The organism is Pseudomonas sp. BN505, from assembly GCF_029873175.1.
Classification (GTDB): domain Bacteria; phylum Pseudomonadota; class Gammaproteobacteria; order Pseudomonadales; family Pseudomonadaceae; genus Aquipseudomonas; species Aquipseudomonas putida.
This window is the reverse complement of the sequence record NZ_SSOI01000032.1, coordinates 1-227244: the sequence shown is the minus strand read 5'-3', so window position 1 is coordinate 227244 and position 227244 is coordinate 1. Positions and strand designations below refer to the sequence as shown.

Here is a 227244-nt window from a genome sequence, read left to right as displayed (position 1 = left end):
GGCAAGTTCGTGTTCTCGACCAGTGAGGCCTACCTGATCGAAGACGGCAAGATTACCGCGCCGGTCAAGGGTGCGACCCTGATTGGCAATGGCCCGGAGGCGATGAGCCGGGTATCGATGGTCGGTAACGACTTGGCGCTGGACAGCGGGGTAGGGACGTGCGGCAAGGACGGGCAGTCGGTACCCGTAGGAGTAGGGCAGCCGACTTTGAAGCTGGACGCGATTACCGTGGGCGGTACCGGGGCGTGATGGCCACCTTGGACCGCTTTGCGGTCCTTTCGCGTCGCAAGGCCGCTCCCACAGGGGCTGCGCCATGCAGGAATGGCTGCGCGAATACTGTGGGAGCGGCCTTGTGTCGCGATTGGGCTGCACAGCGGCCCCAGGGGCTCAGCGCAAGCCGCGCTGCAGCTCGTCGAGGTCGCGGATGTACTTGAACACCTTGCGCGCAGCAGCAGGCGGCTTGTTACGCGCTTTTTCGTGCTGGGCATGCCGGATCAGCGAGCGTAGTTGCTGGCGATCGGTCTCGGGGTATTCGTTGACGAAACGCTCGAGGTCTTCGTCATTACCGTCGATGAGCCGGTCGCGCCAGCGCTCCAGGCCGTGGAAGCGCTCGTTGTACTGGCGGGTCGAGCTGTCCATCTGCTCAAGCAAGGCGTGGATGGCATCCAGGTCCTGCACGCGCATCAGCTTGCCGACAAACGACATGTGGCGTTTGCGGGCACCGTGAGCGGTGTGCTTGGAAGCCTCGGCCAGGGCCTTGCGTAGCTCGTCGGTCAACGGCAGACGCGCCAGAGTGTCGGCCTTGAGCGTAGTGAGGCGCTCGCCGAGTTCAACCAGCTCATGCAGTTCGCGCTTGATCTGGGTTTTGCTTTTTTCGCCGTCGTAGGCGTCGTTTGAATCAACCATGGTGGCAGTCCGCTAGAAATCGTCGCCATGATAACCAGTCGGGGGCCGCTTGTCCGGCCCGGTCGTAGAATGACCCCAAGCCGTACGCAGAATTTTAGTGGAGAGAACCATGAGTGCAGTCCAGAGCGTAGGTCCGAAAGACCTGCCAGCATTGCAGGAGCAGGTCGAGGAGATCATTGCCGAGGCGCGCCGCCAGGGGGCCACCGCCTGCGAAGTGGCGGTGTCGCTGGAGCAGGGCCTGTCCACCACCGTACGCCAGCGTGAGGTCGAAACGGTCGAGTTCAACCGCGACCAGGGCTTTGGTATCACCCTTTATGTTGGCCAGCGCAAAGGCTCGGCCAGCACCTCGGCCAGTGGCCGGGACGCGATCCGCGAGACCGTTTCCGCAGCGTTGGCCATTGCCAAGCATACCTCCGAGGACGAATGCTCAGGCCTGGCCGACGCGGCGTTGATGGCCCGCGAAATCCCGGATCTGGACCTCTATCACGACTGGGCCATGGAGCCTGAAAAGGCCATCGAAATGGCCCTGGCCTGCGAGGCTGCGGCGTTCGATGAAGACCCGCGCATTCTCAACGCCGATGGCACCACACTCAATACCCACCAGGGCTGCCGGGTGTATGGCAACAGCCATGGCTTCATCGGCAGTTATGCTTCGACCCGGCACAGCCTGAGCTGCGTGATGATCGCTGAAGGCGACGGGCAGATGCAGCGTGACTACTGGTACGACGTGAACCGCCAGGGCGGCCTGCTGGCCAACCCGCGCAGTATCGGCGCCCGCGCTGCCCAGCGCGCAGCCAGCCGTTTGGGCGCACGCCCGGTACCGACCTGCGAGGTACCGGTGCTGTTCTCCGCCGAGCTGGCCGGTGGCCTGTTCGGCAGTTTCCTCTCGGCCATTTCCGGCGGCAACCTTTACCGCAAGTCGTCATTCCTTGAAGGAACCCTTGGCCAACGCCTGTTCCCCTCCTGGCTTACCCTTGACGAGCGCCCCCATATCCCACGGGCACTGGGTAGCGCGGCATTCGACGGTGATGGCCTGGCTACCTATGCCAAGCCGTTCGTCGACAAAGGCGAGCTGGTGTCGTACCTGCTGGGCACCTATTCCGGGCGCAAGCTGGGCTTGCCTAGCACGGCCAACTCCGGTGGCGTGCATAACCTGTTCGTCACTCACGGTGTGGAAGACCAGGCCGCATTGATCCGCCGTATGGGGCGCGGGCTGCTGGTGACTGAGTTGATGGGGCATGGGCTGAATATGGTGACGGGGGATTACTCCCGTGGTGCGGCCGGCTTCTGGGTCGAAAATGGCGAGATCCAGCATGCGGTTCAGGAAGTGACCATTGCCGGCAATATGAAGGATATGTTTCAGCAGATTGTCGCGATTGGTAGCGATCTGGAAACCCGCAGCAATATCCATACGGGCTCGGTGCTGATCGAACGGATGACTGTTGCTGGTAGCTGATCATCAACGTGTACTGCTCAGATAAAATGAAGACCCGGCCCCTGCGCCGGGTTTTTTTTCATCACCTTTTTCTTGAAGTGATTCTGTTTATCACTTAATAATGAATATCATTACCCAGTAACCCGGCGATGATGTTCATGAAACCCGTCCTCCGCGAACTGCCCTACCTGGAAAACTGGCGCTGGCTCAGCCGGCGCATCCGCTGTGCGCTCGAGCCCGACGAGCCGCGCCTGATCGAGCATTACCTTGCCGAAGGCCGCTATCTGGTGTGCTGCACCGAGACCTCGCCATGGACGGTGGCACTGACCTCTTTCCGCCTGCTGCTGGATACCGCCTGCGATCGCATGCTGCCCTGGCATTGGCGCTGCCTGTGCCTGGACCTGGCCTGGCGCCCGCTGCTGGACATGCGCAACCTCGACCGCCAGGAACAGAACCAGCGCTGGCAGCCCTATGCCCTGCAGTTGGCCAATTGCCGTCTGCTGCCGTCGATTTCTCCCGATGAACTGATGCAAGGATTTGATGATGAGTGATACCCGTATCGAGCGTGACAGCATGGGTGAGCTGCAGGTGCCGGCCCAGGCCCTGTACGGCGCCCAGACCCAGCGCGCGGTCGACAACTTCCCGGTCAGCGGTCTGCGCATGCCGGCCCAGTTCATTCGTGCCTTGTTGCTGGCCAAAGCTGCTGCCGCCAAGGCCAACGTGGAGCTGGAGCAACTGTCTGCAGCGCAGGGCCAGGCCATCGTCAAGGCTGTCGAGCAACTGCTGGCGGAAGACTTCATCCAGCACTTCCCGGTGGATGTGTTCCAGACCGGCTCCGGCACCAGCTCGAACATGAACGCCAACGAGGTGATTGCTACCTTGGCAAGCCGCGTGCTGGGTGACGCTGTCAACGCCAATGACCACGTCAACTGTGGCCAGAGCAGCAACGACATCATCCCCACCACCATTCATGTCAGCGCTGCGCTGGCCTTGCACGAACAGTTGCTGCCGGCCCTGAGCCACCTGGTACAGGTGATCGAGACCAAGTCGGCGCAAGTGCACCAGTATGTGAAAACGGGCCGTACGCACTTGATGGACGCCATGCCGGTGCGCATGAGCCAGGTGCTGGATGGCTGGGCGGCACAGATCAACGCTGCGAAGGGGCACATCGAAGCGACCCTGCCGAGCCTGCAGGCGCTAGCCCAGGGCGGCACCGCCGTGGGTACGGGCATCAACGCCCACCCTCAGTTCGCTGCTGGTTTCGCCCGACAGCTCAGCGGCCTGACCCAGGTCGAGTTCACCCCAGGGCAGAACCTGTTCGCCCTGATCGGCTCGCAGGACACCGCCGTGGCGCTGTCTGGCCAGCTGAAGACCACCGCCGTGGCACTGATGAAGATCGCCAACGACCTGCGCTGGATGAACTCCGGCCCACTGGCCGGCCTGGGCGAAATCGAGCTGCAAGGCTTGCAGCCGGGGTCTTCGATCATGCCAGGCAAGGTCAACCCCGTGATCCCGGAGGCCACCGCCATGGTTGCCGCCCAGGTGATCGGTAATGACGCGACCATCGCTGTCGCTGGCCAGTCCGGCAACTTCGAGCTGAACGTGATGCTGCCGGTGATCGCCCGCAACTTGCTGGAGAGCATCGAGCTGATGGCCAACGTCAGCCGTTTGCTGGCCGACAAGGCCATCGCCACCTTCAAGGTCAACGAGGCCAAGCTCAAGGAAGCCCTGGCGCGCAACCCGATCCTGGTCACTGCGCTGAACCCGATCATCGGTTACCTCAAGGCTGCCGAAATTGCCAAGACCGCCTACAAGCAGGGTCGCCCGGTCATCGATGTGGCGCTGGAGCACACCGACCTGTCACGTGACCAGCTTGAAGCGCTGCTGGACCCGGAAAAACTCACCGCCGGCGGTATCTGACCCTGCGTCGCCGCCCAGGAGACAACCCATGCAGCACTGGAAACGCACCACGGAAACCGCCAACCGCCTGTTCGAACAAGGCGAGCTGGTCGACGCCCGGGAACATTACCTGCAAGCCCTGGCGCTGGCCCAGGTGCTGTTCGAGCGCTGGCATGACGTCGACGAAGCGGTGGCCGTGTTCGTCATCGCCCACCACAACCTGGCCGACCTGCACCTGCGCCTGAATCAGCCGCACGAAAGCGCCGACTACCTGTGCGCCGCCCACCAGCGGCTGCTGCAGGCCAGCCAGGAGGCGCGCTTGCCCCAGGTGCTGCGTGACGCAGCCCTGCGCCATAGTGGGCGAACCTACACCGAACTGCTGAATTTCATCGCCGAGTACGGCCAGTACCCGCGAACCGAGCGCCTGCTCAACCGCCACAATGCCGGGGTCAGCGAACTCGCTGCCCAGCCGGACGTGGCGCCTGGAACCCATGCCTACGGAGTTCACTGACATGCCCCATACCTTGCCTGCTTTGCCTTACGCCTACGATGCGCTGGAGCCGCACATCGACGCCCAGACCATGGAGATCCACCACAGCAAGCACCATCAGACCTACGTCAACGGCCTCAATGCCGCCATCGAAGGCACCGAGTGGGCCGAATGGCCGGTGGAAAAACTGGTCGGTGCGGTCAAGCAACTGCCGGAAAACCTGCGCGGTGCGGTCACCAACCATGGCGGCGGCCACGCCAACCACAGCCTGTTCTGGACTGTGATGTCGCCGCAGGGCGGCGGTGAGCCACAGGGCCAGCTGGTACAAGCCATCTCCTCGCAACTGGGCGGTTTTGATGCCTTCAAGGATGCCTTCACCAAAGCGGCGCTGACCCGCTTCGGCAGCGGCTGGGCCTGGCTCAGCGTGACCCCGCAGAAAACCCTGGTGGTGGAAAGCAGCGGTAACCAGGACAGCCCGCTGATGCACGGCAATACGCCGATCCTCGGCCTGGACGTGTGGGAGCATGCCTACTACCTGAAGTACCAGAACCGTCGTCCGGAATACATCGGCGCTTTCTACAACGTCATTGACTGGGCGGAAGTGGAACGTCGCTACGTTGAAGCCCTGAAGTGAGTCGGACCGGTATGCGCTCTGAAGTGATGTCTGTCAGCAGTGTGCGCCTGTTTCGCCTGGCGCTTGGGACTTTGCTTTTGCTGGCGGGCACCGCGCTGTTGGTAGCGCGTGGCCTTGCCTGGCTGGACCTGGAACCACGGATGTTGCGCGCCCTGGAGGGCGGCGCATTGTGCGCACTGGGGACGGCGTTGGGGGCGGTACCGGTACTGGTCATTCGCAACATGCCAGTGGCGCTGGCCGACACGCTGCTGGGCTTCGGCGCTGGCGTTATGCTGGCAGCCACCGCGTTTTCCCTGATCATTCCGGGTCTGGGCGCAGCCCAGTCCATCGGTTTCAGCCCTTGGGGCGCGGGCGGCCTGATCAGCTTTGGTTTGTTGTTCGGTGCGCTCTGCCTGTTTCTGGTTGACCTAAAAGTGTCTGGCGCCTCACCAGAAGCGCTGGTCGGCACCGACAACCAGCCGGTGATTGCTGCGCGCATCTGGCTGTTTGTCATTGCCATCATCGCCCACAACATTCCCGAGGGCATGGCCATCGGTGTGTCCGCCGGTGGTGGCATGGCCGACGCCGACAGCCTGGCCATGGGCATTGCCTTGCAGGATGTGCCTGAGGGGCTGGTCATTGCGCTGGTGCTGGCCGGGGCGGGCATGTCGCGCTTCAAAGCCTTCTTGATAGGCGCAGCGTCAGGCCTGGTCGAGCCGGTGGCTGCGGTGATCTGCGCCTGGCTGGTGAACATCGCCGAACTGCTGCTGCCGTTGGGCCTGGCCTGCGCGGCGGGGGCAATGCTGCTGGTGGTGACCCAGGAGATCATCCCGGAATCGCGCAGTAACGGCCATCATCGTCTGGCCAGCCTGGGGCTGTGTATTGGCTTCTGCCTGATGATGGTGATGGATACAGCGAGGTCCTGATTCATTATTAGGTTTGCGTGTTCCCTGTGGGGGCGGCCTTGTGTCGCGATAGGGCCGCAAAGCGGCCCCGGCAACTTGTGCCTTGTTGCTCAAATTCTGGGACTGCATTGCAGCCCTGTCGCGACGCAAGGCCGCTCCTACAAGGATCGTGCTGGCTTTTATTCGCCTTCGTCGAAGAAGTTGTTGATCAGCTCGACCAGCGCATCCATGGCGTCGTTGTCCTGCTCGCCGTCGGTGTGCAGGTGCACCTGGGTGCCTTTCCCGGCTGCCAGCATCATCACCGCCATGATGCTCTTGCCATCCACCAGCTTGTCCGGCGCACGGCCAACCCGCACCTGGCAGGGGAAGCGGCCTGCCACGCCGACGAACTTGGCTGCCGCCCGGGCATGCAGGCCCAGCTTGTTGATGATGGTGATTTCGCGGGCGGGCATCGTGGGGCGGATCCTTGGGCTAGAGGTCGCGGTGGCGGACCTGGACGTTTTTCAGGGATTGCTGCAGCAACTGGCCAAGGCGCTCAGTGATGTACACCGAGCGGTGGTGGCCGCCGGTGCAGCCGATGGCAATGGTGACGTAGGCACGGTTGCTGGCGGCGAAGCGGGGCAACCACTTGAGCAGATAGCTGGAAATGTCGATGAACATGTCTTCGACATCCGGCTGCGCGGCCAGATAGTCGATTACCGGTTGGTCGAGGCCGGAGTGCTCGCGCAGCTCGGGCTTCCAGTAAGGGTTTGGCAGGCAGCGCACATCGAACACCAGGTCTGCATCGACCGGCATGCCACGCTTGAAACCGAACGACTCGACCAGGAACGCGGTGCCGGGCTCGGGTTGGTTGAGCAGGCGCAGCTTGATCGAATCACGCAGCTGATACAGATTCAGGTTGGTGGTGTCGATCTTCAGGTCGGCCAGGTCGGCGATCGGGCCCAGAAGCTCACTCTCGACGCGAATCGCTTCGGCCAGGGAGCGGTTGGCATTGGTCAGTGGGTGGCGTCGGCGGGTTTCCGAGAAGCGCTTGAGTAGTATGTCTTCGTCGGCATCCAGGAACAGCACATCACACTGGATGTTTCGCGCACGGGCTTCTTCGAGCAATTCGGGGAAGCGCGTCAGGTGGCTGGGCAGGTTACGCGCGTCGATCGACACTGCAACCCTTGGTTGCAGCAGTTCGGTGTTGATCAGCGCTTCTTCCGCCAGCTGCGGCAGAAGCCCGGCCGGCAGGTTGTCAATGCAGTAGAAACCGTTGTCTTCCAGTACATCGAGGGCGGTGCTCTTGCCGGAGCCGGAGCGGCCGCTGACAATGATCAGGCGCATGTTCAGTGCTCGTTCTGTACGTCCAGGACAACCTGGAACAGGGCCTCGTTACTGCTGGCGGCACGCAAGCGATCACGAACCTCCTTGCGATCGAGCATGCTGGCAATCTGGCGCAGCAGTTCCAGATGGGCATCGGTAGCGGCTTCAGGCACCAGCAGGACGAACAGCAGGTCCACGGGCGCGCCATCGATGGCGTCGTAATCGATTGGAGCTTCCAGGTGCAGCAAGGCACTGACCGGTGCGGAACAGCCTTCAAGCCTGCAGTGGGGGATGGCGATGCCATTGCCGAAACCGGTCGAGCCAAGTTTCTCCCGGGCGACCAGTTTTTCGAAGACGTCTTGCATCTCCAGTTCTGGCACTTGGTCGGCGATGACGGTGGCGACCTTTTCCAGGGCGCGCTTCTTACTGCCGCCCGGCACGTTCACGAGTGAACGGCCGGGGGTCAGGATGGTTTCAAGTCGGATCATGGATGAGGGGGATCAGCGTGCAGCTGCACCTTGCAGCAGGCTTTGCTGTTTTTCCTTGTGTTTTTTCAGTTGGCGGTCGAGCTTGTCGGCCAAGGCGTCGATTGCTGCATACATGTCTTGGTCTTCGGCATTGGCAACCACTTCACCGCCAGGAATCTGCAGGGTCGCTTCGACCTTCTGCTGCAGCTTCTCGACTTTCATGATGACCTGCACGTTGGTGATCTTGTCGAAGTGACTCGCTACGCGTTTGAGTTTCTGCTCCACATAATCACGCAGCGGTGGGGTGACTTCTACATGCTGTCCACTGATATTGACTTGCATACAGCTTCTCCTTTGTTGCCCGTGCATAAAGAGGCAGGTCTCGCACCTGCCCCACAAACGCTGTGGCTCATCTCAGGGGCTACATCAGTCGCTTGCGCTCGCTCGACGGTGCGATGCCGAGGGACTCGCGGTACTTGGCGACGGTGCGACGGGCTACCTGGATGCCTTGTGCCTCCAGTAAACCAGCGATCTTGCTGTCACTCAATGGCTTTTTCTGATTTTCCGCCGCAACCAGTTTCTTGATGATCGCGCGAATCGCCGTGGACGAGCATTCTCCGCCTTCGGAGGTGCTGACGTGGCTGGAGAAAAAGTATTTCAGTTCGTAGATGCCACGCGGTGTGTGCATGTATTTTTGCGTGGTAACCCGCGAAATGGTCGACTCGTGCATCCCCACCGCTTCGGCAATGTCATGCAGCACCAGCGGCTTCATCGCTTCGTCGCCGTGGTCGAGGAAACCACGCTGGTGCTCGACGATCTGCGTGGCAACCTTCATCAGGGTTTCGTTACGGCTTTGCAGGCTCTTGATGAACCAGCGCGCTTCCTGCAACTGGTTGCGCATGAAGGTGTTGTCGGCGCTGGTATCGGCGCGGCGCACGAAACCGGCGTATTGCGGGTTCACCCGCAGGCGCGGTATGGCTTCCTGGTTCAGCTCCACCAGCCAACGGTCGGTATCTTTGCGCACGATGACGTCGGGCACCACGTACTCGGGTTCGCTGGACTCGATCTGCGAACCGGGGCGCGGGTTGAGGCTTTGTACCAGTTCGATGACCTGGCGAAGCTCGTCTTCCTTGATTTTCATGCGCCGCATCAGCTGGCTGTAGTCGCGGCTGCCGAGCAGGTCGATGAAATCGGTGACCAGGCGCTTGGCTTCGGTCATCCACGGGGTGTTGGCAGGTAGCTGGCGCAGTTGCAGCAGCAGGCATTCGCCCAGATTGCGGGCGCCGACACCCGCTGGTTCGAACTGCTGGATGCGGTGCAGTACCGCCTCGACTTCGTCCAGCTCGATGTCCAGCTCCGGGTCGAAACCGGCGCAGATTTCTTCGAGGGTGTCTTCCAGGTAGCCCTGGCCGTTGATGCTGTCGATGAGGGTAACGGCGATCAGGCGGTCGGTGTCGGACATCGGCGCCAGGTTCAGTTGCCATAGCAGGTGGCTTTGCAGGCTTTCGCCGGCCGATGTGCGGGTGGTGAAGTCCCACTCGTCGTCATCGTTGCTCGGCAGGCTGCTGGCGCTGGTCTGGTAGATGTCTTCCCAGGCGGTATCGACTGGAAGCTCGTTGGGAATGCGCTCGCTCCATTCACCGTCTTCCAGGTTGTCGGCACTGATGGTGCTTTCCTGGAAGCTGTTGTCCTGGGCTTCGGCTGTCGACTTGTTCTCGGCGTTGTCCGCCATCGGGTCGCTGTTGTCGAAGTCCTCGCCGTCTTCCTGACGTTCGAGCATCGGGTTCGACTCCAGCGCTTCCTGAATTTCCTGTTGGAGGTCCAGGGTGGAAAGCTGGAGCAGGCGGATGGCCTGTTGCAACTGCGGTGTCATCGTCAGTTGCTGGCCCATTTTTAGGACGAGCGATGGTTTCATGGCAGGGGCTTGTACCTTGTTCGCCGGCGCGCATGCGCCATCCACTACACGAGGGCGCCGGGGCGCCAGATCAAGCAAGTTTTATGCCTTAAATTGTAGCGTTTGCCTAGAGCACCGTAACAACTTTACCCGCAGTTGTGCGGCTATTTCCGATGCTCCAGGCGCGTGCCGGGGTCAGAGACGGAACTCGTGGCCCAGGTAAACCTCTTTGACCAAGTCGTTTGCCAGGATGGTTTCGGCGTCGCCTTCGGCGATCAGGCGGCCATCATTGACGATATAGGCGGTTTCGCAGATATCCAGGGTCTCGCGCACGTTGTGGTCGGTGATCAGCACACCGATGCCCTTGGCCTTGAGATGGTGGATGATCTGCTTGATATCGCCGACCGAGATCGGGTCGACACCGGCGAATGGTTCGTCCAGCAAGATGAACTTGGGTGCGGTCGCCAGGGCGCGGGCAATCTCGACGCGACGGCGTTCACCACCAGAAAGGCTCATGCCGAGGTTGTCGCGGATGTGGCTGATGTGGAACTCCTGCAGCAGGCTTTCCAGCTCCTTGCGCCGGCCGTCGCGGTCGATATCCTTGCGGGTCTCGAGGATGGCCATGATGTTGTCGGCCACCGACAGCTTGCGGAAGATCGAGGCTTCCTGCGGCAGGTAGCCGATGCCAGCACGGGCGCGGCCGTGCATGGGCTGGTGGCTGACATCGAGGTTATCGATGAGCACGCGCCCCTGCTCGGCCTGTACCAGCCCGACAATCATGTAGAAGCAGGTGGTCTTGCCGGCGCCGTTGGGGCCGAGCAGGCCGACGATCTGGCCGCTGTCGATCGACAGGCTGACATCGCGTACGACCTGCCGCCCCTTGTAGCTCTTGGCCAGGTGCTGGGCTTTGAGGGTTGCCATTTACTCGGCCTTCTTCTTGGGCTGGATCACCATGTCGATGCGCTGACGCGGTGTAGTCACGTTGCCACCGCGACCGGCGGTCGCCACCTGGGTCTGGGTGTTGTAGACGATCTTCTCGCCTTCGGTGGTGTTGCCTTCGTTCTCGACCTTGGCGCGGTCGGTGAGGATCACCAGGTCTTTCAGCGCCTGATACTGGATGGTCACGCCCCAGCCTTTCATCTTGTCTGGCTTGGCCGCGCTCTGCTGCTGCTCGAAGTAGGCCAGGTTGCCCACCGAGGTCACCACATCGATGTCGCCGGAAGCGGAGCGGGTGATGGTCACGGTGTTGCCTTTGATCATCATCGAGCCCTGGGTAATGACCACGTCGCCGGTGTAGGTGGCTACGCCTTGCTTGTCATCCAGGTGGGCCTGGTCGGCCTGGATGCGGATCGGTTGATCACGGTCATTCGGCAGTGCGAAGGCGCTCGCGCTTCCCAGTGCTGCGCTCAGGCTGAGCAAAAGGGGGAGGGTTTTAACGAGCCTCATACTGTCCTCTTACGTTAGAGAGCAGGTCCATCCTGCTTTCTTTCAAATACGCTTTCATTCCTTTGCCCGTAGTTGTGCCACCGGCGCCGTCGATTCTAACGGCTTGCTCGGTCTGCGCATATTGCTTCTGCGGGAACACGGTCATGCGTGAGCTGGTAATGATGGTTTCACGCTGCTTTTCGTCGATGCGCGCAATCCGGACCTTGTCGATCAGTTCGACCTCGGTGCCGTCCGGGTTGACCTCGGCGCGGGTGCTCTGCACGTGCCATGGGTATTCGGTGCCGCGGTACAGGTGCAGGTCCGGCGTGGTCAGCAACGTGATTTCGCTGGTCTTGAGGTGCTCAACCTTGTCGGCAGTCATTTCGTACTGCAGCTTGCCATCAGGCAAAAACTGCACGCTGTGCGCGTTGATCGCATAGTAGTCGATGGCGCTTTCGTCGACCTGAGCCACCGGCTTGTCGAGGAAGCTTTCCGGGCTGACGTTCCAGTAGCCGACCGCCGCCAGCAGGGCGGCGATCACTGCTAACAGCGCAATATTGCGGGCTTTCTTGCTGAACATGGGCAGCCTTACAGGTAATTGGCGTTGGCAGCGTCCAGGGTGCCCTGGGCCTGCATGATCAGTTCGCAGAATTCACGGGCTGCGCCTTCTCCGCCGCGTGCCTGGGTCACGCCGTGGGCGTGCTGGCGAACAAACGGAGCGGCGTTGGCCACGGCCATGCCCAATGCTACCCGGCGAATGACCGGCAGGTCGGGCAGGTCGTCGCCCAGGTAGGCCACTTGATCATAGCTTAGGCCCAGTTCGGCGAGCAGGCCGTCAAGCACGACCAATTTGTCCTCGCGGCCCTGGTACAGGTGCGGGATGCCGAGGTTTTTTGCCCGGCGTTCGACCACAGGGGTTTTACGCCCGCTGATGATCGCGGTGGTCACGCCCGAGGCCATGAGCATCTTGATGCCCTGGCCGTCGAGGGTGTTGAAGGTCTTGAACTCGCTGCCGTCCTCGAGGAAGTACAGGCGCCCGTCGGTGAGCACGCCGTCCACATCGAACACTGCCAGCTTGATGGTTTTGCCGCGTTGCATGAGATCCTGGTTCATTCCATCGCTCCTTACATTACACCGGCACGCAGCAGGTCGTGCATGTTCAGGGCGCCGGTCGGGCGGTCCTCGCGGTCCACCACCACCAGTGCGCCGATCTTGTGGTCTTCCATGATCTTCAAGGCTTCGGCAGCGAGCATTTCGGCGCGGGCCGTCTTGCCGTGCACGGTCATCACCTGGTCGATCAAGGTGGTGTGTACGTCGATGTTGCGGTCCAGGCTGCGGCGCAGGTCGCCGTCGGTGAAGATCCCGGCCAGCGTGCCGTCGGCTTCGACGATCACGGTCATGCCCAGACCTTTGCGGGACATTTCAAGCAGCGCATCCTTGAGCAGGGTGCCGCGGGCTACCTGGGGCAGTTCGTCGCCGCTGTGCATCACGTTCTCGACCTTGAGCAACAGGCGGCGGCCCAATGCACCGCCCGGGTGCGAGAAGGCAAAGTCTTCTGCCGTGAAGCCGCGGGCTTCGAGCAGGGCGATGGCCAGGCAGTCGCCCAGCACCAGCGATGCGGTGGTGGAAGAGGTGGGTGCCAGGTTAAGTGGGCAGGCCTCTTGCTCTACGCGGGCGTCGAGGTTGACCTCGGCGGCCTGGGCCAGAGGCGAATCGGGGTTGCCGGTCAGGCTGACCAGCTTGATGCCCAGGCGTTTGATCAGTGGCAGCAGGGTGACGATTTCGGCAGTGCTACCGGAATTCGACAGGGCCAGGATGACATCATCGCGGGTGATCATGCCCATGTCGCCATGGCTGGCTTCAGCCGGGTGCACGAAAAACGCCGGCGTACCGGTGCTGGCCAGGGTGGCGGCGATTTTGTTGCCGATATGCCCGGACTTGCCCATGCCGACCACGACCACCCGGCCCTTGCTGGCCAGGATCAGTTCGCAGGCCTTGACGAAATTGTCGTCGATGCGCGCCAACAGGGCCTCTACGGCCTCGAGTTCCAGGCGCAGGGTGCGTTGTGCGGATTGGATCAGCTCGCTGGATTGGCTCATGTCGAGAAAGCAATGCCTGATGAAAAGGCAGCGATTATACGCGCAATGACGAAAACCCTCACCCCTTCGATTGCTGTAGCGAATGTCATCAAAGCCTGTCACAGGGCTGAACGACTGCTTGCCTGGCCTTGGGGCGGTGGCGTCAGCGGTGCTATAGTTCGCCGCTATTCGGCCTGGCAGGGGCGCTTGTGCCTTCCTGATGGAGGCTGGCGTCCACTAGGACGAGGCTGCACTAGCAAGGAGTCTAGATGAGTGTGGATAGCGCCTACGCGGTCGAGTTGAAGGGGGTTACCTTCAAACGCGGTTCGCGCAGCATTTTCAGCAACGTCGACATTCGCATCCCGCGCGGCAAGGTCACCGGCATCATGGGGCCATCGGGTTGCGGCAAGACCACGTTGCTCCGCCTGATGGGCGCGCAACTGCGCCCCTCCAGCGGTGAGGTATGGGTTGCCGGGCAGAACCTGCCGACCCTGTCGCGCAGCGACCTGTTCGATGCCCGCAAGCAAATGGGCGTGCTGTTCCAGAGTGGTGCACTGTTCACCGACCTTGATGTGTTCGAGAACGTCGCGTTCCCGCTGCGCGTGCACACCCAGCTGTCGGAAGAAATGATCCGCGACATCGTGCTGATGAAGCTGCAGGCCGTGGGCCTGCGCGGTGCCATCGACCTCATGCCCGACGAATTGTCCGGTGGCATGAAGCGCCGTGTGGCGCTGGCACGGGCAATTGCCCTGGACCCGCAGATCCTCATGTACGACGAACCGTTCGTCGGCCAGGACCCCATTGCCATGGGCGTACTGGTGCGCCTGATCCGCCTGCTCAACGATGCCTTGGGCATCACCAGCATCGTCGTCTCCCACGACCTGGCGGAAACCGCCAGCATCGCCGACTACATCTATGTGGTAGGCGACGGCCAGGTGCTGGGGCAGGGCACGCCTGACGAGCTGATGGGCTCCGACAACCCACGGATTCGCCAGTTCATGAAGGGCGACCCGGACGGCCCGGTTCCCTTCCACTTTCCTGCGCCTGACTACCGCGCCGACCTGCTGGGAGCGCGTTGATGCGCAAAAAATCCTTACTCGAACGTGTCCGCCTGCTGGGCCGTTCGGCCATCGACGTGCTGGCCGTGCTCGGGCGTTCGTGCCTGTTCCTGTTTCATGCGCTGGTCGGCCGTGGCGGCATCGGCGGTGGCTTCCAGTTGCTGACCAAGCAGCTGTACTCGGTAGGCGTGCTGTCGCTGGCAATCGTTGTCGTGTCCGGTGTGTTCATCGGCATGGTGCTGGCGCTGCAGGGCTACAGCATCCTGACCAAGTACGGTTCGGAGCAGGCGGTGGGGCAGATGGTCGCCCTGACCCTGCTGCGCGAGCTCGGCCCGGTGGTGACGGCGTTGCTGTTTGCCGGCCGTGCAGGTTCTGCGCTGACCGCCGAAATCGGCAACATGAAGTCCACCGAGCAGCTGTCGAGCCTGGAAATGATCGGCGTCGACCCGCTCAAGTACATCGTCGCGCCGCGCCTGTGGGCCGGCTTCATCTCGCTGCCGCTGCTGGCGCTGATCTTCAGCGTGGTCGGCATCTGGGGTGGCTCGTGGGTGGCCGTGGACTGGCTGGGCGTCTACGAGGGCTCGTTCTGGGCCAACATGCAGAACAGTGTCTCGTTCACTGACGACGTGCTCAACGGGCTGGTCAAGAGCCTGGTGTTCGCCTTCGTCACAACCTGGATCGCCGTATTCCAGGGGTACGACTGTGAGCCCACCTCAGAAGGGATCAGCCGTGCCACCACCAAGACCGTGGTCTATGCCTCGTTGGCAGTGCTGGGTCTGGACTTTATTCTGACCGCCTTGATGTTTGGAGATTTCTGATGCAAAACCGCACCCTGGAAATCGGTGTCGGCCTGTTCCTCCTGGCCGGGATCCTGGCGCTGCTGCTGCTGGCCCTGCGTGTCAGCGGGCTGTCGGCCAGCCCGAGCAGCGATACCTATAAAGTTTATGCCTACTTCGACAATATTGCCGGTTTGACGGTCAGAGCTAAAGTGACCATGGCCGGTGTGACCATCGGCAAGGTCACCGCCATCGATCTGGACCGCGATTCCTACACCGGTCGGGTGACGTTGCAACTGGACAAGACGGTAGACAACCTGCCGACCGACTCCACTGCCTCGATCCTGACCGCTGGTTTGCTTGGCGAGAAGTACATCGGCATCAGCGTGGGCGGTGAAGACCAGGTGCTCAAGGATGGCGCGACCATCCACGACACCCAGTCGGCACTGGTGCTGGAAGATCTGATTGGCAAGTTCCTGCTCAACTCCGTTGGCAAGGAACCGAAAGAAGCGCAACCGGCTAATTAAGGAGTTTCCATGATTTCGATCCTGCGACGTGGCCTGCTGGTTTTGCTGGCGGCTTTCCCCCTGCTGGTCGTGGCCGCGCAGACGCCCCACGATGTGATTCAGGGCACCACCACCGAACTGTTGGGCGACCTCAAGGCCAACAAGGAACAGTACAAGTCCAACCCTGGCGCCTTCTACGATGCACTTAACCGCATCCTCGGCCCGGTGGTGGACGCCGACGGCATTTCCCGCAGCATCATGACCGTCAAGTACTCGCGCAAGGCCACGCCTGAGCAGATGCAGCGCTTCCAGGAAAACTTCAAGCGCAGCCTGATGCAGTTCTATGGCAACGCGCTGCTCGAATACAACAACCAGGGCATCATCGTCGACCCGGCCAAGGCCGATGACGGCAAGCGCGCCAGTGTCGGCATGAAGGTCACCGGCAACAACGGTGCCGTTTACCCGGTGCAGTACACCCTGGAAAACATTGCCGGCGAGTGGAAGGTGCGTAACGTCATCGTCAACGGCATCAACATCGGCAAGCTCTTCCGTGACCAGTTCGCCGATGCCATGCAGCGCAACGGCAACAATCTGGACAAGACTATCGACGGCTGGGCCGGCGAAGTGGCCAAGGCCAAGCAAACCGCGGACAGCTCGCCTGACAAGGAAGTGAAATGAGTGATGCCGGTGTGAGCATGGCCGAACCAGGCGTGCTGCGCCTGGCTGGCGTGCTGGATTACCGCAGCGGCCCGGGCTTGCGCAAGCAAGGCAAGGCGTTGATCGACGCGTCTCGCGAGCCACGCCTGGTGCTGGATTGCTCGGCTGTCGAGAAGTCGTCGAGTGTCGGCCTGTCGCTGTTGCTGGCGTTCATTCGCGATGGTCAAGCCGCCGGCAAGGCCTTCGAGGTGCGCGGCATGCCCGACGACATGCGGGAAATCGCCGAGGTTTATGACCTCGATGAAGTGCTGGCGAGCTGATGGCTCGCCACTGATTGAGGCCCCTCGGTCAGCGCACGCCCTCGGTGGGCTTCGCAGGCGAGGGGCTTTTTTGTATGATGGCCGACCCGTGCGCATCGGGCGCCGATTGAGGTTGAGCATGCAGGCCCTAGAAGTTAAGAGCTTCCTTGAAGAAAAATTGCCGGGATCCCTGGTTGAAGTTGAAGGCGAAGGCTGCAACTTCCAGTTGAACGTGATCAGCGACGAGTTGGCTGGCCTGAGCCCGGTCAAGCGCCAGCAGGCGATCTATGCTCACCTTAATCCCTGGATCGCCAATGGCAGCATCCACGCGGTAACCATGAAATTTTTCAGCAGCGCAGCCTGGGCTGAGCGCACCTGAGCCAACTTGGCGGCGAGACTCCAATGGACAAACTGATTATTACTGGCGGCGCTCGCCTTGACGGCGAGATCCGCATTTCGGGCGCGAAGAACGCAGCCCTGCCGATTCTGGCGGCGACCCTGCTGGCCGATGGGCCGGTCACCGTGGGCAACCTGCCGCACCTGCACGACATCACCACCATGATCGAGCTGTTCGGCCGCATGGGCATCGAGCCTGTGATCGACGAAAAGCTGTCGGTGGAGATTGACCCACGCACCATCAAGACCCTCGTTGCGCCTTACGAGCTGGTCAAGACCATGCGCGCCTCGATCCTGGTACTGGGCCCGATGGTTGCCCGTTTCGGCGAAGCCGAAGTGGCCCTGCCTGGCGGTTGCGCGATTGGTTCGCGCCCGGTCGACCTGCACATCCGCGGCCTCGAGGCCATGGGCGCGAAGATCGAAGTGGAAGGTGGCTACATCAAGGCCAAGGCGCCTGAGGGTGGCCTGCGCGGCGCGCACTTCTTCTTCGACACCGTCAGCGTCACCGGTACCGAGAACATCATGATGGCCGCTGCCCTGGCCAAGGGCCGCAGCGTGTTGCAGAACGCCGCACGTGAGCCTGAAGTGGTCGACCTGGCCAACTTCATCAATGCCATGGGCGGCAATGTCCAGGGCGCGGGTACCGACACCATCACCATCGATGGCGTCGAGCGCCTGCACTCGGCCACCTACCGCGTGATGCCGGACCGCATCGAGACAGGTACCTACCTGGTCGCTGCTGCCGTCACCGGTGGCCGCGTCAAGGTCAAGGACACCGACCCGACCATCCTTGAAGCCGTACTGGAAAAACTCAAGGAGTCCGGTGCCGACATCAACGTCGGCGAAGACTGGATCGAGCTGGACATGCACGGCAAGCGGCCGAAAGCCGTCAACCTGCGTACCGCCCCGTACCCGGCGTTCCCGACCGACATGCAGGCGCAGTTCATTTCGCTGAACGCCATTGCCGAAGGCACTGGCGCGGTGATCGAGACCATCTTCGAAAACCGCTTCATGCACGTTTACGAAATGCACCGCATGGGCGCTCAGATCCAGGTCGAAGGCAACACTGCCATCGTCACTGGCGTCAAGTCGCTCAAAGGCGCACCGGTCATGGCCACCGACCTGCGTGCTTCCGCCAGCCTGGTGCTGTCGGCGCTGGTTGCAGAAGGCGATACCCTGATCGACCGCATCTACCACATCGACCGTGGTTACGAGTGCATCGAAGAGAAACTGCAGATGCTCGGCGCAAAAATCCGCCGCGTACCGGGCTGATAGCCCGCAGGTGCAAGGATGCACCTTTCGAATTGAATGCGGCCAGGTCGATGACCTGGCCGGCAGCAGCCGCTTAAGGACCGACGTTCCAATGTTGACCATCGCGCTTTCCAAAGGCCGTATTCTCGACGACACCCTGCCGTTGCTGGCCGAGGCCGGTATCGTGCCGACCGAGAACCCGGACAAGAGCCGCAAACTGATCATCCCCACCACGCAGGACGATGTGCGCCTGCTGATTGTGCGTGCCACCGACGTGCCGACCTATGTCGAGCATGGTGCCGCCGACCTGGGTGTGGCCGGCAAGGACGTGCTGATGGAGTACGGCGGCCAGGGTATGTACGAACCCCTGGACCTGCAGATTGCCCAATGCAAGCTGATGACTGCCGGCGTGGTCGGCGCAGCCGAGCCCAAGGGCCGCCTGCGCGTGGCCACCAAGTTCGTCAACGTAGCCAAGCGCTACTACGCCGAACAGGGCCGCCAGGTCGACATCATCAAGCTGTACGGCTCGATGGAGCTGGCACCGCTGATCAATCTCGCCGACAAGATCATCGATGTGGTCGACACCGGCAACACCCTGCGGGCCAACGGCCTGGAACCCCAGGACCTGATCGCCACGATCAGCTCGCGCCTGGTGGTCAACAAGGCCTCCATGAAAATGCAGCATGCCCGTATCCAGAGCCTGATCGACACACTGCGTAACGCGGTCGAATCGCGACACCGCGGCTGACTCCTGAGCGCGGCCTTTGCTGTCGCGCCCGTCTATCCGCGTCATAGCCACTTTTCTCGGGTGCCCGCGCGGATGGACTGGTAGCCTAGGGCGCCTGAGCATTCGCTAATAATCGAGGCCCTCGCCATGACCGTGTCCACTGCAATTGCCCGTCTCAACGCTGCTGATCCGGATTTCGCCCGACATCTGGATCATCTGCTGAGCTGGGAAAGTGTGTCTGATGACGCGGTCAACCAGCGCGTGCTCGACATCATCAAGGGCGTGCGCGAGCGCGGCGATGCGGCACTGGTGGAGTTCACCCAGCGTTTCGACGGCGTTGCCGCCAACAGCATCGATGACCTGATCCTTGGTCGCGAGCGCCTTGAACTGGCCCTGACCCGCATTACCCCGGTGCAGCGTGAAGCCCTGGAAAAGGCCGCCAACCGTGTGCGCATGTACCACGAGCGGCAGAAGCAGGACTCCTGGCAGTACACCGAGGCCGACGGCACGGTGCTGGGCCAGAAGGTCACCCCGCTGGACCGTGCAGGCTTGTACGTGCCGGGCGGCAAGGCGTCGTACCCGTCGTCGGTGCTGATGAACGCCATTCCGGCCAAGGTTGCCGGCGTGGCCGAAGTGGTGATGGTAGTGCCGACCCCACGTGGTGAGGTCAACGAACTGGTGCTGGCCGCCGCCTGCATCGCCGGCGTCGACCGCGTGTTCACTGTCGGTGGTGCGCAAGCTGTCGCAGCGCTGGCCTACGGCACCGAAAGCGTGCCGCAGGTGGACAAGATTGTCGGCCCTGGCAACATCTACGTGGCCACTGCCAAGCGCCACGTGTTTGGCCAGGTAGGCATCGACATGATCGCCGGCCCGTCGGAAATCCTCGTGGTATGTGACGGCCAGACCGACCCGGACTGGATCGCCATGGACCTGTTCTCCCAGGCCGAGCACGACGAGGATGCCCAGGCCATCCTGGTCAGCCCGGATGCCGCGTTCCTCGACCGCGTTGCCGCCAGCATCGACAAGCTGATGCCGACCATGGAGCGTGCCGATATCATCGAGAAATCGATCAACGGCCGCGGCGCGCTGATCCAGGTGCGTGACATGCAACAGGCCATGGATGTGGCCAACCGCATCGCCCCGGAACACCTGGAGCTGTCGGTGGCCGACCCGCAAGCCTGGTTGCCGCACATTCGCCACGCTGGGGCGATCTTCATGGGCCGCCACACCAGTGAAGCGCTGGGCGATTACTGCGCCGGCCCCAACCACGTGCTGCCTACCTCCGGCACCGCGCGTTTTTCTTCGCCGCTGGGGGTGTACGACTTCCAGAAGCGTTCGTCGATCATCTTCTGTTCCGAGCAGGGCGCGTCCGAGCTCGGCCACACCGCTTCTGTGCTGGCCCGCGGCGAGTCGCTGACCGCCCACGCCCGCAGCGCTGAATACCGTATCCTGACCCAAGAGAAGGGGAACTGAGCATGAGTCGATTCTGGAGCCCCTTCGTCAAGGATTTGGTGCCTTACGTGCCGGGCGAGCAACCCAAGCTGGCCCGTCTGGTCAAGCTCAACACCAACGAAAACCCCTACGGCCCGTCGCCCAAGGCGCTGGAGGCCATGCGTGGCGAGCTGAACGACAACCTGCGCCTGTACCCGGACCCTAACGGCGACCGGCTGAAGCAGGCGGTTGCCGAGTACTACGGCGTAACCCCGGGACAGGTGTTTGTCGGCAACGGCTCGGACGAGGTGCTTGCGCACATTTTCCACGGCCTGTTCCAGCACGATGCACCGCTGCTGTTCCCGGACATCAGCTACAGCTTCTACCCGGTCTATTGCGGCCTGTACGGTATTGCCTTCGAGCAGGTGGCGCTGGATGAGAAGTTCCAGATCCGCATCGAGGACTACAACAAGCCCAACGCCGGCATCATCTTCCCCAACCCAAATGCGCCGACTGGCTGCCTGATGCCGCTGCAGGCGGTGGAGCAGTTGCTGCAGGCCAACCGTGACTCGGTGGTGGTGGTCGACGAGGCCTACATCGATTTCGGTGGCGAGACGGCCATCAGCCTGGTGGACCGCTACGACAACCTGCTGGTGACCCAGACCCTGTCGAAGTCGCGCTCCCTGGCCGGCCTGCGGGTTGGCCTGGCGGTCGGGCACCCGGACCTGATCGAGGCGCTGGAGCGGATCAAGAACAGCTTCAACTCCTACCCGCTGGACCGTGCGGCGATCGTTGGCGCGGCGGTGGCGTTTGAAGACCGCGAGTACTTCGAGCAAACCTGCCGCAAGGTGATCGACAGCCGCGAAGTCCTGGTCGGGCAGCTTGAGGCCAAGGGCTTCGAGGTACTGCCTTCGGCCGCCAACTTCATCTTCGCGCGCCACCCGCAGCAGGATGCCGGCGAGCTGGCTGCGCGTCTTCGTGAGCAAGGTGTGATCGTGCGCCACTTCAAGCAGCCACGCATTGCTCAGTTCCTGCGTATTACCATCGGTACGCCAGAGATGAACCAGGCGCTGCTCGATGCGTTGAACTGACGCATGGCCGGGCGCGGTTCTTACAGGGGCGCGCCTGGCTTAATAGCTGCTCTCTTCGATAACAAATGCCTTGGCCGCTGGCCGGTTGCGCACCGCCGTCGGCGTGCCATCAAGCACCAGCACGTAATCGTTCTGCCTTTCCATGCCCTGCGGATCAGTCCATTGCCCGTCCCTGGCCGGTACCTGTGCAACCACTTGCCCGTTCTTCAGAATCGTCAGGTAGCCAGTGGCATTGCTGTTCCAGCGCAACCGTCCCTTGTGTTCATCGGCTCGAGCCTTGCGCGCACCGGTTTTACCCAGCAAAGGCGTGCCATCCAGTAGCCATTCCGGCTGCAGCGTCAGGCCCATGTGGCGTAGCACAGTGGGTGCCACCGAAGTCTGCGCGGGAAGGCCGTACAGGTTGTTGGGCCCTGGCATTTCCGCAGGAATGCTCAGCTCGGTCAGCTCCTGATTCAGCGGCTTGTTGCTGGCGATGAAGATGCTCTTTTCCTGCTCCGAAGCGCTGCCATGGCCTTTCCCCCAGTAATCGCGCCCATGGTCTGTGCTGACGATCACCAGCCAGTCTTCCTGCGGGTGCAGGCGCCGGCGTTCGTCGACCTTGTCCAGCAAATGCCCGATCTGGCTATCGAGTGTGCGCAACGCCTGCTGATAGTGATCGCCAAAGCCACTGTCGTGCCCGACCTGGTCTGCCGCATCCAGCTGAATGAATGTGAAGTCGGCCGGCGTGTTGGCAAGGATTTGCAGTGTTCGTTCAATTACCCGCGCATCTGACAAACCACTCTCGCGTACATCGGCACCATGGGCATCTTCCAGCAGGAATGCCGTGTTCAGCGGCGACCAACCCACCACACTGGACAGGTAAGCGTTGGGCATGGCCAGGCGTAGCCTTTTGAACAGGCTGGGAAACGCCGGATCTACCCGCAACGACTCGGTATCCGAGTCGACGCCATGCTTGTTGCTCCAGACGCCGGTAAGCAGCGTGACCCAGCCCGGGCCGCTCAAGGTAGGCTGCTCGCTGGCCTTGCCGTTGATTCCGCCAGCGTAGGCCTTGCCGTAATACAGCCGTTGTTTCAGGTTGGTGGCGTCGCCCAACAGCAGGTATTGCTCCAATTGCACACCGTCCAGCCCGATGAGCAAGGCTTTGGGGCGGCTGGGGTGTCTGGCCGGATCGCAACCCGGCAGCATTGCCAGAAACAGCATTAACATCAGGCTCGCCAGTCGCATGTATGTACACCCCTGAAAAAACACTGCGAGCGTTGCAACAAAGGGTTTTGTTCACAACTGGCAGAAATACCAGGTGGTTTGCGGCGTTACCCGGCATCCAGTAAGCTGTGCCAATTCATCGGATGATTGGTTGAGTAAGATGAGCACCGAGTTGACCAAGCGTTCTCTGGTCGAACTGGCCGTGGAGCGCATGCGCGAGCGCATCGTGTTGGGCGACTGGCAAGTCGGCCAGCGTTTGCCCACCGAGCCGGAACTGGCTCTTCAGCTGGGCATTAGCCGCAACACTGTGCGTGAGGCCATGCGCGTGCTGGCGTTCAGTGGCCTGGTGGAAATTCGTCAGGGCGACGGCAGCTACCTGCGCACGGCCCAGGACCCATTGCAGGCGGTGCAGGCAATGTCCCGCTGCACCCCCGAGCAGGCCCGTGAAACCCGCCATATCCTCGAAGCCGAGGCCATTGGCCTGGCGGCGTTGCGCCGCACAGATGTCGACCTGCAAGCGCTGCGCGAGGCCCTGGCCGGCAGTGCCGGGCACTTCCACGGGAATGTCGATGCCTATGTGGCGTGTGACCTGGTGTTTCACCAGCGGCTGGTCGATGCCGCCCACAATCCGGCATTGAGCGAGCTGTACCGGTACTTTTCCGGGGTGGTGGCTGCCGCTCTTCAGCACAACATGGCGACCGTGCCCCGTTGCCAGGCCACGTTCGATCTGCATGGGCAGATCCTCGATGCCATCGAACAACGTGATGCGGAGCGGGCCAAGCGCCTGAGCCGTACCCTCATCGAATCCTGACTCCGAGAAGGCCATGGCTGAATCCATCACCCGTAACAACCCGCGCAACGAGCGGGATCTCGATGAGCTGCTGATCGACGCTGAGGCGGACGACGAGCAGGTGCAGCAACAGCCTGTGGTATTGCGGCGGCCCTGGCTGTTGTTGCTTGGCCTGGTGCTGGTGGCATTGAACCTGCGCCCTGCATTGTCGAGCATGGCGCCGGTGCTGGGGCAGGTTGCCGAAGGCCTGGGGCTGAGTGCTTCGCAGGCCGGGTTGCTGACTACCTTGCCGGTGCTGTGCCTGGGGCTGTTCGCCCCACTGGCGCCGGTGCTGGCGCGGCGTTTTGGCAGCGAGCGGGTGATTCTGGGCATCCTCGTCACGCTGGCGCTGGGCATCGTGGTGCGAAGCGCCTTTGGGGCCATCGGGGTGTTCCTTGGCAGCCTGATGGCGGGGGCCAGCATCGGAATTATCGGCGTGCTGTTGCCGGGTATCGTCAAGCGCGACTTCCCGCAGCACGCTGGCACACTGACCGGTGTGTACACCATGGCGTTGTGCCTGGGCGCAGCGATGGCAGCCGGTGCCACCGTACCTTTGGCCCAACATTTTGACGGCAGCTGGGCGCTGGGGTTGGGCTTCTGGGTGCTACCGGCCCTGCTGGCCATGCTGGTGTGGCTGCCGCAGGCCCGCCAGGGGCATGGCCTGCACAAGGTGGCCTATCGCGTGCGTGGCCTGTGGCGTGACCCGCTGGCCTGGCAGGTGACCCTTTACATGGGCCTGCAGTCATCGCTGGCTTACATCGTGTTCGGCTGGTTGCCATCGATCCTCATCGGTCGCGGCCTGAGCCCGACCGAGGCGGGGCTGGTGTTGTCGGGGTCGGTGATCGTGCAGCTGGTCAGCTCGCTGAGTGCGCCTTGGCTGGCCACCCGCGGCAAGGACCAGCGGCTGGCGATCGTGCTGGTCATGCTGATTACCCTGGCTGGCCTGTTCGGTTGCCTGTATGCACCGGTGTCCGGGCTGTGGGGATGGGCCGTGGTGTTGGGCCTGGGGCAGGGCGGAACCTTTGCCCTGGCGCTGACCTTGATCGTGCTGCGCTCGAAAGATGCCCATGTGGCCGCGAACCTGTCGAGCATGGCCCAGGGGGTAGGTTATACCCTGGCGTCGATGGGGCCGTTTGCGGTGGGCCTGGTGCATGACCTGACAGGGGGCTGGGCGGCAGTAGGGTGGATTTTTGCTGTGCTGGGGGTAGGTGCAATCGTGTTCGGGCTGGGTGCCGGGCGGGCGTTGCATGTGCAGGTGACCAGCGAAAAAGTTTGAGACTGGCATAAGCCATCGGGGCAGATTATCGTGCTGCTTTCGACCCCAGGACGGACCTGCCCCATGAGTGACGCCAACCGCGACCTGATCACCCGCTTCTACCAGGCCTTCCAGCGCCTGGACGCCGAGGGCATGGTGGCTTGCTACAGCGACGATATCGTTTTCAGCGACCCGGTTTTCGGCACCCTGCGCGGGAAGGATGCGGGGGACATGTGGCGCATGCTCACCACCCGCGCCAAAGACTTCACCTTGGCATTCGACAGTGTGCGCGCCGACGAGCGCAGCGGCGGCGCGCACTGGGTGGCGACCTACCTGTTCAGCCAGACCGGCCGTATTGTGGTCAACGACATCCAGGCCCGCTTTGTGATCCGCGAGGGGCTGATCTGCCAGCATGACGACACCTTCGACCTGTGGCGCTGGTCGCGGCAGGCGTTGGGTGTGCCGGGTGTGTTGCTGGGCTGGTCGCCACTGGTGCAGAACAAAGTACGCCTGCAGGCATTCAAGGGATTGCGCGCATTCCAGCAGGCCCAAGGTGAGTGATGCCGTTGAGACGGTTGTTGGCAAACCCTGGTATGTCTACCTGGTAAGGGCTGCCAACGGCTCGCTGTACTGTGGCATCAGTGATGACCCGCAGCGCCGGTTTACCGCGCATCAGAAAGGGCAGGGCGCGCGTTACTTCAAGACCAGCCCGGCCCAGGCGCTGGTGTATGTCGAGCAATGGCCGGACAAAGGCGAGGCGTTGCGCCAGGAGCGGTTGGTGAAGCGGCTGCGGAAGTCGGCCAAGGAGGCGCTGGTGGCCTCCTTCAGCGGCCTTGGGGGTATCAGTCCTTGCGCCGCTTCAGCTGATCCACCAGGGTTGTAGGCAAGCCCTTGATGATCAAGGTGCCCGCCTCTTCGTCATACTCCACCTTGTCGCCCAGCAAGTGCGCCTCGAAGCTGATCGACAGCCCCTCGGCACGCCCGGTGAAGCGGCGGAACTGGTTGAGGGTGCGCTTGTCTGCGGGGATTTCCGGCGACAGGCCGTAATCCTTGTTGCGGATATGATCGTAGAACGCCTTTGGCCGGTCCTCGTCGATCAGGCTGGACAGTTCCTCCAGTGTTACCGGTTCGCCCATTTTGGTCTGGCTAGTCGCGTATTCGACCAGGGTCTGGGTCTTTTCGCGGGCGGACTCTTCGGGCAAGTCTTCGCTCTCGACGAAGTCACTGAAGGCCCTGAGCAGGGTGCGGGTTTCGCCCGGGCCGTCGACGCCTTCCTGGCAGCCGATGAAGTCGCGGAAATAGTCCGAAACCTTTTTGCCGTTCTTGCCTTTGATGAACGAAATGTACTGCTTGGAATTCTTGTTGTTCTTCCACTCCGACAGGTTGATGCGCGCTGCCAGGTGCAACTGGCCAAGGTCAAGGTGGCGCGAAGGGGTCACATCAAGCTCGGCGTTCACCGCCACGCCTTCACTGTGGTGCAGCAGGGCAATCGCCAGGTATTCGGTCATGCCTTGCTGGTAGTGAGCAAAAAGGGTGTGGCCGCCAGTGGACAGGTTGGACTCTTCCATCAGCTTTTGCAGGTGCTCCACCGCCACGCGGCTGAATGCGGTGAAGTCCTTTTCCTCGTCGAGGTACTGCTTCAGCCAGCCGCTAAGCGGATACGCCCCGGACTCACCGTGGAAGAACCCCCAGGCCTTGCCTTGCTTGGCGTTGTAACTGTCGTTGAGGTCTGCCAACAGGTTTTCGATGGCGTCGGAAGCGGCCAGCTCGGCGTCGCGGGCGTGCAGTACAGCAGGGCTGCCATCGGGCTTTTTGTCGATCAGGTGAACGATGCAATGACGGATTGGCATGGGATTCTCGGCGAGCTGCAAAAGGCGTCAAGTTTACCCTAGACACAAGGTGATGCAGTGGCCGTATGTTGGCAGATATGTCGGTTGTTCGTTTTTTGTTCAGTTTTGCGCGTTTTAGGCTAAAACCCCCGAAAAACCTGCATTAAATCGAAGTGCGCAGCGGATATTTATCCATTCCTGTGGTAGTTTTGCGCGGTCTTGCGCCCCTCATATGGCGCAGTGCTGGCAGCGTGCTGTCGTCGTGTCGAACCAAACGCCGATTTACGTATCTACATACGCGATTGGCGCGGCCCTCCACTGTAAGGGGCTGGCCCGATAACGTCGTAGTTCGCTGCATAACCATCGAATTTGATAGGGAAGGAACATCACCATGGCATTGACCAAAGACCAACTGATTGCCGACATCGCCGAATCGATCGCCGCGCCAAAAGCCACCGCTAAAAACGCTCTGGAGCAACTGGGCCAGATCGTTGCCGACCAGCTGGAAAACGGCGCTGAAATCACTCTTCCAGGCATCGGCAAGCTGAAAGTCTCCGAGCGTCCTGCCCGCACCGGCCGCAACCCTTCGACTGGCGCTGCCATCGAAATCGCTGCCAAGAAAGTCGTCAAGTTCGTTCCAGCCAAAGTGCTGACCGATGCCATCAACAAGTAATTGTTGAAGCGTTGACAAAAACCGCGCCTGGCTTGCCCAGGCGCGGTTTTTTCATGCCTGTGATTTACGCTGGGCGTGCCAGGCCTGGCGCGCGGCGTCGTCATGGAAGCTCCAGGCGACCATGCGGCTCTGTTTCTGCCCCTGGCCCATCTCAATGATGCGTACGGCCCTGGCACCGGCCTTTTTCAACGCAGCGTCTATCCCCGGCAGGTTGCTGGCCTTGGACACCAGGCTGGTAAACCACAGCACCCGTTTGGCGTACTGCACACTTTCGCCAACCAGTTGGGTGACAAAGCGGATTTCGCCGCCTTCGCACCACAATTCATTGTTCTGGCCCCCGAAGTTCAGCACCGGCAGCTTGCGCTTGGGGTCCTGCTTGCCGAGGTTTTTCCACTTGCGCTGGCTGCCGCGGGTGGCTTCCTCGCGCGAGGCATGGAAGGGCGGGTTGCACAGGGTCAGGTCGAAGCGGTCGTCATCCTGCAGCAGGCCGCTGAGGATATGCGCGCGGTTGGCCTGCTGGCGCAGGGTGATGGCCTTGCCCAGGCCATTGGCCTGGACGATGGCCTTGGCCGATGCCAGGGCCACGGGGTCGATGTCCGAGCCGAGGAAGCGCCAGCGGTAGTCGCTGTAGCCCAGCAGCGGGTAGATGCAGTTGGCACCCACGCCGATATCCAGCGCCCGCACCTGTGCGCCTTTGGGCACTTCACCGGCATTGTCGTCGGCCAGCAGGTCGGCGGCCGCGTGGATGTAGTCGGCGCGACCGGGAATGGGTGGGCACAGGTAATCGGCGGGGATGTCCCAGTGCTGGATGCCGTACTGGGCCTTGAGCAGGGCGCGGTTGAACACCCGCACGGCTTCGGGGTTGGCGAAGTCGATGCTGGGTTTGCCGTGGGGGTTGGTGATGGTAAAGCGCGCCAGGTCAGGGTGGGCCTTGATCAGGCTGGGGAAGTCGTAACGGCCCTGGTGGCGGTTGCGCGGGTGCAGGGTGGGTTTGTCTTGGGTCATGCTCGGGTCCGGTGCTGCATGTGCTGGCCAGGCGGCCGCTGTGCGGCCCATTCGCGGCACAAGGCCGCTCCTGCAGGATAGCGGCGCCCTTGAAACCGGCGCCGTCCCTATAGGAGCGGCCTTGTGCCGCGAACGAGGGCGAAGCCCTCGCTGGTCAGATCAGCAGTGTCAAGTTACAGCGCTGCAATCCGCGCATGCTGCTCGGTGAAGTTGGCCAGGGCCTGTTCGGACTCGGCCAGCTTGGCGCGTTCCTTCTCGATCACGGCAGGCGGTGCCTTGTCGACGAAGGCGGCGTTGGACAGCTTGCCGCCAACACGTTGCACTTCGCCTTGCAGACGCTGGATTTCCTTGTTCAGGCGCGCCAGCTCGGCATCCTTGTCGATCAGGCCGGCCATTGGCACCAGTACTTGCAGGTCACCGACTAGGGCAGTGGCCGACAGCGGCGCTTCGTCGGCATCGCCGAGGACGGTGAACGACTCGACCTTGGCCAGCTTCTTCAGCAGCGCTTCGTTTTCGTGCAGGCGGCGCTGGTCGTCGGCGTTGGCGTTTTTCAGGAACAGCGGCAGCGGCTTGCCCGGGCCGATGTTCATCTCGGCGCGGATATTGCGCAGGCCGACCATCAGTTCCTTCAGCCACTCGATGTCGCCTTCGGCAGCTGCGTCGATGCGCGCTTCATTGGCCACCGGCCACGGCTGCAGCATGATGGTCTTGCCTTCGATACCGGCCAGCGGCGCGATGCGCTGCCAGATTTCTTCGGTAATGAACGGCATGAACGGGTGCGCCAGGCGCAGCGCCACTTCCAGTACGCGCACCAGGGTGCGACGGGTGCCGCGGGCGCGCTCGACCGGGGCGTTTTCGTCCCACAGTACCGGCTTGGACAGCTCCAGGTACCAGTCGCAGTACTGGTTCCAGATGAACTCGTACAGCGCCTGGCTGGCCAGGTCGAAGCGGAACTGCTCCAGCTGGCGGGTCACTTCGGCTTCGGTGCGCTGCAGTTGCGAGATGATCCAGCGGTCAGCCAACGACAGTTCGTAGGCTTCGCCGTTCTGGCCGCAGTCTTCGCCTTTGTCCAGCACGTAGCGGGCGGCGTTCCAGATCTTGTTGCAGAAGTTGCGGTAGCCTTCGACGCGGCCCATGTCGAACTTGATGTCGCGGCCAGTGGAGGCCAGCGAGCAGAAGGTGAAGCGCAGGGCGTCGGTGCCGTAGCTGGCAATACCTTCGGGGAACTCGGCCTTGGTCTGCTTGGCGATCTTCTCGGCAAGCTTGGGCTGCATCATGCCGCTGGTGCGTTTTTCCAGCAGGGCGTCGAGGGTAATGCCGTCGACGATGTCCAGCGGGTCGAGGACGTTGCCCTTGGACTTGGACATCTTCTGGCCCTGGCCGTCACGCACCAGGCCGTGCACGTACACGGTCTTGAACGGGACTTGCGGGGTGCCGTCTTCGTTCTTGATCAGGTGCATGGTCAGCATGATCATGCGCGCAACCCAGAAGAAGATGATGTCGAAGCCGGTTACCAGCACATCGGTGGAGTGGAACTTCTTGAGGAACTCGGTCTGTTCCGGCCAGCCCAGGGTGGAGAAGGTCCACAGGCCCGAGCTGAACCAGGTGTCGAGTACGTCGTCGTCCTGGCGCAGGGCCACGTCGGCGCCCAGGTTGTGCTTGGCACGCACTTCGGCTTCGTCGCGGCCAACGTAGACCTGGCCGGCCTCGTCGTACCACGCCGGGATGCGGTGGCCCCACCACAGCTGGCGGCTGATGCACCAGTCCTGGATGTCACGCATCCAGGAGAAGTACATGTTCTCGTACTGCTTGGGCACGAACTGGATGCGGCCATCTTCAACGGCAGCGATGGCAGGTTCTGCCAGCGGCTTGGTGGAAACGTACCACTGGTCGGTCAGCCACGGTTCGATGACGGTGCCCGAACGGTCTCCTTTCGGCACTTTCAGGGCGTGGTCGTCGATGCTCACCAGCAGGCCCTGGGCGTCCAGGTCGGCAACGATCTGCTTGCGCGCGACGAAGCGGTCGAGGTTGGCGTACTGGGCCGGCAGGCGGGTGTCGACCTGCTCGTTGATACTGCCGTCGAGGTTGAAGGCCTGGGCGCTGGCCAGCACGAAGGCATTCTTGTCGAAGATGTTCAGCAGCGGCAGGTTGTGGCGCTTGCCGACTTCGTAGTCGTTGAAGTCGTGAGCCGGGGTGATCTTCACGCAGCCGGTACCGAACTCGGGGTCGCAGTAGTCGTCGGCGATGATCGGGATGCGGCGGCCAACCAGCGGCAGTTCGACGAACTTGCCGATCAGCGCCTGGTAGCGTTCGTCAGTGGGGTTGACCGCAACGGCCGCGTCACCCAGCAGGGTTTCCGGACGGGTGGTGGCAACGACCAGGTAGTCCAGGCCCTCGGCGGTCTTGGCGCCGTCGGCCAGCGGGTAGCGCAGGTTCCACAGGTGGCCCTTTTCGTCGTGGTTTTCCACTTCGAGGTCGGAGATGGCCGTGTGCAGCTTGGTGTCCCAGTTGACCAGGCGCTTGCCGCGGTAGATCAGGCCGTCTTCGTGCAGGCGCACGAAAGCTTCCTTGACCGCGTCGGACAGGCCGTCATCCATGGTGAAACGCTCGCGGCTCCAGTCTACCGACGAGCCCAGACGGCGGATCTGGCGGCTGATGTTGCCACCGGACTGGTCCTTCCATTCCCAGACTTTTTCCAGGAACTTCTCGCGGCCCAGGTCATGCCGGTTCTGGCCCTTGGCTTCGAGCTGGCGCTCGACCAGCATCTGGGTGGCGATACCGGCGTGGTCGGTACCTGGCTGCCACAGGGTGTCGCGGCCTTGCATGCGGCGGAAACGGATCAGGGCGTCCATGATCGCGTTGTTGAACCCGTGGCCCATGTGCAGGCTGCCGGTCACGTTCGGCGGCGGGATCATGATGGTGTAGGACTCGCCTGCACCTTGTGGGGCGAAATAGTTCTCGGACTCCCAGGTGTTGTACCAGGAAGTTTCGATAGCGTGCGGCTGGTAGGTCTTATCCATGCGCGGCGGGACCCTGTGCATTTATTCGGGAAAGCCGGGAAGTATAACCAAGCTGGGGTGTTGAGGCGACAGCCGCTGGGGCTGCTTTGCAGCCCATTCGCGGCACAAGGCCGCTCCTACAGGGACCGCGGTGCCTGCAGAAGCGGCATTGTGCCGCGAATGGGCCGCAAAGCGGCCCCGGAATATCACTCGGTACGCTTGATCAAGCGCTCGATCCGCGCATCCAGCCGGCGCTTGATCTCGTTTTCGATATGCGGGGTGAAGTCGTTGATCACGTCCTGCATGATCATCTGCGCCGCTGCGCGCAGCTCGCTTTCCAGGTGCAGCAGGGTGTCCTGCCGGCGTGTCTGCGGGTCTTCCTCGGGCTCGACAGCGATTGGCTCGCCATCAGGCGCAGGGTTACCGGCAGGTTCTTCCAGCAGTAACGGGATCTGTTCCACCGTCTCGGTCAGCAGCGGCGGTTGCAGGTCGGCGTCGCCAAGCAGCTGGCGGATCGACTCGAGGTCATCGAGCAGATGGGCGGAGTCGGGCAAAGGGGAGGGCTTGTCCATCGTCGTCAAAGTCGCTGTAAGCGGTGGTCTTGCAGAGCATAGCCCTGTTCGCGGTAGAAACGGAATCGCTCCCGGGCTGATTGGCGGATGCCAGGCTCTTCCACCACGATTTCGGCCACCCGCTCGAACTGGCCGACGAAGCCCGGCACGCCGGCCCCCAGGTTGATCAGCAGGTCGCGGTGATCGCCCGCATTCTCAGCCAGGCCAAGGGCCACGCCGGCATCGGCATGCAGCTCGGCCAGGTCGTGGGGCACGAAGGCCTCACCCTTGAAGCGCCACAAACGCAGGTCCAGCTCGCTGCGCTGTTCTTCATCCTGGCAATGCAGATAGACCCGGTGGCCGAGGCGCCAGGCCTTTTCGCACAGTTTGCAGGCGAAATCGAGCCGCGCCGACAGCGAGTCGGTGGGCAGGATGTAAAAGTCGACTTTGCTCATGGTGGTAATCGCCGGCCGGAGGTGCGCAAGGCACCACCGGCCTCACGGCGTCAGGCGCCAGCGCGGTCCAGCAGGTACTGGGTCAGCAGGGGCACCGGGCGGCCTGTGGCGCCTTTGTCCTTGCCACCACTGATCCATGCGGTACCGGCGATGTCCATGTGCGCCCAGTTGTAGGCCTTGGCGAAGCGCGACAGGAAGCAGCCTGCGGTGATGGTGCCGGCCTTCGGCCCACCGATGTTGCCCATGTCGGCGAACGGGCTGTCCAGCTGCTCCTGGTATTCATCGAACAGCGGCAACTGCCAGGCACGGTCGTCGGCGCGCTTGCCAGCGTCGAGCAACTGGCCAACCAGGTCGTCGTTGTTACCCATCAGGCCAGTGGTGTGGCTGCCCAGGGCGACGATGCAGGCGCCGGTCAGGGTGGCGATGTCGATCACCGCCTGCGGCTTGAAGCGCTCGGCGTAGGTCAGGGTGTCGCACAGCACCAGGCGGCCTTCGGCGTCGGTGTTGAGGATTTCGACGGTCTGGCCGCTCATGGTGGTAACGATGTCACCCGGGCGGGTGGCACCGCCGCTTGGCATGTTCTCGGCACAGGCCAGCAGACACACCAGGTTGACCGGCAGTTGCAGTTCGAGCACCGCGCGCAGGGTGCCGAACACGCTGGCAGCACCGCACATGTCGTACTTCATTTCGTCCATGCCGGCGCCTGGCTTGAGGCTGATGCCGCCGGTATCGAAGGTGATGCCCTTGCCCACCAGCACGAACGGCTTGTCTGCCTTCTTGCCGCCCTGGTAGTTGAGCACGATCAGGCGGGGTGGCTGGTCGCTGCCCTGGCCCACGGCGTAGAACGCGCCCATGCCCAGGTCCTTGATCTTCTTCTCGTCCAGCACCTCGACCTTCAGCGCCTTGTGCGCCTTGCCTAGCTCCTTGGCCTGTTCGGCGAGGAAGCTTGGGTGGCACAGGTTAGGCGGCAGGTTGCCCAGGTCGCGGGTGAAGGCCATGCCGGTGGCAATGGCGCTGGCGTGCTTGACGGCGCGCTCGACCTCGGCCTGGCCGGCCTTGTCGGCCAGCAGGGTGACTTTTTTCAGGGCGCGTGGCTCGACCTTCTGGCTCTTGAAGCGGTCGAACACGTACTCGCCGTCCAGCAGGGTTTCGGCCAGCAGGCGGTATTTGCCGTAGTGTGCATCGCGGTTGTTGACCGCGACATCGTCCAGGGCCAGCACTGCATCGGCGCCATTCAGGCCCTTGAGCACGCCGGCCACGCTGGCGACCAGTTTGCGCCAGGTGCGGTCGCCCAGGGCTTCGTCCTTGCCGCTGCCTACCAGCAGCACGCGCTCGGCTTTCAGGCCCTGCAGGTTCTGCAGCAGCAGGGTCTGGCCTGGCTTGCCAGCCAGGTCGCCGCGCTTGAGCACAGCGCTGATGGCACCCTCGCTGGCCAGGTCGACAGCCTTGGCAACAGCGCCGAGCTTGCGGTTTTCACCTACCGGAATGACCAGGGTGGCGGTTTTTACGGATGCAGCAGCTACGCTTTTTACAACCAGTTCCATGTCAGGGTCCCCGAATGATCGATACGAATGGCGCTGTGTGTTCCAGCGCTCTGGACGGGCCTGGCGGCGGAGTCGCGCGCCAGCGGAAAAGCTGCCAGTTTGAGCCTGCGGCAAGCGTGCTGACAACCCCGTTATGCGCCTTCATGCGCGGCCAAGTGACAGGCGCGGTCAATCACAGGATAATGCGCGCACTTTACATGGAGGTTCGCCTTTGGCGAACCGGCATTGGTCTTGGCTGTACTAAGTCATTGTTTGGCGCCATTGCATGGCAGTCCGCCCTGACAACCCAGGAGTGTCTGGTTTGATCGTCTTTCGTTATCTGTCCCGCGAGGTCCTGGTGACCTTGAGCGCCGTCAGCGCTGTGCTGCTGGTGATCATCATGAGCGGGCGCTTCATCAAGTATCTGGCCCAGGCGGCCCAAGGCGTGCTCGACCCGGGCGTGCTGTTCCTGATCATGGGCTTCCGGCTGCCGGGTTTCCTGCAACTGATCCTGCCTTTGGGGCTGTTCCTCGGCATTCTCCTGGCGTACGGGCGGCTGTACCTGGAAAGCGAGATGACCGTGCTGTCCGCAACCGGTATGAGCCAGCAGCGCCTGTTGGGGCTGACCATGGCGCCGGCGGCGCTGGTCGCCCTGCTGGTGGCCTGGCTGAGCCTGAGCCTTGCGCCGTTGGGCGTTGCCCAGGTGCAGCAGATCATTGCCCAGCAGGACACGCTGACCGAGTTCGACACCTTGGTGCCGGGCCGCTTCCAGACCTTGCGTGACGGTTCGCGGGTGACCTACACCGAGCAGCTGTCGGACGACCGCGTCAACCTGGCCGGGGTGTTCATCTCCGAGAAGCGCTTCAACCAGGACAAGACCAAGGACCGCGCCCCATCGGTACTGGTCGCTGAAAAAGGTCACCAGGAGATCCAGGCCGACGGCAACCGCTACCTGGTGCTGGAAAACGGCTATCGCTATGACGGTAACCCGGGCCAGGCCGATTACCGCGCGATCAAGTACGACACTTATGGAGTGCTGCTGCCCAAACCGGAAGTCGCCGAGGAAGTCACCGAGCGCGAAGCCATCCCCACTTCCGAGCTGATCGGCAAGAAGGGCCTGCGAGAGCGTGCCGAGCTGCAATGGCGGCTGTCGCTGCCGATCCTGGTATTCGTCGTGACCCTGCTGGCGGTACCGCTGTCACGGGTGAACCCCCGCCAGGGCCGCTTCCTCAAGCTGCTGCCGGCAATTCTCTTGTACATGGCCTACCTGACAATGCTGATTTCCGTACGCGGCGCCCTCGAGAAGGGCAAATTGCCGATTGGCCTGGGCATGTGGTGGGTCCACGGCCTGTTCCTGCTGATCGGCCTCGGCCTGTTGTACTGGGAACCGATGCGCCTCAAGCGCGCCGCCCGTCGTGCGGAGGTGGCCCATGGGTAAGCTGGACCGCTACATCGGCCAGAGCGTACTGCTGGCCATCCTGGCGGTGCTGGGCATCATCCTCGGCCTGGCCTCGCTGTTCGCCTTCATCGACGAGATGAGCGACCTGAGTGACACCTATACGGTGATGGAGGCTGGCAACTTCGTCATGCTCACCGCACCTCGGCGGCTGTACGACATGCTGCCGATGGCCGCCCTGATCGGCTGCCTGATCGGCCTGGGCAGCTTGGCCAGCAGCAGCGAACTGACCATCATGCGTGCGGCCGGGGTGTCCATCGGCCGCATCGTCTGGGCGGTGATGAAGCCGATGCTGGTGCTGATGCTGGTCGGCCTGCTGATTGGCGAATACGTGGCGCCGGTGACCGAGAACAAGGCCCAGGCCGACCGTTCCCTGGCCCAGGGCGGTGGTGAGGCGCAAAGCTCCAAGCGCGGCATGTGGCACCGCCAGGGTGAAGAGTACGTGCACATCAACGCCGTGCAGCCCAACGGCCTGCTGCTGGGCGTGACCCGCTACCGCTTCGACAGCGAGCGCAAGATTGTCACCTCGAGCTTTGCCCGCCGTGCGCAGTACCAGAACGACCACTGGCTGCTCGCTGATGTGCGTACCACCTATTTCCGTGGCGACCACACCGAGGTGGTCAACGCGCCGGAGGAGCGCTGGGATGTTTCGCTCACGCCAGAACTGCTCAATACGGTGATCCTGGCGCCGGAGTCGCTGTCCATTACCGGGTTGTGGGATTACATTCACTACCTATCCGACCAGGGCCTGAACAATGCCCGTTACTGGTTGGCGTTCTGGACCAAGGTGCTGCAGCCGATGGTCACCGCGGCGCTGGTGCTGATGGCGATTTCCTTCATCTTCGGCCCGCTGCGCTCGGTCACCCTTGGCCAGCGCGTGTTCACCGGTGTACTGGTGGGCTTCGTGTTCCGCATCGCCCAGGACCTGCTGGGGCCATCCAGCCAGGTGTTCGGCTTCCCGCCGCTGCTGGCGGTGGTGATCCCGGCGGGGATCTGCGCCTTGGCCGGTGTCTGGCTGTTGCGTCGGGCAGGATAGTGGCCTGAGTTGTACAAAAAAGCCGACCTCAGTGTCGGCTTTTTCACGGGTGTTGCCTGTTCAGGCCTCTTCGCGGGTAAACCCGCTCCCACAGGGATCGCATGGGGTTCGAATCCTGTGCTGTACCTGTGGGAGCGGGTTTACCCGCGAAGAGGCCAGCACAGGCAGCACAACGCTCGGATCATTTCTTTTGCTTCGGTACCCGCACCAGCTGGCTTTCCGAATAGATGTCATGCCAGCCACGCTTTCGCTTGTCGATCAACACCCAGAAAAAACCCAGCCCCAGACACAGCCATGAGGCAATCGATACCACGAAGCGCAACAACGCCTGCCACAGGCTGATGGCCGAACCATCGGCGTTCTGCACGCGCAAGCCCCACACCTGCATGCCCAGCGTCTGCCCGCCATGGGTCCAGAACTTGGCAAAGAAGCCGAACAAGGCGAACAGCAGTACCGTCGACAATAGCGGGTCGCCATCCAGTGCGCCGGCTTCGGTCAGCTCTCGCATGCGCGCTTCGCCGATGATCGCCATCTGGATCAGCTTGTAGGCACCGGCTGTCACGATGAGCAGCGCAGTACATAGCAGGAAGTCATAGAACATCGCGGCCAGTCGTCGGCCCAGGCCAGCAGCGGGGAAGTCGCCTTGAGGGATAAGGTGGGGCTTGGGCATCGCTCGGCAACTCCAGGGGGAAAAGCTCATTCTATGGAATCGCAAGCAAAAAAAAGCCCCTGCGCGTCAACGCAGGGGCTCTTTTTTAGAAGTATCAGGCTTCAGCCTGGACTTCGTCAGCCTGCATGCCTTTTTGGCCCTGCACAGCAACGAAGGTCACTTTCTGGCCTTCTTTCAGGCTCTTGAAGCCGTTGCCCTGGATGGCGCGGAAGTGCACGAACAGATCCGGACCGCTTTCTGGGGTGATGAAACCGTAACCTTTTTCGTCATTGAACCACTTGACGGTACCGTTCTGACGCTCAGCCATTGTCTTATTTCCTATGAAACTTAAATTTTGATGACAGTTTCTTCTGCATTGTTTGTAAGCAAAAGACTACTGGGCTGGGTTGCAGGAAAGTAAGAGACGTCGAACGGGTTGTAGCAGATTGCGGCTACTGGCCCAGGTCACGAACTGTTGCGACCCATGCAAACACAGTGCAGTGACTCTACGACAACTCCCGAGCGAAAAACAAGCCCTTGGTCGAATGGAAAATCGGCCGCTTGCCGATAACCGACCAATTTGTCGGAAACGGCGTGGCGCCTGGCCTGGCGCCATGTTCAAAAGTTATTGGGCAGGTTCGAAAACGAATATGTCGAACCTGGCCACAACCTTCACAATGCCGTTTCAACCACGGTAGTAACGTTGCGCCACGAAAGGCATTTTGCTGACTTTCAAGGCAACCTTCTTGCCGCGCACCACGGCAAACAGTGCGGTGTCGAGTGCAGCATGTTCACTATCGATATAACCCATTGCAACAGGTGCGCCGAGTGTCGGGCCAAAGCCGCCGCTGCACACTTTACCTACCGGCTTATCGTTTGCATCGACAATATCCGCGCCTTCACGTACTGGCGTACGCTCCTGCGGCAACAGGCCGACACGTTTGCGCGCCACACCGTCGCGCTGGTGGGCAAAGATCGCTTCAGCGCCGGGGAAGCCGGCCGCACGTGCACCGTCGGCACGGCGCACCTTGGAAATCGCCCACAGCAGGCTCGCTTCGATCGGGGTGGTCTCGGTATTCATGTCATGGCCGTACAGGCACAGGCCGGCTTCCAGGCGCAGCGAGTCGCGTGCGCCCAGGCCGATAGGCTGTACTTCGGGCTCGGCCAGCAGGCGGCGGGCCAAGGCTTCGGCGGCCTGGACCGGTACCGAAATTTCGTAGCCGTCTTCGCCGGTGTAGCCTGAGCGGCTGACGAAGCAGTCTTCACCCAGCAGCTTTACCGGGCGGAACTGCATGAAGGTCATGCCGGCCACTTCCGGGGCCAGGCGCTCCAGCACCTTGACCGCTGCCGGCCCTTGCAGGGCAAGCAGGGCACGTAGTTCGAACAGCGGCTGCACCTCGCAACGGCTGCCGATGTGCGCTTGCAGGTGGGCCAGGTCCTGGTCCTTGCAGGCGGCGTTGACCACCAGGAACAGGGTGTCGTCGCCCAGGTTGGCAACCATCAGGTCGTCGAGAATGCCGCCTTGTTCATTGGTGAACATGGCGTAGCGCTGCATGCCCACCGGCAGGTCGATGATATCCACCGGCACCAGGCTTTCCAGGGCCTGGGCGGCATCGGCTCCGCGCAGGATGATCTGGCCCATGTGCGAGACATCGAACAGGCCGGCCTGCTCGCGGGTGTGCAGGTGTTCCTTGAGCACGCCCAGCGGGTACTGCACGGGCATGTCGTAGCCGGCAAACGGCACCATGCGCGCACCCAGTTCCAGGTGCAGGGCGTGCAGTGGGGTCTTGAGCAGTGTTTCGGACATCGGTGACTCCTTGGTTTTATTGTTGGGTCAACATTCGATGATGTTGACGGCAAGACCGCCGCGGGCGGTCTCCTTGTATTTGCTTTTCATGTCGGCGCCGGTCTGGCGCATGGTGCGGATGACCTTGTCGAGCGACACGAAGTGCTGACCGTCGCCGCGCAAGGCCATGCGTACCGCGTTGATCGCCTTCACCGAGCCCATGGCGTTGCGCTCGATGCAGGGCACCTGCACCAGCCCGCCTATCGGGTCGCAGGTCAGGCCAAGGTTGTGTTCCATGCCTATTTCGGCTGCGTTCTCCACCTGCTGCACGCTTCCGCCCATCACTTCGCACAGCGCGCCGGCGGCCATTGAACAGGCCACGCCGACTTCACCCTGGCAGCCCACTTCGGCGCCGGAGATGGAGGCGTTCTCCTTGTACAGGATGCCGATCGCTGCGGCGGTGAGCAGAAAACGCACCACCCCGTCGTCGCTGGCGCCCGGCACGAAGCGCATGTAGTAGTGCAGTACCGCCGGGACGATGCCCGCCGCGCCATTAGTGGGCGCGGTAACCACACGCCCGCCATTGGCGTTTTCCTCGTTCACCGCCAGGGCATATAGGTTGACCCAGTCGAGCACCGACAGCGCATCGCGCAGGCTGGCCTCCGGGTGACGGCTCAGCTGGCGATACAGGGCTGGCGCCCGCCGCTTGACCTTGAGCCCGCCCGGCAGGATGCCTTCATGCTGGCAGCCGGCTTCGACGCAATCCTGCATCACCTGCCAGATACGCAGCAGCCCGGCGCGGGTCTCCGCCTCCGGGCGCCAGGCGGCCTCGTTGGCCAGCATCACCTGGCTTACCGACAGGTTCTGCGTGGTGCAGTGGCCAAGCAGTTCCTTGGCGGTCTTGAACGGGTAGGGCAGCACGGTGCTGTCCTCGACGATACGGTCGTGGCCTGCGGCATCCTCGTCGACCACGAAACCACCGCCCACCGAATAGTATTCGCGGCTGCGGATTTGCAGGCCGGCGTCGTCGAAGGCGCGGAAGATCATGCCGTTGGGGTGGTAGTCCAGCGGCTTGCGGATCATTGCCAGGTGCTGCTTTTCGATGAACGCAATGCGCTGTTCGCCCAGCAGGTTGATGTGGCCGCTGTCGCGGATGGCCTGCAGGCGGCCTGGGACGGAGCCGGTGTCGACGGTGTCGGGGTGTTCACCTTCAAGGCCTAGCAGTACGGCCTTGTCACTGCCGTGGCCCTTGCCGGTGGCGCCCAGGGAGCCATACAGCTCGGCCTTGACGCTAACCGTGCTGTGCAGCAGGCCGTCGCGGCGCAGGCCTTCGGCGAAACGTGCGGCAGCACGCATCGGGCCGACCGTATGGGAGCTGGAGGGGCCGATGCCGATCTTGAACAGGTCGAAGACGCTCAGTGACATGGTGGTTCCTCCAGCCAGGAAAATTAGGCGGACGGTGAACCCTGTGGGAGCGGGCGTGCCCGCGAATGCGTCGGTGAAGTCATCATCGCATTCGCGGGCGCGCCCGCTCCCACAGAGGTCCACACCTCAAGTCAGGTAGCGGGCCTGAGAGCAATCAGGCGTCCTGATAGCTCTCGATCGACGGGCAAGCGCACACCAGGTTGCGGTCTCCGAACACGTTGTCGACCCGGCCGACCGGCGGCCAGTACTTGCTTTCCACCAGGCTTGGCAGCGGGTAGACCGCCTGCTCGCGGCTGTAGCCGTGGGCCCACTCGCCAACCAGCTCGGCCGCCGTGTGCGGGGCGTTCTTGAGCGGGTTGTCGTCCTTGTCCAGGCTACCGCTTTCGACCGCACGGATTTCTTCGCGGATCTGGATCATCGCGTCGCAGAAGCGGTCCAGTTCTTCCTTGGCCTCACTTTCGGTCGGTTCGATCATCAGCGTGCCGGCCACCGGGAAGGACATGGTCGGGGCGTGGAAACCGAAGTCGATCAGGCGCTTGGCCACGTCGTCGACGCTGATGCCGCTGGTGTCTTTCAGTGGGCGCAGGTCGAGGATGCACTCGTGGGCCACCAGGCCATTGCCACCGGTATACAGAACAGGATAGTGCTCTTCCAGGCGGCGGGCGATGTAGTTGGCGTTGAGGATCGCCATCTGCGAAGCACGCTTGAGGCCGGCACCGCCCATCATGCGGATGTACATCCAGGTGATTGGCAGGATGCTGGCGCTGCCGAACGGTGCGGCGCACACCGCCCCTTCGGTGTTTTCCAGCTGCGCATGGCCAGGCAAGAACGGCGCCAGGTGCGACTTGACGCCAATCGGGCCAACGCCCGGGCCGCCGCCACCGTGGGGGATGCAGAAGGTCTTGTGCAGGTTCAGGTGGGACACGTCGCCGCCGAACTTGCCCGGGGCGCACAGGCCGACCATGGCGTTCATGTTGGCGCCGTCGATGTACACCTGGCCACCGTTGTCGTGGATGATCGCGCAGATTTCGCCGATCGCTTCCTCGAACACACCGTGGGTCGACGGGTAGGTGATCATGATCGCGGCCAGGCGCTCGCGGTGCTCGATGGCCTTGGCGCGCAGGTCCTCGACATCGACGTTGCCGCGGGCGTCACAGGCGGTGACGACTACGCGCATGCCAGCCATGTGTGCGGTGGCCGGGTTGGTGCCGTGGGCCGACGACGGGATCAGGCAGATGTCGCGGTGGCTTTCGCCACGGCTGCGGTGGTAGGCACGGATGGCCAGCAGGCCTGCGTACTCGCCTTGGGAGCCGGCGTTGGGCTGCAGCGACACGGCGTCATAGCCGGTGGCGGCGCACAGCATGGCTTCCAGCTCGGTGGTCATCTGCAGGTAGCCCTGGCTCTGCGCGGCCGGGGCGAACGGGTGCAGGTTGCCGAACTCGGCCCAGGTAACCGGGATCATTTCACTGGCCGCGTTCAGCTTCATGGTGCACGAGCCCAGCGGGATCATGCTGCGGTCCAGTGCCAGGTCCTTGTCGGCCAGGCGGCGCAGGTAGCGCATCAGCTCGGTTTCGCTGTGGTAACGGTTGAACACCGGGTGTTCGAGGATGGCCGACTGGCGCAGCAGGGCGGCAGGCAGCAGCGAACCGGTGCTGGCAGCCAGGGCGGCGAAGTCAGGCTGGGCCTTGTCGTCACCGAACAGCTGCCACAGGGATTCTACGTCTGCCTGGCTGCTGGTTTCGTCCAGCGACAGGCCCACGTGGGCGGCGTCGACCTGGCGCAGGTTGATGCCCTGGGCGCGTGCATTGTCATGCAGGGTTGCGGTGGCAGTGCCAGTAGCCAGGGTCAGGGTGTCGAAGGCGCTGGCGCCCACTACCTGGACGCCCAGCGTCTTCAGGCCGGCGGCCAGGATCGCGGTCAGTGCATGGGTGCGTTCGGCAATGCGCTTGAGGCCGGCCGGGCCGTGGTAAACGGCGAACATGCTGGCGATGTTGGCCAGCAGCACCTGGGCGGTGCAGATGTTGCTGGTGGCCTTTTCGCGGCGGATGTGCTGCTCGCGGGTCTGCATGGCCAGGCGCAGGGCGGTTTTGCCGAAGCGGTCGATCGATACGCCGACCAGGCGGCCCGGCATGTCGCGCTTGAACGCGTCCCGGGTGGCGAAGTAAGCCGCGTGCGGGCCACCGAAGCCCAGTGGTACGCCAAAACGCTGGGCGCTGCCGATGGCCACGTCGGCGTCGAATTCGCCCGGCGGGGTCAACAGGGTAAGGGCCAACAGGTCGGCGGCCACGGCGACCAGGGCGTTGGCGGCGTGGAAGCGCTGAACCACTTCACGGTAGTCAAACACTTCACCGTTGCTGGCGGGGTATTGCAGCAGGGCGCCGAAGAAGGCACTCACATCACCCAGCTCACGCTCGTCGCCGACCACCACCTCGATACCCAGCGGTTCGGCACGGGTGCGCAGCACGTCGAGGGTTTGCGGGTGGCAGTGCACGGAGGCGAAGAAGGCGTGGCTGGCCTTGTTCTTCGACAGACGCTTGCAGAAGGTCATGGCCTCGGCTGCAGCAGTAGCTTCGTCGAGCAGGGAGGCGTTGGCGATCGGTAGGCCGGTCAGGTCGCTGATCAGGGTCTGGAAGTTCAGCAGCGCTTCCAGGCGGCCTTGGGAAATTTCTGGCTGGTACGGGGTGTAGGCGGTGTACCAGGCCGGGTTTTCCAGCAGGTTGCGCAGGATCGGCGCCGGGGTGTGGGTGTTGTAGTAGCCCTGGCCGATGTAGCTTTTGAACAGTTGGTTCTTGCCGGCGATGGCCTTGAGCGCGGCGAGCGCGTCGGCTTCGCTCTGGCCGTCGTGCGAGCCCAGTACGCTGGTGCCCTTGATGCTGTCGGGAATGACTGCGGCCGTCATGGCGTCCAGCGAGTCGAAGCCCAGGGCGGCGAGCATGGCCTGCTCGTCAGCGGCGCGCGGGCCGATGTGACGGGCAATGAATTCGTTGGCGGTGCTGAGGTTGATGGTCATGGCGGGGTTCCTCAGGCGTCGTCGTTGGCTTTGATCAGGCGGTCGTAGGCGTCCTGGTCGAGCAGGGCGGTGACTTCGCTCATGTCGGCCGGGTTGAAGCGGAAGAACCAGCCTTCCCCCATCGGGTCTTCGTTGACCAGTTCAGGGCTGCTTTCGAGCTGGCTGTTGACCTCGACCACTTCGCCGGTCAGCGGCATGTACACGCCGCTGGCGGCCTTGACCGACTCGACGGTGGACGCTTCGCTGCCTTTCTCATACTGCTGCAACTCGGGCAGTTGCACGAAAACCACATCGCCAAGGGCGTTCTGGGCGTAGGCAGTGATGCCCACGGTGACGCTACCATCGGCTTCGACGCGCAGCCATTCGTGATCTTCAGTGAAACGCAACTCGCTCATGGGGAATCCTCGGGAAGCAGGGCGTTGGGCGCGGTGGCTCCGCGCTCTTGGGTTGGGATTCTCTAAGCAAAAATACGGCCAGTTAGTAAAAACCCATATAAAACAATTAGTTAGACAGTTTCTTGAATTGTCATCTGGTTTTCATGGAACGAAAACGCTACAGATGGCAGAGCAGGAAAAACCGTTTGGGCATCAAACCCCTGTGGAGGCGCTCTTGAATGGGTGTGTATTGATTTCGTTGCACTGTAACTAAATCGATACATGCCCATTCGTACGCGGCCTGCCACTTGCATTGCAACTTGCCGACAATCACCCTGGTTCAGGCGAGACGATTGATCGTGTCGAAAAAGCCGTGATCGAAGCCATTGAGCAGCGTATTACACGCGTCCAAGGCGGTCAGTGGGGAACGGGTCACTCCGGCAAGGTAGGCGCCCATTCCAAGTAGTTCGCATGCTTGGGGATCGACCTCGGGTAGCACTGACAGCAGTGGCGCCAATGCGGCGCCGATACTCAGCGAAGGCAAAAAGAGCCCGCCGGGGATGCCCGAAAGATACGAAACGACATTGGAATGTTGCTAGGCGGGCGAACTTGCTCTGGTCGCGGATGCTGCTCTGCGTATGCTCCATACACCCCAGGTCAAGCCCAGTACGGCCGCGATCAACGACGCGGACAGAACGCCAAGTTTCGCTGCTCCCAGTGAGCCAGGGTCGACGAAGGCGAGGTTGGCGATGAAGATCGACATGGTGAAGCCGATGCCGGCCAGCAGCCCAACCAGGATGATGCTACGCCAGTTGACGTCAGCGGGAAGTACGCACCAGCCCAGGCGGACCATCAGCCAACTGACACACACGATGCCCAAGGGCTTGCCAGCGACCAGTGCGACAGCCACGGCGATCATGACCCACTGGGGGGCCTCGGCGGACAGGTCTACGCCCGAAAGGCTGACGCCGGCATTGGCCAAGGCAAACACAGGCATGATGCCGAAAGCTACCCAAGGGTGCAGGGCGCCTTGCATGCGTACCACCGGCGGCACCAGTTCGCGCTGCGCCAGACGCAGTCGTTTCAAAGGGTCGATGAGGTCGCTGGCATCTTGCTCGGGGGCTTTGGCCCGCCCCAGCAATTCTCCGGTGAAACGGGTAATTGCATCCAGTGGCCGCTCACGCATCGGCATGGCGGTCACCGGTGTCATCAGGCCCAGCACAACGCCTGCGAGGGTGGGGTGGGCACCGGTCAACAAGATGCCCAGCCAGACCAGAGCGCCAGGAACGATATAGGCGTAGGCCGTACCCACGCCGATCTTCTGCAGCCCGACCACCATTAGCAGGCCGATCACGGCAACGCCGAAACCGCTGTAATCAAGGCCGCCTGAATAGAAGAATGCGATGATCAGGACTGCGATGATGTCATCGATGATTGCCAGGGCGAGCAGAAACACCCGTACGTTGGACGGGATGGATTTGCCGAGCAGCGCCAATACGCCGACCGCAAATGCGATATCCGTGGCGGTTGGAACTGCCCAGCCTTGTTGTTCTGCCGACGCGTGGCCAAAACTCAGGTAGAGAAGTGCGGGCACCGCTACCCCGCCGACGGCGGCTGCCATGGGCAGCGTGGCCTGGCGCAGGCTGGACAGGGCGCCCTCGTGGATCTCCCGGCGGATTTCCATGCCAACGACCAGGAAGAAGATGGTCATCAGGCCGTCATTGATCCAGAAATGCAGGGACTGCGAATAGACCAGCGAACCCACGCCGATCGTCAAAGGGGTATGCCAGAGGGCTTCATAACTGTCGGCAGACGGGGAGTTCGCCCAGACCAGGGCGGCGACGGCGGCAATCAGTAGAACAACGCCGCTGACCGCTTCAATGTGTACAAAGCGTTCAAGGTTGGCGAAGGCACGCTCGGCCAGCTTCTGGGCGCGAGGCATTTCTTTTTTTTGCATAGGCGCAGGTACTCCCGCATGGCGGCCCGACCTGCGCTGTTTTTTAACCTGCCTCACTGCACTGTGCAGTTGGCACCCGTCCGGTAGTCTACCGAACAACCGTTCTCAGGTGAACCAAGCGGGTTGCGTAATCAAGCGTTGCCAGGCCCCGCCACACCCGCCAAACGGCCGGTGGCTGGCAGCGTCGCCTGCGCAATATCGCCATGATGCCGCCAGGATTACGACATCATGGCGTGGAGCCGCGACGATGTAATTGGCGATTTTCTCGATCAGTCTGCCTAGAACCGCCAGAACGCAGGAGAGACCAGAACCAGTATGGTGAGGATTTCGAGTCGTCCAAGCAGCATGCCGATTGTCAGCAACCACTTGGCAGCGTCCGACAACGAGGCGAAATTACCCGCAGGACCGATAATCGTACCCAGGCCTGGCCCAACGTTGCACACGGCGGTGGCAGCACCGCTCAACGCCGTTGTCCAGTCGAGCCCGAGCAGTGACAGACCAAGGGCGATGACCGCGATGGTAACCGAGAAAAAGAACGAGAACGTCAACAAGGAGCGCACGATCTCTTCATCGATGGGGTGCCCATTGTATTTCTTCGAAATCGTTGCGCGCGGATGAATCAACTGTTTCAGGCTGCTCACCAGCAAGGCCGCGGCGACCTGGAAACGAAATATCTTCAAGCCGCCAGCCGTAGAGCCTGAGCAGCCACCGACGAACGTCAGGTAAAAGAACAGCATGACGGCGAAGCTACCCCAGAGCGTGTAATCACCCAAGGCGACGCCCGTTGTGGTCACCACCGAGGTCACGTTGACCGCGACGATACGAAACGCATCCCACCATGACAGGTCGCTGTGCCAGCACAGCCAGGTTCCGACCGTAAGCCACACGAAGACGAGGAAACCGATAAAGCCGCGGACTTGATGGTCCTTGAGCAGGATGCGCCGATGGCCACGCAGGGTGGCGACATACAGGGTGAAGGGCAAGCTGCCGAGGATCATGATGACCACGGCCACCCAATGCACCCCCGGCTGCACCCAATGCCCCAGCGAGGCATCCGAGGTTGAAAAGCCGCCGGTTGAAATCAGCGACATCGAATGGTTGATAGCCTCGAACGGGGTCATGCCGACAGCCCACAACGCCAATGCACCCAGCGTTGTCAGGCCCAGGTAGACCAGCAGGATGACCTTGGCCGCCACATGTGAACGCGGCGTTACCTTGTCGGACCAGTCTGATGACTCGGTCTGGAACAGGCGCATGCCGCCTACGCGCAGCAGGGGCAGGATCGCCACGGCCATGCCGATAAAGCCGATGCCCCCCAGCCAATGCAGCAGCGAACGCCAGATCAGCAGCCCTGGCGATGCACTATCCAGCCCAGTCAGCACTGTCGAGCCGGTGGTGGTAATCCCTGACATGGTCTCGAAGAAAGCGTCCGTGTAACTGATGTGCCGAATGAACACCATCGGCAGGGCCGCAAAGGCGCACACGACGACCCAGCTTGCGGTGGTGAGGAAGTACATGTCCCTGGCCCGCAACTGCGGTGTCTCGGGAACGCCTCGCGCCACCATGACCAGGCCGGCGCACAGGGCGATCAGGCTCGACCAGACGAACGCCCCCAGGTCGTCGCTGCGGTTATACAGCAGCAGTGTCAGCATCGGGATCACCATGCTGACAGCCAACGTGATCAGGAATACACCGATGATAAAAGCTATGAAACGCAATGCTGGAAGCGTCATCGAGTGGGCTCGTCTGGACAAAGGCGGCAGTATTGCGTGCTCTACGGTAGTGTCGAGTAAAAAAGTCGTAAAGCCCTGCGCGTTCGCCCGGTCATGCCCAGTAGTGGCTACATGGATGGTTGGATGTTTTAACTCACGCTAAAAAGGGTAATGCCAGGTACAGCTTGATCACGATGACATTGATGATATCGATGAAGAACGCCCCTACCATCGGCACTACCAGGAAGGCGATGTGCGAGGCGCCGTAGCGCTGGGTGACTGCCTGCATGTTGGCGATGGCCGTCGGCGTTGCCCCCAGGCCGAAACCGCAGTGCCCGGCAGCCAGTACTGCCGCATCGTAGTTGCGGCCCATCACCCTGAACGTCACGAAGATCGCGAACAGTGCCATGACCAGTGTTTGCGTGGCCAGCAATATGAAGAAGGGTAAGGCCAGTGCGGCCAGGTCCCACAACTTCAGCGACATCAAGGCAATGGCCAGGAACAGGGACAGACTGACATTGCCCAAGACCGAAACTTCCCGCTCGAATACACGGTAGAAGCCGAATGCGGAAAGACCGTTGCGCAACAACACGCCGACGAACAATACGCACACGAAGGTCGGTAATTCAAATGCAGTGCTTTTCAATAAACCGTGAAGCAGGGTGCCCGCCAGCAAGCTGACGGCAATCAGGGCCAAGGTTTCGATGAATGAAGATGATGTAATCAGGCGCTCTTTATTCGGCTGCTCAAAGCCTTTTGGCAGTTGGGGGGCTTCTTCTTCGCTACCGTGCGTCTTTACCCGCTTGATCAGCAGCCTGGCAACCGGGCCGCCAATCAGGCCGCCCAATACCAGGCCGAAAGTGGCAGAGGCCATCGCCAGTTCGGAGGCCGAAGGCAGGCCAAATTTTTCAGTGAACGTCGCGCCCCAGGCGGCGCCTGTGCCGTGGCCACCGGAGAGGCTGATCGAACCCGCCAGCAGGCCCATCAACGGGTCGAGCCCCAAGGCCGTTGCCAGGCCGATGCCCATGGCGTTCTGCACCAGGAGCAAGCCAGTCACCACCAGCAGGAACACGGCGACCACGCGCCCGCCTTTCTTCAGGCTGGCGAAGTCTGCACTCAAACCGATGGTGGCGAAGAACGCCAGCATCAACGGGGTTTGCAATGAGGTATCAAACTGGACCTGTATATCGAAGCTGCGTAATGCCAAGAGTGCCAAGGCAACGACCAATCCGCCTGCAACAGGTTCGGGGATATTGTAAACGCGCAGGAAACCAATACGCGCGACCAGCCCGCGCCCCAGTAGCAGTACTAAAGAGGCGGCTACAAGTGTCCCGTAAAAATCGAGTTCAAACATCAAGGTACTCTTCGTTCAAGGTGACATGCGAGATTACGATGTCACCATTCTACGGCGAGCACTCCAGTCAATTGCGGCTACGCGGCTAGGAAAAGTCTGAATGAGCTGTCGGTTTTGACGACACGCTTCAAAGTTTCCCGGGTATTCCATATTTACGCAGTCGCTGGGCAATAGCGGTATGCGAAGTTTGCAAGCGCCCGGCCAGTTGCCGCGTCGACGGGTAACTGGCATACAGGCGCTGTAACAGTTCCCGCTCGAAATCACCCACGGCCTGTTCCAGGCTGGCCACTTCGCCGTCCTGCCCGCGGGCCACCGAGGTGCCGGCAATGTCCAGGTCGCCGATATCCACCAGGTTGCCCTCGCAGATGGCTGCAGCGCGGAAAATCACGTTCTGTAGCTGGCGCACGTTGCCCGGCCAAGGGTTGGCCAGCAGTGCAGAGTGGGTGGCGGGGGTCAGCCGGCAGGCTGGGCGCTGGATCTGCGTGCAGGCTTGCTGCATGAAGAAGTGCGCCAGCATCAGGATGTCCTGGCCCCTGTCGCGCAGGGGCGGTACCTGCAGGTTGAGCACGTTGAGGCGGTAGAACAGGTCTTCGCGGAAGCTGCCTTCGGCGACCATGCGCTCCAGGTCGCGGTGGGTGGCGCTGATGATGCGCACGTCCACCTTCACTTCGCGGTCACCGCCCACCCGACGGAAGCTGCCATCGCTTAGAAAACGCAGCAGCTTGGCCTGCAAATACGGTGACATTTCGCCAATTTCATCAAGGAACACCGTGCCCTGGTTGGCCAGCTCCATCAGCCCGGGCTTGCCACCGCGTTGCGCGCCGGTGAAGGCGCCAGGGGCGTAACCGAACAACTCGCTCTCGGCCAGGCTTTCGGGCAGTGCGGCACAGTTCAGGGCCAGGAACGGTGCCGCATGGCGGCTGCTGATGGCATGGCAGGCGCGGGCCACCAGCTCTTTACCGGTGCCGGTTTCGCCATGCACCAGCAGCGGTGCATCGAGCGCCGCCACGCGCAGGGCGCGGGCCTTGAGCGTGCGGATGGCGGGCGACTCGCCGAGCAGGGCATCGAAGCCTTCGGCGTGGTCGTGGTGCAGGGCCGACAGGCGTTCGCCCATGCGCGTTGGGGGGTACAGCGTCAGCAGGCCACCGGCGTTGGTGATCGGCATGGCGTCCAGCAGCAGGCTCTGGCCGTTGAGCTGCATCTCGCGCATGGGCAGGTGGAAGTTGTTGTCCAGCAGCGCTTGCAGCAGCGCGGGGTCGCCAAACAGTTCCCCCACCGAGCGCCCGGCGGATTCGCGGCCGCACAGGGCGATCAGCGCCGGGTTGGCCAGCAGCACCAGGCCTGCGCTGTCCACTGCCAGCACCGGGTCGCTCATTGCTGCCAGCAGGGCATCGAGCTGCAGGTGACGACGCTGACCCGGGAGGATGTCGACCACGTCCACCGATTGCACGCCCTGCACCTCGAACAGTGCGTCATGCAGTTCTTCGAGCACGGCGGGGCTGAGGGTGGGGGCGTCGATGTAGACGTTCGGCGGGACCATCTCCACGGCGTCCAGGTTGAGGTGGCGGGCACCGAGCAGGGCGAGGACTTCCTGGGTGATGCCGACGCGGTCGATGAAGCTGACGTGGATGCGCATGAGGAGGCGAAAGGTGGTGGCCGGGGAGGGCGGTAGTATGCCTTAACATCGCCGGGGCCGCTGTGCGGCCCCATCGCGACACAAGGCCGCTCCCACAAAGTTTATGCATTCTCCTGTAGGAGCGGCCTTGTGCCGCGAATGGGCTGCAAAGCAGCCCCGAGATCTTGAATTCACTCGAGATGTTCAGGCTTGATCGGGTCTCCCGATTTCACATCGAGCTTTTCGCGAATGTCCGCAAACATATAGTCGTAGAGTTTGTGCGGCGAGCTCAGGGTCTCGAATTTCTTCGGCGGCGCCAGATACGACTGCGCCTTGCGAGTCAGCAGCATGAGAAAGCTTGGCAGCACCTGGTCCTTGGCGAGGAAGAACTTTTCTTCCACAGGCTTGCCTTCGATGCTGCCATGCATGCGGAACTGAATGCCTCTGCCTTCCTTGGGGTCCGACGCTGCTTCGTACTCGATGTTCAGGTCATAGCTGTGGTCGGTATTGTTCAGCGCAGTGCGCTCGATGTGTACATGACCGGGGTGGTACTGGGCCATGGCTAGCTCCTTTGGAAGGTCGAAAACGGCGGGCACCTGGCGCCCGCCAACTGCATTCAACGGTAGCTGATCCCAGGCTTCGCGGTGGAAACCCGTGTGCCGGCAGTACCTTTGACAATGTCTTCAATGTTTTCCAGCGAACTGATTACCGCCACCTTGCCGGTGTTGCGGGCAAAGTCACTGGCCGCTTGCACCTTCGGCCCCATGGAGCCTGCGGCGAAGCCAAGGCGTTCGAGTTCGTCCGGATGAGCCTGGGCAATGGCCTTCTGCGTCGGCTTGCCCCAGTCAATGTAGGCTGCATCGACGTCAGTGGCGATAATCAGAAGGTCGGCTTCCAGTTGCTCGGCCAGCAGTGCCGAGCACAGGTCCTTGTCGATCACCGCTTCGATACCTTTGAGCTTGCGGTTTTCATCGTACATGGTGGGGATGCCGCCACCGCCTGCGCAAATCACGATGCTGTTTTTTTCCAACAGCCACTTGATCGGGCGGATTTCGAAGATGCGCTTGGGTTTCGGGCTGGCCACCACACGGCGGTACTTGTCGCCATCGGCCTTGACCACCCAGCCTTTCTCCTTGGCCAGGCGCTCGGCCTCTTCCTTGCTGTAGACCGGGCCGATGAACTTGGTCGGGTCCTTGAAGGCGGGGTCGTTGGCGTCCACTTCCACCTGGGTCAGCAGGGTGGCGAACGGCACCTCGAAGGCCAGCAGGTTGCCCAGTTCCTGTTCGATCATGTAGCCGATCATGCCTTCGGTTTCGGCACCCAGCACGTCCAGTGGGTAAGCCTCGTCAGGCTTGTAGGACAGTGCCTGAAGCGACAGCAGCCCGACTTGCGGACCGTTGCCGTGGGCGATGACCAGTTCGTTGCCAGGGTGAATCTTGGCGATCTGTTCGGTGGCGGTGCGGATATTGGCGCGCTGGTTGTCAGCGGTCATGGGCTCGCCGCGACGCAGCAGGGCGTTGCCGCCCAATGCAACAACGATACGCATGGGGAATGTCCTTTACGCAGATGGGGTGAGCACCTCGATCCTTTGTGGGAGCTGGCTTGCCGGCGATCACCGGCGAAGCCGGTGCCATGCACCGGGTTGCCTGCATCGCCGGCAAGCCAGCTCCCACAGGAGCGGGGTGGTTGTCAGAGGTCAGCCAGGGTCGACACCAGGATCGCTTTGATGGTGTGCATGCGGTTTTCCGCCTGCTCGAAGGCGATGCAGGCCGGCGACTCGAACACGTCGTCAGTCACTTCGATGCCGTTGGCCAGGTCCGGGTATTGTTCGGCGATCTGCTTGCCTACCTTGGTGTCGGAGTTATGGAACGCCGGCAGGCAGTGCATGAACTTGGTCCGTGGGTTGCCAGTGGACTTCATCAGCTCGGCATTCACCTGGTAAGGCTTGAGCTGCTTGATGCGCTCACCCCAGGCTTCGATCGGCTCGCCCATCGATACCCATACGTCGGTATGAACAAAGTCCACACCCTTGACCGCCGCTTTCGGGTCTTCGGTGAGGGTGATGCGGGCGCCGCTTTCCTCAGCGTACTTCTTGCAGCGCTCGACCAGGTCGTCATGCGGCCAAAGTGCCTTTGGCGCGGCGATGCGCACATCCATGCCGAGCTTGGCGCCAATCAGCAGCAGCGAGTTGCCCATGTTGTTGCGGGCGTCGCCCAGGTAGGCGTAGCTGATGTCGTGCAGCGGCTTGTCGCTGTTCTCGCGCATGGTGAGCACGTCAGCGATCATCTGGGTGGGGTGGTACTCATCGGTCAGGCCGTTGAACACCGGTACGCCGGCAAACTTGGCCAGCTCTTCGACGATTTCCTGCTTGAAGCCACGGTACTCGATGGCGTCGTACATGCGCCCGAGCACGCGGGCGGTGTCCTTCATGCTCTCTTTGTGGCCGATCTGCGAAGAGTTGGGGTCGATGTAGGTAACGTTCGCGCCCTGGTCGTAAGCCGCCACTTCGAAGGCGCAGCGGGTACGGGTGGAGGTTTTTTCGAAGATCAGCGCGATGTTGTTGCCCTTCAGGTGCTGCTGCTCGGTGCCAGTGTACTTGGCACGCTTGAGGTCGCGGGACAGGTCCAGCAGGTAGCGCAGTTCGCGGTTGGTGTGGTGTTCCAGGCTGAGCAGGTTGCGGTTGTGAATGTTGAACGCCATGATTGCTTCTCCTTGAGTCCGGTAGTGTCCCGGCCGGCACTTTGTGGGCGCGGCCGGGTGCAATGGTCGTTAGTAGTCGATCGGGTCACGCACAATCGGGCAGGTCATGCAGTGGCCGCCGCCCCGGCCCCGGCCCAGTTCGCCGGCGCTGATGGTGATGACCTCGATGCCGGCCTTGCGCAGCAGGGTGTTGGTGTAGGTGTTGCGGTCATAGCCGATGACCACGCCCGGCTCGATGGCCACCACGTTGTTGCCGTCATCCCACTGCTCGCGCTCGGCGGCAAAGCTGTTGCCGCCGGTCTCGACCACGCGCAGCTTGTCTTTCTTGCCCAGCAACTGCTCGGATACCACCTCGAGGAACGAGGCATCCTGGGGCGCGATGTTCATGCCATAGGGCTTGCTGGAGTCTGGGGTGATGATGAATGGCTTGATCTCTTTCACCACCTCCGGGAATACCGTTACCAGGTCGCGGTCGCAGAAGCTGAACACGGTGTCCAGGTGCATCGCCGCGCGGGACTTCGGCAGCCCGGCGACGATGATTTTCTCGGCCGCGCCTTTCTCGAACAGGTTCTGAGCGAGTTGGCCGATGGCATGGCGCGAGGTGCGCTCACCCATGCCGATCAGCACGATGCCCTTGCCGACCGGCATCACGTCGCCGCCCTCGAGGGTGGCGTTGCCGTGATCCTTGTCCGGGTCGCCATACCAGACCTGGAAGTCAGCACCGGTGAATTCCTTGTGGAACTTGTAAATGGCTGTGGTCAGCAGGGTTTCCTGGCGTCGCGCAGGCCAGTACATCGGGTTGAGCGTCACGCCACCGTAGATCCAGCAGGTGGTGTCGCGGGTGAACTGGGTGTTAGGCAGTGGTGGCAGAATGAAGCTGGAGTGGCCGAGGTACTTGTTGTACATCTTGATCACTTCGGCGCCTTCGCTGACTGGAAGGTCCTGGCCTGCCACGCCGCCAATCAGGAACTCTGCCAGGTGGCGTGGTTCCAGCCCTTCGAGCCAGCTACGCACCTCGTTGGTCAGGCCGACACCCACGGTGTCAGAGGTAATCTTGCGGTCAAGGATCCACTTGAGGGCTTCGGGTTGCTGCACGATGTCGGTCAGCAGGTTGTGCATTTCCAGCACATCCACGCCGCGCTCGCGCATTTTGGTGACGAAGTCGAAATGGTCACGCTTGGCCTGGTCGACCCAGATCACATCGTCGAACAGCAGCTCGTCACAGTTGCTCGGCGTCAGGCGCTTGTGCGCCAGGCCCGGCGAGCAAACCATCACTTTGCGCAGTTTGCCGGCTTCGGAGTGGACACCGTACTTCTGTTTTTCAGCGGACATGGTTTCATTCCTCCAATTGAACGAAGACGTGGGTCAAAGGGTCAGGAAGCCGTCATACAGGCCATAAGCTGCCACCAGGGCGCCAATGACCACGGCTGCGAAGATCAGTTTTTCCACGTTGGTGAAGATAGGTTGGCCAACTTCACGCTTGGCTTTGGCGAACAAAATCGCCCCAGGTGCGTAGAGCAGGGCCGAGAGCAGCAGGTATTTCACGCCGCCGGCGTACAGCAGCCAGATGGCGTACAGCAGGGCGATGCCGCCGATGATCAGGTCTTTCTTGCGTTCGGCCAGGGCCTGCTCGTAGGTTTCGCTGCGCAGTGCCAGCAGGAACGCATAGGCTGCCGACCACAGGTAGGGCACCAGGATCATCGAGGTGGCGAGGTAGATCAGCGACAGGTAGGTGCTGTTGGAGAACAGCGTGATCACCAGGAAGATCTGCACCATGGCGTTGGTAAGCCACAGGGCGTTGGCCGGTACCTGGTTGGCATTTTCGCGGCGCAGGAACTCCGGCATGGTGTGGTCTTTGGCGGCAGCGAACATGATCTCGGCGCACAGCAGTACCCACGAAAGCAAGGCCCCCAACAGCGAGATGATCAGGCCGACGCTGATCAGCACCGCGCCCCAGTGGCCGACCACATGCTCCAGTACGGCTGCCATCGACGGGTTCTGCAGCTTGGCCAGTTCCGGTTGGGTCATGATGCCCAGCGACAGTACGTTGACCAGCACCAGGAACAGCAGCACGGTGACAAAGCCGATGACCGTGGCCTTGCCCACGTCTGAGCGCTTTTCCGCCCGGGACGAGAAGATGCTCGCGCCCTCGATGCCGATGAACACCCACACGGTGACCAGCATCATGTTGCGCACCTGGTTCATCACGCTGCCCAGCTCCGGTGTACCCAGGGCCCAGATGTCGGCGGTGAAGATGTCGAGCCTGAAGGCAAACAGGCAGATCAGCGCGAACAGCACCAGCGGCACCACCTTGGCCACGGTGGTGACCAGGTTGATGAACGCTGCTTCCTTGATGCCACGCAGCACCAGGAAGTGCACTGCCCACAACAGGATCGACGCGCCAATGATGGCGGCCGGCGTGTTGCCTTCACCGAAGATCGGGAAGAAGTAGCCCAAGGTGCTGAACAACAGCACGAAGTAGCCGACGTTGCCAAGCCAGGCGCTGATCCAGTAGCCCCAGGCCGAAGAGAAGCCCATGTAGTCGCCGAAACCGGCCTTGGCGTAGGCATACACCCCGCCATCCAGGTCAGGCTTGCGGTTGGCCAGGGTCTGGAACACGAACGCCAGGGTCAGCATGCCGACCGCGGTGATGCCCCAGCCGATCAGCACAGCGCCAACCCCTGCACTGGCGGCCATGTTTTGCGGCAGCGAGAAGATCCCGCCGCCAATCATCGAACCGACGACAAGTGCAACTAACGCGCCGAGCTTTAGTTTTCCGGATGAATCAGACATTTAACAACTCCTGCCAGGAGAAAGTTGACGTCAGCATAAATCCGACGCCGTTGCCGTAAGCTGACTTGTGTCAGTTTAAGGCGACGTGAAGGTGAGAAATTTCCTTCACGGGTGCTCCTGGAGAGTGCCGACAGCTTAAGCTGCAAGCCTTGCGCGCTGGCACCTCCATGTCTTTCTAGAGCAAACGCTCTGTTCAGCCTGCGATGCTTGAAGCTAGCCGTTTTTGACGCTTTCGCAAATTTTTCACAATAATTTTGAGTTTTATCGGGAACTGTTCTAGTTGCTATCCAGCTGCTAGCTTTTAACGAAGGGTGCATAGACAAAGCAGTTATGAGTGCTATAGCTTGAGTGGCGGGTTTTCTTATAAGTAACCACATGTATATGGCCCGCAGGGCTGTTTCAAAGGCATGACAGCGCGAAAAAAAATGGGGGATGCATGAGCGAACCGGGACAGAAGTTGCGCCTGGGCGCGCTGATCGCACTGGTGGTCGGCTCGATGATTGGCGGCGGGATCTTCTCGCTGCCGCAGAACATGGCGGCGCGTGCCGATGTCGGGGCGGTGCTGATCGGCTGGGGCATCACCGCCGTCGGCATGCTGGCCCTGGCCTTCGTGTTCCAGACCCTTGCCAACCGCAAGCCAGAACTGGACTCGGGGGTGTACGCCTACGCCAAGGCGGGTTTCGGCGACTATATGGGCTTCTCTTCGGCCTGGGGCTACTGGATCAGCGCCTGGCTGGGCAACGTCGGTTATTTCGTACTGCTGTTCAGCACCTTGGGCTTCTACTTTCCGGTTTTCGGCGAAGGCAACACGCCGATCGCCATCGGCTGCGCCTCACTGCTGCTGTGGTCGGTGCATTTTCTGGTGCTGCGCGGCATCAAGGAAGCCGCGTTCATCAACCAGGTGACCACCGTGGCCAAGGTGGTGCCGTTGCTGATGTTCGTGGTGATTGCGGCGTTCGCCTTTCGTGCCGATATCTTCACCCGTGACATCTGGGGCCTGAGCAACCCGCAATTCGGCAGCGTGCTGGAGCAGGTGCGCAACATGATGCTGGTGACCGTGTTCGTGTTCATCGGCATCGAGGGCGCCAGCGTGTACTCCGGGCGCGCCGAGCGTCGTTCGGATGTGGGCAAGGCCACCGTCATCGGTTTTCTGGGTGTGCTGGCGCTGCTGGTGCTGGTCAACGTGCTTTCGCTGGGGGTGATGACCCAGCCTGAACTGGCCGGTTTGCAAAACCCGTCGCTGGCCTCGGTGCTGGAGCATATCGTCGGCCCTTGGGGGGCGTTGCTGATCAGCCTCGGCTTGGCGGTTTCGCTGCTGGGTGCGTTGCTGTCGTGGGCGCTGCTGTGTGCCGAGATCCTGTTCGCCACGGCGCGGGACAAGACCATGCCGCGCTTCCTGGCCAAGGAAAACGCCAACCATGTGCCCTCCAACGCCCTGTGGCTGACCAACTGCATGATCCAGGGCTTCCTGCTGATTACGCTGTTCTCGGCCGGTACCTACACCAGCCTCATCTACCTGGCTTCGTCGATGATCCTGGTGCCTTACCTGTGGTCGGCGGCGTATGCCGTGCTGCTGGCTGTGCGTGCAGAAACCTACGCCGGGCAACCGGGGCTGCGCCGCAAGGACTTGCTGGTGGCGCTGGTTGCCTTGCTGTACGCCGTATGGCTGTTGTATGCCGGCGGGCTCAAATACCTGCTGTTGTCGGCGCTGCTGTATGCCCCCGGCGTGATCCTGTTTGCCAGGGCCAAGCATGAGCAGGGCCAGGCATTGTTCACCACATGGGAAAAGCTGATTTTCGCCGCCGTGCTGGCGGGCGCTGCACTGGCGGCCTACGCCCTGTACTCAGGGCTGTTGAGCTTGTGACGGGGCAGGGCAGGCGTGTTCCGGGCGTGACCAGATCCACAGGTTGCCCAAGGTCATGCCGGCGATTGCCAGGAACACGGGCCAGTGGTGCTCCAGAAACGTCAGCATCAGGCCCGCGCACAGCAGCATGCTGATGGTAGCGCTTACCTTGGCCCGGCGCTGGATCACCTTGCCGTTGCGCCAGTTGTAGAGAATCGGCCCGAATAGCCGGTGGTTCTCCAGCCAGGCAGACAGGCGCGGCGAGCTGCGGGTCGCCGCCCAGGCGGCCAGTAGGATGAATTCGGTGGTCGGCAAACCGGGTATGACGATTGCGACCAAGCCCACCCCAAGGCTCACGTAAGCCAGGATTCCATACAACAGGCGGGCGATCTTCGAGCGGGCAGGTCGGGTCATGGTCTCACTGCAAAAAGCGGTTCGGCCACCGGTAGGGTGGCCGGTTACGGCGTATCAGACCAGCGCGGCATCCGCAGCATAGGCATGTTTGAGCAGTTCGGTGAAACGCTCGAAGGCGGCAACTGCACCGCGTTCGGCAGCGGCTTCCTCTTCAGCCGACAGCTCAAGGCCATCGAGGATGCGGGTGAACTGCTTCCAGCCTTCGGCACGGCCACCGGCTGGCTCGCCCAGGTGGCGGGCACCGAAGGTGTCGGACAGCTCCAGGGCCACGGCACGCTTGATCAGAAACGCAGCGCCCAGTTTGGAGCCTTCAGAGACGAAGATCCAGCCCATTGCCTCGCCCAGGCTCGGCTTGCTCACGGCGCCTGGCACGGCGGCTGGCACTTCGGTGTCGAGGTCGGCGAGGTCCAGGCGGGCCTGGTCGGCACGGCAGCGCTCGGCCAGGTCGGGGACTATGGCGTTCAGCTGCGGATCGTTGTACAGGGCTTGCAGCTCGGACTGGAACAGGTACTGGGCAACGACGAAGCGGGCGAAGCTTTCGCGGCTGTCGAAGGGCGCGTGGGATTTGACCAGGGCATCCAGCTCGGCGTGCGGGGCGTGGGTGATCTGGTTCAGGCGCTGGGAGCGCAGGGCTGGGCGTTCGGTCATGGGGCAGTCCTTGGAAAGAGGGGCGTCTAGATACAAGACGAAACAGCGGCGGCGGGACAGTAAAAAAACTGGGTTGTAGTGTTGTCTGTACCGTCCTCTTCGCGGGCACGCCCGCTCCCACAGGTTCAACGCAGGCCGTGGACCTGTGATGTTTCTGTGGGAGCGGGCGTGCCCGCGAAGAGGCCGGTACAGGCGGAAGGGATCAGATATCCCAAACCACATTGATACCGAAGTTGCGCCCCGGCATGGTCAGGCGGTCGATGTTGGCTGGCTGGGTCACAGCGGCTTCACCCTGGCCGTCGTAGCTGCGCACCGAGTCCCACTGCCAGTATTTCTTGTCGGTGAGGTTGTACAGGCCGGCGTTGATGGTCACGTCGTCGGTCACCTTGTAGAAGCCGGTCAGGTCCAGCACGCCGTAGCCCGGGGTGCGGAACTTCGAGCTCGAACCGTCTGGCGAGTAGAAGCTGGAGTCGTCGACACGGGTCTTGCGCTTGACCAGCGTCCAGCTCAGCAGGCCGCCGTAGTTCTGCTGCTCGTAACCGAGGCCGAACACGCCCTTCAGCGGGTTGACGCTGTTCAGCGGCTCACCGGTGTCATCGTTGCGACCATAGGTGTAGGCAATAGAACCCTGGGTATACAGGCCTTGCGGCGCGCCGAAGTGATCCAGGTTCAGGCGGCCCTTGACCTCGGCACCCTTGATGGTGGCGTGCTTGATGTTGTTGGCCTGGAAGGTCTGTTCCAGATTGGCGCTTTGCACCGCATCTTCGTCGATGAAGTCGCGGTACTTGTTGTAGAACACCGCGACGTCGAAGTTACCCGCGTCGAAGTTGCCACGCAGGCCGGTTTCATAGCTCTTGCTCTTTTCCGGTTCCAGGCCTGGGTTGCCTTCTACGCGGTAACCTTCCTCAAGGTTCACGAACTTTCCGTACATGGCCTTGGCGGTCGGGGTACGGAACCCTTCGGCATACTGGCCATACCAGGTGTAATTGTCGTTGAAAGCGTAGGTCAGGCCGAACTTGGGCGAGACGCGGTGCCATTTCTTGTCCGAGTCGTCCTGGGAGGTGGGTGCCGTGCCGGTGGACTCCAGGCCACGCAGGAATTCGTCGGTGAACTTGGGTTCCATGCGCGTGTAGTCGTAGCGCGCACCGGGCATGAAGGTCCAGTTGTTCCAGCGGATTTCATCCTGCACGAACAGGCTGTAGGTGTTCACGGTCGGGTCCGGGAAGTCGCTGACCAGAACCTGGCCGTCTGCCGGGCGTTCGGCGCCTGCGGCGGAGCAACCGGAGCCCACGGCCAGGCAGGTGCCCGTGCCGCTGCGCGTACCGGTGATTTTCTCGTGCTTGATCGTGGTGCCATAGGTCAGCAGGTGGTCGGTGGCGCCGATGCTGAATGCCTTGTCCAGCTGGGCATCGAAGACCCACTGGCGGTCCTTGTAGGTCGTGTCACGCGTGCGCAGTACCTGGCGGCCAGGCGGTGCGTAGACTTCTTCGGTGTGCTGGTCGGTCTTGGCGATCTGGTAGTTGAGGCTCCACTTGACGTGGTCAGCGACCAGCGAATCCAGGCCGAACTCATGGTTGATGCCAAAGCGCTCGCGGGTAATGGTGTCGTTGCCACTGCGCGCCTTGTAGTAACCCATGCCGCCAAAGCCCGGAATGAACGGCCCGCCCACCGCGCTGAGGATGTTCTGGTCGCGGTCATCCTTGTAGCGCTCGTAGGTGAAGCCCAGGCGCGCGTCGTCGTCGTAGTTCCAGCCCAGCTTGGCCAGCACGTTGGTGGTGCGCACGTCCATCGGGTTGGCTTCGGTGCGCGACAGGCCGGCACCGCTGTGGCTGCCGTGGGTTTCGGTCTCGTGGCCGTTCCGCTGGCTCAGGTGCAGCAGGCCATCGAAATCACCCTCGCGGCCGGCCACGGTGGCGGAGGTCAGCCAGCTTTCGTCGGCCGAGCTGTAGCCGGTCTTCAGCCGCGCACCGACGTCCTTGCCGGGCTTGATGATGTCGTCGGGGTCGAGGGTGAAGTAGCTCACAGCGCCGCCGATGGCATTGCTGCCGTACAGCACCGAGGCCGGGCCGCGGAGGATTTCCACGCGCTTGACGATTTCCGGGTCGACGTAGTTGCGTTGGGTCTGGGCGTAGGGGCCGTAGAAGAAACTGTCCGGGATCGATACACCGTCGACCTGGGTGAGGATCCGCTCGCCGTCGATACCACGGATGTTGTAGCCGTTCAGGCCGCTGCGCTGGCCGGTGCCGGCCACCGATACGCCCGGCTCGTAGCGCACCAGGTCCTGGATGTTGTTGACGTTCTGCCGGTCCAGCTGCTCTCGGGTCTGCACACTGACGGTGCTTGGCACCTGGCTGACGTCCTGGGCACTCCGGGTGGCGCTGACGGTCACCTGCTGCAGGGCGATTACGTTGCCGCCAGCCTGGCGCTCAAGCACCACGTTGCCGTTGCTGATCTTGCGAAAACTCAGCCCGGTACCCTGCAGCAGGCGCTTGAGGGCGGCATCTGGCGGCAGCGAGCCTTGTACACCCGGCGAAGCCACGCCGTCGGCCAGCTCGGCGCTGAAGCCGACTTGCCAGCCGGTGACCTGGCTGAAGGCATTGATCGCCGACACCAGCGGCTGCTGGCCGATGCTGAAGCGGTAGTCACCCATGCGCGGGCTGCTGGCCTGGGCCGGTTCGGCGGCCAGCGCTGGCAGGCTGCAAGCGCCGCTGGCGAGCAGGGCCAGGGTCATCAGGGACAGTTGCCCGGTTCGGCGGGGAAGGGTGGACGTGCGGGTAGGACCAGTGGACATCGAAAGCGCTCCCTGATGCGCGGGCTGTTATAGGTGATTGCTGTTCTCGTTTTCAAACAAGAATCAGTTGCATTGGCTATAACGAGACGGGCGGGGCAGGGCGATCGCGTAAAAATAATTTCGGGGTCAGTTAAGAATCACCACCGCAGGGTACTCATGCAGCTGTGCCGAGGTGATATGGGCCAGTGCGCGCAGGGTTTCCAACGGCTGGTCGAGGCGGTAGTTGCCGGTGACTGCAACGTCTTCGAGCTGGGCATTGCGGTTGATGATCCAGCCGGGATAGTAGCGCCGCACTTCAGCCAGCACCTGGCTCAGCGGGCAATTCTCGAACACCAGGCGGCCGTCGACCCAGGCCAGGTCCTTTTGCATGTCGGCGCGTTGGCGCTGGCCGAAGCCCTGCGGGCCCACGCTGATGCTGTCGCCGGCACTCAGGCGGATGCGCTGGTCGCGTGCCCCTTGCAGGTCGACATCGCCGCGTTGCACCCGCACCTGAGCCTCGCCATCGAGGTAGCGCACGGCAAAGTCGGTATCGCGCACCTGTGCGCGCAACGGCCCGGCCTCTACCTCAAGCGGCAGCAGTGCGCCCTCGGGTATCTGGAAGTAGGCCTCACCCTGTAGCAGGCGAGCAACCTGGCGGCCGTCCCGGCGGTCGCTGGCAAATGCCGAATTGGTGTTGAGCAGCACTTTTGCACCGTCTTCCAGTTGCAGGCGCTGGCGCTCGCCCACCACGGTCAGGTGGTCGGCCTGCAGGCGGGTAGGCAGGTTGCCGACGGTGAACAGCCCGACCAGCAACACTGCAGCGGTGGCCAGGGGTTTCCAGTGGCTGCGCAGGCGCCCGCGCCACGAGCGGCGTTGCTGCTGGTGCATCTGCGTGGCCGCCTGGTGCAACGGCATACCGTTCCACAGTGCTTCTGCCTCGACATAGGCCTCGGCGTTTTCTGGCGCGGCACTCAGCCAGGCTTCAAAGGCCTGGGTGTCTGCGGCATCGGCGCATTGCAGGCGCACCAGCCAGTCCAGCGCCTCGTCCATGGCACGAGCACGGGCACTAGGCCCGGCAGGTGACGGGCGAGGGGCAGGGCTGTCGGTCACGGTGAATCCTTGAATGGTTTTTTGCGAATGATCAAGGCTAAGACGGGGTGTGGCAAGGGCTTTGCGTCGCCGTTCGCCTGCGGTCAGCTTACTTGAGGCGTTCGGCAACACCCATGCAGATCGCCATGATCAGTTTCAGTTCCTTTTGCACCGTACTGGGCGAAACACTGAGTTGTTCGGCGATTTCCAGGTAGGTGGCGCCGTGCAGGCGGCTGAGGATGAAAATGCGCTGCTGGCGTTCACTCAGCTGGTTGAGGCTGACGCTCAGGTGCTTGAGCAGCTGCTCGGCGTGGGCGGCATCCTCGCTGCTGGTGGCGGGTGCGGCCACGCTGTGCAGCACTTCGTCGGGTACGTCGTCGACCAGCATGCGTGCCTGCACCCGGCGTGCGCGCAGGTGGTCCAGTGCCAGGTTGCGCGCGGTCTGGAACACGAACGGCTCGATGTGCTCGATGGGCCGCTCGCCCAGGGCGCGGGACACACGCAGGTAGGTTTCCTGCAGCAGGTCTTCGGCCGTGCTGGGGTTGCCAACCATGCGCTGCAAGGTACGCAACAGGGTGAGGCGCTGGACGAGGAAGACGGAGTTGAACCGGGACTGACTCACGGGGGGACCTGGCCGACGAAAGGTTAATGATAATGCTTATCATCCGTGCCGTTGGTCAAGTGTGGATGTGTTAGGAAATGGTAAAGATTGTGAGGCTGCAGGCGCTTGGCGGAGGATTTTCTGTGCATTTGAGATCGAGCGCCGCCCGCGCGGCGCTCGATCTCATAGGCGGTGAAGATGCTGTGTCCGGCTCAACGGGCCTGGCACAACGCCAGGCAGTTATCCAGCATGCGGTTGCTGAACGCCCACTCGTTGTCATACCACGCCAGCACCTTGAGCATGCGCCCGTTGGCCCGGGTATGGTTGGCATCGAAAATCGACGACAGCGGGTTGTGGTTGAAATCGCAGGAAACCAATGGCAACGCGTTGTAGCCCAATACCTTGGAATGCTGGCTGGCTTCGAGGAACAGTTGGTTGACCTGCTCGGCCGTGGCCTCGCGCTTGAGGTTGACGGTGAGGTCCACCAGCGACACGTTGATCACCGGCACCCGCACTGCCATGCCGGTCAGCTTGCCGGCCAGCTCCGGCAGCACCAGGCCTACGGCCTCGGCGGCGCCGGTCTTGCTGGGGATCATCGACTGGGTGGCCGAGCGCGCCCGGTACGGGTCGCTGTGGTACATGTCGGTCAGCACCTGGTCATTGGTGTAGGCGTGAATGGTGGTCATCAGGCCTTGCTCGATGCCGAACTCGCGGTGCAGCACCTGGGCGATCGGTGCCAGGCAGTTGGTGGTGCAGGAGGCGTTGGAAATGACCTGGTGCGAGGCCCGCAGGATGTCATGGTTTACCCCGTACACCACGGTGGCATCGGCACCTTTGGCCGGCGCCGAGACAATTACCTTGCCCGCCCCTGCCGCAAGGTGTGCAGCGGCCTTGGCGCGGTCGGTGAACAGCCCTGTGCACTCGAACACCACGTCGATCGCCTCGGCCTTCCAGGGCAGTTCGGCCGGGTTGCGGATGGCACTGACCGCGATACGGTCACCATTGACCGTCAGGCTTTCGTGGTCGGCCTCGACCGTGGCGTCGAACGTGCCGTGCACGCTGTCGAACTTGAGCAGGTGAGCATTCATGGCGCTGTCGCCCAGGTCGTTGATGGCGACGACCTGCAGGTCCTGGCGGTAGCCTTGGGTATACAGTGCGCGCAGGACGTTGCGACCGATGCGGCCGAATCCATTGATGGCGATGCGTAGGGTCATGGCAGTACCTCTGGCAGTCCGAGTGAAACCTGTGGCAAAAAGGAGCTTCACTGAAACGGTTTTGTTGTTGGAATTACAAGATTATTCACTAGCCGATAGAAAACAACCCTTTTTAGTGGCAGTATTTTGTTTAAACATACAACGAGTGGTTGGGCGATGCGCCTCCACCGATGCAGCAGGCTCCTTTGCTTGAGCCTAGGCCGCAATCGTTTGGAGGGGAAATGCCCGGTAAACCGCCCTTACAATTAGCCTGGAGTCCAGTACATGCATCCGCGCATCCTTGAGGTCACCCAGCGGCTGATCGAACGCAGCCGAGCCACCCGCGAACGCTACATGCAGCTGATTCGCGGCGCGGCCGGTGAAGGCCCCATGCGTGCCAGCCTGCAATGCGCCAACTTCGCCCATGGCGTGGCCGGCTGTGGCAGCGAGGACAAGCAGACTCTGCGCCTGATGAACGCGGCCAACGTGGCTATCGTCTCGGCCTACAACGACATGTTGTCTGCCCACCAGCCGTACCTGCACTTCCCCGAGCAGATCAAGCAGGCACTGCGCGAGGTCGGTTCGGTCGGGCAGTTCGCGGGGGGCGTGCCGGCCATGTGCGACGGCGTGACCCAGGGTGAGCCTGGCATGGAGCTGGCCATCGCCAGCCGCGAAGTCATCGCCATGTCCACGGCCGTAGCGCTGTCGCACAACATGTTCGATGCCGCGCTGATGCTGGGCATCTGCGACAAGATCGTCCCAGGCCTGATGATGGGCGCGCTGCGCTTCGGCCACCTGCCGACCATCTTTGTCCCGGGCGGGCCGATGGTGTCCGGCATCTCCAACAAGCAGAAGGCCGATGTGCGCCAGCGTTATGCCGAAGGCAAGGCCAGCCGTGAAGAGCTGCTGGAGTCGGAGATGAACTCCTATCACAGCCCAGGTACCTGCACCTTCTACGGCACCGCCAATACCAACCAGCTGGTGATGGAAGTGATGGGCCTGCACCTGCCGGGCGCCTCGTTCGTCAACCCGTACACGCCGCTGCGCGACGCCCTCACCGCCGAGGCCGCGCAGCAGGTCACGCGCATGACCAAGGCCAGCGGCAGTTTCATGCCATTGGGCGAAATCGTCGACGAGAAGGCACTGGTCAATTCGATTGTCGCCCTGCACGCCACGGGCGGCTCGACCAACCACACCCTGCATATCCCGGCGATCGCCCAGGCGGCAGGTATCCAGCTGACCTGGCAGGACATGGCCGACCTCTCCGAGGTGGTGCCAACCCTGTCCCACGTCTACCCCAACGGCAAGGCCGACATCAACCACTTCCAGGCCGCCGGTGGCATGGCCTTCCTGATTCGCGAGCTGCTGGATGCCGGGCTGCTGCACGAAGACGTCAACACCGTGGCTGGCCACGGCCTGCGCCGCTATACCCAGGAGCCGTTCCTCGACAATGGCAAGCTGGTGTGGCGCGAGGGCCCGCAACAGAGCCTGGACGAAAGCATCCTGCGCCCGGTGGCGCGGCCGTTCTCGGCCGAAGGCGGCCTGCGAGTGATGGAAGGCAACCTGGGCCGTGGCGTGATGAAGGTGTCTGCTGTCGCCCCCGAGCACCAGGTGGTCGAAGCCCCGGCGCGCGTGTTCCAGGACCAGCAGTCGCTGGCCGATGCGTTCAAGGCCGGCGAGCTGGAACGCGACTTTGTCGCCGTGGTGCGCTTCCAGGGCCCGCGCTGCAACGGCATGCCTGAATTACACAAGCTCACACCCTTCCTCGGTGTGCTGCAGGACCGTGGCTACAAAGTGGCGCTGGTCACCGACGGGCGCATGTCCGGTGCCTCGGGCAAGATCCCGGCGGCCATCCACGTTTGCCCCGAGGCGTATGACGGCGGCCCGCTGGCGCGGGTGCGCGATGGTGATATCGTGAGGGTCGATGGCGTCGAAGGCACATTGCGGGTCATGGTGTCGGCCGAAGAACTGGCCAGCCGCGACCTGCCGCCGGCCCCCCAGGGCAATGACCTGGGCTGCGGGCGCGAGCTGTTCGGCTTCATGCGCATGGCGTTCAGCCCGGCAGAACAGGGCGCGAGTGCCTTCACCTCAGCCCTGGAGAACCTCAAATGAAGGACCTGCTGGTTGGTGACATTGGTGGCACCAATGCCCGTTTTGCGTTGTGGCGTGACAACCAGCTGCATGAGGTAAAAGTCTTCGCCACTGCGGACTACACCAGCCCGGAGCAGGCTATCGAGGCTTATCTCGAAGGCCAAGGTATCGCCCGCGGCGGCTTGGCGGCTGTATGCCTGGCGGTAGCAGGGCCGGTCGATGGCGATGAATTTCGCTTTACCAACAACCATTGGCGCCTTAGCCGTACGGCTTTCTGCAAGACCTTGCAGGTTGAGCGGCTGTTGCTGATCAACGATTTCACCGCCATGGCGCTGGGCATGACCCGCCTGCGCGAAGGGGAGTTTCGCGAGGTGTGCCCTGGTCAGGCTGACCCGTCGCGGCCAGCGTTGGTGATCGGGCCAGGTACTGGCCTTGGCGTGGGTTCGCTGCTGCGTCTGGGCGAACAGCACTGGCAGGCCTTGCCGGGGGAGGGCGGCCATGTCGACCTGCCGGTGGGCAATGCCCGCGAAGCGGCAATCCACCAACAGATCCACGGGCAGATCGGCCATGTCAGTGCCGAGACCGTGCTCAGTGGCGGTGGCCTGGTGCGGCTTTACCAGGCAATTTGTGCGCTGGATGGCGACATACCCAGGCACAAGACCCCGGCGCAGATTACTGACGCAGCGCTGGGCGGCGAGCCACGGGCGCTGGCGGTGGTCGAGCAGTTCTGTCGGTTTCTTGGGCGCGTGGCGGGTAACAATGTGCTGACCCTGGGCGCGCGGGGTGGAGTCTATATTGTCGGCGGTGTGATTCCGCGTTTTGCCGAACTGTTCCTGCGTAGCGGCTTTGCCGCGAGTTTTGCCGACAAGGGCTGCATGAGTGGTTACTTCGCCGGTGTGCCGGTGTGGCTGGTAACGGCGGAGTTTTCCGGCTTGCTGGGGGCCGGTGTGGCCCTGCAGCAGGCCTTGGACCACAGATAAATGTAAGGGGCCGCTGATCGTTCCGGCACAGCACGGTCCCGGTAGGAGCGGCCTTGTGCCGCGATGGGGCGCGAAGCGGCCCCAATAACAGGCAACCAAGACCTGTAACTAACAAGAGGAAGGACCACCTTGAGCACTGCCGGCAAATCGATCCTCATGGTCGACGACGACCAGGAAATCCGCGAACTGCTGCAAACCTACCTAAGTCGCTCCGGCTTCCAGGTGCATGCCGAAGCCGATGGAAAAGGCTTTCGTCACGCGCTGGAAACCACCCCCTGCGACCTGGTCATCCTCGACGTCATGCTGCCCGACGAAGACGGCTTCAGCCTGTGCCGCTGGGTGCGCCAGCACCCGCGCCAGGCACGGGTGCCGATCATCATGCTCACCGCCAGCTCCGACGAAGCCGACCGGGTCATTGGCCTGGAGCTGGGCGCCGACGACTACCTGGGCAAACCCTTCAGCCCTCGGGAACTGCAAGCAAGGATCAAGGCCCTGCTGCGCCGCGCCGAATTCGGCCAGTCGGCGCCGGGCAGTGCGGTGCTGGCTTTCGACGACTGGCGCCTGGACACGGTCAGCCACCGTCTGTTCCACCACGACGGCGAAGAGGTGATTCTGTCCGGCGCCGACTTCGCCCTGCTCAAACTGTTCCTCGACCATCCGCAGCAGATTCTCGACCGCGACACCATAGGCAACGCCACCCGTGGCCGCGAGCCGATGCCGCTGGACCGCATCGTCGACATGGCGGTCAGCCGCCTGCGCCAGCGCCTGCGCGATACCGACAAGCCCCCGCGGCTGATCCGTACGGTGCGTGGCAGCGGCTACCTGTTGGCGGCGCATGTCTGCAGTGCGCCCTGAGCGGCGCTGGCGGCTGCTGCCGCGCTCGCTGCTGGGGCGCATGCTGCTGCTCACCCTGTTGGTAGTGCTGCTGGCCCAAGGCTTGTCGAGCATCATCTGGGTGGCCCAGTTGCGTGCCAGCCAGCTGCAGGGCCTGCGCGCCAGCGCCAGCAGCCTGGCCCATTCCATGAGCGCCAGCGTCAGTTACTTCCGCTCGCTGCCGGTGGCCTATCGGCCGATGGTGCTCGACCAGTTGCGCAGCATGGGCGGCACGCGGTTTTTCGTCTCGCTCAACGCCAAGCCGCTCGACATGCCCGTGCTGCCCATCACCCCACGCAAGCAGGCGGTGATCGATGTATTCCAGCAGGTACTGCATGAGCGACTGGGCTCGCAGATGGATATTTCCGTTGAGTTCGTCGCGCCCGACGATCTGCGCATTTTCAACAGCGGCCTGAAACTCGACGAGCTGCCACGCTCCTGGGCGCATTACTCACTGACCCTGGAGCCGCTCAACCCGCCGGTGCTGGTGACGCAGATCCGCCTGGGCGAGGGCGAGTGGCTGTACATCGCCTCGTTGCTGCCTGAGCCCTATACCAGCCTTGAGGCCGAACGCCTGCCACGCCAGCAGATCGGTTTCATCGTGCTCACCACCGCCTTGCTGCTGTTGTTCATCGGTTTGCTGGTGCACTGGCAGAGCTGGCCGCTCAAGCGCCTGGCGCGCGCTGCGCGGGAGATGTCGCTGGGCGCCTATGTGGCGCCGGTGGCGGAAGGTGGTGGTAGCGAAGTGGTCGAAGTAAGCCGGGCGTTCAACAGCATGCGTGAGCGCATCAGCCGCTACCTGACCGAACGCAGCCAGCTGTTCAGCGCCATCTCCCACGACTTGCGCACGCCGATCACCCGCCTGCGCCTGCGTGTCGAACTGCTGGAGGACGAGCGCCTGCAGGCCAAGTTCAGCCAGGACCTGGACGAGCTGGAGCTGCTGGTGAAAGGTGCGCTGCAGTGCGTGAAGGACACCGATATCCACGAGAACATAGAGCCGGTCGACCTCAACCAGGTGCTGGAAATTCTGGCAGAGCCTTATCTGCGTGATGGCCGGATCACGGTCGAAGGCCGGGCGCAGGCGCCTTACCCAGGCAAGCCACTGGCGCTGCGGCGCTGCATCGGCAACCTGATCGACAACGCCATCAAGTACGGCGAGCAGGCGCGGCTGCGCATCATCGACAGTGCCGAGGGCTTTGTGCTGCAGGTGGACGACCAGGGGCCGGGCGTCCCGCAGCAGCAGCTGGAGCAAGTGTTCGAGCCGCATTTTCGGCTGGCCGGACAGCAGCAGGGCTATGGGCTGGGGTTGGGTATCGCGCGCAACATTGCCCATAGCCATGGGGGCGAGGTGAGCTTGCTGAACCTCAGGCAGGGTGGCTTGCGGGTGACTTTGCACCTGCCGCGGGGCATGGAGTGAAGCGTTGTGTTGCCTGCGCGGGCAATGTAACCAAACGATGACATTCACGCATCGCTTCGTTACCTGGCGGGGTGGGCACGCTGTTTAGACTCCATGCAACGCAAGCGACCGACTTGCACGGCATAACAACAAGAAAGGTGCTTCGATGAATCCCACGCTCCGTCTCGCTGCCGCAATTTCCCTGGCTTCCTTACTCCCGCTCAGTGCCCAGGCTGCCGAAGCCAAAGGCAGTGTCGAGGTGGTGCACTGGTGGACCTCCGGTGGTGAAAAAGCGGCTGTCGATGTGCTCAAGGCCCAGGTCGAGAAAGACGGCTTTACCTGGAAGGATGGCGCCGTCGCTGGCGGTGGCGGTGCCACGGCCATGACCGTGCTCAAGAGCCGCGCGGTAGCCGGCAACCCGCCGGGTGTCGCACAGATCAAAGGGCCAGACATTCAGGATTGGGCGGCCACCGGCCTGCTCGACGGCGATGTGCTCAAGGATGTGGCCAAGGAGGAAAAGTGGGACGCATTGCTCGACAAGAAGGTCGCCGACACCGTGAAGTACGACGGTGACTATGTCGCCGTGCCGGTAAACATCCACCGTACCAATTGGCTGTGGATCAACCCCGAGGCCTTCAAGAAAGCTGGCATCGACAAGGCGCCTGCCACCCTCGACGAATTTTACGCTGCTGCCGACAAACTCAAGGCCGCCGGTTTCATCCCGCTCGCCCACGGCGGCCAGCCGTGGCAGGACAGCACCGTGTTCGAAAGCGTGGTGCTGTCGGTGATGGGCGCCGAGGGCTACAAGAAGGCCATGGTCGATCTCGACAACGCCGCCCTGACCGGCCCAGACATGGTCAAGGCGCTGACCGAACTGAAAAAGGTCGCCACCTACACGGACCCGGATGGCAAAGGCCAGGACTGGAACCTGGAAGCGGCCAAGGTCATCAACGGCAAGGCCGGTATGCAGATCATGGGCGACTGGGCCAAGAGCGAATGGACCTTGGCCAAGAAAACCGCCGGCAAGGATTACCAGTGCGTGCCGTTCCCCGGTACCGAAAACGCCTTCCTCTACAACATCGACTCGCTGGTGGTGTTCAAGCAGAACAACGCCGGCACGTCTGCCGGCCAGCAGGACATTGCCCGCAAAGTGCTGGGCCAGGACTTCCAGAAGGTCTTCAGCAGCAACAAGGGGTCGATCCCGGTGCGTAACGACATGCTTGCCGACATGGGCAAGTATGGCTTCGATGCCTGCGCGCAGGCGTCGGCCAGGGACTTCCTGGCCGACGCCAAGAATGGCGGCTTGCAGCCGAGCATGGCGCACAACATGGCCACCACGCTGGCTGTGCAGGGCGCGTTCTTCGATGTAGTGACCAACTACATCAACGACCCCAAGGCCGACCCGGCCGATGCGGCGAAGAAGCTGGCGGCGGCGATCAAGGCTGCCCAGTAAAGCTGCCAATCATCCTGTAGGAGCAGCCTTGTGCTGCGAAAGGGCCGGGATGGCTTGAGGCATTGCTGTGCCTGCAATGGCCTGTTCGCAGCACAAGGCTGCTCCTACAGAAGTGCGTGCCGTTTCTGAAACGGGGATCTGAACCATGACCACGACTACCGCCCAACTGCGGGCCTCACCCCTGGACGCGCTTCAGCGCTGGCTGCCCAAGCTGGTGCTGGCCCCCAGCATGTTCATCGTCCTGGTGGGCTTCTACGGCTACATCCTCTGGACCTTCGTGCTGTCCTTCACCACCTCGACGTTCCTGCCCACCTACAAATGGGCCGGCCTTGCGCAATACGCGCGGCTGTTCGACAACGACCGCTGGTGGGTGGCAAGCAAGAACCTGCTGCTGTTCGGTGGTCTGTTCATCGCCATCAGCCTGGCCATCGGCGTGTTGCTGGCGGTGCTGCTGGACCAGCGCATCCGCCGTGAGGGCTTCATCCGCACCATTTACCTGTACCCCATGGCGCTGTCGATGATCGTTACCGGCACCGCCTGGAAGTGGCTGCTCAACCCCGGCATGGGCCTGGACAAGTTGTTGCGCGACTGGGGCTGGGAGGGCTTTCGGCTGGACTGGCTGATCGACCCCGACCGGGTAGTGTATTGCCTGGTGATCGCTGCCGTGTGGCAGGCGTCGGGCTTCATCATGGCAATGTTCCTGGCCGGCCTGCGCGGGGTCGACCCGTCGATCATCCGTGCGGCGCAGATGGATGGCGCCAGCCTGCCGCGCATCTACTGGACCGTGGTGCTGCCCAGCCTGCGCCCGGTGTTCTTCAGTGCACTGATGATCCTTTCGCACATTGCCATCAAGAGCTTCGACCTGGTGGCGGCGATGACCGCTGGCGGCCCGGGCTACTCGTCCGACCTGCCGGCAATGTTCATGTACTCGTTCACCTTCAGCCGCGGCCAGATGGGCATGGGCTCGGCCAGCGCCATCCTCATGCTCGGGGCGATCCTGGCGATCCTCGTGCCGTACCTGTACTCGGAGCTGCGGAGCAAGCGCCATGCATAGCCCTGTCGACAAACCCGCGCTCAGCCTGAGCCGTATCGCCATCCACGCGGTGTTGCTGAGCGCTGTGCTGCTGTACCTGGTGCCGCTGGTGGTGATGCTGCTGACCAGCTTCAAGACCCCTGAAGATATCAGCACCGGCAACCTGCTGAGCTGGCCGGCGGTGATTACCGGCATTGGCTGGGTCAAGGCCTGGGGCACGGTCAGCGGTTACTTCTGGAACTCGATCATGATCACCGTGCCAGCGATGCTGATCTCCACCACCATTGGCGCGCTGAACGGCTATGTGCTGTCGATGTGGCGCTTCCGTGGTTCGCAGCTGTTCTTCGGCCTGCTGCTGTTCGGCTGCTTCCTGCCATTCCAGACCGTGCTGCTGCCGGCCTCGTTCACCCTCGGCAAGCTGGGCCTGGCCAGCACTACCGGCGGCCTGGTGCTGGTGCACGTGGTCTACGGCCTGGCCTTCACCACGCTGTTTTTCCGCAACTTCTACGTGAGCATCCCTGATGCGCTGGTCAAGGCCGCGCGCCTGGACGGGGCCGGGTTCTTCACCATCTTCCGGCGCATCATCCTGCCGATGTCCACGCCGATCATCATGGTCTGCCTGATCTGGCAGTTCACCCAGATCTGGAACGACTTCCTGTTCGGCGTGGTGTTTTCCAGCGGTGATTCGCAACCGATCACCGTGGCCTTGAACAACCTGGTCAACACCAGCACCGGAGCCAAGGAATACAACGTCGACATGGCGGCAGCGATGATCGCCGGCCTGCCAACCCTGCTGGTCTATGTGGTTGCAGGCAAATATTTCGTGCGCGGGCTGACGGCCGGCGCGGTAAAGGGGTAAGTCATGGCAACGCTCGAACTTCGCAATGTGAACAAGACCTACGGCAGCGGCCTGCCGGACACCCTCAAGGACATCCAGCTGTCGATCAAAGATGGCGAGTTCCTGATCCTGGTCGGCCCCTCTGGCTGTGGCAAATCCACCCTGATGAACTGCATCGCCGGCCTGGAGCAAATCACCGGCGGTGCGATCCTCATCGACGAGCAGGACGTCAGCGGCATGAGCCCCAAGGACCGTGACATCGCCATGGTGTTCCAGTCCTACGCGCTGTACCCGACGATGAGCGTGCGCGAGAACATCGAATTTGGCCTGAAGATCCGCAAGATGCCGCAGGCGGCCATCGATGAAGAAGTGACGCGGGTCGCCAAGCTGCTGCAGATCGAGCACCTGCTGGCGCGCAAGCCGGCACAGCTGTCCGGTGGCCAGCAACAACGGGTAGCCATGGGCCGCGCGCTGGCGCGGCGGCCAAAGATCTACCTGTTCGATGAGCCGCTGTCCAACCTCGATGCCAAGCTTCGGGTCGAGATGCGCACCGAAATGAAACTGATGCATCAGCGCCTGAAGACCACCACCGTTTACGTCACCCATGACCAGATTGAGGCCATGACCCTGGGTGACAAGGTGGCGGTGATGAAGGACGGCATCATCCAGCAGTTCGGCACCCCGCAGCAGATCTACAACGACCCGGCCAACCAGTTTGTCGCCAGCTTCATCGGTTCGCCGCCGATGAACTTCATTCCGGTGCGCCTGGCCAGGCAGGACGGCCGCTTGCTGGCGCTGCTCGACAGCGGCCAGGCGCGCTGCGAGTTGCCCCTGGGGCTGGCAGCTGACGAACTGGATGGCCGCGAGATCATCCTGGGCATCCGCCCTGAGCAGATCGCCCTGGGCGCTGTGCAGGGCAATGGCTTGCCGGGTATTCGCGCCGAGGTGCAGGTTACCGAACCTACCGGGCCCGACTTGCTGGTGTTTGTCACCCTCAACCAGACCAAGGTGTGCTGCCGCCTTGCGCCGGATGTGGCGTGCAGCGTGGGTGACACCCTCAACCTGCAATTCGACCCGGCCCGGGTGCTGCTGTTCGACGCCGACAGTGGCGAGCGCATACGCTTGGCCAGCACTGTCGCAACCGCAAAGGACAACGTGGCTCACTTGAAGGGCCGTTGACTCGTCTACACCATCAATAAGAAAAAAGAGGACGCAAAGGGATGGAACAGCGCAAACGTATCAGGACATTGGGCTCGCTGGCTTTGCTCGCCGTTGTCGGCAGCAGCGGCGTGCAGGCTGCCGAGGCTTTTTCCAGCGAATCGAAATGGATGACCGGGGATTGGGGCGGCACTCGTACCGAGTTGCTGGAGAAGGGCTACGACTTCACCCTCGACTACGTCGGGGAGGTGGCCGGCAACCTGCACGGTGGCTACAACGACGACAAGACTGCACGCTACAGCGACCAGTTTGCCCTTGGTGCACACCTGGACCTGCAGAAGATCTTCGGGTGGCACGATGCCGAGTTCAAGCTGGCGATCACCGAGCGCAGCGGCCGCAACCTGTCCAACGACCGCATCAGCGACCCGCGCGCCGGGCAGTTCAGCTCGGTGCAGGAGGTGTGGGGCCGCGGCCAGACCTGGCGCCTGACTCAGATGTGGATCAAGCAAAAGTACTTCGACGGCGCGCTGGACGTGAAATTCGGCCGCTTTGGCGAGGGCGAGGACTTCAACAGCTTCCCGTGCGACTTCCAGAACCTGGCCTTCTGCGGCTCGCAAGTAGGCAACTGGGTGGGCGGCATCTGGTACAACTGGCCGGTCAGCCAGTGGGCGCTGCGAGTGAAGTACAACATCACCCCGGAATTCTTCGTGCAGGTCGGCGCCTTCGAGCAGAACCCCTCCAACCTGGAAACCGGTAATGGCTTCAAGCTCAGCGGCAGCGGCACCAAGGGGGCAATCCTGCCGGTGGAGGCGGTGTGGTCGCCCAAGGTCAACGGCCTGCCGGGGGAGTACCGCCTGGGTTACTACTACAGCACAGCCAAGGCCGACGATGTGTTCGACGACGTCAACGGCAACCCGCAGGCGCTGACTGGCGGGGCATTCAAGTCGCATTCCAGCAAGCACGGTTGGTGGGTAGTGGCGCAGCAGCAGGTCACCGCCCAAGGTGGCGACGTCAACCGCGGCCTCAGCCTGTTCGCCAACTTCACCGTGCACGACAAGGCCACCAACGTGGTCGACAACTACCAGCAGGTGGGGCTGGTCTACAAAGGCGCCTTCGACGCCCGACCCAAGGATGACATCGGCTTCGGTGTGGCGCGTATTCATGTGAATGACGACGTGAAGAAACGCGCCGAACTGCTCAATGCCCAGAGTGGTATCAACGATTACGACAACCCGGGCTTCGTTCCGCTGCAACGCACCGAGTACAACGCCGAGCTCTACTACGGCTTCCACGTCACCAACTGGCTGACCGTACGGCCCAACCTGCAGTACATCAAGAGCCCGGGCGGGGTGGACGAAGTGGACAACGCGCTGGTCGCGGGCTTGAAGATTCAGTCGTCATTCTGAGGGCATTTGTTGTAAATTTACGCCAATCCCTTTTCGGTTCCCGGCACCCACTGGCCTGCAGTGGTTGTCGGGGATAGGCCGAGACAGCGCTATCTCAAACAACAAGAGCTCTGAACCATGCCCGAACATCCGCTCCATCGCTTCTTTTCCTCGCAGCGGCCAAGGCCGACATTCGAGTGGGAGCGTTACCAGCAGCGCGATGTGCTGATCATCGATCACCCCCGTTGCCAGGCGGTATTCAGCCGACAGGGCGCGCAGCTGCTGCACTTTCAGCCGGCAGGTGAACGGCCTTGGCTGTGGTGCGCCGAGCAGTGGCCGCAGGTGGGGGCGATCCGTGGCGGCGTGCCGGTGTGCTGGCCGTGGTATGGCCGTCACCCCAGTGAGGACCTGTGGCCGGCCCATGGCTGGGCGCGCCTGCTGGACTGGAAGCTGGTGGACAGCCGCGAAGACGAGGAGGGCGTGACCTTGAAGTGGCGCCTGGACCTGTGCGACTGGCAGGTCGACCTGCACGCAAGGCTGGGCAGCCGTATGGAGCTGAGCCTGAGCACCGAGCACCAGGACAGCGAACCCTGCCAGTTGAGCCATGCGCTCCTGGCGTACTGGCGTATCAGCGACGTGTCCGAGATAGCGCTGTCCGGGTTGGAGGATATCGAAGGTTACGACCGCCTCAACCGCCAGGCCTGCCGTGAAGAGGGCGCGCTGAAGCTCAAGGGCGGCTGTCAGAAGGTTTACCCCGGCACGCCGAGGGTGCAGCTGCAGGACCCGGCCTGGCAGCGCGAGCTGTGCATCGATACTGGCGACAGCGACGACACCGTAGTCTGGCACCCGGGTAACCGGCCGCTGATGGGCGTAACTGGCCGTGAAAGCCAGCGCTTTGTCTGCGTCGAGGCCGCCAGCGGCAGTGGCGAGGGCCTGAGCCTGGCGCCGGGGCAGCGTGCCCACCTGCGCCTGCAGGCGCACCGGCTCAGTTGAGTTCGTCGTCCTCGATCGGGTAGCGGCTGGCGTTCAGGCTTTCCTTGATCTTGCGCAGGTGCGGCTGGAAGTCGACGCCGCGGCGCAGGGTCATGCCAGTGGCCAGCACATCGAGCACGGTCAGCTGGATGATCCGCGAGGTCATCGGCATGTAGATGTCGGTGTCTTCCGGCAACGGGATGTGCAGGCTCAGGCTGCAGGCGTTGGCCAGCGGCGAGCCTGCGGCGGTCAGGCCCAGCACCGAGGCGCCGTTTTCACGGGCCAGGCGGGCCACTTCGACCAGCTCGCGGGTGCGCCCGGTGTAGGAAATGATCACGAACAGGTCGCCGGTGTGGGCTACCGAGGCCAGCATGCGCTGCATCAGTACATCGGCGTGGGCCGACACCGCCAGGTTGAAGCGGAAGAACTTGTGCTGGGCGTCCAGGGCCACCGGGGCCGAGGCGCCCAGGCCGAAGAAGTGGATCTGCCGGGCCTGGATCATCATGTCCACGGCGCGGCTGACCTGCTGCGGGTCCAGTTGCTGGCAGGCGCCGTCGAGCGAGGCGATGGCACTGGCGAAGATCTTCTGGGTGTAGGCTGCCGGGTCATCGTCGGCCTCTACCGCGCGGCTGACGTAGGCGGCGCCGCTGGCCAGGCTCTGTGCCAGTTGCAGCTTGAGTTCGGGGTAGCCGCTGACGCCAAACGAGCGGCAGAAGCGGTTGACGGTCGGTTCGCTGACCTTGGCCGCCTGGGCCAGCGCAGCAATGCTGAAGCGGGTGGCTTGTTGCGGGTTGAGCAGGATGACTTCGGCGACTTTGCGTTCGGCCTTGTTCAGCTCGTCGAGGCGTCCCTGGATCTGCTCCAGGAGGTTTCGCACGCGGTCCATGGGTGTGTCCTTGGGTCGGGAAGACAGCCGGCTGACGAAGCAGCAGGCTTTTTGCACGGTCGTCTATCGTACTGTCGGTGCGGGTGGCGCACCACTTGTCTGTAATACTTGTGTGCAATGTTGTGGTTTTTACTACATTATCCCTTGAAAACCGTATTCGAAAGCGGTATTCCTAGACCAACTTTAGGAAAGAACCTACATCATGGCTGCGATCAGTGTCGATCCTTGCACGTTTGCCCTGTTTGGCGCCCTTGGCGACCTGGCGTTGCGCAAGCTGTTTCCTGCGCTCTACCAGCTCGACCGGGCCAACCTGCTGCACCCGGACACCCGCCTGCTGGCGCTGGCCCGCGAGGCAGGCAGCGCGCAGGAGCACCTGAACAGCATCGAAGCCCACCTGCGCCGGCATGTGCCCGAGGCCGATATCGAGCCTGCTGCATTGGGCCGCTTCCTGGCCCGGTTGAGCTACCAGCACCTGGACTTCCTGCAACCTGAGGGTTACCGGGCCCTGGCCGAGCAGTTGCCGGGCGACCTGCCGCTGATCGCCTACTTCGCCACGGCGGCAGCGGTGTACGGGGCCATCTGCGAAAACCTCGACAACGCCGGGCTGGCCCCGCGTACCCGGGTGGTGCTGGAGAAGCCCATCGGCCACGACCTGGAGTCGTCGCGACGGGTCAACGATGCCGTGGCGCGGTTCTTCCCCGAAAACCGGGTGTACCGTATCGACCACTATCTGGGCAAGGAGACGGTGCAGAACCTGATTGCCCTGCGCTTCGCCAATAGCCTGTTCGAAACCCAGTGGAACCAGAATTCCATCTCCCACGTGGAGATCACCGTTGCCGAGAAAGTCGGTATCGAAGGCCGCTGGGGCTACTTCGACAAGGCCGGCCAATTGCGCGACATGATCCAGAACCATCTGCTGCAGTTGCTGTGCCTGATCGCCATGGACCCGCCCAGCGAGCTGTCCGCCGATGCCATTCGTGACGAGAAGGTGAAGGTGCTAAAGGCCCTGGCGCCGATCACGGGCGAGGGTTTGAGCACCCAAGTGGTGCGTGGTCAGTATATTGCCGGCTACAGCGAGGGCAAGCCGGTACCTGGCTACCTGGAAGAGGACAACGCCAACGCCCGCAGCGACACCGAAACCTTCGTCTCCCTGCGTGCCGATATCCGCAACTGGCGCTGGTCGGGCGTGCCGTTCTACCTGCGTACTGGCAAGCGCATGCCGCAGAAGCTGTCGCAGATCGTCATCCACTTCAAGGAAACGCCGCACTACATTTTCGCCCCGGAACAGCGTTTGCAAATCGGTAACAAGCTGATCATTCGCCTGCAACCGGACGAAGGCATTTCTTTACGGGTGATGACCAAGGAGCAGGGCCTGGACAAAGGCATGCAATTGCGCAGCGGCCCGTTGCAGCTCAATTTTTCTGACACCTGGCGCAGTACGCGGATTCCGGATGCCTACGAGCGCCTGTTGCTCGAAGTGATGCGTGGCAACCAGAACCTGTTCGTGCGCAAGGACGAAATCGAATATGCCTGGAAGTGGTGCGACCAGTTGATCGCCGGCTGGCGTAATGCGGGCGATGCGCCCAAGCCTTACGCGGCGGGCTCCTGGGGGCCGATGAGCTCGATTGCATTGATTACACGCGATGGGAGGGCGTGGTATGGGGATATCTGAACTGAAATTGCCGGCGGCCGTGAAGGTTCACGAGCTGGCCGACGCCAAGACGCTGGCTGCAACCCTGGCCCATGATGTGGCCGAGCGCCTTCGTGCAGCCATTGCTGCCAAGGGCCAGGCCTGCGTGGTGCTGTCTGGTGGCCGCAGCCCGGTGCCATTCCTTGAGAAGCTGGCCAGTGAGCCCCTGGACTGGGCCAAGGTTACCGTCAGCCTGGCCGATGAGCGCTGGGTGCCGGTGGAGCATGCTGACAGCAACGCTGGCCTGTTGGCCCGCCATCTGCTCACGGGTGCGGCGGCCAAGGCCCGCTTTGTTGGCCTGTACCAGCAGGCGGAAAACCTTGATGCCGCTGCGCTCAAGGCCGACCAGGCCTTGACCGGGCTGCCGCCGATCGACGTGCTGGTGCTGGGCATGGGTGACGATGGCCATACCGCCTCGCTGTTCCCCGCCAGCCCCAACCTGGAAGCAGGCCTGGACCTGGCCAGCACGCGTCGCTGCCTGCCGTTGCTGGCGCCGAGCGTGCCGCACCAGCGCCTTTCGATGACCCGCTCGCTGCTGGCCAGCGCCGCCTTCCTCGCGCTGTCCGTGCAAGGGCCGGGCAAACTCGCTACCCTGCGCGCCGCGCTGGCTGGCAACGACCTTACTGAAATGCCGATTCGCGCTTTTCTTCACGACCCCCTGGACATCTACTGGTGCCCATGAGCCAAGGATCCACTGTCATGACCACCCTCGAACGCCCACAGCCAAAGCTCTCGATGGCCGACAAGGCCGCCCGGATCGATGCCATCTGCGAAAAGGCGCGCATCCTGCCGGTCATTACCATCGCCCGTGAGGAAGACATCCTGCCGCTGGCCGATGCCCTGGCCGCCGGCGGTATCCGTACCCTGGAAGTGACCCTGCGTTCCCAGCATGGGCTCAAGGCCATCCAGGTGCTGCGTGAGCAGCGCCCGGAGTTGTGCGTTGGCGCAGGCACCGTACTGGATCGCAGCATGTTCGCCGCCGTCGAGGCTGCCGGCGCGCAGTTCGTCGTCACCCCGGGCATTACCCAGGACATTCTCGAAGCGGGCGTGGACAGCGAAATCCCGCTGCTGCCAGGCATCAGTACGCCCTCTGAAATCATGATGGGCTATGCCCTGGGCTACCGCAGGTTCAAGTTGTTCCCGGCGGAAATCAGCGGCGGCGTGGCGGCGATCAAGGCCTTTGGCGGCCCGTTCGGCGATATTCGCTTTTGCCCAACCGGCGGCGTTAACCCGGCCAATGTACGTAACTACATGGCATTGCCCAACGTGATGTGCGTGGGCGGAACCTGGATGCTCGACAGCAGCTGGATCAAGAACGGCGACTGGGCGCGGATCGAAGCGTGCAGCGCGGAGGCGATGGCACTGTTGGACGCCAACTGAATCAGTTGTGTGCTTTACGGCTTGTGGGGCGCTTGGTCGGCGCCCCGTTCCGTGCGTGGGTAAGGCGAGCATAAGCCAGGAACTGCTTCAGGGTTCGCTGCAAAGTCTGTTGCTCCTAGAGTTGGCGATGTCCGCAAAACGCCAATGTCAGGAGTGTGCAGTGAGTATCATCGATAGTAAAAGTATTCAGCAGATCGGCTTTATGCCAGAGAAGCACGGTAGCTATGAAATTGATAACTATCTGTTAGGCGAAACCGGGAAAGTGCTTAATCCCGGTTGCTGGGTAAGAGGCCGGACCATCTATGGAGACATGTGGATCTGGAATCAGAACTGGGGTACCTACAGCGTACCGGTGTTTGCCTACCTTGAGCATGCGCAGACGGTTCGTATACCGAGCGCCACCAAATACACTCACGCCGTTGAGGTCACGGAAGGGTACAGCTCGTCTGTTACCCAAACCACAGAGGCCGAGATCTCCGTAGGCAGTGGGTTCGTGATGCTGGGCGCAGGAGGGGTGAAGCTTTCCAACAGTTATACCGAAGGCGTTCATGGATCGAACAAGCGTACGGAGTCATACGAGATTCAAGGGCCTGGGGTATACAACTTTTATCAAGTCCACATGGTGTTTGCGCACAAGGCGACATCTGCCGGCCATTTGAATGACTTGTTCCAGTACTCCAAAGTGGCCAAGGATGGAAGCGGGCGGGAAGATTTATGCTTCCTCACCTCTATAGCCACTGACACCGTCGTGACGGTTCCCACCGATTCTTCGATATCACCGCTAGGTTGGCACGAGATCCAGAGGGCTGTGCTCATGGAAAATTACGAGGCTTCGGATAATAGCGGCCGCTGGCTGTTCCATTCGAGCGCATACTATAAGCCCGGTGCGCGCTACTGAGTGTCGCCCGCTATCGAGACCAGTCCGAGTCGTTCCCATAGCTTCTTCGCCAGCGCCTGATTCTTATGTGGTGCCCGTGAGTTCACCCTCTCCAGGTGTCCCGCTTGAGCACCACAGCCAATCGGGCTGCAATCATGCGCAACACGCCATGGCTGGCCCACCAATAAAAAACCCGCATCACAAGATGCGGGTTTTTTTGTGCAGTGCGACTCAGGCTGCTTGTGCTTCCTGCTGGCTCAGCGAGCGGTTCAGCGCGCTGAACAGGGCCTTGAAGCTGGCCGTGGTGATGTTCTCATCGATACCCACGCCATGTACCGGGCGGCCACCGGCCACGCGCAGTTCGATGTAGGCAGCTGCCTTGGCGTTGGTGCCAGCGCCAATCGCATGCTCGTTGTAGTCCATGATCTCCACGGCAATCGGCAGGCCGGCCACCAGTGCTTCCAGGGCGCCGTTGCCCTTGCCGCGCCAGTGCAGGGTGGTTTCGCCTTCACCGGCAACCTCCACTTCCACGGCGCTGTGGCCGTTTTCTTCCTGCAGGCGATGGCTGACCAGTGCGTATGGCGCGTTGGCCTGGAGGTATTCCTTGTGCAGCAGGCTGTAGATCTGCTGGGCGGTCATTTCCAGGCCCAGGCGGTCGGTTTCACCCTGTACCACCTGGCTGAATTCGATCTGCATGCGACGCGGCAGGCTGATGCCATATTCCTGCTCGAGCAGGTAGGTGATACCGCCTTTGCCCGACTGGCTGTTGACGCGGATTACCGCTTCGTAGCTGCGGCCGATGTCGGCCGGGTCGATCGGCAGGTATGGCACTTCCCACAGTTCGCCTTCCTGCTGCTTGGCGAAGCCCTTGCGGATGGCGTCCTGGTGCGAGCCGGAGAACGCGGTGTGGACCAGGTCGCCCACGTACGGGTGGCGTGGGTGCACCGGCAGCTGGTTGCACTCTTCGACCACTTTGCGCACGCCGTCGATGTCGGAGAAGTCCAGCAACGGATCGATGCCTTGGGTGTAGAGGTTCAGTGCCAGGGTCACCAGGTCGACGTTACCGGTGCGCTCACCGTTGCCGAACAGGCAGCCTTCGGCACGGTCGGCGCCGGCCATCAGGCCCAGCTCGGTGGCGGCGATGCCGGTGCCACGGTCGTTGTGGCAGTGCAGGCTGATGATCACGCTGTCGCGGCGGCTGACATTGCGGCAGAACCATTCGATCTGGTCGGCGTAGATGTTCGGCGTGGACACTTCCACGGTGGCCGGCAGGTTGAGGATGATCTTGTGCTCAGGCGTCGGGTTCCATACCTCGATGACCGCGTCGCAGACTTCCTTGGCGAAGTCCATCTCGGTGGCACTGAAGGTTTCGGGCGAGTACTGGAAGGTCCACTGGGTTTCCGGCTGCTGGGCAGCGTACTTGACGAACAGCTTGGCCGCGTTCACCGCGATGTCCTTCACGCCTTGCTTGTCCTGGTTGAAGACAATGCGGCGGAACGACGGGCTGGTGGCGTTGTACAGGTGGACGATGGCCTTCTTCGCGCCGCGCAGGGATTCGAAGGTGCGTGCGATCAGGTCTTCACGGGCCTGGGTCAACACCTGGATGGTGGTGTCGTCCGGAATGTGGCCGTCCTCGATCAGGGTGCGCACGAAGTCGAAATCGGTCTGCGAGGCAGACGGGAACGACGCTTCGATTTCCTTCACGCCCACCTGCACAAGGGTCTTCCAGAAGCGCAGTTTCTTCTCCGAATCCATTGGCTCGATCAGCGACTGGTTGCCATCACGCAGGTCGGAGCTGCACCAGATCGGCGCGGCGGTGATGGTCTTCGACGGCCAGGTACGGTCGGGCAGGTCGATGGTCGGGAAAGCGCGGTACTTCTTCGAAGGGTCTTTGAGCATGGACATGGAAGCAATCCTTTTGTGTGCGGCCGAGATCGGGCCTGCCGAGCAATAACGAGATGAAGAGGCGAGGCGACGCGATTCAGCCTGGTAGTCGGGCGCTGACCAGGCAGAGGCTGCGATGTTGTCGGAGCAGGATGAGGGTGCTGAAGGTTTTCATGCCTTCAACCCTAACCACAGAGGTGAGGGATGGCAAGTGTCCACGAAAAATTGAGAGGAATGCTTAAAAAAAGCGATTGGGCGAGATTTTATGGCTGTAATTTGCTGAGTGTTTCTTGATTTTTGCGCGGTATTTTTCGATGGCGCAACCCAGTGGTATGGGTGCTGACAGTGCTGGCCTCTTCGCGGGTAAACCCGCTTCCACAGGTACGGCGCAGTGTCTGTGGGAGCGGGCATGCCCGCGAAGCAGGCGCCGCAGCTTCAGGGTTGGAACGCACCAATGAAAATCGCCGGGTCCACCCGCGCATCATTCAGGCTGACGTTCCAGTGCATGTGCGGCCCGGTCGCCCGCCCGGTCGACCCCACGCGCCCGACCACCTCGCCACGGCGCAGTGATTGCCCCACCTGCACATCGATCTTCGACATATGGCAGAACATGCTGATAAAGCCCTGCCCATGGTCAACGAACACCGTGCGGCCATTGAAGAAGTAATCCCCCACCAGGATCACCTTGCCATTGGCCGGGGTCTTGATCGGCGTGCCCGCAGGTACCGCGAAGTCCAGCCCTGCATGCGGGTTGCGCTCTTCACCGTTGAAGAAGCGGCGCACGCCGAACTTGCTCGACAGTGGCCCATTGACCGGTTTGTCGAGGATCAGGTTGCTCGGCAGGGCGGGGCTGAAGCTGCGGTAGGCCTTGATCTGCTCGGCCAGCTCGCGGTCGATGCGCTTGAGGTCGGCCGGGTTCGGGTTCACCTGGCGCGTGTTCTTCAGGGTGATGCGCTGCTCGGGGTACTTCTTGCTCCCGACGCTGAAGGGCAGGGTGCGGCCGTCCTGGTTCAGCACGGCAGTGCCCGGCTTTTGGGTCAGGGGGATGCCGACGATTGCCAGCCAGTTGTCCTGCTCCTTCACCACCAGCACCGGCTTGCCGTCGAAACGGGCGCTGGGCGCGCTGGTGGCGGGGCCCAGGTCAACCACCGCCACGCCACCCGGCACCGGCTTGTTCAGTGTGCGGGTGATATAGCTGGCCTGGGCACCGCTAGCCAGCAGCAGGAGGGAGAGGGCGAGTAGGGGCGCGAGCAGGCGGGGCATGTGTCAGTCCAGTAGTGAAAGAGTGACCGGGGTCAGGTGGTTGTCTTCGACCCGCACCTGCAGTTCGCCTTCGTTCAGGCGGGCGGTGAGGCGCTGGCCGTTGCGGGTCTGTTCGGCACTGCGAATGGCCTGGCCCTGGTCGTCCAGCAGGATGCTGTAGCCGCGGGCGAGGGTGGCCAGCGGGCTGACCACTTGCAGGGTTTGCAGCTGGGCCTGGAAGCGTTGGCGACGGTCTTTCAACACATCCCGCATTGCCCGGGGCAGGCGCTCGGCCAGGCTGTCGAGGCGCTGGCTCAGCAGTTTCAGGTTGCGCCCCGGGTGCTGCGCGGCCAGGCGGGTGTCTATGCGTGCCAGGCGCTCGCGGCGCTGGTTGAGGCTGAGCATGAAGGCGCGGCGCAGGCGCATGTCCAGATCGTCCAGGCGCTGGGCTTGCTGACGCAGGCGCTCGCCCGGGTGACGCAGGCGCCGGGTCAGTGACTCCAGGCGCAGGCGGTCATGGGTCAGACGGTTCTGCATGCGCAGCAACAGGCGCCGTTGCAGGCCGTCCAGCCGTTGCTGCAAGCCACTGTTGTCGGGGGCCAGCAACTCGGCCGCGGCAGACGGCGTGGGGGCGCGTACGTCGGCGACGAAGTCGCTGATCGACACGTCGGTTTCATGGCCCACGGCGCTGACAATAGGGGTGACGCAAGCGGCCACGGCTCGCGCCACGGCTTCTTCGTTGAAGCACCACAGGTCTTCCAGCGAACCACCACCCCGGGCCAGGATCAGCGCATCGAAACCAAGGCTGTCGGCCAGGCGAATGGCGCGCACGATCTGCGCGATGGCTTCGCGCCCCTGAACCGCCGTAGGGATCAGGTTCAGTTCCACCTGTGGGGCACGGCGGCCAAACACGCTGATGATGTCGCGGATCACAGCGCCGGTAGGCGAGCTGATGATGCCGATCCGTTGAGGATGGGCCGGTAACGTTTTTTTGCGTTCGGTGCTGAACAGCCCCTCGGCACTGAGCTTTTCCTTCAGCGCCTCGAAGGCAAGGCGCAATGCGCCGTCCCCGGCTGGCTCGACGGTGTCGAGAATCAGCTGGTAGTCGCCACGCCCTTCGAACAGCGAAACCTTGCCGCGTACCCGCACCGCCAGGCCGTCGCGCAGGGCCTGGCGCACCCGCGTTGCGTTTTGCCGGAACAGCGCGCAACGCACCTGGGCGCCGCTGTCCTTGAGGGTGAAGTACATGTGGCCGGATGCCGGGCGGGCAAGGTTGGAGATTTCGCCTTCCACCCAGACGCTGCGGAACACGTCTTCCAGCAGCACGCGGGCGCGGCCGTTGAGTTGGCTGACGGTAAGGACCTCACGGTCCAGGCCGAGTCGTTCGAAGGGGTCTTTGATCATGGCAGGCATCATAAAGGACATCGGCCCCGGTTGTCTGTCTTGCCCCTACTGCCAGCCTTGACCTAACCCTTGTGGGAGCGGCCTTGCGCCGCGAAAGGGCTGCGAAGCGGCCCCAGGTTTTCAGCTTCGCCGCATGAAGTGCCGGGGCCGCGTTGCGGCCCTTTCGCGACGCAAGGCCGCTTCCACAAGACCGCAACTGGTGCCTTCAGCCCTGCATCGTCGCCACGAACTGCCGCACCATCTGCCCCGCATCACGGCGACAGGCCAGTGCTACTGTGCTCTGGCAATCACCTTCCAGCGCTACGAAGCTGACTGAAGCCGGCGCAATCTCGTGCATGCACTGCGGCAACAGCGCTACCCCGAACCCCGCCTGAATAAGCTGCAACTGCGTGGTCTTGCGCGACAGCACCTGCGCGGCTTGCGGGAAAAAGCCCGCCTCCATGCACAGCGAAGCCGACAGGTAACTCAGCCCGCCACGATCCCGATGCGGGATGGAAATAAATCGTTCGTCCCTCAACTGCTCCAGCTTCACCCGTGGCGCGCTGGCCAAGGGGTGCCCGGCAGCAACCGCCAGCAACAAGGGTTCGCTGAACAGTTCGTGCAGCGCCAGTCCTTCGTGCTGACGCAGTACTGGCAAGCGCAGCAGGCCGATGTCCAGCCGCCCGGCAGCAATATCCTCCAGCTGTGCCTCCGAAGACTGCTGGGCGATCTCCAGCGAAACCCCCGGGTTTTCTTTCAGGTAGTTGCCCAGGCGAGCCAGCAGCGTGCCGGTCAGCGGCACGGTACTGGAATGGTTCAGGCGCAGGCTGCCTTGCAGCCCCTGGCCAATGTCGCGGGTTACGCGCTCGGCCTGTGCCAGGTCGGCCAGCAAGCGCCGCGACCGTTCCAGAAAGGCCTGGCCGGCCAGTGTCAGGCGTGGCAGGCGTGCCGTGCGTTCGAACAGCGGCGTGCCCAGTTGCTGCTCCAGCTCCTTTATCTGCCTGCTAAGCGCCGACTGGGCGATGTACAGCCGTTCGGCGGCAGCGCTGAAACTGCCGCACTCGGCGATTTCCACGAAGTAACGCAACTGGCGGATCGACGTCATGTCATGCCTTTTCGAGATGGCTTTGGCGATAAAGGCATATTAGTCGGCATGGCTCATCGCTGGCTAACCTTGGCCTGTCTTCCCAGGAATTGCTGCCATGCTTGCCCAACTGTCTTTTTCCGGCCTTGACTGGTTACCCATCCTGCTGGGTGTTGGTGTTGCCTACATCGTCTTTGGTATTGCCGGTTTCGGTACCGCGCTGGTGGCCGGGCCGGTACTGATCCATTTCATGCCGTTGTCACGCATCATCCCGCTGCTGGTGCTACTGGACTTTGTTGCCGCGTTCGGCAACCTGCTGCCGTCGCGCCGGGATGTGGTGCGCAGCGAGTTGTTACGGCTGTTGCCGTTCATGGCCCTGGGCTGCACATTGGGCGTGGTGTTCCTGCTGCAACTGAAGTCCGACATTTTGCTGCTGTTGATGGGGGTGTTCGTGACCGCCTATGCGTTGTACGGGCTGGCAGTGAAAGTGCGGCCGGCCAGCCTGTCGGGGTTGTGGGCGGTGCCGATGGGTACGGCAGGCGGGTTGTTCGGGGCGCTGTTCGGTAGCGGCGGGTTTCTGTATGCCCTTTACCTGAGCGCACGGCTGGAAGTGAAAGAACAGGTACGCGCCACCCAGAGCGCGCTGATCAGTTGCAGCACGGTCGTACGCCTGACGCTGTTCCTGGTTGCCGGTGTGTATGCCGACCAAAGCCTGCTGCTGCTCGCCGCCTGCTTGCTGCCAGTCATGTTCGTCGGCCTCTGGGTGGGGCGCCGGCTGACCAACCGGCTGTCCCGTGAAGCCTTTGTTCGCCTGGTCACCTGGCTGGTGCTGGCCAGCGGCCTGGCGTTGATCGGTCGCTACCTGAGCGCCTGAGCGGTAGAATTGCGTCATTACCGGCGTTTTTCAGGCTTGCCCCGTTCATGAACACCCAGAGCATCATCGTTCCCAAGCTGTCCACCGTACCGGTGCATGAAGCCCGCGCCCGCGCCATCCTGCGCTGGCTGGTGCGCGAGAAGGTCGTCGAAGAACAGCTGACTACCTGTGGCCGCACCGGCAACCGTATGGGCCATGCCCTGGCCGCAGGGGCGCGCAAGGTGGCCCTCCACCCGGACAAGCTGCCCTTCGACCAGCAGGTCAACGGCATGGAGGTGGTGCTCAAGCGCTGCATCTACACCCCCACCGATGGCTTTCTCGAAGAAGCCGGTTGCCCGGAGTGCCGGCGCGAGGTGGGCGAGCCGCTGTTCGAAAGCCTGGAAGAGTGGACGCCGGCGGTAACCGACAACTTCACCTGCCCGCTGTGCGGCTTTGAAGATGACATCAATGGCTTCATTTACCTGCAGCCATGTGCCTTTTCCAACCTGGGGTTCATCTTCAACAACTGGGGCGAGGCCGGGTTTACCCAGGCCTTTCTCGACAGCTTTGCCGACTGGCTCGACCAGCCGGTAGCCGTGGTGCAGGTAAAAGTGCCACAAGGCTGACCGAAGGCCCTTATTTTGCATTGAGCGGCGCGCCCTGCATGAGTATAATGGCGCGCTTCCATTTTTCCCGCCCGGGAGCCCCCGCGATGCTGCGTATCAGCCAAGAAGCCCTGACCTTCGACGATATCCTCCTTGTACCTGGCTACTCTGAGGTACTGCCTAATGAAGTCAGTCTCAAGACCCGTTTGACCCGTGGCATCGAGCTGAACATTCCGCTGGTTTCCGCCGCCATGGATACCGTGACCGAAGCGCGTCTGGCCATTGCCATGGCCCAGGAAGGCGGCATCGGCATCATCCACAAGAACATGACCATCGAACAGCAGGCCGGCGAAGTACGCAAGGTCAAGAAGTTCGAGGCTGGCGTGGTCAAGGACCCGATCACCATCGAAGCCGACGCCACCGTGCGTGACCTGTTCGACCTGACCCGCCTGAACAACATCTCCGGTGTTCCGGTGCTGGCGAACGGCGACCTGGTCGGTATCGTCACCTCCCGTGACGTGCGCTTTGAAACCCGCCTGGACGCCAAGGTCCGCGACGTGATGACCCCCAAAGAGCGTCTGGTCACGGTCCGCGAAGGCGCCGACAAGAACGAAGTCCGCGAGCTGCTGCACAAGCACCGTCTGGAAAAAGTCCTGATCGTCGACGACAAGTTCAGTCTCAAGGGCATGATGACCGTCAAGGACATCGAAAAAGCCAAGGCCTACCCGCTGGCCAGCAAGGACGACCAGGGTCGTCTGCGCGTCGGCGCTGCGGTCGGCACCGGCAAGGACACCGGCGAGCGCGTTGCCGCCCTGGTTGCCGCTGGCGTTGACGTGGTGGTTGTCGACACTGCCCACGGTCACTCCAAAGGCGTGATCGACCGCGTTCGCTGGGTTAAAGAAACCTACCCGCAAGTGCAGGTGATCGGCGGCAACATCGCCACCGGCGCCGCAGCCAAGGCTTTGGCCGAAGCTGGCGCTGACGCCGTCAAGGTCGGTATCGGCCCAGGCTCGATCTGCACCACCCGTATCGTTGCCGGTGTCGGCGTGCCGCAAATCAGCGCCATCGCCAACGTCGCCGCTGCACTGGAAGGCACTGGCGTGCCACTGATCGCCGACGGCGGTATCCGCTTCTCCGGTGACCTGTCCAAGGCCATCGTTGCCGGTGCGTCCTGCGTGATGATGGGTTCGATGTTCGCCGGTACCGAAGAGGCCCCGGGTGAAGTCGAACTGTTCCAGGGCCGTTCCTACAAGGCCTACCGCGGCATGGGCTCGCTGGGTGCCATGGCACAGGCGCAAGGTTCGTCCGACCGTTACTTCCAGGACTCCTCGGCCGGCGCCGAGAAGCTTGTTCCCGAGGGGATCGAAGGCCGCGTGCCTTACAAGGGCGCCCTGGCCGCGATCATCCACCAGCTGATGGGCGGCCTGCGTTCGTCCATGGGCTACACCGGCAGCGCAACCATCGAAGAGATGCGCACCAAGCCGGAATTTGTACGCATCACCGGTGCCGGCATGGCCGAGTCCCACGTGCATGATGTGCAAATCACCAAAGAAGCCCCTAACTACCGCGTAGGCTGAGGCTTCCAGCAATATAAGGATGCGGGGCTGTCACGACAGCCCCGCGTCGTTTCCGATTTCCACTGACGAGATTGAGTCATGGCCCTCGACATTCACGCTCACCGCATCCTGATCCTCGATTTCGGTTCCCAGTACACCCAGCTGATTGCCCGCCGCGTGCGCGAAATCGGCGTGTACTGCGAACTGCACCCGTTCGACATGGACGATGAAGCGATCCGCGAATTCAACCCGCGCGGCATCATCCTCGCTGGCGGCCCCGAGTCGGTCCACGAAGCCAACAGCCCGCGTGCCCCGCAGGCCGTGTTCGACCTGAACGTACCGGTGCTGGGCATCTGCTACGGCATGCAGACCATGGCCGAACAGATGGGCGGCAAGGTCGAAGGTTCCGAGCTGCGTGAGTTCGGTTATGCCCGCGTTGACGTGGTCGGCAAGAGCCGCCTGCTCGACGGCATCGAAGACCACGTTGACGCCGACGGCGTGCTGGGCCTGGATGTGTGGATGAGCCACGGTGACAAGGTCACCCAGATGCCGGGCAACTTCCATGTACTGGCCAGCACCCCGAGCTGCCCGATCGCCGGCATGTTCGACGATACTCGCGGCTACTATGGCGTGCAGTTCCACCCTGAAGTGACCCACACCAAGCAGGGCGGTCGCATCCTGTCCCGTTTCGTGCAGGACATCTGCGGCTGTGAGGCCCTGTGGACCGCCTCCAACATCGTTGAAGACGCCATCGCCCAGGTGCGTGCGCAAGTCGGTTCGGCTAACGTCCTGCTGGGCCTGTCTGGCGGCGTAGACAGCTCGGTGGTTGCCGCACTGCTGCACCGCGCCATCGGCGACCAGCTGACCTGCGTCTTCGTCGACAACGGCCTGCTGCGCCTGCATGAAGGCGACCAGGTGATGGCCATGTTCAAAGAGAACATGGGCGTCAAGGTGATCCGCGCCGACGCTGAAAAGCAGTTCCTCGACAACCTGGAAGGCGAAGCCGACCCGGAGAAGAAGCGCAAGATCATCGGCCGCACCTTCATCGACATCTTCGACGCCGAAGCCAGCAAGCTGGATAACATCCAGTTCCTCGCCCAGGGCACCATCTACCCGGACGTGATCGAGTCGGCTGGCGCCAAGAGCGGCAAGGCCCACGTGATCAAGTCGCACCACAACGTGGGTGGCCTGCCGGAGGAAATGAACCTCAAGCTGGTCGAGCCGCTGCGTGAACTGTTCAAGGACGAAGTGCGCAAGATCGGTCTGGAACTGGGCCTGCCGTACGACATGGTCTACCGCCACCCGTTCCCAGGCCCGGGCCTGGGCGTGCGCATCCTGGGTGAAGTGAAGAAGGAATACGCCGACATCCTGCGTCGCGCCGACCACATCTTCATCGAAGAACTGCGCAAGGCCGACTGGTACCACAAGACCAGCCAGGCGTTCGTGGTGTTCCAGCCGGTCAAGTCGGTTGGCGTCGTTGGCGACGGCCGTCGCTACGCTTGGGTTGTCGCGCTGCGTGCCGTCGAGACCGTGGACTTCATGACCGCGCGTTGGGCACACCTGCCATACGAGCTGCTGGAAACCGTCAGCGGCCGTATCATCAACGAAATCGAAGGCATCTCGCGCGTTACCTACGACGTGTCGAGCAAGCCGCCGGCCACTATCGAGTGGGAATGATCCCGCGTCCGGTATATACCGGCACGATCTAGCAAAAAATGCCCTGGAGCCCGCGTAATTGCGGGCTTTCGGCTTTTTGGGTCTGGCAAGTTTAGGCAGCGTTTTGCATCGCCAAGCATGGTTTTTTTATGGCATGGTACAGGGTACCAACTGCATCCGATGCCATGCATGACGCTTGATACCATGTCCCTTGTTTCAGGATTGGCATGGTATCGGGATAGCCAAGAGGCCCGGTTTTACTGGGGTTAAGCCCCATTCTCCCGCGCTTTTCAGAGCATGGTATTTTTTCATGGAATAAATGGAAGCCATGCTTACTGATACCAAGCTTCGAAACCTCAAGCCGCAAGATAAGCTCTACAAGGTGATTGACCGCGATGGCTTGTACGTGGCGGTCACACCGGCCGGCTCAATCTCCTTCCGCTACAACTACTCCATCAATGGCCGGCAGGAGACCATCACCTTCGGTCGTTATGGCTTGGGTGGGATCACCCTGGCAGAGGCACGTGAGCGGCTAGGGGAGGCGAAGAAGATGATCGCCGCAGGTAAGTCCCCCGCTAAGGAAAAGGCGCGTGCGAAGGCTCGTACCAAGGGCGCAGAGACCTTTGATGATTGGGCTGAAAAATGGCTGCGCGGCTATCAGATGGCGGACTCGACACGAGATATGCGCCGGTCAGTCTATGAGCGCGAATTGAAGCCGAAGTTTGGCAATCAGAAGCTCGCTGAAATCACTCATGAGGATCTGCGGGCGCTGACTGATGCGATAGTGGAGCGGGGAGCGCCTGCAACTGCTGTCCACTCCCGTGAGATCGTGCTACAGGTCTATCGCTGGGCCATTGAGCGTGGCCAGAAGGTTGAAAACCCAGCGGACCTAGTGAGGTCTGCCAGCATCGCCAAATTTGAGCCACGTGATCGGGCGCTGACGCCTGATGAAATTGCGCTGATGTACCAGTACATGGATCGGATCGGAACAGCGACGTCGGTTCGTGCCGCAGCCAAACTCCTGCTGCTGACGATGGTGCGCAAAAGCGAGCTGACCAATGCGACGTGGAGTGAAATCAATTTCAGCGAGGCGCTATGGACGATCCCCAAAGAGCGGATGAAGCGCCGAAACCCTCATTTGGTGTTTCTGTCCCGGCAGGCATTGGATTTCTTCATTGCGTTGAAAACTTTGGCCGGAGGTTCTGATTACATCCTGCCGTCACGCTACGACTCCGATTTGCCAATGAGTGCCGCCACGATCAACCAGGTACTGACACTCACCTATCGCCTTGCCCAAAAGGAGGGGGTGCCGCTAGGTAAATTCGGCCCCCACGACCTGCGCCGCACGGCTAGCACGCTGTTGCATGAGGCGGGCTACAACTCCGACTGGATCGAGAAGTGCCTCGCGCACGAACAGAAAGGTGTGCGAGCCGTTTACAACAAGGCCGAGTATCGGGATCAGCGCCGTGCGATGTTGCAGGATTGGGCGGACATGATTGACGAGTGGACGCTTAGGAAACCTCGTGTAGCGGATTGATTCTGAGCCTTACTGGCCAAACAGAGCACGCGACTTCGCATGTGTTTGTGGCGACATACCCACTTCGGTGGGTTTTTTTTCGTCCCGAAATAGGCGTTTTAGGGACACTTTTTTTCTATCGAATTTCCTTAATAAAACTGCAGATAAAACAAGGCATTGCGTGACTGTCCCTGTCCCGAAACTAGACCTTTGCCGGACGGTTAAGCTATTGATTTATAAAGGAAAAACGAGAAGATATGCTGGAAATTACCGGAAATGTGGGGCAATAATCGAACCTCGTGTGATGACGGAACGAGGTAATCGGTGTGGAAAAAGAATCGAGAAAAGAGAGCAAAGTATTGATCAGCAAGAAACAGTTGCTGGCAATGATTCCGCTATGCGAGCGCACGATCTACAACTTTGAAAAGCAGGGAAAATTCCCTCGCCGGATTGCGCTCAGTAGCCGCAAGGTCGTGTGGGATCTGTGCGAGGTCGAAGAATGGATTGATGCATGCAAGGGCAGTGGCCCGGCTCCGCGGCCAGGAATGGGAGCCTGAATTGTGGCGATTGACTTACGGGAAGCGTTCGAGAATGAGCCTCCCACTCTAGACTTCATTTGGCCGGGATTCCTCGCTGGTACAGTAGGAGCTTTGGTAGCTCCCGGAGCTACAGGCAAAAGCTTTTGGGCTTTGGAAGCTGCCATGGCCATCGCATGCAGCGTTGCCGGCGGGGATCTTGTAGGGCTCGCCCCAGCATGTGCTGGCCGCGTCGTCTACTTCGCAGGAGAAGACCCAGAAGCCGCACTCGTGCGCCGGATTCATGCCATCGGTCGGCACCTGAATCCGCAGGCACGTGAATGCATCGCGAGGAACCTTACCCTTGAGCCAATAATGGGTAAGCGGCTGAACGTAATGGATGATCGGCATCTTGCCCGGGTCAACGAGTTTTGCGACGGTGCCCGGTTGATCGTACTGGACACACTCAGCCGGATTCACGACCGTGACGAGAATAGCAACGGTGACATGTCGCGGCTTGTCGCGACGCTTGAGCACGTTGCTGCCAACACCGGAGCATCGGTGTTGTACCTTCATCATGTCAGCAAGGGTAGCGCCCGCGAGGGGCAAACCGATCAGCAGCAGGCAGCGCGTGGTGCATCAGCTCTAATCGACAATGCCCGTTGGTGCGGCTTCGTGGCCAAGATGACCGAGGACGAAGCAAAGCGGCTGAGTGACCGTACCTATGAGCGACAGCCTATTGGCAACGACAGGCGCAGTTTTTTTGTCCGTTTTGGTGTAAGCAAGCAGAACTACGATGCCACCCCGCTCGACCAGTGGTACCAACGCCAGGAAGGAGGCGTTCTTGTGCCGGTTGAACTGGCGGAAGTGAGGAAGGGGAGCCCGCTGCAATTCGCAAACGGAAGTGATGATGAGCGGTGGTAACTCCGTGGTCCCCACCAGTACTATCGCACAGGCTAGAGTGATGCTTTATCAGCCTAGCCAGCGCCCGCGTCTGCGCGAAGGTGATTGGGCTGAGACATCATTTGGGCGCTGCCGTGTAGCAGGTCGACTGGGGCAGAGACACGCGGACGTATTGGAAGCGGTCCTGTACTGCGCAGAACGTCGGCGGCCTGTCTCCGATGGTGGCGTAGAACTTCTGGTAGATCCCGCGCAAGTGAGAAAGACACTTTCCGATAGCCGCTACAGCTTCTCACAGCTCGAAAAGCTGCTGGCCGAGCTTCGGGCTGCAACGATCACAATTGAAACGACGCAATTTGATTTTCCCATCATCGGCGGGTTGATTGATCACGTTATCCCTTCCCCCATGACACGTCCCGATCCTCTGACCGGAGGAGAGCGGAACCTATGGCGGGTGCGGCTCGGAATTGCGTTGATGATGCTCCTTGAACATGATCTGAGCCTGTATTACGACCCGGCCCCAATAGCTCGCCTCCAGCACGGCATCAGTCAAGCGATAGCTCGGCACCTTTTAAGCCACAAAGTAGTACCAGCGGGCGGTTGGTATCTAGACACCGTTATCGTGGCGGTTGCCGGACAAGCCTCAAGTCAAGACATGCGCAATGCGCGAAAGAGGCTTAGGGAGGATGCTGAAGATCTACGACGAATTGGGCTTGTGCTCAATGGTGATCGCATTACAAAGGCGGTGCTCGCAACTCCTGAAGCGTTTCACACTCGCCCGATGGCGTGTCACATCCGCCCGGAAGCGTTTCACACCCGCCCGGTGCGTGCCACACCCGCCCGGAGTTGACAGGATATTCAGGATATTCAGTCCTGCGCGGCACAGCCCGCGCTTAGGCGCGGTCAGGCCTTGCACAGTCGGCCTACGGCCGTTTTAGCACCAAAAGGAAGGGGCGATTATCCGTCGAGGCGCCACAGGAGTGCCTAGACGCTTACGTGATGATCAGTGTTGCTGATCGGCTAGAAGTTGATCAGACCGCGGCGTATGGCCAAGCAGCAATGTTTGGTCAATGGGGGCTGAGACAAGTCCGTGCGTATTACTAATCTTGCAGCCTCGGGGTAGGTGTACGAAGCCCGTGCGTATTACTAACGGCGAAGCTCCCGTGATGAAATTTCACGAGTAAGTTGCGCGCCGTCTGGAAGGCAAGCCCCGCCCTGGGGCGGGGGGCGGGGGGCGTGGGACTGGTCATCGGTCACAGTTTTTCGCGGTTCTCATGTTTCGCCGCTTCCTTCGCAGCTTGGATGGCCGCTAATACTTGCTGGTTCAGGCAGGCGCTACTCTTGCTTCCCAGCATTGGTAAACGATTGATGATCTGTGCCCCGGCAAACATACGATGGGAAGCCGATAAAGCGAGCGGGCTTACCCGAAGCTGCAAGGCTGTGTATTGGCGATCCAGCTTATCTAGCTGCGGCCCATAGCCTTTGCTGCGCAGCCACCGACCGAGTGCCCACATGCCTATGGCTAAAGTTGAGGCGAGTACTATGAATCCAGCAAACATAAGGACTTCTCTCATGGTTGGTTTTCCGATTGGTTGTTCGAGGTCATGCCGGGCAACTGGAGCGTTGCGAGGCGGTCGGGGGTATGGCTGGTGTCGGAGGCGGGACGGATGACATTAGATTCCTCTTGTGTGGATTTAGCAGCTAACTCCACTTCATTAGTCGGACTCACCGAACCGCTATCCTCTGGAAGAGGTGCTGGAGATCCTGAGCCAGGATGCAAGGCATGCGCGTTCTCCATACCCGGCACTGACATTGATGCCATTACCCCGAGCATTTTTGCTGCACCACTAGCCGCTTGCGAAAACGTGTTATTGGAGCCGGTGGCTCCACCTTTTGGTGTCGTAGGCTGTTCCTTGTCATCATTTCCCTGCGCTGACTTTCCGGCATGTTTGACGGCCTGCTGTACGCTGCTGCTAGGTTGAGAGAGCGATGGTGATGGGGACGTATTGGCGGTGCCGCCGCCGACCCGCGAACCGGCGGTGCTAGCCCCTTTGGCGGCAGCGCTGCCGCCTGTACTGGTGCCAACGCTCGCGGATGAGGCCATGCCCCCTGCGGAAGACGCCACTTCCCCGGCCGAGCTGGCGCCGGCAAAGCTGGAGTTGATTGCACTGGCCAGACTGCCACTTGCCCCGGCCACACCTGTCCCCGCCCCGGCTGCACCGAGCGTGCCGGCCGCCGCTGGAGCCGCTGCACCGGCTGTTGCGATCGTGGCCATCGCCGCAGCTGCACCAGCAGCACCGGCCACTGCCATCCCGCCTATGGCCGAGCCGCCGCCCATTGAGGTGCCGCTAATCATGCCGCCGATTACGTCAGGAATAGTTTTAGTGAGGTAACAGCAAACCAAGGCCAAACCGACCATCGTCATCAATGACGCTTCGTCATTGGTGTAAGCGGCCAACCACTGTTTTGCCGACTGTACGATCAGGCCGACAATCAGAGTGAGTACAAATAGCTTGGCACCAATCGCAACGGTGAAGCGCATAGGTGCAATCGCAAAATCTCGCGTCCATTGCGAACCGCCGAAGCCGAGGAAGAGCACCGAAGCATTGATGATGACGTAAGACTCCACGAGCGTCACAAACATGAATGCAGCGATGAAGGCGAAACATGCCAGTACAAGGATCGCGCACACGGCGATCAGAAGTCCCTTGGCCGGAGAGAACACCGAAATGCCCTTTACCATAGTCCGGCCAAAATCCAGCGCAACTGCCAGCATATCGCCGGGTTCTAATGCACGCCCGAGACCGCTCGCTGATGCCGCCGCATCTCGGAAGCTGTCGACAATGGCAGTCGACCATTCCACCGAGTACTTCATGACTGCGAGGAAAAAACCGATTACCAGTACAAAGCGCAGCAGCTGGCCGACAATCTCGCCGAAATCAGCTTGCTTCATAACTAGGGGCATGAAAGTCCAGATGAACTGGATCGAGGCCAGCAGCCAGAACAGTCTGATCGCATAGTCATACAGCTTTCCTGACCACTGGTGCGACTGTTGCAAAACGAGGTCGAGTAGGCCCTGGACGGATGTATCTGCCTGGGCAAGGTCAGTCGAGGCCATAGCATCCGCACTAACGAACACGCTCGCCAAGGCGAGTAACAATAATAGGCGACGATCCATAGCTAGTACCCTTTAACGCCGCCGCGAGTGTTCGGGCGCGCATCAAACGAGGCATCAGCGTCATGCTGTTGCCGTTGTTGCTCGATCATCGCAGTACATGCGCTGTCGTTATGAACGACTACGGTGAAAATGGCACCAGCCATTGCGGACCCAGCGCACATTAATACGATGAGCCATCTTGAAATAGTCATTTCAGTATCCCTTCACGCCGCCGCGTGTACTTTTGCGCGCTTCAAACTGCTGTTCGGCAGCTTCGCTAGCTGCCTTCCGGTCCCCTTCCTGAGCCAGGTAGTTGCCCTCCATGTTGATTTGCGTGGCAACGAGATCGCGCAGCTTTTGCAGTTGCTGCACGTTCTGCGATGCGATTTCGTTGCCCGCCTGAATCGCCTGCATCCTTCCAGCGGCATTTTGTGAACGAGCCATCATGCGTTCGAGCTGGGCATCTTCCGATTCAAAAGTACTGGTGTTTATATTTGTTGCACCCAAAGCGCTTCTAACGTTGTCGCGACCTTGTTCAGACCACCTTTCATAACGATCCCACGTCTGCACCTCTCCAGAGATAGCCGCTTGAGCTAGATAGTCTTCGAAACCGGGATAGGCTACGTTAAACTGCGCGTCCATGTTCTGAATTTGACGGCCGAGTGCTTGTGAACGCTGATAGATGTTCACTACGCTTTTCAGGTCCGCGGCGATGCTACCAAACATGGAATTGGGTAAGCCCGAGCCATGAGTGAGCATATTTTGGTACTGCTGGATTTGGGTTTGGAGTTGCTCAGCAGTGTTCAAAGCTGTGTTTACCTGTTCGGCGTACTCGAACATTTGCTGGTAAAGCGTTGAGCAGTTAGAGCAGTAGATGGCATAAGCCGGGCTTGTTGCTGTGTAGAGACTCGAACCAATGCATAAGCTCGCTACGATAAGCCTCACGCTTCGCCTAAGATCTCTGGCGGTGTACGCCGATAATTTCCCCGGTTCTGGTTTCATCTTGAATTCCTCGTTTTGCCATAATCCGACGCTCAATTATTCACCTATATGGTCAGCTTATGAATATGCGGATAAGTTTCTATCCGCATACAAATCAATGGATTGAGTCCTAAAAGTGTCCCGAAATCAAAACGGTTTTCGGGCGGAGAAGGTTGACTTTATTGAGGATTTCAGTCGTGCGGGTCGATCATATGGCCGTCTGACTTAGTGTGAAATTTAAGAAAAAAAACCCACCGAAGTGGGCTTTTTGATGATAACCAAGCCGTCAGTGGAGTGCGCAGTAGGGGTTTGGTGTGCGATACATGCCACGCTCTGCTTCAGGAATACGCAGTGTTTCGAGCTGCCATTCCTCAACTAGAAAAGCCAGCTCGGCCGCAATACGTTGAGCTGTCAAAACCTTCTCTCTAGGTCGCCTACTGGGCCGGCCTAGACAAGCTTGCAGCTCGTTGAGTTGACTAGCCAGTTCGTTGATTCGATGAGCTGTCTTCATGGTCAATTTCCCTTGCTTATCTTTTCGACGATTCTATCAAATTCCTCTCGGACTTTATCATCCGTGAGTTCAAGGTTAACCAATCCTGATTTTATTGCAATTCTTCCGATTCTTTCCGCAGCCTCATTGTCGAGTTTTGCAAGGCGAGCCTTAGCTGTTTCAAGTTCGGAAAGCGCATCGCTTCTGCGTTCTGAAAGCGTCTTTCTTGCCAATTGGATTCTCCTTTGGTGCCGGTCTAATGCTCTGATTTTGACGTGGCACATAAAATTTTAGCGGCGTCTGGAATTTAGGATCATATGGGATTTTCCTTTCGCGGGGCAATGCGTGCGGTATGGGCTCCTCAGATAATAAACTCAAGGCAATTGAAGGCAACCGAAAGCACTTGAAAGCAATTTAAGGAAATTTAAGGCCGCTCTGGAGGAGCTTAACGCAGTTCAAGGCAACTTTAGGATAATCAGATAAATTAAAGGAAATTGTTTAGGAGGGTTGCGTGGCTAAATGGGAAGTAGCCTTGAATTGCACTCGGCTGGACGGCAAGATGTGTGTTGTGGGTCCACAGGCTACGCCTCTTCCCCCCCCCAACACCGCCCCTTACTCACCTGCGGTTCGACGGTATCTTGCTCTGCGAGGCCCACCGTCGCTGACGCGTCTAAGAGCTGAAAAGCAATGTTAGGAGCACAAGCCATGACAGAGGGCACCAAAAGGAAGGCCCCTACTCGAAGGCGCGGAAAGCCGATAGTGGTATGGGGGACTGACGAGGAAAAGGCGACCATCACAGACTATGCCGAGGAAGCGGGGATGTCTCGCTCGGGTTTGGGGTTAAGACTACAATACGGTTGATCATTGTATGAACACCATGGCCGGGCTAGCCAAAGTCAAGGGCGACCTCTGGCGGGTTTTGAAAATTCTGAAACCTTGTTTGGCAGAGAAGCGGGGCCAGGGTACAAGTCCCTATGAACATGAAGCGATGATAAAAGAATCCGTAAGTTACAAAGTGAAGTCCGCACTATTATGTCGCACCTAGTGAGCGGGTTGGCGAAATCGATACTCGACTTTCATAGTGGACCCCGGAAGGCTAATCTCCTTCCGGGGAGGGGCGTTTTAAGTTAACATTGGTTGTAAGTGGTAGGCGTACGTGTATAGCCAAGCGGCAAGCACTATTACGACTATCAGGATCAAATATGTCTCATACCATCGGAGTATAGATTTCAATTTGATTTCTGAACGACGAGTCCCACTTACTTTGTACTCGATGTCTGATTCATCTGCTCTGTACTTCAGCCACGCCACAATGCCCCCCGCGATGAGGGTAATGACAAGGATTGCAAGGGCTATCAGCATCGCAAGTATACAGTTCGTAAATAGCTTTGCTAGCACGATGTCAATGGTTTTTTGCTTCCATAGGCTTATTACATTGTATTGCCCGATTCCTAGGGCAAGTAACACTGTTTGGTAAATTGCCGCAATTTTGAATGTGGCTTCATTTAGATGCTGCTTTCGTTGGAGAATGTACTTGTAGCGCTCTAGTAGGAAGTCATTTTGGTTGTAACTCATATCAGTTATCCTCCAGTCCGCTGCGTCGTCGCCAGGCAAACGGGTTAAAGCTTTTGTATTTGCTTAGCTGTATAGCTTCAACCAGTTCAGGAATGTGTATGTATTCCTCTGTGAATTCGAGGTTGTTGTTCATTATTAATCTTTCGAGCGTGTCGGCGGTTATGTTTTCCTTGGTGGCGCCATAACCCCTTAATAGCTCTAGGATGAACAGGTAGCTTAATACTCTTTTGTCGCTGTCGATTTTTTTCTCTTGCCAAATACTTTTGAGGAGAATGGAAATTTTATCGTTCGGATGGAGAAAGACATGTTTGTCTGCGTATACATCGCTGTATTCGTCAAGATTTTCTACTTCAATTTCGCCTATTGCGAACGATGACGGCCGGGCATCAATTCCTCTGCGTTCTCTGTGAATATTGGTAAGCGAATAAAATCTTCGGTCGTTTGCGGTAACCTGATTAAGAAGTTCCCGGCTGGTTAACCATCTAGGCTCTGTACCGATCTTGTCCCACCTTATAGTCAGACGTCTGGCATGCTCATTAGCATGGAGAAGAACTGGTTCGAAATTCTTGCGAATTCTTTTTTCTAAGTATGGGATGTTGCCAAAGTTGCAAAATAGCGCCCCGTCTGGTAATTCGGTTTGTCCGTCTTGAAGGGTTTTCAAAATCATCGATGCACTGATGTCATTTGATGCTTCCCGTACAAAGAACTCGACAGATGAGTTTAAAGATGACCTAGTCGTCCAGAAGCTGTTTAACTCGCACAGTCGTTTGAATGATATTTTTGTGCGCAACCCCTTTTCTTCATTGAGAATAAAAGGAATTTTATCAAGTTCTTCATCTAGAAGGTTTTGGCGTACAGGGTCAGATTCTTCTGAAATTAAAGGTGCTGCAATGTAGGGAGCCTGTTCAACTGCGCGCGAAAGCGAATATTCTTTGGTTTGGGAAAGTCTTGTTATTTCGTTATCGATGTGCCTGGAGTAAAGATTGTAGATGCTCTTCAGCGAATCTCGATATTCTGGCGTGTCTTCGATTGCTGAACGCGCAACGTTGGTTTTGGGTGCACTTTTACCAACAATATTTGCAATTGCGAAAATTCCAGGACTTCGAAAACCCGGGCTATTGAACTCCACGCCAACACCTTCGATGCAGGTTCCTACGAATGACCGATTCTCTTCTGGGTCAAGTCGACTATGCCTGTCCTTTAATATAAAGTTCCAGTCTTTGTAAAGTTCGTCCATGAAAACAGCATATGCCAATGTGACGCCTTCTTCGCTAACCTCTCGCACCTCTATTCGTTCAGGATGACGGAAGAGGTTGTGGGTACTGATTTGATGCTCTATTGCTTCTTTGGGTGAATCGTAACCAACTAGGACTTCATCCTCGTTGTCTATTTTTACCGAGACAGTACAGCGCGGGAATACTAGCCAAGTTTTAGCAATCTCAAGTACGTCACCTATCTTGGCTGTTGGTCTAAGGGTTAGTCTAACTTTTGAACCGTGGGGATACACCCCGATTTGATCTCTCGCAGAAGTTTTGTCTAGAAGTTTAATAAGATATTTGCCGTGTACGGACCGAAGCGATATCTGCCTAGCTTCATTCTCTTCAGTGCTGCAGGTAGTAATCTCCACTTGGTCAGCCACCATGAATGCGGAGAGCACGCCAATTCCGAATCGGCTGATGGAGGAGAACTCTGGGTGCTCTTCTCGGAACTTAGCGTCTTGGTATCTTGATGATCCGACTTTAAGCAAGTGGGCCTCAATCACCTCTTGCGTCATTCCTGTCCCGTTATCTCGAACTTCCAGTGTGCGTTCTTGTGAATTCCACAGGATCTCAATTTTCCCGAAACTGGTCGAGGATTGCTTTAGTATATCGGCTTGTAGTCGAACGGCATCCAAAGCATTCTGAGTCAGTTCTCTTACAACTACGTCGCTATCGTTGTATAGCGTGTGCCCAGTCAAAAGGTCGAGGATTTTTTGCTGATCAAGCTTGAAGCCGAAGGCTTTAGTGAGGAACCCTTCGGCTTCAATTCCGGATTCATCAATGTGCTTCCATGGGAAAGTTGGAGGGTCTGCTAGTAGCTTGGCACTTTGTTTGAGCGCTTCTTGACAGGCTTGAAGTTGAGATTTTGCATACGCGATATAACTTGTTAGGCCAAAGAAGCCATCGGATATCTCGAATCGCGCATGAATCTCAATCGTGTCTGATACTGCATTCTTGGAGGCATTTCCGTCTCTGTCTACGCCTGGGGCTGCCCTGACTGTTCTTACCGCCCCCTGTTTCTGCCATTCAATTTGACTTATTGGGTCTTGAGGGTTGATAACCTTAAACAGAATGGATGGTGCGCGTCCTTGAGTGATTTGAAAGAGGTCAACGGTGCGCAGTATGATGGCTATATATTGTAGGTTTGCCGTCTCGCCTGCCGTATTGCCATAAGGCATAGAGACTTTGTATTTGTGTGTATCAGCTATATCATCTATAGTATGGCTTTCGCAAAGCAACGCTAAGTCACGACGGATAACGATGTCGAGCTTTCCTACAAGATCCTGAATAGCATCTTTGATCTCTGCTGAAAATTCGTCGCTCCGATCTTTCCCCAGGATCCACTCTTTTACTCGTGTGCCGTGAGTGAGTCTCACGAATTCTTGATAATTTACGCGTTCGCGCATTTCAGGTGAAAGAGTTTCTAATTTTGCATTGTAATCCTGGTTTTGTAGATTTTCAGATTGCTCTCTTATATATTGTTGGTACGCAGTATTCTTGCTGCGGTTGTTGAATTCATTTTGACTGATGAGAAGGCCGAGATCGTGAAAATATATGCTTAGAGTTAGCAGGAGGTAATCGGCGGGCTGCAGCTTTTCTTTGGCTTGGTCTGGTATTATCCATTCTGCCATTCTGAGCATTGATTCCACATGTTCGAAGTTGTGGTTTGTATACTCATTAAAGAATCCATACCGCTGAACTTCGCCAAGTAACAATCTTACTTGTGATCTTATGTCGTAAAGGTTGATTGGGAATGCGGCTAGCTTGGTTGCAGTGTCTGCTCTTTGCTCGATTCTCGTTAATTCTGTCACTTGCGGGGTCCTTCCATGTTTTATGCTGGATTAGTTTGGTTTTAGTTTTTTTATCAGGTTGGGTTTAGCAACTATCGCATTACTCGAGTGTAAAATCAATGGCTTCAGCCTATGGAAGGCTTGAACTAGGTGGTTCAAAGTGGCTCTTTATTTGACTTATTTGGTGGTTCAGGCATTTTGATTGGTTTTTGCGTGCGTTTGTTTCGATGGTTTTATATAAAGTTGATGTAAGTGTTCAGTTGATGTTCAGGGTTGTGCCTTGATGTGATCAAGAACTTAGTCAGTTAAGGTTTGTGTCGATTTTGTTACATGTATATTGTACGTTTTAGGTGTATTTTATCGTGAGCTAGCACTGCTGCGTATTTTTTAGGAGCAAGCACAATGAAAGACCGATCAGGGAGTGGGGTGATGATTGATTATTTCAAACGCTATCCAGAATATGCAATGTTACTTTTCTATGAGGTTTTGGTCGACGGTGATGCTCGCGAAATCGCAATTATCAGTAAGCGGTTAGCTGCTGCGGGGCTTATTCCGGTTGAACAGCTCAGTTCAAAGTCGACCCAGGATAACCAGTAATCATGGTTTTTTTCATGGCATTAGGGTTGTGCTGTTGAGGAGATGCTAGTAATGAATGGGCTTTGCAGCTCTATTGATAATAGAGTGGGAATAAGTTGAGCCACAAGGGCGCCGCAAGGCGCCCTTGTCGTATCTGTGCCTTGCCTGGCTCAAGGAGCGATGTGTCGCATGCCGCGTAATCTCAGCCGGGCATGAAGCTCGGCAAGGTTTTGAACGCGACGTTCATGAATGGCCGGCCAGTCGGGGCGCTCCACGTAGTAAAACCGCCCATCGCGCTTGATCAGCGTGCGTCGCAAGGTCGAATCCCGGCTGCGGTTGATCAGGTATTCCTGGCCATTGGTACGTTCGATCGCGTAATCGCCAGGCCTTACCAGCAGGCTTTCAAAATCCGCTGATGGCGGGCGGGTGGTCAACACTCCGGCGCGTAGCCGCAGGTCGCTTTGCACATGCCTTAACGCGCCATCGTCGTCCAGGGCATCCGCACCAGGGTCTGTGCTGTAAGCATCAGGTTCGCCGATCGGGCGATCTTCGACACGAAGGCCTAGCGCGCCTTCTGTTTCAGCCAGGCCGGTGACGCCATGGAAGGTGTTGGCGTGTGTACTCCCGACCAGCGCAATCCATTTTCCCGAGCCGCGCGCTGCCTGGTCTGCCTCGATAATCAAGTGTGCATGGAAGTTCATCATGCGCTGGCGTGCCACATCGGAAACGGGTGTCGCCCACGCCTGGCGGTAACTGGCCATGCAGTCGATGGGCTGTATGCGTACGCCGTTTTTCTGTGCGCTGACCAGTACCTGCCGAAAGGTGTAGCGGCCTTCGGCGTCGGTGCGGTGGCCGACATCCTGGCCTTCTACATAGCGATCCAGCTCCTGCGGCATCACGCCTGTGCGGTTGAAGGTATCGATGTCTGCTTGCTGAAAGTCGGTGGTGAAGTGCTCCATGTACAGCGTGTTTACCTTCAGCTTGCGTAGCAGGCGCATGTTGTCGATCAGCAATCGCTTGCTGCCAAGGCCACTGTGCGCTTCGCCAATCACCAAGCCGTTGGTGTTCTGGTACAGGGTTTTGAAAACGGTTTTGGATGAAGCGTTTGCGGGGATTTCGGGTATCTGTGGACGTGGCGGTGTTTGCACTGTGGCCATGAACGCATCGGCATCGGCCGCCAACTGATCACGCAGCTGGCGGAAGCGGGCTATGGCGGCCTGTCGATCCGGGGCGTCGAGGAACGCTCGCGCACCTGTAATCTCATCATCGGAAACATCCGTCAGTGAGGCGCGCAAGTCAGCTGGTATTTCGTAAGGGGTGCCGGGCAAGGGCGGCACGCTTGCGCTTGCTGACGGCCGACCCCAGATTTTCAGGCTCGAAAGCATGCCCCCGTTGAGGCCAAGGCGTTCTACCGGGCGCCACTGGCCTGCAGCATCCAGGCGGATCGGCAAGCTTTTGTAAAAAGAGAAAGGGTTATCAGGGGCTACGACGGTCCAGGATTGCAGTTCGGGTACAAAACGCACTTGGTACGGCATGTCGTCGATCAGTGCGTAAAACTGCCCATCCTGCATATGGATACCTTCAAGAAACCCTGTGCCAGGTCTGCTGCCAAGTACTACATTCGTCTCGAATGGGCGCAGTGCGTCCCAACTGCCGGTTGGCCGGAAGGGCTGGGGTACCCAGGTTTCAATTGCGTCTGCCACCTCTGAGGCACTTTCCTCCTCGGGCTCCCCGCTGTGTTCTTGCGCTGATTCTTCCGCCGGTGCCGGGGCTAACCCTTCCTCGGTCGCAGCGCCGGCTTGCGCCGCATCTGCGAAATCAGTAAGGGGCTTGCCGGGTGCACTGAGTAGAAAGGTCGCATTGAACAGTGTCTCGATGGCGGCGAAAATCGCGCCGGTAATACCTGCCTTGCGTTCACGGGTCGTGTGCCCGTGAATCGCCTGGTAGATGTTCAAACCCATTTCAGCAATGCCAGCCCCCACCAGCGCCAAAGCTACCGGCCAACTCACTGCTGCCATAGGGCCGAACACCTGCAGGCCCGCCTTCAAGTAGCCGATCCACAATTGTCTGCGCAGGTCTGCGTTGGAGCGCAAAGAGAAATGCGCATCATCGATCATCCGCTGGCGAGCTTTGTTGCGCAGCCAGTCGAAACCGTCCTCTTCAATTGCCAGGTCGAGGGTGTTGAGACCGCTGTAATCATGGTTGCCCCAGCCATGAAAGAGCAGATCGATCAGGTTGTTCAGCCCGACTTTGCCGTCAGCTTCTTCGCGGTCGTCGAGGGAAAAATGTGCCAGGAAACGGGTTCGGTTTTCGACATAGGTGCAGTGAGAGAGTACCCACCAGAACAGTGCCTGGTTATTCGGGAAATAATGCAGACAGTCGACATCACCCGGCATGTAAATCAGCTGGCTGCCGTTGGCCAATTGCAGGCGAAGGATGTCCGTCGCCACATATCCGCCAATGTCGAGCGCGCAGACCCGCGTAGCGCCACCCGGTAATAACCTTTGTTGCAGGGCCTCCAGCGACGGCGGCCAGGTTGTTTTGCCCACCAGGGCGTCAGCGATATCCTGCGCGTGACGCGCTAGCGCTGATGAGGGCTCTTGTGCGCAAACTTCCAGTAATTTGCTCATGAAGTTGGCTTTGGCCAACGTGCGGAAGTTCTCTGAATGCTCGGCCCAGAAAGACGTCATCCGCGTTTTGAATGCCGTGGCAAAATCAATGCTCCAGAAATAATCCAGAACGTCCCTGGCTTCGAGTCGAACTTCATTACGCTCGTCATACGCGTCTTTGCCTGGCCCATCGCTGTAGAAACCAGCGAGATAACTGAGCACGTCAGCGTTGTCCTGGGCCTGGGCATCGAAGCGGTGCATCACCAGTTGTGGCAGGGTCAGGGATTCATACGGCTGATCCAGGTGTTGCCAACCGTTGAAGGTTCGAGGGCTGCTGACGGCGGTGTGAAAACGGTGCAGGTAGACATTGTCGGGCTCCAGCGCTTTCAGATCATGGCGCGCGAGGAGTTGTTGCGCAACTTCACGCGCCAGCTCGCGCATGTCAGGGCAGTCTTCAGTGAGGTGTGCGGCGAGGGTCATCAGCATTTGCTGGTCGCCAGGGAGGGTGTCGGTAAGCATCACGGTGGTCCGGTTGAAGTGAAAGGGTGCCAGCTTCGAACGGCCGTGAGCCAGGGCGGTGGTGCTTATTGCTTGTCAGGTTGCTTTGGGATGCCGGGTTTTCACTTAATATTTCCCATTTGCAGGTGTATCGTATTCGCCCTTCATCGCCAGCCACTGCTGGCAGCTTGATTGAGCAGAACACGAGGTACCCGCACCGATGTCCTTCACCCGTCGACAAATGCTCAAGGGCCTGACCGGCCTGGTTGTGGTTGGCCTGGGCGCCGGTGGCGCGGCGCGTTACTGGCTGGGCAAGGTCGAAGATGACAATGCCGGGCATGATTACGAGCTGATCGCCGCGCCGCTGGATGTCGAGTTGGTGCCAGGCTTCAAGACCGAGGCCTGGGCGTTCGGGCCGTCGGCACCGGGCACCGAGCTGCGCGTGCGCCAAGGCACCTGGTTGCGGGTGCGCTTCATCAACCACCTTCCGGTGGAGACCACAATTCACTGGCACGGCATTCGCCTGCCGCTGGAAATGGACGGCGTGCCTTATGTGTCGCAATTGCCGGTCAAGCCGGGCGAGTACTTCGACTACAAGTTCCGCGTGCCGGATGCTGGCAGCTACTGGTATCACCCGCATGTCAGTAGCTCCGAAGAGCTCGGCCGCGGCCTGGTCGGCCCGCTGATCGTCGAGGAGCGTGAGCCCACCGGGTTCCAGCATGAGCGCACGTTGAGCCTGAAAAACTGGCATGTGGACGAGCAGGGAGCCTGGCTGCCTTTCAGCATCCCTCGCGAGGCGGCGCGCAATGGCACCGCAGGACGCTTGATCACCATCAATGGTCAGGCCGGCTCGGTCACCGAGCTGCCGGCTGGCCAAGTGGTGCGGGTGCGCCTGCTGAACCTCGACAACACCTGGACGTACCGCCTGAACCTCAAGGGCAACTGCGAGGCGAAAATCTATGCCCTCGACGGCAATCCGGTGACCCCGCGACCGCTGGAGGACGAGTACTGGCTCGGCCCCGGCATGCGCATTTGCCTCGCCATCCGTATTCCCCAGGCCGGCGAGGAGATCTCCCTGCGCGATGGTTTCGTGCGTCTGGGTACCCTGCGTTCGGTGGCCAGCAATGACGCGCCGAGTGACTGGCCGCCAGCGCTGCCGGCCAACCCGATCGCCGAGCCGGACCTGGAGAATGCCGAAAAGCTCAACTTCAATTTCGAGTGGGCGGCCGGCGTCTCGGTCACCCCAGACCCGGACAAGCCGTCGAGTATGTGGCAGATCAACGGACAGGCCTGGGATATCACCGACAAGACCTGCGCCGACCGCCCCATCGCCACGTTGAAAAAGGGCAAGAGCTACATCTTCGAGCTGAAGAACATGACCCAGTACCAGCACCCGATCCACCTGCATGGCATGAGCTTCAAGGTGATCGGCTCCAACCGTCACGACATCAAGGAGCCGTGGTTCACCGACACCTACCTGCTGGGCAAGAACGAGCGCGCACAGGTGGCACTGGTGGCGGATAACCCGGGCACCTGGATGTTCCATTGCCACGTCATCGACCACATGGAAACCGGCCTGATGGCCGCGATTGCGGTGGTCTGATGCGCCCGCAGATCATCGATCGCAGCCACGATCAGGAATTCATGCGCCTGGCCCTGGCCCTGGCCGCCGAAGGTGCGGCGCTGGGCGAGGTGCCCGTGGGGGCGGTGCTGGTGCAGCATGGGCAGGTGATCGGCCAGGGCTTTAACCGGCCGATCATCGACAGCGACCCCAGTGCGCATGCCGAGATGGTGGCCATCCGTGCTGCAGCGAAATCGGCCAGCAATTACCGCCTGCCCGGCAGCACCCTGTACGTGACCCTGGAACCGTGCAGCATGTGCGCGGGGCTGATCGTGCATTCGCGGGTGATGCGCGTGGTATTTGGCGCGCTGGAGCCCAAGGCAGGCATTGTGCAGAGCCAGGGGCAATTCTTCGGCCAAGGGTTCCTCAACCATCGGGTGATGGTGGAGGGCGGGGTGCTGGCGCAGGAGTGTGGGCAGATCCTCAGCGATTTCTTCAAGGCCCGCCGGGCCAAGACCTAGCGCTCCAGAGAGGCGCGGTTCCTGTAGGAGCAGCCTTGTGCTGCGAAGAGGCCCGCATGGCAATAGATTCTTTGTGGCTATACCGGCCTCTTCGCAGCGCAAGGCTGCTCCTACAGGAAATCTGTTGGCCTGAGGGCAATGGTGCCTACATCGGCGGCGACTGTTCCGCCGGCTTGGTCTTGTTGACCCCGGGCACATGCAGGTTGCCTTCGGCCACCTGGCCTTCGAGCTGCGGCTGGGTCACCCAGGTGAGGATGTCGTAGTAACGACGGATGTTGGCCACGAAGTGCACCGGCTCGCCGCCACGGGCATAACCGTATTTGGTCTGGCGATACCACTGCTTCTGCGACAGGCGCGGCAGCATCTTCTTCACGTCCAGCCACTTGTTCGGGTTGAGCTTCTCGCGCTTGGCCAGAGTACGGGCGTCTTCCAGGTGGCCACTGCCGACGTTATAGGCAGCCAGGGCGAACCAGGTGCGGTCCGGCTCCTGGATACTGTCGTCCAGCTCGGCCTTGATCTTCATGAAATACTTGGCACCACCCTGGATGCTCTGTTTCGGGTCCAGCCGGTTGGACACACCCATGGCCTGGGCGGTGCGCTGGGTCAGCATCATCAGGCCGCGAACACCGGTCTTGGAGGTGACCTCCGGCTGCCACATCGATTCCTGATAGCCGATGGCGGCCAGCAGACGCCAGTCCACCTGCTCGACCTTGGCGTAGCTCTTGAAGTGCTTTTCGTACTTGGGCAGGCGCTGTTGCAGGTGCTGGGCGAAGGTGTAGGCACCCACATAACCCAATACGTCGACATGGCCGTAATAGCGGTCTTTCAGGCGTTGCAGGGTGCCGTTCTTCTGCGCCTTGTCGAGAAATTCGTTGATTTCGTTGAGCAGGCTGTTGTCTTCGCCCGCTGCCACTGCCCAGCGTTGGTCGCGGGTGTCGCCCACGTCGAAGGCCACGCGCACGTTGGGGAAGTACACCTGGTTCATCGCCAGCTCGTTGGAGTCGACCAGGGTCAGGTCGATCTGCCCTTCGTCGACCATGCGCAGCAGGTCGACCACCTCCACGGCATCCGACTCTTCATATTCCAGGCCGGGGTTCTGTTTTTTCAGCTCGGCCAGCAGGTCGGCATGGCTGCTGCCTTTGAGCACCATGATTTTCTTGCCGACCAGGCCCTTGGCATTGGTTGGGCGCGGGCGGCCGTTGCGGTAGATGACCTGCGGGGTCACTTCCAGGTACGGGTGCGAGAATTTCGCCTGGGCCGTGCGCCGCTCGCTGCTGACCAGGCCGGCGGCTGCCAGCACCGGGCCGGAGGGTTTGCCGAGGTCGTCGAACAGCTCATCGAGGTTGTCGGCAGTCTCGATCTCCAGCTTCACCCCGAGATCGTCGGCGAAATGCTTGACCAGCTCGTACTCGAAACCGGTTTCGCCGTTGCGATCCTGAAAGTAGGTGGCCGGGCTGTTGCGGGTGATCACGCGCAGCACGCCATCCTCCTTCACGCGCTCGAGGGTGCTGGGTTTTTCAACGCAGGCACCGAGCAGCAGAAAGAGTCCGGTTGCGAGAAGCCATTTGGCGCAACGCTGGCGCAAAGCAGTGTGGGCGAACATAGGTTGCAGTATACGCAAAGGACCGGTTCAACCATATCTCGACAACGGTTAGCTTGTCTGGTAGCGCTTGATGTGCTCTGTAGCTTGACTTTAGAGGTTCACCGTCCGGGAGATCGAGCGCCGCGCAGGCGGCGCTCGATCTCCCAATCGCTGAAGAACCCAAGGCGAACCCCTCGGAAATCTGACCCGAAAGTCCGGTTACGCCGCCCGGCAGCCGTGGCGTAGAGCGGGTGCCGAAAGCCATCGAATTAGGCTAGAATGCACGGCCTCTAAGCACACCCCTTCCTGAGGCTGTCCCGACGATGTTGATCCTGCGCGGCGCTCCTGCCCTTTCTGCCTTTCGCCACGGTAAATTACTCGAGCAACTGAGCCAGAAAGTCCCCGCTGTTACTGGTTTGTATGCCGAATTCGCCCACTTCGCCGATGTCGATGGCGAGCTGACCGCCGACCAGCAGCAGGTGCTGGGCCGTCTGCTCAAGTACGGCCCGAGCGTGCCGGTACAGGAGCCGACCGGCCGCCTGTTCCTGGTCGTGCCGCGGTTGGGCACCATTTCGCCGTGGGCCAGCAAGGCCAGCGACATCGCCCACAACTGCGGCCTGCAGTCGATCCAGCGCCTGGAGCGCGGCATCGCCTACTACGTTGCCGGCACCCTGAGCGACGCTGACGCCACCTTGGTTGCCGCCGAACTGCATGACCGCATGACCCAGCGTGTGCTGGCCCAGTTGGAGCAGGCATCCGACCTGTTCAGCCACGCCCAGCCCAAGCCGATGACCTCGGTGGACATCCTGGGCGGCGGCCGTGAGGCCCTGGCCCAGGCCAACATCGACCTGGGCCTGGCCCTGGCCGAAGACGAGATCGATTACCTGGTCGCGGCCTTCCAGAACCTTGCTCGCAACCCGAACGACATCGAACTGATGATGTTCGCCCAGGCCAACTCCGAGCACTGCCGCCACAAGATCTTCAACGCCAGTTGGGACATCGACGGCCAGGCTCAGGAAAAAAGCCTGTTCGGCATGATCAAGAACACCTACCAGATGCACAGCGAAGGCGTGCTGTCTGCGTACAAGGACAACGCCTCGGTGATCGTCGGCAATGTTGCCGGCCGCTTCTTCCCGAACCCTGAAACCCGCCAGTACGGCGCGGTGCAGGAGCCGGTGCACATCCTGATGAAGGTCGAAACGCACAACCACCCGACCGCCATCGCCCCGTTCTCGGGCGCTTCCACCGGCTCTGGCGGCGAAATCCGTGACGAAGGTGCTACCGGCCGTGGCGCCAAGCCCAAGGCTGGCCTGACCGGCTTTACCGTTTCCAACCTGCGTATCCCGGGCTTTGAACAGCCGTGGGAACAGGCTTACGGCAAGCCAGAGCGTATCGTTGACGCCCTCGATATCATGATCGAAGGCCCGCTGGGCGGTGCTGCGTTCAACAACGAATTCGGTCGCCCGGCCCTGACCGGTTACTTCCGTACCTTCGAGCAGTCGATCAATACCCCGCACGGCGAGGAAGTGCGCGGCTACCACAAGCCGATCATGCTGGCCGGTGGCATGGGCAACATCCGTGAAGACCACGTGCAGAAGGGCGAGATCACCGTCGGCGCCAAGCTGATCGTGCTCGGCGGCCCGGCCATGCTGATCGGCCTGGGCGGCGGCGCCGCTTCGTCGGTGGCGACCGGTGCCAGCTCGGCTGACCTGGACTTCGCTTCGGTACAGCGCGAAAACCCTGAAATGGAGCGCCGTTGCCAGGAGGTCATCGACCGCTGCTGGCAGCTGGGCGACAACAACCCGATCGCCTTCATCCACGACGTCGGCGCGGGCGGTATCTCCAATGCCTTCCCGGAACTGGTCAACGACGGTGGCCGTGGTGGCCGCTTCGAGTTGCGTAACGTGCCCAATGACGAGCCGGGCATGGCCCCGCACGAAATCTGGAGCAACGAATCGCAAGAGCGTTACGTGCTGGCTGTCAGCGCGGTCGACTTCGAGCGTTTCCAGGCCATCTGCGAGCGTGAGCGTTGCCCGTTTGCCGTGGTCGGCGAAGCGACTGAAGAGCCGCACCTGACCGTAAGCGACAGCCACTTCGGCAACACGCCTGTGGACATGCCGCTGGACGTGCTGCTGGGCAAACCGCCGCGCATGCACCGTTCGGTTACCCGCGAAGCCGAGCTGGGCGATGACTTCGACCCGAGCGAGCTGGACCTGGACAACGCCGTCCAGCGCGTGTTGAACCATCCGGCGGTGGCCAGCAAGAGCTTCCTGATCACCATCGGCGACCGCACCATCACCGGCCTGGTTGCCCGCGACCAGATGGTCGGCCCTTGGCAGGTACCGGTCGCCGACTGCGCCGTCACCGCCACCAGCTTCGACGTCTACACCGGTGAAGCCATGGCCATGGGCGAGCGCACCCCGCTGGCGCTGCTGGATGCCCCGGCGTCCGGCCGCATGGCCATCGGTGAAACCCTGACCAACCTGGCGGCCTCGCGCATCGACAAGCTGTCCGACATCAAACTGTCGGCCAACTGGATGTCCGCTGCCGGCCACCCGGGTGAAGATGCCCGCCTGTACGACACCGTCAAGGCTGTCGGCATGGAGCTGTGCCCGGAGCTGGGCATTACCATTCCGGTCGGCAAAGACTCGATGTCGATGAAGACCAAGTGGAGCGATGAGGGCGGCGAGAAGAGCGTCACCTCGCCAATGTCGCTGATCATCACCGGCTTTGCCCCGGTCACCGACATCCGCAAGACCCTGACCCCTGAGCTGCGCATGGACAAGGGCGAAACTGACCTGATCCTGATCGACTTGGGCCGTGGCAAAAACCGCATGGGCGCCTCGATCCTGGCCCAGACCTACGGCAAGATCGCTGCCCAGGCACCGGACGTCGACGACGCCGAAGACCTCAAGGCCTTCTTCGCCGTGATCCAGGGCCTGAACGCCGACGGCCACCTGCTGGCCTACCACGACCGTTCCGACGGCGGCCTGGTCACCACCGTGCTGGAAATGGCCTTCGCCGGCCACTGCGGCCTCGACCTGCAACTCGACCCACTGACCGACAACCGCAAGGACGTGCCGGCCATTCTTTTCAACGAAGAGCTGGGTGCGGTCATCCAGGTTCGCCAGGATGCCACCCCGGACGTACTGGCACAGTTCAGCGCCGCTGGCCTGGCTGAGTGCGTCGCGGTGATCGGCAAGCCGGTCAACAACGCCGAAGTGTCCATCAGCCTGAACGGCGAAGTGCTGTTCGACGACGACCGTCGCATGCTGCAGCGCCAGTGGGCCGAGACCAGCTACCAGATCCAGCGCCTGCGCGACAACGCTGACTGTGCCGACCAGGAATTTGACCTGCTGCTCGAGGAAGACAACCCGGGCCTGTCGGTCAAGCTGGGCTTCGACGTCAACGACGACATCGCCGCGCCGTACATCAAGAAGGGCGTGCGCCCGCAAGTGGCCATCCTGCGTGAGCAGGGCGTCAACGGCCAGGTCGAGATGGCAGCCGCCTTCGACCGCGCCGGTTTCGCCGCCATCGACGTGCACATGAGCGACATCCTCGCGGGCCGAGTCGACTTCGAGGCCTTCAAGGGCCTGGTCGCCTGCGGTGGCTTCTCCTACGGTGACGTGCTGGGTGCCGGTGAAGGCTGGGCCAAGTCGGCGCTGTTCAACGCCCGTGCCCGTGACGCCTTCCAGGCCTTCTTCGAGCGTACCGACAGCTTCGCCCTGGGCGTGTGCAACGGTTGCCAGATGATGTCCAACCTGCACGAGCTGATCCCGGGCACCGAGTACTGGCCGCACTTCGTGCGTAACCGCTCGGAGCAGTTCGAGGCACGCGTGGCCATGGTCGAGGTGCAGAAGTCCAACTCGATCTTCCTGCAGGGCATGGCCGGTTCGCGCATGCCAATTGCCATCGCCCACGGTGAAGGCCATGCCGAGTTCGCCAACGAAGCGGCACTGCTGGAAGCCGACCTGTCCGGTTGCGTGGCCCTGCGCTACGTCGACAACCACGGCAAGGTCACCGAAGCCTACCCGGCCAACCCGAACGGCTCGCCGCGTGGTATCACCGGCCTGACCAGCCGCGACGGCCGTGTGACCATCATGATGCCGCACCCGGAGCGTGTGTTCCGCGCCGTGCAGAACTCCTGGCGCCCGGATGAGTGGCAGGAAGATGCCGCGCTGATGCGTATGTTCCGCAACGCGCGGGTGTGGGTGAACTAAGGCGTGTACAAGCTCGCCTTCTTCGTCCCCGCCAGCCACGTCGAGGTGGTCAAGGCCGCTGTGTTCGCTGCGGGTGGCGGGCGCATCGGTGACTATGACCACTGTGCCTGGCAAACTTTGGGCCAGGGCCAGTTCCGCCCGTTGGACGGCAGCCAGCCGTACCTCGGGCACACCGGCCAGGTCGAGGTGGTGGAGGAGTGGAAGGTGGAGCTGGTGGTGGCTGACGACCTGATTGCCCAGGTCGTCGCAGCGCTCAGGCAAAGCCACCCGTACGAGACGCCAGCCTATGAGGTCTGGCGGCTCGCCGAGTTCTAGACCGCATCACGGCTGTTCGCGGGCACGCCCGCTCCCACAGGGATCGCACAACCCTCGACTATTGTGCGATCCCTGTGGGAGCGGGCGTGCCCGCGAACAGGCCCTACAGTTCAGCCACAATCTCCTTGCCTGGCTCAGGCCGTTTCAACCCGGCACAAGCCAGCAACCCCACCTCGAACAGCACCCACATCGGCACCGCCAACATCGTCTGCGAAAACACATCCGGCGGCGTCAGGATCATCCCCACCACAAAGCACCCGACGATCACGTAGGGCCTGCTGCGCCTCAGTGTGGCTACATCTGCCAACCCCACCCAGACCACGATGAACGTCGCCACCGGGATCTCGAACGCCAGCCCGAACGCCAGGAACAGCGCCAGGATGAAGTCCAGGTACTGGCTGATATCGGTCATCATCGCCACGCCGTCCGGCGTTACGCTGGCAAAAAAGCCGAACATCATCGGGAACACCAGAAAGAACGCGAACGCCATGCCGGCATAGAACAACACGATGCTCGACACCAGCAGCGGCAAGGCAATGCGCCGCTCTCGGCGGTACAGCCCCGGCGCCAGAAAACCCCAGGCCTGGTGCAGCAGTAGCGGCATGGCCACGAACAGTGCGCACATTGCGGTCAGCTTGAAGGGTGTCAGGAACGGCGAGGTGACGCTGGTGGCGATCATGCTCGCGCCTTCCGGCAAAAAGCGCCGCAGCGGCTCGGATATGAGCGTGTACAGCGTCTGGGCGAAAGGGAACAGGCCGGCGAACACCACTGCTACCAGCGCCAGGCAACGCACCAGGCGTTTGCGCAGGTCGCGCAGGTGTTCGGTCAGCGGCAAGCCGGCCGCCGGGTCCATCGCAATACTCATGAGGCGTTTTCCTTGGGCAGCGTGACGGTGGCCGCGTCATTGGCCGGCTCCGTGTTCAGGCTGATGCCTTGGCGGATCTCCTGTTCCAGGCGCTGCAAGGGTGCGCTGTCGAGGTTGGGCAACTCGATCTCGCGCTCTACCTGCGTGCGCAAGGCATGCATGGCCCGGCGCGCCTGGCCCAGGCCGCGGCCAAGGGTGCGCGCTGCCACCGGCAGGCGCTCCGGGCCCAACACCAGCAGCGCGACGACGCCAACCAGCAGCAGCTCGCTGAAGCCTACCTCGAACATCAGGCCTGACGGTCCGCTTGAGGCTGCTGCGTGGCCTGGCCGGTCAGTGGGGCCTGTTGCTGAACCTGCGCCTGGCCAGGTGCGTTGGCGTCAGCGTCGCCGCCCATGGACTTGCGAAAACCCTGGATCGCCTCGCCCACATCGCTACCAAGGCCCTTGAGGCGCTTGGTACCAAACAGCAGAAATACGATCAGCAGTACGATCACCAGTTGCCAGATTCCAATGCCACCCATTGCGACCACTCCTGTAAGGTCATGAAAAGGAACGGCAATCCTGCCTCGTGTAGATGACGTGCACATGACGAGCGGGCATTGCCATCTACCTGCAACACGCCGCGTGTTCACTGGCGTCTTTCTTCCACGAGCGAGGCACGCACGGATGGGTGGCAGGCAACAGCAGGGTGCGGCCCTGCTGATGGTGATGGTGGTGTTGGCAATGCTGGCGGCGGGCATGGCCTGGCTGGTGGAAGATGGCCGGCGCCAGGTGGATGAAGTGCGCCTGCTGCACCAGCGGGTGCAGGCGCGGGCCATGGAGCAGGCTGGCCTGGCCTATGCCGGGCAGGCCCTGCGCGACCCCGCCTGGCGGCTTAGCCCGCTGTTTTGGCAGGCCTTGCGTGGGCAGCCGCTGAACTACGATTTTGGCGCCGGTCACGCGCAACTGCGGGTGCGCGACCAGCATACCTGCTTCAACGTCAATGCGCTGCTGGGCGCCGATGGCGAACGTGCCGAACGCCAGTTGCGCTACCTGCTGGGCGACGACATGGCTGCCGAGCGCCTGGTCGATGCGCTGGCCGACTGGCTCGACGCCGACAGCGACACCCGCCTGCAGGGCGCCGAAAGCGCCCAGTACCTGCGCCAACAGCCGCCGCGCCTGGCGGCCAACCAGCCGATGCTCGACACCAGCGAGCTGAACCTGCTGCTGGAGCCGGACGCCGCTCGCCAGGCTCGTTACCCGATGCTGTGCGCCTTGCCCCAGGTCACCGGCTGGCGCCTGAACGCCAATGCGCTTGGGCTGGAGCACCTTCCGTTACTGGAGGCGCTGTACGAAGGGCGCTATTCGCGGTCGTTGCTCAGCCGCATCATCAGCGGGCGGCCGGCGTCGGGGTACGTGGATGCAGCCGCGTTGCGCCAGGCGCTGGGGGCGGTGGATGACGAAACGTTTGAACGGCTGAGTGAGGGTTTGCTGCTCAACAGCGGTTACTTCCTGCTGCAGCTGTCGTTCGAGGAAGAGGGGCGGGCGATACGCAGCGAATTCCAGGTGGAAGCGCTGGGGGTGGTGCAATGGCATGCCCGGGTGCCGGCGCAGCAAGTGCGGGTGCGTAGCCGGGAGCCCATGGCCTGGTAGGGCTTGAGATTGTCGGGGCTGCTGTGCAGCCCTTTCGCCGGCAAGCCAGCTCCCACAGGAAACCACGATATTCAGAGGACTGTGTATCCCCTGGCTCCCGCAGGAAACCAAGGCATTCATGGCCTGTGATATCCCTGTGGGAGCTGGCTTGCCGGCGAAAGGGCCGCAAAGCGGCCCCCGTAAACAGCTCGATCAGGCAGTCCCGATTTCCCCGCCATCATTGCGCTGAATCACCACCGTCGAAGCCCGCGGCCTTACCTTGGCCCCAGCTGGAGTAGCATCGGTCGCCTTGTCGGTATACGGCCAGTTCCCGGGGTGCTGAATGTTGACGAACAAGGTCTTGTTGTCCGGGGTAAAGGCAATCCCGGTCACTTCACACTCATTCGGCCCAACAAAGAAGCGGCGCAGGTCCACCTGGTTCTGTGCGTTCACCGGCACTTGCTTGCCGGTAGCGTCCACAAGGTCGGTAGGGATCACTGCCAGCAACTGGTCGTTGGTGTAATCGGTGAGTGTACTCTCGCCGTTGTCGGTCTCGAACCACAGCACGCCACGGCTATCGAAGCTCATGCCGTCGGGGCTTGCGAACTGGTTCAGTTCGGTCAGGCCGGAACGATTGATGTCGGCAGTACCGGCGGCGTTTGCGCCGAACACGAAGATGTCCCAGTTGAAGCTCAACTGGTCGTCGCTGTCGTGCCAGCGAATGATGTGGCCGTGGCGGTTCGGGCCGCGCGGGTTGGCCGCGTCGACCTTTTCCGGGGTGCGCGCGCTGTTGTTGGTCAGGGTCAGGTACACGTCGCCGTTCAGCGGGTTGACCGTCGTCCATTCCGGGCGGTCCATCGGCGTTGCGCCCACGGCATCGCCAGCCCCACGGGTGTTGAGGATGATGCCTGGCAGGTCACCATACAGCGCACCCAGGGTGCTGCCAGCCGTGGTGGCGGTGGCCACGTCCAGCAGCAGCCATACGCCGGTGCCATCGGCATTGAAGCGCGCCACATAGAGCTTGCCCTGGTCCAGGTACTTGGCGCCGGTGGCCAGGCGGTCGGCCGGGTTGGCATCGGCGGCATCCCACACAGCGGTGGACACCCACTTGTACAGGTACTCGTTGTTCGAGTCGTCACCCATGTACCACACCAGCGGCTTGCCGGGGACTGGCAGGCCTGGGGCGCAGCCCTCGTGGCGGAAGCGGCCCAGCGCGGTGCGCTTGGTGGCCAGGGTGCTGCTGTTGTACGGGTCGATCTCGACGATGTAACCGTAGGTGCTGGCTTCGTTGCGGTAGTCGTCGGTCGCGCTGGCGCCCTTGATGGTGACGTCGAAACGGGCGAACTCGTCGGCCACTTCGGTGCTGTCACCGGCAGCGCTTTCCCACTTGTACTGGCCGCTGGAGGTGCCCACGCCAATACGGCGCTGGTCTTCGGGGCGGGTGCCCTTGTTGACGAAGATGCCCGGCCAGTTCTCTTCACAGGTCAGGTAGGTGCCCCACGGGGTGTAACCGTTGCCGCAGTTGTTGTTGGTGCCACGGCAGTGGGTACCGGCGGTGGAGTATTTGGTCTTGACGTGGTCGGTGCCGCGCAGCGGGCCGGTGATTTCCATGCGCGACGCTGTGGTGAAGCGGCGGTTCAGCGGGTCGTTGTCGACTACCTGCCAGCGGCCGCTGACTTTCTTCAGGCGCACCACGCCAGCCCCGTGGGCGTTGATTTCCTTGCGCACTTCCTCGACCGGGCGCTTGCCGTTGACATCGGTGGTAGGGCCGGCCGGGTGCAGGGCGGCGGCGTCGATGTATTCGAAGTTGATCGCCAGCAGGCCGTCTTCCGAACTGCCGTTGATAGGGAAGAAGTGCATGCCGTCATGGTGCATGCCCATGGCGTTGGCCTGGTCGGTCGAGGTGTTGCTGCCGTCGGACTTCCATGGGTTGGCGTTGCTGTTCAGCGGCGTGCCCCACGGCGCCAGCACGTAGGCGCTGTAACCGGCGGCAACGACACAGGCGTCGGTGCGCGAGCCCGGGATGGACTGGAAGCCCAGTGCCAGTTTCGGCACCTCCGGCTCAGTCACAGGCGGTTCGGTCACCGGTGGCTCGGTGACCGGATCATCGTGATCGGAACCACCACCGTCGAAGCAGCCTGTCAGGCCGGTACCGGCAATCATGGCGATGGCGGCGCCCAGGCTGCCGCGCATCACGCTGCGGCGGCTGAGGTAGGCGTCCATGACGTTGGCCATCGGCATATTGGCGCTGTGGTTCCGGTCCAGGTTGTCGCCGGTATCTCGACTCATCAGGGTGTCCTTGTAATGGCTGAGTTAGAGGAACCCGCGACTTTAGTGAGGAAATATGATGATTGATTGGCAGAAATGTTAAGGGGTTTTTAAAACGACTCGCTCTTAGAAGGTTCTCTGACAGATCAATTTGGAATGTCTGTCGGATTTCTGCCATCAAACTGTAATGCCAACGCCGCAACATCCGGGGCCCTGAATGAATGTGGAAAAGGACGGCGGGTGCGATGGCGAGCAGTGTGCACAGGCGCGACGTGATCGGCTGGATGGGTGTCGGGGCATTGGCACCGCTGCTCGGCGCCTGTTCTGCCTTCCCTGGGCAGCAGGGCGGCAACGCCCGGCTCGACCTGTTGTACGTGGCCGATACGCTCGATGCGCGCCAACCCGGCCAGGCCGTGGTGCCAGCGACCCGCCTGGGGCCGGTCAGCCACTTGGGCCGCGCGCCGTGGATGACCGGCAGCAGCGCCAGCCTTGCCTACCCGCAACTGGCACCGCTGCTCGATGCCAGCCAGGCAGCCGCCGCGCAGCTGGGCGGCTATGCGGTGCTGGCGGCGCTGCTGGAGCAACTGCGCGGCGAGGCCGGCGCAGGCAACAGCCTGACCCTGGAGAATGGCCAAGGCTGGAACGGCAGTGGCCTGGCCTACCTGACCCAAGGCGAAAGCGGGGTGCAGGGCAGTCAACTGCTGGGCACCGAAGCGCGGGTCAGCAGTGACGAGCGTGTGCTGTGGCCACAACGCAGTACCGGGCTGTATCGCCAGGCTGGCGCCGTTACCCTCGGCGCAGGCCTGGCGGACGCGCAACGCAAAGCCCTGGGCCTTGAAGCCTTGCACGTCTTCGAGCGCGGCGGCGCACGGATTGCCGTGGTCGGCGTGACCGACCCCTATGCCCAGGACCAGAAAGCTTCCCTCAAACTGTGGTACCAGTCGCTGCAGCCGGTGTTCGAGCAGGCCCGGCGCGAGGCCGACCTGGTGGTGGCCATGGCCGATGTCGGCACCGGCCCCGGGCTGTGGCTGGCCGAGCGGGTTCCGCAAATCGATGTGCTGTTGTGCGCCCGTGGCCAGGACCTGTGGCCGGCGCCCGTCGAGGTAACCCAGGCCAGTGGTCGGCGTGTGCCGGTGCTGTTTGCCGGTTGCCGGGGCAGCGGTGCCTTCCGCCTGCGCTGCCAGCGCGTGGCCGGGCTGTGGCAGTTCGACGGGCGTTTCTTCCCGGCCTTTGCACAGCAACTGGCGCCAGCCGCGCAGCTGCGTGTCGGGGCATTGCAGGCACAGCTGCACCAGCAACGTGCCGGCCACGCGGCGTGGCTCGACCAGCCGCTGGCCCGCGCGCCACAGGCCTTGTGGCGCCGTGATACCCGTGGCGGCAGCTGGGACCGCCTGCTGCATCAGGCCTTGGCCGATGACAACGGCATGCCCGTGCTGTTGCCGGGCCTGCGTTACGACTACCCGCTGCCCACAGGTGCTTCGATCACACGTGAACACCTGATCAGCCTCACCGGTGGCTACCCGGCACCGGTGGTCGAAGCGCCGGCCCGGCAGGTGGAACAAGTGCTGGAGAACGCTGCAGAGCAGCTGTTCGGCGATCCGCTGCTGCTCGACAACAGCCAGGACCTGCCGCGCTGGCAGGGCCAGGCCTGGGGTGTCAGCTACAGCCCGCAAGGCAAGCGCATCACTGGGCTGGAGCCGATGCAGGGCCTGTGCCGCACCTTCGGCCTGCAGTTTGAAAGCCAGGCTGGCGAACCCCTGTGGCAACGGGTCGAAGCCTGGCTCGCCCGCCAACCTGGCGACTGGCAACTGGCGCCGCTGCAACTGCCCGAAGTGCGTTACGTGCAGGGGCACCCGGGCTGGCACCCACGGCAGTTGGCCTCGTGACACTCGCCTCGCGCTTGTTCACCGGCGCTGGGCTGACGCTGGCCGGCTGGCTGGCCGCCCAGTGCGTGCTGCAACTGAGCCGCCAGCCGCAACCGGCCATGGTGCCGGCGACGGTCGCCAACCCGCTGCCGGGGCTGATGGTCGGCCACTGGCAAGCGCCCATCGACGACGGTGCCATCGCCATTACCCGCCTGCCATTGCACTACCTCGGCGGCCTCAGGGCGCAGCCGCTGTCTTCCAGTGTGGTGGTGCTGCGCTACGGCGAGCAGGTGCGCACCCTGGCCCGCGGTCAGCGCCTGGCGCCGGGGATCGTGCTGCAGGACATCGACACCGATGGCCTGATTTTCAACAACCAGGGGCGGCGTGAACGCCTGCCCTGGCCGCCACGCCCCGTCGTGACCGGCTTCAAGCGGCAAGGATGAACGATGCCTGTTAGATACTGCGTGGCCGCCGTGCTGAGCCTGGCCCTGGCCATAGGCCTACCTGAGGCCCGCGCCGAAGAGCCGGTGTTCGATGAAAATGGTACGCCGATGTACGAGGTGAACTTCGTCGACACCGAACTGGGCGAGTTCATCGACAGCGTGTCGCGCATCACCGGCACCACCTTCATCGTCGACCCCCGGGTCAAGGGCAAGGTCACCGTGCGCACCGTCGACCTGCACGACGCCGATGCCATCTACGACATCTTCCTGGCGCAGTTGCGCGCCCAGGGTTACGCCACTGTCGACCTGCCCAATGGCAGCGTGAAGATCGTCCCCGACCAGGCCGCGCGCCTGGAGCCGGTGCCGGTCGAGGCGGGTGGGCAGCAGGGCGAAGGCAGTGACAGCGTGGCGACGCGGGTATTCAACGTGCGCAACGCCGCCAGCGAGCAGGTGCTGGGCATCCTCAAACCGCTGATCGACCCACGGGTCGGGGTAATCACACCGTACCCGGCGGCGCACCAGTTGGTGGTGACCGACTGGCGCAGCAACCTGGACCGAATCGCCAGCCTGCTGCGCCAGCTCGACCGCCCCCAGGAAGCACCTGGCAACGGCAGTACCCAGGTCATCTACCTTCGGCACGCCAATGCAGGTGAAGTGGTCAAGGTGCTGCGCGGGCTGAGCCAGGAAGGCATGGCGCCGGCTGAAGGCACGGGCGAAGGCGAGGGCAAGGACAGGCCGGTAATGGCCGCCGCCGGTGGCCCGGGCATTCGCCTGGAGTACGAAGAAGGCACCAACGCCGTGGTCATGGTCGGCCCCGACAGCGAGCTGGCCGCCTACCGCGCCATCGTCGAACAGCTGGACATCCGTCGTGCCCAGGTGGTGGTGGAAGCCATCATCGCCGAGGTGTCCGACAGCAGCGCCCAGGAGCTGGGTGTGCAATGGCTGTTTGCCGACGAGAAATTCGGCGCCGGCATCGTCAATTTTGGCAGCAACGGGGTGAACATCGCCAATATCGCCGGGGCTGCTGCCAGTGGTGACAACGAGGCGCTTGGCGACCTGTTGTCCGCGACTACCGGCGCCACGGCGGGCATCGGCCATTTCGGCGGCGGGTTCAACTTTGCCATGCTGGTCAATGCACTGAAGGGCAAGAGCGGCTTCAACTTGCTGTCCACGCCCACCCTGTTGACCCTGGACAACGCCGAAGCGTCGATCCTGGTCGGCCAGGAAGTGCCCTTCGTTACCGGCTCGGTCACGCAAAACAACGCCAACCCGTACCAGACCATCGAGCGCAAAGAGGTCGGGGTGAAGCTGCGTATCAAGCCGCAGATCAACATCGACAACAGTGTGCGCCTGGACATTGTCCAGGAGGTGTCGTCGATTGCCGAGTCCAGCGCGGCCAGCGACGTGATCACCAACAAGCGCGAGATCAAGACCAAGGTCATGGTCGAAGACAATGGCCTGGTCATTCTCGGCGGCCTGATCAGCGACGAGTTGAGCACCAGCAACCAGCGCGTGCCGCTGCTCGGTGATATCCCTTACCTGGGCCGGCTGTTCCGCTCCGATGCCACCAGGAATACCAAGCAGAACCTGATGGTGTTCATCCGCCCGCGCATCCTGCGGGACGGGCCGAGCCTGGCCGGGCTAAGCGAAGACAAATACCGCACCCTGCAGCAGACCACACCGCTGCAACTGCCGGACCTTGCAGAGGGCACGCCGTTGTTGCAGGTGTTCCCCTCCAGCCGCGCACGCCTCGAAGGCGGTGCCTGGTGATGTTGCCGTATCGCCAGGCACGCCAGAGCGGGGTGGCCATGACCACGACGGAACAGGGCTGGCAGCTGTGGCTGCGGCCCAACGCCGACAGTGCCCAGTTGCAGGAGCTGCTGCGGGTACATGGCCAGCCCTGCATGCTCGAATACCTGGAGCCTGCCGTGTTCGACGAGCGCCTCGGCCAGCTGTACCAGGCCGGCGATGGCGCCAATCAAGCGCTGATCGAAGGCATCGGCGACCAGGTCGACCTGGACAGCCTGATGAGCGAGATGCCGCAGGTCGAAGACCTGCTGGAAAGCGATGACGAAGCCCCGGTAATTCGCCTGATCAACGGCCTGTTCGGCCAGGCGCTGCGCCTGCGCGCCTCGGACATCCATATCGAAACCTTCGAGCAAAGCCTGGTGGTGCGCCTGCGCGTCGATGGCCACCTGCGCGAAGTGCTACGCCCGCCGCGTGCGCTTTCGGCCATGCTGGTGTCGCGGATCAAGGTCATGGCACGGCTGGATATTGCCGAGAAGCGCCAGCCCCAGGACGGCCGTATTACCCTGCGCGCGGCAGGGCGCGAGGTGGATGTGCGGGTTTCGACCCTGCCCGGCATCCATGGCGAGCGCGTGGTCATGCGTGTACTCGACAAGCAGGCCAGCTTGCTCGCGCTGGGCAACCTGGGCATGCCGCCCGCGGTTTTGCAGGGCCTGCGCAGTTGCCTGGCGCGGCCCAACGGTATCGTGCTGTCCACCGGCCCGACCGGTTCGGGCAAGACCACCACCCTGTACGCCAGCCTCAACAGCCTCAACGATGGCAGCCGCAACATTCTCACCGTCGAGGACCCGGTGGAGTACGCCATCGCTGGCATCGGCCAGACTGCCATCAACCCGCGTGTAGGGCTGACCTTCGCCAGTGGCCTGCGCGCCATCCTGCGCCAGGACCCGGACGTGATCATGCTCGGCGAAATCCGTGACCAGGAAACCGCGCAGATAGCCGTGCAGGCCAGCCTGACCGGCCACCTGGTGCTGTCCACCCTGCACACCAACAGTGCCGTGGGTGCGGTGACCCGCCTGCGCGACATGGGTATCGAGCCGTTCCTGATTGCCTCGTGCCTGCGCGGTGTGCTGGCCCAGCGGCTGGTGCGGCGTTTGTGCAGTTGCGCCGTGGCGCACCCGCTGCAAGCTGCCGAGCGTGACCTGTGGCCAGAACTGACGGCGCTGGGCAGCAGCTACCACGCGGTGGGCTGCGAGCAGTGCCAGGGCAGTGGCTATGTCGGGCGCCTGGGCTTGTACGAATTCATCGAACTGGATGCCGGGCTGATCGGCCTGCTGTATGACGGCGCCAGTGAACTGGCCATGCAGGATTACCTGGCCGGGCGCAGGCAGAGCCTGGTCGCAATGGCCAGCGACTGCCTGGCCCGTGGCGAGACCAGCCTGGCCGAAGTACTGCGTGTGGTGCAGGGCTAAACCATGCCTACCTATCGCTACTTGGCCGTCGACCTCGCCGGCAAGACCCGCAAGGCCAGCGTGCAGGCTGACAGTGAACGCCATGCGCGTCAGTTGCTGCGCGATCAGGGGCTTTTTGCCCGCCAGTTGCAGCGCCAGGACAGCAGTAATCGGCAACCCCGGCGCCAGCGTTTGAGCCGTGCCCAGCTGTGTGAACTGACCCGTCAGCTGGCCACATTGACCGGTGCCGGCATCCCCTTGGTCGATGCCTTGGGCACCCTTGAGCGTCAGTTGCGTCAACCTGCCCTGCACAGTGTGCTGGTGGCCCTGCGTGGCTCCCTTGCCGAAGGCCTGGGCCTGGCCCGCAGCCTGGCGCGCCAGGGGGCGCCATTCACTGGCTTGTACTGCGCGCTGGTCGAGGCCGGCGAACGCTCCGGGCGCCTGGCACAGGTGCTGACCCGGCTGGCCGATCACCTTGAACAGGTGCAACGGCAACAGCACAAGGCGCGTACTGCGCTGATCTATCCCACCGTACTGATGGGCGTATCGCTTGCGGTGGTCGTAGGCCTGATGACTTTTGTCGTGCCCAAGCTCACCGAACAGTTTGCCCACGCCGGGCAAAGCCTGCCGCTGATCACCGCGTTGCTGATCGGCCTGAGCGAGGGGCTGGTGCAGGCCGGGCCCTGGTTGCTGGGCCTGGCGCTATTGATGGGCGTGCTCGGCACCTTGCTGTTGCGCAAGCCGCACTGGTGCCTGCGCCGCGACCAGATGCTGCTGCGCCTGCCTCGTATCGGCAGCCTGTTGCAGGTGCTGGAAAGCGCACGCCTGGCACGCAGCCTGGCAATTCTCAGCGGCAGTGGCGTAGCCCTGCTCGAAGCGTTGCAAGTAGCTACCGAAACGGTCGGCAACCGGCGCATCCGCCTGGCCATGGAGCAGGTCCGCCAGCAAGTGCAGGGCGGCACCAGCCTGCACCGTGCGCTGGATGCCAGCCAGCAATTCCCACCGCTGCTGGTGAACATGGTCGGCAGCGGCGAGGCCAGCGGCACCCTGGCCGACATGCTTGAGCGCGTGGCCGACGACCAGGAGCGTGGCTTTGCCCGCCAGGTGGATACCGCCATGGCGCTGTTCGAACCCCTGATGATCCTGGTGATGGGCGCCGTGGTGCTGTTCATCGTGCTGGCGGTGCTGCTGCCGATCATGCAACTCAACCAGGGCCTGCAACTGTGAATACAAGGAGTACTGCCATGCAGCATCAACGTAACCGCCAGCGCGGTTTCACCCTCATGGAAATCATGGTGGTGATCTTCATCATCGGCCTGCTGATCGCCGTGGTCGCGCCCAGCGTGCTGGGCAACCAGGACAAGGCCATGAAGCAGAAGGTGATGGCCGACCTGGCCACCCTGGAGCAGGCGCTGGACATGTACCGCCTGGATAACCTGCGCTTTCCCAGCACTGAACAGGGCCTGGCCGCGCTGGTGAAAAAGCCGAGCCAGGAACCGCTGCCGCGGGCCTGGCGCAGTGACGGCTATGTGCGCCGCCTGCCGGAAGACCCATGGGGCACCCCGTACCAGTACCGCATGCCCGGTGAGCATGGCCGGGTCGATGTGTATTCGCTGGGTGCCGACGGCCAGCCGGGCGGTGAAGGCCAGGATGCCGACCTGGGTAACTGGGCGCTGTAAGGGTGCGCCGTCAGCGGGGCTTCAGCCTGATCGAATTGCTGGTGGTGCTGGCCATCGCCGGCCTGATGACGGGGCTGGCAGTGGCCGGGCTCGGCAGCGGCCAGGCGCCTGTCGATCAGGCCCTGCAACGCCTGGCCAGCGAAACCCGGGCCCAGGCGGCGCTGGCCCGGCATGCGGGGCAGCTGCGTGGGCTGCGCTGGAATGGGCAGCGCCCGGAGTTCGTGCGGCGTGAGGGGAATGCCTGGGTGGTCGAGGCGGCCGGGCTTGGCGACTGGCCCAAGGGCCTGCACCCGGACTGGCCCGCCAGCCCGCAGCCCCACTTGCTGTTCACCCCGCACGGCTGGGCACAGGCGGGCAGCGTGCGCTGGCGCTGGGCCGATGGCAGCCAGCAATGGGCGTGGGGCCGCGATGGGCGCTTGCAGGTGGCGGTCGCGCCATGAAGCAACGTCAGCGTGGCTTCACCTTGCTGGAGGTCACTGTGGCCTTGGCGATTGCCGCCGTGCTGGCGGTGATCACCAGCCAGGTGCTGCGTCAGCGCCTGGCCGTGCAGGACAACCTGCAACAACACCGCCTTGGCCTGTTGTGTGCCCGTGAACTGCAAACACGTTTCGCCGTCGAGCAATTCTGGCCTTCTGCCAACCAGGTGAAGGGTGAACTGAGCCAGGGTGGCCAGCCGTGTCATTGGCAACTGCAATTGCGCCGCACCGGCGTGCGCGACCTGCGCCGTGGCGAACTGCAATTGTACGCCGACCGCGACCAGCGCCTGCCGCTGGGCCAGTACACCGTGTTTCTGGAACGCCCATGAAAAGCTCGCCACAACTCCGCGGACCCGGTAGGAGCAGCCTCGTGCTGCGAAGAGGCCAGTGTGGCCACAGCAAATCTGCCAGTCATTCCGGCCTCTTCGCAGCACAAGGCTGCTCCTACAAAGGTTCTGTGCAGGCATTGAACCCGAGCATCAATACATGAAGCGCCGCCAGGCAGGCCTGACCTTGATCGAACTGATGGTGGCCCTGGCCCTGACTGTCCTGCTCGGCATCATGCTCGCTGCGTTGGTCAATGGCTGGATGAAAGTGCGCGAACGCCTGCAAGTGACCACCCAGGAAACCTCGGTGCTGGATTTCTGCCTGGCCCTTGAGCGGCGTTTCGACAGCCCGGTGCTGCGCCGCGTCTACGACCAGCGCCTGCCCCTGGCCAGCCGCTGGCTGGACTGGCAACCGGCAAGCAACCAATTACAGTGGGTCGCCACCACCGGCCTGCCGGAAGCCGAAGGTGGCTCGCGGCTGCAACGCCAGCGGCTGCGCTTCGAGGCCCGTGAGCAGCGCCTGCTGCTGGAAAGCTCGGTCGACCTGTACGCCGCCGCCACGCCCCGCTGGGTCCAGCGTGAGCGGCTCGACCGGGTTGGCGCCATGAACGTCCTTTATTACCAGGGCGGCCAGTGGCTGGCCTGGCCTTCTGACCAACCTGCGCACCCCGGCCGTGGCGTGCGTCTGGAACTGCAGCGTGATGGAGCACCCTATGTCTGCACCTTCGCCCTCCCGTGGGGGCGCTCATGAAATATGAATGGCGACGGGGCGCACCTGCTCAACCGTGGTTGTTGCTGCGCCCGGGTGTTGCCTGGCACTGGGCGCTGGCCGAGGGCGGCATCGTGCAAAGACAGGGGCACGGTGAGCCACCGGCAAACCTGCAAGCCCGGGTTGCCCTTGTTCTGCCTGCCGAGGCCTGTAGCGTCTTCCACGTGCCTGCCCCACCCGGGCTCAAGCGTGAGGAGTGGCCGTTGTTGCTCGAAGACCGCTTGCTGCAACCGCCGGACGAGGTGACCTGCGCCTGCCTGGCCCGTCAGCCCGGCCACCTTCGCTTGCTGGTGGTGGCGCGTCAGCAACTGGACGACTGGCGCGCGCAGTGTGGCGTATGGGGCTTGCAGGTAGAACGTTGCTGGGCGGAGTTGCAGTTGCTGCCCAGGCCTGAGGCAGGCAGTGCCTGGCATTGGCAGCGAACGCCCGGCATGTCCTTGTACAAAGGGCTGGCCGAGGACGAGCAGGAGCATTGGCTGGCATGGCCGCAAGCACTGGGTGAAGCGCCGCAGCAACCCTGGGCACACATGCAAAGCGTGCCACTGAGTGGCGACTGGCCAAGCGCGCTGGCACCGCTCGACGCGATGCCCGGCCTGTTCGAGCGCGATCGCAAGGTGCCTTCGTTGCCCATCGTTTCACGCCCGCAGCAACGCCTGTTGGCCGCCTGCCTGGTACTGGCGGCAGTCTGGGGTGGGCTGTGGTTGAACCAGCAGTGGCGTCAGGCACAACTCTGGCGCGCCCAGGTGTTTGCCGTGACGGGTGAGCAGGCCAGCCCACGGCACGCCGCGCAGGCCCTAAAACGCCTTCGGGAAAGCGAGCTTCAGCAGCAAGTACGCACCCGCCAGCTCGAAGATCTGCAGGCAGCCTTGCAGGCCTGGCTGCGCGATCACCCCGGCTGGCGCCTGCAGGCGGTGCGCTTCGATGGCCAGCGCTGGCACCTGCGGCTAGAGGGCGACGGCGCCACGCCACCCTGGCAAGACATGGCCAACGCTGCCGGTGCTGCCGTACAGGTACAAGGTGGCGAAGTGGTGTTCGACTTGGGAGCCGCCGCATGAACCAGGACTGGATGCAGCGTCATCGGCTGAAGTTCGCCTGGTTGCTGATTGCGTTGCTGCTGGCTGTTCTGGCCCTGCGCGAGGGCTTGGCGCAATGGCGCGAGGTCAGCCAGTGGCGGGGGCTGGCAGAACAAGCCGCAAGCCTGCATGGTGGCTCGGGCTTGAGCCTGGAGCGCCTGAAGCAGTCGGCCGAGGCGCGACGGGTCGTACTGGCCGAGGTCGATGTGCAAGGCAAGGCCTGGCAACTGCGTGGCCAGGTGGCCGATGAACGGGTGCTGCAAGGCTGGTTGCAGTCCCTGCATGAAGAGGGCGTAACGCCGCTGCAATGGGGGCTGGAACAGGATGGCAAGGCGTTGCGCTTCGACCTGGTGGTGCAGCCATGAGCCGTAAAGGTATGGCGTGGGTGCTGCTGGTTTTCGGCCTGACCCTGCTCGTTGAGTTACCCGCCGCCTGGGTGGCTCGCGGGGCAGGTGTGCCGCTGTGGGATGCCAGTGGCAGCCTGTGGCAGGGCCAGGCGCAACAGTTGGGGCCGGTGGGGCCTCTGCGCTGGTCGGTGCAGCCTTGGCGCTTGCAGGCAACTGCACAGTTGGGGTTTCAGGGGCAGGCCTGGCAGTTGCGCGCCGAAGGCTGGCCGTGGCGCTGGCGGCTGGAGGCATCGGCGATGGGCGCCCAGGCGACGGTGGCCACGGATTACCGCCTGGCCGGGCTGTGGCAGGGCGCAATCCGCATGCAGGGGGCAGGGCGCCAATGCATGGGCAGCGAAGGCCGTGTCACGGTGAGCGACCTGGCGCTGAGCGAGCCATGGTCGCTGGGCCTGGGGCAGGGCTGGCTGGAAATGGACTGCCGCAGTGGCTGGCGCCTGCGTGGTCAGCTGGCGCAGCAGGGGCAGCATCAGTTGGCCGTGGAGGCCGACCTGCCAGGTCGGCGGGCCCAGGTGCTGTTCGAGCTGCAACCGGAGGCGGCGTTGGTGCCCTTGTTACGAGGTGCGCAGTGGCTGGGGCCGCAGGCGCTGGCAGGGCAACGCGACCTGCGCTGGTAAGCTGTGGGAGCAACTGTCTTTCATCATCGCTCCGGCTTCTCTTCAGGGCCGGATTTCGATCAGCGTGCCATCGCGCACCAGTTCCCAGACTTCCTGCATGTCACGGTTACGCATGGCAATGCAGCCATCGGTCCAGTCCAGGGTGTGGAAATACCACTCCGGGTACTCGTCGTTGATCGGCGTGCCGTGAATCATGATCATGCTGCCGGCACTCACCCCTTCGCGGGTGGCGCGGGCGGCATCGCTCACGTTCGGATAGTTGATGTGCATGGCCAGGTTGAAGCGGTCGCTCTGCTTGCGCCAGTCCAGCCAGTACAGGCCTTCAGGGGTTTTCTTGTCGCCTTCACGTTCCTTGGCGCCCTTTGGTTGCTTGCCCAGGGAAATACGGTAGGTTTTCAGCGGCTCGCCGCGGCTGATCAGCTGCAGGCGACGCTCGGACTTGATCACCAGCACCTTGTCGATCAGCGGTTGCATCGCCTGCTGTGAAGGCGATGGCGTTTGCGCTGCCGGCACGGGCTTGCGGATGATGGTCTCGGTGAAAGCCGCCTGGGACACCGAGGTAACGCAAAGGCAGAAAAGGGCAAGCAACCAGCGCATGTAACGGTATCCCTGAAGGCTTCTTCTAAGTAGAGGTCGAGGTCGAGACGTTCATTGGCGGCAGGTACTCATGGCCTATGGGGTAGTGCTGCCCGATGCGGTCGCGATAGTAGCATTCTAGTGTGCGTGTGACGGTGCGGAAAGCCAGCTCGTCCCACGGTATCTCATGTTGCTCGAACAACCGCACTTCCAGGCTTTCGACACCCACATCAAACGCCAGGTCTGCAAGCTCCGCGCGGAAGAACACATGCACCTGGTCGATGTGCGGCAAATCGAACAGCTGGTACAGGCTCATCGGCCCGACCCGGGCGCAGGCTTCCTCGACGGTTTCGCGACGGGCGGCCTGGTCGAGGGTTTCGCCATTCTCCATGAAGCCGGCGGGCAGGGTCCAGAAGCCGCGGCGTGGTTCAATGGCACGCCGGCACAGCAGCACCTGGCTGCCCCAGGTCGGTAGCACGCCGGCGACGATGTTGGGGTTCTGGTAATGGATGGTCTGGCAAGACTCGCAGACATACCGCAGGCGGCTATCGCCCTCGGGAATCCGCTGAGTGACCGGCTGGCCGCACGCGCTGCAGAATTTCATGTGGGGTTCCCTTTTGTTCAAGGCTATCTTGGCGCGCCGGCAGGGCCGCCGCAAGCGCGGGGGCTTGGGTGCTTCGCGGCTTTGGTGCATCATGCAAGGCAGGCCTTGGATACGAGCGTGCGCAATGCTGGACGAGCTACTTCGCCGAATGAGCAATCACCAACCCGCATCACTGGAAACCGACCGGCGGTTCCCCGAAGCGGCGGTCCTTTTGCCCATTACCCGCAGCGAAGCGCCCGAACTGGTCCTGACCCTGCGCGCCAAGGGGCTGTCCACCCATGGTGGCGAAGTGGCCTTTCCCGGTGGCCGACGCGACCCGGAAGACCCGGACCTGGTGTTTACCGCCCTGCGTGAAGCCGAAGAAGAAATCGGCCTGCCCCCCGGGCTGGTGGAAGTGATAGGCCCGCTGAGCCCGCTGATTTCGCTGCATGGCCTTAAAGTGACGCCATTCGTCGGGCTTATTCCCGACTTCGTCGAATACCGCGCCAACGATGCCGAAATCGCGGCAGTATTCACCGTGCCGCTGGAATTCTTCCGCCAGGACCCGCGTGATCATACCCACCGTATCGATTATCAGGGGCGCAGCTGGTACGTGCCCAGCTACCGCTATGGCGAATACAAGATCTGGGGGTTGTCGGCGATCATGATCGTCGAGCTGGTCAACGTGCTGTTCGATGCTGGCATCAGCCTGCACCAGCCCCCTGAGCGTTACATCGAAAACTGAGCGGGGCCTACCCCGCCGTCTGCGTTCCAGCCTGAGGAGCATGCATGAAATACCGCCTGGGCGACCTGCGGGTCGAAAGCCACCCCACCAGTTGGGCCGCACCCAACGCCACGCTGATCGGCAACGTGCGCCTGCAGGCCAATGCCAGTGTGTGGTTTGGCGCGGTGCTGCGCGGGGATAACGAGCTGATCGATATCGGCGAAGGCAGCAACGTGCAGGATGGCACGGTGATGCACACCGACATGGGCTCGCCGCTGACCCTGGGCAAGGGCGTCACCGTTGGTCACAACGCCATGCTGCATGGCTGCACGGTGGGCGACTACAGCCTGGTCGGTATCAATGCCGTGATCCTCAACGGCGCGCGCATTGGCAAGCACTGCATCATCGGCGCCAATGCACTGATCGCCGAGGGCAAGGAAATCCCCGACGGTTCGCTGGTGGTCGGCTCGCCCGGCAAGGTCGTACGTGAACTGACCGAGCAGCAGAAGCGCATGCTTGAAGCCAGTGCCGCGCATTACGTGCACAATGCCCAGCGTTATGCCCAGGAGCTGGTGGTTGATGATGAGTAATGTGGTAGAGCGGCCGGTGGCCTCGCCGTGCGTAAGCATTTGTGCGCTGGACGAGCAGGATATCTGCACCGGCTGCCAGCGCACCGTGGCGGAGATTGGCCGCTGGGGGCGGATGGACAACGATGAGCGGCGGGCGGTGCTGAAGCTGTGCCATGAACGGGCAGTAGAGGCCGGCCTCATCCTGTAGGGACGGCGTTGCCTGTCGAGGGCACCAGCGGTAATCTGTACGGCTTGCCCACAGACTACCCGCCATGTTCTATCTGATTGCCTACATCAGCAGCGTAGTGCTGATCAACTACGCCTTTTCCAGCGCCCCGCACCTGGACATCATCTGGTCTGCCTGGGGCGGCCTGGTGTTCATCCTGCGCGACATGGTGCAGACCCGCTTCGGCCATGGCGCCCTGGTTGCCATGCTGGTCGCCCTGGTGCTGTCCTATGTCACCTCGGAACCGGCCATCGCCCTGGCCAGCGCCACCGCGTTCTTCATTTCCGAGCTGATTGACTGGCTGGTGTTCAGCATCACCCGCCGGCCGCTGCGCGATCGCCTATGGCTGAGCTCGGCGCTGAGCATCCCGGTGGACACCTTCATCTTTTTCGGCATGATCGGCGCCCTGACCCCGGCAGTGATCGGCACCGCCATGGCGTCGAAGTTCGCCGGTGTCACTGCCGTGTGGCTGGCCATGGCATTTCGCGCCCGACGGGCTGCCGTCGCCGGTTGATGGTGTAGAATAGCGGTCCTTTTTCAGCGGGCGGCGCTCAGCCTGGCGCGGCCCCGGACGCCTTCGAGGACCTGAAATGACCCGTATCGGAACCCCCTTGTCGCCCACCGCGACCCGTGTACTGCTGTGCGGCTGTGGCGAGTTGGGCAAGGAAGTGGTGATCGAGCTGCAGCGCCTGGGCGTCGAAGTGATCGCCGTCGACCGCTACGCCAATGCCCCGGCCATGCAAGTGGCGCACCGCAGCCACGTGGTCAACATGCTCGATGGCGTTGCCCTGCGCGCGGTGATCGAGGCCGAGAAGCCGCATTATATCGTCCCGGAAATCGAAGCCATCGCTACCGCCACCCTGGTCGAGCTGGAAAACGAAGGGTTCAACGTGGTGCCGACAGCCCGCGCCACGCAGCTGACCATGAACCGTGAAGGCATTCGCCGTCTGGCCGCCGAAGAGCTGGACCTGCCGACCTCGCCCTATCACTTCGCCGACACCTATGAAGACTACGCCAAGGCCGTGGCCGATGTCGGTTACCCATGCGTGGTCAAGCCGGTGATGAGTTCGTCGGGCAAAGGCCAGAGCCTGCTGCGCAGCGACGCAGACCTGCAGAAGTCGTGGGACTACGCCCAGGAAGGCGGCCGCGCCGGCAAGGGCCGAGTAATCGTCGAGGGCTTTATCGACTTTGAATACGAAATCACCCTGCTGACCGTGCGCCACGTAGGCGGTACCACCTTCCTGGAGCCGGTTGGCCACCGCCAGGAAAAGGGCGACTATCAGGAGTCGTGGCAGCCGCAGGCCATGAGCCCGAAAGCGCTTGCCGAGTCGCAGCGCGTGGCCAAGGCTGTTACCGATGCCCTTGGCGGTCGTGGCCTGTTTGGCGTGGAACTGTTCGTGAAGGGCGACCAGGTGTGGTTCAGCGAAGTGTCGCCGCGCCCGCATGACACCGGCCTGGTCACCCTGATTTCCCAGGACCTGTCGCAGTTCGCCCTGCATGCCCGTGCGATTCTCGGCCTGCCGATTCCGGTGGTGCGCCAGTTTGGCCCGTCGGCCTCGGCGGTGATCCTGCCAGAAGGGCAGTCGCAGCAGACCAGCTTCGCCAACCTGGGCGCAGCGCTGAGCGAACCGGATACCGCCATTCGCCTGTTCGGCAAGCCGGAAATCAACGGTACTCGCCGCATGGGCGTGTGCCTGGCGCGTGATGAGTCGGTCGAGTTGGCGCGGGCCAAGGCGACCCGCGCCTCGCAGGCGGTAAAGGTCGAGTTCTGATTCGAAACCGCAGGGGGCCGCGTTGCGGCCCATTCGCAGCACAAGGCTGCTCCTACAACGGCAACGCACGTCCCTGTAGGAGCAGCCTTGTGCTGCGAATGGGGCGCAACGCGGCCCCCATTGCTTACAGCTCGGTATTACGGGTCTCTTTCAGGCACAGCACCGCAATCAGGCTGATCACCGCCGCAGCCGACACATAGCCCCCAACCCAGCTCAACCCGCCCATGCTGACCAGCTTCTGGGCAAAGAACGGTGCCGCCGAGGCCCCGACAATCCCGCCCAGGTTATACGCCGCCGAAGCCCCGGTATAACGCACGTGAGTCGGGAACAGCTCGGGCAGCAGTGCCCCCATCGGCGCAAAGGTCACACCCATCAGGAACAGCTCGATGGCCAGGAACAACGCCACACCCGTCGTCGATCCCGAAGTCAGCAGTGGCTCCATGGCAAAGCCCGAAGCTACGGCCAGCAGGCCGCCGACGATCAGCACCGGCTTGCGCCCGTAACGGTCGCTGAGCCAGGCCGACAGCGGCGTGGCCAGGGCCATGAACACCACCGCGAAGCACAGCAGGCCCAGGAACGTCTCGCGGCTGTAGCCCAACGTGGTCACGCCGTAGCTCAGCGAGAACACCGTGGAGATATAGAACAGCGCGTAGCACACCACCATCGCCGCAGCGCCCAGCAGGGTGGGCAGCCAGTAGCTGGAAAACAGCTCGACCACTGGCATTTTCACCCGCTCGTGGCGGGCGACAGCCTTGGCGAAGACCGGGCTTTCTTCAAGTTTCAGGCGCACATACAGGCCCACCAGCACCAGCGCCGCACTGAGCAGGAACGGAATACGCCAGCCCCATTCACGGAACTGCTCGTCGCTGAGCGTCAGGGCCAGGGTCAGGAACAGGCCGTTGGCGGCCAAAAAGCCGATCGAAGGGCCTAACTGGGGGAACATGCCGAACCAGGCGCGCTTGCCTTCGGGGGCGTTCTCGGTGGCCAGCAGCGCCGCGCCACCCCATTCACCGCCCAGGCCCAGGCCTTGGCCAAAGCGCAGCAGGCACAGGATGATCGGCGCCCACACGCCAATGCTGTCATAGCCCGGCAATACGCCGATGGCGGTGGTGGAGATACCCATCAGCAGCAGCGAGGCAACCAGGGTCGATTTGCGGCCTATACGGTCGCCAAAGTGGCCGAACAACGCCGAACCCAGCGGGCGGGCGAGGAAGGCGATGCCGAAGGTGAGGAAGGCTGCCAGCATTTGCGCGGTGCCCGACCCGGATGGGAAGAATACCGGGCCGATCACCAGGGCAGCAGCAGTGGCGTACACGTAGAAGTCGTAGAACTCGATGGCGGTGCCGATGAAGCTGGCAGTGGCTACCCGCGCGGGCGAGTTGACCGGCGCGGCAGGCGCTTCGGCGTAGGTGCTGCTTGTCATTAAGTAGGTCCCTAACAGTCTGGTCCGGCTCCATGGGCGGGGCCCGCGCGGTGTGCTGAGCGAAAGGGCAGGCACGGTTGCGCGGACGCCGGAGCGTTTGTTGTTGTGTGCGCTCGACTGACGATAGCCCAAGGGGGATAGGGGCGGGGCGGGCACTGTTCGGGGTGTTGAAGCAGGACCGCGGGGCGTGTCAGTGGAGCGGACTGGCCGTGGAGCGCCGGGTGCGGGTAGCAGGCGTGACGGCGGGGCTGGGTAAGCGTGACCCGAGTATAGCTATCGGGTCACGGTCCACACCAGTACCTTACTGGCACAATTGTCCTCTGTTTCGAGGATTTCCAGGCGATAGCGGCCGATCTTCAGGCAAACGGCACTTTCCGGGATGCTTTCCAGTGCTTCGGTAACCAGCCCGTTGAGGGTTTTCGGCCCGCCGTCGCAGGGCAGGTGCCAGCCCAGGGTGCGGTTGATTTCGCGCAGCGAAGCGTTGCCGTCGATGACGAAGGTGCCATCGGGTTGCGGGTGTACGTGGGGGTTTTCCAGGCTCTGTTCGTCCTCGAACTCGCCAACGATCTCTTCGAGGATGTCTTCCAGGGTGACGATGCCCTGCACCTCGCCGTACTCGTCCACTACCACACCCAGCCGGCGCTGCTGCTTGTGGAAGTTCAGCAGCTGCATTTGCAGGGGCGTGCTTTCTGGTACGAAATAGGGTTCGTAGCAGGCGCTGTGCAGCGCCTCCAGGGTCAGGTCGGCCTTGGGCAGCAGGTGGCTGATCAGCTTGGTGTTGAGGATTGCTTCAACCTGGTTGATGTCGTTGTGGTAGACCGGCAGTCGGGTGTGGCGGCTGATGATCAACTGCTCGATGATGCGCCCGATCGGCTCGTCGAGGTTGATGCCGTCCACTTCGTTGCGCGGTACCAGGATGTCGTTGACGGTGACCTTGTCCAGCGACTGCAGGCCGTCGAGCAGGCCGTGGCGGGGTGTTTCGTGTTCCTCGTCTTCGTCAAAGTCGTCGGCTTCCTGAGGGTGCAGGGCCACGGCCGTAGGTTGCACGCGGAACGGGCGCAGGAGCAGCTTGGCGAAACCGTCCAGCAGGCAGGCCAGCGGCTGCAGGAGGGCTAGGGGCACTTTAAGCAGGCTGCTACCGAGGCTGACGCAGGCCTGCGGGTTACGCCGGGCCAGGCGCCGCGGCACGTACTCGGCAAACACCAGCAAGGTGAGGGTGGCGGCCAGCCCTGCCAGCCAGAAGCCGTGCTCGCCGCTATGGCGCTGGCCTATCAGGCAGGCAAGGCCCAGCACCAGCAGCTTGCCCAAACTGGCGCACAGCACCAGTGCCTGGGCCGGGAGCAAGGGCTGGCCGTCATCAAAGGTGCGCAGCGAGCCATTGAGCAGCAGGCGGGCGGCATCCACCGTGGTGAACAGCGCCGACCACAGCAGCGCCAGTGCCAGGGTGCCGAGTAGCGGTGCGTACGGCAGTGTGTCCATGAGCGGCCGTCAGATATGCAGGATGAATTCGCGAACCAGCTTGCTGCCGAAATAGGCCAGCATCAGCAGGCAGAAACCGGCCAGCGTCCAGCGGATGGCCTTGTGACCACGCCAGCCCAGGCGGGTGCGGCCCCACAACAGTACGCTGAACACCACCCAGGCGACACAGGCCAGCAAGGTCTTGTGGACCAGGTGCTGGGCAAACAGGTTGTCGAGGAACAGCCAGCCGGAGATCAGCGACAGCGACAGCAGGCACCAGCCGGCCCAGAGGAAGCCGAACAGCAGGCTTTCCATGGTTTGCAGGGGCGGGAAGTTGCGAATCAGCCCGGAGGGGTGCTTGTTCTTCAGCTGGCGGTCTTGCAGCAGCAGCAGCAGCGACTGGAACACCGCGATGGTGAACAGCCCGTACGCCAGGATCGACAGCAGGATATGCGCGAGGATGCCCGGCTCTTCGTTGATCAGCGGCACGGTGCCAGGCGGCGCGAACTGCGCCAGCAGCGCCGTCACCGCCCCCAGCGGGAACAGCAGCACCAGCAGGTTTTCGACCGGTATGCGCAGGCAGGCCAGCAGGGTCAGGCCGATGACGGCCACGGCGATCAGGCTGGCGGCGCTGAAGAAGTCCAGGCTCAGGCCCAGCGGGGTGATCAGCTGGAAGTACAGCGCACCAGCCTGGGCGAGCACCGCGAAGGTACCCAGCAGGGCGAGCAGGCGCTTGTCGGACTTGCGGCCCTGGGCCAGGTGCGAGCCCTGGTAGATGGCCGCCGCTATATATAGGCCGGCAGCGATCAGGTTGGGGATGAGGCTGGGAGAGGAGACCATAAGTCCTGGTTGGCGAGCCTTAAAGAGACGGAGTTTGGCATAGATTCCGCCGCTCTAGGAAGACTGGCAGACCGCGTAACGGCATTCGCGGGTGAACCCGCTCCCACAGGTACCGTGCAAGCCTCCAGTGTAGTGAAGATCCTGTGGGAGCGGGCGTGCCCGCGAAGGGGGCAGTGCAGCCACCGAATATCTCCCAAGGTGTGCGCCGCCGCCGCACTTCGCTATAATCGCCGCCTTGCTGTGCCCGGCGGGTGTGTATTTCCCCCAGGGTGCCTGACAAACCTCGGCTTTTACTGGGCCTGAAAGGATCACCATGTTCGAAAACCTGACCGACCGCCTGTCACAGACGCTGCGCCATGTCACCGGCAAGGCCAAGCTGACCGAAGACAACATCAAGGACACGCTGCGCGAAGTGCGCATGGCCCTGCTCGAGGCCGACGTTGCCCTGCCGGTGGTCAAGGATTTCGTCAATAGCGTCAAGGAACGTGCGGTCGGCACCGAAGTGTCGCGCAGCCTGACCCCGGGCCAGGCGTTCGTGAAGATCGTCCAGGCCGAGCTGGAGAGCCTGATGGGCGCGGCCAACGAAGACCTCGCGCTCAATGCCGCACCGCCTGCCGTGGTACTGATGGCCGGCCTGCAGGGTGCGGGTAAGACCACCACCGCCGGCAAGCTGGCGCGCTTCCTTAAAGAGCGCAAGAAAAAGACCGTGATGGTGGTATCCGCCGACGTCTACCGCCCGGCGGCGATCAAGCAGCTGGAAACCCTGGCCAACGACATCGGCGTCACCTTCTTCCCGTCCGACATCAGCCAGAAGCCGGTGGCCATTGCCGAAGCGGCCATCCGCGAAGCCAAGCTGAAGTTCATCGATGTGGTCATCGTCGACACCGCCGGCCGTCTGCACATCGACGCCGACATGATGGACGAGATCAAGGCGCTGCACGCTGCGGTCAAGCCGATCGAGACCCTGTTCGTGGTCGACGCCATGACCGGCCAGGACGCCGCCAACACTGCCAAGGCCTTTGGCGAGGCCCTGCCGCTGACCGGCGTGGTGCTCACCAAGGTTGACGGTGACGCCCGTGGCGGTGCTGCACTGTCGGTACGTGCCATCACCGGCAAGCCGATCAAGTTCATCGGTATGGGTGAGAAGACCGAGGCCCTCGAGCCGTTCCACCCCGACCGCGTCGCTTCGCGCATCCTCGGCATGGGCGACGTGCTCAGCCTGATCGAGCAGGCCGAGCAGACCATCGACAAGGCCAAGGCCGACAAGCTGGCCAAGAAGCTGAAGAAGGGCAAGGGCTTCGACCTCGAAGACTTCCGCGACCAGCTGCAACAGATGAAGAACATGGGCGGCCTGGGCGGCCTGATGGACAAGCTGCCGAGCATCGGCGGGGTCAACCTGTCGCAGATGGGCAATGCCCAGGGCGCGGCCGAGAAGCAGTTCAAGCAGATGGAAGCGATCATCAACTCCATGACCCCGGCCGAGCGCCGCGACCCTGACCTGATCAGCGGTTCGCGCAAGCGCCGTATCGCCCTTGGCTCCGGCACCCAGGTGCAGGACATCGGCCGGTTGATCAAGCAGCACAAGCAAATGCAGAAGATGATGAAGAAATTTTCTGCCAAAGGCGGCATGGCCAAGATGATGCGCGGCCTTGGCGGCATGATGCCCGGCGGCGGCATGCCCAAGCTGTAAACAGATTCAGGCCAATGGCGGCAACCCCGCCACTGACCGGAACCCGCTTCGGCGGGAACACCGCCGCCCCTATGATGAGGCGGCTTAATAGCAGATCAGCAGGCTGGCCGTTTTATTTGAAGTAAAAAGGCATTTGCAAAAGTCCGTATATTCCTTGAGAATGTGCGGCCTTTCGGGCACCCGTGTGCCCGCTGTGCATCATGATTTGCAGCACCGACTACAGGAACGATGTTCAATGCTTACCATTCGTCTTGCCCGTGGCGGCTCCAAAAAGCGCCCGTTTTACCAACTGACCGTAACCGACTCGCGTAACCCGCGTGACGGCTCCCACATCGAACAGGTTGGCTTCTTCAACCCGATCGCTCGTGGTCAGGAAGTTCGTCTGTCCGTTAAACAAGACCGCGTTGCTCACTGGCTGAGCATCGGCGCACAGCCGTCTGAGCGTGTTGCTCAGCTGCTGAAGGAAGCGGCCAAGGCTGCTGCCTGAACCGTATGAACGCGACGCCAGAAAAGGCTGACGACCTCATCGTCGTTGGCAAGATTTTTTCGGTTCACGGCGTTCGCGGCGAGGTGAAGGTGTATTCCTTTACCGATCCGATTGAAAACCTGTTGGATTACCGTAACTGGACGCTTCGGCGCGAAGGGTCGGTCAAGCAGGTTGAGCTGGTCAGTGGCCGTTCCAATAAAAAGGAGCTGGTCGCCAAGCTCAAAGGGCTCGACGATCGTGACGAAGCGCGTCTTCTGAGCGGTTACGAGATTTGCATCTCGCGCAGCCTTTTGCCCAACCTGACGGACGACGAGTACTACTGGTACCAGTTGGTCGGTCTGAAAGTCATCAACCAGGACGAACAGCTGTTCGGCACGGTTGATCACCTGTTGGAGACCGGCGCGAACGATGTAATGGTGGTCAAGCCTTGCGCAGGCAGCCTGGATGACCGTGAGCGCTTGTTGCCCTATACGGCGCAATGTGTGCTGGCAGTCGACCTTGAAGCCGGTGTGATGCGGGTCGAATGGGACGCGGATTTCTAACTGATGGGTAACCTTCGCGTAGAAGTCATCACGTTGTTCCCCGAGATGTTCTCGGCCATTACGGAGTACGGCATTACCAGCCGCGCGGTGAAGCAGGGCTTGTTGCAAGTCACTTGCTGGAATCCGCGGGACTACACCAGTGATCGCCACCACACGGTGGATGATCGGCCTTTTGGCGGTGGTCCGGGGATGGTGATGAAGATCAAGCCTCTGGAAGATGCGCTGGCCAGTGCCAGGCAAGCGACCGGAGCAACGGCAAAGGTAATCTACCTTTCGCCACAAGGCCGCAAGCTGGATCAGCAAGCGGTCAAAGGCTTGGCCGAACAGGAATCTTTGATCCTGATCGCCGGCCGTTATGAAGGCATTGACGAGCGTTTTATTGATGCTTATGTCGATGAAGAGTGGTCGATTGGCGACTATGTGCTTTCCGGTGGTGAGCTACCGGCCATGGTACTGATCGATGCGGTTACGCGGCTGCTGCCCGGAGCTTTAGGGCATGTAGGCTCGGCGGAGGAAGATTCCTTCACCGATGGCTTGCTGGATTGCCCGCACTACACCCGACCTGAGGTGTATGCGGATCAGCGTGTTCCCGACGTGTTGCTAAGTGGCAACCATGCACATATCCGGCGATGGCGGATGAAGCAGTCCCTTGGTAGGACCTTCGAACGACGCGCCGATCTTCTGGAAAGTCGCTCACTTTCTGGAGAAGAGAAAAAGCTGCTCGAGGAATACCTCCGCGAGCGGAACGATAGTTAACGTATCGATGGTGGATCACGTTTGTCCACCTTAGGAGCACAGCATGACTAACAAAATCATCCAGCAGCTCGAAGCAGAGCAGATGAGCAAGGAAATCCCGACCTTCGCACCAGGCGACACCGTTGTCGTTCAGGTTAAAGTGAAGGAAGGTGAGCGTTCCCGTCTGCAGGCGTTCGAAGGCGTTGTTATCGCCAAGCGTAACCGTGGTCTGAACAGCGCCTTCACCGTGCGCAAGATCTCGAGCGGCGTTGGTGTTGAGCGTACCTTCCAGACCTACAGCCCGCAAATCGACAGCCTGGCCGTGAAACGTCGTGGTGACGTGCGTAAAGCCAAGCTGTACTACCTGCGCGACCTGTCCGGCAAAGCCGCTCGCATCAAGGAAAAACTGTCCTGAGGACAGTTTGCCCGGTGGCCAAGGCCGCCTAGCGAGAAAAAAGCAGCCTTCGGGCTGCTTTTTTGCGTTTTGAACCCCGAAGATGTGATTGCCATGACTACCCGAGACCAGGAAATCCAGCGCCGCACCGAGTTGTCGGTGACCCGCGTGACCAAGGCGGTGTTCCCCAACACCACCAACCACCACAACACCCTGTTCGGCGGCACCGCCCTGGCCTGGATGGACGAAGTGTCGTTCATTGCCGCCACGCGCTTCTGTCGCCTGCCGCTGGTGACCGTGTCCACTGACCGCATCGACTTCAAGCACCCGATCCCGGCGGGCTCGATCGTCGAGTTGGTGGGCTCGGTAATCAAGGTCGGCAATACCAGCCTGCAGGTGCAGGTGGACGTGTTTGTCGAGAACATGTACCTCGACGGCCGCGAGCGGGCGATTCACGGTGTCTTCAGCTTCGTCGCCATTGATGAGGACAAGCGCCCGGTGCCGGTGCTGCCAGGCGCCTGAGTATCATGCTTGCGGCGCTGGTTCGATCAGTGCCACCAAGGTCCACCCCGGTTGCGGCTGCAACGGGTTGTCGGGGCTGGCTACATGCACCCAGCCATGCCCGTCGCGAGCAAACAGCAAGTGTGCACGCTCGCCGTGCAGGGCCTGGTAGGCGTCCCAATCAAAGCCTTCGGTCAGGTTGGTGCTGTACAGCTCGGCGCCCTGGTGCAAGCGGTTGGCCAGTTGCAGATACGTCATCGAGCTGGCCCCCAGCAAGTGCCCGCGGTGCTCCTCGGCCGCCCGATGCTTGTCGCTGCGTTGTTTCTCCAGGCCGCTTGCCAGCACGAACAGCCGGCCGTGGCCGAAATCATGGCGGAACCTGGCGCAGGCCAGGGCATTGATTTCGCCGGCGGGGGAGAGGCCAAGCAAGTGCCCGAGCCCGACCAGGTCCAGGTGGGCGTCGGCATGCTGCGAGGCGGGGTTGCCAAAATAAGTCGGTAGCCCGTCCATGCGCGCGGCGCGAATGTTTTCCCAGCTGGAATCCGTCAGTAAAACCCGGCAGCCCAATTGTTGCAGGGCTTTGGCGATGGCCCGGGCCGGCCCGTTGGCACCGACGATGAGAAACCCGCTGGGTGCCGGTTCGGCGACCTTCAGCAGGCGCGCCAGCGGCCTGGCCGTGGCGCTTTGCAGTACCACCGTGCCGATGATCACGGCGAAAGTGAGCGGTACCAGCAGCAAGGCGTCCTCGTGGCCAGCCTGGTGCAGGCGGATGGCGAAAATCGCCGAAACGGCTGCAGCAACGATACCGCGTGGCGCGATCCACGCCAGCAGCGTGCGCTCCCGCCAGCTGAGTGCCGAGCCCAGTGTGGCCAGCCATACGTTGAGCGGGCGTGCCAGCAACTGGATCACCAGCAGCAATGCCAATACTGCCGGGCCGAGCCCCAGCAGGGCATGCAGGTCAAGGCGCGCAGCCAGCAGGATGAACAGACCGGAAATCAGCAGCACGCTGAGGTTTTCCTTGAAGTGCAGGATTTGCCGCACATCGACCCCGCGCATGTTGGCCAGCCACATCCCCATCACGGTCACCGCCAGCAACCCGGACTCGTGCATTATCTGGTTGGCGGCGATGAAAATACCCAGCACAGCCGCCAGCGAGGCCAAATTGTGCAGATACTCCGGTAGCCACTGCTCGCGCATGATCTGCCCCAGCAGCCACCCACCGGCCGCGCCCAGGGCACTGCCGCAAAAAATCACCCCGGCAAAAGTGGTCAGGCTCTGGCTCAGGCCGTTGCCGTCGGCGCTGGCGATGATGAAGCTGTACACCACCACGGCGAGCAGCGCGCCGATCGGGTCGATCATGATCCCTTCCCAGCGCAGGATATTGGCGATGGTCGACTTTGGCCGCACTACACGCAGCATGGGCACGATTACCGTGGGGCCGGTCACCAGGGTCAAGGTGCCGAACAGGATAGACAGCGGCCAGTCGAACCCGAGCAACCAGTGGGTCGCCAGGGCGATCACCAGCCAGGTGACCAATGCGCCGACGGTGACCAGGCGATGCACCACGCTGCCGATCTCGCGCCACTGCGACAGGTGCAGGGTCAGGCTGCCTTCGAACAGGATCAGCGCCACGGCCAGCGACACCAGCGGCATCAGCAATGGGCCGAACAGCGCCTCGGGGTCGAGCCAGCCCAGTGCCGGCCCCGCGATGATCCCGGCCAGCAGCAGAAACAGAATCGCTGGTAGTTTCAGGCGCCAGGCCAGCCATTGGCAGGCAAGCGCAGCGGCACCGATACCACCGACGCTGAGAAGAATCTGCTGTTCGTTCATACGGGCTCCCTATGCTTGCAGTGTTATGAAAGACTAAGCGCCAATTCGCCGTTTGCCACCGAGTCTTCATGCCCGCCCTCGACCACCCCCTGATCGACCAGTTTCTCGACGCCCTGTGGCTTGAAAAAGGCCTGTCCGACAACACCCGCGTGTCCTACCGCAGCGATCTGGCACTGTTCAACGGCTGGTTGCAGGAACATTCGGTCTCCCTGCCCGACGCCGGCCGTGACCTGATCCTCGACCACCTGGCCTGGCGCCTCGATCAGGGATACAAGCCACGCTCCACGGCGCGCTTCCTGTCCGGCCTGCGCGGTTTCTTCCGCTATCTGCTGCGGGAAAAGCTGGTGGCGGTAGACCCGACCCTGCAGGTCGACATGCCGCAACTGGGCAAGCCGCTGCCCAAGTCGTTGTCCGAAGCCGACGTTGAAGCCTTGCTGCAGGCCCCGGACCTGGGCGAAGCCATCGGCCAGCGCGACCGCGCCATGCTCGAAGTGCTCTATGCGTGCGGCCTGCGCGTCACCGAGCTGGTCAGCCTGACCCTCGACCAGGTCAACCTGCGCCAGGGTGTGCTGCGGGTGATGGGCAAGGGCAGCAAGGAGCGCCTGGTGCCCATGGGCGAGGAGGCAGTGGTGTGGCTGGAGCGCTACCAGCGCAATGGCCGTGCCGAGTTGCTCAATGGCCGCCCCAGCGATGTGCTGTTCCCCAGCCAGCGCGGCGAGCAGATGACCCGCCAGACCTTTTGGCACCGCATCAAGCACCATGCCCGGGTGGCAGGTATCGACAAATCGCTGTCGCCGCACACGCTGCGCCACGCGTTCGCCACCCACCTGCTCAACCATGGCGCCGACCTGCGCGTGGTGCAGATGCTGCTTGGTCACAGCGACCTTTCGACCACCCAGATCTACACCCACGTTGCCAAGGCCCGCCTGCAGCAGTTGCACGCGCAGCACCACCCGCGTGGATGAATGTTTTTCATGTTCCGCCGACTGGTCCTTGCAAGGCCCTTCACCGGTGGTGTGATGTGGTAGGCTTGGGCGGTTTGCACCAAGGGCCGCACGGCCACCGCGTCTTTTCCGCAGGTGGCGCCCTCCGGTCCCTGTCCGCCTTCAGGAGTTCCCATGCGCGTGACCCAGTTTTTCGCCGCCGCCGCGTTGGCGCTGGCCAGTACCTTCGCTGTTGCCGCGGCAACCGATAGCAACGCCGTCGCCGAGCAGGCCATCCGCAAATCGCTGCAAAACCTCGAGCTGGAAGTGCCCGTCGAAAGCGTGGACAGCAGCCCGCTGAACGGCCTGTATGAAGTCAAGCTGCAGGGCGGCCGCGTGCTGTACGCCAGCGCCGACGGCCAGTTCGTGATGCAGGGCTACCTGTTCCAGATCCAGGACGGCAAGCCGGTCAACCTCACCGAGAAAACCGAGCGTATGGGCGTCGCCAAGCTCATCAACGGCATTCCAGCGGCCGAGATGGTGGTTTATCCTGCCAAGGGCGAGACCAAGTCGCACATCACCGTGTTCACCGACACCACCTGCCCGTATTGCCACAAGCTGCACGCCGAAGTGCCCGAGCTGAACCGTCGCGGTATCGAAGTGCGCTATGTCGCCTTCCCGCGCCAGGGGCTGGGCTCGCCGGGTGACCAGCAGTTGCAGGCTGTGTGGTGCTCCAGCGATCGCCGTGGGGCGATGGACAAGATGGTCGAAGGTGAAGAGATCAAGGCCGCCAAGTGCGCCAACCCGGTCGGCAAGCAGTTCCAGTTGGGGCAGTCGATCGGCGTCAATGGCACGCCGGCCATCGTCCTTGAAAGCGGCCAGGTCATTCCGGGCTACCAGCCGGCACCGCAAGTCGCCAAGCTGGCACTTGCCAAGTAATCCAATTCAGTACGCCGTCGTCATGGGGTGACGGCATGTTTCACGGTCGGCGAAGGTGTCGGCCGTTCAATGGGGAGTTCACAGTGAAACCGGTCAAAGTAGGCATCTGTGGGTTGGGGACCGTCGGTGGCGGAACCTTCAATGTACTTCAGCGCAACGCCGAGGAGATTGCCCGCCGTGCCGGGCGCGGTATTGAAGTGGCACAGATCGCCATGCGCTCGCAGAACCCGAACTGCCAGATTACCGGTACCCCCATTACCGCTGACGTGTTCGAAGTTGCGAGCAACCCGGAGATCGACATTGTCATCGAGCTGATCGGTGGCTACACCATCGCCCGCGACCTGGTGCTCAAGGCCATCGAAAACGGCAAGCACGTGGTCACCGCCAACAAGGCGCTGATTGCCGTGCACGGTAACGAAATCTTTGCCAAGGCCCGCGAGAAGGGCGTGATCGTCGCCTTCGAAGCGGCTGTGGCGGGCGGCATCCCGGTGATCAAGGCCATCCGCGAAGGCCTGTCGGCCAACCGCATCAACTGGCTGGCCGGCATCATCAACGGCACCGGCAACTTCATCCTCACCGAAATGCGTGAGAAGGGCCGTGCCTTCCCGGACGTGCTGGCCGAAGCCCAGGCGCTGGGTTACGCCGAAGCCGACCCGACCTTCGACGTCGAGGGCATCGACGCCGCGCACAAGCTGACCATCCTGGCGTCGATCGCTTTTGGCATTCCGCTGCAGTTCGACAAGGCCTACACCGAAGGCATTACCCAACTGACCACTGCTGACGTGAACTATGCCGAGGCCCTGGGCTACCGCATCAAGCACCTGGGCGTGGCGCGTCGCACCGCCGAAGGCATCGAGCTGCGCGTGCACCCGACGCTGATCCCGGCCGACCGCCTGATCGCCAACGTCAACGGCGTGATGAACGCTGTCATGGTCAACGGTGACGCCGCCGGTTCCACCCTGTACTACGGTGCGGGCGCCGGCATGGAGCCTACTGCTTCGTCGGTGGTGGGCGACCTGGTCGACGTGGTCCGTGCCATGACCTCCGACCCGGAAAACCGCGTACCGCACCTGGCCTTCCAGCCAGACTCGCTGTCGGCGCACCCGATCCTGCCGATCGAAGCCTGCGAAAGCGCCTACTACCTGCGCATCCAGGCCAAGGATCACCCGGGCGTACTGGCCCAGGTGGCCAGCATCCTGTCGGAGCGTGGCATCAACATCGAGTCGATCATGCAGAAGGAAGCCGAGGAGCAGGACGGCCTGGTGCCGATGATCCTCCTGACCCATGGTGTGGTCGAACAGAGCATCAACGACGCCATCGTCGCCCTGGAAGCCCTGCAGGACGTGATCGGCAAGGTCGTGCGTATCCGCGTCGAACAGCTCAACTGACAAAATTATTGCCGTCGGGCCGCCAGCGCGGCCCCGGCCCCAGCATCGAAGGTTTGCACCCATGCGCTATATCAGTACCCGCGGCCAGGCACCGGCCCTGAATTTCGAAGACGTGCTGCTGGCTGGCCTGGCCAGTGACGGCGGCCTGTACGTGCCAGAAAACCTGCCACGCTTCACCCAGGAAGAAATCGCTTCCTGGGCTGGCCTGCCATACCACGAGCTGGCTTTCCGCGTGATGCGCCCGTTCGTTGAAGGCAGCATCGCCGACGCCGATTTCAAGAAGATCCTCGAAGAAACCTACGGCGAGTTCGCCCACGCTGCGGTCGCACCGCTGCGTCAGCTGAACAGCAACGAGTGGGTGCTGGAGCTGTTCCACGGCCCGACCTTGGCGTTCAAGGACTTCGCCCTGCAACTGCTCGGCCGTCTGCTCGACCACGTGCTGGCCAAGCGCAACGAGCGCGTGGTGATCATTGGCGCCACCAGTGGTGACACCGGTTCCGCCGCCATCGAAGGCTGCCGCCGTTGCGACAACGTCGACATCTTCATCCTGCACCCGCACCAGCGCGTGTCGGAAGTGCAGCGCCGCCAGATGACCACCATCTTCGGGGACAACATCCACAACATCGCCATCGAAGGCAACTTCGACGACTGCCAGGAAATGGTCAAGGCCAGCTTCGCCGACCAGTCGTTCCTCAAGGGCACCCGCCTGGTGGCAGTCAACTCGATCAACTGGGCGCGTATCATGGCCCAGATCGTCTACTACTTCCACGCAGCCCTGCAGCTGGGCGGCCCGGCACGTTCGGTGGCGTTCTCGGTACCAACCGGCAACTTCGGCGACATCTTCGCCGGTTACCTGGCGCGTAACATGGGCCTGCCGATCAGCCAGCTTATCGTCGCCACCAACCGCAACGACATCCTGCACCGCTTCATGAGCGGCAACCAGTACGTCAAGGACACTCTGCACGCGACCCTGTCGCCGTCGATGGACATCATGGTCTCGTCCAACTTCGAGCGCCTGCTGTTCGACCTGCACGGCCGCAACGGCGCCTCCATTGCCGAGCTGATGGACAACTTCAAGCAAGGTGGTGGCTTCAGCGTCGAGCAAGGCCGCTGGACCGAAGCCCGCAAACTGTTCGACTCGCTGGCCGTCAGCGACGAGCAGACCTGCGAGACCATTGCCGAAGTCTTCGCTGCCACCGGTGAAGTGCTGGACCCGCACACCGCGATTGGCGTCAAGGCTGCCCGCGAGTGCCGTCGTAGCCTGGACACGCCAATGGTGGTGCTGGGTACCGCGCACCCGGTCAAGTTCCCGGAAGCGGTGGAAAAGGCGGGTGTAGGCAAGGCGCTGGAGCTGCCGGCGCACCTCAGTGACCTGTTCAGCCGTGAAGAGCGTTGCACGGTGCTGGCCAATGACCTGAAAGCAGTGCAGGGCTTTGTCAGCCAGCACGGCAACCGCGGCAAACCGTTGTAAGCGCGTTGCCATGTGGGGCCGCATAGCGGCCCCGCATGTAATCCTTTTCCTTTGATCCTTCAGAAATTTCCTATTCGACCTGTCCAGCGCCAAGCCTAAATTAGCCGGTCCTCCCACCAGGAGCGGCATATGCACCAGCCCTACGTGTTGATCCACCAGGCTCGCCCGTCCCACCAGATCCTCCTGCACCAGGCCCTCAACGCCCAAGGCATGTTCAACGTGCGCATCAGCGCCACCGCCACCGACCTGGACGCTTGCCTGGCTGCTGAACGTCGCCCCGACCTGCTGATTCTCGACCACGCCATGCCAACCCGGGCCGGCCTTTCTTTGCTCGCACGGCAGCATCGATCACGAGCGTTGCTGTTCGTCGGCCAGGCTACCCCCAAGCACCAGAACCTTGCCCAGGAGGCAAGAAAGCGGGGTCTCTGGGTACTCGCCGAACTCCCTTGGCCGCTTTCGACGACACGCCTGCAGCGTGCCCTGCAAGCGCTGCAGGAGCGCCCGTGGCGGCGTATTCAAACTGTCATGTCTGCCCCGCATGCTCAATGAAACAGCTGCGGCATACGAACTTTGCGCTGCGCCTGTTGGTCAGTTCCTTTATATCCCACCACGCAGCGAGTGAACCGGATGGAAAGAATCTGCAAATTGCTCAACGAAGCCCTGACTCCCTATCAGGCCCAGCTTGGCATCGCCGACGCCAGCGGCAATCGTCAGTTGACCGTTCACGACCGCGTTGCCGGCATTACCTTGCGACGCATGGTCAGCGAGCGTCAGTTGCAGGAGCAACGCCTGTTGATCGATCTGGTGGATGGCCTGCACCGTGACTTGCAGATTGCCGAAGGGCGGTTGCAGCCTTGTGTGATCGCGGCGCTGCAGCAGCGTCAGCAACCCCAGGGAACCTTTGCCTGAGTGGTGTATCAGACAGTGTAAGGGTAGCCAGCCAGTGCTTTGCTCCGGTGCTGGCAAGGCTGCCTCGGTAAGTCCCCAAGGACTTTCGCTTGGCCCCGGGCGTCCTCCCCAGCGTCCGGGGTTTCTTTTTTCTGCGCAGGCTCATTTCCCTGTAGGAGCAGCCTTGTGCTGCGAGAGGGCCAGTGCAGCTTGAGAATGTCGTTTGTCATGAGGGCCTCTTCGCAGCACAAGGCTGCTCCTACAGCGACCGTGTATGTCGGTTGGCTTATTGGCCTTCAAAGGAGCGTTTGCTGTCTTCCAGATAGTCTTCCTGTAACGCCGGATCCAGCCAACGCGCATACAACGCCGGCAAAACATCCCGGCGCAGTGCAGGTAACAGCCGATCAATATGCGCGATCGCTTCGCGCCCCAGAGGGCTGTCCGTGCAACCCACATGCAGAAACTGGTAGCGCTCTACCCCCTGCACCGGATGAAACTGGTAATCCGCCAGTGCCCCCCCTTGCTGCTGAATCAGATAGCGCACTTCCGGCCAGTAGCCGAGCACCATGCGCAGGCGCCCCAGCTGTTGCATCTGTAGCAGGTTGGCGGTGGCATCGTTGCCGTAGTGGCGGCTGAGCACGCTGTCGGGCAACTGGCGCAGGATGGCGTCGATCTGGGTGCCGTAGCTGCGTTCTGCAACAATCCCCAGCTTCAGCGAGCCGTTGCTCAGCAGGCCATGCAGGTCTACCTGCTGACCGTCGAGGTAGGGAACCGCCAGCGCCTGGTTTTCCTTGCGCAGCACCAGGCCACCGCTGAGCACGCCCAGCGATGGCATGGAAAAGCGCACATATTCGGCCCGTTCCGGGGTCCATAGCAGGGTAGGGTCGCAGGTGAAGCTGTTGCGGTCTTGCAGCATCTGGATGCCACGGGCGCGGTTGACCCGCACAATGCTGTGGTCGTATTCGGGCATCTGCCCAATCAGCAGCGGCAACAACTGGTCGATCACCCCTTGGCCTTTTTCCGGGCCTGCAAAAATGGTGAACGGCGGCAGGTCACGCACCAGCCAGAAGATGCGTTCCTTGGCACTGACAGGCTGTAGCAGCAATGCTAGCAGTAGCCCGCAGAGCAGGATCAGGTGGCGTAGCCCGCGGGTAGCGCGCATGGGCGAGGGCGGCGCCAGGCGTCAGACCGCGCCGGCTTCGCGCAGGCCGGCAATGGCCGCTGCGTCGTAGCCCAGGCGGGTGAGCAATGCCTCGGTGTGTTCGCCCAGCGCCGGGCCGACCCATTCGGTGGAGCCAGGCGTATCCGACAGCTTCGGCACGATGCCCGGCATGCGGAACGGCTTGCCGTCCGGCAGCTTGGCCTGCAGGAACATTTCCCGCGCCAGGTACTGCGGGTCATTGAACATGTCTTCGGCCGAATAGATACGGCTGGCCGGTACTTCGGCCGTGGTCAGCACCTGCATCAGTTGCTCAAGAGGCAGGCTGTTGGCCCAGCGGTCGATCACCCCGTACAGCTCGTCACGGCGCAGGTCGCGGCCATCGTTGCTGGCCAGGGTCGGGTCATCTGCCAGGTCGGCACGGCCGATGGCCTGCATGAAGCGCTTGAAGATCGCATCGCCGTTGGCGCCGATCTGCACGTGCTTGCCGTCGGCGCTGGTATGGATGGAGGAGGGGGTGATACCCGGCATGATGTTGCCGGTGCGCTCGCGGATAAAACCGAACACATCGAACTCCGGGACCATGCTTTCCATCATGGCGAAGATCGCCTCGTACAGCGCCACGTCCACCACCTGGCCCTGGCCGCCATTGACCTCGCGGTGGCGCAGCGCCATCAACGCACCGATCACCCCCCACAGGGCGGCGATCGAGTCGCCGATGGAAATGCCCGTGCGTACCGGCGGGCGGTCGTCGAAGCCGGTGATGTAGCGCAAACCGCCCATTGACTCGCCCACCGCGCCGAAGCCCGGTTGGTCTTTCATCGGCCCGGTCTGGCCAAAGCCCGAGAGGCGCACCATCACCAGGCGCGGGTTAAGGGCATGCAGCACATCCCAACCCAGGCCGAGTTTTTCCAGCACGCCCGGGCGGAAATTCTCGATCAGGATGTCGGCGTCAGCCAGCAGGCGCTTCAGAATCTCGAGGCCTTCGGGGTGCTTGAGGTTGAGGGTGAGCGATTGCTTGTTGCGCGCCTGCACGAACCACCACAGCGAAGTGCCCTCGTACAGCTTGCGCCACTTGCGCAACGGGTCGCCGCCATCGGGGGATTCGACCTTGATCACCTCGGCGCCGAATTCGGCACAGATGCGCGAGGCGAACGGCCCGGCAATCAGGGTGCCAAGTTCGACAACTTTGAGGCCGGCGAGGGGTTTGCTGGGCGTCGACATGGGGCATCCGTGGCAGCTGGGCAGAGCCATGGTTTTATCACACGTCGGTTTCGCCGGGTACTGCTGCGGCGCATGGAAGGTGCGGATGGGTTAGACTGTGCCACTTTTCTTTTGCACGAAGCCCGTCGACCATGGCCCAGCCGTCCACCACCTACAAGTTCGAATTGAATCTGACCGACCTTGATCGCAATGTCTACGAAAGCGTCAAGCAGACCATTGCTCGCCACCCTTCGGAAACTGAAGAGCGTATGGCGGTTCGTCTGTTGGCGTATGCGCTCTGGTACAACGAGAACTTGTCGTTTGGCCGCGGTCTGTCGGATGTCGATGAGCCGGCACTGTGGGAAAAGAGCCTGGATGATCGCGTGCTGCACTGGATCGAAGTGGGCCAGCCAGACGCCGACCGCCTGACCTGGTGCTCGCGCCGTACCGAACGCACCAGCCTGCTGGCCTATGGCAGCCTGCGTGTGTGGGAAGGCAAGGTGGTGAGCGCGGTCAAGAACCTGAAAAACCTGAACATCGCTGCCGTGCCTCAGGAGGTGCTGGAGACGCTGGCCACCGACATGCCGCGCAGCATCAAGTGGGACGTGATGATCAGCGAAGGCACGGTGTTCGTGACGGATGACCGTGGCCAGCACGAAGTGCAACTGCAGTGGCTGCTCGGTGAGCGTGGCTGAAGCGACCCATGCGCATCGAACCTCGCCCCCTGCCGCCGACCCTGCCATTTCTGGGTAACTTGCCACCCTTGCTGACCCGCCTGTACGCCGCGCGCGGCGTGCAGGCCGAGGCCGAACTGGACAAAAGCCTGGCGCGCCTGCTGCCGTACCAGCAGCTCAAGGGCATCGAGGCCGGTGTCGACCTGCTTGTCGAGGCGCTGGACCAGCGCCAGCGCATTCTTATCGTTGGCGACTTCGATGCCGATGGCGCCACCGCCAGCACCGTCGGGGTGCTGGGCCTGCGCCTGATGGGTGCAGCCCACGTCGATTACCTGGTGCCCAACCGCTTCGAATACGGCTATGGCCTCACCCCGGAAATCGTAGAGGTGGCACTGCAGCGTCAGCCGCAACTGCTGATCACCGTGGACAACGGCATTTCCAGCGTCGAGGGTGTGGCGGCAGCCAAGGCCGCCGGGCTCAAGGTACTGGTCACCGACCACCACCTGCCGGGCCAGCAATTGCCCGATGCCGACGCCATCATCAACCCTAACCAGCCGGGCTGTACGTTCCCGAGCAAGGCGCTGGCCGGGGTAGGGGTGATCTTCTATGTGCTGATGGCCCTGCGCGCGCGCCTGCGCAGCCTGGGGCGCTACGAGACGCAACAACAGCCGAACATCGGCGAACTGCTCGACCTGGTCGCGTTGGGCAGCGTCGCCGACGTGGTGCCGCTGGATGCCAACAACCGCATCCTGGTGCACCAGGGCCTTGAGCGCATCCGCGCCGGCCGCGCCCGGCCAGGGCTGAAGGCAATTCTCGAAGTGGCCCGCCGCGATCACCGGCGCATCACCTCGACTGACCTGGGTTTCATCCTCGGCCCACGGCTGAACGCCGCCGGTCGCCTGGACGACATGAGCCTGGGCATTGAATGCCTGCTGTGCGAAGACGCGGCACTGGCCCAGGACATGGCCCAGCAGCTAGACGACCTGAACCAGGACCGCAAGTCCATCGAGCAGGGCATGCAGCGCGAGGCCCTGGCCCAGCTCAAGGACCTGCCAGTCGAGTCGATGCCGTATGGACTGTGCCTGTTCGATGCCGACTGGCACCAGGGTGTGATCGGGATTCTGGCTTCGCGCCTTAAAGAACGTTATCACCGGCCAACCATTGCGTTCGCTGATGCCGGCGAGGGCATGCTCAAAGGTTCGGCGCGCTCGGTACCAGGCTTCCACATCCGCGATGCACTGGATGCCGTGGCGGCGCGTCACCCGCAACTGATCAGCAAGTTCGGCGGCCACGCCATGGCTGCGGGCTTATCATTGCCTGAGGGTAATTTCCCGGCCTTTGCCGAGGCGTTCGACGAAGAAGTGCGGCGCCAGCTGCGTGAGGAAGACCTGACAGGCCGGCTGTTGTCAGATGGCAGCCTGGCCGTGGAGGAATTTCACCTCGACCTGGCCAAGGCCCTGCGCCATGCCGGGCCTTGGGGCCAGCATTTCCCCGAACCGCTGTTCCACGGCGTGTTCCAGCTGGTGGAGCAGCGCGTGGTGGGCGAGCGGCACCTGAAGGTGGTGCTCAAGAGCGAGTGTGGTTCGGTGCGACTGGATGGCATTGCCTTTGGCGTCGACCGTGAAGTGTGGCCGAACCCGACCGTGCGCTGGGTCGAACTGGCGTACAAGCTGGATGTGAACGAGTTTCGTGGCAACGAAAGTGTGCAGTTGATGATTGCCCACATGGAGCCGCGCTGACGGGTTCGCTGGGCTTGCCTTGAGTTGTTTGGTGGGGCGGAAATCGAGCGCCGCGCGGGCGGCGCTCGATCTCACCGGCGACATCACTTTCGAGCCTGACATTCCCGCACCCCACCCAAAATCCCATGGAACCTCCCCCCCACCCATTCTGGTCTAGTCTGAAGTTATGACCGGACCTGGGCCAGGGACGTGCAATTGAGTGTCCGGGCCGGATCACCATTGGAGTCCTTGGGAGGTGCCCTCATGAGCCTGCTGCTCGAGCCTTACACCCTGCGTCAGCTGACCCTGCCCAACCGCATCGCCGTATCGCCGATGTGCCAGTATTCCGCCGTCGATGGTCTGGCCAACGACTGGCACCTTGTCCATTTAGGCAGCCGTGCCGTTGGGGGCGCGGGCTTGGTGATCACGGAAGCCGTGGCGGTGACCGCCATCGGCCGTATCACCGCCGAAGACCTCGGCCTGTGGGAAGACGCCCAGATCGCGCCGCTGCAACGCATCACCCGTTTCATCACCGCCCAGGGTGCCGTGCCGGGCATACAGTTGGCGCACGCCGGGCGCAAGGCCAGTACCTATCGCCCATGGCTGGGCAAACAGGGCAGTGTGAAGCTCGAAGAGGGAGGCTGGCAGCCAGTAGGCCCATCGAAGATCGCGTTCGACCCGCAACACACACCGCCACATGAGCTGACCCCGGACGAGATCCAGGATGTAATCGCGGCGTTCGTCGCCTCGACCGAGCGCGCCTTGAAGGCCGGTTTCAAGGTGGTGGAAATTCATGCTGCGCATGGCTACCTGTTGCACCAGTTCCTCTCACCGTTAAGCAACCAGCGCCGCGACGAGTACGGCAGTTGTTTCGAAAACCGCATCCGCCTGACCCTGCAGGTGGTCGAGGCCGTGCGCAAGGTGTGGCCTGCCGAGTTGCCGCTGTTGGTGCGGGTATCGGCAACCGATTGGGTGGAGGACGGCTGGAACCCGGATGAAACCGTCGAACTGGCCCGTCGCCTGCGAGGGTTGGGTGTGGACCTGATCGATGTATCCTCTGGCGGTACCTCGGTAAACGCCGAGATCCCCACCGGCCCCGGCTACCAGACCCGCTTCGCCGAACGCGTGCGCAAGGAATCGGAAATTGCCACCGGCACCGTGGGCATGATCACCGAACCGGCCCAGGCCGAGCACATCCTGCGCACCGGCCAGGCCGATCTCATCTTCCTCGCCCGCGAGCTGTTGCGTGACCCGTACTGGCCACTACACGCCGACGACGACCTGGACGGCAACGAAGCGACCTGGCCTGCGCAGTACCAGCGCGCGACCAGCCGCGCCAACCCGATTCACGAGTCTGACCTGCGCGATTAGGTTCTACCTGTGCCGGCCTCTTCGCGGGCGAACCCGCGAAGAGGCCAGTGGCTAGAACCTCGGGCTAGTGCTTGATCATCACATGCCGCACACAGGTGTAGTCCTCCAGCCCATACATCGACATATCCTTCCCATACCCCGAATGCTTCTGCCCGCCATGAGGCATTTCGCTGACCAGCATGAAGTGGGTATTCACCCAGGTGCAGCCATACTGCAAGCGCGCCGCCAGGCGGTGGGCGCGGCCGGTGTCGCGGGTCCAGACCGATGAGGCCAGGCCGTAGTTGGAGTCGTTGGCCCATTCCAGCGCCTGGGCTTCGTCATTGAAGCGGGTGACGGATACCACCGGGCCGAAAACTTCGTTGCGCACGATCTCGTCGTCCTGCAGGGCGTCGGCCAGCACGGTCGGTTCGAAGAAGAAGCCATCGCCATCAATCGCCTTGCCACCGGTCACCAGGCGAATGTGCGCTTGGTCGATGGCCCGCTGCACCAGCCCGGCGACCTTGTCGCGATGCTGGGCGCTGATCAACGGCCCCAGCTCGGTGTCCTCGGCGTCCTGCAGGCCCGGTTTGAGGCTGGCTACTGCTGCACCCAGGCGCTCGACGAAGCGCTCGTAGATGCCGTCCTGCACGTACAGGCGGCAGGCTGCGGTGCAGTCCTGGCCGGCGTTGTAGAAGCCGAAAGTGCGGATGCCGTCGATGGCAGCGTCGATGTCGGCGTCGTCGAACACCAGCACCGGGGCCTTGCCACCCAGCTCCATGTGCATGCGTTTAACGCTGTCGGCGGTGGCGCTGATGATGTGCGCGCCAGTGGGTATGGAGCCTGTCAGCGACACCATGCGCACCTTGGGATGGTTGACCAGCGGGTTGCCGACGGTCTGGCCGCGGCCAAAGAGAATGTTGAGGACGCCCGGTGGCAGCAGATCCTGGGCCAGTTCACCCAGGCGCAAGGCGGTCAGCGGGGTCAGTTCGGAGGGTTTGATCACCACCGTGTTGCCGGCTGCCAGGGCCGGGGCGATCTTCCACGCCAACATCATCAGCGGATAGTTCCACGGTGCGATGGAAGCAACTACGCCCAATGGGTCGCGGCGGATCATCGAGGTGTGGCCGGGCAGGTACTCGCCCGCCGCCAAACCGCCCAGGCAGCGTGCCGCGCCGGCAAAATAGCGGAACACGTCGGCAATCGCCGGGATTTCATCGTTCAGCGCGGCGCTCAGGGGCTTGCCGCAGTTCTGCGATTCCAGCCGGGCCAGTTCATCGCCATGGGCTTCGATGGCATCCGCCAGCGCCAGCAAGGTTTGCGAGCGGTCCTTGGGGCTGGTTTGCGACCAGCTGTCGAAGGCCTGGTCGGCGGCGCGCACGGCGCTGTCCACCTGGGCCTCGGTGGCTTCGTTGATCTGTGCCAGCGCGGTTCCCAGCGCCGGGTTGAGCACGGTCCAGGCCGGGCCTTGGCCAGCGACCAGTTGGCCATTGATCAGCATCTGCGTTTGCATCGGGGACTCCTCCAGGGTCATTTGCCACTGCCCGCGACGCTCTCGCCGCCACGGGTCAGGTAGTAGGCGCCAAGGATTGGCAGCATGGTCACCAACATCACCAGCATGGCGACCACGTTGGTCACCGGCACGTCGCGCGGGCGGCTGAGCTGGTTCAACAGCCAGATCGGCAGGGTGCGTTCGTGGCCGGCGGTGAAGGTGGTGACGATGATTTCATCGAACGACAGGGCAAAAGCCAGCATGCCACCGGCCAGCAGTGCCGAGCCAAGGTTGGGCAGGATGATGTAGCGGAAGGTCTGCCAGCCATCGGCGCCCAAATCCATCGACGCTTCAATCAGGCTCTGCGAGGTGCGCCGCAGGCGGGCGATCACGTTGTTGTAGACGATCACCACGCAGAACGTGGCGTGACCGACCACGATGGTGAACACCCCGGGCTCTATCCCCAGGGACTTGAAGGCCGAGAGCAGGGCGATGCCGGTGATGATGCCGGGCAGGGCGATAGGCAGGATCAGCATCAGCGAAATGCTCTCTTTGCCGAAGAAGCTGCGCCGATACAACGCGACGGACGCCAGTGTGCCCAGCACCAGGGCAATCAGCGTGGCCAGGCAGGCCACCTGCAGCGACAGCTTGATCGCCTCCAGTACATCGGGCCGGGCGAAAGCCACACCGATCCACTTCAGGGTAAAGCCCTTGGGCGGGAAGCTGAACGCCGCGTCTTCGGTGTTGAAGGCGTACAGGAAGATGATCAGGATCGGGAAGTGCAGGAATAGCAGCCCGCTCCAAGCCGCCAGTCGCAGCCCTGTTGAAGCTTTTTCAGAGTGCATCGAAGGCCCCCAGGCGCTTGACGATGGACAGGTACACGGCAATCAGCACGATGGGCACCAGGGTGAACGCGGCGGCCATCGGCATGTTGCCGATCGCCCCTTGCTGGGCATAGACCATGCTGCCGATGAAGTAACCGGGTGGGCCGACCAGCTGCGGCACGATGAAGTCACCCAGGGTGAGCGAGAAGGTGAAGATCGAGCCGGCGGCGATGCCTGGGATCGAAAGCGGCAGGATCACCTGCACGAAGGTTTGCCCAGGCCGTGCGCCAAGGTCTGCCGAGGCTTGCAGCAGCGAAGGCGGCAGGCGCTCCAGCGAGGCCTGGATCGGCAGGATCATGAATGGCAGCCAGATGTACACGAACACCATGAAGCGCCCCAGGTGGGAAGTCGACAGCGTGCTGCCGCCCACGCCCGGCACGGCCAGCACCGCCTGCAGCAGGCCATCCAGGTGCAACTGCTGGACGAACCACTGGGCGACGCCGCCCTTTGCCAGCAGCAGGGTCCAGGCATAGGTCTTGACGATGTAACTGGCCCACATCGGCATCATCACCGCGATGTAGAAAAACGCCTTGGTCTTGCCGCTGGTGAAGCGCGCCATGTAGTAGGCGATGGGGAAGGCCAGTACCGCGCTGGCCAATGACACGGCCACCGCCATGCCCAAGGTGCGCAGGATGATGTCGAAGTTCGACGGGTTGAACAGCGCGGCGAAGTTGCCCAGGGTCAGGTCCGGGGTCACCGCCATGGTGAAGTCGTCGAAAGTGTAGAAACCTTGCCACAGCAGGTTCAGCAACGAGCCCAGGTAGATTGCGCCGAACCACGTCAGCGGGGGTGCCAGCAGCAGTGCCAGGTACAGGTTCGGGCGCCGGTACAGCAGGTTTGACAGGCTGCGCAGTGTGCTCATGTCAGCGGGCCTCGGTTTCCTGCAGCACCGTCATGGCCTCGCGGGGCCAATGTGCCAGCACCCGTTGCCCGGGCTGCCACGCTTGGGGCTGCGCTTGCCAGCGGTCGTTGGCCTGGCTCACCGCCAACAGCTGGCCGCTTTCCAGTTGCAGCTCGAAGCGTGTGGCGCTGCCCTGATACTGGACATCGCGCAACAAGCCGCTGACCTGCACTTCATGGCTGGTCACCACCGGTTCGCCCAGGCGGATGTGCTCGGGGCGGATGGAGAAGGGCGCCGGGCTGCCGTTGAGCTGTATGGCCAGCTCGCCACGCACCACGTTGGAGGTGCCGACGAATTCGGCGACGAAGGTGGTAGCGGGCTTCATGTACAGGTTGCGCGGGGTGTCGACCTGTTCGATACGGCCACGGTTGAACACCGCGACCCGGTCGGACATCGACAGGGCCTCGGTCTGGTCGTGGGTGACGAAGATGAAGGTGATGCCCAGTTGGCGCTGCAGTTTTTTCAGCTCGCCCTGCATCTGTTCGCGCAACTTCAGGTCCAGCGCGCCCAAGGGTTCATCCAGCAGCAATACCCGTGGCCGGTTGACCAAGGCACGGGCCAGGGCCACACGCTGGCGCTGGCCGCCGGACAGCTGCGCGGGCTTGCGCGCGCCATAGCCGGCCAGGGCCACCATGGCCAGGGCTTCTTCGGCGCGGCCGTGGCGCTCGGCCTTGGCCACACCTTTCACTTTCAGGCCATAGGCGATGTTGTCCAGCACGTTCATGTGCGGGAACAGCGCGTAGTCCTGGAACACGGTGTTGACGTCGCGCTGGTAGGGCGGCACGCCAGCGGCTTCGATACCGTGGATACGGATCGAACCGCTGGTGGGTTGTTCGAAGCCGGCGATCAGGCGCAGGCAGGTGGTCTTGCCCGAGCCGGAAGGGCCGAGCATTGAAAAGAATTCGCCATCGATGATGTCGATGCTGACCTGATCGACAGCCTTGACCTCGCCGAAGGTGCGGCAAACCTGGGTGAACTGGACGGCTAGGGGCATAGGCTGTACTCAGTTGTCTATGTATTGCCTGCCCTGGCCCTGTCGCCGGCACGCCAGCTCCCACCAGTCATGCGCAAGGCTGGGGCCTTTGCAGACACTGTGGGAGCTGGCTTGCCGGCGACAGGGCCAGGGCAGGCCAAGTAACTTTTAGCGCCCACCCATGATCGCAATGTAGTCCTGGGTCCAGCGGCTATACGGCACGAACTTGCCCCCCTGGGCCTGCGGGGTTTTCCAGAAGGCGATCTTGTCGAAATTGTCGAACCCGTTGGTCTTGCAGCCCTCGGCGCCCAGCAGTTCGCTGCCGGTGCACGCTGCCGGCACCGCCGGCAAAGAGCCGAACCAGGCCGCTACGTCACCCTGCACCTTAGGTTGCAGCGACCAGTCCATCCACTTGTAGGCGCAGTTGGGGTGCTTGGCCTCGCTGTGCAGCATGGTGGTGTCGGCCCAGCCGGTTGCGCCTTCCTTGGGAATGGTCGAGGCCACCGGCTGGTTCTCGGCCTTCAGGCCATTGACCATGTAGCCCCAGGAACTGGAGGCGACCACGCCTTCATTCTTCACGTCGCTCATCTGCACGGTGGCGTCATGCCAGTAACGGTGGATCAGCGGCTGCTGCTGGCGCAGCAGTTCCAGCACGGCCTTGTATTGCTCCTCGTTCAGCTCGTAGGGGTCCTTGATGCCCAGTTCGGGCTTGGTCGACTTCAGGTACAGCGCCGCGTCGGCGATGTAGATCGGCCCGTCGTAGGCCTGGACGCGGCCTTTGTTCGGCTTGCCGTCGGGCAGGTTCTGCGGCTCGAACACCACGCCCCAGCTGGTAGGGGCTTGCTTGAAGGTGTTGGTGTTGTACAGCAGCACGTTCGGCCCCCACTGATAGGGGGTGCCGTACACCTGCTTGTCGACCACGTACCAGCCACCGTTCTGCAGGCGCGGGTCGATGTTCTTCCAGTTGGGGATCAGGGCGGTGTTGATCGGCTGCACGCGCTTGCCCACGATCAGCCGCAGCGAGGCATCGCCCGAGGCGGTGACCAGGTCATAACCGCCCTTGGTCATCAGGCTGACCATCTCGTCCGAGGTGGCGGCGGTCTTCACACTGACCTTGCAGCCGGTTTCCTTCTCGAAGCCGGTCACCCAGTCGTAGGCCTTGTCGCTTTCACCGCGCTCGATGTAGCCGGGCCAGGCAACGATATCCAGGCGCCCCTCGCCGGGCCCCAGGGCCTTGGGCGGTTCGGCAGCCTGCAGGCTGGCGCTGGCCAGCACGGCACCGGTCATGGCGCCGAGCAATGCGGTCTTGTGCACTGACATGGTGTTCCCTCTTTTTGGAGATCTTGTTCGGGGCAGTCATCAAGCAAGCCGTGAAGCAATTGTTATAAGCGTAGTGCGATCGCGCGAGGTATTGGCGATATCGAGTCTAGTTGGCTTTTTGCCAGCCAATGCAACATCCGGAAGCAAATCCGCGATGGCGTGCGTTCTGCCAAGCCTTACTCTGGCGGTTGAATCTTCTTGCGTGGAGACACATGAATGAACACTCGGGGCTTGCTTGATCAACTCCTCAAATCCGGCCAGCAGATGCTCGAAAAACAGGGGGGCGCCAACAAGTCCGGCAGCGCTGGCGGTGGGCTTGGCGGGCTGTTGTCCGGTGCTGGTGGCGGCCTGTTGGGTGGGGGCGCCCTGGGCCTGCTGCTCGGTAGCAAGAAAGCCCGCAAGTACGGCGGCAAGGCCCTGACCTACGGCGGCCTGGCTGCGCTGGGTGTGCTGGCCTACAAGGCCTACGGCAACTGGCAGGCCAATCAGCAGGGGGCCGCAGCCGAACCGCAAACCGTCGACCGCCTGCCGCCTGCCCAGGTCGAGCAGCACAGCCAGGCGGTGCTGCGGGCGCTGGTAGCGGCGGCCAAGTCCGATGGCCATATCGACGAGCGCGAAAGGGCGCTGATCGAGGGTGAATTTACCCGCCTGGACAGCGACCGTGAACTGCAGCACTGGCTGCATGCCGAGCTGAACAAACCGCTGGACCCGGCCGAAGTGGCCCGCGCCGCGCAAACACCAGAAATGGCCGCCGAGATGTACCTGGCCAGCGTGATGATGGTCGACCAGGAAAACTTCATGGAGCGTGCCTACCTGGACGAACTGGCCCGCCAGCTGCGTTTGGACCCAGCCCTGCGCCGAGAGCTGGAAAGCCAGGTACGGCTTGCTGCTGGCCAATAATCACTCATTCAGGCGTGCGCACTCCCTGTAGGAGCAGCCTTGTGCTGCGAAGAGGCCATGAAGGCCCATGCAGCAGTATTGATCATCCCGGCCCTTTCGCAGCGCAAGGCTGCTCCTACAGGGGCCATGGTGCGCTCACGATCTACGAAACAAATGGCATGTCCATCAGCAGGGATGCCTGTTTACCCCTCACTTCACCCGAAAATGTGTAAGGCCTCTGGGCTATACTTCAGCGATTTTTCCCGCTCGTTGAGAATTCCTGAGGGCTGAATGTGAAAAACTGGACCTTGCGCCAACGGATCCTGGCAAGTTTCGCCGTGATCATCGCCATCATGCTGCTGATGATCGTGGCCGCCTACTCGCGGTTGGTGGCCATCGAAACCGCCGAGGAGGCAGTGGGGACCGACAGCATTCCCGGGGTCTACTACAGCTCGATGATCCGCAGCGCCTGGGTCGACAGCTACGTCACCAGCCAGCAACTGGTGGGCCTGTCCAACCACCGTGAAATCACTTCGGCCGACATGGAGCTGTTCAAAAGCTTCGAAGACAGGCTGAAACAGCACATGGCCAGCTACCAGGCCACCATCCAGGACAAAGACGACCAGACCCGCTTCGAGAGCTTCGTGCAACTGGAGGAGAACTACCTCAGGATCGTCAATCAGGTGCTGGATGCGTACCGCCAGCGCAACTACGCCGAAGCCGAACGGCTGATCATGGAGGTGCTGACGCCGGCCTGGGTGGAAGGGCGCAAGCACCTGAATGAAGTGATCGAATTCAATCGGGCGTCTGCCGAGTCCGCGACCAGCGAGATTGTCAGCGCCGTCAGCACGGCCAAAGGCAGTATGGTGGTTTCGCTGCTGCTGGCGATCGTTGCGGCCGCCATTTGTGGCCTGTTGCTGATGCGTGCCATCACCGCCCCCATGCAGCGTATCGTGCATGCCCTCGACAGGCTGCGCTCCGGCGACCTGAGCATGCGCCTGAGCCTGGACCGCAAGGACGAGTTCGGCGCCATCGAAAGCGGCTTCAACGAAATGGCCGAGGCGCTGGCCAACCTGGTGGCCCAAGCCCAGCGTTCGTCGGTGCAGGTCACCACGTCGGTGACCGAGATCGCCGCCACGTCCAAGCAACAGCAGGCCACCGCCACCGAAACCGCCGCCACCACCACGGAAATCGGCGCCACCTCACGGGAAATTGCCGCCACCTCGCGTGATCTGGTGCGCACCATGACCGAAGTCACCTCCGCCGCTGATCAGGCTTCCAGCCTCGCCGGCTCTGGCCAGCAGGGGCTGGCGCGGATGGAAGAGACCATGCACCAGGTGATGGGCGCTGCGGATCTGGTCAACGCCAAACTCGGCATCCTCAACGAAAAGGCCAGCAACATCACCCAGATGGTGGTGACCATCGTCAAGGTTGCCGACCAGACCAACCTGCTGTCGCTCAACGCCGCCATCGAAGCGGAAAAGGCCGGTGAGTACGGGCGTGGCTTTGCCGTGGTAGCCACCGAAGTGCGCCGCCTGGCCGACCAGACCGCCGTGGCCACCTACGACATCGAGCAGATGGTGCGTGAAATCCAGTCGGCGGTGTCTGCCGGGGTCATGGGCATGGACAAGTTTTCCGAAGAAGTGCGCCGCGGCATGTTCGAGGTGCAGCAGGTGGGCGAGCAGCTCAGCCAGATCATTCACCAGGTGCAGGCCCTGGCGCCGCGTGTGCTGATGGTCAACGAAGGCATGCAGGCCCAGGCCACCGGTGCCGAGCAGATCAACCAGGCGCTGGCGCAGCTCAGCGATGCCAGTACCCAGACCGTCGAGTCGCTGCGACAGGCCAGCTTTGCCATCGATGAACTGAGCCAGGTGGCCGCCGGCCTGCGTGGCGGCGTGTCGCGTTTCAAAGTCTGAACACGATGAACGACTTGCCACCGCACGCCGCATCCGCGCAAAACGCCAAGGGCGCGTTGTACCTGCAGTTTCGCCTCAGGGAACAGCGCTTTGCCCTGAGCGTGCACGAGGTGATCGAGGTGCTGCCGCGCCAGCCGCTCAAGCCGATTGCCCAGGCACCTGCCTGGGTCGCGGGCATCCTCGCCCATCGTGGCCATCTGGTTCCTGTGATCGACCTTGCCGCGCTGAGTTTCGGTCAGCCGGCGGCGCAGCGCACCAGTACGCGACTGGTGCTGGTGCATTATCGTGGCAGCCTGCAACTCGGCCTGATCCTGGAGCAGGCCACCGAGACCCTGCGTTGCCACCCGGAGGAATTCCAGCCTTATGGCGTGGACAGCGGCGAAGCGCCGTATCTGGGCCCGGTACGCCAGGATGAGCAGGGCCTGCTGCAGCGCATCGAAGTCAACGATCTGCTGCCTGATGCCGTGCACCACCTGCTGTACACGGATGAGCCGACAGGGATGCCGACATGAGCGAACAGCGTTTCTTCCGCTTCTTGCGCGAGCGCATCGGCCTGGACGTTGAGTCGGTAGGTGCGCCCATGGTCGAGCGCGCGCTGCGTCAGCGTTGCGTGGCCGTGGGCGCCGTCGACCTGGACCATTACTGGCTGCGCCTGCAGCAGTCGGCGGATGAGCAACAGGCGTTGATCGAGGCGGTGATCGTCCCGGAAACCTGGTTTTTCCGTTACCCGGAGTCTTTTACCGCCCTGGCCAGCCTGGCACACAAGCGCCTGGCCGAACTGGCCGGGGCCCGCCCACTGCGCCTGCTCAGCCTGCCATGCTCGACCGGCGAGGAACCCTATTCGCTGGCCATGGCCTTGCTCGACGCGGGCATTGCGCCTGGGGCGTTTCTGATCGATGGCATGGACATCAGCCCCAGTTCGGTGACCAAGGCCGGGCAGGCCGTGTATGGGCGCAATGCGTTTCGCGGCAGCGACCTGGGCTTTCGCGAGCGCTACTTCGATGCCCTCGATGAAGGCCACCGCCTGCACGGTCGAGTTCAGCAGCAAGTCAGCCTGCAGGTGGGCAATGTGCTCGACCCCGCGCTGGCCAGCCGCGACGGCCTGTACGACTTCGTGTTCTGTCGCAACCTGTTGATCTATTTTGACGTGCCGACCCAGCAGCGTGTATTCGAGGTGCTCAAGCGCCTGCTGCATCCGCAGGGTGTGCTGTTCATCGGCCCGGCCGAAGGCAGCTTGCTGGCGCGGCTGGGCATGCGCCCGCTAGGGATCGCCCAGTCGTTTGCCTATGTGCGCCAGGAGGGTGGCAATGCCCCGTTGGCAGTGGCACCTGTGCAACCCGCACGGCGCACCGTACCGCCGCTGGCCACGGCGGGTTATCCGCCACCCGGCGCGCCGCTGCCGCGCCCGCTGCGTGTACTGCCGATGGCGCCCAAGCCAGCGCCGGCCCGCGAGCATGCGCGTGAGGGCGCGAGCGAGCTGCTGGCCAGCATCGCCCGGCTTGCCAACGCTGGCGCCAGCGAGCAGGCGCGTGCCGAATGCCAGCGCTACCTGGGCCAGTTCGCGCCGTCGGCGCAGGTGTACTACTGGCTGGGGCTGCTCAGTGATACCGAAGGCGATGCGCAGCAGGCGCTGACCCATTATCGCAAAGCCCTGTACCTGGAGCCGCAGCACCCCGAGGCGCTGGTACACCTGGCGGCCTTGTTGGCGTCCCAAGGTGACCTGGCCGGTGCCCGGCGCCTGCAGGACCGCGCTGCACGGGTTGGCAGGGAGCCTGAACGATGAAGGGTGAAATGGCGATGCAGCTGCTGGCCGAAGATGACGCGCACATCGACGACTGCTGGAACCGCATTGGCGTGCACGGCGACAAGCAGTGCCCGCTGCTGGAGCGGCATGTCCACTGCCGAAATTGCGACGTGTATGCGGCTTCGGCCACCCGGCTGCTTGACCGCTACGCGCTGATGCAGGACCACCAGGCTGCCCCGGCGCAGCCAGTGGAGGAAAACACCGGCCGCTCCATGCTGCTGTTCCGCCTGGGCGAAGAGTGGCTGGCGCTGGCCACCGCCAGCCTGGCCGAGATCGCCCCGATGCAGGCCGTGCATTCGCTGCCGCATCAGCGCTCGCGGCTGCTGCAGGGGGTTGCCAATGTGCGCGGTGCGTTGGTGCCGTGCCTGTCACTGGCTGACTTGCTGGGTGTGCAGGCCGACACCGCCGAGCAACGCAGCGGTCGGGCCATGCCACGCATGCTGATTCTGGCGGCCGAGGGAGGGCCGGTAGTGATGGCCGTTGAGGAAATCGACGGTATTCACCGGCTAGACCCACTGCTGCTGGGCAGCGGCCAGGACGCCACGCGCTTTACCGCCGCAGTGCTGCAGTGGCGCGGCCGCAGCGTGCGGGTGCTGGACGATCAACACTTACTGTCTGCCGTGCAGCGGAGCCTGTCATGACCCCAGAGCAAATGCGCGACGCATCGTTGCTCGAACTGTTCAGCCTGGAGGCAGAGGCGCAGACCCAGGTCCTCAGCGCCGGCCTGATGGCGCTGGAGCGCAACCCTACCCAGGCTGACCAGCTTGAGGCTTGCATGCGCGCCGCCCACTCGCTGAAGGGCGCGGCGCGCATCGTTGGGGTGGATGCCGGCGTCAGCGTCGCCCACGTCATGGAAGACTGCCTGGTGGCGGCACAGGAGGGCCGCTTGCGCCTGAGTGCCGAGCACATCGACGCGCTGTTGCAAGGCACCGACCTGCTGATGCGTATCGCCACACCGGGCGACGTCGGGGCGCAGGCGACCCTGCCCGTCTTCCTGGCGCAAATGGCCAGCCTGCTCGACCCAGGGGCTGTGGCCATGCCTGCCGTGCCGCCGCCAGTGCCCGTGCTGCCAGACTTGCCGCTGGCAACCTTGCCAGCCGAGCCTATGGCGTTGCCACTTGATGCTTTGGAGTCCGACCCCGAACCTGCCCCGCGCCGCAAGGCCGGCAAACGCGGCGGCGAAGGTGCCGAGCGGGTGCTGCGGGTCACCGCCGACCGCCTCAACAGCCTGCTCGACCTGTCCAGCAAGTCGCTGGTGGAAACCCAGCGGCTCAAACCTTACCTGGCCACCTTGCAGCGGCTCAAGCGCATGCATGGCCAGGGTATGCAGGCGCTTGATGGCCTGCGCATGCAGTTGGAGGACAGTGGCCAGGGCAGCGAGGTGCTCGAAGCCCTGGCACAAACCCAGCGTCTGCTGGCCGAAACCCAGCAGATCCTGCAGCAGCAGGCCGCCGATCTGGACGAATTCGGCTGGCAGGCCAGCCAGCGTGCACAGTTGTTGTACGACACCGCCCTGGCCTGCCGAATGCGGCCGTTCGCCGATGTGCTGACCGGCCAGAGCCGTATGGTCCGAGACCTTGGCCGCTCGCTGGGCAAACCGGTACAGCTGGCGGTAGAGGGGGAAAAGACCCAGGTCGATCGCGATGTGCTGGAAAAGCTTGAAGCACCGCTGACCCACCTGCTGCGCAACGCGGTTGACCACGGCATCGAGCTGCCGGAGCGTCGCCTGCTGGCGGGCAAGCCAGAGGAAGGCGTGATTCGCCTGCGCGCCTCGCACCAGGCCGGCATGCTCAGCCTGGAACTGATCGACGATGGTGCCGGCATCGACCTGGAGCGCTTGCGCAGCAGCATCGTCGAGCGCGCCCTGTCGCCTGCCGACACGGTGGCGCGGATGAGTGATGCAGAACTGCTGACGTTCCTTTTCCTGCCCGGCTTCAGCCTGCGCGACAAGGTCACCGAGGTGTCTGGGCGCGGCGTGGGGCTGGATGCGGTGCAACACATGATCCGCGAGCTACGCGGCTCCATCGAGCTGACCCAGGTGGCGGGTCAGGGCTGTCGCTTCCATCTGCAGGTGCCATTGACCCTGTCGGTGGTGCGCAGCCTGGTGATCGAGGTGGGTGGCGAGGCCTATGCCTTCCCGCTTGCCCACATCGAACGCACGCTGGAAGTGACCACCGAGCAGATCGTGCAGATCGAAGGGCGCCAGCATTTCTGGCACGAAGGCCGGCTTATCGGCCTGGTGGCGGCCAGCCAGTTGTTGAACCGGCCTGCCGGCCAGGCGCAAGACGGCAGCCTGCGGGTGGTGGTGATCCGTGAGCGCGAGCAACTGTACGGCGTGGCCGTGGAGCGGCTGATAGGTGAGCGGGTACTGGTGGTGATGCCGCTCGACCCACGGCTGGGCAAGGTGCAGGACATTTCTTCCGGCGCCTTGCTCGATGACGGCTCGGTGGTGTTGATCGTCGATGTCGAAGACCTGCTGCGTTCGGTGGAGAAACTGCTCAGTACCGGCAGCCTGGAGCGCGTCGAACGCGGGAGCAGCGGCGCCCGTGGTGTGGTGCGCAAGCGCATCCTGGTGGTCGACGATTCGCTGACCGTGCGCGAGCTGCAACGCAAGCTGCTGGGCAACCGTGGCTACGATGTGGCGGTGGCGGTAGATGGCATGGACGGCTGGAACGCCCTGCGCAGCGAGGACTTCGACCTGCTGATCACTGACATCGATATGCCGCGAATGGACGGCATCGAGCTGGTGACCCTGGTACGCCGCGATCAGCGCCTGCAGTCGCTGCCGGTGATGGTGGTGTCCTACAAGGACCGTGAGGAAGACCGACGGCGTGGCCTGGATGCAGGCGCCGACTACTATTTGGCAAAGGCCAGTTTCCACGACGATGCGTTGCTGGATGCTGTGGTGGAGCTGATCGGAGGTGCTCAGGGATGAAGATCGCCATCGTCAATGACATGCCTATGGCCGTCGAGGCGCTGCGTCGGGCGGTCGCCCTGGAGCCTGCGCACCAGGTGGTGTGGGTTGCCAGCAATGGCGCCGAGGCGGTGCAGCGCTGCGCCGAGCAACTGCCGGACCTGATCCTGATGGACCTGATCATGCCGGTCATGGACGGCGTGGAGGCCACGCGGCGGATCATGGCCGAAACCCCCTGCGCCATCGTCATCGTCACGGTCGACCGCAAGCAGAACGTGCACCGGGTGTTCGAAGCCATGGGCCATGGCGCCCTCGACGTGGTCGACACCCCGGCACTGGGCGCTGGCGATGCCCGCGAAGCAGCGGCGCCACTGCTGCGCAAAATCCTCAATATCGGCTGGCTGGTCGGCCAGCAGCGCACGCCAGCGGCAAGGCCGGTGGCGACACCGCTGCGTGAGGCCTCGCAGCGTCGCGGGCTGGTGGCGATCGGTTCGTCGGCGGGTGGCCCGGCAGCCCTCGAAGTGCTGCTCAAGGGCTTGCCTGCTGCGTTTCCGGCGGCCATCGTGCTGGTCCAGCATGTGGACCAGGTGTTTGCTGCCGGCATGGCAGAGTGGCTCAGCAGCGCAGCCGGCCTGCCGGTGCGCCTGGCCCGTGAAGGCGAGCCGCCGCAGCCGGGCCAGGTATTGCTGGCCGGCACCAACCACCATATTCGCCTGCTACAAAATGGCCAACTGGCCTACACTGCCGAACCTGTCAATGAAATCTACCGGCCCTCGATCGATGTGTTCTTCGAGAGCGTGGCACGTTACTGGAATGGCGATGCGGTGGGCGTGCTGCTCACCGGCATGGGGCGCGACGGCGCCCAGGGCCTGAAGCTGATGCGTCAGCAGGGGTTTCTGACCATTGCCCAGGACCAGGCCAGCAGCGCAGTGTACGGCATGCCCAAGGCCGCCGCGGCAATCGATGCCGCAGTGGAAATTCGCCCGCTGGAACGCATCGCCGGGCGCTTGATGGACTTTTTCGCAAAATGACGAAATGTATTGAATCACGCCGCCAGAACGGCAGTGATCGGGTGAACAGGTATGAATGACTTACCGATCGAAGGTTTTGCCACCACCAACGAAAACTCTGCGATGGTGCTGCTGGTCGACGACCAGGCCATGATCGGCGAGGCGGTGCGGCGTGGTCTGGCCAATGAAGACAACATCGACTTCCACTTCTGTGCCGACCCGCACCAGGCGGTGGTCCAGGCCATGCGCATCAAGCCCACGGTCATCCTCCAGGACCTGATCATGCCTGGCCTGGACGGCTTGACCCTGGTACGCGAATACCGCAACAACCCGGCCACCCAGGACATCCCGATCATCGTACTGTCGACCAAGGAGGACCCGCTGGTCAAAAGCGCGGCGTTTGCCGCCGGGGCCAACGATTACCTGGTCAAGCTTCCGGACACCATCGAACTGGTAGCGCGCATTCGCTACCATTCGCGCTCCTACCTTACCCTGCTGCAACGCGACGAGGCTTACCGCGCCCTGCGCGTCAGCCAGCAGCAGTTGCTCGACTCCAACCTGATGCTGCAGCGGCTGATGAACTCCGATGGCCTGACCGGGCTGTCCAACCGCCGCCACTTCGACGAGTACCTGGAGCTGGAATGGCGGCGCGCCATGCGTGAACAGCAGCAGTTGTCGTTGCTGATGATCGATGTGGACTATTTCAAGGCCTACAACGACAGCTTCGGCCACCTGGCCGGCGACGAGGCCTTGCGCCAGGTGGCCGAGGCGATCCGTGGCTCATGCTCGCGGCCGACCGACCTGCCGGCCCGCTATGGCGGCGAGGAGTTTGCCCTGGTGCTGCCCAACACCTCGCCAGGCGGGGCACGCCTGGTGGCTGAAAAGCTGCGTCAGACCGTTTTCGGCCTTGGCATCCCGCACAGCGCCCCGGTGGCCGACTCGCACCTGACCGTGAGCATCGGCCTGGCCACCCAGACCCCGGCCGTGGGCAGCCACTGCCGGCAACTGATTTCGGCGGCGGACAAAGGCTTGTACCAGGCCAAGAACAGCGGGCGTAACCAAGTCGGCATCGCCTGAGAAACGGTGCACGGCCCCTTTTAGGAGCGGCCTTGTGTCGCGATGGGCTGCGCAAGCCCGCTCCTGCAAGGGCGGTGATACGTTCTGCGAATGTGACCGCCCGGCGGGTCTGCCGCCGTGCCGCGGACTCGGTTATACTCGCGGGCTTTTCACCGAATTCGTACGAGAGCCGCGCGCCCATGGAAATCCAACCGATTCTGAACACCATCAAGGACCTCACCGAGCGTTCCCAGTCCATTCGGGGGTATCTTTGACTACGATCACAAGCATGACCGCCTGATCGAAGTCAATCGCGAGCTGGAAGACCCAAACGTCTGGAACAAGCCCGAATACGCCCAGGAACTGGGCCGCGAGCTCGCTGCCCTGAAGCAGATCGTCGAAACCCTGGATGAACTGTCCGGTGGCCTGAACGACTGCCGCGACTTGCTGGACATGGCCGTCGAAGAAAAAGACGAAGCCGCTGTCGAGGACGTGACCGCCGAGCTGCAGCGCCTGGAAGAAGCCCTGGCGAAGCTTGAGTTCCGCCGCATGTTCAGCGGCGAGATGGACATGAACAACGCCTACCTGGACATCCAGGCAGGTTCCGGCGGCACCGAAGCCCAGGACTGGGCCAACATTCTGTTGCGCATGTACCTGCGCTGGGCCGACAAGCGCGGTTTCGACGCCACCATCATCGAGCTTTCCGAAGGTGAAGTCGCCGGCATCAAAGGCGCTACCGTGCACATCAAGGGCGAGTACGCCTTTGGCTGGCTGCGCACCGAGATCGGCGTGCACCGCTTGGTGCGCAAGAGCCCGTTCGACTCCGGCGCCCGTCGTCACACCTCGTTCTCGGCGGTGTTCGTGTCGCCCGAGATCGACGACAAGGTCGAGATCGACATCAACCCGTCCGACCTGCGTATCGACACCTACCGCTCCTCGGGCGCCGGTGGTCAGCACGTGAACACCACCGACTCCGCGGTACGTATCACCCACGTGCCGACCAACACCGTGGTGGCTTGCCAGAACGAACGCTCCCAGCACGCCAACAAGGACACCGCCATGAAAATGCTGCGGGCCAAGTTGTACGAGCTGGAAATGCAGAAGCGCAACGCCGCTTCGCAAGCGCTGGAAGACAGCAAGTCGGACATCGGCTGGGGTCACCAGATCCGCTCGTACGTGCTCGACGCGTCGCGGATCAAGGACCTGCGTACCAACGTTGAACGCAGCGACTGCAACAAGGTGCTCGACGGTGATATCGACGAATACCTGGAAGCCAGCCTGAAACAGGGCCTGTAAGCTTCACTCCTGCTGAAAGACCCTCGCCTGCGGGCGAGGGCAATGAATTCCCTGATGGAAGATGTGACGACATGAGCGACCTCAAGACCGACTCGCAAGACCTGCAACAGGAAGAAAATGCCCTGATCGCCCTGCGCAAGGAAAAACTTGCCGCCGAGCGCGCCAAAGGCAACGCCTTCCCCAACGACTTCCGTCGCGACAGCTACTGCAACGACCTGCAGAAACAGTACGCGGACAAGACCAAGGAAGAGCTGGAAGCAGCCGCGATTCCGGTCAAGGTTGCCGGCCGTATCATGCTCAACCGTGGCTCGTTCATGGTTATCCAGGACATGACCGGTCGCATCCAGGTCTACGTCAACCGCAAGACCCTGTCGGAAGAAACCCTGGCCGCAGTCAAGACCTGGGACCTGGGCGACATCATCAGCGCCGAAGGCACCCTGGCACGTTCCGGCAAGGGTGACCTGTACGTCGAAATGACCAACGTGCGCCTGCTGACCAAGTCGCTGCGCCCGCTGCCCGACAAGCACCACGGCCTGACCGACACCGAACAGCGCTACCGCCAGCGTTACGTCGACCTGATGGTCAACGAAGAAACCCGCCACACCTTCCGTGTGCGTTCGCAGGTGATCTCGCACATTCGCAAGTTCCTCACCGAGCGTGACTTCCTCGAAGTCGAGACGCCGATGCTGCAAACCATCCCGGGCGGCGCGGCGGCCAAGCCGTTCGAAACCCACCACAACGCCCTGGACATGGCCATGTTCCTGCGTATCGCGCCGGAGCTGTACCTCAAGCGCCTGGTGGTGGGTGGCTTTGAGAAAGTGTTCGAGATCAACCGCAACTTCCGTAACGAAGGTGTTTCGACGCGTCATAACCCCGAATTCACCATGCTCGAGTTTTACCAGGCCTACGCCGACTACAACGACAACATGGACCTCACCGAGGAACTGTTCCGCGAGCTGGCGCAGTTGGTACTGGGCAGCACCGACGTGCCTTACGGCGACAAGGTGTTCCACTTCGGCGAGCCGTTCGTGCGCCTGTCGGTGTTCGACTCGATCCTCAAGTACAACCCGGAACTGACCGCTGCCGACCTGCAGGACGTTGACCGCGCCCGCGACATCGCCAAGAAGGCCGGTGCCAAGGTGCTGGGCCACGAAGGCCTGGGCAAGCTGCAGGTGATGATTTTCGAAGAGCTGGTCGAGCACAAGCTGGAGCAGCCTCACTTCATCACCGAGTACCCGTTCGAAGTGTCGCCGCTGGCTCGTCGCAACGACGACAACCCGGCCGTTACCGACCGCTTCGAGCTGTTCATCGGTGGCCGCGAAATCGCCAACGCCTACTCCGAGCTCAACGATGCCGAAGACCAGGCCGAGCGCTTCCTGGCCCAGGTGGCCGAGAAGGACGCTGGTGACGACGAAGCCATGCACTACGACGCCGACTTCGTGCGTGCGCTGGAGTACGGCATGCCGCCGACCGCCGGTGAAGGCATCGGCATCGACCGCCTGGTCATGTTGCTGACCAACTCGCCGTCGATCCGCGACGTGATCCTGTTCCCGCACATGCGTCCACAGGCCTGAGTGAATTGAACAAGCCGCCTTTCGAGGCGGCTTTTTCTTGCCTGAAGCTTTATGTTGTCTGTACTGGCTCCATCGCTGGCAAGCCAGCTCCCACAGGTGCTGCATAGGTCCTGACTATTGTGCGGGCCCGTGGGAGCTGGCTTGCCGGCGATGAGGCCAGTGCAGGCCGCAGATGACTTGAACCGTGAGGTATGCCCTGTGACACCCGCCATGCCTGATCAAGGCGCCGCCGGCATCGCTACCGCCGTCGCCGAAAACGTGCAATACCAAGGCCGCAAGACTGCCCGCCAAGGCAGCGAACAGCGCCGCCAGCTGATCCTCGACGCCGCCATGCGTATCGTCGTGCGCGATGGCGTGCGCGGTGTGCGCCACCGTGCGGTGGCCGCCGAGGCCGCTGTGCCGCTGTCGGCCACCACCTACTACTTCAAGGACATCGAGGACCTGCTCACCGATACCTTCGCCCAGTATGTCGAGCGTAGTGCCGCCTACATGGCCAAGCTGTGGGCCAACACCGAAGTGGTACTGCGCCAGTTGCTGGCCCAGGGTGACGGCAGCCCGGCGGCACGGGCGCGGCTGGCTGACGAAGTGGCGCGCATGACTGCCGACTATGTTCAGCGGCAACTGCTGAACCGCCGCGACTTCCTGATGGCCGAACAGGCCTTCCGCCAAGAGGCGCTGCTGTGCCCACGCCTGGCTGAGCTGGTGCGTGCCCACGAGCAGATCCTGCTGCACGGCACCCGTCAATTGCTGCAGGTGGTGGGGTCGCGACAACCAGAACAGGACGCCCAGATGTTGACGGCGATTATCGAGCAGATGGAATATCAGGGCCTGCTCAAGGATGCGAACGCGCAAGCCGATGGGCAGATGCTCGCTATGCTTACCCGATACCTGCAGCTGGTGCTGGCATCGGCCTGAGCCGAGACCGATTTTTCAAGGAGAACCTGATGAAAGCCTGGCGTGTGGTGTTGTTGACTCTGTCATTCCTGCTGCTGGGCGGTTGTCTGGTGACCTTCCATGAGCCCTTGCCCAGCAACCAGGCGGCGCCCAAGGCGCTGCTCGGCAAGTGGAGCAGCAAGGACGCCTGGGGCGAGCCGTTGAAGCTGACCATCAGCCGCAGCGGCGGCGGTGCCTACAAGGCGGTGGCCACGGCCAAGGGCAAGGCCCCTGAGGAATACGTGTTCACCGTGTCGCGCCACGGCAACCGCTGGTACCTGTCGGCCGGCGTGCCCAAACGCCTGGGAGGCAACTTCCTGATCGGCGGTTTCGACATCGTCGAGGGCAAGGAGCTGGTGGTCTACAACCTGGATGTCGAGCAGGTGCAGCAGGCGGTGGACAAGAAGGAACTGACCGGGCGCAGCACCGAGGTGCCTGAAGACAACGGCGACGGCGTGCTGATCGATAGCCCCTCGGCGCGGGTGCTGGCGTACCTGGACGACCCGGCCAACTCCGACCTGTTCGTCGAAGTGGCGCGGTTCCAGCGTACTGGCAAGTAGTTACCTGTGCCGGCCTCTTCGCGGCTAAAGCCGCTCCCACAGGTACTGCACCAGGCTTGAGACCTGTGCGGTCCCTGTGGGAGCGGCTTTAGCCGCGAAGAGGCCAGCACAGGCAACACAAGGCTTGGCTCATTGTTGCAATAAGGAGTCCCCAGTGGACGAATACCAGCAAACCATCCGCGCTCTGTCAGACCGCATCGTTGCGGCGCAGACCCCGATCCGGGTCCTGGACGCGGTTAAATGGGACGAAAACATTCGTCAGGGCTTCCTCAAAGCCAAGGGCAAGGAGCCGCCGGCCGTCGACCGTGCCTATTACCAGTCGCGCCCGCTATCGTTCGACTCCGGCGCGGTGAAGGCCGAGTTCCAGGGCATCGAGCGTGACATCATCCGCCAGCTAGGTCAGTTCAACCCGGTCGGGCAGATCATGAAGCGCATGTGCCGCGAGTACCGCATGGTGGTGCGCATGCTCGAAGCGCGCGGGACCGAGGACTTCGGCCTGATCTCCCAGGAGCTGTATGGCGCTGCCTCCGATGCCTTCCATGCCGGTGACCCGACCCTGGCCGACCTCGGTCTGATGCTGTCGGATTACCTCAACAATATCGATGGCCGTGGCGACCTGAAGGACGAGCCGAAGAACCTCACCGCCAAAGAGGCGGTGGAGATCCTCCAGCGCCGGCTGAACAAGGTGTTCGGCGAGGCCGAGGAAACCATCCGCGTGTTCGAGTCCGACGGTATCGTCGCCGATGCCGCGGCCGGTGCCGACTACATCAAGGTGCGCGCCGATGCCATGTTCAACGCCCGCGACGTGCGCGCCCTGGAGGTGCACGAAGGGCTGGTGCATGTCGGTACCACGCTCAATGGCCTGAACCAGCCGATCTGCACCTTCCTGGCCAAGGGCCCGCCCTCGTCGACGGTGACCCAGGAAGGCCTGGCCATCCTCATGGAAGTGATTGCCTTCGCCTCCTACCCCAGCCGGCTGCGCAAGCTCACCAACCGCACTCGCGCCATCCACATGGTCGAGGAGGGCGCCGATTTCCTCCAGGTGTTCGATTTTTTCCGTGGGCAAGGCTTCGAGATGGCACAGAGCTACAGCAACGCCAGCCGGGTGTTCCGCGGTTCGGTGCCCAATGGCCTGCCATTCACCAAGGACTTGTCCTACCTCAAGGGCTTCATCATGGTTTACAACTACATTCAGTTGGCCGTGAAGAAGGGCAAGCTCGAACAGATCCCGTTGCTGTTCTGTGGCAAGACCACCCTGGAAGACATGCGTACCTTGCGCCAGCTGGTGGAGGAGGGCCTGGTTGCGCCGCCCAAGTACTTGCCCGAGCAGTTCCGCGACCTTAACGCGCTGTCGGCCTGGATGTGCTTCTCCAACTTCCTCAACCACCTGAGCCTGGACCGTATTGAAGCCGACTACGCGAACATTCTCTGAGTGCTGCCGCCTGCTGGCCCTGGGCTTGGTCCTGCTGGGCCTTGGCGGCTGCAGCAGCCTGCTGTTCTACCCCGAGCGTGGTCAGGCCTTTACGCCTGAGCGGGCCAAGCTGGCGTACCGCGATGTAACGTTGACCACAACTGATGGCATCCGCCTGCACGGTTGGTGGTTGCCGGCCAAGGCCGGGGTCGAGGTCAAAGGTACGGTACTGCACTTGCACGGCAACGGCGGCAACCTGCCGGGGCACCTGGGTGGCAGCTACTGGCTGCCGGAGCAGGGCTATCAGGTGCTGATGATCGATTACCGCGGTTATGGCCTGTCGCAGGGGGCGCCAAGCCTGCCAGAGGTGTACGAAGATATCGCCGCCGCCATGGCCTGGCTAGACCAGGCGCCCGAGGTAAAGGGCAAGCCCCTGGTGCTGCTGGGGCAAAGCCTTGGCGGCGCCATGGCCATTCATTACCTGGCGGCCCACCCCGAGCAGCGCCAGCGCTTCAGTGCCCTGGTGTTCGATGGCGTACCGGCCAGTTACCGTTCAGTCGGGCGCTTTGCCCTCAGCACGTCGTGGATGACCTGGCCGTTGCAGGTGCCGCTGTCGTGGCTGGTGCCGGACGGCGACAGTGCAATCCGTTCGATCGAGCAACTGAGCAGCCCGCCCAAGCTGTTCTTCCACAGCATCGACGACAACCTGGTGCCGATGGACAACGGTATTCGCCTGTACCAGCACGCGCCACCACCGCGGGTGCTGCAACTGACCCGCGGTGGCCATGTGCAGACCTTCGCCGACCCCACATGGCGCCAGGTGATGCTGCGTTTCCTCGACGACCCTAGCCATTTCAACGGCCTGCGGCGGCTTGCCGAAGTGCCCAATTTCCCTGACGAGAAGAACAAGCAATGAGTGAAGAACGCAACGCCATCCCGCTGATCCTGACCGGCGTCGGCAGCATCATCGTGACGGTGGGGGCCTTGTGGTACTACGGTTACCTGCATTTCGCCAAACCCGAGGATGCCCTGTTGCTGCAGGACTTCACCATGCTCAAGACCATCCCGGGCGAGGACTACAAGGTTTCGCTGGACCCGGCGCCGCAAGTGGCCCAGTGCGTCGATGGCGTGCTGGTGTTGTTCGACACCGAGCAGAAAGGCCTGACCGGCGTGCTGGTGGACAACCGCAAGCGTGCGGTGCGCTGCATGGGCGAGGAAACCCCGCAGCAGGTGAAGTGAGCCAGCCTTTTCAGCGCCTGTTCCGGCCCATTCGCGGCTAAAGCCGCTCCCACAGGGACCGCTTCAGTTTCGGGGTGGGGGAAATACCTGTGGGAGCGGCTTTAGCCGCGAAGAGGCCGGTACAGGCAAAAAAAAGCCCCACGTCGAGCGCGGGGCTTTTTTTCAGCCAGCCAGCCTTACCGCTGAACCTGGCTCACCGAACGGGGTGCCACCGGTTGGTTGTCGTTGGAGATGGTTACCTCCACGCGACGGTTTTGCGCACGGCCCGAGTTGCTGCCGTTGTCCGCTACCGGGTACTCCTTGCCATAGCCCTGGGAGACGATGCGCGCCGGGTCTACGCCGGCACGTACCAGTGCCATGCGTACGCTGTTGGCGCGGCGCTCGGACAGGGTCTGGTTGTAGTTGGCCGAGCCGACGCTGTCGGTGTAGCCCTCGACAATCACCTTGCGCTCCGGGTTTTCCTGGAGGAACTGGGCCAGCTTGGTGACGTTCGGGTAGGCGTTGCTCTTGAGCTCGGCCTTGTTGAAGTCGAACAGCACATCGCCAAAGGTCACCAGCGTACCGCGGTCGGTCTGCTTGGCGTTGAGGCTGTCCTGCAGCTTGGCGATCTGCGCGTCGCGGGCATCCAGCTTGGCCTGTGCGCGTTGGGCCGAGGCATTTTTCAGCTCGCCTTCGGCGGTGCGCAGGGCAATGGTCTGCTTGGCCACTTCAACACGCTGGTTGGTCAGATAGGCCAGTTGGTCGACCTTCTTCTCGTCTTCACGGTCCATGTAGGCCTTGTCGGCCTTGTTCAGCCAGTCCTGGGCGTCCTTGGTCTCCAGTGCCGCGACCTTGCTCGATTGCGGATCGCTCTGCAGCGAGGAGAAGTTGGTGCGGGCCGATTCCAGGTTGGCGTTAGGGTCGTGCGAGCAGGCAGCAAGACCAACGCTGAGGGCCAGCAGGGCGGGAATCATGACGTGTTTGCGCATAGTGTTCATCCTTTGATCGAGTGCGAAGGCTAAGGTTGGCGGGGCAGGGCTCACTGAGCGCTGCGCAGGCCTTCCTCACGTACGTCCTGAACGCCCTGACGGGCATCCTGCACGGCCTTCTGGGCCTTGGCCGCCTGGGCCTTGCGTTCGGCGAGGCGTGCGTCCCACTCGGCCTGTTGGGCCAGGCGCTTGGCCTCGTCGTACTTCTTGTCGTGCATGGCGATTTCGGCTTGCTTGAACTTGTCCTGGGCCGCTTTCATTTCCACGGCAGCGAACTCGGTGCCACCCGCGCTCACGGCGGAGTTCACGGCGGATTGGGTAACGGCATACTGCTCGGTGGGCGGGTTGCCCGCACAGCCGGCCAGGACCAGGCTACTGCCCAGGGCCAGCGCGGCCAGCTTGAACCCGCGCACATGAGTAGATGACAGTTTGCTAGTGCGGGTCTTCATGGTGGTCAGCTCCATTGGATCACTCCTGATAACGACGATGTCCGTAGCAGTCCATCGCTTATTCCCTGACAAAACCGCGCGCTTCAGCTGAACGGTGCACGAGGGCAGTGTGCAGGGTTTTAGCGTGATGGCTATTGGCTCCGACTCGACCGTTTTTGGAATGGTTCAGAAAAAAGTGCACTGAACGAGGAATTATTTCTGACTGATCGGTCAGCGCGATTTGCCTGGAACTTTTGCAGGCAAAGGCGGTATTCCGGGCCTTGCCGAGGCCCGGAACGGTGGGGCGGGTGGTTATCTTTCGCTATCGTCGTCGGTGGTGCTCAGGCTGTGCAGGTGCTGTCGCGAGAGGGACAGAAAGCGCGGAGTAGAGCCGACATCCTCGTACAGCGGGTCACCTTCTTCATCGGTGGCGATGACTTGGTGACCCTGCACATAGGGGAAGCTGGCTTCCAGCTCTTCGAGGGCGGCCGCCACCAGCTCGCCGAGCAGTTCCTCGGCGGTACGCTTTGGGTACATGTCGATCAGCGCGGCCAGGCGCGCCTCGGATTCCAGGTCCAGATGCAATACATGGCCCGTGCGGCTGAGAGTGCCGGCGGCATTCTGTTCCCAGTGCTGGGCGAGTTCACGGATTTTCATGATGACCTCTGTTGACGCCTGCTAAGGCTGCATTGCATGGGAGTGCTTGCTTTCACTTTAGTTTGCTTTGGCTGATCACGGCTTGCCATTGGCGCTCGGCTGGGGGCACTCTTCGGTAGAGTTGTGTACAAGAGTGCGCCAGAGCCGCGCCAAAGAGAGGGCCAATGACCGATATCGATGTGCGTTTGCGTGAAGATGTCCATGTGTTGGGTGAGCTGCTCGGCGAAACCATTCGCCAGCAGCATGGCGATGCGTTCTTGCAGAAAATCGAAGACATCCGCCACAGCGCCAAGGCCGACCGCCGCGGCCCCGGCGAGCAATTGACCTCGACCCTGGCCGACCTTGCCGAAGAAGACTTGCTACCCGTCGCCAGGGCCTTTCACCAGTTCCTCAACCTGGCCAACATGGCCGAGCAGTACCAGTTGATCCGCCGCCGCGACGCCGGCCAGGCCGAACCCTTCGAGGCCCGTGTGCTGCCCGAATTGCTGGCGCGCCTGAAGCAGGCCGGGCATAGCAACGATGCCCTGGCCCGGCAACTGGCCAAGCTCGACATCCAATTGGTGCTTACGGCGCACCCCACCGAGGTGGCCCGTCGCACCTTGATCCAGAAGTACGACGCCATCGCCGGCCAGCTGGCTGCCCAGGACCACCGTGACCTGACCCCGGACGAACGCCATCAGGTGCGTGAACGCTTGCGCCGGCTGATTGCCGAGGCCTGGCACACCGAAGAAATCCGCCGCACCCGGCCGACGCCGGTAGACGAAGCCAAGTGGGGCTTCGCGGTGATCGAGCATTCGCTGTGGCACGCCATCCCCAGCCACCTGCGCAAGGTCGACAAGGCCCTGCTGGATGCCACCGGCTTGCGCCTGCCGCTGGAGGCCGCGCCAATTCGCTTTGCCTCGTGGATGGGCGGTGACCGTGACGGCAACCCCAATGTGACTGCCGCCGTTACCCGGGAAGTGCTGTTGCTGGCGCGCTGGATGGCCGCCGACCTGTTCCTGCGCGACATCGATGCACTGGCCGCCGAGTTGTCCATGCAGCAGGCCAGTGACGCGTTGCGCGAACGGGTGGGCGGCAGTGCCGAACCCTACCGCGCCGTGCTCAAGCAACTGCGCGACCGCCTGCGAGCGACGCGTGCCTGGGCGCATACCGCTTTGACCAGCAGCCAGCCGGCCAGCGCCGAGGTGCTGGTGGATAACCGCGACCTGATTGCGCCACTGGAGCTGTGCTATCAGTCGCTGCACGAATGCGGCATGGGCGTTATCGCCGAAGGGCCGTTGCTCGATTGCCTGCGCCGCGCCGTCACTTTCGGCCTTTTCCTGGGCCGCCTGGACGTGCGCCAGGACGCTGCCCGCCACCGTGACGCGCTGACCGAAATCACCGACTACCTGGGCCTGGGCCGCTATGCCGACTGGGATGAAGATCGCCGCATCGAATTCCTTCAGGCCGAGCTGAAAAACCGCCGCCCGCTGTTGCCCGCGCACTTCAGGCCGCAGGCAGACACCGCCGAGGTGCTGGCCACCTGCCGGGAAGTCGCCGCCGCGCCCGCTGCCTCGCTGGGCTCCTATGTCATTTCCATGGCCGGTGCCGCTTCGGATGTGCTGGCGGTGCAACTGTTGCTCAAGGAAGCCGGCCTGACCCGCCCCATGCGTGTGGTACCGCTGTTCGAGACCCTGGCTGACCTGGACAACGCCGGGCCGGTGATGCAGCGCCTGCTCGGCCTGCCGGGTTACCGGGCCGGGCTGCGCGGCCCGCAGGAAGTGATGATCGGCTACTCCGACTCGGCCAAGGATGCTGGCACCACGGCGGCGGCCTGGGCGCAGTACCGGGCCCAGGAAAACCTGGTGCGCATCTGCGCCGAACACCAGGTCGAACTGCTGCTGTTCCACGGCCGGGGCGGTACGGTAGGGCGCGGCGGTGGCCCGGCCCACGCAGCGATCCTGTCGCAGCCACCGGGTTCGGTGGCGGGACGGTTCCGCACCACCGAGCAGGGCGAAATGATCCGCTTCAAGTTCGGTTTGCCGGGCATCGCCGAGCAAAACCTGAACCTGTACCTGGCCGCTGTGCTCGAAGCCACGCTGTTGCCACCGCCGCCCCCGCAACCGGCCTGGCGCGAGGTGATGGACCAGTTGGCTGCTGACGGCGTCAAGGCGTACCGCAGCGTGGTGCGCGACAACCCCGATTTCGTCGAGTACTTCCGCCAGTCGACGCCAGAACAGGAACTGGGGCGCCTGCCGCTGGGCAGCCGCCCGGCCAAGCGCCGGGCAGGCGGGATCGAAAGCCTGCGGGCCATCCCATGGATCTTCGGCTGGACCCAGACCCGGCTGATGCTGCCGGCCTGGCTGGGCTGGGAAACCGCGCTGAGCAATGCCTTGGCCTGTGGCCAAGGTGAGTTGCTGGCACAGATGCGCGAGCAGTGGCCGTTTTTCCGTACCCGCATCGACATGCTGGAAATGGTGCTGGCCAAGGCCGATGCGCAAATAGCCGAGGCCTACGACGAACGTCTGGTGCAACCGGACTTGCTTCCTTTAGGTGCACACCTGCGCGACCTATTGTCGCAGTCTTGCCAGGTGGTACTGGGGCTGACCGGGCAGCAGGTGCTACTGGCGCACAGCCCCGAGACGCTGGAATTCATCAGCCTGCGCAACACCTACCTGGACCCGCTGCACCGCCTGCAGGCCGAGTTGCTGGCCCGCTCGCGCAGCCGCGAAGCCGCTCTGGACAGCCCGTTGGAGCAGGCCTTGCTGGTGACCGTGGCGGGTATTGCCGCCGGGCTGCGCAATACCGGCTGAAGGTGTGCCCAAGCCAGCAGGGGTGAGTGGCGTGCAGGCCATGCACGGGTAAGGGGAGGGTGGTTGCGCCGGGCGCAACCACCTGCCCGGTCGGCCACAAGTGGCGCATTCCTGCAACTTTGGGACGCTTGTATGGCTGCCGGGCGCTGTGTATCTTGAGCAGCCTTCTGACCGTTTTATGGTCATACCCGATTTTCCGGACTTGGCCCTGGTTGCCGAATCCATTGAATTTCATAAAAAAATTTGAGGAGCACAAGATGCGCGTAATTCTGCTGGGAGCTCCCGGGGCCGGTAAAGGTACTCAGGCAAAGTTCATCACCGAAAAGTTCGGTATTCCACAGATCTCCACCGGCGACATGCTGCGTGCCGCCGTCAAGGCCGGCACCCCGCTGGGCCTGGAACTGAAGAAAGTCATGGATGCCGGCCAGCTGGTCTCCGACGAGCTGATCATCAGCCTGGTCAAGGAGCGCATCGCCCAGCCTGATTGCGCCAACGGCTGCCTGTTCGACGGCTTCCCACGCACCATCCCGCAGGCCGAAGCCATGGTCTCTGCCGGTGTCGACATCGACGCCGTGGTCGAAATCGCCGTGGACGACGAAGAAATCGTCGGCCGCATGGCTGGCCGCCGCGTACACCTGGCCTCGGGCCGTACCTACCACATTCAGTACAACCCGCCGAAAGTGGAAGGCAAGGACGACGTCACTGGTGAAGACCTGATCCAGCGCGACGACGACAAGGAAGAAACCGTTCGTCATCGCCTGTCGGTCTACCACACCCAGACCAAGCCGCTGGTGGAGTTCTACCAGAAGCTGTCGGCCGCCAATGCCGGCAAGCCGAAGTACAGCCACATTGAAGGTGTCGGTTCGGTCGACGCCATCACTGCCAAGGTCCTGGCAGCCCTGAGCTGATCAGCACCTGACGCCCCCCGACAACGGCCCGCTAGCGGGCCGTTGTCGTTTCCGGCCTGCGATCCACGGCCTGGCGCTTCTACAGGGCCCGCGCCAGGCCACCTGCAAAGGCCGCACAGCGCCCCTTCGGGACACAACGCCGCTGCTGCTCTATACTGCCGCTCTTTTCATTCGCACCTGGATACCCGTTCGATGACCACCCTGCTGGCCCTGGATACCGCCACCGAAGCCTGTTCCGTCGCGCTGCTGCATGACGGCAAGGTAACCAGCCATTACGAGGTGATCCCGCGTCAGCACGCGCAGAAGCTGCTGCCGATGATCAAGCAGTTGCTGGCCGAATCCGGCGTTGCGCTGAATGCACTGGATGCCATCGCCTTTGGCCGTGGCCCGGGCGCCTTCACCGGCGTGCGCATTGCCATTGGTGTGGTCCAGGGCCTGGCCTTCGCGCTGGAGCGCCCGGTGCTGCCGGTGTCCAACCTGGCCGCGCTGGCCCAGGGTGCCTTGCGCGAGCAGGGCGTGCAGCAGGTGGCGGCTGCCATCGATGCGCGTATGGATGAAGTGTACTGGGGCTGCTACCAGGCCACGGCCGGCGAAATGCGCCTGGTCGGCCGCGAGGCGGTGTTGCCGCCCGAACAGGTAGCGCTGCCGGCGGGCAGCAGTGGCGAGTGGTTCGGTGCCGGTACCGGATGGGGCTATGCCGAGCGCCTGGCGGTACAGGTGGCGGCCATCAACCCTGGCGCCTTGCCCACTGCGCTGGACATTCTCAGCCTGGCTACCTTCGCCTGGGCTCGTGATGAGGCAATCGTTGCCGAGCAGGCGCAACCGGTATATCTGCGCGATAATGTAGCTACGCCCAAGAAGCACTGAGTGCTGTTCGTCGGTTATCGCCGATCACTCTAAAACCTTTTGCGCGATCTGTGGTCCAGTTATCAGTCAAGCATTAGCGACGGAACCCTGATGCTGCTAAATTGCCATCATTGGTCCTGAGTGCTCATGCCATGCGTATCGACGGTTTCTCTTCGCAGTCCTACCCGGTCAAGCGCACCCCGCGCAAGGCACCGGCGCGTGACGAGGCCATTGATGATGCCGAGCTGATTGAAGACAGCCAGGGCGCCCCCGTGGAGGCCACCGCCCGCCGCCGCAGCGGTGGCCTGCCAGCCCGCCAGCAGGACATGGTCTTCCCCCGCGCCCGTGACCGGCGCACCGCCACTGCCTTGGCCAGCTACCTGAGCACCGCCGGTTTCACCGACTGGGACATGGAAGTACTGGGGCTCGACCTGTACATTTAGTGGATGAGTCCACCACCACTGCCTTATTTTCTCGGTTGCCCGTCCTGGAGCGAAAACGCCTGGCGCGACTACCTCTATCCCGCCGACGCCACCAGTAACGAAATGCTTGGCCTCTACAGCCAGGTGTTCAACGCCGTCGAGGGCAATACCACCTTCTATGCACGCCCCGCTCCCGGCACCATTGCCCGCTGGGCGCAGGTGATGCCCGGGCACTTCCGTTTCACCGCCAAGTTTCCCCGGGACATCAGCCACGAGGGTGACCTGCGTGATCAACTGGAGCCTGCCTTCGACTTCACGCGGCTGATGGCCCCGCTGGGCAAGCGCGTTTCGCCGTACTGGCTGCAGTTGCCGGCCAAGTTCGGCCCGGCGCGCCTGGGCGAGCTTTGCCACTTCCTCGACGAGATCGGCCTGCCGGTGGCCGTGGAAGTGCGTAACCAGGCCTTCTTCGCCAAGGGTGAAGAAGAACGCCTGCTCAACCGCCTGCTGCACGAACGCGGCGTGGAGCGCATCTGCCTGGACCCGCGGGCGTTGTTCAGCTGCACCTCGCGCGACCCTGCCGTGCTGCATGCGCAGTCGAAGAAGCCCAAGGTACCACCACGCCCTGCGGCCTTCAGCCAGCACCCACAGGTGCGCTTCATCGGCCATCCGGAGCTGGAGGCCAATCACACCTTCCTCAGCCCTTGGGTAGAAAAAATCGCCGATTGGATCGAGGAAGGCCGCAACCCCTATATCTTCCTGCACACTTCGGACAATCGCCTGGCTGCGGCGTTGGCCCGGCATTTCCATCAACGCCTGATGGCACGCCTGCCAGGTCTTGCACCTTTGCCGGAATTGCCGCGCGCGCCCGAGGTCGAACAACTGGGCTTACTCTGACCTTTCCCTGACTGCCGGAGGTTGAACCATGGATGTGCAAACCCTGCGAGCCGAAGCCTTCAAGGCTTTACACGAGCGCGAAGGCGCGTTCGTCATCCCCAACCCGTGGGATGCCGGCTCCGCCAAGCTGCTTGCCAGCCTGGGTTTCGAGGCGCTGGCCACCACCAGTGCCGGCCTGGCGTTCAGCCTGGGCCGGCCAGACGCCGAAGGCGCCTTGAGCCTGGACGATACCCTGGACAATGCCGGCGAGATCGTCGATGCCACTGCGTTGCCAGTGGCCGCGGACCTTGAGAACGGTTTCGGCGACATGCCTGAAGATTGTGCCCAGACCATCTTGCGTGCGGCAGAAATCGGCCTGGTAGGTGGTTCCATCGAAGATGCCAGTGGCCGCAGTGATGCGCCCATCTATGACCTCGGGCTGGCCGTGGAGCGCGTGCGCGCCGCCGTGCAGGCTGCGCGTAGCCTGCCGTTCCCGTTCACGTTGTGCGCCCGGGCAGAAAACCTGCTGCATGGCCGCATGGACCTCGACGACACCATCCTGCGCCTGCAAGCCTATGCCGAGGCCGGCGCCGATGTGCTCTATGCCCCCGGGCTGCGCACCGTCGAGGAAGTACGTGCGGTGGTGCAGGCCGTCGCACCGCGGCCGGTGAACGTACTGATGGGCATGGCGGGTGTGTCGCTGAGCGTGAACCAGTTGCAGGACCTGGGCGTGCGCCGCATCAGCGTCGGCTCGTCGCTGGCCCGTGCTGCGCTGGGGGCCTTCCACCGTGCTGCGTTGGAGATTCGCAACGAGGGTACGTTCGGCTACGGTGAGCAGGCACTGCCGTTTGCCCTGCTCAACGACCTGTTCCGCCGCTGATGCGGGCAATGCTGGCGCTGCTGGCCGGCCTGTTGGTGCTGGCCGGCCTGGCCTGGCACTTCGACTGGCGCCTGCCTGCCGTGTGGAACCCCTGGGCGCCGCTGGACGTGCGCCAGCCGCCCAACCTGCTGACGCCGTACAAGCTTTCACGCCTGCGCGATGACCCGGCCTTGTGCCGGCAGGCACTGGAAACCAGCCAGCTGCGTTACCGGGCGCAAGCCGACAGCCCCGCTGCGGCCAACTGCCCGTTGCAGAACGTGTGGCGCATCGAGGGTGGGCAGGCGCGGCTCAGCAGCAGCTTCCTGGCCAGTTGCCCGCTGGCGGTGGCCTACGCGCTGTTCGAGAACCATGGCTTGCAGCCGGTGGCGCAGCGGGTGCTGGGCCAGCCGGTGACGCAGGTCGATCACCTGGGCAGCTTTGCCTGCCGCAATGTCTACCACCGCAAGCAGGGCCGCTTGAGTCAGCACGCTACCGCCAATGCGCTGGACATCAGCGGTTTTCGCCTGCAGGACGGTCAGCGCATCGTGCTGGCGCGTGACTGGCAGGTGGGTGGGCAGAAGGCAGAGTTCTTGCGGCAGGTGCAGCAGGCGGCTTGCGAGAGCTTCAGCACGGTACTGGGGCCGGATTACAACGCCGCGCACCATAATCACTTCCACCTGGACATGGGGCGCTGGCAGATCTGCCGTTAGCTTCAGGCGTGAACGCGCACGTTGTTCAGCACCACCGGGCGCGCCCAGTGGATGTCGAACTCCAGGTCGTTTTGCTGTTTGGCCAGGGTGGCCTCGTCGAACGGTTCGGGTGCCGGGTCCAGCAGGTTGGTCTCGAACTCGGCAATGGGCAGGAACAACGACCGCGGGGCAGGGCCCGGGCCGGGCTCGGCAATCGGATGGCCCTGGCTCATCACCACCGGGCGCATCCAGCTGTTGCTGGTGTCGAGCTGGCGCTGCTGTTCAATCAGTTCCATGGCACTGAACGGCTCAGGCGCAGGCGGCAGCAGGCTGGCTTCGAGCTCTGCCTTGGGCAAGAACAGCGGCTCGGGCGGTGTTACCTCGGTGTCCAGCACCGGGCAGGCGCGTTGGGCGTCGATCAGGGCCAGCGCACGGGCGCCGCCGATGGGTTCGCCGCTGTCGTGGTCGTACTGCACGAAGGACTGGCTGACGCTGTCTACGGGCTCTTCCTGCTGCTCGGCCATGGCCCGGGCAAAGAAATCCTGCCACAGGTGGCTGACGCCCCCGAGTGCCTGGGTGTTGTGCTGACTGTAGTTGCCGACAGGCGACAAATAGGTCAAGCCGATAGGAAGAGTATCTGACATGGCAGTCGCGCGCGTTGTGCTCTGGCAGAATAGCGGGATATTGCCTGTATCGGCCGTGGCTGCTGATTCATTAAGGCTTGGTTTGATTTTTTAGGTGTGGACGATGGAAGAGCAAGGCACGGGTATCAGGGTCGAGGCGATGTCGGCTGAGTATGCGGAGCAGGCCAAGGTGTGGGCTGAACGCCTAAGCCTGCCGCTACAGGACGAGAGCGCCGGCTTCGCCGTGCAGGTGGGCGCCGAGGGTTTGCAGATCCAGCAGCTTGGGCCGCAGGCACCAGGGCCGGTGCGGGTGGACTTTGTCGAAGGCCAGGCCGCGCACCGGCGCCAGTTTGGTGGTGGCAACGGGCAGATGATTGCCAAGGCCGTGGGCATTGCCCAAGGCGTGCGGCCACAAGTGCTGGATGCCACGGCAGGCCTTGGCAAAGATGCGTTCGTGCTGGCCAGCCTGGGCTGCCAGATGACCCTGATCGAGCGCCAGCCGCTGATTGCCGCGCTGCTGGAGGATGGCCTTGCGCGGGCGCGGTCGGATGACGAGGTGGGCCCGATTGTCGGGCGCATGCGCCTGCTGACCGGCAACGCCATCGAGCGCATGCGCGCCTGGGAAGGCGAAGCGCCGCAGGTGATCTACCTCGACCCAATGTTCCCGCACCGCGACAAGAGCGCCCTGGTGAAAAAGGAAATGCGCGTGTTCCGGCCCTTGGTGGGGGACGACCTGGATGCCCCAGCGCTACTCGAAGCTGCCCTGGCGCTGGCTAGCCACCGGGTGGTGGTGAAGCGCCCGCGCAAGGCGCCGATCATCGATGGGCCTAAGCCCAGCCATAGCCTGGAGGGCAAGTCGAGCCGGTATGACATATATCCGAAGAAGGCGTTGAAGGCCTAATCCTCACGCAGGCGTCTCAGACGTTCTAGCAGCTCTTCGTGTACCATATCTTCCGGAATGGAAGGGTGAATGGTTGTAGGGCTGCTAAGTATTTCTTCAGCGAGTGTACTGGTAGGACCGGCATGCACTGGACTGTGTGCATGCGTTTCTTGCGTTTGTCGGGTAGTGTCAAAATTAAAACGCCCGTTTTTGTCCGCGGACAAAAAGCTCAGTATTGCTTGTTGGTTATTAAGAATGTTTATTTTTTCCAGTGCATGCTCTGTTGTATGGACAAATCCATTAGTAAGTCCGCGGTCTAGCTCACTCTGAGCTCGGAGTAGGCGTTTACTAATAGACTTTGACAGCGCTTTGTATTCATTTTTAGATAGGTTAGGACTCGATTCATCCAGGCGTGGAGCCAGTTTTTTGTACGAATAGCCCTGATTAAACTGTTTGAACAGCCCTCTGAAAAATCTGCCGGTAGGGTCCACCCTGTTGATGGGGTCGTTGCCGCAGTAAGCATACGTGTTAAGGCCACCTCTAGCGAATGGCGAGAAACTGTCCGCACTGTGAAAGCGCATCAGCGCTGGATTGAACAGGCGGTGACCATTACCCAGCAAGTAGCCTATGGCAGAGGGTAGCCAAGTTTGCCCGGTAAAGCGGGACAGTATCTGGTGAGCGGCCGGTAAACTATCATCGCCATAAGGGCTGTAGGCAATGGCCGTTTGGCTTCCTGCATGGGCGGTAACGGTTGACGCTTGGGCATCGGTGGCCAAAAGCTGTGCTTGCGTGGTTTGGCTGTTTGTTTCGCACAGGTTCTGGTTATTCGCGCTGACAACTGAACAATGAGCACTGCCTGAATGCACTGTCGAGAGTTTGTTGCCCTTATAAAAGAGTTGAAGTGTTTGAGTGGACATGGTGGTGCGCTCATGTGGGGCTTCATGAGAGTATGTCTAGAGTGTGCCTGGTTGGATACTGGCAAAAATGTCAGGTAGTACGCCGGTTGGGGGCACAGGCACAGGCATACGCGCTCCTACAGACCGCGTATGCCAGAAGATGCTTTCAGGGTCGGTACGCTCGCAAGAACACCCCCACCACCTCGCGCACATGCGCCTCGGCCTCTTCGCCCTGCAGCGGCCCCGCGCACCCCAGCAGCAAGCGATAATCCGGTGCCCCCTTGACCAGGCAGAAGAAATGCTCCGCCGCACGCAGCGGGTTGTCGATGCGCAACAGCCCGCGCTCATCCGCCCCGCGCAGCAGCGCTTCCATCCCTGCCAGCACGCGCTTGGGGCCGGCTTCGTAGAAGTATTCGCCAAAGCTTGGGTCCAGGCTCCCCTGGGCCATGATCAGGCGGCTCAGCTTGACCGCTTCGTCGCTGCTGATCAGTGCCTGGAAGCCACGGGCAATGGTCAACAATACCTCCTCCACCGGTGCCCCCTCGGGATACTCGAACAGCAGGTCAGGTAGCTGGATCTGGCAGGTGGCCATGACCGCTGAACAGAACAGGGTCTGCTTGTCGGTGAAGTGGCTGTACACGGTAAGTTTTGAAACACCTGCCGCCGCAGCGACCGCATCCATGCTGGTGTTGGCGTAACCAAGGCTGAGGAACAGGGCCTTGGCCGCTTCGAGAATCGCCTCGCGCTTGACCAGGTCCTTTGGCCGGCCTGGGCCGATGGGTGCGTCGTTGGGCATTGTGGTCTGCATCTGGTTTAAGGATCACCATCTTAACGGGTCGGGCGCGATCCGGCTAAAACCAGGTCACATTGCCTGCTGTCTGCCAGCGGACAGTTGTCCGCCAGTGATGTCGTCGCTCAGGCGTCAGCGAGGTGTCGACACCACCCCCGACAAACCGAACACCACAGGTATAGCGCTGTCCTCGACACCGACGCAAATCACTGTGGGAGCGGCGGTGCGGCGGTCCGATTCACCCGCGAAGAATACGACGCGGTGCATGGCACCGGCTTCGCCGGTGTTCGCGGGTGACCCCGCTCCCACAATGTACGCGCTGCGCTTGCGATCACTGTTTCATGACCACCCGCGCAGTACTGGCCTCAAGACTGCTTGGCACCCCACCAATCTGCCACACGTACGGCGGATACGCCGTGCGGGCGGCGCCCGATCTCTCAGGCGCCAAAAAGACTTCAGCCGTACCCCTGGAAAAACCACCGCAAACCCTTCCCGGCATCGCTTACCTGACTTAATATACTCGCCAGTACAAATATTCGAAGTGCCCTCCGCGAAAGGATTCATCATGTTGCGCCATGCCTTGTCCATCGCCTTGCCCGCCGTTGCCGCGTTGCTACTGACGGCATGCGGTCAGGAAGCCACCCCGCCTGCCGCGCCGCGCCCGGCGCTGGTGGTGCAGCCGCAGCCGGCCGAAGCGGCTGCCGATAGTTACCCCGGCGAAGTACGTGCGCGCTTCGAGCCGGACCTGGCGTTCCGCATTGGCGGCAAGGTCACCAAGCGCCTGGTGGAGGAGGGGCAGCGGGTCAAGGCCGACCAGCCGCTGGCCGAGCTGGACCCGCAGGACGTGCGCCTGCAACTGGAAGCCAACCGCGCCCAGATGGCGGCTGCCGAGGCCAACCTGGCGCTGGTGCGCGCTGAGCGTGACCGCTACCAGAAGCTGCTGGACCGGCAGATGGTCAGCCATTCCCAGTTCGACAATGCCGAGAATTTGTACCGCGCCGGCCTTGCCCGGCTGAAACAGGCCAAGGCCGAGTTCGACGTGGCTGGCAACCAGGCCGAGTATGCCGTGCTGCGCGCGCCGCAGGCCGGGGTGGTTGCCAAGCGTCAGGTCGAAGTGGGCCAGGTGGTTGCCGCCGGGCAAACCGTGTTCACCCTGGCCGCCGATGGCGAGCGCGAAGTGGTGATCGGCCTGCCGGAGCAGCAGTTCGCCCGCTTTGCCGTGGGGCAACCGGTCAGTGTGGAGCTGTGGTCACACCCGCAAGCGCGCTTTCAGGGGCGTATCCGCGAGCTGTCACCGGCCGCCGACCCCCGCTCGCGCACCTTTGCTGCGCGCATCGCCTTTACTTCGGCCGCCACGCCGGCGGAGCTGGGCCAGAGTGCCCGGGTGTTCATCGCCCATGATGGGCTGATCCCGTTGGCAGTGCCGCTGTCAGCGGTTACAGCGGAAAACGGCCAGGCCTATGTGTGGCGCGTCAACAAGGACAGCCGCCTGGAGCGGGCGGAGGTGCGTCTGGGGGCTTATGGCAGCGACACTGTGCCAGTGCTCGAAGGCCTCGCCGCCGGTGACTGGGTGGTCGCCGCCGGTGGCCATGTACTGCGTGAGGGCCAGGAAATACGCCCTGTGGACCGCAGCAACCGTGTAGTGAAGCTGACGGCCAAGGAGTAAGTCCCGATGGGTTTCAACCTTTCTGCCTGGGCGCTGCGCAACCGCCAGATCGTCCTGTTCCTGATGATCCTGCTGGCGGCCATTGGCGCCATGTCCTACACCAAGCTCGGCCAGAGCGAGGACCCGCCATTCACCTTCAAGGCCATGGTCATTCGTACCCTGTGGCCGGGCGCCAGCGCCGAGGAAGTGTCGCGCCAGGTCACCGAACGTATCGAGAAGAAGCTGATGGAAACCGGCGAGTACGAGAAGATTGTCTCGTTCTCGCGCCCCGGCGAGTCGCAAGTCACTTTCATGGCCCGCGACTCGCTGCATTCCAAGGACATCCCCGAGCTGTGGTACCAGATCCGCAAGAAGGTCGCGGACATTCGCCACACCCTGCCACCGGAGATCCAGGGCCCGTTCTTCAACGATGAGTTCGGTACCACCTTCGGCAATATCTATGCGCTGACCGGTAAGGGCTTCGACTACGCGGTGCTCAAGGACTACGCCGACCGCATCCAGATCCAGCTGCAGCGGGTCAAGGATGTGGGCAAGGTCGAGCTGGTGGGCCTGCAGGACGAGAAAATCTGGATCGAGCTGTCCAACCTCAAGCTGGCCACCCTCGGCGTACCCCTGGAGGCCGTGCAGCAGGCCCTGCAGGAGCAGAACGCGGTGAGCACCGCCGGCTTCTTCGAGACGCCCAGCGAGCGGCTGCAACTGCGGGTGAGCGGGCGCTTCGACAGCGTGGAGCAGATTCGCCAGTTCCCCATCCGCGTAGGTGACCGCACGTTCCGCATCGGCGATGTGGCCGAAGTGCACCGTGGCTTCAATGACCCACCCGCGCCACGTATGCGCTTCATGGGCGAGGATGCCATTGGCCTGGCCGTGTCGATGAAGGACGGCGGCGACATCCTGGTATTGGGCAAGGCCCTGGAAGGCGAGTTCGAGCGCGTGGCGCGCAACCTGCCGGCCGGCATGGAGCTGCGCAAGGTCTCGGACCAACCTGCGGCGGTCAAGGCCGGTGTGGGCGAATTTGTCCAGGTACTGGTCGAGGCACTGGTCATCGTGCTGCTGGTGAGCTTCTTCTCGCTGGGCCTGCGCACCGGCCTGGTGGTGGCGCTGGCCATCCCCCTGGTACTGGCCATGACCTTCGCCGCCATGCACTATTTCGGCATCGGCCTGCACAAGATTTCCCTCGGCGCGCTGGTGCTGGCGCTGGGCTTGCTGGTGGACGACGCGATCATTGCCGTGGAAATGATGGCGATCAAGATGGAGCAGGGTTACGACCGGCTCAAGGCAGCCAGCTATGCCTGGAGCAGCACTGCCTTCCCGATGCTGACCGGTACCCTGATCACTGCGGCAGGCTTCTTGCCCATCGCCACTGCTGCTTCCAGCACTGGCGAATACACCCGCTCGATTTTCCAGGTGGTGACCATCGCCCTGTTGACCTCGTGGGTGGCGGCGGTGGTGTTCGTGCCCTACCTGGGCGAGCGCCTGCTGCCCGACCTGGCCAAGCTGCACGCTGCGCGTCATGGCAAGGACGGCCACGCGCCAGACCCTTACGCCACGCCCTTCTACCAGCGGGTGCGGCGGGTGGTGGAGTGGTGCGTGCGGCGGCGCAAGACGGTGATCCTGCTGACCATCGCGGCCTTTGTCGGCAGTATCCTGCTGTTCCGCTTCGTGCCCCAGCAGTTCTTCCCGGCCTCCGGGCGCCCGGAGCTGATGGTTGACCTGAAGCTGGCCGAAGGCGCCTCGCTGGCCAATACCGCCGAGCGGGTCAAGCAATTGGAGGCACTGCTCAAGCAGCAGGACGGCATCGATAACTACGTGGCATACGTGGGCACCGGCTCGCCGCGCTTCTACCTGCCGCTGGACCAGCAGCTGCCTGCAGCCAGCTTTGCCCAGTTCGTGGTGCTGGCCAAGTCGATGGAGGATCGCGAGCGCCTGCGCAGCTGGCTGATCCGCACCGTGGACCAGCAATTCCCCGACTTGCGTGCCCGCGTCACGCGCCTGGAAAACGGCCCGCCCGTGGGTTACCCGGTGCAGTTCCGGGTCACCGGTGAGCACATCGAGAAGGCCCGTGCGCTGGCCCGCGAAGTGGCCGACAAGGTGCGCGAGAACCCGCATGTGGTGAACGTGCACCTGGACTGGGAAGAACCCAGCAAGGCTGTGTTCCTCGAAATCGACCAGGACCGCGCCCGCGCCCTGGGCGTGAGCACCGCGCACCTGGCCAGCTTCCTGCAAAGCTCGTTGACTGGTACCACGGTCAGCCAGTACCGCGAGGACAACGAGCTGATCGAGATCCTGTTGCGCGGCACCCAGCAGGAGCGCGGTGACCTGGGTAACCTCGGCAGCCTGGCGTTGCCGACCGACAATGGCCAGAGCGTGGCGCTGTCGCAGGTAGCGACCCTGGAGTACGGCTTCGAGGAAGGCATCATCTGGCACCGCAACCGCCTGCCCACGGTGACAGTGCGCGCCGATATCTACGACAAGGAGCAACCGGCCACGCTGGTGAAACAGATAGAGCCGACCCTGCAGGCGATACGCGCCAAGCTGCCGGACGGCTACCTGCTGGAAGTGGGCGGCACGGTTGAAGACTCCGAGCGTGGGCAGAAGTCGGTGAACGCTGGCATGCCGCTGTTCGTGGTAGTGGTGCTGAGCCTGCTGATGATCCAGCTGCGCAGCTTCTCGCGCACGGTGATGGTGTTCCTCACCGCACCGCTGGGGCTGATTGGCGTGACTCTGTTCCTGCTGGTGTTCCGCCAGCCGTTCGGTTTTGTCGCCATGCTGGGCACCATTGCCCTGGCGGGCATGATCATGCGCAACTCGGTGATCCTGGTGGACCAGATCGAGCAGGACATTGCGGCAGGGATGGAGCGTTGGCAGGCGATCATCGAAGCCACAGTGCGGCGCTTCCGGCCAATCGTGCTGACTGCGCTGGCGGCGGTGCTGGCGATGATCCCGTTGTCGCGTAGCGTGTTCTACGGGCCAATGGCGGTGGCGATCATGGGGGGCTTGATCGTGGCCACGGCGTTGACCCTGTTGTTCCTGCCGGCGTTGTATGCGGCGTGGTTCAGGGTGAAGAAAACCTGACTGACCTCACCGCCCTGTAGGAGCAGCCTTGCGCTGCGAAGAGGCCGGTGCAGCAAATGAAAATTCATCTTGCTGTCCCGGCCTCTTCGCAGCACAAGGCTGCTCCTGCGAGGGTACTGCGGCCGCGTTGCGGATCAGAGGGCGCCGAAGACCTTCTTGGCCAGGCTGGTAGCGGCCTGCGCCGGGTTCTGGCGAATGCTCTGCTCCTGCTTGCCAATCATCTCGAACAGGCCGTCCAGCGCCTTCTCGGTCACGTAGTTCTCGATGCTGGCGCTCTTGGCGTCGACCACACCCAGTGCCACCGCCTGCCCGGCGAAGTTGTTGTACTGCTGGGCCAGGCCGACCTTGTCGGTGGCCTGCTTGACGATAGGCAGGAACTTGGCGCGGATCTGCTCGCGGCTGCTCTTGTTCAGGTACTGCGTGGCCGAGTCGTCACCGCCGCTGAGGATGCCTTTGGCATCGGTCACGCTCATGTTCTTCACGGCATCGACCAGAATCGCCTGGGCCTGCGGCACGGCGGCTTCGGCGGCCTTGTTCATGCTGGCTTCAAGGGCATCGACCTGTGCACCTTTGCCGAACATCTTCATGGCCTTGGCCGCTTTGCCCAGGTTGCCCGGCAATTCGATGCGCACGTCGGGGTTATTGCTGAAACCACCCGGGGTGCTCAACTGCTTGACGGCCAGCTGCGCACCCTGGGTCAGGGTATCTTTCAGGCCGCCAGTGGCGTCTTTCTGGCTCAGGTCGCCCAGCGACAGGGCCAGTGCGCTGGCCGACAGCAGCAGGCCGGCGCACAGGGTGGAAAAACGCAGGGAAGTGCGGATCATGAAGCTTTCCTTGTAAACAGATGAATACGGGTGTCAGCGAACCTGGTCGACCTTGATGCGTACAGTTTTCGGGTCACTGCCGTCGAGCATGACACCATGGTGTTCGGTATTGATGAACAGCAGTTTGCCATCCAGCTCGATGCGCGCACTCACCGCATAGCGGTGGCCGGGTTTGACCTGGGCTGGGTCGTAGCTGAGGTGGAACGGCAGCGGCACGTTGCCTTTGACCGGGCCGGCCTGGCGGGCGAGGGTCACGGCAGGGGCGTCCATCAGCGAAACATCCTGCAGCTCCACGCTCAAGGTAGCCGCAGGCGGCAGGGCGATACGCTGCAGGTAGAAGACTTCGCCGTCCAGGCTGGCCTGGGTGGATGGGCTTTGGCTGGAACAGGCTGCGAGCAGGGATGCGCAACACAGCATAAAGAGCTTTTTCATGGAATCTCCATAGGTCCTTGGAGCTGGCTTGTGGCCAACCCCAGGGACTTTAGCGGATTTTCCCGGTAGATGAACCGTCAGATGGTCGAAGTTTCCAGGCCATCGTCACGGTGCAGGGCCACCTGGCGGATCGACAGGCGCAGCTCGGCCGACAGCACACGCTTGGCCACGCCCTCGGCCAGCTCGGCGAGCTTGTCGTGATAACCCAGCTTGCCGTGCCCGTCTGCATGCACCACGCCTTGCTGGAGCAGGGTCTGGATGAAGTGGCGGAACAGCGTCTTGTCGAAGAACTCCGGGGCATTCAGGCCATGCAGGATCGACAGGCGCTGGGCCATCATCACGCAGAGGTCTTCCAGCGCTTCGGCGCTGAGTGTGTTTTGTCCGCTGTTGAGCAGCAGCGAGGTGGCCATGTAGAAGCGCTGCAGGGTCTGGGTGATGGTGCGGGCGAGCAGGGTCAGCAGCACGAACTGCCGCGAGCTGGGCGCCGGGCGTACGTACACGTCGTTCTCCTGGCGCAGCAGGCCTTGCTCGACCAGCGCGGCCAGCCATTGGTCGATCACCTCGTCCAGTTGCTCTGGCGTCCAGCGCAGGAACAGTTCGGCCTGCAGGTATGGGTACAACGCGTGCACATACTGGCCCAGCAGTTCGCGGCTCATGCGCGAGCTGCTGAGGAAGAAGCTGGCCAGCAGCGCCGGCAGGGCGAAGATGTGCAGCACGTTGTTGCGGTAATAGGTCATCAGTACCGCATTGCCTTCATCCAGGTAGAGGATGCGGCCCAGGGCGTCCTTCTGCTCGGCCACCAGGTTCATGCTACGCACGTGTTCGATCAGTGCCTGGCCGTCGCCGTCGGGCAGGGTGGTGTGCGGCGAGTAGGGCACCTGGCGCAACAAGGCCAGGTAAAGGTCGAGCACGCGGGTCAGGGCGCGTTCGTCAAGGGCCAGGCGGCTGGTGGACAGCAGCGCCAGGGCCACCAGGTTGACCGGGTTGATGGCGGCCGCCTCGTTGAGGTGACGGGCCACGGTTTCGCCCAGGCGGGTAGTGGCGGCGTTGAGCCAGGCCGGGCGGTACTGCGGGCCGTGATCCTGTTCACGCCAGCCGGGCTGTTGCTCATCGAGGAAACCGGCGAGCCGGATCGGTTCACCGAAGTTGACGTAGACCTGGCCAAAGCGCTGCCTGAGCGCGCCAAACACCTTGAAGATGTCGAACACCGACTCCTTCTTTTTGCTGGCACCGCGCAACTCGCCCAGGTAGGTGCGGCCTTCGAGCACGCGCTCGTAGCCGATGTACACCGGCACGAACACGACCGGCGTGCGTGACGAGCGCAGGAAGCTGCGCAGGGTAATGGCCAGCATCCCGGTACGCGGCTGCAGCATGCGCCCGGTACGCGAGCGGCCACCTTCGACGAAGTACTCGACCGGAAAACCCTTGGTGTACAGGGTATGCAGGTACTCGTTGAACACGGCGGTGTACAGCGGGTTACCCTTGAACGTGCGGCGCATGAAGAAGGCGCCGCCACGGCGCAGCAGGTTACCCACCACCGGCATGTTGAGGTTGATGCCTGCGGCCACGTGCGGTGGGGTAAGGCCGTTGCGGAACAGCAGGTACGACAGCAGCAGGTAATCGATGTGGCTGCGGTGGCACGGCACGTAGATCACTTCGTGGCCGGGGGCTATGCCCTGAACCTGTTCGATATGGTTGACCTTGATGCCGTCGTAGATCTTGTTCCAGAACCAGCTGAGCACCACTTCGAGAAAGCGGATGACCGTGTAGGTGTAGTCCGAGGCGATCTCGTTGCCATAACGCAGTGCCTGTGCTTCGGCCTTGGCCAGCGGCAGGTTCTCGCGTTGGGCCTCGTCGGCGATGGCCTGGCGCACCTGCGGGGCATGGATCAGGCCTTTGACCAGGTTGCGCCGGTGCGAGATGTCCGGGCCGATGACGGCGGTCTTGAGGTTGCGAAAATGCACGCGCATCAGGCGCTGGGCCATGCGCACGGTGCGCTCGTGGCCCTTGTTGTGCTGCACCAGTTCGCGCAGGTGGATGGGCGCGGAGAACTGCACCCGGGTCTTGCGCCCCAGGATCAGCACGGTCAGCAGCCGGCGCAAACGCCCGGTCACCGCCCAGCTGTCGGCGAACAGCAGCTTCCATGGGCTGGACTCACTGGCCGGCGTCTGGCCCCAGAACACGCTGACCGGGATGATCTGCGCATCTTCTTCGGCATGCTGGCTGACGGCAGCCACCAGGCGCTCAAGCGTGGGCGGGGCGCCGCTTTTGTCCTGGCGGCCAAGCCAGTCCGGGTCGGGAGTCAGGTAGAAGAACCCGGCCGGCTCCTGCAGCGGGCCGACAGCCACCGGCAGCACCGGGCGCGGCAGCCCCGCCTTGGTGCACTCGTGGTCGAGCACGGCCAGGTCGGTGAGCGCGGGCGAGGGCAGCGCATAGAACACCGGCCGACTGCGGTCGAGGTTGAGGGACATGGAAGACTGGTTGATGGTCTCGGAGCGCACCCACAGGTACAACAGGCGACGCAGGGCGCCGAAGATCAGGCGGCGCAGGGGGGAACGGGTCATGGGGTGAGTGCCCTGGGTGTGATTTTCAGGTGAGTATCCAGCTATTTAGTCTGCCGTATCGGCGTAAGTTCAGCAAAAAACGGCCAACGGCGGGACCGTCATCAATTTTTTTTGTTCTGTGTCATATACTCGGCCTGCCACTTGCAGGATATTTCAGCAAGCGGCGTTGGCACGGGGCCGTGAGCTCATGCCTACAAGGCGATCTTCACAATAAAAATCCGGAGTAGTTCAGATGTCGTCTCGTGAGACTGGGAATGTAAAGTGGTTCAACGATGCCAAAGGCTTTGGCTTCATTCAGCGCGAAGGTGGTGCGGATGTGTTCGTCCATTATCGGGCGATCCGCGGTGAGGGGCATCGTTCCCTGGTCGAGGGGCAGCGGGTTGAGTACTCCTGCGTGCAGGGCCAGAAAGGCCTGCAAGCCGAGGACGTAGTAGGGCTCTGAGCCTCAAGCTGTAAGCCTCAAGCTGCAAGTGACCGTGTACTTGCAGCCTGATGCGATCCGTCTTGGCGCTTGCAGATCAAAGCTTGCAGCTCAAGAAGTGCGCCAGGTGATTTCCTCTTCACCGTCGGCGCTGATGCGGACCCAGCGGTCGGCATCTTCTTCCCCGTCTTCCTCGACCCAGCCACCCGGCGCGCAGCGCACTTCCACACCCAGTGCGGCGAATGCAGCGCGGGCGCAGGCGATATCATCGGCCCATGGCGTCTGATCGCTTTCCAGGTACAGGCTGTTCCATTTCCCTACAGCCTTGGGTAGCCAGGTGACTGGAATGTTACCGGCCTTGCATTTGAACGTCTGGCCTTTCTGCTGCCATTCGCTGCACGGGCCAATCGCCTGGGCGAGCCACTCGGCAATCTGCTTGTGGTCGACGTCGGCGTCCTTCAGGTAGATCTCGATATCGGGTTGGCGCATAAGGGCTCCGGGTTTGCTCAGTCTTGGCGCACGAAATAGTCATAACGCATTGAAACCGTGACCTCGAACGGCTCGGGCTGGTCGATCACCCTGGCGCGTTTTTCGGCGCTGGCGCGCCACCCGTGCGGGGTCATCGCCAGCAGGTCGGCGCGTGCCTTGGGCACGGCCAGGCTCAGGCGGAACTCGAGCGTTTCGCTGTGGGCGTGGGCCATGCCTTCGGGGACGAGGGCCAGGTGCTTGTCGTCGGCGTAAGGGCGTACTTCATCGTACAGCACCTCGCGCAACTCCATCAGGTGGCCGCTGGTCGGGCCCACCCGCATCAGGCCACCGCCGGGGCTGAGCAGGCGCTTGGCCTCGGTCCAGTCCAGCGGGCTGAACACGCTGGCGATGAACTGGCAGCTGGCGTCGGCCAGCGGCACGCGGGCCATGCTGGCGACCATCCAGGTAACCTGGGGCGCGCGGCGGCAGGCACGTTTGACCGCCTCGCGGGAGATGTCCAGGGCGTAACCGTCGGCAGCCGGCAGGGCCTGGGCGAGCAGTGCGGTGTAGTAACCCTCGCCGCAGCCGATGTCCAGCCAGGCGCCGGGCTGGCGCTCGGCGGCCAGCTCGGCCAGGCGGCGGGCCACCGGGGCGTAGTGGCCAGCGTCGAGGAAGTCGCGGCGGGCCTCGACCATGGCCTGGTTGTCACCTGGGTCGCGGCTGTTCTTGTGCTGCACCGGCAGCAGGTTCAGGTAACCCTGGCGGGCGCGGTCGAAGCGGTGGCCGGCCGGGCACACCACACTGTTGTCGAGCCGGCTCAGCGGCGCCTGGCAAAGGGGGCAGGCGAGCATCAGGCGAGCAACCGAACCAGAGTCTGGTAGTAGATTTCGGTCAGCAGGTCGAGGTCGCTGGCCAGGATCCGCTCGTCCACCTGGTGAATGGTGGCGTTGACCGGGCCAAGCTCCACCACCTGGGTGCCCATGGTGGCGATGAAACGGCCATCGGAAGTGCCGCCGCTGGTGGATGGCTGGGTATCGCGGCCGGTGACGCCCTTGATGCTGTGTGCCACGGCGTCGAGCAGTTCACCAGGCTCGGTGAGGAACGGCAGGCCAGACAGCGCCCAGTCGATCGACCAGTCCAGTTCATGCTTGTCGAGAATCGCCGACACTCGCGCCTGCAGGCCTTCGACAGTCGACTCGGTGGAGAAGCGGAAGTTGAACAGCGCGGTCAGCTCGCCCGGTACCACGTTGGTGGCGCCGGTGCCGGAATTGAGGTTGGAGATCTGGAAGCTGGTTGGCGGGAAGAACGCATTGCCTTCGTCCCAGTGCTCGGCTGCCAGTTCCGCCAAGGCCGGGGCGGCCAGGTGGATAGGGTTACGTGCCAGGTGCGGGTAGGCCACGTGGCCCTGCTTGCCGCGCACGGTCAGCTTGGCACCCAGCGAGCCACGGCGGCCGTTCTTGACCACGTCACCCAGGAGGGTGGTGCTGGAGGGTTCGCCGACGATGCACCAGTCCAGGCGTTCGTTGCGTGCTTTCAGGCGCTCGACCACTGCCTTGGTGCCGTGGTGCGCAGGGCCTTCCTCGTCGCTGGTGATCAGGAAGGCGACCTTGCCGCGGTGGTTCGGGTAGTCGTGCACGAAGCGCTCGCTGGCGATCACCATGGAGGCCAGGCTGCCTTTCATGTCGGCGGCGCCGCGGCCGCAGAGCATGCCGTCAGCGTCGATCAGCGCTTCGAACGGTTCGTGCTGCCATTGCTGCACCGGGCCGGTGGGCACCACGTCGGTGTGGCCGGCAAAGCACAGCACCGGGCCGTCCTGGCTGCCGTGGGTGGCCCAGAAGTTGTCTACGTCTTCAATGCGCATCGGCTCGAGCTCGAAGCCCACGGCGCCCAGGCGTTTCATCATCTGCGCCTGGCAGTCGGCGTCGACAGGGGTGACCGAGGGGCGACGGATCAGGTCGCAGGCCAGTTGAAGGGTAGGCGAGAGCTCGGCAGGGGCCGTCATGGGGGACTCCGGGGCAAGGCAAGGCGGGGAAATCTGAGGGGCGTTATCTTATATCAAACCGAAGGGCCAATGGGGCCGCTTTGCGGCCCTATCGCGACGCAAGGCCGCTCCCACAAGCGATCGCGGGTTATCTGGCTGCCGCGGTCCCCTGTAGGAGCGGCCTTGTGCCGCGAAAGGGCTGCAAAGCAGCCCCGGCAATCTCAAGCCTGTTGCGGCTCGGCAGCCTTCTCCACTGGCTTGGGCAGCGAAGACAGCAACGCCATCACCAGCGCCGCCACGTAAGGCAACGACTGCACCAGCAGCATCGCCACCCAGAAGCGCATGTCCGAACTCGGCAGCCCCTGCACCAGGTAGATACCCAGCGCCGCACCCCACAGCAGCAACATGATGAACAGCTCTTCCCGCGCTTCGGAAAGTGCCACCAGCAGCCCATGGCTGTCGGCATTCTTTGGCGTGCGGAAGAACGGCATGCTGCTAGTGAAGAAACCGTACAGCACCGCCTTGGCAATGGTATGAGACAGCGCCAGCCCGGCCAGTGCTGCGGCAAAGGCGTCCTTGAGGTTGACCCCCACTGCGCGGCGGTAAAGGAAGATGATCTTGCCGACCTTGAAGAAGAACAATGCCAGCGGCGGGATGGCGAAGATCATCAGCGGCGGGTCGACCCGGTGCGGCACGATGATCATCGCCGCCGACCACAGCAGCGCGCCTATGGTGAAGAAGATGTTCATGCCGTCGGCGACCCACGGCAGCCAGCCGGCCAGGAAGTGGTAGCGCTGGCCACGGGTCAGCTCGCTGCCCTTGCCGCGCAGCAGGGCACTGGCGTGGTGCTTGATGATCTGGATGGCGCCGTAGGCCCAGCGGAAGCGCTGCTTCTTGAAGTCGATGAAGGTGTCGGGCATCAGGCCCTTGCCGTAGCTGTTGTGGGCGTAGGCGGCCGACAGGCCCTTCTCGAACACGCGCAGGCCCAGCTCGGCGTCCTCGCAGATGCACCATTCGGCCCAGCCCAGCTCTTCCAGTACCGTGCGCCGGGTCATGGTCATGGTGCCGTGCTGAATGATGGCGTCACGGTCGTTGCGGGTGACCATGCCGATGTGGAAGAAGCCCTTGTACTCGCTGTAGCACAGCTTCTTGAAGGCGCTTTCGTGCTGGTCGCGATAGTCCTGCGGCGACTGCACCACGGCAATTTTCGGGTCGGCGAAATGCGGCACCATGTGCTTGAGCCAGTTGCGGTCGACGCAGTAGTCCGAGTCGATCACTGCGATCACTTCGGCGTCCTTGGCCGTATGCGGGAGCAGGTAGTTCAGCGCGCCGCCCTTGAAGCCGGCCAGTGGCGCGACGTGGAAGAACTTGAAGCGCTCGCCGAGCTTCTCGCAGTGAGCCTTCAGCGGCTCCCATACGGCCGGGTCCTTGGTGTTGTTGTCGATCACCAGCACTTCGTAGTCGGGGTAGTCCAGCGCGGCCAGGGCGTCGAGGGTCTGCTTTACCATCTCGGGTGGCTCGTTGTAGCACGGCACATGCACCGACACCTTGGGCCGGTAGGCGCTGTCGGCCTGCACCGGCAGGAACTCGCGTCGGCGCTTGTGTATCCATACTGCCTCGGCCAGTTCATGGGCCTCGGTCAGCAGCACGATGAACACGCCCAGCGCGCCAAGGGCAAGCAGCACGCCCACGGTGAGGCTGAACCAGGTGCTGTATTGCTGGCTGTAGTCATAGGCAATCCACACCAGCACCGACCCGCACAGGAAGGTGATGAAGGTGAGGAATGTGCGGCCGCGCTGGCGCAGCGCCGAGCCGTCGATGAACAGCACCATCAGCGCAATCATCGCCAGCACCACCGAGGCTACCGCCAGGGCACGCCACTGCGGGATCGCCACCACGGGGCCGTCGAAGTTGAATTTTTGCTGGCGCTCGGCGTTGTACACGCCCCAGTAGGCGCCCACCGAGCCTTCGTCGCTGGCCTTCCACGGCTGGTCATAGGCTTCGATGACGAAGTAGTTGTAGCCACGGCGGTTGAGGGTGTTGACCAAGGTGCGCAGGTAGATGGCCTGGTCGGCCTGGCTGGCATCGGCACCCCCGCGCATGCGACCGTTGCTCGGCCAGCCGACCTCCGACAGCAGCAGCGGTTTGCGCGGGAACTGGTGCTTCAGCTCACGGGCGCGGTCGAGCACGAACTCGACCGAATCCTTCATCGGCACGAATTCCCAGTAGGGCAGGATGTGCGCGGCAATCAGGTCGACGTGCTTGGCGATCTCCGGGTTTTCCTTCCAGATGTGCCATTGCTCACTGGTGGTCACCGGTACCTTGACGGCTGCGCGTACCCGGTCCAGGTATTTGATCAGGTTTTCCGGGGTGACTTCTTCACGGAACAGCGCCTCGTTGCCGACCACTACCCGCACCACGCTGCGCGAGGTGTTGGCCAGCTGGATGGCCGTGGCGATTTCGCGTTCGTTGCGCTCCAGGTCCGGGCTGATCCATATCCCCAGGGTCACGCGCAGGCCGAATTCCTCGGCCAGACGCGGGATGTCGGCCTGGGTGCCCTCCACCGTATAGATACGGATGCTGTCGGTCAGTTTGCTCAACTGCTCCAGGTCCTGGCGCATCTCGTCGTCAGTGGGGTACTGGCCCTTCTGCGGGCTTTCACCCAGGCGGAACGGCGAATACGAAAAGCCAGAGATCTGTTCTGGCCAGGCGGGGGCGGAGACCGGGCGGTTGATCAGTGCCCAGAACCCGGTGAACAGCGCGGCGATGGCCAGCACCACAACCAGGTTCAGGCCGAATTTACGTGAAGACATTGTCGTCCATTTGTGTCGAAGTGATAGGACATTAAAGCAGGGTTGGTAGTGTCTTTCCTAACGATGCAGGCCATGGGCCCGCTGGCATATAATGCGCGCCGGTTTTTTGGGGTATGAACATGAGCACAGAAGATCCACGCTTCGCCGGCGTTGCCCGGCTGTATGGCGACCAGGGGCTGCAACGCCTGGGCCAGGCCCATGTGGGCGTGGTCGGTATTGGCGGGGTTGGCTCGTGGGTGGCCGAAGCGCTTGCCCGCAGCGGCGTGGGTGAAATTTCCCTGTTTGATCTGGACGACGTCTGCGTCAGCAACACCAACCGCCAGGCCCATGCCCTGGAAGGGCAGGTGGGGCGGCCCAAGGTGGAGGTCATGGCTGAGCGCCTGCGGGCGATCAACCCGGCATGCACGGTGCATGCGGTGGCCGACTTCGTCACCCGTGAAACCATGGCCGAGCACATCCACGAGCAACTTGACTGTGTAATTGACTGCATCGACAGCGTCATGGCCAAGGCTGCGTTGATTGCCTGGTGCCGGCGGCGCAAGATCGCCATCGTGACCACAGGTGGCGCTGGTGGTCAGATCGACCCGACACAGATCCAGATCGCCGACCTGAACAAGACCTTCAACGACCCGCTGGCCTCGCGGGTGCGCTCCACCCTGCGCCGCGATTACAACTTCTCGCGCAATGTCAGCCGCAACTATGGTGTGCCGTGCGTGTTCTCCAGCGAACAGCTGCGTTACCCCAAGGGAGATGGCAGCGTTTGTCTGCAGAAGAGCTTCGTGGGTGAGGGTGTAAGGCTGGACTGCTCGGGTGGCTTTGGCGCGGTGATGATGGTGACCGCGACCTTTGGCATGGTGGCGGCGAGCAAGGCGATCGAGAAGCTGGTGGCAGGTGCGCGGCGGCCTTCGGAACGTATCAAGCCTGAGTAATCATTCACAGGCCAACTCGGTCCTTGTAGGAGCGGCCTTGTGCCGCGAAAGGGGCGCGTAGCGGCCCCATTTCAGCCTCTCCACGAAGATTGCTGGGGCCGCTGGGCGGCCCTTTCGCGGCACAAGGCCACTCCTACAGGGAGCAGCGTATGCCCTGGATTTAGCGGGTAGACGCCAATTCTGCCATCCGCTGCAACACCGCATGCAGCCCATTGCTGCGTGACGGCGAGAGCTGGCGCTCTAGCCCCAGTTGGGTGAACCACTCGCGCAGATCAAGCCTGGCCAGCTCTTGACTGGTCAAACCCTGCACTCGCACCAGCAACAACGCCAGCAGCCCGCGCAACAAGCGTGCATCGCTACTGGCCTTGAACCGCCACTGCCCATCGACGAGTTCGGCCACCAGCCAGACCAGGCTTTCGCAGCCATGCACCCGGTTGGCTTCGGTCTTGTCGGTCTCGGCCAGTGGTTCCAGGCGGTCGCCCCACTGCATCAGCAGCCGGGCGCGCTGTTCCCAGCCCTTGCCTTGCTCAAACGCTTCCAGCGCCTGGCGCGCCTGTTCCGGCATGCTCATCGCAGCAACTCCAGGCCCTGATCAAGCGCAGCGAAGAAGCGCTGCAAGTCGTCGCTGTCGTTGTACAAGCCCAGCGATACGCGGATTGCGCCCTCCAGTCCCAGCCCTTGCAAGAGCGGCATGGCGCAGTGGTGTCCGGCACGCACGGCTATCCCTTGCTCGGTGAGCAGGTGGGCGATATCGGCGTTGTGCACGCCCTCGATGACGAAGCTGGCCAGCGCCGTCTGCGGTGCCCCCAATACCCGCACGCCCTCACGGTCAGCCAGGCCGCGCAGCAAATGCTGGTGCAGGCTGGTTTCGTGGGCTTCGACAGCCTGGGCGTCGAGGCTGGCCAAATAATCCAGGGTCGCCCCCAGGCCTATCACCCCGGCGATTGGCGGCGTACCCGCCTCGAACCCCAGCGGTGCGGGGCGGAAGCTGGCGCTCTGGTACTCGGCCAGTTGCACCATCTCGCCACCGAACTGCCAATGGCGCAGCAGCTCCAGCGCCCTAGTGTGGCCGTACAGCACGCCAACCCCATCCGGGCCGTACAACTTGTGGCTGGAGAACACATAGAAGTCGCAGCCCAGTTGCTGCACATCGTGGCGGCCATGCACCACGCCCTGGGCACCGTCTACCACGGTCAGCGCGCCTTGTGCGCGGGCATGGGAAAGCAGGGCCGGCAGCGGTTGCCAGGTACCCAGTACGTTGGACAGCTGGCTGACGGCGAGCACCCGGGTGCGCGGGCCTATCAGTTGCAGTGCCTGGTTCAGGTCGATGCGGCCAAAGGGATCCAGCGGCAGTATCACCAGGCGCAGGTTGCGCCGGCGTGCCAGCTGTTGCCAGGGCAGCAGGTTGGCATGGTGCTCCAGCGCGCTGATGGCAATTTCGTCACCGGCTTCGAAGCGGTGCTCAAGGCCGTAGGCCAGCAGATTCAAGGCCGAGGTGGCACCGTGAGTGAACACGATCTGCCGTGGGTCTGCAGCATTCAACCAGGCGGCGACCTTGTCGCGGCTGGTTTCGAAGGCCTGGGTCGCCAGTGCACCGGGCAGGTGCTGGGCACGGTGTACGTTGGCCGCGCCGTGGCCGTAGTAATGGCTCAAGGCATCGATCAGGGCTTGCGGCTTTTGGGTGGTAGCGGCGCTGTCCAGATAGGTCTGGTGCTGCCGTTGCAGGGCGGCGATGGCGGGGAAGTCGGCACGCCAGGGGGAGGGCTGGAACATGGTCACGGGGCCTGGAATGAAAATCGGGTCTGGCGTGGTGCCAGACCCGATCTTAACATTTCAAACGCCGAGCATGCTCAGTTGTGCGCGTGCAGGGCCTCGTTCAGCTCGATGGCCGACTTGTGGGTCTTGCACTCTACCGCGCCGTTCAGCGAGTTGCGGCGGAACAGCAGGTCGGTCTGGCCGGCCAGGTCGCGGGCCTTGACCACTTTGACCAGCTCGTTGTTTTCGTCCAGCAGGTTCACCTTGGTGCCAGCGGTGATGTACAGGCCGGCTTCAACGGTGTTGCGGTCGCCCAGCGGGATGCCGATACCAGCGTTGGCGCCGATCAGGCACCCTTCACCCACCTTGATGACGATGTTGCCGCCACCGGACAGGGTACCCATGGTCGAGCAACCGCCGCCCAGGTCGGAACCTTTGCCAACGAATACGCCGGCGGACACGCGGCCTTCGATCATGCCCGGGCCTTCGGTGCCAGCGTTAAAGTTGACGAAGCCTTCGTGCATGATGGTGGTGCCTTCGCCGATGTAGGCGCCCAGGCGCACACGGGCGGTATCGGCGATGCGCACGCCGGCCGGGACCACGTAGTCGGTCATCTTCGGGAACTTGTCCACCGAGAACACTTCCAGCAGCTCGCCCTTCAGGCGCGCTTCCAGTTGCAGCTCGGCCAGTTCGGCCAGGTCGACCGCGCCCTGGTTGGTCCAGGCTACGTTCGGCAGCAGCGGGAAGATGCCAGCCAGGCTCAGGCCATGTGGCTTGACCAGGCGGTGCGACAGCAGGTGCAGCTTGAGGTAGGCCTCCGGGGTGGAGGTCAGGGCAGCGTCTTCGGCCAGCAGGGTGGCGACCAGCGGCTTGTGGCTTTCGGCCAGGCGGGTCAGCAGGGCGGCCTGGGCAGCATCCACGCCTTTCAGGGCTTCGGCCAGTTTCAAGGCCTGGCCGTTGCTGAAGGCGATGGCCTGGTTGCCACCTTCGTAACCGAGAACAGGACCTACAGCGGCAACCAGCTCGGCGCTCGGGTTGAGCAGCGGTTGTGCGTAGAACACTTCCAGCCAGGCGCCCTGGCGGTTCTGGGAGCCGACACCGAAGGCCAGGCTGAACAGGGTATTGGACATGTGATTACCTCGTGCGAAATAGGGTGGGGGCTCAGGCCAGGGCAGCGGCGTACAGGTCCGGCTTGAAGCCGACCAGGGTGCGCGCGCCAAGGTCCAGCACCGGGCGTTTGATCATCGACGGCTGGGCCAGCATCAGCTCGACGGCCTTGGCCTGGTCGAGGTCTGCCTTGCTGGCGTCGTCCAGCTTGCGGTAGGTGGTGCCGGCACGGTTGAGGATGACTTCCCAGCCGTGTTCGTCGCACCAGCGGTTCAGGCTGTCGCGGTCGATGCCTTGGGTTTTGTAGTCATGGAATTCGTAGGCGATGGCTTTGTCTTCGAGCCAGGTACGCGCCTTTTTCATGGTGTCACAGGCTTTGATGCCGTAGAGCGTGTAGGTCATTGTGTACATTGGGGTTACAAGTTGCCCCAATCTCTCCGTTTTTCGATGTCAGTCGCGGGATTATGCGGGAACGATCCTCGCGGCGCCACGCCCGTGGCGCCCCTGTTTATTGATCAGGATGTGTTCAAGCGACCAGGCGCTGGACCGATCCGATGATCTCATCGCCGTGTTGCTGTTCGGCGGTGCGCAGATCGAAGGCCGTCTGCAGGTTGAGCCAGAACTCAGGGGTGGTGTCCAGGCAGATGGACAGACGCAGTGCCATGTCGGCGGAAACACCGCCCCGTTCGCGCAGGATGTTGTTGACGGTTGGCGTTGCTACACCCAACGCCCTGGCCAGAGCCGCGGCGCTGAAGCCCATCTCCTTCTGGAAGTCCTCCCGCAGGATTTCACCCGGATGGATTGGACGCATACCGTTCTTGAGCATGATGCACCTCAGTGGTAATCGACAATTTCAACGTTAATTGGCCCGTGTTCTGTCCAGGTGAAGCACAGCCGCCATTGGTCATTTACACGGATACTGTGTTGGCCGGCGCGGTTGCCGCTCAGTGACTCGAGGCGATTACCAGGTGGCGACCTAAGGTCTCGCAACTCTGTTGCGGCATCGAGCATGGCCAGTTTGCGCTCCGCGACTGACTTGATAACTGACCAACGCCGTGTCTTTCCCGTAGTGAAGAGCGCTTCCGTGTCGGCACAGCTAAAGCTTTGAATCATGAGCTTGAACGCTTAACGTTATTCGTTAATATCGATTATACGACGGGATCGCTGTAGTTCAAGCCTTCATTAACGGGGCACGCTACTCGCAAGCCCCGGTCACATTACCTGGGTATCATCATGTTACATATTCCCCCGTCACCTGCGACTATCGTGCAGCGGTCCCGAACCGTCGGTCGCCGCTAACATATTGTTCCAATGGCGATGTTTCGCCTTGCTATCGTTTCTGGTTCACAAAGGAAGCTTTCCCGGATGCAGTCCGCCTACACCGTCCTCATCCTGCTGACGCTGGTCAGCCTGTCGAAGCTGGTCGGCCGCATGATTCCGCTGCCCCTGCCGCTGGTACAGATCGCTGCCGGTGCCTTGCTGGCCCTGCCGACCCTGGGCCTGCACGTGGCCCTGGACCCCGAGTTGTTCCTGTTCCTGTTCTTGCCGCCGCTGCTGTTTGCCGATGGCTGGCGCATCCCCAAGCGTGAGTTGTGGCGCATTCGCGGGCCAGTGGTGGCGCTGGCCGTTGGTCTGGTGCTGTTCACCGTGGTCGGGGCCGGCTACTTCATTCACTGGCTGCTGCCGAGCATCCCCCTGCCGGTAGCGTTCGCCCTGGCGGCGGTACTCTCGCCGACCGATGCCGTGGCGGTTTCGGCCATCGCCCAGGACCGCCTGCCCACCCCGCTGATGCACATGCTGCAGGGGGAGGCCCTGATGAACGATGCATCGGGCCTTGTCACCTTCAAGTTCGCCCTGGCGGCGGCGATCACCGGGGTGTTCTCGCTGACTGATGCAAGCTTCAGTTTCGTCCTGGTGGCGCTTGGCGGCCTCGCGGTGGGTGTGGGCCTCAGCTGGCTGGTGGGCCGCCTGCGTGCCTGGATGATCGCCCGCGGTTGGGACGACCCGGCCACCCACGTGGTGTTCATGTTGTTGCTGCCATTCGCCGCGTACGTGCTGGCAGAGCGCCTGGGCGTGTCGGGCATCCTGTCGGCGGTGGCGGCCGGCATGATGCAAAGCTGGCTTGACTTGCTGCCACGGCAGACCAGCACCCGCCTGCTCAACCGCAGCGTGTGGTCGCTGCTGGAGTTCGCCTTCAATGGCCTCATCTTCCTGCTATTGGGCCTGCAGTTGCCGGACATCATCAAGGCGGTGGTCAGCCACGAAGCCACCGTGTGGCCGACCCTGGCCTACCGATGCCTGGACGTGGTGGCGATCTTTGCTGCGCTGATCCTGCTGCGGTTCATCTGGGTGCAGAGCATCTGGCGCTCGATCGGCGTGGTGCGCCGCTGGCGCGGCAAACCGGCGCTGGTGCTGATGCCTACGGCGCGCTCCTGCTGGCTGCTGACCCTGGGCGGTGTGCGCGGTGCGGTGACCCTGGCGGGTGTGATGTCGGTGCCGTTGCTGATGGGCGCGGGCAAGGCCTTCCCTGAGCGTGACTTGCTGATCTTCATTGCCGCCGGGGTGATCCTGCTGTCGTTGATCAGCGCCTGCATCGCGCTGCCGATATTGCTGCGCGGGGTGACCAAGAGCCCGGACGAGCGCTTGCACCAGGAAGTGCAGGAAGCCTGGCGGCGCACGGCCGAGGCGGCGATCCATGCCCTGGAGGCAGAAGAAGTGATCGACGCCAATGCCCCGCAGGATGCTGCGCAGGCAACCTTGGCGACCGAGCTGAAGGCGCGCTTGATGGCTGAGTACCGGGATGAGCTGAACAGCTACAACGACAGTGCCGAAGCCAAGGCCCTGGCCGACCAGATGGACTTGCTGGAGCGGCGCTTGCGTTTGCGTGCACTGAGGGCGCAGCGGCTGGAGCTTTATAACCTGCATCGCCAGCACCTGGTGGGGGATGAGGTGGTGCGGCAGGTGCTTGGGGAGCTGGATATGAGCGAGGCCAACCTGGGGCAGGTCAGGTAGACCCGCAGGGGGCCGCTTTGCGGCCCTGTGGGAGCGAGTTCACTCGCGAATCAGGCGACACGGTGTATGGCACCGGGTGCGCCGGTGTTCGCGGGTGAACCCGCTCCCACAGGTTCTGCACAGAATTAAAGCATTGCTGAATCAGCGGTTCTGCAGGAAGGCGCGAATCCGCTCGGCCGCCTCGATGCATTCGGCCAGCGGTGCCACCAGCGCCATGCGCACACGCCCTGCGCCCGGGTTCACGCCATCCACATCACGCGACAGGTACGACCCCGGTACCACCGTCACATGCTGGGCTTCGAACAGGTCGCGGGTGAACTCGGCATCACAGCCCGGCACCTTGGCCCACAGGTAGAAGCTGCCGTCCGGGCGCTGCACGTCCAGCACCGGCTGCAGGATGTCCAGCACGGCATCGTACTTGGCGCGGTACTGGTCGCGGTTCGCGCGTACATGCGCCTCGTCCTGCCAGGCGGCGATGCTGGCCAGCTGGGTTTGTACCGGCATGGCGCAGCCGTGGTAGGTGCGGTACAGCAGGAACGGTTTGATGATTTCGGCATCGCCAGCCACGAAGCCCGAGCGCAGGCCCGGCAGGTTGGAGCGCTTGGACAGGCTGTGGAACACCACGCAGCGCTTGAAATCACTGCGGCCGAGCTCGGCGCAGGCGGTCAGCAGGCCCGGTGGTGGCGCGTCTTCATCGAAGTAAAGCTCGCTGTAGCACTCGTCGGCGGCGATCACGAAGTCGTGTTCGTCGGCCAGGGCGATCAGCTTCTTCAGGGTGTCCATCGGCACCAGCGCGCCGGTGGGGTTGCCCGGCGAGCACAGGAACAGGATCTGGCAGCGCTTCCACACCTCGGCCGGTACGGCGTCGAAGTCAGGGTTGAAACCGTTGTTTTCCAGGCACGGCAGGTAGTGCGGGGTAGCCCCGGCCAGCAGCGCTGCGCCTTCGTAGATCTGGTAGAACGGGTTCGGGCTGATCACCAGGCCGTCATCGTCACGGTTGACCACTGCCTGGGTGAAGGCGAACAGCGCTTCACGGGTGCCATTGACCGGCAGGATGTGACGGTCGGCATCCAGCCAGCCGGCTGGCACGCCAAAGCGACGCTCGCACCACTGGCCGATCGCCTGGCGCAGGCCCGGCAGGCCGATGGTGCTGGGGTATACCGCCAGTTTGTCGAGGTTGTCGGCCATGGCCTGGGCGACGAATGCCGGAGATTCGTGCTTTGGCTCACCGATTGACAGGGCGATGGCGCGTTTGTCTGCCGCAGGCTTCACGCTGCCCAGCAGGGCACGGAGTTTCTCGAACGGGTAGGGCTGAAGCTGGGTCAAGGCATGGTTCATCGGCGCAAGGTCTCGTCAATCGTCTAGTCGTTAAAAGGTCACGCGGGTAGGGCTGGCATCGCTGGCCTGGCCGGCCTGCAACTGCTGGACGATGGCCTCCTGCAGGCGGCTGCACAGCTGCGGGTCGGACAGCGGCTGGTTGTCGGCATCAGTGATGAAGAACACGTCTTCCACCCGTTCGCCGAGGGTGGCGATCTTGGCGTTCTGCAGCGACAGGTCGAACTCCAGGAAGATCCGCCCCAGCCGGGCCAGCAGGCCTGGGCGGTCTGGTGCGGTGATTTCGAGGATGGTCACCGGCCGCTGGGCATCGTTGAGGATGGTCACCTGCGGCGGGAAGTTGAAGTGTTTGAGCTGGCGCGGTACCCGGCGCTGGATGATGGTCGGGTAGTCCTCGGGGTTGCGCAGCGCTTCGGTCAGGCCGTCGCGAATCTGCTTGACCCGCTGCGGGTTGTCGCCGATAGAGCCGCCGTCGTTGTCCAGCACGATGTAGGTGTCGAGGGTGAACTGGCTGCTCGACGTGATGATGCGTGCATCGTGGATGTTCAGGTTCAGCTGCGACATGGCCGCCACCGTCACGGCGAAGAAATCGTGCTGGTCAGGGGCGTAGATGAAGATCTGCGTGCCGCCTTCGAACTCGCGCTGGGTGGTTTCCTTGATCAGCACCAGCGGCCCGCCATCGGCCGGTTGCTGCAGGATCGCGTCCGTGTGCCAGGCCACATCGCCGGCGTTGTGCTTGAGAAAGTAGTCATCGCCCAGCTGCGACCACAGTTGCTCGACATCGTCCGGGTCGGTGCCCTCGCGTACAAGGATGTCCAAGGCTGCAGACTGGGTCTGGCGAATCTGTTCTTCGCGGTCCAGCGGGTTTTCCAGGCCGCGGCGCAGGGCGCGCTTGGTCTCGCTGTAGAGCTGGCGCAGCAGGCTGGCCCGCCACGAATTCCACAGGCTGGGGTTGGTGGCGTTGATATCGGCCACGGTCAGCACGTACAGGTAGTCCAGGCGCGTCTCGTCGCCCACGTGCAGGGCAAAGTCGTTGATCACCTGCGGGTCGGACAAGTCCTTGCGCTGGGCGGTGGTCGACATCACCAGGTGGTTTAGCACCAGCCAGACGATCAGCCGGCTGTCCCAGGCCGGCAACTGGTGGCGCTCGCAGAACTTCTGCGCATCCACCGCGCCCAGTTCGGAATGGTCGCCCTGGCGACCTTTGCCGATGTCGTGGTAGAGGCCGGCCAGGTAGATCAGCTCGGGCTTGGGCAGGCGCCCCATCAGCTTGCTTGCCAGCGGGAATTTCTCGGACACCGGCGTGTACTGCAGCTTGCGCAGGTGCTTGATGAGGTTGAGGGTGTGCGCATCGACCGTATAGATGTGGAACAGGTCGTGCTGCATCTGCCCGACGATCAGGCCGAACTCCGGCAGGTAGCGGCCAAGGATGCCGTAGCGGTTCATCCGCCGCAGGTTGCGGTGGATGCCGATTTCGCACTTGAACAGCTCGATGAACAGGCTGGTGTTGCGGATATCGGTGCGGAAGGTGTCGTCGATCAGGTGGCGGTGCTCACGCAGCAGGCGCACCGTATCGGCACGCACGCCCTTGATTTCGGGGTGCTGGGCCATCAGCACGAAGATTTCCAGCATGGCGAACGGTGTGCGCTTGAACACGTTCGGGTTGGTAGCCTCGATATAGCCGTCATGCAGGCGAAAGCGTGCATTCAGCGGCTGGGTGGTGCCGCTGTCTTCGTCAGCGAGGATGACCTCTTCGAAGTGTTGAATGATCAGGTCGCACAACTGGCTGATGCTCATCACCACCCGGTAGTACTGCTGCATGAACTGCTCGATTGCCCGCTTGGGGTTCTCGTCGCTGTAGCCCAGCAGTGCGGCGAGGCTGCGCTGGTGGTCGAACAGCAGGCGGTCCTCGGCGCGACCGGCCAGCATGTGCAGGGCGTAGCGCACCTTCCACAGAAAATCCTGGGACGAAGCCAGCAGCTCGTTTTCGCTTTCCAGCAAGAAACCTTCGCCGGCCAATGCGTGCAGGTTCAGGGTGCCGTACTGACGGCGGGCCACCCACAGCACTGTCTGGATGTCACGCAGGCCACCGGGCGAGCCCTTGACGTTGGGTTCGAGGTTGTACTCGGTGTCGTTGTACTTGTGGTGACGGGCCTTGAGTTCGGCGCGTTTGGCCAGGAAGAAGTCTTTGCTCGGCCACATGTGCGCGGTGCTGGTCACCTCCAGCATGCGCTGGCGCAGGGCTTCGGGCCCGGCAATGGTGCGGCTTTCCATCAGGTTGGTAATCACCGTCAGGTCGGCGCGGGCCTGTTCGGCGCACTCGTCGACGGTGCGCACGCTCTGGCCCACTTCCAGGCCGATGTCCCACAGCAGGGTGAGAAAACGCTCAATGGCGTTGCGGTACTGCTCGTGCTCGGCAGCGCCCAGTAAAATGAGCAGGTCGATGTCGGAATGCGGGTGCAGCTCACCACGCCCGTAGCCACCCACTGCGACCAGGGCGATACCGCTGTGGTCGCCCCAGTCGAACTGGTTCCAGGCCTGTTGCAGGATATTGTCGACGAGCCAGGCGCGGGCTTCGATCAGCGGGCGGATTTCGCCGCCACTGCGGAAACGCTTGTCGAGCACCTCGCCGGCCTGGCGGATGGCTTTCTTGAAGGCGGCGATGGGGCTCGCCTTGAGGGCCAGTTCCGCCTGGAACTGGCCGCGATCGAACAGCTCGGGGTCCACCTGGGGCATCGCGTCACGTTCCTGTCGTCGGGTGGCCTGTCTCGGTGCGGTCAGGCCGAGGTGCGCGGGATGGTGTCGTCCTTGCGCAGGGTGAAGATCTCGTAGCCGGTCGCAGTCACCACCAGGGTGTGTTCCCACTGAGCCGAGAGCTTGCGGTCCTTGGTGATGGCGGTCCAGCCGTCGCCCAGCACCTTGGTGTCGGCCTTGCCCTGGTTGATCATCGGTTCGATGGTGAAGGTCATGCCTTCTTTCAGTTCCATGCCGGTGCCGGCGCGGCCGTAGTGCAGGATCTGCGGCTCTTCGTGGAACACCTTGCCGATGCCGTGGCCGCAGAACTCGCGCACCACCGAGAAGCCGTTCTTTTCAGCGTGCTTCTGGATCACTTCGCCGATATCGCCCAGGCGGCAGCCCGGCTTGACCAGCTCGATGGCCTTGTACATGCACTCCTGGGTAACCTTGGACAGGCGCTCGGCCCAAACCGGCACGGTACCGACGTGGAACATGCGGCTGGTATCGCCGTGGTAGCCGTCCTTGATCACGGTGACGTCGATATTCAGCGTGTCACCGTCCTTGAGCGGCTTTTCGTTGGGGATACCGTGGCAGACCACATGGTTGATCGAGGTGCAGATCGACTTCGGGTAGCCCTTGTAGTTGAGGGGCGCCGGGATGGCCTGCTGGACGTTGACGATATAGTCGTGGCACAGGCGGTCGAGCTCTTCGGTAGTAACACCGGGCTTGACGTGCTCCTCGATCATTTCCAGCACCTCGGCGGCCAGGCGGCCGGCGATGCGCATCTTCTCGATGTCTTCTGCGGTCTTGATGTTGACGGTCATTACAGGCTCTCTACGGCGCCGCACGCGGCGCGAACAAACGGGAAAGGCCGGATTCTAGCAGAGCAGGGCGGCATTCTGTCGGGATAAAGGCGGCCATGCTGCTGTCTACAGGAGGCATTCTGGCCTGTTTGGCGGGGCGCTGCAAAAACCGCTGACAGACGCAACCTCATTCGGGTTTCGTTCGCTCGCGGTCTGTGGTATAACATGCGCCGCTTTCGGGGACGACCCCGTGAGCTTAAACCCACACACGTGTCGACACGATGACCTGGGTGCCCCGGATTTTCGAATTTGCGGGTTGGTCATTGGGATGCGTGGAGGCCCAACCCGACTTATCAAGGAACTATCATGTCCCAAGTCAACATGCGCGATATGCTGAAGGCCGGTGTGCACTTCGGCCACCAGACCCGTTACTGGAACCCGAAAATGGGCAAGTACATTTTCGGCGCGCGTAACAAGATCCACATCATCAACCTGGAAAAAACCCTGCCAATGTTCAACGAAGCTCTGGCTTTCGTAGAGCGTCTGGCTCAGGGCAAGAACAAGATCATGTTCGTCGGCACCAAGCGTTCCGCCGGCAAGATCGTAGCCGAGCAAGCTGCTCGTGCCGGTTCGCCATACGTTGACCACCGCTGGTTGGGCGGCATGCTGACCAACTACAAAACCATCCGTGCTTCGATCAAGCGTCTGCGCGACCTGGAAACCCAGGCCGAAGATGGCACCTTTGCCAAGCTGACCAAGAAAGAAGCCCTGATGCGTTCGCGCGATCTGGAAAAGCTGGACCGCAGCCTGGGTGGTATCAAGGACATGGGCGGTCTGCCTGATGCCCTGTTCGTGATCGACGTTGATCACGAGCGCATTGCTATCACCGAAGCTAACAAGCTGGGCATCCCGGTTATCGGCGTTGTCGATACCAACAGCAGCCCGGAAGGTGTTGACTACATCATCCCAGGCAACGACGACGCCATCCGCGCCATCGAGCTGTACATGACTTCGATGGCCGACGCCATCATCCGCGGCCGCAACAACGTTGCTGGCGGCACCGAAGTCTATGTTGAAGAAGCGGCTGCACCTGCTGCTGAGTAATAGGCGCTAGCGTCTACTTGGCACGCAAAAAGGGGGCTTTGCCCCCTTTTTGCCACCTTGAAATCCTGCTGTCAGCAAGGGCCCCGCATTATGGGTTGGCTGAGATAACAACAGCGGATTCGCAGAATTTAACGCCCGTGTCGAGCGGGTGGAATGGTTGAAAAACTTTCCAAGAGGATTTTGAAATGGCAGCAATTACTGCAGCGCTGGTAAAAGAACTGCGCGAGCGTACTGGCGAAGGCATGATGGATTGCAAGAAAGCCCTGGAAAAGGCTGGCGGCGACATCGAAAAAGCCATTGACGACATGCGTGCCTCGGGCGCCATCAAGGCCGCCAAAAAGGCTGGCAACGTCGCTGCTGAAGGCGCTATCGCGGTCAAGACCGACGGTAAATCCGCCGTTCTGCTGGAAGTGAACTCGCAGACCGACTTCCTGGCCCTGCAAGACGACTTCAAGAACTTCGTTGCCGAAAGCCTTGAAGAAGCCTTCGCCCAGAAGCTGACCGACGCTGCTCCGCTGATCGCATCGCGTGAAGCTGCTCGTGAAGCCCTGGTTGCCAAGTGTGGCGAAAACGTCAACATTCGTCGCCTGGTGCGCGTTGAGGGTGACGTTGTTGGTGCCTACCTGCACGGCAACAAGATCGGCGCTGCCGTCGTTCTGAAAGGCGGTGACGTCGAGCTGGCCAAGAACATTGCCATGCACGTTGCAGCGTCGAACCCTGAGTTCCTGGATTCGTCGGAAATCTCCGCCGAGGCCATCGAGCGCGAGAAGAATGTCTTCCTGCAGCTGAACGCCGACAAGATCGCCGGCAAGCCGGAAAACATCGTTGAGAACATGATCAACGGCCGTATCACCAAGTTCAAGGCCGAAGCTTCGCTGAAAGAGCAGGCTTTCGTCATGAACCCGGAAGTCAAGGTTGGCGAGCTGGCCAAGAAAGCCGGCGCTGAAATCGTTTCGTTCACCTACTTCAAAGTCGGTGAAGGCATCGAGAAGCCAGTCGACGACTTCGCTGCTGAAGTTGCTGCTCAGGTAGCTGCTGCCAAGCAGTAAGACAGCCCCGTCTGTCGCCCCAAAGAGGCTGCCCGCTCACGCGCGCAGCCTCTTTGTCAAAGCGGGAGCGGTTTACGAGACCGTTGCTCGCTGACGCAGTCGCTGCGTCACGTTAGAGTTACATGCAGGCTCAAGCAGCCCGCCAGAATTTTTTACAAACGCCGCAGGAGAGATTCGCAATGGCTCAGCAGGGCAGTGGTCATCAGGCTCGCTATAAACGCATTCTACTCAAACTTAGCGGCGAGGCCCTGATGGGCTCGGAAGAGTTCGGGATCGACCCAAAAGTCCTGGATCGCATGGCGCTGGAAGTCGGCCAACTGGTCGGCATCGGTGTTCAGGTAGGTCTGGTGATCGGTGGTGGCAACCTGTTCCGTGGTGCGGCGCTCAGTGCAGCCGGCATGGACCGCGTCACCGGTGACCACATGGGCATGCTGGCGACCGTAATGAACGCCCTGGCCATGCGCGACGCGCTGGAGCGGGCGAACATTACTGCCATTGTCATGTCGGCTATTTCCATGGTTGGCGTGACCGATCACTATGATCGCCGCAAAGCCATGCGCCACCTGAACGCCAAAGAAGTCGTAATTTTCGCTGCCGGTACCGGCAACCCGTTCTTCACCACCGACTCTGCTGCCTGCCTGCGCGCCATCGAAATCGATGCCGACGTGGTATTGAAGGCAACCAAGGTCGATGGTGTATACACTGCTGATCCATTCAAGGACCCGCATGCCGAGAAGTTCGATCATCTGACCTACGATGAAGTGCTGGATCGCAAGCTGGGTGTGATGGATCTGACGGCAATCTGTCTTTGCCGCGACCACAAGATGCCGTTGCGCGTCTTCAATATGAACAAGCCCGGCGCCTTGCTGAACATCGTGCACGGCGGCGCGGAAGGAACCCTGATCGAGGAAGTTCAAAAATGATCAACGACATCAAGAAAGACGCCCAGGACCGCATGGGCAAGTCCATCGAGGCGCTGGGTCGTCACCTGGCGGCGATCCGTACCGGTCGTGCCCACCCAAGCATCCTGGACAGCGTCAAAGTCACTGCCTGGGGTAGCGAAATGCCGCTGAACCAGGTCGCTGCGATCAGCGTCGAGGATGCCCGCACCCTGAAGATTGTCGCTCACGACAAGAACCTCAGCGCTGCCATTGAGAAGGCCATTCTCACCTCCGACCTGGGCCTGAACCCGTCCAGCGCCGGCACCACCATTCGTGTGCCGATGCCAGCCCTGACCGAGGAAACCCGCAAGGGCTACACCAAGCAGGCCAGCGGCGTGTGCGAGGATGCCAAGGTAGCTGTGCGCAACGTGCGCCGCGACGCCCTGGCCGACCTGAAGAAGCTGACCAAGGACAAGGAAATCAGCGAGGACGAAGAACGTCGCGCCGCTGACGAGATCCAGAAGCTTACCGACAAGTTCGTTGCCGAAGTCGATGCCGCCTTCAAGGCCAAGGAAAAGGACCTGATGGCCGTCTAAGGCCGGGGTTTCTTAATGGAAAAGACCAAGCCAGTGGCGCCGTCCTCGGTGCCGCGTCATGTCGCGATCATCATGGATGGCAACAACCGCTGGGCGAAAAAACGCCTGCTGCCCGGCGTTGCCGGGCACAAGGCGGGTGTCGACGCCGTTCGCGCGGTCATCGAGGTGTGTGCCAAGTCCGGGGTCGAGGTATTGACCCTGTTCGCTTTCTCCAGCGAAAACTGGCAGCGCCCCGCCGAAGAGGTCGGTGCGCTGATGGAGCTGTTCTTCTCGGCCCTGCGCCGTGAAGCCAAGCGCCTCAACGAGAACAACATCAGCTTGCGCATCATCGGTGACCGGTCGCGCTTCCATCCCGAGTTGCAGGCTGCCATGCGCGAAGCCGAGGCGCTGACCGCCGGCAACAACCGCTTCATCCTGCAGATCGCGGCCAACTACGGCGGCCAGTGGGACATCGCCCAGGCCGCGCAGCGGCTGGCGCGGGAAGTGCAAGCCGGGCACCTGCGTCCGGAAGACATCACCCCGGGCCTGCTGCAGACCTGCCTGGCAACCGGCGAGTTACCGCTGCCGGACCTGTGTATTCGTACCGGTGGCGAGCACCGCATCAGCAATTTCCTGTTGTGGCAGCTGGCCTACGCCGAGTTGTACTTCTCCGACCTGTACTGGCCGGACTTCAAACACGAGGCCATGCGCAATGCCCTGGCCGATTTCGCTTCGCGCCAGCGCCGCTTTGGTAAGACCAGCGAGCAGGTCGAGGCTGGAGCTCGTGCTTAATGCTTAAACAACGCATCATTACCGCGCTGATCCTGCTGCCGATTGCGCTGGGTGGCTTCTTCCTGCTCAACGGCGGGGATTTCGCCCTGTTCATCGGCTTCGTGGTGACCCTTGGCGCCTGGGAGTGGGCGCGCCTGGCCGGGTTGATGACCCAGCCGCTGCGCATCGCCTATGCCGCGGTGGTCGCCGGAGCGCTGATGTTGCTGTACATCCTTCCGGAGCTGGCGCCCTGGGTGCTGGGTGCCGCGGTGATCTGGTGGGGGCTGGCCACCTGGCTGGTGCTTACCTACCCGCGCAGCAGCGAGCTGTGGGCCAGCGCGGCCTGCCGGTTGCTGATCGGCCTGCTGGTATTGCTGCCGGCCTGGCAGGGGCTGGTGCTGCTCAAGCACTGGCCGCTGGGCAACTGGCTGATCCTGTCGGTCATGGTGCTGGTGTGGGCTGCCGATATTGGCGCCTACTTCTCTGGCAGGGCTTTCGGCAAGCGCAAGCTGGCCCCGCAGGTCAGCCCGGGCAAGAGCTGGGAAGGCGTGTATGGCGGCCTGGCGGTCAGCCTGGCAATTACCTTGGCGGTCGGCATCAGCCGCGACTGGGGTTTCGGCCAGATCCTGCTGGGCCTGCTGGGTGCTGCCCTGCTGGTCATGTCCTCGGTGGTCGGTGACCTGACAGAGAGCATGTTCAAGCGCCGTTCCGGCATCAAGGACAGCAGCAATCTGCTGCCTGGCCATGGCGGCGTGCTCGATCGCATTGACAGCCTTACTGCGGCGATCCCGATTTTCGCCGTCCTGTTGTGGGCTGCCGAATGGGGTGTGATGTGAGCCGCCCGCAACGTATTACCGTACTCGGGGCCACCGGCTCCATCGGCCTGAGCACGCTGGATGTGATTGCGCGCCACCCTGATCGCTATCAGGTGTTCGCCCTCAGCGGGTATTCGCGGATCGACGAGTTGCTGGCCCTGTGTGTACGCCATCGCCCTGCGTTCGCTGTAGTGCCGAGCGCCGAGGCGGCCGTACGGCTGCGCGAAACCCTGGCAGCGGCCGGCTGCGCCACCGAGGTGCTGGAAGGCGAGGCCGGGCTTTGCCAGGTGGCTGCGGCAGCGGAAGTGGATGCAGTGATGGCCGCGATTGTCGGTGCCGCCGGCCTGCGCCCGACCTTGGCTGCCGTGGAGGCGGGCAAAAAGGTGTTGCTGGCCAACAAGGAAGCCCTGGTGATGTCCGGTGCGCTGTTCATCGAGGCAGTGCGGCGCAGCGGCGCCGTATTGTTGCCGATCGATAGCGAGCACAATGCGATCTTCCAGTGCATGCCCGGCGACTACGCTCGCGGCCTGAGCGCGGTTGGCGTGCGTCGGATTCTGTTGACGGCTTCCGGTGGCCCGTTCCGCGAGACACCGGTCGAGGCGTTGCTCGATGTGACGCCGGAGCAAGCCTGTGCGCACCCCAACTGGTCGATGGGGCGCAAGATTTCCGTGGATTCGGCCAGCATGATGAACAAGGGGCTCGAACTGATCGAGGCTTGCTGGTTGTTCGATGCCGCGCCGGCCAAGGTCGAGGTGGTGGTACACCCACAGAGTGTCATCCACTCCCTGGTCGATTACGTGGACGGCTCGGTATTGGCGCAGCTGGGTAACCCGGACATGCGCACGCCCATCGCCAATGCCCTGGCCTGGCCTGAGCGCATCGATTCCGGGGTGGCTCCGCTGGACCTGTTTGCCATCGCCCGTCTGGATTTCCAGGCGCCCGACGAACAGCGCTTCCCTTGCCTGCGCCTGGCGCGGCAGGCTGCCGAGGCCGGCAACAGCGCACCCGCCGTACTCAATGCGGCCAACGAAGTGGCGGTCGAGGCATTTCTTGAGCGGCGTATCCGCTTCCCGGAGATCGCGGGTATGATCGAACAGGTGCTCGATCAGGAGCCCGTTGTGCCGCTGCCGTCGCTGGACGCGGTGTTCGCCGCCGACCAGCGTGCCCGGGAGCTTTCCCGTGAGTGGCTGAGGCGTCACGGTCGCTGATGCAAGCCCGCCCAGGTTCGTGAGGGGGTTGGCATGATGCCGGCCCGCTGAACATCATTCGGAGATGGACATGACAGCGCTCTACATGATTATCGGCACCCTCGTGGCTTTGGGTGTGCTGGTCACTTTCCATGAATTCGGCCACTTCTGGGTGGCACGCCGCTGCGGCGTCAAGGTGCTGCGCTTCTCGGTGGGCTTCGGCACGCCGCTGCTGCGCTGGCATGACCGCCATGGCACCGAATTTGTAGTCGCAGCAATTCCGCTGGGCGGCTACGTGAAGATGCTCGACGAGCGCGAGGGCGATGTACCGCCCGCGCTGGCTGATCAGTCGTTCAACCGCAAGTCCGTGGGCCAGCGTATCGCGATTGTCGCAGCGGGCCCGATTGCCAACTTCCTGCTGGCCATCCTGTTCTTCTGGGTGCTGGCGATGCTGGGTACCCAGCAGGTCCGTCCCGTGATCGGTACGGTCGATGCTGGCAGCCTGGCAGCATCGGCCGGGCTGACCGCAGGTCAGGAAATCGTTTCTATCGACGGCAAGCCGACCAACGGTTGGTCGGCGGTCAACCTGCAGCTGGTTCGTCGTCTGGGCGAAAGCGGCACGTTGCAGGTTGGCGTGCGTGACGAAGGCGCCACGGCCGAGCGCCAGCTGCAGGTCAAGCTGGACAGCTGGCTCAAGGGTGCTGACGAGCCGGACCCTATCCAGTCCTTGGGGCTGCACCCTTGGCGCCCGGCGATGGTGCCGGTGCTGGCCGAGATTGATCCGAAGGGGCCGGCTGCCGCTGCTGGCCTCAAGACAGGCGACAAGCTGCTGAGCGTCGATGGTGTGCCGGTGACGGAATGGCAGCAGGTCGTCGACAGCGTGCGTGCCCGCCCGGATGCCAAAGTGGTCGTGCGTGTGGAGCGCGACGGCGCTGCCCTGGAGGTGCCAGTGACCCTGGCACGCAAGGGTGAGGGCAAGGCTGCCGGTGGCTATCTTGGCGCCGGGGTAAAAGGTGGCGAATGGCCTGCCAGCATGCTCCGCGAAATCAGCTACGGCCCGCTCGAGGCAGTGGGTGAGGGCTTGTCCCGTACCTGGAACATGAGCGTGCTGACCCTTGAATCGCTGAAGAAAATGCTGTTCGGGGAGCTCTCGGTAAAAAACTTGAGTGGACCGATAACCATTGCTAAAGTGGCGGGCGCTTCAGCCCAGTCCGGCGTGGGGGATTTCCTGAATTTCCTGGCCTACCTGAGCATAAGCCTGGGGGTTCTTAACTTGCTGCCCATCCCGGTACTGGATGGGGGGCATTTGCTGTTTTACCTGGTCGAGTTGGCGCGCGGTCGTCCGCTGTCAGATCGGGTGCAAGGTTGGGGGGTCCAGATCGGTATCAGTTTGGTCATAGGGGTGATGTTGCTCGCCCTGATCAACGATCTGGGTCGACTATAAAGCTTCGCTCAATTGCGAACCTGCCGCGTTGTCGCGGCAGGTTGTTTATTGCCAGTTGGAATAAAAGGACTTCATGAAACGTCTGCTGCTAACTGCGGTCATGTCCGCACTGATGATCGCTGAAGTTCACGCCGAGTCCTTCACCATCTCCGATATTCGCGTCAACGGCCTGCAGCGGGTTTCCGCTGGCAGTGTCTTCGGTGCCTTGCCGCTGAACGTCGGCGATCAGGCCGATGACCGCCGCCTGGTGGACTCGACCCGTTCCCTGTTCAAGACCGGGTTCTTCCAGGACATCCAGCTGAACCGCGATGGCAATGTGCTGATCATCAACGTGGTCGAGCGCCCGTCGGTGTCGAGCATCGAGATCGAAGGCAACAAGGCGATCAGCACCGAAGACCTGATGAAGGGCCTGAAACAATCGGGCCTGGCCGAAGGCGAGATCTTCCAGCGTGCCACCCTTGAAGGTGTGCGTAACGAACTGCAGCGCCAGTACGTGGCCCAGGGCCGCTATTCGGCCGAGGTCGACGCCGAAGTCGTGCCGCAGCCGCGCAACCGCGTGGCGCTGAAGATCAAGATCAACGAAGGCACCGTCGCTGCCATCCAGCACATCAACATCGTTGGCAACAACGTGTTCGATGATGACACCCTGGGCCAGCTGTTCGAGCTGAAGACCACCAACTGGCTGTCGTTCTTCAAGAACGACGACAAGTATGCCCGCGAAAAACTGTCCGGTGACCTGGAGCGCCTGCGCTCCTACTACCTGGACCGCGGCTACATCAACATGGACATCGCCTCCACCCAGGTGTCCATCACGCCAGACAAGAAACACGTCTACATCACCGTCAACATCAACGAAGGCGAGAAGTACACCGTTCGCGACGTGAAGCTGTCCGGTGACCTGAAAGTGCCGGAAGACCAGGTCAAGTCGCTGCTGCTGGTGCAGCCGGGCCAGGTGTTCTCGCGCAAGGTGATGACCACCACCTCCGAGCTGATCACCCGTCGTCTGGGCAACGAAGGCTACACCTTCGCCAACGTCAACGGCGTGCCACAGCCGAACGACCAGGACCACACGGTCGACATCATGTTCGTGGTCGACCCGGGCAAGCGTGCCTACGTCAACCGCATCAACTACCGCGGCAACACCAAGACCGAAGACGAAGTGCTGCGTCGCGAAATGCGCCAGATGGAAGGCGGCTGGGCTTCGACCTACCTGATCGACCAGTCCAAGACCCGCCTGGAGCGCCTGGGCTTCTTCAAGGAAGTCAACGTCGAGACCCCGCAGGTAGCCGGCACTGACGACCAGGTCGACGTCAACTACAGCGTCGAAGAGCAAGCCTCCGGCTCGATCACCGCCAGCGT

214 protein-coding genes and 1 pseudogene (1 of these 215 only partly in view) are annotated in these 227244 nt (G+C 62.4%); 122 read left to right on the top strand and 93 right to left on the bottom strand.

Annotated elements, in window-relative coordinates; translation table 11 throughout:
- Nucleotides 1-249: the final stretch of a metalloprotease TldD gene (gene tldD / locus E8E78_RS10135; RefSeq protein WP_049275119.1), read on the top strand. Its footprint begins 1191 nt before the window's first position; only the last 249 of its 1440 coding nucleotides appear in the window; the start codon falls outside the window, past its left edge; the stop codon is at nt 247-249.
- A gap of 138 nt (nt 250-387) precedes the next feature.
- On the opposite strand, the gene yjgA is transcribed toward tldD, so the two are convergent.
- A complete protein-coding gene (gene yjgA / locus E8E78_RS10130) occupies nt 388-906 on the bottom strand; it encodes a ribosome biogenesis factor YjgA (protein ID WP_016501345.1) in 519 nt (172 codons plus the stop codon).
- Nucleotides 907-1015: 109 nt separating this feature from the next.
- Here yjgA and pmbA point away from each other — a divergent pair, with 109 nt between their 5' ends.
- From pmbA to E8E78_RS10100, 6 genes are all read left to right on the top strand, one after another.
- Nucleotides 1016-2362 (top strand): metalloprotease PmbA, encoded by a 1347-nt coding sequence (gene pmbA / locus E8E78_RS10125; RefSeq protein WP_232893223.1) that lies wholly within the window; start codon nt 1016-1018, stop codon nt 2360-2362.
- 128 nt (nt 2363-2490) lie between these two features.
- A complete protein-coding gene (locus E8E78_RS10120; protein WP_016501343.1) occupies nt 2491-2892 on the top strand; it encodes a hypothetical protein in 402 nt (133 codons plus the stop codon).
- Nucleotides 2885-4261, top strand: coding sequence for a class II fumarate hydratase (locus E8E78_RS10115; protein WP_059394669.1), 1377 nt, complete (start codon nt 2885-2887; stop codon nt 4259-4261). The genes E8E78_RS10120 and E8E78_RS10115 overlap by 8 nt, the downstream gene beginning before the upstream one ends.
- A gap of 28 nt (nt 4262-4289) precedes the next feature.
- On the top strand, nt 4290-4751 hold the full coding sequence (locus E8E78_RS10110; protein ID WP_059394668.1) for a hypothetical protein: 462 nt from the start codon (nt 4290-4292) through the stop codon (nt 4749-4751).
- Nucleotide 4752: 1 nt separating this feature from the next.
- Nucleotides 4753-5364 (top strand): superoxide dismutase, encoded by a 612-nt coding sequence (locus E8E78_RS10105; protein WP_049275115.1) that lies wholly within the window; start codon nt 4753-4755, stop codon nt 5362-5364.
- Between the two features lie 11 nt (nt 5365-5375).
- A complete protein-coding gene (locus E8E78_RS10100; protein ID WP_280312149.1) occupies nt 5376-6269 on the top strand; it encodes a ZIP family metal transporter in 894 nt (297 codons plus the stop codon).
- A gap of 158 nt (nt 6270-6427) precedes the next feature.
- On the opposite strand, the gene E8E78_RS10095 is transcribed toward E8E78_RS10100, so the two are convergent.
- The 10 genes from E8E78_RS10095 to E8E78_RS10050 form a co-directional block, all read right to left on the bottom strand.
- On the bottom strand, nt 6428-6700 hold the full coding sequence (locus E8E78_RS10095; RefSeq protein ID WP_049276539.1) for an HPr family phosphocarrier protein: 273 nt from the start codon (nt 6698-6700) through the stop codon (nt 6428-6430).
- 19 nt (nt 6701-6719) lie between these two features.
- Nucleotides 6720-7574 (bottom strand): RNase adapter RapZ, encoded by an 855-nt coding sequence (rapZ, locus tag E8E78_RS10090; RefSeq protein WP_061203534.1) that lies wholly within the window; start codon nt 7572-7574, stop codon nt 6720-6722.
- Nucleotides 7575-7576: 2 nt separating this feature from the next.
- Nucleotides 7577-8041, bottom strand: a complete 465-nt coding sequence (gene ptsN / locus E8E78_RS10085; protein WP_016501337.1) for a PTS IIA-like nitrogen regulatory protein PtsN — start codon at nt 8039-8041, stop codon at nt 7577-7579.
- 12 nt (nt 8042-8053) lie between these two features.
- On the bottom strand, nt 8054-8362 hold the full coding sequence (gene raiA, locus E8E78_RS10080) for a ribosome-associated translation inhibitor RaiA (protein WP_016501336.1): 309 nt from the start codon (nt 8360-8362) through the stop codon (nt 8054-8056).
- 79 nt (nt 8363-8441) lie between these two features.
- Nucleotides 8442-9935: an RNA polymerase factor sigma-54 gene (locus E8E78_RS10075; RefSeq protein ID WP_049276541.1), complete on the bottom strand. Its 1494-nt coding sequence runs from the start codon at nt 9933-9935 to the stop codon at nt 8442-8444.
- 174 nt (nt 9936-10109) lie between these two features.
- The gene (gene lptB / locus E8E78_RS10070; protein WP_016501334.1) at nt 10110-10835 is read right to left on the bottom strand and encodes an LPS export ABC transporter ATP-binding protein; all 726 of its coding nucleotides are present in this window, start codon (nt 10833-10835) and stop codon (nt 10110-10112) included.
- On the bottom strand, nt 10836-11360 hold the full coding sequence (lptA, locus tag E8E78_RS10065; RefSeq protein ID WP_016501333.1) for a lipopolysaccharide transport periplasmic protein LptA: 525 nt from the start codon (nt 11358-11360) through the stop codon (nt 10836-10838).
- Nucleotides 11347-11919, bottom strand: a complete 573-nt coding sequence (lptC, locus tag E8E78_RS10060; RefSeq protein WP_049276542.1) for an LPS export ABC transporter periplasmic protein LptC — start codon at nt 11917-11919, stop codon at nt 11347-11349. Before lptC ends, lptA begins: the two co-directional genes overlap by 14 nt.
- A gap of 8 nt (nt 11920-11927) precedes the next feature.
- On the bottom strand, nt 11928-12452 hold the full coding sequence (locus E8E78_RS10055; protein ID WP_016501331.1) for an HAD family hydrolase: 525 nt from the start codon (nt 12450-12452) through the stop codon (nt 11928-11930).
- Between the two features lie 11 nt (nt 12453-12463).
- Nucleotides 12464-13438, bottom strand: coding sequence for a KpsF/GutQ family sugar-phosphate isomerase (locus E8E78_RS10050; RefSeq protein WP_016501330.1), 975 nt, complete (start codon nt 13436-13438; stop codon nt 12464-12466).
- Between the two features lie 248 nt (nt 13439-13686).
- Between E8E78_RS10050 and E8E78_RS10045 the strand changes: the two genes are divergently transcribed.
- From E8E78_RS10045 to hisC, 10 genes are all read left to right on the top strand, one after another.
- Entirely contained in the window at nt 13687-14496 is an 810-nt protein-coding gene (locus E8E78_RS10045) for an ATP-binding cassette domain-containing protein (protein ID WP_016501329.1), read from the top strand.
- Nucleotides 14496-15293 carry a lipid asymmetry maintenance ABC transporter permease subunit MlaE gene (mlaE, locus tag E8E78_RS10040; protein ID WP_016501328.1) on the top strand — a complete coding sequence of 266 codons (798 nt, stop codon included), beginning with the start codon at nt 14496-14498 and terminating at the stop codon, nt 15291-15293. Before E8E78_RS10045 ends, mlaE begins: the two co-directional genes overlap by 1 nt.
- On the top strand, nt 15293-15778 hold the full coding sequence (gene mlaD, locus E8E78_RS10035; protein ID WP_016501327.1) for an outer membrane lipid asymmetry maintenance protein MlaD: 486 nt from the start codon (nt 15293-15295) through the stop codon (nt 15776-15778). Before mlaE ends, mlaD begins: the two co-directional genes overlap by 1 nt.
- 9 nt (nt 15779-15787) lie before the next feature.
- The gene (locus E8E78_RS10030; RefSeq protein ID WP_016501326.1) at nt 15788-16435 is read left to right on the top strand and encodes an ABC transporter substrate-binding protein; all 648 of its coding nucleotides are present in this window, start codon (nt 15788-15790) and stop codon (nt 16433-16435) included.
- The gene (locus E8E78_RS10025; protein ID WP_049276543.1) at nt 16432-16734 is read left to right on the top strand and encodes an STAS domain-containing protein; all 303 of its coding nucleotides are present in this window, start codon (nt 16432-16434) and stop codon (nt 16732-16734) included. Before E8E78_RS10030 ends, E8E78_RS10025 begins: the two co-directional genes overlap by 4 nt.
- A 118-nt stretch (nt 16735-16852) precedes the next feature.
- The gene (locus E8E78_RS10020; RefSeq protein ID WP_016501324.1) at nt 16853-17092 is read left to right on the top strand and encodes a BolA family protein; all 240 of its coding nucleotides are present in this window, start codon (nt 16853-16855) and stop codon (nt 17090-17092) included.
- 23 nt (nt 17093-17115) lie between these two features.
- Entirely contained in the window at nt 17116-18381 is a 1266-nt protein-coding gene (gene murA, locus E8E78_RS10015; RefSeq protein ID WP_016501323.1) for a UDP-N-acetylglucosamine 1-carboxyvinyltransferase, read from the top strand.
- Between the two features lie 91 nt (nt 18382-18472).
- On the top strand, nt 18473-19108 hold the full coding sequence (gene hisG, locus E8E78_RS10010) for an ATP phosphoribosyltransferase (RefSeq protein ID WP_016501322.1): 636 nt from the start codon (nt 18473-18475) through the stop codon (nt 19106-19108).
- A gap of 126 nt (nt 19109-19234) precedes the next feature.
- Entirely contained in the window at nt 19235-20560 is a 1326-nt protein-coding gene (gene hisD, locus E8E78_RS10005) for a histidinol dehydrogenase (RefSeq protein WP_016501321.1), read from the top strand.
- A 2-nt stretch (nt 20561-20562) separates the two neighbouring features.
- Complete coding sequence (hisC, locus tag E8E78_RS10000; RefSeq protein WP_016501320.1) at nt 20563-21609, top strand: histidinol-phosphate transaminase; 1047 nt, start codon at nt 20563-20565, stop codon at nt 21607-21609.
- A gap of 39 nt (nt 21610-21648) precedes the next feature.
- Here the strand turns inward: hisC and E8E78_RS09995 are convergent, their stop codons facing one another.
- Nucleotides 21649-22833: an alkaline phosphatase family protein gene (locus tag E8E78_RS09995; RefSeq protein ID WP_236197796.1), complete on the bottom strand. Its 1185-nt coding sequence runs from the start codon at nt 22831-22833 to the stop codon at nt 21649-21651.
- A 139-nt stretch (nt 22834-22972) separates the two neighbouring features.
- Here E8E78_RS09995 and E8E78_RS09990 point away from each other — a divergent pair, with 139 nt between their 5' ends.
- The 4 genes from E8E78_RS09990 to E8E78_RS09975 all read left to right on the top strand — a co-directional run bounded on the left by E8E78_RS09990 (nt 22973) and on the right by E8E78_RS09975 (nt 25779).
- A complete protein-coding gene (locus E8E78_RS09990; RefSeq protein WP_049276545.1) occupies nt 22973-23623 on the top strand; it encodes a FadR/GntR family transcriptional regulator in 651 nt (216 codons plus the stop codon).
- Between the two features lie 13 nt (nt 23624-23636).
- Nucleotides 23637-24917, top strand: coding sequence for a CynX/NimT family MFS transporter (locus E8E78_RS09985; RefSeq protein ID WP_059394664.1), 1281 nt, complete (start codon nt 23637-23639; stop codon nt 24915-24917).
- Nucleotides 24918-24980: 63 nt separating this feature from the next.
- Nucleotides 24981-25457: a nuclear transport factor 2 family protein gene (locus E8E78_RS09980; RefSeq protein WP_049276547.1), complete on the top strand. Its 477-nt coding sequence runs from the start codon at nt 24981-24983 to the stop codon at nt 25455-25457.
- Entirely contained in the window at nt 25450-25779 is a 330-nt protein-coding gene (locus tag E8E78_RS09975; RefSeq protein WP_016501315.1) for a GIY-YIG nuclease family protein, read from the top strand. The genes E8E78_RS09980 and E8E78_RS09975 overlap by 8 nt, the downstream gene beginning before the upstream one ends.
- On the opposite strand, the gene yejK is transcribed toward E8E78_RS09975, so the two are convergent.
- On the bottom strand, nt 25739-26746 hold the full coding sequence (gene yejK / locus E8E78_RS09970) for a nucleoid-associated protein YejK (protein WP_016501314.1): 1008 nt from the start codon (nt 26744-26746) through the stop codon (nt 25739-25741). The genes E8E78_RS09975 and yejK overlap by 41 nt on opposite strands.
- Nucleotides 26747-27116: 370 nt before the next feature.
- Between yejK and E8E78_RS09965 the strand changes: the two genes are divergently transcribed.
- Nucleotides 27117-27398, top strand: coding sequence for an HU family DNA-binding protein (locus E8E78_RS09965; protein WP_003255106.1), 282 nt, complete (start codon nt 27117-27119; stop codon nt 27396-27398).
- 51 nt (nt 27399-27449) lie between these two features.
- On the opposite strand, the gene rlmF is transcribed toward E8E78_RS09965, so the two are convergent.
- The 5 genes from rlmF to E8E78_RS09940 all read right to left on the bottom strand — a co-directional run bounded on the left by rlmF (nt 27450) and on the right by E8E78_RS09940 (nt 33952).
- Nucleotides 27450-28403 (bottom strand): 23S rRNA (adenine(1618)-N(6))-methyltransferase RlmF, encoded by a 954-nt coding sequence (rlmF, locus tag E8E78_RS09960; RefSeq protein ID WP_049276549.1) that lies wholly within the window; start codon nt 28401-28403, stop codon nt 27450-27452.
- A 173-nt stretch (nt 28404-28576) separates the two neighbouring features.
- Nucleotides 28577-31423: a valine--tRNA ligase gene (locus E8E78_RS09955; protein ID WP_016501312.1), complete on the bottom strand. Its 2847-nt coding sequence runs from the start codon at nt 31421-31423 to the stop codon at nt 28577-28579.
- Nucleotides 31424-31608: 185 nt separating this feature from the next.
- Nucleotides 31609-31974: a hypothetical protein gene (locus E8E78_RS09950; RefSeq protein ID WP_016501311.1), complete on the bottom strand. Its 366-nt coding sequence runs from the start codon at nt 31972-31974 to the stop codon at nt 31609-31611.
- A 5-nt stretch (nt 31975-31979) separates the two neighbouring features.
- Nucleotides 31980-32408 (bottom strand): DNA polymerase III subunit chi, encoded by a 429-nt coding sequence (locus E8E78_RS09945; RefSeq protein ID WP_049276548.1) that lies wholly within the window; start codon nt 32406-32408, stop codon nt 31980-31982.
- 50 nt (nt 32409-32458) lie between these two features.
- On the bottom strand, nt 32459-33952 hold the full coding sequence (locus tag E8E78_RS09940; protein ID WP_016501309.1) for a leucyl aminopeptidase: 1494 nt from the start codon (nt 33950-33952) through the stop codon (nt 32459-32461).
- A gap of 301 nt (nt 33953-34253) precedes the next feature.
- Here E8E78_RS09940 and lptF point away from each other — a divergent pair, with 301 nt between their 5' ends.
- Together lptF and lptG are read left to right on the top strand one after the other, a co-directional pair.
- The gene (lptF, locus tag E8E78_RS09935) at nt 34254-35369 is read left to right on the top strand and encodes an LPS export ABC transporter permease LptF (protein ID WP_049276550.1); all 1116 of its coding nucleotides are present in this window, start codon (nt 34254-34256) and stop codon (nt 35367-35369) included.
- Nucleotides 35362-36423, top strand: coding sequence for an LPS export ABC transporter permease LptG (gene lptG / locus E8E78_RS09930; RefSeq protein ID WP_059394662.1), 1062 nt, complete (start codon nt 35362-35364; stop codon nt 36421-36423). The genes lptF and lptG overlap by 8 nt, the downstream gene beginning before the upstream one ends.
- Nucleotides 36424-36604: 181 nt before the next feature.
- Here lptG and E8E78_RS09925 read toward each other — a convergent pair whose 3' ends face one another.
- The 16 genes and pseudogenes from E8E78_RS09925 to arcD (E8E78_RS09850) form a co-directional block, all read right to left on the bottom strand.
- Entirely contained in the window at nt 36605-37093 is a 489-nt protein-coding gene (locus E8E78_RS09925; RefSeq protein WP_049277604.1) for an RDD family protein, read from the bottom strand.
- Nucleotides 37094-37187: 94 nt separating this feature from the next.
- The gene (locus tag E8E78_RS09920; RefSeq protein ID WP_016501305.1) at nt 37188-37400 is read right to left on the bottom strand and encodes a cold-shock protein; all 213 of its coding nucleotides are present in this window, start codon (nt 37398-37400) and stop codon (nt 37188-37190) included.
- A 357-nt stretch (nt 37401-37757) separates the two neighbouring features.
- On the bottom strand, nt 37758-38879 hold the full coding sequence (gene gcvT / locus E8E78_RS09915; protein ID WP_049277603.1) for a glycine cleavage system aminomethyltransferase GcvT: 1122 nt from the start codon (nt 38877-38879) through the stop codon (nt 37758-37760).
- Nucleotides 38880-38906: 27 nt separating this feature from the next.
- Nucleotides 38907-40283, bottom strand: a complete 1377-nt coding sequence (locus E8E78_RS09910) for an L-serine ammonia-lyase (RefSeq protein WP_114942033.1) — start codon at nt 40281-40283, stop codon at nt 38907-38909.
- Between the two features lie 154 nt (nt 40284-40437).
- On the bottom strand, nt 40438-43293 hold the full coding sequence (gene gcvP / locus E8E78_RS09905) for an aminomethyl-transferring glycine dehydrogenase (RefSeq protein WP_049277599.1): 2856 nt from the start codon (nt 43291-43293) through the stop codon (nt 40438-40440).
- Nucleotides 43294-43304: 11 nt separating this feature from the next.
- A complete protein-coding gene (gcvH, locus tag E8E78_RS09900) occupies nt 43305-43688 on the bottom strand; it encodes a glycine cleavage system protein GcvH (protein ID WP_049277597.1) in 384 nt (127 codons plus the stop codon).
- Nucleotides 43689-44079: 391 nt separating this feature from the next.
- Nucleotides 44080-44253: pseudogene (locus E8E78_RS09895) on the bottom strand (chloride channel protein); the annotation flags it as partial.
- Nucleotides 44254-44262: 9 nt separating this feature from the next.
- Nucleotides 44263-45624, bottom strand: coding sequence for a Na+/H+ antiporter NhaA (gene nhaA, locus E8E78_RS09890; RefSeq protein WP_049277595.1), 1362 nt, complete (start codon nt 45622-45624; stop codon nt 44263-44265).
- Nucleotides 45625-45902: 278 nt separating this feature from the next.
- Nucleotides 45903-47357 (bottom strand): TrkH family potassium uptake protein, encoded by a 1455-nt coding sequence (locus E8E78_RS09885; protein WP_059394657.1) that lies wholly within the window; start codon nt 47355-47357, stop codon nt 45903-45905.
- A 133-nt stretch (nt 47358-47490) separates the two neighbouring features.
- Nucleotides 47491-48690, bottom strand: coding sequence for a sodium/glutamate symporter (gene gltS, locus E8E78_RS09880; RefSeq protein WP_049277592.1), 1200 nt, complete (start codon nt 48688-48690; stop codon nt 47491-47493).
- Nucleotides 48691-48817: 127 nt separating this feature from the next.
- A complete protein-coding gene (locus E8E78_RS09875; protein WP_016501299.1) occupies nt 48818-50326 on the bottom strand; it encodes a sigma-54-dependent transcriptional regulator in 1509 nt (502 codons plus the stop codon).
- A gap of 170 nt (nt 50327-50496) precedes the next feature.
- Nucleotides 50497-50865 (bottom strand): DUF5064 family protein, encoded by a 369-nt coding sequence (locus E8E78_RS09870; RefSeq protein WP_114942032.1) that lies wholly within the window; start codon nt 50863-50865, stop codon nt 50497-50499.
- A 56-nt stretch (nt 50866-50921) separates the two neighbouring features.
- On the bottom strand, nt 50922-51851 hold the full coding sequence (arcC, locus tag E8E78_RS09865) for a carbamate kinase (protein WP_043196856.1): 930 nt from the start codon (nt 51849-51851) through the stop codon (nt 50922-50924).
- Nucleotides 51852-51994: 143 nt separating this feature from the next.
- Entirely contained in the window at nt 51995-53005 is a 1011-nt protein-coding gene (locus tag E8E78_RS09860) for an ornithine carbamoyltransferase (protein ID WP_016501296.1), read from the bottom strand.
- Between the two features lie 69 nt (nt 53006-53074).
- On the bottom strand, nt 53075-54337 hold the full coding sequence (arcA, locus tag E8E78_RS09855) for an arginine deiminase (RefSeq protein WP_016501295.1): 1263 nt from the start codon (nt 54335-54337) through the stop codon (nt 53075-53077).
- Between the two features lie 33 nt (nt 54338-54370).
- On the bottom strand, nt 54371-55798 hold the full coding sequence (arcD, locus tag E8E78_RS09850) for an arginine-ornithine antiporter (RefSeq protein WP_016501294.1): 1428 nt from the start codon (nt 55796-55798) through the stop codon (nt 54371-54373).
- 436 nt (nt 55799-56234) lie between these two features.
- On the opposite strand from arcD (E8E78_RS09850), the gene arcD (E8E78_RS09845) reads away from it, so the two are divergent.
- Entirely contained in the window at nt 56235-57662 is a 1428-nt protein-coding gene (gene arcD, locus E8E78_RS09845; RefSeq protein WP_016501293.1) for an arginine-ornithine antiporter, read from the top strand.
- On the opposite strand, the gene E8E78_RS09840 is transcribed toward arcD (E8E78_RS09845), so the two are convergent.
- The 6 genes from E8E78_RS09840 to gap form a co-directional block, all read right to left on the bottom strand.
- Nucleotides 57642-58055: a YbaN family protein gene (locus tag E8E78_RS09840; protein ID WP_016501292.1), complete on the bottom strand. Its 414-nt coding sequence runs from the start codon at nt 58053-58055 to the stop codon at nt 57642-57644. The genes arcD (E8E78_RS09845) and E8E78_RS09840 overlap by 21 nt on opposite strands.
- Before the next feature lie 54 nt (nt 58056-58109).
- Complete coding sequence (locus tag E8E78_RS09835) at nt 58110-58703, bottom strand: biliverdin-producing heme oxygenase (protein ID WP_049277587.1); 594 nt, start codon at nt 58701-58703, stop codon at nt 58110-58112.
- A 202-nt stretch (nt 58704-58905) separates the two neighbouring features.
- Entirely contained in the window at nt 58906-61494 is a 2589-nt protein-coding gene (locus E8E78_RS09830) for a TonB-dependent receptor (RefSeq protein ID WP_049277584.1), read from the bottom strand.
- A gap of 126 nt (nt 61495-61620) precedes the next feature.
- Complete coding sequence (locus E8E78_RS09825; RefSeq protein WP_049277583.1) at nt 61621-62583, bottom strand: FecR domain-containing protein; 963 nt, start codon at nt 62581-62583, stop codon at nt 61621-61623.
- Nucleotides 62584-62671: 88 nt separating this feature from the next.
- Nucleotides 62672-63184: a sigma-70 family RNA polymerase sigma factor gene (locus E8E78_RS09820; protein ID WP_003255059.1), complete on the bottom strand. Its 513-nt coding sequence runs from the start codon at nt 63182-63184 to the stop codon at nt 62672-62674.
- A gap of 191 nt (nt 63185-63375) precedes the next feature.
- Nucleotides 63376-64377 (bottom strand): type I glyceraldehyde-3-phosphate dehydrogenase, encoded by a 1002-nt coding sequence (gene gap / locus E8E78_RS09815; RefSeq protein WP_049277581.1) that lies wholly within the window; start codon nt 64375-64377, stop codon nt 63376-63378.
- Between the two features lie 264 nt (nt 64378-64641).
- On the opposite strand from gap, the gene edd reads away from it, so the two are divergent.
- The 10 genes from edd (at nt 64642) to E8E78_RS09765 (ending at nt 76556) form a co-directional block, all read left to right on the top strand.
- Complete coding sequence (gene edd, locus E8E78_RS09810; protein ID WP_280312135.1) at nt 64642-66468, top strand: phosphogluconate dehydratase; 1827 nt, start codon at nt 64642-64644, stop codon at nt 66466-66468.
- Nucleotides 66465-67427: a glucokinase gene (locus E8E78_RS09805; RefSeq protein ID WP_049277579.1), complete on the top strand. Its 963-nt coding sequence runs from the start codon at nt 66465-66467 to the stop codon at nt 67425-67427. Before edd ends, E8E78_RS09805 begins: the two co-directional genes overlap by 4 nt.
- Before the next feature lie 129 nt (nt 67428-67556).
- Nucleotides 67557-68282, top strand: coding sequence for a two-component system response regulator GltR (gltR, locus tag E8E78_RS09800; RefSeq protein WP_043196841.1), 726 nt, complete (start codon nt 67557-67559; stop codon nt 68280-68282).
- Nucleotides 68263-69717: an ATP-binding protein gene (locus E8E78_RS09795; RefSeq protein ID WP_280312134.1), complete on the top strand. Its 1455-nt coding sequence runs from the start codon at nt 68263-68265 to the stop codon at nt 69715-69717. The genes gltR and E8E78_RS09795 overlap by 20 nt, the downstream gene beginning before the upstream one ends.
- 145 nt (nt 69718-69862) lie before the next feature.
- Nucleotides 69863-71149 (top strand): ABC transporter substrate-binding protein, encoded by a 1287-nt coding sequence (locus E8E78_RS09790; protein ID WP_049275728.1) that lies wholly within the window; start codon nt 69863-69865, stop codon nt 71147-71149.
- 145 nt (nt 71150-71294) lie between these two features.
- Nucleotides 71295-72203 (top strand): sugar ABC transporter permease, encoded by a 909-nt coding sequence (locus tag E8E78_RS09785; RefSeq protein WP_003255050.1) that lies wholly within the window; start codon nt 71295-71297, stop codon nt 72201-72203.
- Nucleotides 72196-73041 (top strand): carbohydrate ABC transporter permease, encoded by an 846-nt coding sequence (locus E8E78_RS09780; protein WP_280312133.1) that lies wholly within the window; start codon nt 72196-72198, stop codon nt 73039-73041. Before E8E78_RS09785 ends, E8E78_RS09780 begins: the two co-directional genes overlap by 8 nt.
- 3 nt (nt 73042-73044) lie before the next feature.
- Nucleotides 73045-74199 (top strand): sn-glycerol-3-phosphate ABC transporter ATP-binding protein UgpC, encoded by a 1155-nt coding sequence (gene ugpC, locus E8E78_RS09775; RefSeq protein ID WP_274138300.1) that lies wholly within the window; start codon nt 73045-73047, stop codon nt 74197-74199.
- Nucleotides 74200-74240: 41 nt separating this feature from the next.
- Nucleotides 74241-75584: a carbohydrate porin gene (locus E8E78_RS09770; protein ID WP_016501279.1), complete on the top strand. Its 1344-nt coding sequence runs from the start codon at nt 74241-74243 to the stop codon at nt 75582-75584.
- Between the two features lie 117 nt (nt 75585-75701).
- Nucleotides 75702-76556: a D-hexose-6-phosphate mutarotase gene (locus E8E78_RS09765; protein ID WP_043196831.1), complete on the top strand. Its 855-nt coding sequence runs from the start codon at nt 75702-75704 to the stop codon at nt 76554-76556.
- Here E8E78_RS09765 and hexR read toward each other — a convergent pair.
- Nucleotides 76549-77412 carry a DNA-binding transcriptional regulator HexR gene (gene hexR / locus E8E78_RS09760; protein WP_169725179.1) on the bottom strand — a complete coding sequence of 288 codons (864 nt, stop codon included), beginning with the start codon at nt 77410-77412 and terminating at the stop codon, nt 76549-76551. The two genes, E8E78_RS09765 and hexR, sit on opposite strands and share 8 nt — an antisense overlap.
- A gap of 211 nt (nt 77413-77623) precedes the next feature.
- On the opposite strand from hexR, the gene zwf reads away from it, so the two are divergent.
- From zwf to E8E78_RS09740, 4 genes are all read left to right on the top strand, one after another.
- A complete protein-coding gene (gene zwf / locus E8E78_RS09755) occupies nt 77624-79093 on the top strand; it encodes a glucose-6-phosphate dehydrogenase (RefSeq protein WP_280312130.1) in 1470 nt (489 codons plus the stop codon).
- Nucleotides 79080-79793, top strand: coding sequence for a 6-phosphogluconolactonase (gene pgl / locus E8E78_RS09750; RefSeq protein ID WP_197864814.1), 714 nt, complete (start codon nt 79080-79082; stop codon nt 79791-79793). The genes zwf and pgl overlap by 14 nt, the downstream gene beginning before the upstream one ends.
- A gap of 17 nt (nt 79794-79810) precedes the next feature.
- Nucleotides 79811-80491, top strand: a complete 681-nt coding sequence (locus E8E78_RS09745; RefSeq protein ID WP_049275724.1) for a bifunctional 4-hydroxy-2-oxoglutarate aldolase/2-dehydro-3-deoxy-phosphogluconate aldolase — start codon at nt 79811-79813, stop codon at nt 80489-80491.
- A gap of 160 nt (nt 80492-80651) precedes the next feature.
- Entirely contained in the window at nt 80652-81389 is a 738-nt protein-coding gene (locus E8E78_RS09740) for a monalysin family beta-barrel pore-forming toxin (protein WP_016501274.1), read from the top strand.
- A gap of 210 nt (nt 81390-81599) precedes the next feature.
- Here the strand turns inward: E8E78_RS09740 and leuA are convergent, their stop codons facing one another.
- The 4 genes from leuA to E8E78_RS09720 form a co-directional block, all read right to left on the bottom strand.
- Nucleotides 81600-83273, bottom strand: coding sequence for a 2-isopropylmalate synthase (gene leuA / locus E8E78_RS09735; RefSeq protein ID WP_016501273.1), 1674 nt, complete (start codon nt 83271-83273; stop codon nt 81600-81602).
- Between the two features lie 414 nt (nt 83274-83687).
- Entirely contained in the window at nt 83688-84515 is an 828-nt protein-coding gene (locus tag E8E78_RS09730) for a M23 family metallopeptidase (protein ID WP_016501272.1), read from the bottom strand.
- Nucleotides 84516-84518: 3 nt separating this feature from the next.
- Nucleotides 84519-85898 carry an exodeoxyribonuclease VII large subunit gene (gene xseA, locus E8E78_RS09725; protein ID WP_280312126.1) on the bottom strand — a complete coding sequence of 460 codons (1380 nt, stop codon included), beginning with the start codon at nt 85896-85898 and terminating at the stop codon, nt 84519-84521.
- Between the two features lie 205 nt (nt 85899-86103).
- Nucleotides 86104-86982 (bottom strand): LysR substrate-binding domain-containing protein, encoded by an 879-nt coding sequence (locus tag E8E78_RS09720; RefSeq protein ID WP_084967199.1) that lies wholly within the window; start codon nt 86980-86982, stop codon nt 86104-86106.
- A 97-nt stretch (nt 86983-87079) separates the two neighbouring features.
- Between E8E78_RS09720 and E8E78_RS09715 the strand changes: the two genes are divergently transcribed.
- The 8 genes from E8E78_RS09715 (at nt 87080) to E8E78_RS09680 (ending at nt 95412) form a co-directional block, all read left to right on the top strand.
- Entirely contained in the window at nt 87080-87835 is a 756-nt protein-coding gene (locus tag E8E78_RS09715) for a sulfite exporter TauE/SafE family protein (protein ID WP_049274854.1), read from the top strand.
- 47 nt (nt 87836-87882) lie between these two features.
- Complete coding sequence (locus E8E78_RS09710; protein ID WP_049274856.1) at nt 87883-88440, top strand: hypothetical protein; 558 nt, start codon at nt 87883-87885, stop codon at nt 88438-88440.
- Nucleotides 88441-88526: 86 nt separating this feature from the next.
- Entirely contained in the window at nt 88527-89996 is a 1470-nt protein-coding gene (gene guaB, locus E8E78_RS09705; protein ID WP_016501267.1) for an IMP dehydrogenase, read from the top strand.
- A gap of 78 nt (nt 89997-90074) precedes the next feature.
- Complete coding sequence (guaA, locus tag E8E78_RS09700; RefSeq protein WP_016501266.1) at nt 90075-91652, top strand: glutamine-hydrolyzing GMP synthase; 1578 nt, start codon at nt 90075-90077, stop codon at nt 91650-91652.
- 307 nt (nt 91653-91959) lie between these two features.
- Nucleotides 91960-93168, top strand: coding sequence for a site-specific integrase (locus tag E8E78_RS09695; RefSeq protein ID WP_274412270.1), 1209 nt, complete (start codon nt 91960-91962; stop codon nt 93166-93168).
- A gap of 305 nt (nt 93169-93473) precedes the next feature.
- Nucleotides 93474-93704, top strand: a complete 231-nt coding sequence (locus E8E78_RS09690) for an AlpA family phage regulatory protein (protein WP_073663419.1) — start codon at nt 93474-93476, stop codon at nt 93702-93704.
- A 3-nt stretch (nt 93705-93707) separates the two neighbouring features.
- A complete protein-coding gene (locus E8E78_RS09685) occupies nt 93708-94586 on the top strand; it encodes a helicase RepA family protein (protein ID WP_280312122.1) in 879 nt (292 codons plus the stop codon).
- 232 nt (nt 94587-94818) lie between these two features.
- Entirely contained in the window at nt 94819-95412 is a 594-nt protein-coding gene (locus E8E78_RS09680; RefSeq protein ID WP_228382111.1) for a hypothetical protein, read from the top strand.
- Nucleotides 95413-95815: 403 nt separating this feature from the next.
- Here E8E78_RS09680 and E8E78_RS09675 read toward each other — a convergent pair whose 3' ends face one another.
- The 7 genes from E8E78_RS09675 to E8E78_RS09650 all read right to left on the bottom strand — a co-directional run bounded on the left by E8E78_RS09675 (nt 95816) and on the right by E8E78_RS09650 (nt 103835).
- Nucleotides 95816-96136, bottom strand: a complete 321-nt coding sequence (locus E8E78_RS09675) for a hypothetical protein (protein ID WP_196731135.1) — start codon at nt 96134-96136, stop codon at nt 95816-95818.
- Entirely contained in the window at nt 96133-97740 is a 1608-nt protein-coding gene (gene trbL, locus E8E78_RS09670) for a P-type conjugative transfer protein TrbL (RefSeq protein ID WP_280312120.1), read from the bottom strand. The genes E8E78_RS09675 and trbL overlap by 4 nt, the downstream gene beginning before the upstream one ends.
- A gap of 192 nt (nt 97741-97932) precedes the next feature.
- Nucleotides 97933-98721: a P-type conjugative transfer protein TrbJ gene (trbJ, locus tag E8E78_RS09665; RefSeq protein ID WP_280312118.1), complete on the bottom strand. Its 789-nt coding sequence runs from the start codon at nt 98719-98721 to the stop codon at nt 97933-97935.
- A gap of 265 nt (nt 98722-98986) precedes the next feature.
- Complete coding sequence (locus tag E8E78_RS29085) at nt 98987-99211, bottom strand: hypothetical protein (protein ID WP_073663421.1); 225 nt, start codon at nt 99209-99211, stop codon at nt 98987-98989.
- A 2-nt stretch (nt 99212-99213) separates the two neighbouring features.
- The gene (locus E8E78_RS09660) at nt 99214-99423 is read right to left on the bottom strand and encodes a TraC family protein (RefSeq protein WP_073663422.1); all 210 of its coding nucleotides are present in this window, start codon (nt 99421-99423) and stop codon (nt 99214-99216) included.
- 889 nt (nt 99424-100312) lie between these two features.
- Nucleotides 100313-100765, bottom strand: coding sequence for a hypothetical protein (locus tag E8E78_RS09655; protein ID WP_280312116.1), 453 nt, complete (start codon nt 100763-100765; stop codon nt 100313-100315).
- 1 nt (nt 100766) lies between these two features.
- Complete coding sequence (locus tag E8E78_RS09650; RefSeq protein ID WP_280312115.1) at nt 100767-103835, bottom strand: ATP-binding protein; 3069 nt, start codon at nt 103833-103835, stop codon at nt 100767-100769.
- Between the two features lie 381 nt (nt 103836-104216).
- Between E8E78_RS09650 and E8E78_RS09645 the strand changes: the two genes are divergently transcribed.
- Nucleotides 104217-104411, top strand: coding sequence for a hypothetical protein (locus E8E78_RS09645; RefSeq protein WP_280312112.1), 195 nt, complete (start codon nt 104217-104219; stop codon nt 104409-104411).
- Nucleotides 104412-104560: 149 nt separating this feature from the next.
- Here the strand turns inward: E8E78_RS09645 and E8E78_RS09640 are convergent, their stop codons facing one another.
- Nucleotides 104561-107518: a membrane-targeted effector domain-containing toxin gene (locus E8E78_RS09640; RefSeq protein ID WP_280312110.1), complete on the bottom strand. Its 2958-nt coding sequence runs from the start codon at nt 107516-107518 to the stop codon at nt 104561-104563.
- A gap of 199 nt (nt 107519-107717) precedes the next feature.
- Between E8E78_RS09640 and E8E78_RS09635 the strand changes: the two genes are divergently transcribed.
- The gene (locus E8E78_RS09635; protein ID WP_016501264.1) at nt 107718-109100 is read left to right on the top strand and encodes a multicopper oxidase family protein; all 1383 of its coding nucleotides are present in this window, start codon (nt 107718-107720) and stop codon (nt 109098-109100) included.
- Nucleotides 109100-109579, top strand: a complete 480-nt coding sequence (gene tadA, locus E8E78_RS09630) for a tRNA adenosine(34) deaminase TadA (protein WP_049274860.1) — start codon at nt 109100-109102, stop codon at nt 109577-109579. The genes E8E78_RS09635 and tadA overlap by 1 nt, the downstream gene beginning before the upstream one ends.
- A 145-nt stretch (nt 109580-109724) precedes the next feature.
- Here tadA and mltF read toward each other — a convergent pair whose 3' ends face one another.
- A complete protein-coding gene (mltF, locus tag E8E78_RS09625) occupies nt 109725-111182 on the bottom strand; it encodes a membrane-bound lytic murein transglycosylase MltF (RefSeq protein WP_016485112.1) in 1458 nt (485 codons plus the stop codon).
- A gap of 302 nt (nt 111183-111484) precedes the next feature.
- Between mltF and purL the strand changes: the two genes are divergently transcribed.
- Nucleotides 111485-115381, top strand: coding sequence for a phosphoribosylformylglycinamidine synthase (gene purL, locus E8E78_RS09620; protein ID WP_049274861.1), 3897 nt, complete (start codon nt 111485-111487; stop codon nt 115379-115381).
- 3 nt (nt 115382-115384) lie between these two features.
- A complete protein-coding gene (locus E8E78_RS09615; RefSeq protein WP_174369779.1) occupies nt 115385-115696 on the top strand; it encodes an NGG1p interacting factor NIF3 in 312 nt (103 codons plus the stop codon).
- 103 nt (nt 115697-115799) lie between these two features.
- Here the strand turns inward: E8E78_RS09615 and tatC are convergent, their stop codons facing one another.
- The 3 genes from tatC to tatA are packed head-to-tail and all read right to left on the bottom strand — an operon-like array spanning nt 115800 to nt 117081.
- Nucleotides 115800-116561: a twin-arginine translocase subunit TatC gene (tatC, locus tag E8E78_RS09610; protein WP_280312106.1), complete on the bottom strand. Its 762-nt coding sequence runs from the start codon at nt 116559-116561 to the stop codon at nt 115800-115802.
- Nucleotides 116558-116848: a Sec-independent protein translocase protein TatB gene (gene tatB / locus E8E78_RS09605; protein ID WP_049276340.1), complete on the bottom strand. Its 291-nt coding sequence runs from the start codon at nt 116846-116848 to the stop codon at nt 116558-116560. Before tatB ends, tatC begins: the two co-directional genes overlap by 4 nt.
- On the bottom strand, nt 116848-117081 hold the full coding sequence (gene tatA, locus E8E78_RS09600) for a twin-arginine translocase TatA/TatE family subunit (RefSeq protein WP_016501257.1): 234 nt from the start codon (nt 117079-117081) through the stop codon (nt 116848-116850). Before tatA ends, tatB begins: the two co-directional genes overlap by 1 nt.
- A gap of 145 nt (nt 117082-117226) precedes the next feature.
- On the opposite strand from tatA, the gene gspK reads away from it, so the two are divergent.
- Nucleotides 117227-118192 (top strand): type II secretion system minor pseudopilin GspK, encoded by a 966-nt coding sequence (gene gspK, locus E8E78_RS09595; RefSeq protein ID WP_059394642.1) that lies wholly within the window; start codon nt 117227-117229, stop codon nt 118190-118192.
- 192 nt (nt 118193-118384) lie between these two features.
- Here gspK and E8E78_RS09590 read toward each other — a convergent pair whose 3' ends face one another.
- On the bottom strand, nt 118385-120460 hold the full coding sequence (locus E8E78_RS09590) for a PhoX family phosphatase (RefSeq protein WP_059394641.1): 2076 nt from the start codon (nt 120458-120460) through the stop codon (nt 118385-118387).
- Between the two features lie 224 nt (nt 120461-120684).
- On the opposite strand from E8E78_RS09590, the gene E8E78_RS09585 reads away from it, so the two are divergent.
- The 12 genes from E8E78_RS09585 (at nt 120685) to E8E78_RS09530 (ending at nt 131288) form a co-directional block, all read left to right on the top strand.
- Complete coding sequence (locus E8E78_RS09585) at nt 120685-122325, top strand: hypothetical protein (RefSeq protein WP_061203546.1); 1641 nt, start codon at nt 120685-120687, stop codon at nt 122323-122325.
- Nucleotides 122322-122747, top strand: a complete 426-nt coding sequence (locus E8E78_RS09580) for a hypothetical protein (protein WP_059394639.1) — start codon at nt 122322-122324, stop codon at nt 122745-122747. Before E8E78_RS09585 ends, E8E78_RS09580 begins: the two co-directional genes overlap by 4 nt.
- Before the next feature lie 3 nt (nt 122748-122750).
- The gene (gene gspD / locus E8E78_RS09575; protein WP_172439603.1) at nt 122751-124517 is read left to right on the top strand and encodes a type II secretion system secretin GspD; all 1767 of its coding nucleotides are present in this window, start codon (nt 122751-122753) and stop codon (nt 124515-124517) included.
- Nucleotides 124517-125965, top strand: coding sequence for an ATPase, T2SS/T4P/T4SS family (locus E8E78_RS09570; RefSeq protein ID WP_049275600.1), 1449 nt, complete (start codon nt 124517-124519; stop codon nt 125963-125965). The genes gspD and E8E78_RS09570 overlap by 1 nt, the downstream gene beginning before the upstream one ends.
- 3 nt (nt 125966-125968) lie before the next feature.
- The gene (gspF, locus tag E8E78_RS09565; protein ID WP_049275601.1) at nt 125969-127171 is read left to right on the top strand and encodes a type II secretion system inner membrane protein GspF; all 1203 of its coding nucleotides are present in this window, start codon (nt 125969-125971) and stop codon (nt 127169-127171) included.
- Between the two features lie 17 nt (nt 127172-127188).
- The gene (gspG, locus tag E8E78_RS09560) at nt 127189-127623 is read left to right on the top strand and encodes a type II secretion system major pseudopilin GspG (protein WP_016501249.1); all 435 of its coding nucleotides are present in this window, start codon (nt 127189-127191) and stop codon (nt 127621-127623) included.
- A 2-nt stretch (nt 127624-127625) separates the two neighbouring features.
- The gene (gspH, locus tag E8E78_RS09555; RefSeq protein ID WP_049275603.1) at nt 127626-128063 is read left to right on the top strand and encodes a type II secretion system minor pseudopilin GspH; all 438 of its coding nucleotides are present in this window, start codon (nt 127626-127628) and stop codon (nt 128061-128063) included.
- Nucleotides 128060-128428, top strand: a complete 369-nt coding sequence (locus E8E78_RS09550) for a type II secretion system protein GspI (protein ID WP_043196789.1) — start codon at nt 128060-128062, stop codon at nt 128426-128428. Before gspH ends, E8E78_RS09550 begins: the two co-directional genes overlap by 4 nt.
- Before the next feature lie 157 nt (nt 128429-128585).
- Nucleotides 128586-129176 carry a prepilin-type N-terminal cleavage/methylation domain-containing protein gene (locus E8E78_RS09545; protein WP_049275605.1) on the top strand — a complete coding sequence of 197 codons (591 nt, stop codon included), beginning with the start codon at nt 128586-128588 and terminating at the stop codon, nt 129174-129176.
- A complete protein-coding gene (gene gspL, locus E8E78_RS09540) occupies nt 129173-130249 on the top strand; it encodes a type II secretion system protein GspL (protein WP_049275625.1) in 1077 nt (358 codons plus the stop codon). The genes E8E78_RS09545 and gspL overlap by 4 nt, the downstream gene beginning before the upstream one ends.
- Complete coding sequence (gene gspM, locus E8E78_RS09535; protein WP_049275607.1) at nt 130246-130632, top strand: type II secretion system protein GspM; 387 nt, start codon at nt 130246-130248, stop codon at nt 130630-130632. Before gspL ends, gspM begins: the two co-directional genes overlap by 4 nt.
- A complete protein-coding gene (locus E8E78_RS09530; protein WP_049275608.1) occupies nt 130629-131288 on the top strand; it encodes a general secretion pathway protein GspN in 660 nt (219 codons plus the stop codon). The genes gspM and E8E78_RS09530 overlap by 4 nt, the downstream gene beginning before the upstream one ends.
- A gap of 42 nt (nt 131289-131330) precedes the next feature.
- Here the strand turns inward: E8E78_RS09530 and E8E78_RS09525 are convergent, their stop codons facing one another.
- Both E8E78_RS09525 and E8E78_RS09520 read right to left on the bottom strand, forming a co-directional pair.
- A complete protein-coding gene (locus E8E78_RS09525) occupies nt 131331-131885 on the bottom strand; it encodes a L,D-transpeptidase family protein (protein WP_016501242.1) in 555 nt (184 codons plus the stop codon).
- 25 nt (nt 131886-131910) lie between these two features.
- A complete protein-coding gene (locus E8E78_RS09520) occupies nt 131911-132468 on the bottom strand; it encodes an NUDIX hydrolase (protein ID WP_049275609.1) in 558 nt (185 codons plus the stop codon).
- Nucleotides 132469-132592: 124 nt separating this feature from the next.
- Between E8E78_RS09520 and E8E78_RS09515 the strand changes: the two genes are divergently transcribed.
- The 5 genes from E8E78_RS09515 to purT all read left to right on the top strand — a co-directional run bounded on the left by E8E78_RS09515 (nt 132593) and on the right by purT (nt 135738).
- A complete protein-coding gene (locus E8E78_RS09515; RefSeq protein ID WP_016501240.1) occupies nt 132593-133192 on the top strand; it encodes a CoA pyrophosphatase in 600 nt (199 codons plus the stop codon).
- A gap of 44 nt (nt 133193-133236) precedes the next feature.
- The gene (locus E8E78_RS09510) at nt 133237-133761 is read left to right on the top strand and encodes a gamma carbonic anhydrase family protein (RefSeq protein WP_016501239.1); all 525 of its coding nucleotides are present in this window, start codon (nt 133237-133239) and stop codon (nt 133759-133761) included.
- Nucleotides 133751-133948 (top strand): DUF1289 domain-containing protein, encoded by a 198-nt coding sequence (locus E8E78_RS09505; protein ID WP_016501238.1) that lies wholly within the window; start codon nt 133751-133753, stop codon nt 133946-133948. The genes E8E78_RS09510 and E8E78_RS09505 overlap by 11 nt, the downstream gene beginning before the upstream one ends.
- A gap of 64 nt (nt 133949-134012) precedes the next feature.
- The gene (locus E8E78_RS09500) at nt 134013-134480 is read left to right on the top strand and encodes a VUT family protein (RefSeq protein ID WP_010952556.1); all 468 of its coding nucleotides are present in this window, start codon (nt 134013-134015) and stop codon (nt 134478-134480) included.
- Nucleotides 134481-134556: 76 nt separating this feature from the next.
- A complete protein-coding gene (gene purT / locus E8E78_RS09495; protein ID WP_016501237.1) occupies nt 134557-135738 on the top strand; it encodes a formate-dependent phosphoribosylglycinamide formyltransferase in 1182 nt (393 codons plus the stop codon).
- A 124-nt stretch (nt 135739-135862) separates the two neighbouring features.
- On the opposite strand, the gene E8E78_RS09490 is transcribed toward purT, so the two are convergent.
- The 3 genes from E8E78_RS09490 to E8E78_RS09480 form a co-directional block, all read right to left on the bottom strand.
- Nucleotides 135863-137161, bottom strand: a complete 1299-nt coding sequence (locus tag E8E78_RS09490) for an MFS transporter (protein WP_174369769.1) — start codon at nt 137159-137161, stop codon at nt 135863-135865.
- Between the two features lie 273 nt (nt 137162-137434).
- Nucleotides 137435-138640 carry a transporter associated domain-containing protein gene (locus E8E78_RS09485; protein ID WP_016501235.1) on the bottom strand — a complete coding sequence of 402 codons (1206 nt, stop codon included), beginning with the start codon at nt 138638-138640 and terminating at the stop codon, nt 137435-137437.
- Nucleotides 138641-138649: 9 nt separating this feature from the next.
- Nucleotides 138650-139459, bottom strand: a complete 810-nt coding sequence (locus tag E8E78_RS09480; protein WP_016501234.1) for an inner membrane protein YpjD — start codon at nt 139457-139459, stop codon at nt 138650-138652.
- Between the two features lie 313 nt (nt 139460-139772).
- Between E8E78_RS09480 and ffh the strand changes: the two genes are divergently transcribed.
- The 6 genes from ffh (at nt 139773) to E8E78_RS09450 (ending at nt 143829) form a co-directional block, all read left to right on the top strand.
- Nucleotides 139773-141149, top strand: coding sequence for a signal recognition particle protein (gene ffh / locus E8E78_RS09475; RefSeq protein WP_016501233.1), 1377 nt, complete (start codon nt 139773-139775; stop codon nt 141147-141149).
- A gap of 235 nt (nt 141150-141384) precedes the next feature.
- Nucleotides 141385-141636: a 30S ribosomal protein S16 gene (rpsP, locus tag E8E78_RS09470; protein WP_016501232.1), complete on the top strand. Its 252-nt coding sequence runs from the start codon at nt 141385-141387 to the stop codon at nt 141634-141636.
- Between the two features lie 5 nt (nt 141637-141641).
- Nucleotides 141642-142178: a ribosome maturation factor RimM gene (rimM, locus tag E8E78_RS09465; RefSeq protein WP_016501231.1), complete on the top strand. Its 537-nt coding sequence runs from the start codon at nt 141642-141644 to the stop codon at nt 142176-142178.
- Nucleotides 142179-142181: 3 nt separating this feature from the next.
- Nucleotides 142182-142934 (top strand): tRNA (guanosine(37)-N1)-methyltransferase TrmD, encoded by a 753-nt coding sequence (gene trmD / locus E8E78_RS09460; RefSeq protein ID WP_049275611.1) that lies wholly within the window; start codon nt 142182-142184, stop codon nt 142932-142934.
- A 43-nt stretch (nt 142935-142977) separates the two neighbouring features.
- Nucleotides 142978-143328 carry a 50S ribosomal protein L19 gene (gene rplS / locus E8E78_RS09455; protein WP_003252148.1) on the top strand — a complete coding sequence of 117 codons (351 nt, stop codon included), beginning with the start codon at nt 142978-142980 and terminating at the stop codon, nt 143326-143328.
- A 93-nt stretch (nt 143329-143421) separates the two neighbouring features.
- Nucleotides 143422-143829 carry an acyl-CoA thioesterase gene (locus E8E78_RS09450; protein WP_016501229.1) on the top strand — a complete coding sequence of 136 codons (408 nt, stop codon included), beginning with the start codon at nt 143422-143424 and terminating at the stop codon, nt 143827-143829.
- A gap of 3 nt (nt 143830-143832) precedes the next feature.
- On the opposite strand, the gene E8E78_RS09445 is transcribed toward E8E78_RS09450, so the two are convergent.
- Entirely contained in the window at nt 143833-145638 is a 1806-nt protein-coding gene (locus E8E78_RS09445; protein WP_059394635.1) for a sodium:proton antiporter, read from the bottom strand.
- A 68-nt stretch (nt 145639-145706) separates the two neighbouring features.
- Between E8E78_RS09445 and xerD the strand changes: the two genes are divergently transcribed.
- The 6 genes from xerD (at nt 145707) to E8E78_RS09415 (ending at nt 151268) form a co-directional block, all read left to right on the top strand.
- Complete coding sequence (gene xerD / locus E8E78_RS09440; RefSeq protein WP_016501227.1) at nt 145707-146603, top strand: site-specific tyrosine recombinase XerD; 897 nt, start codon at nt 145707-145709, stop codon at nt 146601-146603.
- Nucleotides 146604-146756: 153 nt separating this feature from the next.
- Nucleotides 146757-147500: a thioredoxin fold domain-containing protein gene (locus tag E8E78_RS09435; protein WP_084967001.1), complete on the top strand. Its 744-nt coding sequence runs from the start codon at nt 146757-146759 to the stop codon at nt 147498-147500.
- 83 nt (nt 147501-147583) lie between these two features.
- Complete coding sequence (locus E8E78_RS09430; protein WP_016501225.1) at nt 147584-148888, top strand: homoserine dehydrogenase; 1305 nt, start codon at nt 147584-147586, stop codon at nt 148886-148888.
- 61 nt (nt 148889-148949) lie between these two features.
- Entirely contained in the window at nt 148950-150359 is a 1410-nt protein-coding gene (gene thrC / locus E8E78_RS09425; RefSeq protein WP_016501224.1) for a threonine synthase, read from the top strand.
- Nucleotides 150360-150488: 129 nt separating this feature from the next.
- Entirely contained in the window at nt 150489-150908 is a 420-nt protein-coding gene (locus E8E78_RS09420) for a response regulator (protein WP_049275615.1), read from the top strand.
- Nucleotides 150909-150986: 78 nt separating this feature from the next.
- Nucleotides 150987-151268, top strand: a complete 282-nt coding sequence (locus E8E78_RS09415; protein WP_016501222.1) for a DUF3509 domain-containing protein — start codon at nt 150987-150989, stop codon at nt 151266-151268.
- A 265-nt stretch (nt 151269-151533) separates the two neighbouring features.
- Here the strand turns inward: E8E78_RS09415 and E8E78_RS09410 are convergent, their stop codons facing one another.
- Together E8E78_RS09410 and E8E78_RS09405 are read right to left on the bottom strand one after the other, a co-directional pair.
- Nucleotides 151534-152409 carry a TIGR02285 family protein gene (locus E8E78_RS09410; RefSeq protein ID WP_049275617.1) on the bottom strand — a complete coding sequence of 292 codons (876 nt, stop codon included), beginning with the start codon at nt 152407-152409 and terminating at the stop codon, nt 151534-151536.
- Between the two features lie 21 nt (nt 152410-152430).
- Nucleotides 152431-153630: a CaiB/BaiF CoA-transferase family protein gene (locus E8E78_RS09405; protein ID WP_049275618.1), complete on the bottom strand. Its 1200-nt coding sequence runs from the start codon at nt 153628-153630 to the stop codon at nt 152431-152433.
- A 131-nt stretch (nt 153631-153761) separates the two neighbouring features.
- Between E8E78_RS09405 and E8E78_RS09400 the strand changes: the two genes are divergently transcribed.
- The 3 genes from E8E78_RS09400 to E8E78_RS09390 all read left to right on the top strand — a co-directional run bounded on the left by E8E78_RS09400 (nt 153762) and on the right by E8E78_RS09390 (nt 157372).
- Nucleotides 153762-154304, top strand: a complete 543-nt coding sequence (locus tag E8E78_RS09400; protein ID WP_049275619.1) for a YaeQ family protein — start codon at nt 153762-153764, stop codon at nt 154302-154304.
- An 8-nt stretch (nt 154305-154312) separates the two neighbouring features.
- Nucleotides 154313-156022 (top strand): single-stranded-DNA-specific exonuclease RecJ, encoded by a 1710-nt coding sequence (gene recJ / locus E8E78_RS09395; protein ID WP_059394634.1) that lies wholly within the window; start codon nt 154313-154315, stop codon nt 156020-156022.
- Nucleotides 156023-156265: 243 nt separating this feature from the next.
- Nucleotides 156266-157372, top strand: a complete 1107-nt coding sequence (locus E8E78_RS09390) for an NADH:flavin oxidoreductase/NADH oxidase (protein WP_059394633.1) — start codon at nt 156266-156268, stop codon at nt 157370-157372.
- A gap of 64 nt (nt 157373-157436) precedes the next feature.
- On the opposite strand, the gene E8E78_RS09385 is transcribed toward E8E78_RS09390, so the two are convergent.
- The 5 genes from E8E78_RS09385 to ydcS all read right to left on the bottom strand — a co-directional run bounded on the left by E8E78_RS09385 (nt 157437) and on the right by ydcS (nt 162918).
- On the bottom strand, nt 157437-158861 hold the full coding sequence (locus E8E78_RS09385) for a gamma-aminobutyraldehyde dehydrogenase (protein ID WP_059394632.1): 1425 nt from the start codon (nt 158859-158861) through the stop codon (nt 157437-157439).
- 17 nt (nt 158862-158878) lie between these two features.
- Entirely contained in the window at nt 158879-159685 is an 807-nt protein-coding gene (locus E8E78_RS09380; RefSeq protein ID WP_280312070.1) for an ABC transporter permease, read from the bottom strand.
- On the bottom strand, nt 159675-160586 hold the full coding sequence (locus tag E8E78_RS09375; protein WP_059394631.1) for an ABC transporter permease: 912 nt from the start codon (nt 160584-160586) through the stop codon (nt 159675-159677). Before E8E78_RS09375 ends, E8E78_RS09380 begins: the two co-directional genes overlap by 11 nt.
- A gap of 1 nt (nt 160587) precedes the next feature.
- Entirely contained in the window at nt 160588-161619 is a 1032-nt protein-coding gene (locus E8E78_RS09370) for an ABC transporter ATP-binding protein (protein WP_059394630.1), read from the bottom strand.
- Between the two features lie 147 nt (nt 161620-161766).
- Entirely contained in the window at nt 161767-162918 is a 1152-nt protein-coding gene (gene ydcS / locus E8E78_RS09365; protein ID WP_049274405.1) for a putative ABC transporter substrate-binding protein YdcS, read from the bottom strand.
- A gap of 216 nt (nt 162919-163134) precedes the next feature.
- Between ydcS and E8E78_RS09360 the strand changes: the two genes are divergently transcribed.
- The 15 genes from E8E78_RS09360 to E8E78_RS09290 all read left to right on the top strand — a co-directional run bounded on the left by E8E78_RS09360 (nt 163135) and on the right by E8E78_RS09290 (nt 179510).
- Nucleotides 163135-163818, top strand: a complete 684-nt coding sequence (locus E8E78_RS09360; RefSeq protein ID WP_049274407.1) for a tellurite resistance TerB family protein — start codon at nt 163135-163137, stop codon at nt 163816-163818.
- A 272-nt stretch (nt 163819-164090) separates the two neighbouring features.
- A complete protein-coding gene (locus E8E78_RS09355; RefSeq protein ID WP_049274408.1) occupies nt 164091-165713 on the top strand; it encodes a methyl-accepting chemotaxis protein in 1623 nt (540 codons plus the stop codon).
- A 5-nt stretch (nt 165714-165718) separates the two neighbouring features.
- The gene (locus E8E78_RS09350) at nt 165719-166225 is read left to right on the top strand and encodes a chemotaxis protein CheW (protein WP_049274409.1); all 507 of its coding nucleotides are present in this window, start codon (nt 165719-165721) and stop codon (nt 166223-166225) included.
- Complete coding sequence (locus E8E78_RS09345; protein WP_049274410.1) at nt 166222-167496, top strand: protein-glutamate O-methyltransferase CheR; 1275 nt, start codon at nt 166222-166224, stop codon at nt 167494-167496. Before E8E78_RS09350 ends, E8E78_RS09345 begins: the two co-directional genes overlap by 4 nt.
- Nucleotides 167493-168158, top strand: a complete 666-nt coding sequence (locus E8E78_RS09340; RefSeq protein WP_016501207.1) for a chemotaxis protein CheW — start codon at nt 167493-167495, stop codon at nt 168156-168158. Before E8E78_RS09345 ends, E8E78_RS09340 begins: the two co-directional genes overlap by 4 nt.
- Nucleotides 168155-170452, top strand: a complete 2298-nt coding sequence (locus E8E78_RS09335) for a hybrid sensor histidine kinase/response regulator (RefSeq protein WP_197898212.1) — start codon at nt 168155-168157, stop codon at nt 170450-170452. The genes E8E78_RS09340 and E8E78_RS09335 overlap by 4 nt, the downstream gene beginning before the upstream one ends.
- Nucleotides 170449-171462 carry a Wsp signal transduction system protein-glutamate methylesterase WspF gene (gene wspF, locus E8E78_RS09330; protein ID WP_016501205.1) on the top strand — a complete coding sequence of 338 codons (1014 nt, stop codon included), beginning with the start codon at nt 170449-170451 and terminating at the stop codon, nt 171460-171462. Before E8E78_RS09335 ends, wspF begins: the two co-directional genes overlap by 4 nt.
- A gap of 51 nt (nt 171463-171513) precedes the next feature.
- A complete protein-coding gene (gene wspR, locus E8E78_RS09325; RefSeq protein ID WP_049274413.1) occupies nt 171514-172518 on the top strand; it encodes a Wsp signal transduction system regulator diguanylate cyclase WspR in 1005 nt (334 codons plus the stop codon).
- Nucleotides 172519-172697: 179 nt separating this feature from the next.
- A protein-coding gene (gene prfB, locus E8E78_RS09320) for a peptide chain release factor 2 (RefSeq protein ID WP_114942480.1) occupies nt 172698-173793 on the top strand; the annotation gives its coding sequence in 2 pieces (ribosomal slippage) (nt 172698-172769 and nt 172771-173793; 1095 coding nt in all).
- Nucleotides 173794-173864: 71 nt separating this feature from the next.
- Nucleotides 173865-175367: a lysine--tRNA ligase gene (gene lysS, locus E8E78_RS09315; RefSeq protein ID WP_016501201.1), complete on the top strand. Its 1503-nt coding sequence runs from the start codon at nt 173865-173867 to the stop codon at nt 175365-175367.
- 210 nt (nt 175368-175577) lie between these two features.
- The gene (locus E8E78_RS09310; protein WP_041167855.1) at nt 175578-176282 is read left to right on the top strand and encodes a TetR family transcriptional regulator; all 705 of its coding nucleotides are present in this window, start codon (nt 175578-175580) and stop codon (nt 176280-176282) included.
- A 29-nt stretch (nt 176283-176311) separates the two neighbouring features.
- A complete protein-coding gene (locus E8E78_RS09305) occupies nt 176312-176860 on the top strand; it encodes a hypothetical protein (protein ID WP_016485172.1) in 549 nt (182 codons plus the stop codon).
- A gap of 154 nt (nt 176861-177014) precedes the next feature.
- Nucleotides 177015-178292 carry a flavohemoglobin expression-modulating QEGLA motif protein gene (locus E8E78_RS09300; protein ID WP_016501199.1) on the top strand — a complete coding sequence of 426 codons (1278 nt, stop codon included), beginning with the start codon at nt 177015-177017 and terminating at the stop codon, nt 178290-178292.
- Nucleotides 178264-179187, top strand: coding sequence for an alpha/beta hydrolase (locus E8E78_RS09295; RefSeq protein WP_063426539.1), 924 nt, complete (start codon nt 178264-178266; stop codon nt 179185-179187). Before E8E78_RS09300 ends, E8E78_RS09295 begins: the two co-directional genes overlap by 29 nt.
- Entirely contained in the window at nt 179184-179510 is a 327-nt protein-coding gene (locus tag E8E78_RS09290; protein WP_016501197.1) for a hypothetical protein, read from the top strand. The genes E8E78_RS09295 and E8E78_RS09290 overlap by 4 nt, the downstream gene beginning before the upstream one ends.
- Nucleotides 179511-179686: 176 nt before the next feature.
- On the opposite strand, the gene E8E78_RS09285 is transcribed toward E8E78_RS09290, so the two are convergent.
- The 3 genes from E8E78_RS09285 to E8E78_RS09275 all read right to left on the bottom strand — a co-directional run bounded on the left by E8E78_RS09285 (nt 179687) and on the right by E8E78_RS09275 (nt 181563).
- A complete protein-coding gene (locus tag E8E78_RS09285; RefSeq protein WP_063426541.1) occupies nt 179687-180478 on the bottom strand; it encodes an OmpA family protein in 792 nt (263 codons plus the stop codon).
- Between the two features lie 50 nt (nt 180479-180528).
- Nucleotides 180529-180942 (bottom strand): DUF4398 domain-containing protein, encoded by a 414-nt coding sequence (locus E8E78_RS09280; protein WP_014592166.1) that lies wholly within the window; start codon nt 180940-180942, stop codon nt 180529-180531.
- Nucleotides 180943-181218: 276 nt separating this feature from the next.
- Nucleotides 181219-181563: a hypothetical protein gene (locus E8E78_RS09275; protein WP_016501195.1), complete on the bottom strand. Its 345-nt coding sequence runs from the start codon at nt 181561-181563 to the stop codon at nt 181219-181221.
- A gap of 164 nt (nt 181564-181727) precedes the next feature.
- On the opposite strand from E8E78_RS09275, the gene ppc reads away from it, so the two are divergent.
- The 7 genes from ppc to E8E78_RS09240 all read left to right on the top strand — a co-directional run bounded on the left by ppc (nt 181728) and on the right by E8E78_RS09240 (nt 188973).
- The gene (gene ppc, locus E8E78_RS09270) at nt 181728-184355 is read left to right on the top strand and encodes a phosphoenolpyruvate carboxylase (protein WP_280312061.1); all 2628 of its coding nucleotides are present in this window, start codon (nt 181728-181730) and stop codon (nt 184353-184355) included.
- 257 nt (nt 184356-184612) lie between these two features.
- Nucleotides 184613-185263, top strand: a complete 651-nt coding sequence (adk, locus tag E8E78_RS09265) for an adenylate kinase (protein WP_016501192.1) — start codon at nt 184613-184615, stop codon at nt 185261-185263.
- 192 nt (nt 185264-185455) lie between these two features.
- On the top strand, nt 185456-186130 hold the full coding sequence (gene tsaB / locus E8E78_RS09260) for a tRNA (adenosine(37)-N6)-threonylcarbamoyltransferase complex dimerization subunit type 1 TsaB (RefSeq protein ID WP_049276662.1): 675 nt from the start codon (nt 185456-185458) through the stop codon (nt 186128-186130).
- Between the two features lie 131 nt (nt 186131-186261).
- Entirely contained in the window at nt 186262-186552 is a 291-nt protein-coding gene (locus E8E78_RS09255; RefSeq protein ID WP_016501190.1) for a hypothetical protein, read from the top strand.
- Between the two features lie 3 nt (nt 186553-186555).
- Nucleotides 186556-187425 (top strand): DUF72 domain-containing protein, encoded by an 870-nt coding sequence (locus tag E8E78_RS09250; RefSeq protein ID WP_016501189.1) that lies wholly within the window; start codon nt 186556-186558, stop codon nt 187423-187425.
- Nucleotides 187426-187453: 28 nt separating this feature from the next.
- Nucleotides 187454-188284: an isocitrate lyase/phosphoenolpyruvate mutase family protein gene (locus E8E78_RS09245; protein WP_197863877.1), complete on the top strand. Its 831-nt coding sequence runs from the start codon at nt 187454-187456 to the stop codon at nt 188282-188284.
- The gene (locus tag E8E78_RS09240) at nt 188284-188973 is read left to right on the top strand and encodes an extensin family protein (RefSeq protein WP_197864642.1); all 690 of its coding nucleotides are present in this window, start codon (nt 188284-188286) and stop codon (nt 188971-188973) included. Before E8E78_RS09245 ends, E8E78_RS09240 begins: the two co-directional genes overlap by 1 nt.
- Nucleotides 188974-188975: 2 nt before the next feature.
- Here the strand turns inward: E8E78_RS09240 and E8E78_RS09235 are convergent, their stop codons facing one another.
- Nucleotides 188976-189596: a hypothetical protein gene (locus tag E8E78_RS09235; protein ID WP_016501187.1), complete on the bottom strand. Its 621-nt coding sequence runs from the start codon at nt 189594-189596 to the stop codon at nt 188976-188978.
- A gap of 103 nt (nt 189597-189699) precedes the next feature.
- Here E8E78_RS09235 and E8E78_RS09230 point away from each other — a divergent pair, with 103 nt between their 5' ends.
- Nucleotides 189700-190476: a class I SAM-dependent methyltransferase gene (locus E8E78_RS09230; RefSeq protein WP_049275042.1), complete on the top strand. Its 777-nt coding sequence runs from the start codon at nt 189700-189702 to the stop codon at nt 190474-190476.
- Here E8E78_RS09230 and E8E78_RS09225 read toward each other — a convergent pair.
- Together E8E78_RS09225 and E8E78_RS09220 are read right to left on the bottom strand one after the other, a co-directional pair.
- Nucleotides 190473-191372, bottom strand: a complete 900-nt coding sequence (locus E8E78_RS09225) for an RHS repeat-associated core domain-containing protein (protein WP_230676098.1) — start codon at nt 191370-191372, stop codon at nt 190473-190475. The genes E8E78_RS09230 and E8E78_RS09225 overlap by 4 nt on opposite strands.
- 145 nt (nt 191373-191517) lie before the next feature.
- The gene (locus tag E8E78_RS09220) at nt 191518-192159 is read right to left on the bottom strand and encodes a TetR/AcrR family transcriptional regulator (RefSeq protein WP_049275040.1); all 642 of its coding nucleotides are present in this window, start codon (nt 192157-192159) and stop codon (nt 191518-191520) included.
- Between the two features lie 547 nt (nt 192160-192706).
- Here E8E78_RS09220 and E8E78_RS09215 point away from each other — a divergent pair.
- Both E8E78_RS09215 and E8E78_RS09210 read left to right on the top strand, forming a co-directional pair.
- Nucleotides 192707-193807: an efflux RND transporter periplasmic adaptor subunit gene (locus E8E78_RS09215; RefSeq protein WP_059394615.1), complete on the top strand. Its 1101-nt coding sequence runs from the start codon at nt 192707-192709 to the stop codon at nt 193805-193807.
- Nucleotides 193808-193813: 6 nt separating this feature from the next.
- Entirely contained in the window at nt 193814-196879 is a 3066-nt protein-coding gene (locus E8E78_RS09210) for an efflux RND transporter permease subunit (RefSeq protein ID WP_059394614.1), read from the top strand.
- 134 nt (nt 196880-197013) lie between these two features.
- Here the strand turns inward: E8E78_RS09210 and E8E78_RS09205 are convergent, their stop codons facing one another.
- The 3 genes from E8E78_RS09205 to plsB form a co-directional block, all read right to left on the bottom strand.
- Nucleotides 197014-197703 carry a DUF4197 domain-containing protein gene (locus E8E78_RS09205; protein WP_016501182.1) on the bottom strand — a complete coding sequence of 230 codons (690 nt, stop codon included), beginning with the start codon at nt 197701-197703 and terminating at the stop codon, nt 197014-197016.
- 33 nt (nt 197704-197736) lie between these two features.
- Nucleotides 197737-198135, bottom strand: coding sequence for a YbaY family lipoprotein (locus tag E8E78_RS09200; RefSeq protein WP_016501181.1), 399 nt, complete (start codon nt 198133-198135; stop codon nt 197737-197739).
- 77 nt (nt 198136-198212) lie between these two features.
- Complete coding sequence (plsB, locus tag E8E78_RS09195) at nt 198213-200699, bottom strand: glycerol-3-phosphate 1-O-acyltransferase PlsB (protein ID WP_049276667.1); 2487 nt, start codon at nt 200697-200699, stop codon at nt 198213-198215.
- A 232-nt stretch (nt 200700-200931) separates the two neighbouring features.
- On the opposite strand from plsB, the gene E8E78_RS09190 reads away from it, so the two are divergent.
- Entirely contained in the window at nt 200932-201141 is a 210-nt protein-coding gene (locus tag E8E78_RS09190; RefSeq protein WP_016501179.1) for a cold-shock protein, read from the top strand.
- 90 nt (nt 201142-201231) lie between these two features.
- On the opposite strand, the gene E8E78_RS09185 is transcribed toward E8E78_RS09190, so the two are convergent.
- The 4 genes from E8E78_RS09185 to E8E78_RS09170 all read right to left on the bottom strand — a co-directional run bounded on the left by E8E78_RS09185 (nt 201232) and on the right by E8E78_RS09170 (nt 206382).
- A complete protein-coding gene (locus E8E78_RS09185; RefSeq protein WP_016501178.1) occupies nt 201232-201609 on the bottom strand; it encodes a hypothetical protein in 378 nt (125 codons plus the stop codon).
- 17 nt (nt 201610-201626) lie between these two features.
- Nucleotides 201627-202439, bottom strand: coding sequence for a putative RNA methyltransferase (locus E8E78_RS09180; protein ID WP_049276668.1), 813 nt, complete (start codon nt 202437-202439; stop codon nt 201627-201629).
- Nucleotides 202439-203590: a succinyl-diaminopimelate desuccinylase gene (gene dapE / locus E8E78_RS09175; protein WP_059394611.1), complete on the bottom strand. Its 1152-nt coding sequence runs from the start codon at nt 203588-203590 to the stop codon at nt 202439-202441. Before dapE ends, E8E78_RS09180 begins: the two co-directional genes overlap by 1 nt.
- A gap of 200 nt (nt 203591-203790) precedes the next feature.
- Nucleotides 203791-206382, bottom strand: coding sequence for a glycosyltransferase (locus E8E78_RS09170; protein WP_016501175.1), 2592 nt, complete (start codon nt 206380-206382; stop codon nt 203791-203793).
- 119 nt (nt 206383-206501) lie between these two features.
- Between E8E78_RS09170 and tcdA the strand changes: the two genes are divergently transcribed.
- On the top strand, nt 206502-207311 hold the full coding sequence (gene tcdA, locus E8E78_RS09165; protein WP_162465285.1) for a tRNA cyclic N6-threonylcarbamoyladenosine(37) synthase TcdA: 810 nt from the start codon (nt 206502-206504) through the stop codon (nt 207309-207311).
- Between the two features lie 160 nt (nt 207312-207471).
- On the opposite strand, the gene E8E78_RS09160 is transcribed toward tcdA, so the two are convergent.
- The 6 genes from E8E78_RS09160 to graT form a co-directional block, all read right to left on the bottom strand.
- Nucleotides 207472-207882, bottom strand: coding sequence for a SufE family protein (locus tag E8E78_RS09160; protein ID WP_059394610.1), 411 nt, complete (start codon nt 207880-207882; stop codon nt 207472-207474).
- A complete protein-coding gene (locus E8E78_RS09155) occupies nt 207879-209084 on the bottom strand; it encodes a cysteine desulfurase (RefSeq protein ID WP_280312052.1) in 1206 nt (401 codons plus the stop codon). The genes E8E78_RS09160 and E8E78_RS09155 overlap by 4 nt, the downstream gene beginning before the upstream one ends.
- 77 nt (nt 209085-209161) lie before the next feature.
- Complete coding sequence (dapD, locus tag E8E78_RS09150) at nt 209162-210196, bottom strand: 2,3,4,5-tetrahydropyridine-2,6-dicarboxylate N-succinyltransferase (protein ID WP_280312050.1); 1035 nt, start codon at nt 210194-210196, stop codon at nt 209162-209164.
- Between the two features lie 31 nt (nt 210197-210227).
- The gene (locus tag E8E78_RS09145) at nt 210228-210575 is read right to left on the bottom strand and encodes an ArsC family reductase (protein WP_049275148.1); all 348 of its coding nucleotides are present in this window, start codon (nt 210573-210575) and stop codon (nt 210228-210230) included.
- Between the two features lie 124 nt (nt 210576-210699).
- The gene (gene graA, locus E8E78_RS09140) at nt 210700-210999 is read right to left on the bottom strand and encodes a type II toxin-antitoxin system antitoxin GraA (protein WP_003252274.1); all 300 of its coding nucleotides are present in this window, start codon (nt 210997-210999) and stop codon (nt 210700-210702) included.
- 8 nt (nt 211000-211007) lie between these two features.
- A complete protein-coding gene (gene graT / locus E8E78_RS09135; RefSeq protein ID WP_081238120.1) occupies nt 211008-211286 on the bottom strand; it encodes a type II toxin-antitoxin system toxin GraT in 279 nt (92 codons plus the stop codon).
- Between the two features lie 252 nt (nt 211287-211538).
- Here graT and E8E78_RS09130 point away from each other — a divergent pair, with 252 nt between their 5' ends.
- The gene (locus E8E78_RS09130) at nt 211539-213185 is read left to right on the top strand and encodes a Na+/H+ antiporter (protein WP_016501171.1); all 1647 of its coding nucleotides are present in this window, start codon (nt 211539-211541) and stop codon (nt 213183-213185) included.
- A gap of 141 nt (nt 213186-213326) precedes the next feature.
- On the opposite strand, the gene dapC is transcribed toward E8E78_RS09130, so the two are convergent.
- From dapC to map, 3 genes are read right to left on the bottom strand one after another with little or no spacing between them, the layout of a single operon-like run.
- Nucleotides 213327-214523 carry a succinyldiaminopimelate transaminase gene (gene dapC / locus E8E78_RS09125; RefSeq protein ID WP_156858946.1) on the bottom strand — a complete coding sequence of 399 codons (1197 nt, stop codon included), beginning with the start codon at nt 214521-214523 and terminating at the stop codon, nt 213327-213329.
- A gap of 30 nt (nt 214524-214553) precedes the next feature.
- Nucleotides 214554-217256: a [protein-PII] uridylyltransferase gene (locus E8E78_RS09120; RefSeq protein WP_016501169.1), complete on the bottom strand. Its 2703-nt coding sequence runs from the start codon at nt 217254-217256 to the stop codon at nt 214554-214556.
- 41 nt (nt 217257-217297) lie between these two features.
- Nucleotides 217298-218080, bottom strand: a complete 783-nt coding sequence (gene map, locus E8E78_RS09115) for a type I methionyl aminopeptidase (RefSeq protein WP_063426581.1) — start codon at nt 218078-218080, stop codon at nt 217298-217300.
- 345 nt (nt 218081-218425) lie between these two features.
- Between map and rpsB the strand changes: the two genes are divergently transcribed.
- From rpsB to bamA, 9 genes are all read left to right on the top strand, one after another.
- Nucleotides 218426-219163 (top strand): 30S ribosomal protein S2, encoded by a 738-nt coding sequence (rpsB, locus tag E8E78_RS09110; protein ID WP_016501167.1) that lies wholly within the window; start codon nt 218426-218428, stop codon nt 219161-219163.
- 185 nt (nt 219164-219348) lie between these two features.
- Nucleotides 219349-220212 carry a translation elongation factor Ts gene (gene tsf, locus E8E78_RS09105; RefSeq protein ID WP_016501166.1) on the top strand — a complete coding sequence of 288 codons (864 nt, stop codon included), beginning with the start codon at nt 219349-219351 and terminating at the stop codon, nt 220210-220212.
- Between the two features lie 179 nt (nt 220213-220391).
- Nucleotides 220392-221135, top strand: a complete 744-nt coding sequence (pyrH, locus tag E8E78_RS09100) for a UMP kinase (protein WP_009686950.1) — start codon at nt 220392-220394, stop codon at nt 221133-221135.
- On the top strand, nt 221132-221689 hold the full coding sequence (gene frr / locus E8E78_RS09095; RefSeq protein WP_016501165.1) for a ribosome recycling factor: 558 nt from the start codon (nt 221132-221134) through the stop codon (nt 221687-221689). The genes pyrH and frr overlap by 4 nt, the downstream gene beginning before the upstream one ends.
- Before the next feature lie 15 nt (nt 221690-221704).
- A complete protein-coding gene (gene uppS / locus E8E78_RS09090) occupies nt 221705-222460 on the top strand; it encodes a polyprenyl diphosphate synthase (RefSeq protein ID WP_016485210.1) in 756 nt (251 codons plus the stop codon).
- Nucleotides 222460-223275, top strand: a complete 816-nt coding sequence (locus tag E8E78_RS09085; protein WP_016501164.1) for a phosphatidate cytidylyltransferase — start codon at nt 222460-222462, stop codon at nt 223273-223275. The genes uppS and E8E78_RS09085 overlap by 1 nt, the downstream gene beginning before the upstream one ends.
- Nucleotides 223272-224462, top strand: a complete 1191-nt coding sequence (ispC, locus tag E8E78_RS09080; protein WP_049277837.1) for a 1-deoxy-D-xylulose-5-phosphate reductoisomerase — start codon at nt 223272-223274, stop codon at nt 224460-224462. The genes E8E78_RS09085 and ispC overlap by 4 nt, the downstream gene beginning before the upstream one ends.
- Before the next feature lie 70 nt (nt 224463-224532).
- Entirely contained in the window at nt 224533-225885 is a 1353-nt protein-coding gene (gene rseP / locus E8E78_RS09075; RefSeq protein ID WP_016501162.1) for an RIP metalloprotease RseP, read from the top strand.
- Nucleotides 225886-225958: 73 nt separating this feature from the next.
- On the top strand, nt 225959-227244 hold a 1286-nt coding region (gene bamA / locus E8E78_RS09070), incomplete at its 3' end, for an outer membrane protein assembly factor BamA (protein WP_280312038.1).

Bases quoted from the DNA above. Each gene is read 5' to 3' on its own strand.
- yjgA (WP_016501345.1), bottom strand. From the start codon at position 906: ATGGTTGATTCAAACGACGCCTACGACGGCGAAAAAAGCAAAACCCAG.
- pmbA (WP_232893223.1), top strand. From the start codon at position 1,016: ATGAGTGCAGTCCAGAGCGTAGGTCCGAAAGACCTGCCAGCATTGCAG.
- E8E78_RS10120 (WP_016501343.1), top strand. From the start codon at position 2,491: ATGATGTTCATGAAACCCGTCCTCCGCGAACTGCCCTACCTGGAAAAC.
- E8E78_RS10115 (WP_059394669.1), top strand. From the start codon at position 2,885: ATGAGTGATACCCGTATCGAGCGTGACAGCATGGGTGAGCTGCAGGTG.
- E8E78_RS10110 (WP_059394668.1), top strand. From the start codon at position 4,290: ATGCAGCACTGGAAACGCACCACGGAAACCGCCAACCGCCTGTTCGAA.
- E8E78_RS10105 (WP_049275115.1), top strand. From the start codon at position 4,753: ATGCCCCATACCTTGCCTGCTTTGCCTTACGCCTACGATGCGCTGGAG.
- E8E78_RS10100 (WP_280312149.1), top strand. From the start codon at position 5,376: ATGCGCTCTGAAGTGATGTCTGTCAGCAGTGTGCGCCTGTTTCGCCTG.
- E8E78_RS10095 (WP_049276539.1), bottom strand. From the start codon at position 6,700: ATGCCCGCCCGCGAAATCACCATCATCAACAAGCTGGGCCTGCATGCC.
- rapZ (WP_061203534.1), bottom strand. From the start codon at position 7,574: ATGCGCCTGATCATTGTCAGCGGCCGCTCCGGCTCCGGCAAGAGCACC.
- ptsN (WP_016501337.1), bottom strand. From the start codon at position 8,041: ATGATCCGACTTGAAACCATCCTGACCCCCGGCCGTTCACTCGTGAAC.
- raiA (WP_016501336.1), bottom strand. From the start codon at position 8,362: ATGCAAGTCAATATCAGTGGACAGCATGTAGAAGTCACCCCACCGCTG.
- E8E78_RS10075 (WP_049276541.1), bottom strand. From the start codon at position 9,935: ATGAAACCATCGCTCGTCCTAAAAATGGGCCAGCAACTGACGATGACA.
- lptB (WP_016501334.1), bottom strand. From the start codon at position 10,835: ATGGCAACCCTCAAAGCCCAGCACCTGGCCAAGAGCTACAAGGGGCGG.
- lptA (WP_016501333.1), bottom strand. From the start codon at position 11,360: ATGAGGCTCGTTAAAACCCTCCCCCTTTTGCTCAGCCTGAGCGCAGCA.
- lptC (WP_049276542.1), bottom strand. From the start codon at position 11,919: ATGTTCAGCAAGAAAGCCCGCAATATTGCGCTGTTAGCAGTGATCGCC.
- E8E78_RS10055 (WP_016501331.1), bottom strand. From the start codon at position 12,452: ATGAACCAGGATCTCATGCAACGCGGCAAAACCATCAAGCTGGCAGTG.
- E8E78_RS10050 (WP_016501330.1), bottom strand. From the start codon at position 13,438: ATGAGCCAATCCAGCGAGCTGATCCAATCCGCACAACGCACCCTGCGC.
- E8E78_RS10045 (WP_016501329.1), top strand. From the start codon at position 13,687: ATGAGTGTGGATAGCGCCTACGCGGTCGAGTTGAAGGGGGTTACCTTC.
- mlaE (WP_016501328.1), top strand. From the start codon at position 14,496: ATGCGCAAAAAATCCTTACTCGAACGTGTCCGCCTGCTGGGCCGTTCG.
- mlaD (WP_016501327.1), top strand. From the start codon at position 15,293: ATGCAAAACCGCACCCTGGAAATCGGTGTCGGCCTGTTCCTCCTGGCC.
- E8E78_RS10030 (WP_016501326.1), top strand. From the start codon at position 15,788: ATGATTTCGATCCTGCGACGTGGCCTGCTGGTTTTGCTGGCGGCTTTC.
- E8E78_RS10025 (WP_049276543.1), top strand. From the start codon at position 16,432: ATGAGTGATGCCGGTGTGAGCATGGCCGAACCAGGCGTGCTGCGCCTG.
- E8E78_RS10020 (WP_016501324.1), top strand. From the start codon at position 16,853: ATGCAGGCCCTAGAAGTTAAGAGCTTCCTTGAAGAAAAATTGCCGGGA.
- murA (WP_016501323.1), top strand. From the start codon at position 17,116: ATGGACAAACTGATTATTACTGGCGGCGCTCGCCTTGACGGCGAGATC.
- hisG (WP_016501322.1), top strand. From the start codon at position 18,473: ATGTTGACCATCGCGCTTTCCAAAGGCCGTATTCTCGACGACACCCTG.
- hisD (WP_016501321.1), top strand. From the start codon at position 19,235: ATGACCGTGTCCACTGCAATTGCCCGTCTCAACGCTGCTGATCCGGAT.
- hisC (WP_016501320.1), top strand. From the start codon at position 20,563: ATGAGTCGATTCTGGAGCCCCTTCGTCAAGGATTTGGTGCCTTACGTG.
- E8E78_RS09995 (WP_236197796.1), bottom strand. From the start codon at position 22,833: ATGCGACTGGCGAGCCTGATGTTAATGCTGTTTCTGGCAATGCTGCCG.
- E8E78_RS09990 (WP_049276545.1), top strand. From the start codon at position 22,973: ATGAGCACCGAGTTGACCAAGCGTTCTCTGGTCGAACTGGCCGTGGAG.
- E8E78_RS09985 (WP_059394664.1), top strand. From the start codon at position 23,637: ATGGCTGAATCCATCACCCGTAACAACCCGCGCAACGAGCGGGATCTC.
- E8E78_RS09980 (WP_049276547.1), top strand. From the start codon at position 24,981: ATGAGTGACGCCAACCGCGACCTGATCACCCGCTTCTACCAGGCCTTC.
- yejK (WP_016501314.1), bottom strand. From the start codon at position 26,746: ATGCCAATCCGTCATTGCATCGTTCACCTGATCGACAAAAAGCCCGAT.
- E8E78_RS09965 (WP_003255106.1), top strand. From the start codon at position 27,117: ATGGCATTGACCAAAGACCAACTGATTGCCGACATCGCCGAATCGATC.
- rlmF (WP_049276549.1), bottom strand. From the start codon at position 28,403: ATGACCCAAGACAAACCCACCCTGCACCCGCGCAACCGCCACCAGGGC.
- E8E78_RS09955 (WP_016501312.1), bottom strand. From the start codon at position 31,423: ATGGATAAGACCTACCAGCCGCACGCTATCGAAACTTCCTGGTACAAC.
- E8E78_RS09950 (WP_016501311.1), bottom strand. From the start codon at position 31,974: ATGGACAAGCCCTCCCCTTTGCCCGACTCCGCCCATCTGCTCGATGAC.
- E8E78_RS09945 (WP_049276548.1), bottom strand. From the start codon at position 32,408: ATGAGCAAAGTCGACTTTTACATCCTGCCCACCGACTCGCTGTCGGCG.
- E8E78_RS09940 (WP_016501309.1), bottom strand. From the start codon at position 33,952: ATGGAACTGGTTGTAAAAAGCGTAGCTGCTGCATCCGTAAAAACCGCC.
- lptG (WP_059394662.1), top strand. From the start codon at position 35,362: ATGGGTAAGCTGGACCGCTACATCGGCCAGAGCGTACTGCTGGCCATC.
- E8E78_RS09925 (WP_049277604.1), bottom strand. From the start codon at position 37,093: ATGCCCAAGCCCCACCTTATCCCTCAAGGCGACTTCCCCGCTGCTGGC.
- E8E78_RS09920 (WP_016501305.1), bottom strand. From the start codon at position 37,400: ATGGCTGAGCGTCAGAACGGTACCGTCAAGTGGTTCAATGACGAAAAA.
- gcvT (WP_049277603.1), bottom strand. From the start codon at position 38,879: ATGTCCGAAACACTGCTCAAGACCCCACTGCACGCCCTGCACCTGGAA.
- E8E78_RS09910 (WP_114942033.1), bottom strand. From the start codon at position 40,283: ATGTCACTGAGCGTCTTCGACCTGTTCAAGATCGGCATCGGCCCCTCC.
- gcvP (WP_049277599.1), bottom strand. From the start codon at position 43,293: ATGACCATCAACCTCAGCACCGCCAACGAATTCATTGCCCGTCACATC.
- gcvH (WP_049277597.1), bottom strand. From the start codon at position 43,688: ATGAGCGAGTTGCGTTTCACTGAAGATCACGAATGGCTGCGCGTCGAA.
- nhaA (WP_049277595.1), bottom strand. From the start codon at position 45,624: ATGCAAAAAAAAGAAATGCCTCGCGCCCAGAAGCTGGCCGAGCGTGCC.
- E8E78_RS09885 (WP_059394657.1), bottom strand. From the start codon at position 47,357: ATGACGCTTCCAGCATTGCGTTTCATAGCTTTTATCATCGGTGTATTC.
- gltS (WP_049277592.1), bottom strand. From the start codon at position 48,690: ATGTTTGAACTCGATTTTTACGGGACACTTGTAGCCGCCTCTTTAGTA.
- E8E78_RS09875 (WP_016501299.1), bottom strand. From the start codon at position 50,326: ATGCGCATCCACGTCAGCTTCATCGACCGCGTCGGCATCACCCAGGAA.
- E8E78_RS09870 (WP_114942032.1), bottom strand. From the start codon at position 50,865: ATGGCCCAGTACCACCCCGGTCATGTACACATCGAGCGCACTGCGCTG.
- arcC (WP_043196856.1), bottom strand. From the start codon at position 51,851: ATGCGTATCGTTGTTGCATTGGGCGGCAACGCCCTGCTGCGTCGCGGC.
- E8E78_RS09860 (WP_016501296.1), bottom strand. From the start codon at position 53,005: ATGGCGTTCAACATTCACAACCGCAACCTGCTCAGCCTGGAACACCAC.
- arcA (WP_016501295.1), bottom strand. From the start codon at position 54,337: ATGTCCGCTGAAAAACAGAAGTACGGTGTCCACTCCGAAGCCGGCAAA.
- arcD (WP_016501294.1), bottom strand. From the start codon at position 55,798: ATGTCTGATTCATCCGGAAAACTAAAGCTCGGCGCGTTAGTTGCACTT.
- arcD (WP_016501293.1), top strand. From the start codon at position 56,235: ATGAGCGAACCGGGACAGAAGTTGCGCCTGGGCGCGCTGATCGCACTG.
- E8E78_RS09840 (WP_016501292.1), bottom strand. From the start codon at position 58,055: ATGACCCGACCTGCCCGCTCGAAGATCGCCCGCCTGTTGTATGGAATC.
- E8E78_RS09835 (WP_049277587.1), bottom strand. From the start codon at position 58,703: ATGACCGAACGCCCAGCCCTGCGCTCCCAGCGCCTGAACCAGATCACC.
- E8E78_RS09830 (WP_049277584.1), bottom strand. From the start codon at position 61,494: ATGTCCACTGGTCCTACCCGCACGTCCACCCTTCCCCGCCGAACCGGG.
- gap (WP_049277581.1), bottom strand. From the start codon at position 64,377: ATGACCCTACGCATCGCCATCAATGGATTCGGCCGCATCGGTCGCAAC.
- edd (WP_280312135.1), top strand. From the start codon at position 64,642: ATGCATCCGCGCATCCTTGAGGTCACCCAGCGGCTGATCGAACGCAGC.
- E8E78_RS09805 (WP_049277579.1), top strand. From the start codon at position 66,465: ATGAAGGACCTGCTGGTTGGTGACATTGGTGGCACCAATGCCCGTTTT.
- E8E78_RS09795 (WP_280312134.1), top strand. From the start codon at position 68,263: ATGTCTGCAGTGCGCCCTGAGCGGCGCTGGCGGCTGCTGCCGCGCTCG.
- E8E78_RS09790 (WP_049275728.1), top strand. From the start codon at position 69,863: ATGAATCCCACGCTCCGTCTCGCTGCCGCAATTTCCCTGGCTTCCTTA.
- E8E78_RS09785 (WP_003255050.1), top strand. From the start codon at position 71,295: ATGACCACGACTACCGCCCAACTGCGGGCCTCACCCCTGGACGCGCTT.
- E8E78_RS09780 (WP_280312133.1), top strand. From the start codon at position 72,196: ATGCATAGCCCTGTCGACAAACCCGCGCTCAGCCTGAGCCGTATCGCC.
- ugpC (WP_274138300.1), top strand. From the start codon at position 73,045: ATGGCAACGCTCGAACTTCGCAATGTGAACAAGACCTACGGCAGCGGC.
- E8E78_RS09770 (WP_016501279.1), top strand. From the start codon at position 74,241: ATGGAACAGCGCAAACGTATCAGGACATTGGGCTCGCTGGCTTTGCTC.
- E8E78_RS09765 (WP_043196831.1), top strand. From the start codon at position 75,702: ATGCCCGAACATCCGCTCCATCGCTTCTTTTCCTCGCAGCGGCCAAGG.
- zwf (WP_280312130.1), top strand. From the start codon at position 77,624: ATGGCTGCGATCAGTGTCGATCCTTGCACGTTTGCCCTGTTTGGCGCC.
- pgl (WP_197864814.1), top strand. From the start codon at position 79,080: ATGGGGATATCTGAACTGAAATTGCCGGCGGCCGTGAAGGTTCACGAG.
- E8E78_RS09745 (WP_049275724.1), top strand. From the start codon at position 79,811: ATGACCACCCTCGAACGCCCACAGCCAAAGCTCTCGATGGCCGACAAG.
- leuA (WP_016501273.1), bottom strand. From the start codon at position 83,273: ATGTCCATGCTCAAAGACCCTTCGAAGAAGTACCGCGCTTTCCCGACC.
- E8E78_RS09730 (WP_016501272.1), bottom strand. From the start codon at position 84,515: ATGCCCCGCCTGCTCGCGCCCCTACTCGCCCTCTCCCTCCTGCTGCTG.
- xseA (WP_280312126.1), bottom strand. From the start codon at position 85,898: ATGATCAAAGACCCCTTCGAACGACTCGGCCTGGACCGTGAGGTCCTT.
- E8E78_RS09720 (WP_084967199.1), bottom strand. From the start codon at position 86,982: ATGACGTCGATCCGCCAGTTGCGTTACTTCGTGGAAATCGCCGAGTGC.
- E8E78_RS09715 (WP_049274854.1), top strand. From the start codon at position 87,080: ATGCTTGCCCAACTGTCTTTTTCCGGCCTTGACTGGTTACCCATCCTG.
- E8E78_RS09710 (WP_049274856.1), top strand. From the start codon at position 87,883: ATGAACACCCAGAGCATCATCGTTCCCAAGCTGTCCACCGTACCGGTG.
- guaB (WP_016501267.1), top strand. From the start codon at position 88,527: ATGCTGCGTATCAGCCAAGAAGCCCTGACCTTCGACGATATCCTCCTT.
- guaA (WP_016501266.1), top strand. From the start codon at position 90,075: ATGGCCCTCGACATTCACGCTCACCGCATCCTGATCCTCGATTTCGGT.
- E8E78_RS09695 (WP_274412270.1), top strand. From the start codon at position 91,960: ATGCTTACTGATACCAAGCTTCGAAACCTCAAGCCGCAAGATAAGCTC.
- E8E78_RS09675 (WP_196731135.1), bottom strand. From the start codon at position 96,136: ATGAGAGAAGTCCTTATGTTTGCTGGATTCATAGTACTCGCCTCAACT.
- trbL (WP_280312120.1), bottom strand. From the start codon at position 97,740: ATGGATCGTCGCCTATTATTGTTACTCGCCTTGGCGAGCGTGTTCGTT.
- trbJ (WP_280312118.1), bottom strand. From the start codon at position 98,721: ATGAAACCAGAACCGGGGAAATTATCGGCGTACACCGCCAGAGATCTT.
- E8E78_RS29085 (WP_073663421.1), bottom strand. From the start codon at position 99,211: ATGAAGACAGCTCATCGAATCAACGAACTGGCTAGTCAACTCAACGAG.
- E8E78_RS09655 (WP_280312116.1), bottom strand. From the start codon at position 100,765: ATGAGTTACAACCAAAATGACTTCCTACTAGAGCGCTACAAGTACATT.
- E8E78_RS09645 (WP_280312112.1), top strand. From the start codon at position 104,217: ATGAAAGACCGATCAGGGAGTGGGGTGATGATTGATTATTTCAAACGC.
- E8E78_RS09640 (WP_280312110.1), bottom strand. From the start codon at position 107,518: ATGCTTACCGACACCCTCCCTGGCGACCAGCAAATGCTGATGACCCTC.
- E8E78_RS09635 (WP_016501264.1), top strand. From the start codon at position 107,718: ATGTCCTTCACCCGTCGACAAATGCTCAAGGGCCTGACCGGCCTGGTT.
- tadA (WP_049274860.1), top strand. From the start codon at position 109,100: ATGCGCCCGCAGATCATCGATCGCAGCCACGATCAGGAATTCATGCGC.
- mltF (WP_016485112.1), bottom strand. From the start codon at position 111,182: ATGTTCGCCCACACTGCTTTGCGCCAGCGTTGCGCCAAATGGCTTCTC.
- purL (WP_049274861.1), top strand. From the start codon at position 111,485: ATGTTGATCCTGCGCGGCGCTCCTGCCCTTTCTGCCTTTCGCCACGGT.
- tatC (WP_280312106.1), bottom strand. From the start codon at position 116,561: ATGAGTATTGCGATGGACCCGGCGGCCGGCTTGCCGCTGACCGAACAC.
- tatB (WP_049276340.1), bottom strand. From the start codon at position 116,848: ATGTTCGAGGTAGGCTTCAGCGAGCTGCTGCTGGTTGGCGTCGTCGCG.
- tatA (WP_016501257.1), bottom strand. From the start codon at position 117,081: ATGGGTGGCATTGGAATCTGGCAACTGGTGATCGTACTGCTGATCGTA.
- gspK (WP_059394642.1), top strand. From the start codon at position 117,227: ATGGGTGGCAGGCAACAGCAGGGTGCGGCCCTGCTGATGGTGATGGTG.
- E8E78_RS09590 (WP_059394641.1), bottom strand. From the start codon at position 120,460: ATGAGTCGAGATACCGGCGACAACCTGGACCGGAACCACAGCGCCAAT.
- E8E78_RS09585 (WP_061203546.1), top strand. From the start codon at position 120,685: ATGGCGAGCAGTGTGCACAGGCGCGACGTGATCGGCTGGATGGGTGTC.
- gspD (WP_172439603.1), top strand. From the start codon at position 122,751: ATGCCTGTTAGATACTGCGTGGCCGCCGTGCTGAGCCTGGCCCTGGCC.
- E8E78_RS09570 (WP_049275600.1), top strand. From the start codon at position 124,517: ATGTTGCCGTATCGCCAGGCACGCCAGAGCGGGGTGGCCATGACCACG.
- gspF (WP_049275601.1), top strand. From the start codon at position 125,969: ATGCCTACCTATCGCTACTTGGCCGTCGACCTCGCCGGCAAGACCCGC.
- gspG (WP_016501249.1), top strand. From the start codon at position 127,189: ATGCAGCATCAACGTAACCGCCAGCGCGGTTTCACCCTCATGGAAATC.
- E8E78_RS09550 (WP_043196789.1), top strand. From the start codon at position 128,060: ATGAAGCAACGTCAGCGTGGCTTCACCTTGCTGGAGGTCACTGTGGCC.
- E8E78_RS09545 (WP_049275605.1), top strand. From the start codon at position 128,586: ATGAAGCGCCGCCAGGCAGGCCTGACCTTGATCGAACTGATGGTGGCC.
- gspL (WP_049275625.1), top strand. From the start codon at position 129,173: ATGAAATATGAATGGCGACGGGGCGCACCTGCTCAACCGTGGTTGTTG.
- gspM (WP_049275607.1), top strand. From the start codon at position 130,246: ATGAACCAGGACTGGATGCAGCGTCATCGGCTGAAGTTCGCCTGGTTG.
- E8E78_RS09530 (WP_049275608.1), top strand. From the start codon at position 130,629: ATGAGCCGTAAAGGTATGGCGTGGGTGCTGCTGGTTTTCGGCCTGACC.
- E8E78_RS09525 (WP_016501242.1), bottom strand. From the start codon at position 131,885: ATGCGCTGGTTGCTTGCCCTTTTCTGCCTTTGCGTTACCTCGGTGTCC.
- E8E78_RS09520 (WP_049275609.1), bottom strand. From the start codon at position 132,468: ATGAAATTCTGCAGCGCGTGCGGCCAGCCGGTCACTCAGCGGATTCCC.
- E8E78_RS09515 (WP_016501240.1), top strand. From the start codon at position 132,593: ATGCTGGACGAGCTACTTCGCCGAATGAGCAATCACCAACCCGCATCA.
- E8E78_RS09510 (WP_016501239.1), top strand. From the start codon at position 133,237: ATGAAATACCGCCTGGGCGACCTGCGGGTCGAAAGCCACCCCACCAGT.
- E8E78_RS09505 (WP_016501238.1), top strand. From the start codon at position 133,751: ATGATGAGTAATGTGGTAGAGCGGCCGGTGGCCTCGCCGTGCGTAAGC.
- E8E78_RS09500 (WP_010952556.1), top strand. From the start codon at position 134,013: ATGTTCTATCTGATTGCCTACATCAGCAGCGTAGTGCTGATCAACTAC.
- purT (WP_016501237.1), top strand. From the start codon at position 134,557: ATGACCCGTATCGGAACCCCCTTGTCGCCCACCGCGACCCGTGTACTG.
- E8E78_RS09490 (WP_174369769.1), bottom strand. From the start codon at position 137,161: ATGACAAGCAGCACCTACGCCGAAGCGCCTGCCGCGCCGGTCAACTCG.
- E8E78_RS09485 (WP_016501235.1), bottom strand. From the start codon at position 138,640: ATGGACACACTGCCGTACGCACCGCTACTCGGCACCCTGGCACTGGCG.
- E8E78_RS09480 (WP_016501234.1), bottom strand. From the start codon at position 139,459: ATGGTCTCCTCTCCCAGCCTCATCCCCAACCTGATCGCTGCCGGCCTA.
- ffh (WP_016501233.1), top strand. From the start codon at position 139,773: ATGTTCGAAAACCTGACCGACCGCCTGTCACAGACGCTGCGCCATGTC.
- rpsP (WP_016501232.1), top strand. From the start codon at position 141,385: ATGCTTACCATTCGTCTTGCCCGTGGCGGCTCCAAAAAGCGCCCGTTT.
- rimM (WP_016501231.1), top strand. From the start codon at position 141,642: ATGAACGCGACGCCAGAAAAGGCTGACGACCTCATCGTCGTTGGCAAG.
- trmD (WP_049275611.1), top strand. From the start codon at position 142,182: ATGGGTAACCTTCGCGTAGAAGTCATCACGTTGTTCCCCGAGATGTTC.
- rplS (WP_003252148.1), top strand. From the start codon at position 142,978: ATGACTAACAAAATCATCCAGCAGCTCGAAGCAGAGCAGATGAGCAAG.
- E8E78_RS09450 (WP_016501229.1), top strand. From the start codon at position 143,422: ATGACTACCCGAGACCAGGAAATCCAGCGCCGCACCGAGTTGTCGGTG.
- E8E78_RS09445 (WP_059394635.1), bottom strand. From the start codon at position 145,638: ATGAACGAACAGCAGATTCTTCTCAGCGTCGGTGGTATCGGTGCCGCT.
- xerD (WP_016501227.1), top strand. From the start codon at position 145,707: ATGCCCGCCCTCGACCACCCCCTGATCGACCAGTTTCTCGACGCCCTG.
- E8E78_RS09435 (WP_084967001.1), top strand. From the start codon at position 146,757: ATGCGCGTGACCCAGTTTTTCGCCGCCGCCGCGTTGGCGCTGGCCAGT.
- thrC (WP_016501224.1), top strand. From the start codon at position 148,950: ATGCGCTATATCAGTACCCGCGGCCAGGCACCGGCCCTGAATTTCGAA.
- E8E78_RS09420 (WP_049275615.1), top strand. From the start codon at position 150,489: ATGCACCAGCCCTACGTGTTGATCCACCAGGCTCGCCCGTCCCACCAG.
- E8E78_RS09415 (WP_016501222.1), top strand. From the start codon at position 150,987: ATGGAAAGAATCTGCAAATTGCTCAACGAAGCCCTGACTCCCTATCAG.
- E8E78_RS09410 (WP_049275617.1), bottom strand. From the start codon at position 152,409: ATGCGCGCTACCCGCGGGCTACGCCACCTGATCCTGCTCTGCGGGCTA.
- E8E78_RS09405 (WP_049275618.1), bottom strand. From the start codon at position 153,630: ATGTCGACGCCCAGCAAACCCCTCGCCGGCCTCAAAGTTGTCGAACTT.
- E8E78_RS09400 (WP_049275619.1), top strand. From the start codon at position 153,762: ATGGCCCAGCCGTCCACCACCTACAAGTTCGAATTGAATCTGACCGAC.
- recJ (WP_059394634.1), top strand. From the start codon at position 154,313: ATGCGCATCGAACCTCGCCCCCTGCCGCCGACCCTGCCATTTCTGGGT.
- E8E78_RS09390 (WP_059394633.1), top strand. From the start codon at position 156,266: ATGAGCCTGCTGCTCGAGCCTTACACCCTGCGTCAGCTGACCCTGCCC.
- E8E78_RS09385 (WP_059394632.1), bottom strand. From the start codon at position 158,861: ATGCAAACGCAGATGCTGATCAATGGCCAACTGGTCGCTGGCCAAGGC.
- E8E78_RS09380 (WP_280312070.1), bottom strand. From the start codon at position 159,685: ATGCACTCTGAAAAAGCTTCAACAGGGCTGCGACTGGCGGCTTGGAGC.
- E8E78_RS09375 (WP_059394631.1), bottom strand. From the start codon at position 160,586: ATGAGCACACTGCGCAGCCTGTCAAACCTGCTGTACCGGCGCCCGAAC.
- E8E78_RS09370 (WP_059394630.1), bottom strand. From the start codon at position 161,619: ATGCCCCTAGCCGTCCAGTTCACCCAGGTTTGCCGCACCTTCGGCGAG.
- ydcS (WP_049274405.1), bottom strand. From the start codon at position 162,918: ATGTCAGTGCACAAGACCGCATTGCTCGGCGCCATGACCGGTGCCGTG.
- E8E78_RS09360 (WP_049274407.1), top strand. From the start codon at position 163,135: ATGAACACTCGGGGCTTGCTTGATCAACTCCTCAAATCCGGCCAGCAG.
- E8E78_RS09350 (WP_049274409.1), top strand. From the start codon at position 165,719: ATGAACGACTTGCCACCGCACGCCGCATCCGCGCAAAACGCCAAGGGC.
- E8E78_RS09345 (WP_049274410.1), top strand. From the start codon at position 166,222: ATGAGCGAACAGCGTTTCTTCCGCTTCTTGCGCGAGCGCATCGGCCTG.
- E8E78_RS09340 (WP_016501207.1), top strand. From the start codon at position 167,493: ATGAAGGGTGAAATGGCGATGCAGCTGCTGGCCGAAGATGACGCGCAC.
- E8E78_RS09335 (WP_197898212.1), top strand. From the start codon at position 168,155: ATGACCCCAGAGCAAATGCGCGACGCATCGTTGCTCGAACTGTTCAGC.
- wspF (WP_016501205.1), top strand. From the start codon at position 170,449: ATGAAGATCGCCATCGTCAATGACATGCCTATGGCCGTCGAGGCGCTG.
- wspR (WP_049274413.1), top strand. From the start codon at position 171,514: ATGAATGACTTACCGATCGAAGGTTTTGCCACCACCAACGAAAACTCT.
- lysS (WP_016501201.1), top strand. From the start codon at position 173,865: ATGAGCGACCTCAAGACCGACTCGCAAGACCTGCAACAGGAAGAAAAT.
- E8E78_RS09310 (WP_041167855.1), top strand. From the start codon at position 175,578: ATGCCTGATCAAGGCGCCGCCGGCATCGCTACCGCCGTCGCCGAAAAC.
- E8E78_RS09305 (WP_016485172.1), top strand. From the start codon at position 176,312: ATGAAAGCCTGGCGTGTGGTGTTGTTGACTCTGTCATTCCTGCTGCTG.
- E8E78_RS09290 (WP_016501197.1), top strand. From the start codon at position 179,184: ATGAGTGAAGAACGCAACGCCATCCCGCTGATCCTGACCGGCGTCGGC.
- E8E78_RS09285 (WP_063426541.1), bottom strand. From the start codon at position 180,478: ATGCGCAAACACGTCATGATTCCCGCCCTGCTGGCCCTCAGCGTTGGT.
- E8E78_RS09280 (WP_014592166.1), bottom strand. From the start codon at position 180,942: ATGGAGCTGACCACCATGAAGACCCGCACTAGCAAACTGTCATCTACT.
- E8E78_RS09275 (WP_016501195.1), bottom strand. From the start codon at position 181,563: ATGAAAATCCGTGAACTCGCCCAGCACTGGGAACAGAATGCCGCCGGC.
- ppc (WP_280312061.1), top strand. From the start codon at position 181,728: ATGACCGATATCGATGTGCGTTTGCGTGAAGATGTCCATGTGTTGGGT.
- adk (WP_016501192.1), top strand. From the start codon at position 184,613: ATGCGCGTAATTCTGCTGGGAGCTCCCGGGGCCGGTAAAGGTACTCAG.
- tsaB (WP_049276662.1), top strand. From the start codon at position 185,456: ATGACCACCCTGCTGGCCCTGGATACCGCCACCGAAGCCTGTTCCGTC.
- E8E78_RS09255 (WP_016501190.1), top strand. From the start codon at position 186,262: ATGCGTATCGACGGTTTCTCTTCGCAGTCCTACCCGGTCAAGCGCACC.
- E8E78_RS09250 (WP_016501189.1), top strand. From the start codon at position 186,556: ATGAGTCCACCACCACTGCCTTATTTTCTCGGTTGCCCGTCCTGGAGC.
- E8E78_RS09245 (WP_197863877.1), top strand. From the start codon at position 187,454: ATGGATGTGCAAACCCTGCGAGCCGAAGCCTTCAAGGCTTTACACGAG.
- E8E78_RS09240 (WP_197864642.1), top strand. From the start codon at position 188,284: ATGCGGGCAATGCTGGCGCTGCTGGCCGGCCTGTTGGTGCTGGCCGGC.
- E8E78_RS09235 (WP_016501187.1), bottom strand. From the start codon at position 189,596: ATGTCAGATACTCTTCCTATCGGCTTGACCTATTTGTCGCCTGTCGGC.
- E8E78_RS09230 (WP_049275042.1), top strand. From the start codon at position 189,700: ATGGAAGAGCAAGGCACGGGTATCAGGGTCGAGGCGATGTCGGCTGAG.
- E8E78_RS09225 (WP_230676098.1), bottom strand. From the start codon at position 191,372: ATGTCCACTCAAACACTTCAACTCTTTTATAAGGGCAACAAACTCTCG.
- E8E78_RS09220 (WP_049275040.1), bottom strand. From the start codon at position 192,159: ATGCAGACCACAATGCCCAACGACGCACCCATCGGCCCAGGCCGGCCA.
- E8E78_RS09215 (WP_059394615.1), top strand. From the start codon at position 192,707: ATGTTGCGCCATGCCTTGTCCATCGCCTTGCCCGCCGTTGCCGCGTTG.
- E8E78_RS09210 (WP_059394614.1), top strand. From the start codon at position 193,814: ATGGGTTTCAACCTTTCTGCCTGGGCGCTGCGCAACCGCCAGATCGTC.
- E8E78_RS09205 (WP_016501182.1), bottom strand. From the start codon at position 197,703: ATGATCCGCACTTCCCTGCGTTTTTCCACCCTGTGCGCCGGCCTGCTG.
- E8E78_RS09200 (WP_016501181.1), bottom strand. From the start codon at position 198,135: ATGAAAAAGCTCTTTATGCTGTGTTGCGCATCCCTGCTCGCAGCCTGT.
- plsB (WP_049276667.1), bottom strand. From the start codon at position 200,699: ATGACCCGTTCCCCCCTGCGCCGCCTGATCTTCGGCGCCCTGCGTCGC.
- E8E78_RS09190 (WP_016501179.1), top strand. From the start codon at position 200,932: ATGTCGTCTCGTGAGACTGGGAATGTAAAGTGGTTCAACGATGCCAAA.
- E8E78_RS09185 (WP_016501178.1), bottom strand. From the start codon at position 201,609: ATGCGCCAACCCGATATCGAGATCTACCTGAAGGACGCCGACGTCGAC.
- E8E78_RS09180 (WP_049276668.1), bottom strand. From the start codon at position 202,439: ATGCTCGCCTGCCCCCTTTGCCAGGCGCCGCTGAGCCGGCTCGACAAC.
- dapE (WP_059394611.1), bottom strand. From the start codon at position 203,590: ATGACGGCCCCTGCCGAGCTCTCGCCTACCCTTCAACTGGCCTGCGAC.
- E8E78_RS09170 (WP_016501175.1), bottom strand. From the start codon at position 206,382: ATGTCTTCACGTAAATTCGGCCTGAACCTGGTTGTGGTGCTGGCCATC.
- tcdA (WP_162465285.1), top strand. From the start codon at position 206,502: ATGAGCACAGAAGATCCACGCTTCGCCGGCGTTGCCCGGCTGTATGGC.
- E8E78_RS09160 (WP_059394610.1), bottom strand. From the start codon at position 207,882: ATGAGCATGCCGGAACAGGCGCGCCAGGCGCTGGAAGCGTTTGAGCAA.
- E8E78_RS09155 (WP_280312052.1), bottom strand. From the start codon at position 209,084: ATGTTCCAGCCCTCCCCCTGGCGTGCCGACTTCCCCGCCATCGCCGCC.
- dapD (WP_280312050.1), bottom strand. From the start codon at position 210,196: ATGTCCAATACCCTGTTCAGCCTGGCCTTCGGTGTCGGCTCCCAGAAC.
- E8E78_RS09145 (WP_049275148.1), bottom strand. From the start codon at position 210,575: ATGACCTACACGCTCTACGGCATCAAAGCCTGTGACACCATGAAAAAG.
- graA (WP_003252274.1), bottom strand. From the start codon at position 210,999: ATGCTCAAGAACGGTATGCGTCCAATCCATCCGGGTGAAATCCTGCGG.
- graT (WP_081238120.1), bottom strand. From the start codon at position 211,286: ATGATTCAAAGCTTTAGCTGTGCCGACACGGAAGCGCTCTTCACTACG.
- E8E78_RS09130 (WP_016501171.1), top strand. From the start codon at position 211,539: ATGCAGTCCGCCTACACCGTCCTCATCCTGCTGACGCTGGTCAGCCTG.
- dapC (WP_156858946.1), bottom strand. From the start codon at position 214,523: ATGAACCATGCCTTGACCCAGCTTCAGCCCTACCCGTTCGAGAAACTC.
- E8E78_RS09120 (WP_016501169.1), bottom strand. From the start codon at position 217,256: ATGCCCCAGGTGGACCCCGAGCTGTTCGATCGCGGCCAGTTCCAGGCG.
- map (WP_063426581.1), bottom strand. From the start codon at position 218,080: ATGACCGTCAACATCAAGACCGCAGAAGACATCGAGAAGATGCGCATC.
- rpsB (WP_016501167.1), top strand. From the start codon at position 218,426: ATGTCCCAAGTCAACATGCGCGATATGCTGAAGGCCGGTGTGCACTTC.
- tsf (WP_016501166.1), top strand. From the start codon at position 219,349: ATGGCAGCAATTACTGCAGCGCTGGTAAAAGAACTGCGCGAGCGTACT.
- pyrH (WP_009686950.1), top strand. From the start codon at position 220,392: ATGGCTCAGCAGGGCAGTGGTCATCAGGCTCGCTATAAACGCATTCTA.
- frr (WP_016501165.1), top strand. From the start codon at position 221,132: ATGATCAACGACATCAAGAAAGACGCCCAGGACCGCATGGGCAAGTCC.
- uppS (WP_016485210.1), top strand. From the start codon at position 221,705: ATGGAAAAGACCAAGCCAGTGGCGCCGTCCTCGGTGCCGCGTCATGTC.
- E8E78_RS09085 (WP_016501164.1), top strand. From the start codon at position 222,460: ATGCTTAAACAACGCATCATTACCGCGCTGATCCTGCTGCCGATTGCG.
- rseP (WP_016501162.1), top strand. From the start codon at position 224,533: ATGACAGCGCTCTACATGATTATCGGCACCCTCGTGGCTTTGGGTGTG.